Origin of the sequence: Novosphingobium fluoreni (assembly GCF_014196615.1) — a bacterium.
GTDB classification, from domain to species: domain Bacteria; phylum Pseudomonadota; class Alphaproteobacteria; order Sphingomonadales; family Sphingomonadaceae; genus Novosphingobium; species Novosphingobium fluoreni.
This window is the reverse complement of sequence record NZ_JACIDY010000006.1, coordinates 56,101-236,138: the sequence shown is the minus strand read 5'-3', so window position 1 is coordinate 236,138 and position 180,038 is coordinate 56,101. Positions and strand designations below refer to the sequence as shown.

Sequence of the window (180,038 nt, the reverse complement as noted above, 5' to 3'; positions counted from 1 at the left end):
CCACTCTCCTTCGGCAGTGCCAAAGGACACTCCTTACGAGAGCCTCATCGCGGCAGGGCATCGCCCGCGCAACACGTCGGAGCCCGGACGCTTACGTATCTCCGTGACCAGCCTGGATGCGCGGCTCTCGCGGTTGCTGGAGCCACGGGCCGCCTCGCCAGCGAAGCGTTTGGCGGCACTGGGCCGTTTGGTCGACGCGGGTGTGCCGTGCCATGTGTCGATCGCGCCGGTGATCCCATCGATCACCGATTGCTACATCGAAGGCATTCTGGCGGAGGCGGCAAAATTCGGCGTCAGCGCCGCCACATGGATCATCGTGCGCTTGCCGCACGAGGTGGCACCCTTGTTTCGGGAATGGCTGCAGACCCATTTCCCTGATCGCGCAGGCAAAGTGATGGCGACGATCCAATCGATCCGTGGTGGTCGAGATAACGATCCACGCTTTGGTATGCGAATGAAGCCGGAAGGCGTTTGGGCCGACCTTTTCCGACGGCGCTTTGCCATCGCGATGCGTCGCCATGCGATGGGTAGGCCGGAAGTGAAACTGGATTGCACTCGCTTCCGGCGGCCATCCACAGACGGTCAGTTGTCGCTGCTCTAGCAACCGAACAGACATACAGGCGTTTCGGCGCGTACAATGTTTGAAGAGGAGGCCAGAATGGTTGAGGAACGGATCACGACTGTCGAGGGTGCAAACGGCCCCACGACCCACACGACCGTCATTCACGACGGTGATCGCAAGCGCGGCGGTGGTGGCACGGCTTTGCTGGCTATCGTCCTGCTGATCGCGGTCATCGCCGGCATTTATTTCTTCAGCCAGAGCAGCTCCAGCGAGTCCGCCAAAGATAACGCCGTTGCAGAGGCTGCCAGCAGCGTCGGTAACGCCGCAAAGCAAGTCGGCAGCGCTGCAGAAAATGCGGCCGACAAGATCACTAATAAGTAATACCAGGCCGGTCGCTAGTGGCGTCGATACGCCACCAGCGACCGGCGAATGATCAGGCCGCCATGCGAAGCTTGCGCGGTGCCAGAGATTCGACGGTAATCCCCTCGATCTGTGCCAGCTGTTCGGCGAAGTCTCCATCCAGCGCGAAATCGCGCCCCAGGCGCACGTTCTGCATTTGGCCATCGCCGAGATGAAGCCGTGCGATTACCTCGCCCGTCCCCTTAGTGCCCGGTCGCATCAGCAAAGCGAGTTCCTGGATCGCCTCGACCCGGTCAATATCGATCGTCATCACCATGCGCGCATCGCTAGTCACTTCGGCCAACGGACGGGCACCCCGGACGGTGACACGAGGGGGCTCGTCGGCGCTGGGGCTATCAAGCTCAACATTGAGAAGCACGCAGGTGCCCTCCTTCGCCCACTTCACGAAACTATCGACCAGGCTTTCCTCGAAGCAGGAGGCGCTGAACTGACCGGACTGGTCTGAAAAGTCGGCGATCACAAAGTCCTTGCCCTTGCGGGTCTTGCGCTTCTGGACGCTTTCAACCAGCACGGCCATCACCGCTCCGGCCCGGCCGCTCGCCCCGCCTGCGATCAAGCTGCCATGCGTGCGCGCGCCGTTGGCCGTCGCCACCATGCGCCATTGCTCAACCGGGTGGGCGGCGAAGTAGAAGCCGAAGTTTTCTCGCTCCTTCGCCATCTGGTCCAACCGGCTCCACGGTGGACAATCGACGAGGCGCAGCGCTTGTTCTGCATGATCGTCCCCGCCGAACAACGCATGCTGGCTGCTGACCCGTTCGCGAGAGGCGCGGTCTGCTTCGGCCAGGAGCGTCTCTGCGTTCGCAAGCACCTTCGCGCGATTAGGTTCCAACTCATCGAATGCACCGGAAGCCGCAAGGCTTTCCAATTGGCGACGGTTCATCGATCCGGCCGGTGCGCGGCGGAATACGTCGTCCAGGCTGACGAAGTTGCCGTTCGCCACCCGCTCTTCGACGATTGCCTCCATCGCCTTTTCGCCGACGTTGCGGATGCCGGCCAGCGCATAGCGCACGGCATGGCTATCGCGCGTCTCTTCTACGGTGAACTCGGCCTCGGACCTGTTGATGTCCGGTGGTGAAAGCTGGATGCCGTTGCGGCGCGCATCGTCCACGAACACGGCCAGCTTTTCGGACTGGTGCATGTCGAAGCACATCGATGCCGCGTAAAACTCGTGCGGATAATGCGCCTTCAGCCACGCGGTGTGGTACGCCAGCAGAGCGTACGCGGCGGCATGCGACTTGTTGAAACCGTATCCTGCAAACTTGTCGATCAAGTCGAACAGCTCGTTCGCCTTGGCCTTCTCGATGCCGGAATGCAGCTTGCAACCATCGACGAAGCGCTGGCGCTGCGCATCCATCTCCGCCTGGACCTTCTTGCCCATCGCGCGGCGCAGCAAGTCAGCATCGCCCAGCGAGTACCCCGCCAGGATCTGCGCGGCCTGCATGACCTGCTCCTGATAGACAAAGATTCCGTAGGTTTCACCCAGGATTACCGCCAACTTCTCATGCGGATACTCAATCGCCGCCAGGCCGTTCTTACGCTGACCGAACAGCGGGATATTGTCCATCGGGCCCGGACGATAGAGCGAGACGAGCGCGATGATGTCGCCGAAGTTGGTCGGCTTCACCGCTGCCAGCGTACGGCGCATGCCTTCCGATTCCAGCTGGAAGACGCCCACCGTGTCGCCACGCTTCAACAGATCGTACACGCGCGGATCGTCCCAGGCGAGCGTCGACAAGTCGATACGGATGCCGCGCCGTTCCAGCAGGTCAGTCGCCTTGCGCAGCACCGACAGAGTCTTCAGGCCGAGAAAGTCGAATTTGATCAGCCCGGAGTCCTCGACATATTTCATGTCGAACTGGGTGACCGGCATGTCCGATCGCGGATCGCGATATAGCGGCACCAGTTGGGACAAAGGCCGATCGCCGATCACAACGCCCGCCGCGTGGGTCGAAGAGTTGCGCGGCAGGCCTTCCAGCTGTCGGGCCAGATCGACGAGGCGCTTCACTTCCTTGTCGTTGTCGTACTCACGCCGGAAGTCGACCGCCCCGTTCACCGCGCGGTCCAGCGTCCAGGGGTCGGTGGGATGGTTGGGCACCATCTTGCACAGCGAGTCGACGCGGCCGTAACCCATCTGCAGGATACGCCCGCAATCGCGCAGCACGGCGCGGGCCTTCATCTTGCCGAAGGTGATGATCTGGGCCACGTGATCATGACCGTACTTGGCCTGCACGTAGCGGATCACCTCGCCACGACGGGTTTCGCAGAAATCGATGTCGAAGTCCGGCATCGAAACACGCTCGGGATTGAGGAAGCGTTCGAACAGGAGGCCGAGCTTCAATGGGTCCAAGTCGGTAATGGTCAGCGCCCAGGCAACGACCGACCCCGCACCCGATCCGCGACCGGGACCCACCGGAATGCCGTTATCCTTGGCCCACTTGATGAAGTCCGCGACGATTAGGAAGTAACCCGGAAAGCCCATGCGGATGATGATCGACGTCTCGAAATCCAGGCGATCGGCATATTCCAGGAACTCTTCGGGCACACCGTGCGGCTTGAGCCGCGCGGCCCAGGCATCGGCGCGCTGATCTTCTGGCAGTGACAGGACGGCGTTCAGTTCGTCTATCGTAGTCTCGGGCCAATAGGGTGCAAGGCGCGAGGCGAGGCCAAGGCGCGCATCGCGTTCCAGCATCCGCTCTTCACCGGTTTTATCACCGGCGAGGCTGGGCAGGATCGGCTTGCGCTTGGGCGGCGCGAAAGCGCAGCGCTGGGCGACGACGAGCGTATTGGCCAGAGCCTCGGGAAGATCGGCGAAGGCCTGCGCCATCGTCTCCGCCGGCTTCACCCAGCGCTGATCGGAAGAGCGAGGGCGATCAGGCGCGTCGATATGCGTCGAATTGGCGATGCAGAGCAGCGCATCGTGTGCCGAATGGAAGTGCTTTTCGGCGTATTGCGCCGGGTTAGTGGCCACTAGCGGCAAGTCCCTGGCATAGGCCAGCTCGATCAGCCCATCTTCGGACGCATCTTCAATTGGGTCACCACTGCGGGCGATTTCGATATAGAGTCGCTGCGGAAACAGGCGCTGCAAATCATCGCACATCGCGCCAGCGGCGGCGTCCCGTCCATCGGCCAGCAGGCGGGCAAGCGCACCCTCACCCGCACCAGTCAGGCAGATCAACCCCTCGGACCGGCCTTCCAGGTCCGCCAGGCCGACGTGTGGCTCCCGTTCGAGGGGGCGATCCAGGTGTGCGCGGCTTACGAGATGGCACAAATTGTTCCACCCCGTCTCGTCTTGCGCGAACAGGGCGAGCCAGTCGATCGGGCCGTCTGGCGTCGTGTCGCGGGCTATGGCGAGGAATGTGCCGATGATCGGCTGCACACCGGCGCTGCGACATGCCGGGGCGAAGGAAACAGCGCCGTAGAGTCCATTGCGATCACAGATCGCCGCTGCGGGGAACTTGCGCTCTTTTGCCAGCTTGGCGATCGCCTTGGGCTCGATCGCACCGTCTAGCATCGTGAAGCTGGAAAAGATGCGGAGGGGCACGAATTGCGCGAAAGCCATGGGCTTGATTTTGGCGCTGCTGCCCGGCGCAATCAAGGGTGGCCGGGACAAAACCGGGGAAACATCGCCTGGTTTAAGCGGGCGGAGCGGCTCTCAGCAAAGTCTCGATATCGGCAGCGATGACTTCCGGCTTCACCAGCGGGGCGTAGCGTCGCACCGCGCGACCGTTTCGATCGACGAGGAACTTGGTGAAGTTCCATTTGATACCGCGAGAGCCCAGCACTCCGGGAGCTTCGCCTTTCAGCCAGTCGAACAGAGGAAGTGCATTTGGACCATTCACGTCGATCTTGCTCATCAACGGAAAGCTCAGGCCAAAATGGATGTCGCAGAATGTGGCGATTTCGGAATCGGCGGCGGGCTCCTGGCGCCCGAACTGGTTGCACGGAAACGCCAGAACCTCGAACCCGCGATGGCCAAAGTCCTGCCACAGCTTCTCAAGCCCGGCATATTGCGGCGTGAAGCCACAATGGCTGGCGGTATTCACCACCAGCAGGACTTTGCCCAGCTTACTGCCCAGCGCGATTGGCGCGCCAGTCCCGGCGCGAACCTGAAAATCGGCGATCGTCGTCATAGCGTCGGATCACCGCCGATTAGTGGAATTGCCGTATTTGGTACCAAAGCGCTGGCCACTATCGTTTCGCTCCCCTCCAGTCGATCGACCGCTTGTGATCGACGGCCTATCGGCGGGGAATCCAAATGTCAGTGATGGCGCGTCGGAAAGTCCGGACGGCGCGACAGACCGCGGATTTCGCCAATCCTCAGCTGGTGATCGCCTTCCTTCTGGATCGCGTAATCGCCTTGCTGATCGTCGGGCAAGCTGAGCACGAACGAGATCAGTTCGGCCAGAGTGCCGCGACGGATCGTCTTCAAGCGATGAAACAGGCCGCCACCATCCGCGCACTTGTGAAGCTCGGCCGCATCGTTCCAGCCGATGCCATGGGTTTCACCAGAGCCGCCCTGCGTCGTGGTGGGGATGTCGCTCATCGCCTTCTCCTGATTTGTACGCCTGATGTGTTACGAGGCTACGTGCTTAAACTGAATTAACGCAGACCTGTTTCTTCGAGCAGGCCATCGTGCAGACGAACGACGCGATCCATGGCGCGGGCCAGTCGTTCATTATGGGTCGCCACCAGCGCCGAAGAACCTTCTCCACGAACGAGTTCGAGGAACTGGCCCAGTACGCGATCGGCGGTCGCCTCATCCAGATTGCCGGTCGGCTCATCGGCCAGCACCATCTGCGGCTTGTTGGCCAACGCCCGCGCGACGGCGACACGCTGTTGCTCACCGCCCGAAAGCTGGCTCGGCCGGTGGTCCAGCCGGGCACCGAGGCCTAGCGCGTCCAACAACTCCCGCGCCCGCACTTGCGCCTCATCCTGCGATCTGTGCGCGACCAATTGAGGGAGGACGACGTTCTCCATCGCCGAAAAATCGGGAAGCAGATGATGGAATTGATAGACGAAGCCGATATGATCGCGGCGTACTGCAGCGCGCTGGTCCTTGCCCAGTTGCGAGGCGTTGATCCCGGCAATCTCGATCAGGCCGCCAAAGCCGCCTTCCAGCAAGCCGATCGCCTGCAGCATGGTGGATTTGCCGGAGCCAGACGGTCCCAGCAACGCTACGATCTCACCGGGTTGGATCGCCAGGTTGGCACCGCGCAGCACATCGATGCGCACGCCGCCCTGCTCGAAACTACGTGTCAGATTTTGAAGGCGGACGACGGCGTTATTCATAGCGCAGCACCTGCACGGGATCGGTGCTCGCCGCCTTGAACGCGGGATAGAGCGTGGCGAGGAAGCTGAGGACGAGCGAGAGGACGCAGATCACGGTCACTTCCACCGGGTCGGTGCGGCTTGGCAGTTCCGTCAGAAACCGGATCGACGGGTCCCACAGATTCTGGCCGGTCAGCAGTTCAACGGCGCGGACGATCGGCTGGCGGAAGAACAGGAAGATGAAGCCCAGGATCACACCCACTCCGGTGCCGAGTGCGCCGATCAGGAAGCCGGCGGTGACAAAGATCTTGGTCAAAGATCGCCGCGTCGCCCCCATCGTGCGCAGAATCGCGATATCGCGGGTCTTGGCGCGCACCAGCATGATGAGTGAAGACAGGATGTTGAATACCGCCACCAGCACGATGATCGAGAGGACGACGAACATCGCTACCCGCTCTACCGCCAGCGCTTCGAACAAGGAGGCGTTGATCGTCTTCCAGTCGGTGACGACGGCCTGCCCGGCCAATTGCCGCGTGAGCGGCGCCATGATCTCACCGACGCGATCCGGGTCCGTCGTGGTCACCTCGATCATGCCGATAGTGTCGCCGGTCAGCAGCAGGGTTTGCGCGTCGGCGACCGGCATGACAACGAACGCCTGGTCATAGTCGTAAACGCCGATCTCGAAGATGGCAGCCACCTGATAGCCGATCTGCCGCGGTACCGTGCCGAACGGTGTCGATCGCCCTTGCGGGTTGATGATCGTGATCGTGTCACCCACCTGGACGCCCAGGTTCTGGGCCAGACGCGATCCGATCGCCACCTGATCTGCCCCGGCCTTCAAGGGCGCGAGGCTGCCTGCCTTCAACTGCGGCTTTAAGCGCAGGATATCTTCCGGGGTGTTGCCACGCGCAAGGATTGCCTCAACCCGGCCATTGAACGTCGCCAAAAGCGGTTGCTCAATCAAGGGAGAAGCCCGCGTAACGCCGGGGGTCTTGCGAACGTCCTGCAGCACTTCCTGCCAGTTACCCAGCCGCCCGCCGTAGGCTTGGATGATCGCATGGCCGTTCAAGCCCACGATCTTGTCGAACAGCTCTGCGCGAAAGCCGTTCATGACGCTCATCACGATGACCAGAGCCGCAACCCCCAGCGACACCGCGACCAAGCTGATCCCGGCGACGAGCGCGATGAACGCCTCTCCCCGGCCGGGGAGCATGTAGCGCTTGGCAATCATCCATTCGAAAGGGGAAAGCAGCAAGCGCGTTTGGTCCGGATGCAAGAGGTTGCCAGGGCGAATAGGTGTTCGAGGCGTGAGTGGCAAGCGACCAGCCATCAACTTCGTAGGGCCACTAAACGGCATAACGGCACACAGGTTGCACGAGGATGCCGACACGCGATGTCATGATGATGCCATATCGGGCTGTATCGTCCCGCGCGCCCACCAACTCCCTTGCAATTTGGACCGGCTTCCATCACATGCCCGCAATCAGAAGCGCGCCGCGCGGGTCGGAAATTTCTCATGAACTTTACTCACCCCTTCCGTGATCAAGACGGAGACAAGCTGCGCGAAGAGTGCGGTGTTTTCGGCGTTATCGGCGCAAGAGATGCGGTGAATATCGCCGCGCTGGGGCTTCATGCCTTGCAGCATCGTGGGCAGGAAGCCGTTGGCATCACCACTTACGATGGACGGGAGTTCTACTCGCATCGTGGGTTGGGCCATGTCGCGCAGGTTTTTGCCGACAAATCGATCTCGGAGACATTGCCCGGTGAGATGGCTTCCGGCCACGTGCGCTATTCCACCACGGGCGGCTCGGGCTTGCGCAACGTACAGCCGCTATTCGCGGACCTGTCAGCCGGTGGCTTCTCGATCGCGCACAATGGCAACATCTCCAACGCCAGCCACCTCAAGCGCGAGCTGGTTCGCCGGGGCGCGATCTTTCAATCGACGTCGGACACCGAAGTCATCATCCATCTTGTGGCGACCAGTCGCTACCCGACGCTGATGGACCGCTTCGTCGATGCTTTGCGCATGGTGGAGGGCGCATATTCGCTGATCTGCATGACCGAACAAGGCATGATCGCCTGCCGCGATCCCTTGGGCATCCGTCCGTTGGTGATGGGCCGCTTGGGGGACGCGACGATCTTCGCCAGCGAAACAGTGGCGTTGGACGTGATCGGCGCGGAGTTCGTCCGCTCGATTGAGCCGGGCGAGATGGTGCAGGTCGATCACAAGGGCGTGGTTTCCAGCCACCGCCCCTTCGGCAACCCTGCCCCGCGCCCGTGCATCTTCGAGCATGTCTATTTCAGCCGCCCCGATTCGGTGATGGATGGCCGCTCGGTCTATTCCGTGCGCAAGCAGATCGGTGTGGAGCTCGCCAAGGAGTCGCCAGCGGACGCCGATCTTGTGATCCCGGTACCGGACAGCGGTGTTCCGGCAGCGATCGGCTACGCTCAGGAATCCGGCATCCCGTTCGAACTGGGCATCATTCGTTCGCATTACGTCGGCCGTACCTTCATTCAGCCGTCCGAAGGCGCGCGCCATGCTGATGTGAAGCGCAAGCACAATGCCAATCGCGCGATTATCGAGGGCAAGCGCGTCATCCTGATCGACGACTCGATCGTGCGCGGCACAACCTCGATGAAAATCGTCGAGATGATGCGCGATGCCGGTGCCGCCGAAGTCCATATGCGTATCGCCAGCCCGCCCACCGGGCACTCCTGCTTCTACGGCGTCGATACACCAGAGCGGTCCAAGCTGCTCGCCGCGAACATGGACACCGAGGCCATGGCGGCCTTCATCAAAGCAGACAGCTTGGCGTTCGTTTCTATCGACGGCCTGTACCGCGCCGTTGGTGAGGCTGAGCGCAACAACGCCTCCCCGCAGTTCTGCGATGCCTGCTTCAGCGGCGAATATCCAACGAGCCTGACCGATTTGGCCGAGAAGGACAAACCAGACCTCCTCACCCTGCCCGTCAACAAGGTCGCCTAAGTCCATGGTATTTGCGGGACAGACCGCGCTCGTCACGGGCGCAAGCCGGGGTATTGGCGCCGCGACGGCGAAGGCGCTGGCCGCCGCTGGTGCTCACGTTGTGATGACGGCCCGCACCACCAAGGAACTGGAAGCGGTCGAAGAAGCGATCTTCGGGGCCGGCGGCTCCGCAACGATCGCGCCGGTCGATCTGGCAGAGCCTGATGGCATCGCCCGCCTCGCCACCGCGATCGGCCAGCGTTGGGACAAGCTGGACATGCTGGTCATCAACGCGGCTCTGTTGCCGCAACTCAGTTCCGTAACGGACATTGATCAGAAAGCCTGGAACAAGGCGATGACGGTGAACGTCCTTGCCACTCAGGCGCTGTTAGCAAACTTCCACCAGTTGCTTCGCGCCAGCCCGGATGGCCGCGTGGTAGGGCTGACCACGACCGTCGCCGCGTCCCCCCGGGCATTCTGGGGGGCCTATGGCTCGACGAAGGCGGCGTTCGAAGTTTTGCTCGATTGCTATGCGCAAGAAGTGGCAAACCTTTCCAAAATACGCGTAGCGATCGTGAATCCCGGCGCCACGCGGACGGCAATGCGCGCGCGTGCCTACCCCGGTGAAGATCCTGCATCCGTGAAATCGCCGGAAGTCGTCGCCGATCGGATTGTCGCGCTTATGGGCGAATCTTTCCTTACCGGGCACCGCGAGACCGTTAACCCCAACCGGTAATTTCACGGAAACCTACTGTCGTCATATCTCGTTACAATGATGGGGTATTCCCGTCTGAGAGATAAGCGGACAGCGATGATGAGCAGCGCTCAGACCGACAAGTACGCCTTCGCGGCACAGGAAGACCGCAGCGCGCATCGCATGCGCCTTTCGATCCCGGCCACCTTGCGACCCGCCGGGGGCAAGAAGATCCAGACCGTCGTGCGAAATCTGTCGCTGTCCGGCTTTTCGGCGACAGCGATCAGCCGGGTTCTGCCGGGTACCGTGTGCTGGCTGACACTTCCCGGCCAAGAAGCGATCCAGGCCAAGGTCGTGTGGTGGGAGCAGGGGCTGATCGGCTGCGCGTTCGATGACCTGCTCGGCCCGTTGCAATACGAGGCGATCCTGCTGCGCTGGCAGGGCGACGGCGTCTATCGCGGCTGAAGGCTAGCCTTTCGCCTTTCGATAGGCCTCCAGCGCCCGCTCGCGCGCTTCCTTATGGCCGATGATCTTTGCCGGATAATCCTCGGGCCGCTTTTCCTCCTCGGGATCGTGGATATCGGCATCCGACAATCCTTTCAGTTCCGGCACCCACTCACGAATATACTCTGCGGCGTCGAACTTTGGCGATTGCGTCAACGGCGCCATGATCCGCGTGAACATATTGGAATCGACGCCCGAGCCTGAAACCCACTGCCAGTTCACGCCATTGTTTCCGTAATCTGCATCGACCAGCGTATCCCAGAACCACTGCTCGCCTTCCCGCCAGTCGATAAGCAGGTGCTTGATCAGGAAGCTGGCCGCGATCATGCGGACGCGATTATGCATCCATCCGGTCGTCCACAATTGTCGCATTCCAGCATCGACGATCGGATAACCCGTACGGCCCTGCTGCCAGGCCTTGAGGTCCTTTGCCGCACCGCTGCTCTTTTTCGGATCGCGCCAAGCGAATTTGCCAAAAGCGTCGCGGTAACTTTTTTCCGGATATCGCGGGTACTGCGCGATGATGTTCTGGGCGTAATCGCGCCAGATGATCTCACCCCGGAATGTATCTGCGCCTTTGCCGCGCTTTCCTTGCAGCGCATGCCACACCTGGACCGGTGAAATCTCCCCCCAGTGGAGATGCGGTGACAGTCGAGACGATCCCTCCATCGAGGGACGGTTGCGATCCTCGTCGTAGTCTTTGACTATATCGAGGAAGTGGTCGAGCCGATCTTGGGCCTCCCGCTCTCCGGGCGTCCATTCCTTTCCAAAGCCGCCTGACCAATCCGGTTTGCTGGGCAGTAGGGCCCAGTCAGCAAGCTTATCAGACTTGGGCCATTTGCCGGGCGCGTGAAGTTTCGGCTCTGACAAGGGCTCCCGCATGGGAAGCATCGCCTGCAGCGCCCGGGCAAAGGGCGTGTAGATCTTGAATGGCTGGCCAGAACCAGTCGTAGCCGTGCCAGGCGGGGCCAAGTAGTTTCCATCGTGAAGACACAGGTCGACAGATTTTGCCAATGCCGCTTCGGCATCGCGCCACCACGGCTCGTAATGATGAATAGAATGAACGGCGGCTGCGCCGGTCTCCTTGACGATAGCCGCAATTTCCTTCGCGCTGTCGCCCTTGCTCAGGATCAGCTTGGAACCATGACGGCCCAGGCTCTTGTCCAGGGCTTCCAGACTGTGGTGCAGCCACCAGCGTGATGCCCCGCCTAGCTTGCGATCGCCCGCTGTCTTGTCATCCAGCACATAGACCGGGATGACAGGGCCTTGTTCGGCAGCAGCGGACAACGCGGGTTGATCGGCCAGTCGCAAATCGCGCCTGAGCCAGACGATTTGCGGCGATTTATCAGAAGCACTCATTGTTCGCGCAACGAGCCGATGCCCGGTGCGTTCCCTGCCCTCATGGTCAATTCGCCGCCGTCTATCACACTCCGCCCTGTAGAGCGGCATGTCGATCGCCGAAAGGCGCTGACTTTGGCAATACTGCTATGGCTTGGGTTCGCCGTCACCACGTGGTGCGTTGCCCACGGCAAGACCACGGCGTTCGATCGCGCCGGGCTGATGCTGTGGCGCCAGGCCGATCTCTATCCGAGCGGACCTGCCGGCCTGCTGGAAGCGGTGCGAGATATAACGGCGCTGGGCGGTGTGCTGCTGCGCAACTTGTTCGCGCTCATGGCGATCGTGGCGCTGTTTTTCCTGCGGCTGCGGCGCGAAGGTATCTTGCTGGGGATGACAATCGTGCTCGGCTGGGGCGTCAATACCGGGCTCAAGCTCCTGGTGGGTCGCGCACGCCCGCAGATCGTGCCGCACCTCATGGACGCGGGTGGCAACAGCTTTCCCAGCGGACACAGCTTCAATTCCGCGCTGGTCTATGTCACCATCGCGTTGGCTTTTGCCGCCATAAGCCCGCGCTCATCCGTTCGCATGACGATTATCGGTTTTGCGCTAATGCTGAGTATTTTGATTGCGTGGAGCCGGGTGTGGCTCGGCGTTCATTGGCCGACGGATGTCATCGCGGGATGGCTGGGCGGTGCGGGTTGGGCATTCCTGGCAAGCGCCTTGCTCTACCGCCCCGCAGTCGTCGCCGAGAGGATGATGCCTGAGGAGGAGAACGACTGAAACGCGAACGGCCCCACCTAGCGCGGTGGAGCCGTTGTATGATCGGGCTATAGTCCGATTTCAGTCCATCAGACCGTGAGCGGCTTCCGGCTCGACGGTCCAGGTCTGTCCCTTGCTCAACAGCTTGGTGAGATCGGCGGTTTTGCCGGCCACTGACTTTTGACGCTCGATCGCTACCGAGCCTTCGAAGGTAGGCGCCGGATCATCGTAGATCACGCCCAAAGCCATCGGGAACGGACCGAACGGCATCTCGACCAGCATATGCGCCAAGCCACGGTTCTTCACGTTGTGAACCACGACGCCCGCCGCCTGCCAATCGCCATCGACGACGTCGACGACCTTCAGCGACAGCGTATCGAGGTCGAGCGACAGCCCCTTGGTGCCCTTGGCGAACAGCAACGGCTCACCCTGCTTGCACCACAGTTGCATCGTATCGGCGACGCCCTTGGCGGCGAAATCGTCGAAACGATCCTTGTTGTAGACGATGCAATTCTGGAAAATCTCGACGAAGGCCGCACCCCGGTGCGCATGCGCGGCGATCAGCGTGTTCGATAGTTCCTTGGAGACGTCATAAGCACGCGCGATGAAACGAGCACCCGATCCCAACGCGAACGCGCAAGGGCTGGCCGGGCGATCGTAAGACCCCAGTGGCGTCGTAGGAGAGGTCGTGCCGGGGCGGCTGGTCGGGGAGAATTGGCCCTTAGTCAGACCGTAGATCTCGTTGTTGAACAGCAGGATCTGGCAATCGAGGTTGCGGCGCAGCACGTGCATCGTGTGATTGCCGCCGATCGACATGCCGTCACCATCGCCGGTCACGATCCAGACGTCGAGCTCAGGGTTCGCCAGCTTGATACCTGTGGCGAACGCGGGCGCGCGGCCGTGGATCGTGTGGAAGCCGTAGCTCTCGACGTAATAGGGGAAGCGGCTGGAGCACCCGATGCCCGATACGAACATCGTCTTGGCCGGATCCGCGCCGATGATCGGCAAGGTGCGCTGCACCGCCTTGAGGATCGCGTAGTCGCCGCAGCCCGGGCACCAGCGTACTTCCTGGTCAGTTTCCCAGTCCTTGAGGGTGGTCTGGATGGGGGTCATATCGTTCATCTGGGTTTGTCCCAATATCAGTCGTTATGCGCTTCGGGGCTGGGCAACTGGCCTTCGTTGACCGGTACTTCGCCACCCTCGTTGCCGGGCACTGCGTCGAAGAACGTGGCGATGGCCGCCTCGATCTCGGCAATGGCGAAGGGCTGGCCGGATACCTTGTTCAGCGGAACCGCGTCGATCAGGTATTGATCGCGCAGCACCGTCTTGAACTGGCCGGTGTTCATCTCGGGCACCAGCACATTCTCGTAACCCGCCAGCAACTCGCCGAAGTTCGTCGGCATTGGCCAGACATGCCGGACGTGGATGTGGTGAACGTCCAGCCCCTTGCGGCGCGCCCGGCGAACGGCCTGATGGATGGGGCCGTAGGTCGAGCCCCAACCGACCACCGCCAGCTTGCCCGAAGCCTCGCCCAGGGTGACTTCCTGCGCCGGAATACCCTTGGCGATGCCGGCCACCTTGTCGGTGCGGGCATCCGTCTGAGATTGGTGAACGGCGGGCGAATAGTCGATATTGCCGGTGTCGATCGCCTTCTCGATGCCGCCGATACGATGCATCAGGCCCGGTGTGCCCGGCTTGATCCAGGGGCGTGCCCCCTTCTCGTCACGCTTGAAGGGCAGGACCTTGCCGTCCGGATTGTTCGTTTCTTCCAGGAACGTCTTCGGGAACGGCGTGAACGAGGCCGGGTCGGGCACCTTCCACGGCTCGGACGCGTTGGCAATATAACCATCGGTCAGCAGCATGACTGGCGTCATGTATTCGGTGGCGATGCGGCAAGCCTCGATCGCGCATTCGAAAGCGTCGGACGGCGATCGGGTGGCGATGACCGGCATCGGCGCGTCGCCGTTGCGGCCGTAGATCGCCTGGTACAGATCGGACTGCTCGGTCTTGGTCGGCAGGCCGGTCGAGGGGCCACCGCGCTGTGAGTTGACGATCACCAGTGGCAGCTCGGTCATGATCGCCAGGCCCATCGCCTCGCCCTTGAGCGCGATGCCCGGACCGGACGAAGAGGTGACGCCAAGCTGCCCGGCATAGGACGCGCCGATCGCCGAACAGATCGCGGCGATCTCGTCCTCGGCCTGGAAGGTGGTGACGCCGAATTCCTTCATCTTCACCAAGTTATGAAGGATCGCGGAAGCCGGGGTAATCGGATAGCCGCCGAAGAACATCGGCAAGTCCGCCAGCTGCGCGCCGGCGACGAGGCCCAGCGAAACAGCCTCTGCCCCGGTGATGGTGCGATAGAGGCCTGGTGCCGATGGCACCGGATCGAGATGCAGTTTTTTGAGCGGGCCCGCCAACTCTGCTGTTTCGCCATAGGCATGGCCGGCGTTGAGCGCGGCGATATTGGCCTGCGCCAGCACCGGATTCTTGGCGAACTTGCCGTTCAGCCAATCGATTAAGGGCTGGCGATCACGATCGAACATCCACAGCGAAAGGCCCAGCGTCCACATGTTCTTGCAGCGCAGCGCCTCCTTGTTGCCAAGGCCGAACGGCTTTACCGCTTCCAGCGTCAGCGCGCTGATGTCGAAGGCCATAACCTCCCACTTCGCCAGACTGCCGTCCTCGAAAGGCGAGGATTCGTACTTCGCCTTTTCCATGTTGCGCTTGTTGAACTCACCAGTGTCGGCGATGATCAGGCCACCGGGCTTCAAGGCCTGAACGTTCACCTTCAGCGCGGCGGGGTTCATGGCGACGAGGACATCGGGCGCGTCACCGGCGGTGGTGATCTCGCTGGAACCAAAGTTGATCTGAAACGCGGAGACGCCGAACAGCGTGCCTTGCGGCGCGCGAATCTCGGCCGGAAAGTCAGGGAAGGTCGACAGGTCGTTGCCCGCGAGCGCGGTGGACAATGTGAACTGCCCACCTGTCAGCTGCATACCGTCGCCCGAGTCCCCGGCAAAGCGCACGACTACGGCTTCCGGTACGGCGCTGTCGGCCAAGGCCGCCTGATCATTCTCGGCAGTTATGGTTGCCATTTTAGTCCTCTTAAGCCGGGCCTGCGACTGCTAGCGGATGTCGCCGTGCCCTCTTTCTTCATGGGATCGCCCTGAGCGCGTTCCATGCCTTGGGCAATCTAGAAAATCCATCACTTATGAAACGTCAGCCTCATTCCATGGCCCACAATTGAGGCTGGCCAAAAAGCGGACGCTGCGCCATTGTCCGCCAATCACAGTTCAGTGCGACCGTCGTGCTTTTCAAGCTGAGTCCCTCAAAATGAATGATTTCTCTCGGCTCCCCTATCGACCGTGCGTCGGTGTCATGCTCGTGAACGCCGATGGCAAGGTGTTCGTCGGCAAGCGGATCGACAATCGCGAGGGCGACTGGTGGCAGATGCCCCAAGGTGGCGTGGACAAGGGCGAGGATTTGCGAGCCGCCGTTCTGCGGGAACTGTGGGAGGAAACCGGGGTCAAAGGCGATCACGTAAGCCTCATCTCTCAATCGAAAGAAGAGCTGCTTTACGATCTGCCCGATCACCTGATGGGCAAGCTGTGGGGCGGGAAGTATCGCGGGCAGCGGCAGACCTGGTTTTTGGCTCGCTTCGAGGGTGGTGACGGCGATATCGACCTGAATGCTCACCGCCCGCCGGAATTCTGCGAGTGGCAATGGCTCGACCCGGAACTGCTGCCGGAGATGATCGTGCCTTTCAAAAAGCGGGTCTATCGCACCGTGCTCGATGAATTCCGACCGCTGATCTGACGTTGCCCATCTAGGCGGTCCGGTTTTCGGACCGTTAGTTCTCCGTTATGGACTTCGGGCTTGCCGGCGCGGCGCTGACCATGCGGGGCATCGGGCCGCGCGCGATTGCTGCCGAAAGCTGCCGCACTTCCTCGCAGTCACCACCGCACAGCGTCTTCAATCGGGCCAGATTGCGGTTGGCCTTCTCGGTCGCGCCCTTCTCGGCCATGGCCGCGCCCTCCCCCGCGATGGCGGACAAGTTGCGCGGATCGGCTTCCAGCGCCTCGCGATAATAGTGGATGGCCTTGCCCTGCATGCCCATGCGGCGGGTGGCGGTGGCCAAATCGACGAGGATTTGCGGATTGCCAGGTTGCACCGCCAGCGCCGCTTCGAACGCGGACACAGCCCCTTCGAGACGACCGGCGCCTAGCTCGGTCCGCCCTTCGGCCACCAGTTCCGCTGCTCGCGTAGTCAGCGCGTCAGCGGGCGATGAGTGCAGCACGCTGGAGCTGATCGCGGCGGCAAGCGAAAGAGCCAGGGCGACGGGAGTGTAGCGCATCAACATGTCCTTGGCCGAGAGCGATGTCCTGGTCATCTTGTCGCACCGCTATCACACCGCCCGGAAGCGTGCGATGAAAAAGCCATCGGTCTGATCACGATGCGGCGTAAGTCGTAGCCCCGGGCCACGCGGCGTGCCAGCCGGCAGCTGCGGAAGGTCTGCGCGCCAGCGGCCGTCCGCGCGATCGAGAAAGGCCTGCGCCTGGCGCGCGCCTTCCACATCGAGCAGCGAGCAGGTAACGAAGACGAGTCTCCCGCCGGGCCGAACCAGTGTGGCCGCCACATCGAGCAGTCGCGCCTGGACGGTGCGATACCGCTCCAGCTGCGCGGGCGTCAGCCGCCAGCGCGCTTCGGGATTTCGCCGCCAGGTCCCCGTCCCAGAACAGGGCGCATCCACCAGCACCGCATCGGCCTGCCCGTGCCAGTCGCTCAAGGCCTGCTCCTCCCGATTGGGATCGAGCAGGCGCGTTTCGATCATGCCCGCCCCGGCGCGTTCAGCGCGCGGTGCCAGGCGGGAGAGCCGGTTGCGATCGGTGTCGGTTGCCAGCAGGCGGCCCTCACCGCTCATCGACGCCGCGATCGCCAGCGTCTTGCCACCGCCACCTGCGCAAAGATCGATCACGCTTTCGCCGGGCCGCGCCTCGACCGCTTGGCAGGCCAGCTGAGAGCCCAGGTCCTGGACTTCGATCATGCCCTCGCGCCAGGCATCGGACTGTTCGATGGCCGTGCCGTGAGGATAGCGCCACGAGACTGCGGAGAGCGTCTGCTCGCCACCATCCGGCATCGCGGCGCGCCCGGCCCGAAGCGTATTCAGTCTGACATCCAGCGGGGCGCGATCCAGCAATGCGGCGGCTTCGGTATCGGCGATACCGCTGGCGGCCAGAGCCTCGATCAACCAGGCGGGGGCGATCCCCCCCGTCGCGATCGGCTCGTCCGGCAGGATCGGAGCCGGGGCGTGGCGCGTACCGTCGAACAATGTTGCCAGGGCCTCGTCGCCCTGTGCCAGCAGGAGCATGGCGGCGCGGCCATTGTCCGGCACTTCCCCGCAAGCCCGGATCGCACGATAGACCAGTTCGCGAACCGCGCGACGGTCCTTGCTGCCGGCAAACCGGCGGGACTTGAACCAGTCAGTGATGAGCCGATCCGCCGGCGCCCCGTTGTTGCGGGCGGCGGCGATGACTAGATCGAGGATCTCGATCGCGGCCTGGACTCGGGCGGCGGGGGTCATAGTCGGCCTTCCACATGGCCAGGAGACCGCGGCGACGCTGGCTTTACGCGTCCGTTCGCCACCAAGCCCTCCCCTGGCCCCTCCCGCAGGCGGGAGGGGAGATTCCAGCGCTCGTCGCTTCGCAGATGCGGATTGTTACCGCGTTGGATAGTTGGGTGCCTCACGCGTGATGGTAACATCGTGGACATGGCTCTCGCGAAGACCTGCGCCGGTGATGCGGATGAACTTGGAATTGTGGCGCAGATCGTCGATCGTCGCCGAGCCGGTATAGCCCATCGCCGCCTTGATGCCGCCGACCAGCTGGTGGATCACATCGCGTGCCGGGCCCTTGTATGGCACCTGCCCCTCGATCCCCTCAGGCACCAGCTTCATCTGGTCCTTGATGTCACCTTGGAAGTAGCGATCCGCCGATCCGCGGCCCATCGCGCCGACCGATCCCATGCCGCGATACGACTTGTAGGCGCGGCCCTGATACAGGAACGTCTCACCCGGCGCTTCTTCGGTACCGGCAAGCATCGAGCCGATCATGATCGTCGACGCGCCGCCTGCCAACGCTTTTGCCGCATCTCCCGAAGTGCGCAGGCCGCCATCGGCGATCACCGGCACACCGGACTTTTCCGCCTCTTCCGCCGCTTCCATCACGGCCGTCAACTGCGGCACGCCCACTCCGGCAACAACGCGCGTGGTGCAGATCGAGCCGGGCCCGATACCGACCTTCAGCGCATCCGCCCCGGCATCGATGAGCGCCCGCGCGGCTTCACCCGTCGCGATGTTGCCCGCGATCACTTGTGCCGAGTTCGACAGTTTCTTCACTCGCTCCACCGCACGGGCAACGTCGGCATTGTGGCCGTGCGCCGTGTCGATCACGATCACGTCACACTCGGCCGCGAGCAGCGCTTCGGTACGCTCAAAGCCCTTGTCGCCAACCGTAGTCGCCGCCGCCACGCGCAGGCGGCCCGCCGCGTCCTTGGTGGCTTCCGGATACATCACGGCCTTTTCGATGTCCTTGACGGTGATGAGGCCAATGCAGCGAAAGGCTTCGTCCACCACCAGCAGCTTTTCGATCCGGCGCTGGTGCAACTGGCGGCGCGCTTCCTCCTGGGTGACGCCCAAGCCGACCGTGGCGAGATTATCCCGCGTCATCAGCTCGGAAACCGGCTGCAGCGGGTTGGCGGCGAAACGTACGTCGCGGTTGGTCAGGATGCCCACCAGCTTGCCGCCCGGCTGTTCCACCACGGGGATGCCGCTGATCCGATGCTGGCTCATCAGCGCTTGCGCGTCGCCCAGCGTGGCGTTCGGACCGATCGTGATCGGGTTGACCACCATGCCGCTCTCAAAGCGCTTGACCTGGCGCACGGCGGCGCATTGTTCTTCGATGGTCAGGTTGCGATGAAGCACGCCGATGCCGCCCATCTGCGCCATGACGATCGCCATGTCTCCCTCGGTGACGGTATCCATCGCGGAGGAGATGACCGGGATATTCAACCCGATCTCACGCGTCAGCCGCGTGCGGGTGTCCGCCTGCGTGGGGACGATATCGGACTTCGCCGGGCGCAGCAGCACGTCGTCAAAAGTCAGCCCGAGCGAGATTTCCATGTGCGCCATTCTCCGGTGCGGATTCGTGGCGGCCCATGTAATCAAGCCGCGCCCGAACCGCTAGGGCGTATCGACATTCAGGCCTGACGGCCGCAAATGGCGGTTCCGAACGCTTCGGCACGCCATCTTCTGAATGGCGATACGTCCTACGACATCACTTTATCTTTCGCGGCACCTTGCGCGGGTCAGCGAAATGACGGGTGAGCGCCGTCAGCATCCGGACATCGTCCGCCGCGCCGCCCAGTTCGATGGGTCTAGAAAGATCGTCGTCGGGATGATGATACCGTCCCTCGAAGAAGGCCCGCATCAAATCGACCTTGCCGTAAGCCGTGGTCACCATCACCGCAGGGATATCATGCTGCAACAGCGCCCAGCCATCCTGCCGCTTGACGAACTCGTTCGCTTCGTCGCCCGGCACGATGCGCAGCCGCTCGGCCTTGGCGACTTGCTCGATCTGCGAATCCAGGTTGGTCATTCCCCGCCCGACGATGGCGAACGGCGTGCCCTTGGGAGCGATGGCCACGCTATCGATATTGAATGCCGCGACGATCTGCTCGGGCGGTAGCGGCGGGTTCTCGGTAAAGGCATGCGCGCCGATCAGGCCCACTTCCTCCGCCGTGGTCGCCATGAAATAGACATCGCGCTCCATCTGCGGCCCGCGTGAGAGACGGCGGGCGATCTCGGTCAGGGCAGCCACACCGCTCGCGTTATCGACCGCTCCATTGCAGATCAGGTCGGTGGCAGGAGGCGCGCCACAGATGCCGAAATGATCCCAGTGTGAGAGCAGCAACACCGCCCCGGCTTCGGAATGACGGCCAGGCAGCTTGCCGATCAGGTTGTGCGTGCGGATCGTGGTCTCACGCGTCGTGGCCTCCAGCGTCACGCTAAGGTCCAGCGGCACGGGTGCGAAGCCCGGCTCCGCCGCAGCTTGCGTCAGCCCCTTGAGAGAGCCACCCGCACCGCGCATCAGGTTGGCCATCGCCTCGCTGGTGATGAAGGCTTCCAGATCGCCGCCGGTCGTATCCTGCTCCAGCGCATATCCCGTACGCTGGCGATGCGCGCGGACTTGCGCCAAAGTCCGCTTGCCGTCCAGGACGGTCAGCACGGCAGAGGCCCCCTGCGCCAGCAACTGGTTCTGTCGTAAGCTGACATCAGGCCCTTCGGACGGCGCATCGCCATCCAGCAGCACCGCCACCCGGCCCGCCAATTCGTTGCGAGAAAGCTCTGCGCCAGAACCCTTCCCGATAAACAGCAGCGGTGCCTCGCGAAGCAGGCTGCGAGTGCCCGAGGTCAGGACCACGATCTGATCCCGCGCCAAACCGAGCCGCCGCCCGTTTCCGGTAAACTGGGCCGTATAACCCGATGGTTCGCGCGCGATCAGGGTGACCGGCGCAAACCATTCGTGACTGGGATCATTGGTGCCAGAGACAAGCCCGATATCGAACCACTCCTTGCCCAGATAGCGCAAGGTCTTGGCCTCACCCTCCGTGCCCGGCTTGCGCCCTTCGAAGTCGTCGCTCGCCAACACCTTGATATGCGCCAGCAGCCGCTGCTCAAGTTCGCGATCTGCCCGTGACACCATTGGCGCGGCCGTCGCCAAGATGGGCAGCGTCGCCGCACACATCAGCGCAGCGCTGTGCAGCGCCGTGCGGACGGCAGAACTGACGATGCCCCTGATCATTGCGCCCCTGTAGGATCGATACCGCCGTTTTGTGAGACCAAACCGGGAGAAATCAAGTCGAGTTGAAAGTAAAGCTGCTTGGCAAACGCGATATGCGTCCAACTGTTTCCATCGGGGCACAGCGCAAGGAACATTCCCCGGCGAAACGGCTTTGACCGGCATGGTGGCATGAGGTGGCACCAAGGCTGGGGATATTGACTACGTGAGACTGAACCCCTTCAACCCCGACAACATCCGCGTTTCAGAAGGCGGTGGCGGTGGTGGCTTCCCCGGCGGCGGCGGCGGCGCGGTGGGCTGCGGAACGTTGGTGATCGCCTTGATCGGTGCGGTTGTGTTCGGGGTTGATCCTGGCCAGATGATCGGCGCGATCGAAGGCGTTCAGCAGACCGCGCCCTCCGCCAGCCAACCTGCCGGAGGCGACGCCCGCACCATCTGCAACCGCAGCGATTACGCGGTGGAGGCGTGCAACGCCCTGGATTCGCTCAACCGGACGTGGGAGCCCCTGTTCCGCAAGGCCAATATCCCGTTCGACCAGCCCACGCTGCAGTTCTACAAGGGCGGCACCCGATCAGGCTGCGGCGCCGCGCAAAGCGCCATGGGGCCGTTCTATTGTCCGGCCGACCAAGGCATCTACATCGACACCAGCTTCTACGATCAGATGGCGCAGGAACTTGGCGCCAAGGGCGATTTTGCGCGCTATTACGTGATCGCGCATGAGTATGGCCATCACGTCCAGAAGCTAACTGGCCTTGCCGATCAAGTACGCAGCGCGCAGCAGCAAGCCGGAGGTACGCAAGCCAACGCCCTGCAAGTGCGCATGGAGCTTCAGGCGGATTGTTACGCCGGCGTCTGGGCCGGCCAGCATCGCGACCTGATCGAACCGGGCGACATGGAAGAAGGCCTGACCGCCGCCAGCGCGATCGGCGATGATACCCTCCAGCGCAATGCTGGCCGGTCCGTCTCCCCCGAAAGCTTCACTCATGGTTCCAGTGCCCAGCGCATGCAATGGTTGAAGCGCGGCCTCGACACCGGCAATGATGAAGCTTGCGATACCTTCGCCGACCTGAAGCAATAGTCGAGGAATGACGATGCACCGGCCCCTATGCGCGCTGATGCCGATGATCCTGCTGGCGTCATCTGCCAATGCTGCTGAAAAGCCCCGCCGGATAACGGATCGCGAACCCGACGCCGTCGATGTCGCCAAGACGCCGATGACGGACTTGAACATCAGCAAGACGGAGATACCCGCCTTGTTGGCAGAAGCCCAAAAGCGCCCCTACTCGCTGCAGAACCTTCAGTCCTGCCGCGAGATCGTCGCCGCGGTGAGCGAGTTGGATGCGATGCTCGGCCCCGATATCGACTTGCCGCAAGAGCAGCGCTCTCGGCTCAGCGAGGGGCGGATCGCGCAATGGGCGGTCGGCACATTCATCCCGTTCCGTTCGATCATCCGCGAAATTTCCGGGGCTAACAAGCAGGAGCGCTCCGTTCGAGCCGCGATCCAGGCGGGAATGACGCGACGCGGCTTCCTCAAAGGTGTGGGGGCAACGCGCAACTGCCCTTATCCTGGCTCCCCTGCCACGGAAACCGTGCTGGCCCGTCAAGCCGCCGAAACGACCGCACCAGATCCCGTAGATCAGCGCATCCCGGTCGATCCCGCTGTCGCAACTGAAACGCCAAAACGCGGCTCCGCAGCACCTGTCTTCACGTCGACCCCGGTCGTTCAGCCAACCCGCTAATTTTTCCACATGCCAACCCTGCCCCTTGGTGCGGGGGCGGAACAGCCGATAGTCCAGCGCACTTTCTTCCGTAACACCAGACGGTTTGCACATGCTGGTGCGGCGGCGTCTCGCTCTTGAGGCGTCGGCTATTCGCGAAGGAGATGGCGATGACCAAGACGCTCAAGAAAGGCGATAAGGTGGAATGGGGCACCAGCCAGGGCAAAACCCAGGGAACGGTGGAAAAGAAGCTGACCAGCGAAACCCATATCAAAAAGCATAAGGTTGCCGCCACCAAGGATGACCCGCAGTATCTTGTGAAGAGCGACAAGACCGGCGCAAAGGCCGCTCACAAGCCTGAAGAACTCAAGAAAAAGTAACAAGCACGCTGGGCAGCATCGCCAAACCAGCTATTGAAGAAATTGCACTAATTTCAGGAGGGCGGTGGCTGCGGCGCCGCCCTTTCCAGTTCACGCGATTCCCTTTCTCGCTGGCCGATGTCCTTGTCCAACTCTCCCGCCTTTTCCCGGATCGCCTTCTGCGCCCCGGCATAGCGTTCGTCGAACGTCGGCTCGCGCTTGCATGCTGATAACGCAGCCAGCAGCATCATCGAGACCAAGGGCGTGCGCCGTGATCGCCGGGGCATCAGTAGTTCTTTTTGATCCGGACGTTCAGGCTGTTCACGCCCGAACCACCCGCCTGGCTCAGCACTGACAGCCACTTGTTGAGGCTGACCTCTAACTGCGTGGCGGTGAAGCCACGCGCGTCAGTAATCAGCTCCACGTAGATATCGTCCGTCAGATACTGGCCCGCCGCCAGCGCGGTTCCGCGACCGGTCGTTTGGTCGGGTCCGAGAATGCGCAGGCGATCGATTCCGGCAGCCGAACGCAGCTTGCCCAGCGGGTTCAGCCCGCCGCCCGATCCACGCAGAGAGTTGAGCGAGGACGCCAACTGCACCGCCTGGATCGCCGAGAGGTTCGCCACGGAGCTTCCAAACAGGATGCGCGACATGATCTCATCCTGCGGCAGCGACGGGGTGGAACTGAACGTGATCTGCGGATTCATGGCACGCCCGCCGACGTTCACGTTCACCGTTACATCGTCGACATCCTCTGTAGCGACGATGCGCACCGTGGGATCGATAGTGTTGCCGCCGGTGAAGGAAACGAGGCCGTCCGACAGCTCGAACGAGCGACCCGCAAAGCCCAGGGTTCCGCGGATCAACTCCACCTCGCCCGCCAGCGTCGGCGCTGAGCTAGTGCCCTTCACCGTGAAGTCGGCACGCCATTCGGACTCCAGTCCCATGCCGGAAACGTAGAGCTTCTCGGGGGCGATCAGTCTCAGGTCGAGCCGCACGGAGGAGAAGGCATTGCCCGACGGCTGCGCCGGCTCGTTACCGGTGATGCGCTGTGGCCCCCGAGGTGGCTTGAAGCGCACGCCGGTCAGCCGCGCCACTTGCGCCGCGCCTTCGCGGACGATCTTGTATCGGGTTTCCGGCAGACGGATTTCGCCCGCCAGCAGCGGCGCGTCAGCCCCCGTCTTGGTGAGGCGCAACTGTCCCGTCGCCGTGGCGGACAAGCCCTCGCTCCTCGCCAGGCGCGCCTGGGTCAGATCGATCTTGAGGTCCATCGGATAACCCCGCTCAGCCGCGAGACTGAGCGTACCCGATGCGGCGACAGTGCCGCCTCCAGCCCGCGCCGTCAGGCTTTCCAGTCGCAGCTCACTGTCCGCGAAGGTGCCGGCCATGTTGATCTGCGTCAGCTTCGTGCCGTAGGTCAGGTTTTCGTACGTCAGACCCTGCCCGCGCACCAGCCCGTTGAGGCACGGGGCCTGGACCCGGCATGAGAAGTCTGCCGCCAGACCCATCGGTCCGGACAACCGCTGATCGGTGAGCCCCGCGAACGAGAACAGCGTGTCGGCCGGCCCGTTGTAGCGGATGCCGCCGCTTAGCGGAGCGGCCAGCAGCCGCTCCGTCCACGTGCCTGCCACGGGTCCGAGCGGACGCAGCGAAGCGACCAATCGGCCGACGACGGTGCCACGCTGCCGCATCACGGCCCGCGCCTCGCCGCCATCCTGCAGCAGCTTACCAACGAAGTTGATGTCCAGCGGCGCGCTTTGCGACGCGGCGGTGGTGCGTGTGAAATCGTCCAGGTACAATCGCGCATCGGCGCGGGGGAAGGCAGCGCTGTTGGCTTGCTGGAAATCTAGACTACCGCTGACCCGGCCACCCACGCCCAGCCCGGGCGAGAAGGCGTTGACCAGCGACATGTCGATGTTTTCCAGACGGCTCTGCAGCTTCATGCCATCGCCGTACGTGCCTGCCAGCTTCACGTTGCCCCCGCCGAACGCGATATTGGTGGGCAGCAATTCGTATGAGCCATTCCGCGGGATGATCCGCGCAGGCGTGGTCGTCCGCAGATCCAGCCCGCGAACGCGGCCCGCCAGGGCGGCGCGCCACAGTTCCGGCTGCATTTCGGCGTTGGCGCTGATGCGGAAGGGGACGCCGCTGGTCCCTTCGAGCAGCGCCTTGGCCTTGCCGCGCCCGTTCTGGTAATCGAGGAGCACGCGAGCGGCGGCGATGTTCAGGCTGCCGAACTGCGTACCGGCCAGCTGTGCGTCGGCGATCACCAGCGGCTGATCATACAGTACCGCGCGACCATCGATGATCGCAGAACCGATCGCAAGATTCGCCGGCCCCTGAAATACCGAGTCCTTCGCGCGAAGGTTGAAGACGACTTCCTGATACTTCCCTTGTGCCCCCAGCCGGATCAAACCGCCAAGGCCATTGCCATTCGCTGTCAATTGGCCGCTGAATGGCCCGCTCGGCGTCTGCACGATCCGGCCTGCGAAATCGACGCCCGATAGGTTTGCGCTGTTGACCTGGATCGCCAGCGCCCGTCCCATTTCCAAGGTCACGTCGGCGCGCAGCGGACCGTAGTCTGTGTCGCTGGTGAGATTGAGATTATAGCCGCCTCGCACACCATCAATCCGCGCGTCGACATTGGCGAGCCCCATACCAAAGCCTGGCTTCTCGGCCGTGATATGGGCGTTCGGATCAGCCAGCGTACCGTCCACTCGCACGCCTACGCGACCATACCGGCGGGAGGTGCCATTGGCGTTCAGGACCAGCCGGCCCGTTTGCGTCGAGTACGCGCCGCTGCCGCCCACGACACGCAGGTCCGGCGCCTCCATCCGCAGGTTGGAGAACCGCGCCAGACCATCCGACCCGTAGCTGACGCGGGAAGACGCCACGAAGTTACCGCCCAGGTATGACTTCAAACTATCGTTCAACAGCCGGGTCGAGCGGGCGCGAACGGTCCCTTCCAGCGCGTAGCCATCGGCCTTAGCCTTCAAATCGACGTCGGTCGTGATGTCGAAGATGCCAACGCTTTCGATGCGATAGTCGTCGATCCGGCCATCGATCGCACCGGTGTAGAGGCCCTTGCTCATGTCCGCGAGCAGGATCAGCTTGGCGTCGATCCGGTCAGAGCGCAGGCGCATATTGTCGGATAGGATGCGCGGGCCATCGATCGCGATATCGCCGTTCAGACGCACGTTCGCCAAAGAGCCGCCCGCCACAGTGTCAAGCCCGGTGATACGCCGCGCGGTGGCACTGACGGGAATCATGATCCGCTCGGCATCGACCGTGGCCGCCCCCGCGGCCGCGAAACCTTCCAGCCCCATGTCGTTCATCACGATACGGCTGGCGTTGATGGCGTACTGCACGCGCGGCGTGGCGAAAGCACCGTTCAACGAAAGCGCCGCACGCAAGCCAGCACCGCTAAGATTCTCGGCCAGCGCAGATGGCTTAAGCAGCACGAAGTCGAGCTTGAGATCCTTGAACGAATTGTCCGACAAGTCGACGACGCCGTCGGGCGTCAGGGTGAAGGCATCGCTCCACACCCGGCCGCTGAGATTGGCGAGGCGATTGGCCAAAGCTGCGGTCAGATCGACATTGGTGATCGGCCCCAGCAGGTTGGCGGTCGGCCCGGAAACGAGGCGGGCGATACGGGTAGGACCGCGCACCGTGAAAGTGCCATCGCGGGCGGCGATACCCAGGCGGGCCAGTTCGCCACCGGCGAGGTTCGCGGCCAGTTGGCCGTTCCAGTTTGCCCACGTGCCCTTGCCGCCGATCTTTACCGCCAACGGCTCGGTGAAGCCCGCCAGCTTGGCGATCACACCGTCACGCGGGGCGTTCAGATCGACATTCAGATCGAGCTTGTTCTGAGCGGGCACGGCGTCAAGATCGATACGGAAACGGTCGCCCCCGGCCATGCCCTGCCCGGCCACGGTGCCGCCCCGGGCGAAAATCTGCGCGCGGCCATCCGCAATGTGCGTGCGCCCGTCGATAGTGGCGACGCGCCGCGCGCCGGTAACCGGCTTCTCGATGACAAAGCTGCCCACCGCCAAGCGTCCGATGTCGATGTCGATATCCGGCAGCAGCGGTTCGTTCGGATCGGCGGGCGGAGTGGCGCGGAATTTGGGGGTACGGCGCAGGATCATGCGTTGCGCGATCGCGGAGCGCACATCGACGTGATTGCTCAGGTACGCAAAAGGCCGCCAGTCGACATCGATCTCTGGCGAGAACAAAAACTCGCCCTGCGGATCGCGCACTGAAAGGTTGCGCAAGGTCATCTTGCCGTAAAGCGAACCCTCGATCCGGCCGACCTGGATCTTCATCCCGTTCTGGAATTCCAGCGCGGCGATCTGATCGGCCACGAAGCGCCGGCCGGGGCTGGTGTTGAGGCCCAGCACGATCGCCACCGCCAGGAGGACAAGGCCGATCACGGCCGCCGCGATGGTCTTGGCGATGCGCAAGCCCCAGCGACGGCGAGGGCGCTCTACAACAGTGACGCTATCTGCCGGGGGCACGGTGTCGTCTTGATCAGCCATCAGAACGCTTGCCCGATAGAGACATAAATGTTGAGCCGCGATTCACCGGCGCGACGGCCCAGTGGCGTTGCCACGTCCACCCGTAAGGGGCCGAAATTGGTGTAGAAACGCCCGCCGATGCCCACGCCATATCGCAAGTCGGAGAACTTTGGCATGGTCGATTCGTAGGATTGGCCGGCATCGAGGAACGCCACTACGCCGTAATTGCCAAAGCGATAGCGTCCTTCGATAGCGCCTTCGTTAAGGCTGCGCCCACCGATGGGATCTCCGTTCGGATCGAGCGGCCCTAGGCGCTGATAGCCAAAGCCGCGGACCGAACCGCCACCACCGGAGTATAGCCGCCGCGAAGGTGCGATGTCCGATCGTGAGGCGCCCTGGATCGTGCCGAAACGAACCCGGCCGGCCAGCACGAAACTGTCACCAAACGGATAGTACGCCGAGCCATCGACCCGCGCCCGAAGGTAGGGCGTGAACTTGCCCTGCAACGAGCCTTCGGGCTGGATGAGCGTGGTCAGGCGAAAGCCCTTAGTCGGGTTAAGCAGATCATCCGAAGTGTCCAGCCCCAGCTGGCCGTTGAGCGCGCCGATATAGAACGTCCGGCGGCGGCGTTCTCCGGCGGCGAAATCGTAGTCCCGCTCTGCCGTGCCCAGCAGTTCGACGCCGTAGGCATAGGTCAGGCGCTTCTGCCAGATCTGGGTGGAATCGTAGCTCACGCGCGCTGCGAGGCGGCCGGTGAAGGCATCGTAAGCATCGTATTTGGAATGCAGGCCTTCCAGCACGGTTTCGAAAGTCCGGTCGCGCTGGCCGGCATTGGCCCGGCGGAAAGTGACGCCTGCGCCCTGCTGCTGCGTTCCGGCAATGCCATGCACGATCAGCGCGCCTTCGGGCGGGAAGAGGTTGCGATGCGTCCACGTTCCCTGGATGGTCGCGCCCTCGCCCGCCGCGTAACCGGCGCTTCCCGCGATGGTGCGCGGCGGCCCGGCGTCCTGCTTGACGAGCATGGTCACGTATTCCGTGCTGTCCGGCGCGGGTTCTCCACTGCGCTGCGGCTCGGCGGAGACGGTCGAGAACAGGCCGGTTGCCACCAGCGCCTTGCGCAGATCGTCAACCTTGCGGCTGTCGTACAACTCGCCCCGCTTGAAGCGTGCCAGCGTGGCGACATGCCGCACGTCGAACGCAAGCTCCCCTTCCGTAGCGAAACCGCCGAACCGCGCGCGCGGCCCCACGGTGACCGGCAGCGTGTAATCGCCCTGCCCCACGTCCTGGTCCAGCAGGATATCCCGCTCACCAACCTTGGCGAAGGGATAGCCGTTTTCCGGAAGGGCGATAGCAACCTGGGCCTCTGCCCCCTGCACTCGCTCGGCCACGATCGGCTCACCCACCTTCAGCGCCAGATTGTTGGCGATCAGGTCGGGCGGCACCGTGGGATCGGAAACCACCTTGATCTGCGAGAAGGTGTAGCGCTTACCTGGTTGCACATCGATGACTGCATTCAAGGGCAACCCACTGGGTCCATCCGATCGATCCACCCGCCAACGGACTTGCGGATCGTACCAGCCTTCGGACGCCAGGATGGTCTTGATCAACTCGCTATCTTCACGAAGGCGAGCCGAGGCCATGGCGATATTGGCCGCCTTGCCGTTCCCGTTTTCGAGCGCGGATAGGCCCTTGAACTGACTTTTCAGACTCACGTCGGTTTGCTTGTCCGCCTGGTCCAGTCCGTTAACGCGCACGACGTAAGTGACACGGGCGTCCTCGTCGCTCGTCTCGTCCTTTTCCGCGAACTGGACTGGCGTCACTTCGAATTGATTGAGGGGTGGCAGGGCCGCGGTCAATTCCGCATCGCTGATCGGGGCGTCGCCGATCTCTTCCACGGGATCCTTGTCGGCCAAAACCGGATCGTTGGCGGGCGGCGTCTGGCCTTCCGTAGGCTTCGCCCCGCTCTGTTGCGCAGCCAAGCGACGTTCAAAGCTCTCGATCGATTCCAGCGGCTGATCGAGGGCGGGATCGTTCGTGTTGTCCAGTGCCGGTATGGCGGCGTTGAACTCGGCATCGGGGATGATCTGTTCCACTTGCGGAAGAGCGGTTCCGGCAGGTGGCGGCGGAACGGGGACCGTGCCCGCGCGCAAGGCGTCGTCCGATGACGGAACGGTAGCGAGCGGCGCGCTCGATCTCGGCGCCGGATCGCCGGACGTGGTAGAGACTTGCCGTGCCATCGCGCCAGGGCACGAGAAGGCTGCCGCAAAACAGGTAAGTGCAACACCGGAAAGGCGAATGTTCTTCCGCCAGCGCGGGGAACCTTGCTCGCGCCCGACGATTTGCTGTCGCATAGCGTGTGGAATTGTCACCCCCCATTCATGGACGCGGCCTCCACCAGCAGCGCCAGCGGCTTAATAGCATGAAAAGACCCAAAGTTCCATGATGCAGGAGGAAACTGAGTGAGCGACGGTACGGTTGACGCGGGTGGGCACCCCGGCTCGGACGCACTCTCTCCCTGGTCGATGCCCCGCAAGGCCTGGATACAAGTTATCAAGCGGGTCTACGTCATGATAGGCTTTCATGAGGTAGGCCTTCTGGCGGCGGGTCTGGCCTTTTTCGTCTTTCTGGCGCTGACGCCACTGATCGCGGCGACCGTCATGATCTATGGCCTGGTCGGCGATACCGCTGGCGTGCAGATGCAGATGGCCCGCATCGTCGAGGTGGTACCGGGAGAGGTCGCAAAGCTGATCCAGGACCAGTTGCTCCAGATCGTGAATACCAGCACCGGAGTCACCGGCTTCGCGCTGGTCATCGCATTGTTCTTCGCCGTCTACGGCGGGATGCGCGCCGCCAGCGGGATGATCAGCGCGCTGAACATCATCAACGACGAACATGAGACGCGCAGCTTCCTCAAGCTGACCTTGCGCGCCGCCGGGCTTACGCTGGCCGCGGTATTTATCGCTCTTACCGGCCTGATCTCGGGCGGCCTGTTTGCTTGGTTGCAGACGCAGACCAGCGTTTTTCTGGGCGGCGCGACGGAGTTTCTGTTCAAGCTGGTCACCTGGGCCGCTGCGCTGGCGCTGGGGACGGCCGGGTTCGCCTTAATCATGCGATACGGCCCGGACCGACGGCCGGCAAAGTGGCGGTGGCTGACGCCCGGCTCGATTCTTGCCACTTTGCTGTGGTTGATGATCTCCTTCGGCTTCTCGCTATATGTCGCGTATATCAGCGATTATAACGCCACTTACGGTTCCTTGTCCGCCATCGTCGTTTTCCTGATGTGGCTGTTCCTGTCGGCCTATGGCGTATTGCTGGGAGCCCTTCTGAATGCGGAGATAGAGCGGCAGACGTTGATCGACACCACCATCGGGCCTGCTCGTCCTGCCGGAGAACGCGGCGCGGTCCTTGCCGATCAGGTCGATAGCAGCATCCCCAATCGCGATGTTCTTGAAACGCGAAAGCGCCTTCAGGCGGAACGCACGCGCCAAAAGGCAGAAGTTGCTCGCTAGCCCGCTAGTTTCATTACATCACTTTCGACACTATTGCTTTCAATGTGAGGTGATAGTACCGCCCTCACATTAAGATGTGATGCAAGGGTGTGAAATGGCTTCCGATCTGATAGAGAAAGTCCGCAAGCTGGTCACCGACGGGGGCATGAGTCGTTCTGGCCTGGCGCGCGCCGCAGGTCTCCACGCCAACACCCTGCGCGATGTGACCGAGCCGGAGTGGAACCCGACGGCGGAAACGCTCAACAAACTGGAGCGCGTCCTGTTCTCCAACGACGATCGGCAGATGCTGGTGCCCATCGAAGAGATCATCGATGAAGCGCGCAACGGCCGCATGTTCATCCTCGTCGACGATGAGGACCGCGAGAACGAGGGCGACCTAGTGATCCCCGCCCAGATGGCGACACCCGGCGCGATCAACTTCATGGCGACGCACGGCCGGGGCCTGATCTGTCTTTCCCTCACGTCGGAACGCTGCGATCTGCTGGGTCTGGAAGCGATGAGCTCGAAGAACGGCACGCGCCACGAAACCGCCTTTACCGTCTCGATCGAGGCCCGCGAAGGTGTGACGACTGGCATTTCCGCGGGAGACCGTGCGCGGACCATCAGCGTCGCGATCGATGGCTCAAAGGGCCGCGACGATATCGTGACGCCTGGTCACGTCTTCCCCTTGCGCGCCCGTCCGGGCGGTGTTCTGGTTCGCGCCGGCCATACCGAAGCTGCGGTGGATATATCACGCCTCGCCGGCCTCAATCCCTCGGGCGTGATCTGCGAGATCATGCGCGACGACGGCACGATGGCGCGCATGGACGATCTCATGGGATTTGCCCGGATGCATGATCTCAAGATCGGCACGATCCGCGACCTGATCGCCTATCGCCGCCGCCATGATCGCATGATCGAGAAAAGATCCGACTTCACGTTCGAGAGCAAGTATGGCGGTCAGTGGACTGCGCGCATCTATCACAATCGCGCCACCGGCGATGAAACCATGGCCTTGGTGAAAGGCCGCATCGAGCCTGAAAAGCCGACGCTTGTGCGCATGCATACCTTGTCCATCTTCACAGATGTGCTGGGCGAGACGAAGGGCGGCCGCGACAACATGTTGCATCAGGCGATGAACACGATCGGCGAAGCGGGCACCGGCGCGATCGTTCTCATCAACCGCTCCCGCCCGATGGAAAGCTGGATGTCGCACACCGTCAATCTCAAGCAGAAGGTGCGCGATGGCGAGCAGCCGGACCTCAGCGAGCTGCGCGATTACGGCGTGGGCGCGCAGATCCTGGCCGAACTTGGCGTCCATGACATGGTCCTGCTGACTAACACGCACCATTCCCTCGTCGCGCTGGAGGGGTATGGCATCAATATCGTGGGTGAGCAGCGGCTCGGCGAAGGAGACGAAATCGATGGCTAAGTTCCTGATCATCGAAGCGCGGTTCTACGACCATCTCAACGATATGCTGATTGCCGGGGCCCGAGCCGCGATCAAGGCGGCGGGGCATCAAAGCGAGACGATCACGGTGCCTGGCGCCCTGGAAATTCCGGGTGCGATCGCGTTGGCGGAGGCTTCTGGCGACTACGACGGTTTCGTTGCGATCGGCGTCGTCATTCGCGGTGAGACCTATCACTTCGAGATCGTCGCCGGCGAAAGCGCCCGAGGCATCATGGCGATGACCATGGACGGGATCGCCATCGGCAACGGCATCCTTACCGTAGAAAACGAAGAGCAGGCCATCGTGCGCGCCGATCCTGCGCAGAAAGACAAAGGCGGCGAAGCAGCCAAAGCAGCAATCGCCCTTCTGTCTCTGAAAGATCGCTTCGGCGGTTAACGTCGCAGGGTGTGCGGATAATCGGCATCCGCACAAATCGATGTTTTTATAAGGGCGGCATGTCGAAGATCCACTGCCGCCTTTTCTGTATGCGCAAAGACTATGATACTATATAACATAGAGGCGCGGGTATCAGCATCTGTTAGGCGCTATAAACGATTGTCCCAGAACGATTTCAGCGAAGCCGCCGGATTCTTTCTCATCGAAGCCGAGTGCTATTTCTTAACCAAGTCGTATTTTGAGATTATCTTCAAGACCAACAAGACCTATATTCAACCGATAGGTATCTTTGCATCAGGGTTTCGGTGATTATGGCCAAATTCCCTATTAAAACTACTCTTTAGACTGTATTTTTCTCGAACAAACATAAAAAACGCAGTTTCAAAATTCGTGCGAAGGTGCGACAAAGCATCTCGACGTCATAAGCGTCGAATTCGGATGCGAACCTACTTATGAAAATCTCCGGAAAAATCCGGGTCGCGAAGCAAAAAATGGTCCGCCCTGGCGGACTGCGTGAAATGCATCCTCACGCGCAGGAGATGATTAACGTGCCGAACCAAGATCGCGTTCAAAAGATCGCCGCCACCCTCGCCAATTGCATTGATGAGCTGGACGCTTTGTCCGCTGATGTCGCCGCCGCGCACATCGATCTGGCCCTGCAAACGCTCCGCCGTCAGTTCAGTTTGGGTGGTGACATCTCCGAATCCGAGTAACCTTTCGAAGACGTTAGCCAATTCTGCAGCCTATCACCGCTCCAGACCGGACCGGCCTGACCATTTTTCGCCAGCCTGATTGCAAGGCTGGCCGGCAGGCCATTCCAGAATGGGCAGCGGGGCTGGAACAGAATGGATATTGCGCAACAGGTCATGCGGAACAGGGCGAAAGCCATGCGCCTGATCGGTATCGCCAATGAACTGCTTGCGATGGCGAAAGACCTGGAGATGACGGCGCCGCATGATGCGCCGTCACTTCCGGTTGCAGGCTCGGCGGCAGGGTCATCAACGGCGGGGCAGGATCATCCCGTCTGGGTGGAGTTGGCCCGCCAAACGTACGAAGACCGGCGACGGCGCACCAAGATATTCCAGACGGAAGAGCTGTTTGGCGAACCCGCATGGGATATCCTGCTCGATCTCTTCATCGCCGCCAAGGAGCGCCGCCGCGTCTCGGTAACGAGCGCTTGCATCGGCTCGGCCGTGCCGTCCACCACCGCCCTGCGGTGGATTTCGATCCTTGAGCGCAGCGGACTTTTGATGCGGGAGGCGGACCCTGGCGACGCCCGCCGGGTCTATGTGCGTTTAAGTCCACGAGGCTACGATGCGATGCTGGAGTATTTCTCCGCCTCCAGTCGCTCGGTCGTGCTTCTGGATGACGGGACTGCAGAGATGGGGAAACGCCGATAATTGGCCAGCTTGCGCGGTGCGAGCCACGATCTTTCCGGACCGGACACTCGGGCCAAGTACGCGGCAACGCCTTCAACCGCATAGCCTTGCGGCGGACGCATCGCGGCTGTAGGGGAAACCGCAACTCCCCCTACACGCCAAATCCCAGAGGATTTTTGATGGCCGCCCAGTACGCCTACGTCATGAAGGGCATGACCAAGACCTTCCCCGGTGCACAAAAACCGGTGCTTTCGAACATCAACTTGCAGTTCTACCAAGGCTCCAAGATCGGCATCGTCGGTCCCAACGGCGCCGGTAAATCCACCCTGATCAAGATCATGGCGGGCATCGATACCGACATCACGGGTGAGGCCTGGGCGGGCGAGAACATCACCGTCGGTTACCTGGAACAGGAGCCGGAACTGGACGCCAGCAAGACCGTGCTGGAAAACGTCAAGGATGGCGCGCGCGACGTGGCCGACCTCGTCGATCGCTTTAACGAGATTTCCAACATCATGGCCGATCCGCCGGAAGACGCGGACTTCGATGCGCTGATGGAAGAGATGGGCTCGCTGCAGGAAAAGATCGATGCGGTCGATGGCTGGTCGCTCGACAGTCAGTTGGAGCTGGCGATGGAAGCCCTGCGCTGCCCGCCGGGGGACTGGCCTGTCACTAGTTTGTCCGGCGGTGAAAAGCGCCGTGTCGCCCTCACCCGGCTGTTGATCCAGAAGCCTTCGATCCTGTTGCTGGACGAACCGACCAACCACCTTGATGCCGAGTCGGTGGAGTGGCTGGAAAACCACCTCAAGGAATATGCCGGCGCGGTGCTGATGATCACCCACGATCGCTACTTCCTGGACAACGTCGTCAGCTGGATCCTCGAGCTCGATCGCGGGAAATACTTCCCGTACGAAGGCAACTACTCGACCTATCTGGAAAAGAAAGCCAAGCGCCTTTCGCAGGAAGAGCGAGAGGAAAGCGGCCGTTCCAAGGCGCTCAAGGAAGAGCTGGAGTGGATCCGGCAGACGCCCGCCGCGCGCCAGACCAAGTCCAAAGCGCGTATCCGCAAGTTCGAGCAGCTTCAGGAAGCGCAGAACAACCGCAAGCCCGGCAAGGCGCAGATCGTCATTCAGGTGCCTGAGCGTCTTGGCGGCAAGGTGATCGAGGCCAAGGGCCTGACCAAGGCCTATGGCGACAAGCTACTGTTCGAGAACCTGTCGTTCATGCTGCCTCCCGGTGGCATCGTCGGCGTCATCGGTCCGAACGGCGCGGGCAAGTCGACGCTGTTCAAGATGATCACCGGCAAGGAGCAGCCCGACGAGGGTACGGTGGAAATCGGCAGCACCGTGCACCTGGGCTTCGTCGACCAGAGCCGCGATCATCTCGACCCGGCCAAGAACGTCTGGGAAGAGGTCTCCGACGGGTTGGACTATATGAAGGTCAATGGTCACGACATGTCGACACGTGCTTATGTCGGCGCCTTCAACTTCAAGGGTCAGGATCAGCAGAAGAACGTCGGCAAGCTCTCCGGCGGTGAGCGCAACCGTGTTCACATGGCCAAGATGCTTAAGGAGGGTGGCAACGTCCTCCTGCTCGACGAGCCGACCAACGACCTCGACGTGGAAACCCTAGCGGCGCTGGAAGATGCGATCGAGAATTTCGCGGGCTGCGCCGTGGTGATCAGCCACGATCGCTTCTTCCTGGATCGCCTGGCCACGCATATCCTCGCATTCGAGGGCAACAGCCACGTGGAATGGTTCGAAGGAAACTTCGCAGCTTACGAAGAAGACAAGCGCCGCCGCCTTGGCGATGCCGCCGATCGTCCAACCGCATTGGCCTACAAGAAACTAACCCGATAAGTCGACCGCCTTCCGTTCAGCTGCGCGTTGCTAAAGATGAACGGAAGGCATCACCTCGGTTCAGTATCGCGACAGCGCGAAATATATAAATAGCCTGATAAGGACAGGCCGTCATCGCCGTGCGACCCGTCCCTTTTTACGGGACAGATGGTTATGAAAAACAATAAGAAAACTGGTTCGATCCGGCTCGCCAGCTTGAGCGCACTCGCTCTCGCCAGCATGATCGTGGCACCCGGTGCCGCTTCGGCCCAAGAACGAGGCGGTGAACGTGCGGGTCAGCGTGAAGGCGGCTGGGGCGGTGGCATGCGCGGCCAAGGTGGCTGGCAGCCGCGTGGCGAAGCCCCAGCGGCTGGCCCATCGCAAGCTCCCCCCGCCGCTCCTCGCGGACAGTGGGGTGGGATGGCCGGGCGCGGCGATGGTCAGCCTCGCGCCGAAAATCAGGTCCGACCGCAAGCTCCGCCACAAGGCGCCCGTGAAGGTTGGGGCGGCAATCGTAGTTGGCGTGGCAACGGCAACTGGCAGCAGGCCCAGCGCCCTGTCGGCACGCCGGAGGGCAACGTCGACGCTCGGCGCGGTCCGGAAGGTTGGCGTGGCGGGCCACCGCGTATCGAGGGTGATCGCCAGATGCAGCCGCGTCCCCCCCAGGGCCAGCAGGCCAATCCCGAATGGCGCCGTGACCGTGAGGGCTGGCGCAACACGCCGCGTACCGACGCGCAGCGCGATGGTCGTTGGCAAACCGATCGGGAAGGTTGGCGCGATAATCGCGATTGGCGCAACACCCGCAATAATGGCGACTGGCGTAATGGCCGCGACTGGCAAAACAACCGGGATGGCCGCGGTGCTGGTGACTGGCGCAACAACGGCAACAACCGTTGGACTGGCGGCAACTATCAGCGATGGGATCGCACGTGGCGCAACAACGATCGGTATAACTGGTCGGCATGGCGCTCTCGCAATCGGAGTGTCTTCAGCACCGGCAGCTACTACGCACCTTATCGCAACTACAGCTATCGCCGCGTAGGTATTGGGCTGTCACTGGGCTCCGTATTCTATAGCCAGAATTACTGGCTGACCGATCCATACGCCTATCGCTTGCCGGAGGTTTACGGGCCCTATCGCTGGGTGCGTTACTACGACGACGTCCTTTTGGTGGACGTCTATTCAGGCCAAGTCGTCGATGCGATCTACGACTTCTTCTACTAAGTCAGCGTGATGAGAATGAGAGCCTCGGCGCTACGGCGCCGGGGCTCTCTACGGATTCAGGCGAAGGCCGTCGCCTTCCTCAGCAACTGGTACGCGTCGACCACTTGCTGCAACCGCCCCTCGTGCGAACGATCGCCGCCGTTGTGGTCGGGATGGAAACGCCGGACCAATTCGGTATAGCGCCTGCGCAGATTGGTGCGATCGGCATCCATGTCCAACCCCAGAGCGCCCATGGCTCGCTCTTCGGCAGGCGTGAATCGACTGGTGTTGCTACGCATGTTTTGCCGGCGCTCGCGAACGTGTGCTCTGGCACGGGCGCTGATGGCCTCCAGGGGATCGGAAAAGTCCGCCCAGCGCGGTGCTTGGTCCACGCCGGCATCGGGGCGGAACGCGCGCGTGGTGGATGCCCACCCGTGCAGTGGCGATTGCGCTTCGAAAATCTCTTCCGCGTTCATGCCGTCGAAATAGTCGTAGCCGGCATTGAACTGGCGCACGTGTTCCAGGCAGAACCAGCGATAGTCGCCCGGCCCGTCGAAGCCCGAAGGCCTTATCCCAGGCGCGCGGAATTCTCCGGCGTCGTCACACCCTGGCCAATGGCACGCGCGGCCGCTCGTTTCGAAACGTCCGTGAAATCTATCCCTGCTCACCGGGTTTCAGATGGGAGCGGCTTGCCCTAAATGGAAGTCATGAATGGACCAATTGCTCAGGAAATGCACAGGCTGTTGACCGACGCCTTCGCACCCACCCACCTCGATATCATCAACGATACCGCCAACCATCGTGGCCACGCCGGCGATGACGGAAGCGGCGAATCGCACTTCAACATCGGAATCGAAAGCGCAGCTTTTGCGGGTGCCTCCCGCCTTCAGCGCCAGCGCATGGTGAACGCAGCGCTGGGTGATATCCCCGGCCAACGTGTCCACGCGCTGGCCATCAAGGCGCGCGCGCCCGGCGAAAGCTGAGGGTTCAGGCTGTCTGCGGGTTGCCAAGCGGGCCTGCTCCCCCTAGCGGCACGGGCGCCAGTCATAGGAGTTCGCCATGGTCCCCCGCTACGCCCGCCCCGCGATGACCGCGATCTGGGAACCGGAAGCTCGCTACCGCATCTGGTTCGAGATCGAGGCGCACGCCGCCGTGAAGATGGGCGAGCTCGGCGTCGTGCCCGAAAGCGCCGGTAAGGCTTTGTGGGACTGGTGGGCCACCAACCCCACGATCGACGTGGCTGCGATCGACGCGATCGAGGCAGTGACCAAGCACGACGTGATCGCATTCCTTGACTGGGTGGCGCAGCAGGTTGGCCCCGAAGCGCGCTTCATGCACCAGGGCATGACCAGCTCCGACGTGCTGGATACGACGCTGAACGTACAGCTGGTCCGCGCCAGCAACATTCTGCTGGAAGATCTCGATGCCCTGCTCGCCGCGATCAAGCGCCGTGCTGAGGAGCATAAATACACGCCCACGATCGGGCGCAGCCACGGCATTCACGCCGAGCCGGTCACGTTCGGGCTCAAGCTGGCGCAGGCTTATGCCGAGTTCGCCCGCTGCCGTAAGCGTCTGGTCGCCGCGCGCGAGGAGATCGCGACGTGCGCGATTTCCGGCGCCGTCGGTACCTTCGCCAATGTCGATCCTTCGGTGGAGGAGTATGTGGCGGAAAAGCTGGGGCTTGAGGTGGAACCCATCTCCACCCAGGTTATCCCGCGCGATCGCCACGCCATGTTCTTTGCGGTGCTGGCCGTGATCGCGAGTTCCATCGAACGTCTGGCCATCGAAGTCCGCCACTTGCAGCGGACCGAAGTGCTTGAGGCGGAGGAGTATTTCTCGCCGGGCCAGAAGGGCTCCAGCGCGATGCCGCATAAGCGCAACCCGGTTTTGACCGAAAACCTCACCGGCCAGGCCCGCATGATCCGCTCATACGCGCTGCCGGCCATGGAGAACGTGGCGCTGTGGCATGAGCGTGATATCTCGCACTCGTCCGTTGAGCGCTTCATCGGCCCCGACGCGACGATCACGCTGGATTTTGCGCTCGCGCGCCTCACCGGCGTGATCGACAAGCTGCTGATCTATCCCGAGCGGATGCAGAAGAACCTCGATCGCATGGGCGGCCTCGTCCACTCGCAGCGGGTGTTGCTGGCCTTGACGCAGGCGGGCCTCAGCCGCGACGAATCCTATCGCCTGGTGCAGCGCAACGCGATGAAGGTGTGGGAATCGGACGGCCAGCTTTCGTTGCTGGAATTGCTCAAGGCCGACCCGGAAGTCAGCGCCGCCCTGCCGGCTGCGACGATCGAGGAGAAGTTCAACCTCGATTACCACTTCAAGGAAGTCGACCGGATTTTCGAAAGGGTCTTCGCCGCTGCCTGACTTTCTCGACAGCCTGTGAGAGCCCGGTCAGGATCAAACCTGAACTTGAGGCTTTTCACACGGTAATTTCGAGCCTAGCATCGCCGCCAACACGGCGGGAGGGAGCAAAGTCATGCAGATCATCCGCACTATCCTGTGGGTTATCATTACCGCCATCCTTGTCGCCTTCATTGCGATCAACTGGACCGCGGTACCGGTGAATTTCTGGCCTTTGGCTGATGGGAAGTATGTCCACTTCCAATGGCCGGTGGGTGTCGTCGCCCTGGTGTTCTTCCTGCTTGGCGCTGCCCCGATGTGGCTGATCCATCGTGCCGGCCGCTGGCGCCTGAAGCGTCGCATCAATTCGCTTGAGAACACCGTCGCGGCCACAAGCACGCCGGCTACCAGCACGCCGGTGGTCACCAGCAACGCACCTGCGACCACGTCGGAGCAGGTCGTCGTCACGCCGTTCGATCGGTCCGGTACGCTTCCCCCCGACGTTTGAGCCCTAGCGGCGCCTGAAAGACCTTGATGAACCACAACCCCGTCTATCTTGCCCTCGACCTGCCACGTCTCGATGCCGCCGAAGCGCTTGCACGCAAGGTGGCGGGGCATATCGGGGGCATCAAGCTAGGGTTGGAGTTCTTCTGCGCGCATGGGCACCATGGAGTGCTGCAGATGCACAAGGTCGGGCTGCCGATTTTCCTGGACCTGAAGCTGCACGATATCCCGAACACCGTGGCGGCGGCGATGCAGTCCATCCACGTGCTCGAACCGGCGATCGTCACCGTCCACGCCTCGGGCGGGCGTGCGATGATGGAGGATGCGAAGGCCGCAGCAGGCGAAAACTGCAAGGTCGTCGCGGTGACGGTGTTGACCAGCCTCGATGAGGGCGATTTGTCTACGATGGGGATCGGCGAAAGCGCTCACGATCACGCCCTTCGCCTGGCCGACTTGGCGCATTCCGCCGGTTTGGATGGCATCGTCTGCTCGGGGCAAGAGGTCGGCGCGGTTCGCCGCCAGTGGAAAGACGGTTATTTCGTCGTGCCCGGCCTGCGCCCGGACGATGGCAAGAGCAAGGGTGATCAAAAGCGCACCGTCACCCCGCGGGAGGCACGCGATGCCGGTGCCTCGGTGCTGGTGATCGGCCGCCCAATCAGCCGCGCGGAAGATCCCCTGGCGGCAGCTCGCGCGATCGAGGGTACGCTATAAAGCCGCTCGTCGCGCGGCGGCCTCACTTCATCTTTGTCAATCAGGTTCAGCCTCAAGAAACCTAGTTCACCGCAGTTCGTTCGGCAGCACAGGATGGAGTTAACACGACAATGAAGACCCTGACGTTCGCCGCCGCCGCCGCCCTGGCTGCCCTGACCACACCGGCTATCGCGCAGGTGGCCTCCCCGGTGCCCACGATCACGGCGGGCCATACCTTGCTGACGGTGAATGCGGAGGGTTCCTCCACGCAACAGCCAGATCTGGCCATGTTCAACTCGGGCGTCACTACCCAAGGCGATACCGCCAGCGCCGCGCTTGCGGAAAATTCGCGAAAGATGACCCAGGTCGTAACTGCGCTGAAGCGTGCGGGCATTGCCGATCGCGATATCCAGACCAGCAATCTTAGCCTCAACCCGGTCTATGCGCCGCCGCGCCGCCTGCCCGACGGTTCGGTGGAAGATCAGCCGCAGCGCATCGTCGCGTATCAGGCCGTCAATCAGGTTTCGGTCAAGCAGCGTAAGCTGGACGATTATGGCAAGGTGATTGATGCCCTGGTCACGGCTGGCGCAAACCAGGTGAACGGCCCCAACTTCATGCTTTCCACGCCGGACACGGCGATGGACGAGGCGCGCAATCAGGCGATCAAGATGGCGCGTCAGCGCGCGCAGCTTTACGCAAGTGCTGCAGGCCTTCGCGTGGTGGGCATCGTCTCGATCAGCGAGAGCGGCAGCTATACCCCCCAGCCCGTCATGTATGACCGGATCATGACGGCATCGGCGCAGCGCGCGCCTGCCCCGCCGGTGATGAGCGGTGAGCTGGAAACGAAGGTCAACGTGACCGTTCAATTCGAACTGGCTGCCTGATCTAACGCCCCTCTCCCGTGGCGTTCACGGGCAGAGGGGACATGATCATTGCCGGGCTGACCATTGCCAACCGGCACATGCTCGTGAAATAGCACCGGCATGTCCTCTCCTGCTATCAAGATTTGCGGCATCAACACGCCGGCCTCGCTCGACGCCGCGATCAAGGCGCGGGCGGATCATGTCGGCTTCGTGTTTTTTCCGAAAAGCCCCCGCCATGTTGCTCTGGCCGATGCGGTCGCGCTGGGGGCGCGGGCAGACGGGCGAATCGGCAAAGTGGGCCTGTTCGTCGATGCAGATGATGCTGTGCTGGGCGAGGCCGTGCGCACGGCCAAGCTGACAGCGCTACAATTGCACGGTGCCGAAACCCCCGAACGCGCGGCGCAATTGCGTGCCCGGTTTGGCCTACCGGTATGGAAGGCCATTTCCGTTACCGGCCCACACGACGTGGCGCGCGCGCTGACCTACACCGGCGCGGCTGACCTGATCCTGTTCGATGCGAAGACGCCCGCAGGGACGCTGCCCGGCGGCATGGGCCTCAGCTTCGACTGGTCACTGATTGCCCATTGGAAAGGCCCGCTGGCCTGGGGGCTAGCCGGCGGGCTCACCCCGGGCAACGTAGCGGAGGCCATCCGGCTGACGGGCACCCCTCTGGTGGACACCTCCTCTGGGGTCGAGAGTGCACCCGGCGTCAAGGACGAAGCGCTGATCGCATCGTTCTGCAACACAGTGAGGGCCGCCTCACCTTCGTGAATTAGCCCCTTCGGATCGTGGACTCGCGCGCGGCATTGGCTTAGGCGCATGTCACGATGACTGTACACACACCGCAAGCCAACAGCTTCCGCAACCAGCCGGACGATCAGGGCCACTTCGGCCGCTTCGGCGGTCGCTATGTCGCCGAAACGCTGATGCCGCTGATCCTCGATCTGGAGAAGGAATACCGCGCGGCGCAGGCCGATCCGGCGTTCCACGCGGAGATGGACGATCTGCTGAAGCATTTCGTCGGCCGCCCAAGCCCGCTCTACTATGCGCCCCGCATGACCGAGCATTTCCGTGCGCTGGCGCCGGATGGCAAAGGCCCGAAAATCTACTTCAAGCGCGAGGAACTGAACCACACCGGCGCGCACAAGATCAACAATTGCGTTGGCCAGATCCTGCTGGCCATCCGCATGGGCAAGACCAAGATCATCGCTGAGACGGGCGCGGGCCAGCATGGCGTGGCCACGGCCACGGTCGCGGCGCGCTTTGGTCTGCCCTGCACGATCTTCATGGGTGCCAAGGATGTGGAGCGGCAGAAGCCCAACGTCTTTCGTATGAAGCTGCTGGGTGCGGAAGTTTGCCCCGTCACCAGCGGCGCGGAAACGTTGAAAGACGCGATGAACGATGCGCTGCGACACTGGGTCGCCAATGTGAATGACACGTTCTACATCATCGGAACCGCCGCCGGGCCGCACCCTTATCCCGAACTCGTGCGCGATTTTCAGAGTGTGATCGGCAAGGAAACGCGCGATCAGATGCTGGAGGCCGAGGGCCGGTTGCCCGATATGCTGCTGGCCGCCGTTGGTGGTGGCTCCAATGCGATCGGGATGTTCCACCCGTTCCTCGACGATCCCGATGTCGAGATGGTCGGCGTCGAGGCGGCAGGCTATGGTATCGAGAGCGGCAAGCACGCCGCCAGCTTGACCGGTGGCAAGCCCGGCATTCTCCACGGCAACCGCACCTACCTGTTGCAGGACGAGGACGGCCAGATCACCGAGGCCCACTCGATCAGCGCGGGACTGGATTATCCCGGCCTGGGTCCAGAGCATTCCTGGCTGCACGAAAGCGGTCGTGTAAAATATGTGCCGATCACTGACGCGCAGGCGTTGGAGGCGTTCCAGCTGTGCTGCAGGCTGGAAGGCATCATCCCGGCGCTGGAAAGCGCCCACGCTCTTGCCGCTTTGGGCGATTTGACCGCGCGGATGGACGAGGACAAGCTGCTGGTCGTCAACGTCTCTGGCCGGGGCGACAAGGATATCTTTACGGTCGCTGAGCATCTGGGAGCCGAGATGTGAGCCGGTTCGCCGCCACGTTCGCCAAAGGCCCTGCCCTCGTCTGCTTCATCACGGCTGGGGACGGTGACACAGATGCCAACCTCGACGCGCTGGTCGCGGGCGGAGCGGATGTGATCGAGCTGGGCATGCCGTTCACCGATCCCATGGCGGATGGTCCGGCGATCCAGCAGGCCAATATCCGCAGTCTGGAGGCCGGCACGCGCACCGCCGATATCTTCCGCATGGCGGCCGATTTCCGCGCACGGCATCCGCAAATCCCGCTGGTGCTGATGGGCTATTCCAACCCCATGACGATCCGCGGCCCGGAATGGTTCGCAGCGGAATGCGGCAAGGCCGGGGTCGATGGCATCATCTGCGTCGACATTCCGCCCGAGGAGGACGCCGATCTGGGGCCCGCGCTGCGTGAGCATGGCGTCTCGCTGATCCGCCTTGCCACGCCGACGACCGACACCGCACGGCTCCCCGCCGTTCTGGATGGCTCTTCCGGCTTTCTCTACTACGTGTCCGTGGCGGGCATCACCGGCATGCAACAGGCAGCGCTGTCTTCGATTGAGGACGCCGTGGCGCGGATCAAGGCGGCCAGCGATATCCCGGTCGCCGTGGGTTTCGGCGTCCGCACGCCGGAGCAGGCGGAGAAGATCGCCCGCGTAGCAGACGGCGTGGTGGTCGGCTCGGCTTTCGTCGAGCTGGTGCGCGATCACGGGCGCAATGCGGCGGAGGCTATCCGCGAATTTACAGCCTCTCTCGCACAGGCCGTCCACACGGCCCGCGAAGTGGCGTGATCGGGCGGCTCGCGCTGCACCGATGAAGGATTTCGCCAGCTCGGATTCGCCCGGGGTGCAACGCCAGCTCGATCGTCTCGCTGCGCTGTCCCTGCCGCAGGGGCGGTTTGGGCTGGACACGATCGTCGCGATTCTGGCCAGGCTGGGCGACCCGCAAAACTCGATTCCGCCCGCCTTCCATGTGGCAGGCACCAATGGGAAGGGATCGACCTGCGCCTATTTGCGGGCGATGCTCGAGGCAGAGGGCCTGACGGTCCACACCGCCACCAAGCCACATCTGGTCCGCTATAACGAGCGCATTCGGATTGGCGGGCAGTTGATCTCGGACGCCCTCCTGGCCGAGCTGCTGGCCGAAGTGCTCGATCGCAGCGAAGACCTTGGCCCCAGCTTTTTCGAAGTGACCACGGCGGCGATGTTCCTGGCGTTCGCCCGGCACCCCGCCGATGCCTGCGTGATCGAGACTGGCCTGGGTGGTCGGTTCGATGCCACCAACGTCATCCCGCATCCTGCCGCCGTCGGGATCGCCACGCTGGGCATCGATCACGAAGCATTCCTGCTGCGCCCCGAAGAAGGCACGCCAGACGATCCCCTGGCGCGTATCGCATTCGAAAAGGCGGGGATCATCCGCCCCGGCTCACCCGTTTGCACGATGTCCTACCCGGAGGGCGCCACCCTGGAGATCGAGCGCGCAGCGATGGCGGCGGGCGCTCCGCTGCATATGCGCGGCCGGGACTGGGACGCAACCAGCGTCGATGTGATCGAGTATTCCGATCATCACGGCTACCTGACCTTGCCGCTGCCGACGCTGGCCGGATCACACCAAGCGCAAAATGCCGCGTTGGCCGTGGCCATGCTGCGGCATCAGGATCGCGTGAGCGTGTCGGCAACTGCCATGGCGGACGGCATCGCCAACGCCGAATGGCCAGCACGATTGCAGCGACTGAACGCGGGTCCGCTGACCGCCTTGGCGGGCGCGCGCGCGGTCTGGCTGGACGGGGGGCATAACCCCGATGCGGGCATTGCTATCGCCAAACATTTCGTTGGTCAGGACCTGCATCTGATCATCGGCATGCTGGCGAACAAGGACGCTGACGCGATCGTCCGCCCCCTCAGGTCCAGTCTGTCGAGCGTGTCTGTGGTGGATGTGCCAGGACACGAAAGCCATCCGCGTTGTGCATTCGGCGAGAGGACTCAAGGCTTCCCGACCGTCGGCGATGCCCTTTCGGCCCTTCCCCAGGATGGCGTGCCGGTGCTGATTGCCGGATCGCTCTATCTCGCGGGTGAAGTGCTGAAAGCCAACCACGAAGTGCCGGATTGAGGGCTAAGCCAGAGCGCGAGCCCGCCTAATCCCTGGCATCGCCCTCACCCACCTCTCCAGCCGAGCCCATGGCGGCATCGACCAAGCCGCTGCGGATCATCCACCAGAACAGGATGATGCCCGGAAGCGCCAGCACGGTCGTCAGCACATAGAAGTTCACGTAGCCGAAGCGTTCGATCATCACGCCCGCCGTGGTGCCGGTCAGGAAGCGGCCGATGATGCTCGCCCCCGCCGAAATCAGGGCATATTGCGAGGCGGTGAAGCGCAAGTCGCACAGCGCCGAGAAGTAGGCCACGACGACAACGCCGCCAAATCCGCTTGCGACATTCTCAAACCCGATCGACCCCGCCATGCCCCAGTTCGAATGCCCCGCCGCAGCCAGCATCGCGAAGCTGAGGTTCGACACCGCCATCAGCACCAGCGCAATCATCAGCGATCGTTTCAAGCCCAACCGCGTATAGGCCACCCCGCCTATGAAGATGCCGACAAAGTAGGCCCAGAAACCCAGGCCGACATCATAGATCGCGATTTCGTCGTTGCTGAAGCCAAGGTCATCAAACAGCAGCCGGAACGTCAGGTTGGCCAGCGTGTCGCCGATCTTGTGGACCAGGATGAAGGCTAGGACCAGACCGGCCCCGGCGCGGCTGAAGAACTCCACGAACGGGCCGACGATGGAGGACCATACTTCGCTCAAGCCACGCCGTTGCAGCACGACTTGCCGCCTTGCGGGTTCCCCAAGGACGATGGCCGTAATCATCGCCGGTAGCGCGAACACCGCGCAGGCCATGTAGGCAACGCTCCAACCGCTGCGCGCGGCCAGCACCAGCGCCAGCGCGCCCGCGCCAGCTGACCCCACGCGCCAGCCATACTGGCTCATGCCCGATCCTGTGCCAAGCTGATAAGGCTTCAGGGTTTCGATCCGGTACGCGTCGATCACGATATCGAAGCTGGCCCCGGCGGCGCCGACGAGAACCGCCGCGATCACCGTCGCCTGAAGGTCTGCCGCGGGATCCACCAAAGCCAGGTTAATGGTCGCCGCAATCACCAGCACGCCGATGACGATCATCCACGACACGCGCTGCCCCAGCGCGCCGATCACCGGCAGACGCACCCCGTCGATGATCCAGGCCCAAAAGAACTTCAGGTTGTACACGAGGAACGCCAGCGTGAACGCGGTGATTGTGGATTTCTGGATATTGTCCTGGGACAGACGCGTGGTCAGCGTCGCGCCGATCATGGCGAACGGAAAGCCGGAGGACAGCCCCAGCGCGAACGCCGCAAGCGATTCCCGCTCCAGATAGGGCTTGATCGATCCCAGGATGCCCGGTCGCCCCGTGCCGTCTGCTTCGATCGTTTCGGCCACTCCGATCCCTTCACCATCAAAGCTTGCATGAATAGCGCCCCCCGCAGCGATGGGAAGGCTGGATGATCGCGCGATCAACAGCTATGCGCGAGGTTATGGCCCAACCACCCCGTAAATCTACCCCACGCACCCCTGGTGACCGACGCGGTCCGCCGCGCGGTCGCTTTGCCGATACATCCTCGGCGCAGCGTGGTCCGTTTCCCAAGCCTCCCGCGCCGCGTCTCAAGCGTGCGTCAACCGCGAACCCCAACGTCCCGCCCAAGGCGTCGGTGCCGCTGCGAAAGGACGGAGAGGCGGGCGAGCGTATCGCCAAGCTGCTTGCAAGGGCGGGCGTCGCCAGTCGGCGCGAAGTGGAGCGGATGATCGTCGAAGGGCGCGTGAAGATCGCGGGTGAGCTGGTGACGACGCCCGCCACGCTGTTGACTGATCTTCGCGGCGTGACGGTGGACGACATTGCGGTGAAGGCGGCCGAGGCGACCCGCCTTTTCGCCTTTCACAAGCCCGCCGGCCTGATCACCGCCGAGCGAGACCCGGCTGGACGGCCGACGATATATTCTGCCTTGCGCAATGCCCTACCCGCCGGCGCAGGCCGGGTGATGCCGGTCGGCCGGTTGGACTTCAACACCGAAGGCCTGCTGCTGTTGACCAACGATGGCGAGTTCAAGAGGCTGCTGGAACTGCCGGCCACCAAGATCCCGCGCACATACCGTGCTCGCGCTTTCGGGACCGTGTCCCAGGCCCAGCTTGAGGAACTGATCGAGGGCGTTGAGATCGAAGGCATGCACTATGGCCGCATCGATGCGAACATGGAGCGCAAGACCGGTCGCAACCAGTGGATCGAAATGACCATCACGGAGGGCAAGAACCGTGAAGTGCGCCGTGTGCTGGAACATCTCGGGCTGGAAGTGAGCCGCTTGATCCGTGTCGGGTATGGCCCCTTCGCGCTGGACGAATTGCCCAAAGGCTCAGCGATCGAAATCGCGCCCAAGTATATCGAAGCGTTTCGCAGCACTCTCAGCACGCGTCCTGCCCCTCGCACCGAGCAGGTCGAATGAGGATCGTCGCCGGGCAATGGCGTGGCCGCCCGCTGGTCGCGCCGGAGGGCGATATCACGCGTCCCACTGCCGACCGTACGCGCGAAACGCTGTTCTCGATGCTGACCAGTCGGCTTGGGGATTTTGAGGGCCTGCGCGTCGCCGACCTGTTCGCCGGCTCGGGCGCTCTGGGGCTTGAGGCTTTGTCGCGCGGGGCGGCGCATTGCATCTTCGTGGAGCAGGATGCAGCAGCCATCCGGGCGCTGCGCAGCAATGTTGCGAACCTAAAGGCGCAGGAAAAGAGCGACGTTCGCGCCGCCTCCGTCATGGCGATGGGTGCTTGCCGAGGTGAACCGCTGCACCTGGTTCTGCTCGACCCGCCCTATGAGACGAACTCCGGCGCGGTCGCGATCGACAAGCTGACGCGGCTGGGCTGGATCGCCCCGTCGGCATGGATCAGCCTGGAAACCTCCCGCAAGGAGGACGTGTCCGTGAAGGGCTATTTCGTGGAAGCGACGCGGGATGTGGGTAAGGCGCGGCTGCATCTGTTGCGCCGCGAAGATTAGACGCCGGCCCTGCCCCGAAAGGCAAGAGCCGGCGTAGTGCATTACTTGCCGCCGCGATTGCGACAGCCGTCCGTCACCGTCTTGCTGCAGACCGGATAAGACTTGTTCATGGCGTCGGCGGGCGGCGGCGTCAGCGCACCCTTGTATGGGCCGCCCTGATAGCCAGGATCGGCCGGCATGGCCGGGCGCGCTGCTTGCTCGGCGGACTGCGGGTTGGGAACGCCGGCAGTCGGCATGCCTGGTCCGGGAGGATTGGCCTGGCCTTCGGGCGTGGTGGGGGTCTGGCCCGCCATCTGCTGCTGGATCGATTGCCAGGCGATCGCGCGCTGCTCGGGCGACATCTTGTATATCTGGCCCTGCTGGTCCGGGGTGAGAGCCCAGTACCCGGCCTGCTGCTCGGGTGTTAGCGTCCAGTAATAGGTCTGGTTTTCGATCGGCCAGGCCTGATAGCTGGTCTGCCGGTCTGCAGGCCAGGTGGCGTAAGTGGTCTTCTGCTGCACCGTCATCACATAGGGCTTCTGCGTCGAACTGGTGACGGGCACCTGCTCAGTGGTGGTGACGGTGGTGGTCGTGGGGCCATCCGCGTCCTGTGCGAAGAGGACGGACGGAACGGCGGTGAACGCCAGGGCAGCGGCCCCGGCAAGCAGCATCTTGCGCATGGTTTTCTCCGTAACAACGGTTAAGCCTCAACGACGCACTGACCGCGCAATTGTTCCGCCCTGCCCGTCGTCCGGCCTTGCAACGCACGGCTGCGTTCCCTAGCTGTTCACGGGTGATTGCTCCCCTTACCCCCCCGGCCGGCGCGAGCGCCGATCCCCTGATCGACAGCTTGAACGAACCGCAGCGTGAGGCCGTGCTGACCACCGAGGGGCCGGTGCTGATGCTGGCGGGCGCGGGCACGGGAAAGACCGCCGCGCTTACCGCGCGTTTGGCGCACCTCGTGCGGGCCCGTCTCGCCTGGCCATCGGAAATCCTGTGCGTCACTTTCACCAACAAGGCAGCGCGCGAGATGCGCGAGCGCGTGGGGCACCTGATCGGCCCGGCGGTTGAAGGCATGCCGTGGTTGGGGACGTTCCACTCGATCGCGGCGAAAATGCTGCGCCGTCACGCCGAACTGGTCGGGCTGCAATCGAACTACACCATCATCGACACCGATGATCAGCTGCGACTGCTCAAGCAATTGATCCAGGCGGAAGGTCTGGATGAAAAGCGGTGGCCGGCGCGCCAGTTGGCGGGGTGCCTCGATCGCTGGAAGAACCGCGGCCTCAACCCCGATCAGCTCGATGCGGCGGAGAACGAGGCTTATGCCAATGGTAAGGGCGAACACTTCTATCGCCTGTATCAAGGGCGGCTGAAGGCACTGAACGCCTGCGATTTCGGCGATCTTCTGCTGCACATGGTCAACATCTTGCGCACTCATCCAGAGGTGCTCGATCAGTATCGCCAGCGCTTCAAGTACGTCATGGTGGACGAGTATCAGGACACCAACCAGGTCCAGTATCTCTGGCTGCGCCTGATCGCGCAGGGCCGCCAGAACATTTGTGTGGTGGGTGATGACGACCAGTCGATCTATTCGTGGCGCGGGGCCGAAGTGGCCAATATCCTGCGGTTCGAAAAGGACTTCGCCGGGGCCAAGGTGATCCGGCTGGAGCAGAACTATCGCTCCACCCCGCAAATCCTGGCCGCCGCCTCAGGCCTCATCAACGAAAATAGCCAGCGGTTGGGCAAGACGCTGTGGACCGAGCGGCATCCGGGCGACCCGGTGCGCGTCATCGGGGTATGGGATGGCCCGGAAGAAGCGCGACGGGTCGGCGAAGAGATCGAGCGGCTGGAGCGGGAAGGCGCAGGCCTTGCGCAAGTCGCGATCCTGGTGCGCGCGCAATACCAGACGCGCGAGTTCGAAGATCGCTTTATCCAGATTGGCCTGAATTACCGGATCGTCGGTGGGTTCCGATTCTATGAGCGAGCGGAAATTCGCGATGCCCTCGCTTACTTGCGCGTGATCGCTCAGCCGGCGGATGATCTGGCGTTTGAGCGTATCTACAACGCCCCCAAGCGCGGCCTGGGCGCCAAGGCGCTGGAAAAGCTGCACGTTCATGCGCGGCGGCGCTCGATCCCGTTGGCTCTGGCCGCGCTGGAGATCGCCGATACCGATGAACTGCCCGCCCGGGCGCGTAATACCTTCCTGGCGCTGATGCGCGATTTCGCCCGCTGGCGGGAAAGTTCATCCACCACCAGCCCGGCGGACCTCATCCGCACGGTCATGGATGAAAGCGGCTACACCGATGCGCTTCAGGCCGAGAAGACCGCTGAGGCGGCGGGTCGGCTGGAGAACCTGGCCGAGCTCGCGCGTGCGATGGAGGAATACGATACGCTGGGTGACTTCCTCGAACACGTCAGCCTGGTGATGGACAACGAGGCTGCGGACGAGAGCGAGAAGGTCACGATCATGACCATGCACGGCGCGAAGGGCTTGGAATTCGATCATGTGTTCCTGCCCGGTTGGGAGGAAGGCGTGTTCCCATCGCAGCGTTCGCTCGACGAAGGCGGCTTGGCCAGCCTGGAGGAGGAACGGCGGCTTGCCTATGTCGCGATCACCCGCGCCCGGCGGCGCTGCACGATCCTTCATGCCGCCAACCGGCGCATCTATGGCCAGTGGTCCAGTTCGATCCCTTCGCGCTTCATCTCCGAGTTGCCGGCCGAGCACGTGGTGCAGGAAACCACGATGACCGGCGGCGCATCGCTGTGGCGGGCGCAGTGGTCGGAACATAACGATCCGTTCGCCGATGTGGCGCGCGCGCAGCCCGCTCGCACCGTAACACGCGGTCCCGGCTGGCAACGCGCGGCCGCGAAGGAATTCGAGACGATCCCGCGCCGCGTGGCCGAAAGCACGCGCTCGGCCGCCAGCTTCGCCGCCAAACCGCGGACCGACCTTTCGATCGGCGCGCGCGTTTTCCACGAAAAGTTCGGCTACGGGGCTATCGCCGCGCAGGAGGGCAACAAGCTGGAGATCGACTTCGAGCAAGCCGGCCGCAAGCGCGTGATCGACAGTTTCGTCAAACCCGCTTGAGAATTTAGACTAACGCAATGCGCCGCCGGCTGGCGCATCGCCAAGGCGAGCGAGCCCCGCGAAACCGCCGAGCATTGCCTCAGTTTAGGAAAGCGCCGATACGTTGAGGAAGCTCGGCACCGGGCCATTCCATCCGTCGTCACCGCCCTGCTGTTCTTCGGCATGGGCCTTACGGTTATGCCGAGGCTTGTCCGCCACCGCATCGCGGCGCGGGGAGCGGCTTTGCACTTTCTGGCGGGGACGCTCCTCGCTCGGACGATCTTCCCGCGTCGGTCGTTCTGTACGTGCGGGCCGCTCATCCTTCGAAGGGCGCTCTTCCCGTGCGGGCTGCTCTTCACGACGGCTGTTGCGCGCACGCTTCTCGCGCTTGGGCGGTTCGGCTTCGGCGTCGTCCGCAGTCGCGACGGAACCGGCCGCTTCATAGACCGGGATAGTGCCGCCGGTCAGTTTCTCGACGTTCGCGATCGCTTCGGCATCTTCCGGCGCGACGAAGGTGAAGGCGCGCCCTAGCGCTCCGGCGCGGCCAGTACGGCCGATACGGTGGACATAATCGTCGGGATGCCACGGCGTGTCGAAGTTGAAGACGTGGCTCACGCCCTTCACATCCAATCCGCGCGCGGCGACATCGGATGCAACGAGGATGTTGATCTTGCCATCCTTGAACCGCTGCAATTCGGCGATGCGTGAGGCCTGATCCATGTCGCCATGGATTTCACCGCTCGAAAATCCGTACCCGTTCAGGCTCTTGTTGATCTCCCGCACGGTGGTCTTGCGATTGCAGAAGATGATACCGGTCTTGACGTCCTCGCTCTGCAGCAAATGGCGCAAAACGTCGCGCTTCTTGCGCGCGGGCACCGCGACCTTGAACTGCGCGATGTTGACGTTGGCGCTCGCCGGGCGAGCAACCTCGATATACTTGGGGTTCGTCAGGAACCGGTCCGCCAGCTTCTTGATCGGCGGCGGCATCGTGGCCGAAAACAGCAGGGTCTGGCGGCTGGTGGGCAGCTTGGTGCAGATATTCTCGATATCGGGGATGAAGCCCATGTCGAGCATGCGGTCCGCTTCGTCGATCACCAGCAGCGAGCAACCGGTCAGCAGGATCTTGCCACGCTCAAACAAGTCCATCAGGCGGCCTGGCGTGGCGATGAGCACGTCGACGCCTTCGGACAGCGCCTTCACCTGATCGCCCATCTGCACGCCGCCGATTAGCAGCGCCATCTTCAGGTCATGGTTCTTGCCGTATTTCTCAAAATTCTCCGCGACCTGGGCGGCCAACTCACGCGTGGGCTCAAGGATCAGAGAGCGCGGCATCAAGGCGCGGCGTCGACCATTCGCCAGAATGTCGATCATCGGCAAGACGAAGCTGGCGGTCTTGCCAGTGCCGGTCTGGGCGATGGCGATCAGATCGCGCATCATATGGACCTGCGGGATCGCCTGTTCCTGGATCGGAGTCGGCGTGGTGTAGCCCGAATCCACGACTGCTTTGAGCAATTCGTCTGACAAGCCGAGATCGGCGAAATTCATAGGCTTTGGCAATGTCCGGATAAATCGGGTTAAGTCGAAAAGCGAGACCGGCAGTAACCGATCCAGCGTTCTACTGACGCACGCTTGCCGCGCTCTAGAGGCAACTGGCCGCGAAAGTCAAGGTTTTGCTTGCCGCGCCGAGCCGCGGGGGCCTCAGCGTTCCTGCGCGACCAACTGGCGCAGCCGCGTCAACTTGCAGCTGGAGCCGCTGCGCGACAGCAGCGTATCGCGATCGACGCACAGCATCCCGTCCTGACTGCGCGAAATGTAGAACCCGGAATAGAACGCGCGGGAGTGGCAGGTGCGCTCAAGCTCGGCGTTGATGATACGCCGATCGCGCAGGAACAGGATAAGGTTCGACGGTCCGTTCGGCTCTACCCCCACGATGCTGTTGCCGGGGAGACATTTGCCCATCTTCCGCTCCGAAAAGCGCGGGCCGATCGGGCGCGGCGGCGATGGCACGACAACATCCCCTCCGCGCGGCGCGACCCTGATCGTCATGCGCTGTTCGATATGCACTTGCGCGGCGGTTTGCGGGCCATAGCTGCGGATAACACCCAGCGGCCAGTCGGGCGCATCCTGGGTCGCGGTTTCTTCCGGATAGAGACCGGCCGCCTCGTCGGAAACCGATGGCTCGACAGCGGACTCATCGTCACCCCCGCTCACCGCCGAGATCATCAGAAGCAACGGCGCAAACAAGGCACTGGCAAGATTCATCGGTGTGGTTTGTCCCCTAACTCTTTGAAAGCAGCAGTTTGGCCCTAGCGCAAGCGCTTGAATGGCCGCTTAACCCCCGCATTGCGCCGGGACGACCTGCGCCGGAGGGTGGGTAGGCGCGCCCGCAGCTTTTGTGCCATACCAGACGGCCATGACCGACCACGCCCTATTCCTTGCCGCCGCCGACGAAATTCTCGGCTCCCGCGGTTTGACCCGCGATCCAGACCTGATCGAGCCTTGGCTCACCGACTGGCGCGGGCGATTTCACGGGCAGGCGATGGCGATGGCATCTCCCGCGTCGACCGAGGAATTGGCGGCTCTCGTCAGATTGTGCGTGGCGCACCACGTGCCGATCGTGCCGCAAGGCGGCAACAGCGGTATGGCCGGCGGGGCAACGCCTGACGAGACGGGAACCGCCCTGCTCCTCTCGCTGCGTCGCCTCAATACTATCGGCCCGGTCGATGTTGAGGGGCAAAAGGTTACCTGTGGCGCAGGCGTCATCCTCCAAACTTTGCACGAAGCGGCCGAGGCGGCGGGAATGCGTTTTGCGCTGACGCTGGGCGGCAAGGGTTCGGCCACGGTCGGCGGGCTGATCGCCACCAACGCGGGCGGCACGCAAGTCCTGCGGCATGGGTCGATGGGCGCGCTTGTGCTGGGCCTGGAAGTGGTGACCCCGGACGGGCAGGTCTTCTCGGCCCTGACGCCGCTGAAGAAGGACAATCGCGGGTTCGACCTGAAGCAGGTGTTCATCGGCTCGGAAGGAACGCTGGGCATCGTCACGGCGGCCACTCTGAAGGTTGTGCCGGCGATCGCACGGCGCGTGGTGATCTGGGCCGGGGTGGCCGATGTGAAGACCGCGCGCGCGCTGCTGCTTCATTGCGAGGCGATGGTGGCAGACGGATTGGAGGGCTTCGAAATCCTGCCCCAAGCTTCGTTGGAGGCCGTCATCGATCACGTCCCCGCAACGCGCCCTCCTCTGGAAAGCGGACACCCGTGGCATGTTCTGATCGAGGTTGTCAGTGATCGATCCGGCGCGGATGGCTTGCAGGAGCGGTGCGAGGCGATGCTGGAGGCCGCCTTTGAAAAAGACCTGCTAGACGACGCAGTGATCGCGGCGAACGAAACCCAGGCCGAGGCGTTCTGGCAAATCCGCGATTCGATCTCTGCGGCGGAGCGCGCCCGCGGCCCGGCGGTGCAGCACGATGTTTCGGTGCCGGTGGAAGCGATGCCCGCTTTCATCGACGAAGCCGTTCCCCGTTTGCAACAAGCATGGCTAGGCACCGAGGCGATCGCCTTTGGGCATCTGGGTGATGGGAATGTCCATTTTCACGTTATCGCCCCGCAAGGGACGGATGGCCCCACCTGGCATTCCGGCGACGGGAAAGCGATCAGCCGTGACGTGCACGATCTCGTCACCCGGTGGGGCGGCTCGATCTCCGCCGAGCATGGTATCGGCCAGTTGAAGCGTGATGAATTGGCGCGCCTGGGCGATCCGGTGCAGCTCGACCTGATGCGCCGGATCAAGCACGCGCTGGACCCGAATGGCCTGCTCAATCCCGGCAAGCTGATCTGATACGCAGGCGGGGGCACGGCTTGCGCACGACCGGTCCAAGCCCTATGGCCGCGCGCTACAAGAACGCGCCACATGCGGAGAAAAGCGATGGCCAGCGCGCCGGATAACGTATCCCTTCCCCTCTTCTACAACGACCTGGTGCTGCTGAGCTCGCAAGAGCATAGCAACTGGAAGAGCCGCGCGACCGACAAGGCCACATGGCTGGCCAACGTCAACACCGTGCCGCTGACCGTGGAAGAGTTCCCGCTGGCGCAGCGCAACTTCCCGATCGTGTTCACCGCGGGCGAGAATCCCTTTCCGATCGCGCTGATGGGCTTGAACGAGGGCGTAAACGTCTTCGTAGAGGATGACGGCAACGTGCCGCAGCCGGTCTACATTCCGGCTTACGTCCGCCGCTACCCCTTCCTCCTCGCCCGCGTTCAGCCCGATTCGGAAGAGATGTCGCTGTGCGTCGATCCCACCAGCGACTTGGTGGGCGAACTGGACGAGGGACAGCCGCTGTTCGACGGCAACGAGCCAAGCGAAAGCTGCCGCGCGACCCTGCAATTCTGCGAGCAGTTCGAGATTGCCGGCCAGAAGACCGCCAGCTTCATGGCAGAGCTGGAAAAGCACAACCTGCTGATGGACGGCGAATTGAACATCGACGTCGGCAACGGCCAGCCCTTCAACTACCGTGGCTTCCGCATGGTGGATGAGAACAAGCTGCGCGAACTGCGCGGCGACATCCTCCGCAACTGGAACCAGAGCGGCTTGCTCGCCCTGATCTACGCGCACCTGTTCTCGCTCGACCTCGTGCGCGACATTTTCGGTCGCCAGGTGGAACAGGGCAAGGGCCCGGCGGTACCGCAGCCGGTCTGATCCAACGGCCGCCGCGGGTGGTCGCGTGGCCATCCGCGTTGCGGTGAACGGTTCGTCGACAACGCGCTTGCAACGGAACGGTTGTCCCATTATGTTGCAATTGCTTCGCCAACGCTGCCCTCATGGCTTGGCGAAGTTGGTGCACTTTGTGCACCTCCTCCCTGAACCTTGGCCACCTCGTGCATTTGCACGGGGTGGTTTTTTTGGGCAATCCAAAACTATTCGGCGGCCAACGGCCACACGCCTGAACTCCCGGCTTCGGCCAATTCGGCGACGGCTTGGGAAAGTGTTCGCACCAAGCCGCACAGCACATCGACCACGTCGATGAAGCCGTCTCCGGTCTCGACTAGCGCGGCGTCCAGATAGGTCGCCCGGTCGATCTCAATTTGCATCGCGTGCAGACCGGCGGAAGGTTTCGCGTGCCGCTCCAGCACATAGCCGCCCGCGTAAGGGCGATTGTGGGCGGCGCCCCGTCCGGTCCGGGCAAAATGCGCGAACGCTGACGCCACGAGTGATCCCGCGCTGCTCGCGCCGAATCGGTCTCCCACGACGAATTGCGCGCCGGGATGCCCTCCCCGCGCCGGAAGCGACGGCATCGAGTGCAGGTCCAGCAGCAGGGCCGCACCCCACCGCTCGGCATGCGCGCGCATCATCTCGCCAAGGCAGGTGTGGTACGGCTCGTGGATCTGGGTGACCCGCTCCGTCAGGTCTTTCCCATCCAGCGGCCGTCGCCACAATTCTCCCAGCCCCGGCAACCGTCGCGGGATGAGGCCGAGACCCGTGCGAGCGCGCCGGCCAGCTCCGGACGTCACCGTGTCGGGCCGGTCCGTCCTGGTGAACATCTCCCAGTCCACATCGTCTGGCGCGCGATTGAGGTCAATCATCGCCCGTGGTGCCTGCGCGATCAGCAGCGCGGCTCCTGTCTGCTGCGCCACTGCACGAGCCAGGCGATCGACGTAGCGATCTTCCAGCTTGAGGCACGACGATTCGGCGTTGCGCATGTCGTCAAGCAGGCGGCGGGGATAGCCTCGTCCCGCATGTGGCACGGCCAGAATCACCGGCAGGCAGGAAGCACTGGCGGACCATACCCGGTAGGCGGCGGTGCCTGGCAGGCCAGGAATTCTCCCCCCGGTGCAAACAGCGGACTCGATGGGTGATTTTTGCCTATGCATCACGTTTTTGCTGTCTTGTTTAAAGGCCCGTGTCACAAGGCCGACGGGGATGGCGGAAGAGATAACACGTGATTTCGCGGACAGGAATTTTAACTCCTCACCCTTAATGTGGCTGCTCAAGGCGTCGGTAAGCGACGCGCGATTTTCGGAATATCCAAAGAATGATCCGCATCCTGCTCGCCGAAGACGATCAAGCCATGCGAACCTACCTTTCCCGCGCTCTTCAGAATGCGGGATATGACGTGGTGGCAGTTGATCGTGGAACCGACGCCCTGCCCCTGCTTCAACAAGAGGCGTTCGACCTGCTGTTGTCCGACATCGTGATGCCGGAAATGGATGGGATCGAATTGGCGCAACGCTGCAATGAGGTTTCCCCCCACACCAAGGTGATGTTCATCACCGGATTCGCCGCCGTCACCTTGCGCGCCAGTCGTGAAGCGCCGCAGGCGCGGGTTCTGTCCAAGCCGTTTCACCTTCGCGATCTGGTGCTTGAAGTGCAGCGTGTTTTCGGTCTTGCTGAACATGCTCGACTTTAGTCTCGTAACAGGGCTTGCATCCCGCCTGGGGCGCAGTTAAAGGGCGCTCCTCCGACGGGCCGGATCACTCTGGCTCGGCGGGAAAACGAATGGTGTTCGGGCGTATAGCTCAGTGGTAGAGCACTATGTTGACATCGTAGGGGTCGCAAGTTCAATCCTTGCTACGCCCACCATTCGAATGGCCCGCTAGCCTTACGGTTTAGCGGGCTTTTTCGTATCTGGGCGCATGTCGGCGCGTCCTTCATCCATCGGACTTGTGAAGGGCCCCTCACTTGCCTTGCTAAGCAACGCCCCCCTGCCTAATAAGCCGCAAAATCCTCACCCCCAGGAGTGTTTGCATGGAAAAGATCAAGGTCAAGAACCCGGTCGTCGAGATGGACGGCGACGAGATGACGCGGATTATCTGGCAGTGGATCCGTGAGCGTCTCATCCTCCCCTACCTCGACATCGACCTGAAGTACTATGACCTGTCGATCGAGAACCGTGACGCCACCGACGATCAGGTGACGGTGGATTGCGCCAACGCGACCAAGGAATTCGGCGTCGCCGTAAAGTGCGCCACCATCACGCCTGACGAAGCCCGCGTCGAGGAATTCAGCCTCAAGAAGATGTGGAAGTCGCCCAACGGCACCATCCGCAACATCCTGGGCGGCGTCGTTTTCCGCGAGCCGATCGTGATCTCGAACGTTCCCCGCCTTGTGCCGGGCTGGACCGACCCGATCGTCGTCGGCCGCCATGCTTTTGGTGATCAGTACCGCGCCACCGACACGCTGATCCCGGGCCCCGGTAAGCTGCGCCTGGTCTTCGACGGCGCGGACGGCAAGAGCATCGACCTCGACGTGTTCGACTTCCCCTCCTCGGGCGTCGCCATGGCGATGTACAACTTGGACGATTCGATCCGCGATTTCGCGCGCGCTTCTTTCAACTATGGCCTGAACCTGGGTTGGCCGGTATACCTGTCGACCAAGAACACGATCCTCAAGGCCTATGACGGCCGCTTCAAGGATCTGTTCCAGGAAGTGTTCGACAATGAAGGCTTCGCCGAACAGTTCAAGGCCAAGGGCATCGTCTATGAGCATCGCCTGATCGACGACATGGTCGCCTCGGCGCTCAAGTGGTCTGGCAAGTTCGTCTGGGCCTGCAAGAACTACGACGGCGACGTGCAGTCGGACACCGTGGCGCAGGGCTTCGGCTCGCTGGGCCTGATGACCTCGGTCCTGCTCTCGCCCGACGGCAAGACGGTCGAGGCTGAAGCGGCGCACGGCACCGTGACGCGCCACTATCGCCAGCATCAGCAGGGCAAGGCCACATCGACCAACCCGATCGCCTCGATCTTCGCCTGGACCCAAGGTCTCAGCTATCGCGGCAAGTTCGACGACACGCCGCAGGTGGTGAAGTTCGCCGAGACGATCGAGCGCATCTGCATCGAGACTGTCGAGCAGGGCAAGATGACCAAGGATCTTGCGCTTCTGATCGGCCCCGATCAGCCATGGATGACCACCGAGCAATTCTTCGAAGAGATCGTGCAGAATCTCGATGCGGAGATGGCCGCCTGGGCCTGACACTCCTGATCTGAGTGCTGAAAACGGCTGTGCCTCCATCAGGGCGCAGCCGTTTTTGCGTTTAGAGTACAAAAGATCGCCGCCAGTCGTGACAAACACGGCGCGTGTGCCCTATCGCACACGCATGGCTGCACCGCATGAACTGACATCTCCCTTCATTTCCGACGCCCTCGTCATCCTCGGCGCTGCGGGCGCAGTCATCCCGATCTTCGCACGCTTCCGCATCACGCCTGTCATCGGCTTCATCCTGATCGGCCTGCTGGTTGGACCTTCGGGACTGGGCCGCCTGGTGCCGCAGTTTCCGTTGCTCTATCACATCACGATCTCAGAACCCGAGGGCCTCGACATTTTCGCCGAGTTCGGGATCATCCTGCTGCTATTCTCGATCGGCCTCGAACTTTCGTTTGGCCGATTATGGCAGATGCGCAGGCAGGTATTTGGCCTCGGCTCCTTGGAACTGTTGGGGATAGGTGCGGCGATCACCGCCGTCCTGGCCTCGATCGGACATGACATCGGCGGCGCGCTGGCTCTTGGCCTGGCGCTGGCACTTTCCTCCACCGCGCTTGTCCTGAAAATTACCAATACGACAACGCCGGTTGGCCGCGCGGCCCTCGCCATGCTTTTGTTCGAAGACATCGCGCTGGTGCCGATCATCTTTCTACTCGGCGCCATGGGGCCGAGCGCCGCGGGCGGTTTCAGCGCGATGGTCTCGACCGTCGCGGTGGGCTTCGCGGTGATCGCGGTGCTGCTGGTGTCGGGGCGGTTCCTGCTGCCGCCGCTCTTCGCGCAAGCGGCTCGCACCAAGAGCCCGGAACTGTTCCTGGCCGCCTCGCTGCTCGTAGTGATCCTGGCCTCGCTATCGACCGCGGCGGCGGGCCTCTCGCCTATCGTCGGTGCCCTGATCGCCGGGCTGCTGATCGCCGAGACCGAGTATCACGGCGAGGTCGAACATATCACCGAGCCGTTCAAGGGCCTCGCGCTGGGCGTGTTCCTCATAACCGTGGGCATGAGTATCGACTTCGCCGTAGTCGCGCAGAATATCGGCACGATCCTGCTGGCCACGTTCGGCGTGATCGCCCTGAAGGCCCTGGTCACCGGGCTGCTGCTGCGCATCACCGGCGCGCGGCGGGGCACCGCGATGGAGACGGGCATCCTCATGTCCAGCCCGTCCGAAACCACCCTGATCGTGCTGACCGCCGCCACTACCGCGCAACTTATCAGCCCGGGCACTTCGCAGTTCTGGCAGATCGTAACCGCGCTGGGCCTGACGATCACCCCCTTGCTGGCGCTGCTTGGGCGCACCATGGCGCGACGGATCGACCGTTACGAGCCGCAAAGCACCCTCCCCGACGAACATGCGCCGCGCGCGATCATCGTGGGCTTCGGGCGAGTCGGGCAACTGGTGGCGGATATGCTTACCAGGCACGGCAAGGCGTACATCGCCGTGGACAGCGACGCCGATCTGGTGAGTGACGGCAAGCATCAGGGCTACGCCGTCACCTTCGGCGATGCGGCGCGCGGAAACGCACTCGAGCGCCTGGGTGCCGATAAGGCCACGGCGGTTATCCTGACGATGGACGAGCCGGTTTCGGCACAGCGCCTCGTCCGCCGCCTCCGGGGCGCTTACCCAGACCTGCCGATCATCGCCCGCGCCAGGGACACGACTCATGCCGCGGTGCTCTACCGAGCCGGGGCGAGCCAGGCAGTGCCGGAAACGCTGGAAAGCTCGCTGCAACTGTCTGAAGCCGTGCTGGTCGATCTGGGCGTACCGATGGGCCCGGTCATCGCCTCTATCCACGAGAAACGGGACGCCTTGCGGACGCAACTGATGGAAGAAGGCGGCCTGTCAGAGAAGCCGGCCCTGCGCAGTTCCACCATGCGGGACCGCACCGCCTGATCTAGGCCCGTGTGGTGTAATGCGCACGAACCGGGAGGGTGGACACCGCGACCGATCCGCTCGCTGCCATCAACGATCGCGTGCCCGCCCCTGATGAAGCCAGCCATATCGGAGGGCTCCTGCCCCCGGGGACAGCGATATCCTAGGGCATGAGAACGCCGAAGCACAGGTGCGCGCAACATACGCTGACACGCGCCAAGCCACGGTTGCAAGACTAGCCGGCGATTACCACCTTTACAGCAGCCAGCGCCTCAGCCCCCTTGGAGCCATCCGGACCACCGCCTTGCGCCATGTCCGGGCGGCCGCCGCCACCTTTACCGCCCAGCACTTCCACACCAGCGCGAACGAGCGCGACAGCACTGACCCGGCCGACAAGATCGTCCGTAACCGCCGCCGCGATGCTCGCCTTGCCCTCGTTCACCGCCACGATCGTCGCCACGCCGGAGCCGAGCCGTTGCTTGGCCTGGTCGAGCAACCCGCGCAGTTCCTTCGGGTCCAGACCCTCAAGCACTTGGCCGAAAAACTTGATGCCGCCGATATCTTCATCCGCAGGAGCATCCACTGCCGCGCCAGTGCCGCCTAACGCGATCGCGCGCTTGGCGTCGGCCAATTCGCGCTCCAGCTTCTTGCGCTCCTCAAGCAGGGCCGCGACCCTTGTTTCGACATCCTCAGGAGAGGTGCGAAGCAGGCCGGCAGCGCCCTTCAAGGCTTCCTCGCGCTGCACCAGCCAGCGTCGCGCACCTTCGCCGGTCAGTGCCTCGATCCGGCGCACACCCGATGACACGGCGGACTCCGACACGATGCGGAACACGCCGATGTCGCCCGTCGCCCGCACATGGGTGCCGCCACATAGCTCGACCGAGTAGTTGCGGCTGCCGCTGGTCCGGCCCATCGCCAGCACGCGTACCTCGTCACCATACTTCTCGCCGAACAGTGCCATGGCACCTGCGGCCACGGCATCATCGGGGCTCATCAGACGAGTAATCACCGGATCGTTGTGACGGATCTCCGCGTTGACGTCCGCCTCGAGCACCGCGATGTCTTCGGGCGTCAATGCCTTCGGGTGCGAGAAATCGAAGCGCAGTCGCTCTTGCGCTACCAGCGATCCCTTCTGCGTCACATGGTCACCCAGGCGATTGCGCAAGGCTGCATGCAGCAAGTGGGTGGCCGAGTGGTTGGCGCGAACCGCGTCACGCCGATCAATGTCGACTGTCAGCAGCACCGTATCGCCGACCTTGATGCCGCCTGCATCCACGTGGCCCCGCATCGCATGGAGGCGGCCAAGCGGTTTGGCGGTATCGTTGACAGTGATCGCCAGTTCGCCGCTGCCGCTTCCTGGCGCATCGACTATGGTTCCGGCATCGCCGACCTGGCCACCGCTTTCACCGTAGAACGGAGTTTGATTGGTGAGGATGATGACGTCCTCGCCGGCTTTGGCGGACGTAACTTCCTGCCCGTCGCGCACCAGCGCGACCACGCGGCCCTCGCCACTGTCGGCGGTATAGCCGGTGAACTCGGTCGCGCCCTCGCGCTCGGCGATATCGAACCAGATTTCGCTATCTGCCGCCTGGCCTGAACCCTTCCAGGCAGCGCGTGCGGCGGCCTTCTGTTGAGCCATCGCCGTGTCGAACCCAACGCGATCGACGCTGATCCCGCGAGAGCGCAGCGCATCTTCGGTAAGGTCGTACGGGAAGCCGAAGGTATCGTAAAGACGGAAGGCGGTTTCACCGGGGAGTTCACCGCCCTCGGTCATGCCGTTCGTCGCCTCGTCCAGCAGACGCAGACCGTTCGAGAGCGTGCGGCGGAACTGGATTTCCTCGCGCTCCAACGTCTCCTCGATCATCGGCTGGGCGCGGCTGAGTTCAGGGAATGCCTGGCCCATTTCAGCGACCAACGCGGGCACCAGACGATGCATCAACGGGTCTTTCGCACCCAGCAGGTGCGCATGGCGCATCGCCCGGCGCATGATGCGGCGCAAGACGTAACCGCGGCCCTCGTTTGACGGCAACACCCCGTCCGCCAGGAGGAAGCCGGTGGAACGCAAGTGATCGGCGATAACGCGGTGGCTGGCGCGATGGCCGCCCTCGGCCGGTACACTGGTGAGACTTTCCGATGCCGCGATCAGGGCCTTGAAAGTGTCGGTGTCGTAATTGTCGTGAACGCCCTGCAGCACCGCGGCGATCCGTTCCAGCCCCATGCCGGTATCGATCGAGGGGCGCGGAAGATCGCCGATGATCTCACCGCCCGCCTGCTCGAACTGCATGAACACCAGATTCCATATCTCTATGAAGCGATCACCATCCTCATCGGGCGATCCCGGAGGCCCACCGGGGATATGCTCGCCGTGATCGTAGAAGATCTCGGAGCATGGCCCGCAAGGACCGTCATCCCCCATCGCCCAGAAATTGTCCTTCGTGGCGATGCGGATGATGCGATGTTCGGGAAGCCCCGCAATCTTCTTCCACAGTTCGAACGCTTCGTCATCCGTGTGATAGACGGTGGCCAGCAGTTTCTCGGCCGGAAGGCCCCAGATCTTGGTCAGCAAGTTCCAGGCGTGGGTGATCGCCTGTTCCTTGAAATAGTCCCCAAACGAGAAATTGCCGAGCATCTCGAAGAAGGTGTGATGCCGCGCGGTATAACCCACATTGTCTAGATCGTTATGCTTGCCGCCTGCCCGCACACACTTCTGCGACGAAGTGGCGCGCGGTGTCTCACGGCTTTCAAGGCCGGTGAACACGTTCTTGAACGGCACCATACCGGCGTTGACGAACATCAACGTCGGATCGTTGTACGGAACCAGAGGGGCCGAGGGTGAAACTTCGTGACCGTGCGAGCCGAAGTATTCAAGGAAAGACCGGCGGATTTCGTTCGTGGAGCGCATAGGGTGAGCCGATAAACCGGGGGTTCACTTGCGGCAAGCGGGAAGGCGCGATCAGCGTGATCGGACCTTGTTCAAGAATGGGCCTTATCCCCGTTTCCACGCCGCCTTACGACTTCGCATTGCAGATGGACGCTGGGTGACGGGAGTCATTTTTGCCAAACCGCCAAAAGAACTGAGGCCAGAGCTGATTTCTGGCCTCAGAACTCAAGTCCTCCTAAAGCCATTCAGACAAGTACCATCAGCTATCGTCTTCTTCCGATGGGCCAGCCATCATCTCTTCCGCCAAGCCAGCAGTGCGATCGCGGATGGCTTTTTCGAGGCGTTCGCACACTTCGGGATTGTTCTTGAGGTAGGTCTTGGAATTTTCACGACCCTGCCCGATCCGGATCGAATCGTAGCTGAACCAGGCGCCTGACTTTTCTACCAAGCCGGCCTTGACGCCCAGATCCAGTATCTCACCTATCTTTGAGACACCTTCGCCATACATGATATCGAATTCGACCTGCTTGAACGGCGGGGCAACCTTGTTCTTCACCACCTTAACACGCGTGGCGTTGCCGATCACTTCATCACGGTCCTTGATCGCACCGGTGCGGCGGATATCGAGGCGGACCGAAGCGTAGAACTTCAAAGCGTTGCCGCCCGTGGTCGTCTCCGGGTTACCATACATGACGCCGATCTTCATGCGCAGCTGGTTGATGAAGATCACCATGCAACGCGAGCGACTGATCGAGCCGGTCAGCTTGCGCAGCGACTGGCTCATCAAGCGCGCCTGAAGGCCGACGTGGCTATCGCCCATCTCGCCCTCGATTTCGGCGCGAGGGACCAGCGCCGCGACCGAATCGACCACCAGAACGTCGATCGCATTGGAGCGAACCAGGGTATCGACAATCTCAAGCGCCTGCTCGCCGGTATCGGGCTGCGACACGATCAATTCATCGATGTTGACGCCCAGCTTCTTGGCATAGACCGGGTCAAGCGCGTGCTCGGCATCGATGAACGCAGCGGTGCCGCCGATCTTCTGCGCTTCGGCGATGCAGTGCAGCGCCAACGTGGTCTTGCCCGAACTTTCCGGGCCGTAAATCTCGATCACACGGCCACGCGGCAAGCCACCCACGCCAAGGGCGATATCCAGACCCAGGGATCCGGTGGAAATCGCTTCCACCTGCATCGTCTCCTTGGAGCCGAGCTTCATCGCGCTGCCCTTGCCAAACGCGCGATCGATCTGCGCAAGCGCGGCTTCTAGGGCCTTCTGGCGGTCCATTGCGTCCTTTTCCTTGCCTTCCTGGATCAGCTTGAGCTGAGCAGCCATGTCGTTCCCTCTTCGCTACCTGCCTGACCGGAAAGGTCAATGTCACGAAACAGGATGTATGCTATTTGTTCTCATCGAACAAGAGGGGAACAAATGTTTTCCTACGGCTGTTCTTCGGCGCAGGGCGCAAGCTTCACATCGCCTTTGCGTTCGCGCACGCAAGTGCCCGCCAACAGGCGCGTGATGCGGGTTACACGCTCGTCCAGCGCTGGATCCGGGCGGTCTAAATGGAAAGAATCAGGGTCGGACGCGACGGCCACGAGGCGTAGAAACTCCGCGTCCGACAGCTTTGCGGGGGAGCGATGATACATCAGATGGCTGGTGAGAAAAAAGCCTTTCAGCCACCCTTCCGGCACGCTGCCCATTTCCACAGTTTCGAGCCACAAAGCCAGAATTTGCCGCTTGGACAACTTCTCTTCGAGGCCGCGAGCGTATCCCGCGAGCCGAATCCGACCGACGCCGCCGGTGTAACCGTCGAACGCCATGCGAGACGCAAGAGCGCGGCTGATCGACGTTACGGAGCCACCCGGCGTATCAACATCGGGGCCGAGATTGGCAGCAAACGCCGGGTCTTCGACAGCCAACAGCATGGCTTCGCGCCCCGGCCCCAAATCTTCGCCGGAGCGCCCCTGATAGATCAGGCGGTTGGCCAGGCGCCCCAGGAAAGGCGCATCCTCCACCGCATCCGAGTGGCCAAGGCCGTAGTACGAAACCAATCCTGCCAGAACGCCGAAGATCGTCAGCAGAGTGACGAAGATTGCGTTACGCAAGGCGGGCCGCGCCGTCATCATCGAACCGGCTGCAAGGTCTGAGCCAGCACGTCACCGACCTTCTCGGACAATTGCTGAACGGAAAACGGCTTGGGCATGAACCACGCGTTGGCGATGCCGATCTCCTTGCGCAACTGCTCCTCCGCGTAGCCGGACATAAACAGTACCGGCAGGGCGGGTGCGATTTCACGGATGCAACGCGCCATGGCTGGGCCGTCCATGCTGGGCATCACCACGTCGCTGACGACCAGATCGAACGAACCGCCTTCCCGTACCAATTCCAGGCCTTCTTCACCGTCACGGGCGGACGTCACCTGATAGCCTTGGCGGGTCAGCGCCCGCTCAGCCACGACGCGGACGGGGTCTTCATCCTCCACCAACAAAATCCGCCCGCCTCCAGCCCATTGGCGCGACGCCTCGGCCGGCTTGGGAAGAGAGCGGCCCGCCCCCGGCCCGGCATGATCGACCGGCAAATAAACGGTAAAGCGCGTACCCTGCCCGACTTCGCTTTCGGCGAAGATGAAGCCGCCCGATTGCTTGACGATGCCGTAGACCGTCGAAAGGCCGAGGCCAGTGCCCTTGCCCTGCTCCTTCGTAGTGAAGAAGGGTTCGAAGATCTTGCCCAGATGCTCGGGCGGGATGCCACTGCCGGTATCTTCCACGATGAGGGCGGTGTATTCGCCGATCGGGATGATCTCGCTGCGCATCGCGCGGACGTCGGCGGTGCTGACGCGGCGTGTGGCAAGGGTCAGCTTGCCGGACCCGTCACCGCGTGATTGCATGGCGTCTCGCGCGTTGACGGCCAAATTGACGATGACCTGCTCCAGCTGCGTAGGGTCGGCCCGCACGGCGCCCAGATCGCGATCGTGCTGGACGACGAGCTGGATTTTCTCACCGATCAGGCGGCGCAGCATCTGTGATACATCGGCGACGACATCCGGCACTTGCAGGATTTCGGGGCGCAGAGTCTGCTGGCGCGAAAAGGCCAGCAGTTGGCGCGTCAGAGAGGCTGCACGGTTTGAGTTCGCGCGGATTTGCTGGATGTCATCATAGTCAGAGTCGCCGGGCGTATGGCGCATCAACATCAAATCACAGGTGCCCAGGATCGCCGTGAGAACGTTGTTGAAATCGTGGGCAACGCCGCCGGCGAGCTGGCCGACGGCCTGCATCTTCGTGGCCTGGGCAACCTGACGTTTCAACCGCGTTTCTTCCGACGAATCAGTCAGGCCCAGCAAAACCGCCGCGTCGCCCAGTCCGCGAACGCCCGCGAGGCTCAGCGATACCGGATCGTCTGGCAGAGCCAGGAGACGGACGGCGATATCTCCGGAGGCGGCCGGCCCTTGCGCGAAGCGGCGAATGGCTTCGGAAAGGGCGCGCTTGTCCTCGCGAACCACGAGATCGGTGGGATAGGTGGCGCTGGGGTGCCCCTCGCGCCCGGCGGCGCGCATGAACGCGGGGTTGGCAAAGAGCAGCCGGCCGTCGCGATCGGCCATGGCGAGCCCCAGCGGCAATTGCCCCAGCAATGCCTCCAAGTGCGGCGCGGCGGCGCTGGCGGTCTCACCGGCGCCAAGGCCCAGCCCCGCATCGACGACTAGCATCAGCGCCGGCGCGGTTCGGGGATCTATTTCGATGCCGAGATCCGGGTCGACCGCGGGCACATGGTACAAGGTGATCGGGCTGGATTGCTGGCCATCGCGCGCCCAGGCGATGCGATCGCCTTCTTCCTCACGCAGCAGAAGCACGAAATCCTGACCGACGAGGTCGGCCTGCGCGTCCCCCGTGGCGCGTTCGGCAAAGCCGGCGCTAGTAGCGCGGATGGTGCCGTCCGGATCGACCAGCGCCCCAACGATACCGGCCGCAGACAGCGCGCGGCCAAGCTTGCCATCGAGGTGCGCGACGAGCTCGGCCACCGGATCGCCCTGCACCAGCGCCTCGAAGCGCCAGACGATGAAATCATCCCCGCGACCCGCCCGCCGGGCATGGGCCTGCCAACGCTGGGACCCGTATCCTAGCTCCGACAGGTCAGTGGTGATCGCAACTTGCGCGGCGCCATCACGCCAGGTCAGGCGCACAGCATCTGACAATTTATCTTGCGACGTGTCGTCAACCGGAAGCCCCGGCGGCGCGCTGGCCGCCCCGAACCAAGCCTCGTAGCGGCTGTTCGCGCAGACCAGGCGCCCGGCGCGGTCAGTGACGGCAATGGCGGAATCCGAACCCTCGATCGCGGCGACGGTGACGGACCAATCCGGAGATGCGAACTCCTCCTCCGCTTCGGCCGGGCGACGGCGCAGCAAGAGAAACGCCAACGTCCCCAGCACCAGCACGCCAGCAATGAACGCGGCCGTGGCGATGCCATCGCGAGTCGCGAACCACACTAACGCAGCACTGGCCACCAGCGCAGCGACGACGCCGAGAATCTCCGACGGTCCAAACCTCGGGGCGGCGGCCGGCCGCTCTGCTTCGATCACGCGCCAGCCCCGGCGCATGGCTTCTCAAGCGGAGGGGCGGGGCGGCGGGGCCGCAACTGCCGGGCCTTGTGCTTATGTCCGATCCAGCCGCGCCAGAACCACACCGACAAAAGGTACCCGATGGCGGCCGTGACGACTGAGATGACGAACAGCCCCAGCACCAGCGACGGTGCCGCGTCAGACAATAGCCAGTACAACCAGCGCCGCGCGCCCGCGCCGCTTTCGTAAAGCGCATAGAACGTGCTGAGATCGGCGTGAAAACCCAGATGATTGCCCACCCAGATCGAGGCCGCCAGTATGAACGGCGTGGTGGCGGGATTGGACAGGAATGTCATCGCCGCCGCCAGCGGGATGTTTCCCCGCACCGGCACGCACAGCAAAGCCGCGCCGACGATCTGGATGCCCGGGATCAATGCAAAGATGCCGACCAACAGGCCCACCGCGACCCCGCGCGGCACCGAGCGGCGCGTGAAACGAAACAGTTCCTGCCGTCGCGCAAGAGGGGCGGTAAATCGGTTTCCCGCTAGCTGTTCATGCGTCGGCATCTGGGCGTGGAACCAGCGCGCGAGACGGGAAAACAGCGTGCTCATCCGTGCTCTCGCAAGATCCTGCCTTGTTCGCGCTTCCAGTCGCGCTCCTTGATGGTGCTGCGCTTGTCGGCTGCATTCTTGCCGCGTGCAAGCGCGAGTTCCACCTTTGCGCGGCCTCTGCCATTGAAATAGATCGACAATGGAACCAAGGTCATGCCCTTACGCTCGACCATGCCGTGCAGGCGGGCGATCTCGCGTTCGCGCAGCAGCAGCTTGCGGGGTCGCTTGGGCTCATGATTGAAGCGGTTGCCGTGGCTGAATTCCGGCACGTTGGAATTCACCAGCCAGCACTCTCCGCCTTTCACCTCGGCGTAGGATTCGGCGATCGATCCTTCGCCAAATCGCAGCGATTTCACTTCGGTGCCGGTCAGCATGATGCCGGCCTCGTAAGTGTCCTCGATGTGGTAATCGTATCGAGCGCGACGGTTTTCCGCCACGGTCTTCACTTTGTCGAATTCTTTGTGCTGGGGGCGCGCCATGATCCGCCATGTAGGGACACACACCGCCAAAATAAATCATGAACGGCGTAGCGGGAAAAAGATCGTTGGCGAGCACCGCCCCGGGTCAAGCTTGGGACGGCGCAGTTTCGTCTATATCAGGCCCTAAAGCAGCCCGGCATGCTCCAGCGCGGCGTCGACCGCGATCCGTGCCTTCTCGCCGCAGGGGACCAGCGGCAGGCGCAGTTCATTCGACAGCCACGGATGCACCCGCGCCAAGGCGTACTTGCACGGCCCCGGCGAGCTGTCCTCGAACATGGCATAGTGCAGCGGATAGAGCTTGTCGTTCAGCTCACGCGCCAGTTCCAGATCGTTGGCGGCGCAAGCGGCCTGGAATTCGGCACACAGCTTGGGCGCGACATTGGCGGTGACGGAGATGCAGCCAACGCCGCCCGCCGCGTTGAACGGCAGCGCCAGTTCGTCATCGCCCGAAAGCTGCGCGAAGTGCTTGCCGATGCCCATGCGGTGATCGGTGACGCGGCTGAGATCGGCGCTGGCGTCCTTGATGCCGATGAAGGTCCGTGGAAAGCGACGCGCCAGTTCGCACACCGTCTCGGGCTGCAGGTCGGTCACCGTGCGGCCGGGCACGTTGTAGAGCAGGATCGGCAAATCGCTATGCTCGGCCAGATACGAGAAATGCGCGAGCAGCCCGTCCTGGCTCGGCCGATTGTAGTAGGGCGCGACCACGAGCGCGGCGGCCGCTCCGCTCTTCTTCGAAAAATTCATGTGGAGAAGAGCATTCATCGTATCGTTGCTGCCGCAGCCAGCAATAACCGGCACGCGGCCCGCCGCTTGCTCCACGCAAACTTCGATCACACGGTGGTGCTCCGCGTTGGAGAGCGTGGAATTCTCCCCCGTAGTGCCGCAGGGGACCAAGCCCGACGAACCGTTCTCGATCTGCCAGTCCACCAGTTTGCGAAAGGCGCTTTCATCGAACGCGCCATCGCGAAACGGGGTGACGAGTGCAGGAATCGAACCCGAGAACATGGACTTCGCCTTTGCTGTTGGTCATCAAGACGGCATCCACGGCGCGTCACGAGTGAAGCGCCACCGTCATAAGACTTGATCATTCAGGGCCTGATAAGGAGCCTTTTTCCAAAATGTCCAGCATGCTGCGCGCCTCCGCCTGTCTTCTGCTGACATCCGCCTGTTGGTTCTCGCCGCCCGCCTGGGCGCAGGACACCACGAGTTCCGCTGCCGCGTGGGATCAGGCGCGTGCCATTCAGATGCAATCGCACGACATGGCCGCCCACCAGTCCGTGGACCGCTGGCGACTGCTGACGGCCAGCGATCGCATGGGATTTGGCGCCTATGCCTCGTTCCTGATGACCTATCCGGGCTATCCGCAGGAAGAGAAGCTGCGGGGATACGCGGAAAAGGCGCTCGCCAGCGAATCGCCCGATCCCTCCACGCTCGTGGCGTTCTTCGACCGATTGCCGCCGCTGACCAGCCAGGCGGCTGGCCGCTATGCTACCGCTCTCACCAATTTGCGGCGATCGGACGCCGCACAGCGGGCGGTGACTGCATGGCGTTCCGGATCGCTACTGCCCACGGACGAAAGTTTGCTGCTCAGCTTCTATCGCGACAGGTTCAGCGCGGACGATCACGACGCGCGGATGAATGCCCTGCTGTGGCAAGGCGAAGTTTCGCAGGCCGAGCGGCAGATCTCGTTCGTATCGGCTGGACGCCGGCCCTTGTTCATGGAGCGGCTGTCTTTGCTGCAAGGCGCGGCCCCAGGATCGCTGGGCATGCCGATCGGCAGCGATCTGCTGCGCGATCCCGGCTATGTCTATAACCGTTCGGTGCAGGCGCGGCAGAGCGGCAATCTACCCGCCGCCATCAGCTTGCTCTCGACGCGCCCCCCGCTCTCGCAGCCGGTGCCTGACGCTGCGAAGTGGGTGAAGGAACTGCTGACGGTGGCCAAGGGCGCGGGTGCCGACCCCGCCGTTCGCATCGCCACCTCTATCGATGACGCGTTCGCGCCGGGGACGGATATCTCCAAGCTCTCGTTCCGGGTGCGCGATGACTATACGACGCTGGTATGGCTGGGCGGTACCAAGGCAATTTGGGACTTGCGCGATCCGCGCCGCGCCGCGCCGCTGTTCTATCGCTACGGCGCCGCCGCCCAGACGCCCGGCACGCGATCGAAGGGCTTCTATTGGGCGGGCCGCGCGCTGACGCAGGCGGGCGATACGTCCGGGGCCAATCGCTATTTCGAGATGGCCGCGCGCTATCCCGAGACGTTCTACGGCCAGTTGTCTCTTGAGCGGCTGGGCCGCCCGATCCCCAACCTCGATGTCATGCCGCAAGTCCGGCCGGGCAACGCGGATCGCGCCGCGTTCAACGCTAAGCCGATCACACGCGCGGTGCGCGATGTTGCCCGCGATGCCGACTGGCGCACCGGCGTGCAGTTCTTTCGCGAGATCTCGGACCAGGCGCAATCGGAGGCGGATCACGTGCTGGTCGCCGATCTGGCGAAAGAGATCGGCCGCCGAGACCTGGGCGTTATCCTTGGCCAAGCGGCTCATGCGGACGGATACACCAGCTTCGGGCGCATCTCTTTCCCCGAGATGCCGGTGCCCCCTGGTGCGAACTGGGTGATGGACCACGCGCTGGCCCGACAGGAAAGCCAGTTCGCGCAGAATGCCATGAGCCATGCCGGCGCACGCGGTTTGATGCAGCTGATGCCGGGCACCGCGCGCGAACAGGCCGGCAAGCTTGGCATCGGCTATAGCGAAAGCGCCTTGACCTCTGACCCGATCTACAACGTCAGGCTGGGCGACGGGTTCTTCAGCCGGATGATGGACTACTACGGCGGCGCGACGCCTCTGGCGGTCGGCGCGTACAACGCCGGGCCCGGCAATGTGAACAAGTGGCTCGCCGCCAACGGCGATCCGCGCACCGGCGCGATCGAATGGGTGGACTGGATCGAGCGCATCCCGATCTATGAGACGAAGAACTATATCCAGCGCGTTATGGAAAACGCCGTGGTTTATCAGAGCATGAACCCGTCTCGGGGATACTATCGCGGGCAGGCGCCGCTCAGTGCGATGATGGGCAAGCGCACGCCGGGTTAGCGCCCTGGCCGCATGCCATGCCTCGCCGGCGCCCACCGGCTGCTCAACAAGACCGAAAGATGATGACCCCCTCAGGCCCACCCATCACTCCCGCCGGCATGGCGCGATTACGCGCGCGGTACGACCATCTCCTGGGCAAGGAGCGGCCAGAGATCGTGGAAATCGTCAGCTGGGCAGCCGGAAACGGCGACCGCTCGGAAAACGGCGATTACCTCTACGGCCGCAAGCGGATGCGGGAAATCGATCGTGAGCTGGCTTACCTCGCGCGCCGGATGAAGGCCTTGCGCGTGATCGACCCGGCGCGGCAGGAGGAACGCAGCAAGGTGCTGTTCGGAGCCATGGTGATCCTGGTCGACGAAGACGATCAGCACATGACCATCACCATCGTGGGCGATGACGAGCAGGACGCCGCCGCAGGCCGGATCGGTTGGAGCGCGCCGATCGCCCGGGCGTTGCGCGGCGCTTCGGTGGGCGATCTTCGCACCGTGCGCCTGCCCGCGGGCGAAAAGGAATGGGAAGTGCTCAAGATTAACTACCCTGATCCGTGAACAAGATCACTTGGCCAATCTTTCTCCCGGCTGTATTGTGAGTCTGGGATCGCTGGAACCTTGTATGAACGAAAAGACGGAACAGGATCTGCGCCACGCCCTCGGCAACGCCCGCGCTGAAACGGAAGCGTTGAAAAGCATGTTGGGCAAGGCCGCGGATAGCCTGGAAGACATTGTTGAGGCCAACTGCTCCACCGAAGAGCAGGAGAAAGCTATCGCCACCGCGCGCCGTCTTCGCAGAGTGATCGAGCGGACGAGTGGCAGCGGCAAAGTCAGCGCGTCGAGCGGATCGGTCAGCTCCTGACGATCAGACGCGGCGCCCAGCAGCCGGGCTTATCCCTTATCCCCATTCGCCGAATTGCGCTGACGCTGGGCTTTGTGTGCGCGGCCGCGGCCTTTGCCATGCCGGCTGCGGCGCGTGAAAGCCTGGGGCTGTATTCCGGTTGGGGGGCGTTTCGAGATCCCGCGACGCCGCGCTGCTATGCGATCGCCATGGCCGAGCCCAACGCGCGCGAACGGGAGCATCAGCCCTTCGCCGCCGTCGGCACTTGGCCGAAACGCAATGTGCGCACGCAGATTCACTTTCGCTTATCACGTCGCTCAGCAGCGGATCGGCCGATCGTTCTGGCTATCGGGGACAGGCGCTTCGCGCTCACCGGAGGCGGGGGGGACGCCTGGGCGGCCAACAACTCCGACAACGCCGGTATCATCGCCGCGATGCGATCCGCGTCATCCATGCGGGTCAGTGCACGCGATCAGCGCGGACGCCCGTTCAGCGATGGCTGGATGCTGGCCGGAGCCGCTTCGGCCATGGACGCAGCGGCGATCGCCTGCGCCCGTGCCGGATGAGGTACCCGTAACGGGCAACAGCTAGAAGGGCGGAGCCTGTGCCCCGCCCTTCCCCTTGATCTGAGATCAAACGATCAGAAGCGATAGCCGACGCTAGCGACGACCTGATGACGATCGAGGTCGACATTGAAGCGATCGCTGTCAGGAATGTCGTCGCGGAAGTCCAACTCGGCCTTCGAATAGTTGGAGTAACGATATTCCAGCTTGGCGAAGGTGTTGGTGCCGAACTTCTGCTCGACGCCAGCGCCCAGGCGCCAGCCGTCTGCATCGAAGTTCAAGCGCGAGATATTAGTGCCGTCGCTGGCGCGAGCGCCAAAGCGGGCGTTGGTGTAGCCGCCCTTCACATAGACCAGCGTGTTGGGCGTAGCCTTGATACCGGCACGCGCACCAACGTAGAAATCACGCTTGGTCTTGACGTTGCCGAGCCCGAAGCCTTCGAAATCGCCGTCATCGTTGAAAGAGGTCTTGGCGGTGCTGCCAGTCACTTCACCCTCGACGCCGACCACGGCCCGACCGAAGTCATAGTCGTATCCGATGCCGCCGCCGTACAGCAGCCCGTCGATCGACTGGTCGTTGCGATCGTTGAAGTCATCATCGACGTCGCTACCAGCCTTGGTGATGTCGTAACCTACGATCGCTTCCACGCGGGGGCCGGTGAACGAGCCTTCGGCGGTCTGGGCCATGGCGGGAACCGAGAGCAAAGCGGTGCCGGTTGCCAGGCAGGCGAGAACTTTCTTCATAAACTAACTCCGTAGTCCTGCGACTTGTATCGTTGGACCCGTGAAATGCGCTGCAACGCGGCGGAGTTTCATGAACGTAACACAACGAATCACCGTTGTTTTTCAGTCACACTTTTCCAGCGAACCGAGAGAACGAAAGGTTTGCCGACCGAAACTTTCGCATCTGCGACACGTTCGCGGGCTCGCGTGGGCGCGTGGCTTTCAACTGAGCGACGGGTGCATTATATGCGGCGATCATGTCAGATACGAACCTCATGCCGATCCCCGGGCTCATTGATCCCGTCCCCGTGCCGCGCGCCGATGTCGTCGCCGGCGTCACGCCCCGGGAGGACGGCAAGATCGACCTCATTGGCCTTCCACGGAAGCGCATTGCCGAATTGTTCGAAGCGGCGGGCCTGGACGCCCGGCAAGCGAAGCTGCGCGCCAAGCAGGTGTTCCACTGGCTCTATCATCGCGGCGTGACCGACTTTGCCGAGATGACCGATATCGCCAAGGCTATGCGGCCCTGGCTGTCAGATCGCTTCGTGGTCGGGCGGCCCGAGATCGTCGAGGCACAGCACTCCACGGACGGCACGCGCAAATGGCTGCTGCGCACGCCCGATGCCCACGATTTCGAGATGGTCTTCATTCCCGATGCGGACCGGGGCACTCTGTGCGTCTCCAGCCAGGTCGGATGCACACTCAACTGCCGCTTCTGCCACACCGGCACGATGCGTCTGGTGCGCAACCTGACGGTGGGTGAAATCGTCGGCCAGGTCATGCTGGCACGCGATGCGCTGGGCGAATGGCCCAAGGGCGTGGCGGACACCAAGATCGGCACCATGGCCGACTTGGATGATGACGAGGATGAAGGTTCTTATACGTCGGATGGCCGCCTGCTCACCAACATCGTGATGATGGGCATGGGGGAGCCGCTTTATAACTTCGACAATGTGCGTGATGCGCTGAAGTTGGTGATGGATGGCGATGGTCTTGCCCTGTCGAAGCGGCGGATCACGCTTTCCACATCGGGCGTCGTTCCCAAGATGGCGCAATGCGGGGAAGAGATCGGTGTGAACCTGGCGGTATCGCTGCACGCCGTCACCAAGGACATCCGGGACGAGATCGTGCCGATCAACCGCAAGTACGGCATCGAGGAATTGCTTCAGGCCTGTGCCGACTATCCCGGGGCCAGCAACGCCCGCCGCATCACGTTCGAGTATGTCATGCTCAAGGACAAGAACGACAGCGACGACGATGCCCGCGAGCTTGTCCGCCTGTTGAAGCATTACAAGCTCCCGGCGAAGGTGAACCTCATCCCGTTCAACCCGTGGCCCGGTGCACCGTACGAATGCTCGACGCCGGAAAGGGTGCGCCGGTTTTCCGACATCGTGTTCGAAGCTGGAATTTCAGCGCCGGTTCGCACCCCGCGCGGCCGCGATATCGACGCGGCCTGTGGCCAGCTGAAGACGGCGGCCGAGAAGAAAAGCCGAGCTGAATTGGACCGGCTATACGAAGAAAAGCAGGCCGCGCTGGGCTGAGCGATAGTCGGCTGACGGGGGGGGGCAATTCGCTTTGCCGTGCATTTGCATCGCTTGATCGTGGGTATGGGAGCTTTTTCGTCTGTTCATCTGACGTTGTGGATCAATGAACAAAAAGCTGCGTTACCCGATCAATTCAATGCAAGACCAGAGGGCTCTCACCATGCGTAAAGTCATTCTTACCGCTCTGATGGCGGCAGTCACCATCCCCGTGATGACCGCGACGCCTGCCGAAGCACGCCGCCGCGACGATCGCCGTTACTACAGCACCGACAACGGCGTGCGCTACTGGCGCGGTGACGACGGCCGCTATCGCTGCCGCAAGTCGAACGGCACCACCGGCCTCCTGATCGGCGGCGTCGGCGGTGCCCTGCTGGGCCGCACCATCGACGGCGGTCGTGACAAGACCCTGGGCACCGTGCTTGGTGCTGGCGCAGGTGCGCTGCTGGGTCGCGAAGTGGATCGCAACAACTCGCGTCCCCGCTGCCGCTGATCTTACCCGGTCCACTAGGAAGGCGCGTCGCTCGAAAGGGCGGCGCGCTTTTCATTTGCGCATATCTGATGGTGCGCGCTGCAACCTTTCCTACTCGCGCCGACTATGCTCCATGATGCATGTGAGCCAAATGTTTTCCATTTCTCCAAATCCGCTTCCTGCTGAGACGGCCTGTTCGTCTTGCTATTCTGGACACCGGCAACTGCGGCAACCTGAGGGCATGCGATGAGCCGCCCCGCCGTCCTCGTCACCGGTGCCGCCCGCCGGCTGGGTCGCACGATCGCCCGGGCCTTTGCAGAGCAGGGCTGGCACGTCATCATTCACTACGGCTCTTCGCGCGATGAAGCGGAAGTTCTCGCTGCCACGCTATCGTCGGCACAGACCGTCACGGCGGATCTGGCGAATGTGGACCAAGCGATCGAAATGGTCGAGAATCTGGCCCAGACCATCTCGGACTGGCGCGTGCTGGTAAACTGCGCCAGCGTTTTCGAATTGGATGACGCAACGCTCCTTTCCGCCGATGTCTTTTACCGGGCGATGCGCATAAACACCCAGGCGCCCGCCGCCATGGCGCAAGCATTCCTGGGACAAGCCAAGTCGGCCCTTGGCCGCCGCGTGATCAACGTAAGCGATCAGAAGATCGCCAATATCAATCCGGACTTCTTTTCCTACACCATGAGCAAGACGGCTCTGGCGGCCGCCACCACCATGCTTTCCATGGCGCGCACCAACCCTCGCGATCGGGTCTACGGCCTGGCTCCCGGCGCGATCCTTGCCAGCCACGACCAGCGCGAGGAGGAAACGGAGCGATCCCACCTCATGAACCTGCTCCGCCGCAAGACCGGAGCCGATGAGATCGCCGCAGCCGCGCTATTCCTCGCCGAAGGGTGGTTGGAAAGCGGAGAGACCGTTTTCATAGACTCTGGCCAGCACTTGCTATCCCAACCTCGCGATGTCTTGTTTCTCGCGAGAGACTGACCCTTCCCCGAACGTTTGTCCTCTGGGAATGGGACTTGTTCTTCCGGGCAGCGGGGTTAGGAATGCGCGCCATGCCATTCCATCAGTCTGATTGCCATCCCGCTGGCCGCCCCACCATCAAGACCAGGGATTTCCAACATGGCTAAGCGCATACTCGATCGTTTTCTTAGCCGTGTTGTCGCCTGTGGTGCTCTGGAAGTCGTTCGGCCCGATGGCTCCAGCACACATTTCGGGTCGCGGGCAGAGGGCTTTCCTGACGTCCAGATCCGTTTCACCACCGACACGGCGGAACGGCGCATCCTGATGGATCCCCGCCTAGGCGCTGCCGAAGCGTTCATGGATGGCGAACTGGTGGTCGAGCGTGGCGACGTCATGGACCTCCTCGCTCTGATCCGCGGCAATGCTCCGTGGGATCGCAACGGTCGCCTTCAACCGGCAAGCCCGATCCGCCGCATCCGCAATACGCTGGCGCATCGGCTGGAAAGCTTCAATCAGTCGCGCAAGTCCAAGTCGAACGTGGCGCACCACTACGATATCGGGAACGATCTCTACCGCCTGTTCCTGGATACCGATCACCTGCAGTATTCCTGCGCATACTGGCCCAGCCTCGATCTTTCGCTGGAACAGGCGCAAGAGGCCAAGCTTGCCCATATTGCTGCGAAGCTGGCGCTCCAGCGCGGGCAGCGCGTGCTTGATATCGGTTGCGGCTGGGGCGGCATGGCGATCTATCTCGCCCGCAACTTCGACGTTATCGTCCACGGCATCACGCTGAGCGAGGAGCAGCTCGCCCTTGCCCGCGAGCGCGCGACGGCGGCTGGCGTCGCCCATCGTATCACGTTCGAGCTGGTGGATTACCGCGATCTCGCAGCATCAGGTGCGAACTACGACCGCATCGTTTCTGTCGGCATGTTCGAACATGTTGGCCAGCCCCAGTTCGAAGCCTTCTTCCGGGCATGCGCCAACATGCTGGCAGCGGATGGCGTGATGCTGCTGCACACCATCGGTCGAATGGGAGGCCCCGGCCTCACCGACGCATTCACGCGCAAATACATTTTCCCAGGCGGCTACATCCCGGCACTCAGCGAGACGCTGGCTTCCAGCGAAAAGATGCGCCTGATCGCGGCGGACGTAGAAAACCTGCGCCTCCACTACGCCTACACCTTGCGAGAGTGGTACAAGCGTTGCGTGGCCCACCGGGACGAGATCATCGCGATGTTCGATGAGCGATTCTACCGCATGTGGACCTTCTACCTCGCCGGCGCGACGGCGGCGTTCGAGAGCGGTGGAATGTGCAATTACCAGATTCAGTACATCCGCTCCCGCCATGCCCTGCCGCTCACGCGCGATTACCTTGTCGATGCGGAGCGGACGCTATTGAAGGCCAAATAGCGATGCGCGGACTGGCGATCCTGCTTTCCCTATGGCTCGCCTTCGCCTCACCGCTGTGTCAGGCACGGGTCATCGTTTCGTTCTACAGTGTACCCGGCTCGATCATCACCGGTCGGTCGGTCCATGCCTTCTTCACGCTGACCGGCACGCTGGATGCAGACGGCAGCAAAGTGGATGAGAACTACGGTTTCTCCGCCAGGACCTGGAATCCGGCTGGATTTTTTCGACCCGTGCCGCAGACGATGCTTATCGAAAAGCCGGCGTACATTCAGCGGGCGCGATATCACTTCCGCGTTCCGATCAGCGATGCCGCCTATCACAAGATCGCTCAGGAAGTGCAGCTGTGGTGGCACGATCCGCGATACCTGTGGGACATAGATCGGCGCAATTGCGTCACGTTCGTGGGCGTCGTGGCGCAAATATCCGGGCTGACCGTCGATTTCCCGCCGCCGATGATGCGCAAGCCTCGGATCTATCTTGACCATCTGGCCGCGCTTAACCCCGCTATCGATCGGACGCGGAATTAGCTCGGCTGATCACTTCGGTGGATAGCTGCAACAGTTCGGGTCGCTGTCGGTTCAGCGATGATGGCCAAAACCAGCTTGATTGCCAAAATTCGCAAGGACATCGTGCTTTACGGCGCTTTGGCCGCCAACATCGGCATCGCGATCGCCAAGTTCGTCGCGGCCGGGATCAGCGGCTCGTCCTCAATGGCGACCGAAGGCGTCCACTCGCTTGTCGACAGCGGCAACCAAATCCTGCTGCTCTACGGCCAGAAGCGCGCCGCGCGCCCGCCGGACAAGTTCCACCCCTTCGGTTATGGCAGAGAGCTATATTTCTGGGCCTTCGTCGTGGCCATCCTCATCTTCGCGGTGGGGGCTGGCGTATCGATCTACGAGGGCATCATCCATATTTGGAACCCGCACCCGATCGAAGATCCCCGGCTGAGCTACATCGTGCTTGGACTGGCGTTTTTGCTGGAGGGCGCATCATGGACCATCGCGGTGCGAGAGTTCCGCGGCAGCGTGGGCGATAAAGGCTGGTGGCAGGCCATTCACCGGTCGAAAGACCCGCCAGGCTTCATCGTTCTGTTCGAGGATTCCGCGGCCCTTGCGGGTCTGGTCATTGCCGCCGTCGGCGTTTGGGCCAGCGTGTATTTTCAGGACCCGCGGATTGATGGCGCAGCGTCCATCGTCATCGGTCTCGTATTGGCCGCCGTCGCGGTCCTGCTGGCGCGGGAGGCCAAGGGCCTGATCATCGGCGAAGCCGCCGACCCTAATTTGATCGCGCAGCTACGCGCCGTGCTGGATGGGCACCCGCAGATCGAGGCCGTCAACCATCTCCGCACCGTGCACACTGGTCCCGAAAGCGTCTTCGTTGCCGTTAGCGCGGATTTTGTCGACACGATCCCGATGGGCGAAGCGGAGAGCCTGATCGAGGAGCTAGAGGTCGCCATGAAGGCACTCTCTCCCACGATATCATCGATCTATATTCGGCCCGAGAAAAAGGAGAACGCGTTCGTCGAACATGTCAGCTCGACCGGAGCCGCTTGAGAAATACCGATGGCTACAAAAGCAAAACGCCGCACCCCGAGGGATGCGGCGCATCAAAAGCGAGACCGGCTTTAGCCGGTCGAACCGTTTGCTTAGTTGACGGCGTCCTTCAGAACCTTGCCAGCCTTGAACTTGGGCTGGCTGGAGGCCTTGATTTCCATCGCTTCGCCGGTGCGGGGGTTGCGGCCGGTGGAAGCCTTGCGCTTCGCGACGGAGAAGGTGCCGAAACCGACCAGGCGAACTTCTTCACCCTTCTTCAGCGCATCGGAGATGGCATCGAAAACGCCTTCCACGGCCTTAACGGCGTCGTTGCGCGTAAGCCCGCTGGTTCCTGCGACCGCGCTGATCAGATCGTTTTTGTTCATTGTGGGATCCCCCTACCTCTCAGTGGAAAACGTTCGAAACTTTTTGAAACCTGGATTCGCCTAGCGAATGGGTGTGGAATTGAGCGCCTTTTCCAGCGCCTGTCAAAGCCAAAAAGCCTCAAAAAACGACGGTTTACCGCGTTTCTTCGATAGATTTGCGTATATCTCGCAGGTTAACGAAGCCCCGTCAGGCTAACTATGAAGAAAGCGCTTTCAGCACTTTAACTTCATAATGCAATCTGGCTGGTAACGCTTCGCTCCGAAAAAAAAGAAGAGGCGGACATCCAGGATGCCCGCCCCGCCATAAATTCAAAAACTTGAACGCGGAAAAACGAAACCTTACGCTTCGTCATTCCGAACGTCGCGACGCTCAGCAATACGAGCGCGCTTGCCTGTGCGGCCACGCAGATAGTACAGCTTGGCGCGGCGCACGACACCGCGGCGCACAACAGTGATAGCATCGAGGTTAGGCGAGTAGAGCGGGAAAACACGCTCCACGCCTTCGCCGAAGCTCATCTTGCGCACGGTGAAGTTGGAACCCATGCCGCGGTTCGAACGCGCGATGCACACGCCTTCAAAGTTCTGCACGCGGGTACGCGTACCTTCAACGACCTTAACGCCGACCTTGACGGTATCGCCAGGACGGAAATCAGGAATTTCCTTGGCGGCCTTGGAGATTTCCTCGGCCTCGATCTGCTGAATCAGGTTCATATGCCTGGTCCTTCGTTGTGCCGCGCGCCAGAGGCAGACTGGTCCCGAGCGCCAGAATGACGCTCCCAAAGGTCCGGCCTGCGTGACCGTGTATCATCGACCGATCTGGCTTTACGCCAGGCGGCGATTTTCGCATGATCCCCCGATCGCAGCACTTCAGGGATCGTGCGCCCTTCCCACTCGGTGGGTCGGGTATAGTGGGGATATTCAAGCAAGCCGTCCTCGAACGACTCCTCGGACCCACTGGAAGGCGCGCCCATTACGCCGGGAAGCAGCCGAATGCAAGCATCCAGCAGCATGAGCGCGGCCGGCTCGCCCCCTGAAAGGACGATATCACCGACGCTGACCTCTTCCACTTGGCGACCTGCAAAGATACGCTCGTCGAAGCCTTCGAAACGCCCACACAGAATGGTGACGCCAGGCCCTGCCGCCAGCGCTCGAACGCGCTTCTGCGTGATCGGCGCACCTCGCGGGGTCATCGCCAGGATCGGAGCATCGGGCTGCAAAGCGCGCGCGTGGTCGATCGCGGCGGCGAGAATGTCCACCTTCAGCACCATGCCCGCGCCGCCGCCCGCTGGCGTATCATCGACGGTGCGATGCTTATCGGTCGCGAAGTCCCGGATGTGCACCGGCGTCAGCGCCCATCGCCCTTCCACCAGTGCCCTGCCCGCCAGCGAAATGCCGAGCGGCCCAGGAAACATTTCCGGATAGAGCGTCAGGACGGTGGCGGCGAACGTCATGGTCGCGTCAGTCTTCGGCAAAAGCCGCGGCGATCACCAGCTTTTCAGCGTCCCACGCCATCACCGCGGACGGTGTCATCGGCACCATAAAGCGCCGCCGCTTGCCGTCTTCCTGCGCCGGTCGCTCGATCTCCAGCACATCGCCTGCGCCATAGTTTTCGACGGCGATGCAGGTGCCCAAGGCTTCGCCTGACAGCGATACCGCAGGCAAGCCCAGCAAGTCTGCATGATAATATTCGCCATCCGCCAACGGTGGCATGGCAGAGCGGGGCACAGTCAGCGCCGTACCCCGCAGCTTCTCGGCGGCCGTACGATCCGCCACTTCAGCGAACCGCGCGATTGCGCCGCCTTTGCCGTCGTCCTTCAGCTTTTCGAGCGTGAGTGTACCCGCGTTGAAGGCATGGTAGCGCTTCAACGCGGCCACACCCTCTCCGAACAGCTTTACGCGCACCTCGCCCGTCACACCGTGCGCACCAGTGATGGCGGCCAGCGTGACGGGACGATCAGGTGACAAAGGCATAGGTTCCGCCTCGGCTATCAGCCTTCAGCCGGAGCCTCGCTGCTCTCGACCTGAGCCTCTTCGGCGCCAGGGTTCTCAGCGCCCTCAGCCGGAGCTTCGGCCGAGGAGGCCTGTGCTGCCTTTGCAGCTTCTTCGGCCTCAGCAGCCTTGGCGGCCTTGTCCTCGGCGCGATCCTTGGCCTTCTTGCCCGGCTCGGCCTTGTTCGGGTTGTTGGTGGCCGCACGCTCCTTGATGCCGGCCTTGTCGAGCATACGCGCGACGCGGTCGGTCGGCTGCGCACCCACGCCCAGCCAGTAGCGCACGCGATCTTCGACCAGCGTCACGCGGTTCGCGTCATCCTTGGCGAGAACCGGGTTGTAGGTGCCCACCTGCTCCAAATACTTGCCGTCGCGCGGGCTACGGCTGTTGGTGACGACGATGCGATAATACGGACGCTTCTTGGCGCCACCGCGCGAGAGACGGATTGCTACGGACATTGTTCAACCTTCCTTCTAGATTCTAATGATTACTTCTTGAATTTGCTCATATCGGGCAGGCTGCCGACGCCGCCACCCATACCGCCAAGGGCATTGCCCAGGCCGGGCATGGCGCCTTCTAGGCCGCCTTTGCCGAACATCGCGGCAAGGCCCTTGAGCCCGCCCATCTTCTTGATCTGCTTCATCGCCTTGGACATTTCCTGATGCATTTTCAGGAGCTTGTTCACGTCCTGCACCTGGGTGCCAGAGCCGTTGGCGACGCGGATCTTGCGCTTGGCGTTCAGCAGCGCGGGATTGCTGCGCTCCTTGGGCGTCATCGAGCCGATGATCGCATCCATGCGCAGCAACACGCGCTCGTCCATGCCGGAGGATGCCATCGCCGCCTTGGCCTTCTTCATGCCCGGCATTAGTCCCGCCAGGGCGCCGATGCCGCCCATGTTCTGCATCTGCTTGAGCTGCATGCGCAGGTCGTTCATGTCGAACTTGCCCTGCTCCATGCGCTTGGCGAGCGCTTCGGCATCCTCAAGCTTGACCGCCTCGGCCGCTTTCTCGACGAGGCTGACGATGTCGCCCATGCCCAGGATGCGATTGGCGACGCGAGCGGGCTGGAATACCTCGATCGCGTCAAGCTTCTCACCGGTACCGGCGAACTTGATCGGCTTGCCGGTGACGGCCCGCATCGACAGAGCCGCACCACCGCGCGCATCGCCGTCCATACGCGTCAGCACGACGCCGGTCAGGTCGACCTGCCCCGCGAATGACTGCGCGACGTTGACCGCATCCTGCCCGGTCAGCGAATCGACGACCAGCAGCACTTCGCGCGGGGTCGAGATGGCGGAAACCGCCTTCATCTCGTCCATCAACTGCTGATCGACGTGCAGACGACCGGCGGTATCGAGCAGCAGCACGTCCACTGCCTGCAGCCTGGCCGACTGCAACGCGCGTGTCGCGATCTCGGTCGGCTGCTGGCCGGCGATGATCGGCAGGGTAGCGACACCCACCTGCTCGCCCAGGACTTTCAGCTGCTCCTGCGCCGCCGGGCGGTTGACGTCCAAGGAGGCCATCATCGCCTTCTTGCCGTGCTTCTCCTTCAGAAGCTTGGCAATCTTGGCGGTGCTGGTGGTCTTACCCGAGCCCTGGAGACCCACCATCATGATGACGATTGGCGGCGTGGCGTTGAGGTCAAGCTCGGGCGCGGTATCGCCGCCCAGCGTCTCGATGAGCGCATCGTTGACGATCTTGACGACTTGCTGACCCGGCGTGACCGAGCGCAGCACGTCCTGACCTACCGCCTTTTCCGTGACCTGGTCGACGAAGCGGCGCACAACCGGCAGCGCCACGTCTGCCTCGAGCAGCGCGATGCGCACTTCGCGCATGGCATCGCGGACATCCTGCTCCTTGAGCGCACCGCGCCCACGCAGCTTGTCGAACACACCACCAAGGCGATCCGAAAGACTGTCGAACATCACTGTCCACTCCAGTTGCCACGAGCGAAAACCCGCGAAACGCCAAAAACGCCGGCGGACGAAACCTCGTCAGCCAGCGTAGAAATAGTCACCGCTCCGCGACCGTGAACAGTCGCAAAGGTGTGGTGAGATTTGATTCAGGCCGGAGTGAGAATAACGGCCTCCGAGAACCGGGGCGAGGCGACCATCTTGGTCGTATGCACCGGATGCGCAGGGGGCTAGCGTTCGCAGCCCGGCATGGACCAAATATCGCCATACCGACAGAATGGTGGAGCCGAGGGGGATCGAACCCCTGACCTCTACAATGCCATTGTAGCGCTCTCCCAGCTGAGCTACGGCCCCGTTCCATTCATTCGGACAAGCCCTGGGAGGCCTGTCCACCCCTAGGTCGAACCCCGGGAGGACCGCCCCTCTAGTGGCGGCTCCCAGGGTTGGCAAGAGGGAAAATTGCGGGGCGGAAAAGAGGTTTCGCCGCCCCGTGACGATTACGTATCGTGCTCGTTCTCATCGGCCGCTGCGCCGATGCCAAGATCGTCGTCCCCGCCGAGATCGACATCGTTGTCCGGCGAATCGCCGTCCTCGTCGATGTCGAGATCCTCTTCGGCCAGATCGTCATCCTGCTCCTCGACGACCTCCTTCTTCTGCACTTCCTCGAAGGCGACCGGCTGCTTGGACTTGAGCACAGGCTCAGGCGTCCAGCTATTGCCGCACTCGATGCAGGTGACCGGGTCATCCTTGCCGAGGTCATAAAAACGAGTGCCGCATTTCGGGCAGCCGTGCTTGGCGCCCCACTCAGGCTTGACCATGAATTATCCTCGTCTGGCGCCATCCCCCAAAAGGATCGCGCTGAAAGTTCGCGTACTTGATGGTTAGGCCCCGCCGCGAAATCAAGCGGTGAAGGGACGCATCAGGGCGCGCGCCTTGCCATAGCCGGTGGCTCCTGTCAAAAGCCGCGCGCTTCCCGCGCTTAGCCGCCACCTAGTGAAAGCCCCATACGTGACCGCCGACCCGACCTCTCCGATGCGCCCGCGCCGTTTCCAGGCGAGCGGCCCGTTACGCGGTCGCATCCGCGTGCCTGGCGACAAGTCGATCAGCCATCGTGCGATCATGCTATCCTCCCTCGCCGTCGGAGAAAGCCGGATTTCCGGGCTCTTGGAAGGTGAGGACGTGCTGGCGACAGCCGCTGCCATGCGGGCGATGGGTGCGCATGTAGAGCGTGTCGGCACAGGTGACTGGATGGTCAACGGAGTGGGCGTTGGCGCCTTGCTGCAGCCAGAGACGGCGCTGGACATGGGTAATTCGGGAACCTCCACCCGGCTGCTGATGGGTTTGGTGGCGAGCCATCCGATCCAGGCCACTTTCACCGGTGATGCCAGCTTGTCCAAACGACCGATGGGACGCGTGATCGAGCCCTTGTCGCAGATGGGCGCCGACATCGCGGCCAGCGCCGGCGGACGCCTGCCATTGATCCTGCGCGGCGCTTCACCCGCCGTGCCGATCCAGTACCGCCTACCGGTGGCCTCGGCCCAAGTGAAAAGTGCGGTACTGCTCGCTGGGCTTAATACGCCGGGTCAAACCACGGTCATCGAGCCCGTTCCGACGCGCGATCACTCCGAACGCATGCTCAAAGGTTTCGGTGCCGACTTGATGGTGGATGTGGATCCGAACGGCACCCGGGTCATCACGCTTTCCGGACAAGCCGAATTGAAGCCTCAGACGATCGACGTCCCCGGCGACCCCAGCTCCGCCGCGTTCTTCGTGGTGGCCGCGCTGATCGTTGAAGGGTCGGACGTGATCATCGAGAACGTCGGCCTCAATCCTACGCGCTCTGCCCTGTTCGATGTGCTTCGACAGATGGGCGGCAGCATCGATGAAATCGATCGCCGGGAAGTGGGCGGCGAGCCGGTCGCGGATCTGCGCGTCCGCCACTCCACTTTGCGCGGCATCGAGGTCGACCCCGCCGTCGCGCCCAGCATGATCGATGAATTTCCGGCACTGTTCGTCGCGGCATCGGTCGCGCAAGGGCGAACGGTCACGACCGGGCTGGACGAGTTGCGCGTGAAGGAATCCGATCGTCTGGCGGCGATGGCCTCGGCTCTGACGCTGGCGGGTGCCCGGATCGAAGAGCGCGAGGATGGTCTTATCATCGACGGTACCGGCGGGGCGCCCCTGTCCGGCAATTCTCGCGAACCGATTGTCACGCATCTCGATCATCGCATCGCCATGAGCATGGCGATTGCGGGAATGGCGAGCAGCCAAGGCATCGAGATCGACGATACCCGTCCGATCGCGACAAGCTTCCCCACGTTTGAGAGCCTGCTGGATACTCTCGCCGATGAGGTAGCGGCGTGATCATCGCGGTCGACGGCCCGACCGCCTCGGGCAAGGGCACGATCTCCAAAGCCTTGGCCGCGCATTTCGATCTGCCTCATCTCGACACTGGGCTGCTTTATCGCGCGGTTGGCCGACAATGCGTCCTCGCTGGCGGAAATCCCGACGATCCGGCGGACGCTCTGGCCGCGACCACGTTCGCGGAAGAGTTGTTGAACGACCCCGAACTGCGCTCGGAAATCACCGGCGGCCTCGCCAGTCGCGTGTCGATCCATCCATCCGTCCGCCAGGCCCTCTTCGAGCGGCAGCGCAGCTTTGCGAACCAGCCTGGAGGCGCTGTACTGGATGGACGGGACATTGGCACGGTGATCGTGCCCGAAGCGCAGATCAAACTCTTCGTCACCGCTAGCGTCGAGGCCCGCGCCGAGCGCCGTCACCGGGAGATGCTAGTGCAAGGTCGCGACGTTAGCCTGAGCGATATCGCCAACGACTTGAGGGCCAGGGACGCCCGCGATACCTCGCGCAAGGACGCACCCCTTATCGTCGCCGATGACGCCATCGTGTTGGACACGAGCAATCTCGACCGAGACGCCGCGATCGCCTCCGCCATTCAGATCGCCCAGGATCGCCAGAGCCTCCGCACCGCCGACGCCTGATTACCGGATCGGACCGACGTCGGCGATCGCCCTCCCCGCAGTTGCATCTTGCCCTGCGAGGGAGTAGAGGCCAGCAGCTTTTCTGACCTTTTTGATCGGGAAGGCGCCCGCTCGGGTATCCGGCCCCGCGGGCAGTTCGGCCCTTTTTGGCCCGTTTGCCGCATGGTGCGGCATCGGAAGAAAGACCGGCGGAAACAACCGCCTGGCCGGAAAATCAGTACGTAGAGAGACATTGCATTTATGGCCACTATGGCAAATCCCACTCGCGATGATTTCGCGAAAATGCTCGACGAGCAACTCGGTGGCGCTGGCGAAGAGGGCTTCGAGGGCCGCGTCGTCAAGGGCACGATCACCGCAATCGAAAACGACAAGGCCGTCATCGATGTAGGCCTCAAGAGCGAAGGCCGCGTTTCGCTGCGCGAATTCGCCCGTGGTGACGATGATCACGGCCTGAAGGTCGGTGACGAAGTCGAAGTCTATGTCGACCGCGTCGAGAACGCCGACGGCGAAGCGATGCTGTCGCGCGATCGCGCCCGTCGTGAAGCTGCGTGGGACAAGCTCGAAAGCGAATTTGGCGAAGGCAAGCGCGTCGACGGCGTGATCTTCGGCCGCGTCAAGGGTGGCTTCACTGTCGACCTCGACGGCGCCGTGGCGTTCCTGCCCGGCTCGCAGGTTGATATCCGCCCGGTCCGCGATGTCGGCCCGCTGATGGATATCCCGCAGCCGTTCCAGATCCTCAAGATGGATCGTCGTCGCGGCAACATCGTGGTGTCGCGCCGCGCCGTCCTCGAAGAGACTCGCGCCGAGCAGCGCAGCGAACTGATCGACAAGCTGACCGAAGGCCAGGTGATTGACGGCGTCGTGAAGAACATCACCGATTACGGTGCGTTCGTCGACCTGGGCGGCATCGACGGCCTGCTCCATGTCACCGACATGAGCTACAAGCGCGTCAACCATCCGAGCGAGGTCATCAACATCGGTGACACCGTGAAGGTGCAGATCATCCGCATCAACTCGGAAACCCAGCGCATCAGCCTCGGCATGAAGCAGCTGGAGAGCGATCCGTGGGAAGGTGCGATGGTCAAGTACCCCGTCGGCGCGAAGCTGCACGGCACTGTCACCAACATCACCGAATACGGCGCCTTCGTGGAGCTGGAGCCGGGCATCGAAGGCCTGGTTCACGTTTCGGAAATGTCCTGGACCAAAAAGAACGTCCACCCCGGCAAGATCGTATCGACCTCGCAGGAAGTCGACGTCATCGTGCTCGAGGTCGATTCCGAAAAGCGCCGCATCAGCCTGGGCCTCAAGCAGGCCAACCGCAATCCGTGGGAAGAGTTCGCCGAGAAGCATCCGGTGGGCAGCCAGGTCGAAGGCGAAGTCAAGAACGCCACCGAGTTCGGCCTGTTCATCGGTCTGGATGGCGACGTCGACGGCATGGTCCACATGTCCGACATCGCATGGGGCATTTCGGGTGAAGACGCCCTCGCCCTGCACCGCAAGGGTGAGCAGGTTTCGGCCGTCGTTCTCGACGTCGATGTCGAGAAGGAGCGCATCAGCCTTGGCATGAAGCAGCTGGAGCGTGGCGCTCCCGCAGCGGGCGGCGCGCCTGGCGCGGCAGCCAGCGGCGGCGCGGGTGGTCTGCGTCGTGGCGAAGTCACCACCGTCACCATCCTCGAAGTCCGCGATGGCGGCCTCGAAGTGCAGGCTGGCGACGATGGCGCGACCGGCTTCATCAAGCGTTCGGACCTTGGCCGCGATCGCGACGAGCAACGTCCTGACCGCTTCCAGGTCGGCCAAAAGCTCGATGCGATGGTGATCGGTTTCGACCGTTCGAAGAAGCCGAACTTCTCCGTCAAGGCCCGTCAGTTGGCCGAGGAAAAGGAAGCCGTGGAGCAGTACGGTTCGTCGGACTCGGGTGCATCGCTCGGCGATATCCTGGGCGAGGCTCTCAAGAACCGCTAAGCCGTACGCGGGCCGCAGAGCCACAACTCTCCGGCCCCCTCGTCTCGGGTTCAGCCCGGCACGATCAAATAGAAAAGCCCGCCCGGCCAAACGCCGCGGTGGGCTTTTTCTTGCGCTCTCATCCGCTACACAGTCGGGTGAGGAGACACTCATGCTCGAAGTTCATCAATTCCCGTGCCTTTCGGATAACTACGGGTTCCTGCTGCACGACCCCGAAAGCGGTGAGACCGCATGCATCGATACTCCCGACGCGTCGGAGTACCTTCGGCAGGCCCAGCTGAAAGGCTGGAAAATCACCCAGATCTGGAACACCCACTGGCATCCTGACCATGCCGGAGGAAACGAGGCGATCAAGGCTGCGACTGGCTGCATCGTCACTGCGCCCGTCAATGACTCAAGCCGGATCGCCGGGGTGGATCATACGGTAGACCACGGAGATACGGTAAAGCTAGGCGAATACACTGGCCATGTGATCGACGTTGGCGGGCATACACTGGGGCACGTGGCGTTTCATGTTCCCGATGCAGCGATCGCCTTTGTCGGTGACGCCCTCTTTGCGTTAGGTTGCGGTCGCATGTTCGAAGGCACTGCTCCGCAATTTTGGCAAAGTCTGAGCCGTCTGAAGGAGCTTCCGCACGAAACGCTGATCTACTGCGCCCATGAATACACCGCGGGCAACGCGCGCTTCGCGATCCATGCAGACCCGGAAAATGCGCAGTTGGCGGCCTACGTCACCGAGGTGGAAAAACGTCGTGCGCAAGACCGCCCAACCGTTCCCACGAAACTGGGACGGGAGTTAGAGACCAATCCGTTCCTCCGGGCTGATGACACTGATTTGCAATCCCGATGGGGGGCTGGCGATGCCGTGGCAACGTTCGCTGCGCTACGGGCCGCCAAGGATGCTTTCTGATGCCATCCCTGCTTCGCGCTAGAGACCAAGGTCATACTTTCATATGTCGCTAATGAACCTTCTGGCACCGACATATATCCAGATGTTGGAAGCTCTATCCCGCTGGCTGGAAAAGGCTGAGACACAACTGCCTAGGGGCGAGGCGGAGGCGCTTTTGCTTTCCAGCCTGACGTCGGACATGTTCCCGCTGGCCACACAGATTCGCTTCGCGTGTGTCCAAGCACGGGAGGGGATACACCGACTGCGCGAAGAAAACTTTCCTCCAGCATTGACGGACCTGCTCGACGAAGGGAGGAACGCGCGGACACAGCCTAGCACTCTGGCCGACGCGCAACGCCATATCAGGGAGACTGTCGAATGGGTGAAGCAATCGGCTTCGGGGAGCGATGGCGGAGCGCCTGAGCGCCCTCTATCCCATGCGCTGCCCAACGGCCTTATTTTCGACCTCACAGCGGAGCAATACGTGCGCGACTGGGCGATCCCCCAGTTCTACTTCCATGTGATGGCCGCCTACGCCATTTTGCGGAGCAGTGGCATCGACCTGGGCAAAGCCGATTACGTGCAGCACATGTTCGCCTACGCCCGACCGGAAGCAATGGCGCCGACCACCTAATCCCGGATTGCCTCGACCGTCAGCCGACAAACAAAAACCCCCGCACGAGGCGGGGGTTCGTTTGGAGCGATATAGCCCGTAAAAAGCTACAAGGCGCCGATCGATTGATCGACAAGCGCGCGATCTGCCTGCGCCGTGTAGTTCCCGCGGATAAGGCCCTGCGCGGCGTCTGCAGCGGCGCGAGCCGCCTTCGTACGCAAATCAGCCACGGCAGAACGCTCCGCCGCACCGATCTTGTCCTGGGCCATCTTTTCCCGACGCGCAATGACATCGGTGGTATCCGCCTCAGCCTTCGCGACGATCGCCTCCGCCTCATGACGGGCATGATCAAGCATCGACGCCACGTCCTTTTCAGCGCTGGCGATCTTGTCGGCATATTCCTTGCGGAGCGCCTCAGCCTCGGCGCGCAGCGCCTTGGCCTGCTCCAGCTGGCTGCGGATATCGGCAATCTTGGCATCGAGACCAGACGTCACGAGCTTGGGAACGCCCTTCCACAATGCAATAAGGATCAGCACGATCATCGACGCGCTGACAACCGCGACGGGTGGCGCGATGCCGAGCAACAGCGGCTCAGCGTGATGCACCTCGGTACCCGCGTGGGTTTCAGCAGCTACACCCGGTTCGCCGGCGACGGCGTGGGCGTCAGACACAGGAGCTTCAGCCATGAGCAAGCTTCTCCTTAACGGCCGAACGAACCGCACCATCATCGACGGTGATACCGGCAACCCGCGCAATCACATCGCGCGCAGCATCGGTAGCCACGTTCTCGATCTCGGCACTTGCGGATGCAAGGGCCTGAGCGATACGAGCTTCGGCCTCACCGAGCTTGCCGTCAATCACGCGCTGGGCTTCGCCCAGACGCTTCTCGGAGGCAAGGGTCGCCTTGGCACGAGCATCGGCGATCAACGATTGAGCCTCGGCGCGGCGAGCGTTCTCACGCTGGCGCCATGCCTCTTCCTGCACGTCCGCCTCACGGCGGGCTTGCTCCGCCGCCGCGAAATCGTCGGAAATCTGTTTGTCGCGATGGGCGACGGTGTCCATCACCTTGGGCACCATTCCGCGCCCGACGATGAAGAATGCCAGGCCGAAGAACACGACCAGCCAGAAAATCTGACTGGCGTAGAACTCGCCCAGCTGCGCAATCTGTGGCATCCGTCAGCCCTGTCTCGAGTGGTCGGGGATTACCGTAGCAGTCGAGACCGCCTCAGACTGAAGCGGCTCGACCCAGACGGTTCGCGCGATCAGGCGAAGATCAGCAGCGCGGCAACAACGAACGACAGCAGGCCCAAGAGCTCAGCACCGGCGAAACCGATGAACAGGCGGCCCTGCTGCGCGTCGGCAGCACCGGGGTTGCGCAGCGCGCCTTCGAGGAACTTGGCGAAGACCGAGCCCACGCCGATCGAGGCGAGGCCGCAACCGATTGCAGCGAGACCGGCTCCGAGCAGCTTTGCAGCATCTGCGTCCATGGTAGAAACTCCCTTTGGTAAATCGTGGATCGGTGAGGATCCGTGGAATGAAGATCAGTGCAGGTTCTCAGCGTCGTTCAGATAAACGCAGGTGAGAAGAGCGAAAACGTAGGCCTGAATGCCCGCCACCAGCAGCTCGAGTGCGCAGATGCCCACCATGAGGATGAAACTGGGCAGACCGGCGATCGCGAAAAGACCGATGTTGGCGTTGCCCGTGCTGATCACGAAGCTGGAGAGGACCTCAAGCAGAACGTGACCGGCCATCATGGCAACGAATAGTCGCAGGCCGAGGCTAAACGGACGCACCAGGAACGAGATCAGTTCCACGCAGAAAATAAGCGGGATCATGACCACAGGGGTGCCGTGCGGCACGAACAGAGAGAAGAAATGGAAGCCGTGCTTCGCGAACCCGACAATGATGACGATCGCGAACGTGACGACAGCGAGAACACCGGTGGCCGAAAAGTGGCTGGTAAAGGTGAACGCGTGCAGTCCGATCACGCCCAGCGGCAGAAGACCAAGGAAGTTGGCGAAGAGAATGAACATAAACAGCGTGAACATGTACGGGACGTACTTCTTGCCCGCTGGCCCGACGTTGGCCGCAAGCAGCCCATCAATAAAGCCGGTGAAGCTTTCCACCGCCATCTGCCAGCGCCCCGGCACCAGTTGCCGCTTCATGCCGCCCGCCACGAACACCAGCATCAGCAGCGATGCCAAGGCCATCCACAAGGAGGAGTTGGTGAACGGGATATGGTAGCCCGCCAGTTGCCAACCCTCGGTGCCGAACAACGGCTCGATGGTGAACTGGTGCATCGGATCGACTTTGCCCGCCTCGGCTGCCACGTCTCGCCTCTTTACCTAACTATATGTGCAAGCGGCACCCTTTGCTGATTGCGAGCCTTACGGCCCGGGCAATCAATCAGGGCGCCGGTTGGACATCCGGATGATATTTCTGAAGGCGACAAGTATCCCGAAGAACATCATCACCAACAGACCCCAAGGCGTAGTTCCAGCGAAATGGTCGATGACCCACCCCAGAAAAGCGCCGCCTACGATACCTCCCAGGAGGTCGGCGAGAACACGGTTGCCGGCACGATAACTCTCGTCCGCTTCCGCCCCTGCCACCGGCCTGGTACGCTTCTCTTCCTGCTCGCGTGCGACACGAAGCCGCTCGTCAAGCGCGTCAAGACGCGCATCTTCACCAAGAGGTGCTCGTGCGTCCGGTTCGTCGTTCATGTCAGCCCCTAATTCTCGCAGGAACTTGCGACACGCCCGACGGCCCGCCCGCCGTAGGCATCGGCCCCTTAGGGTGAGGGAAATTTCAAGTCAACCGGGGTGGTGGCGCTCGGGCGGGTTATCCCGGCCACCGCTATGCGCAACAAAAGGAAATCACATTAGCGAAACATCGCCCGGCATGCGCCACGCCGGATGTGGCGATCGCGGATGGATCAGGGGCAACGCGGGTCGCGCTGCGGCGCGCCGCTGCCGCGTGTCTGCCAGCTGCCGTCGGGGGACTGGTACTTTTCTCCGGGCGCCGTACGAGCGATCAGCAGACAACCCTGCGTAAAGGCGTATTCCTCCACGGTCGCATTCTGTGAGGCGGCTCGCTGGGTATAGTTGGCACGACGCTGGATGTTGATCTTGTCCACAAGGCCGCGAAGGTCACCGCTGCCACCGCCAACGACGCCGAGATAACCGTCCGTCTTTTCTCCCACCTGCCCGGCGGACCGCGCAGCCGCGTAGGCCGGATCACGATCGGCAAAGGCCGGTTCGGACAATCCCAGAAGCATGGCTCCGCCAAGGCCAGCAAGTGCGAGAGAGCGGAGATGCGATATCGATTTCATCAGAAAATATCCGGGTTGGCTTCGATGTTTTGCTTCACATCTTCGGCGAGGCGGTAAACGACTTCCTGTTTGATGTTGATATTCAACTCAATCACGATCGGCTTATCCGGTGCGTTGACCGATATGCATCCTCCCAGCGGCAACACGGCTGCCAGCAGAAGCATAATCGATTTCGCCCGGCTCCCCGCCCATCCTGTCTGCTCGCTATGTATATCAGTGCGGTGCAGCGGATCGACAAGGCCTGTCGAACAGGAAGAGGTCATGGCATGGGCTCGCTTACAGTAGGCTGAATAGAGGGTTTTGCGCGATCAGCTGATAGCGTCGCGTTTGACGCGCGCGGCGGGGTCTTGCCGTTGGCATCGATCAAACCCAGCGTGCGGGGGTCTCGAACGTAGGCCGGATCATAAAGCGATTTGAACGAGGTGATCAGCTGGAAGAATGGCGCGCGTAAGTTCACGTTGAATTGGATCGGCAATTTGCCGATGCGACGCGTCAGGAAGTTCTTCATTGCGCCCTCTCCCTGTGTGACGCCCGAAAAGCTGACGCGGGTCACGATCTCTCCCTGCAAAGCGCCGTCCATGCCGATCGTCATCTGGCGATAATCAAGCGATCGCAGGGTATCGAACGCGAAGTTCGCCATCGCCGAGAGGTCCTTGTACGTCAGCTCGCCGACGTAGGACACATTGCCCCCCGGTGGCCGCGAACGCAGCATGCCGCCTTCGATGCGCCCGCCATTCTTGTCGATCACCAGAGGCAGCGTGCCATCGAACGTGCCCGTGGCGTTGAGGTTTGCCAGTTCCAGGCGCTGGACGAACAGCGCTGCATCCGCGCCGGTCACCTCCATCGTGTAATTCTGGATGGCATCGCTGCCGATGATCATCCGGGTAGGTTGCAGCTTCAACGTACCGCCAACGAAAGGCCAGGTGCCACCCTCGACCGATAAGACGTAATTCGGCTGCAAGGCATAGACGATGGTCCCGTCGTTCACCTCGATGCCGGGGTTGATGGAGGCAACCTTCAGAGTTTGCCGCGGCGCCGTGACCAACCCCAGGAGATCAGAAAACTGGATCGCACCGGAGACGCCTTGGACGGGTCCGAAGGCGGCGGCGAAGTCCAGCTTGTCCGTCTTGAAAGTGCCCTGGCTCGTCACCCCCGCCGAGTCCCAATCAATTCTACCCTGCCCGCGCACCGTGCCCCGGGCATTGGCGATGACGCCCAGCGCGAGGCGGGTCAGCGTATCGGGCTGCAGCTTCTGGTCGAACGTGATGTCCTGCACCGCCAGATCGGCCGCGCCACGACCGCGGGAGAGATCGTGCCGAATCGTAGTCAGAAGGATCGGTCGGTCGCTGGTTGGTTCGCGCAGCAGCGCCTTTGCATCGATGATATTGTCGCGAAGGGAAAGGGTCGCCTCCCGCGCGATCACCGGTTGGAAACGATCGACCGCCTCCCGATCTTCCAGTCGAAACGAAGCGTCGGCCAGCGTCAGCGCGCCGCCGGCATAGCGCCACCGTCCGCGCACCTCGTGCAAGTCGAGTGGCACGGCGTTCAAGGCCACGTCCGAACCGTCGAACGTGCCGCCGATTTCGCGTCCGGCGCGCGCGGTCAGGTTGGCTATGCGGAAGCGCGACGGCGTTGCGGTGGGCCCCAGGCTAACATCGACAGAGCGTGCGGTGATCACACCGGGATAAGCGAATCCCACCGGGCCCGAAGCAATGCGGATCGGCGTCTGCCCCAGGCGTCCTGCCAGATCGAGCGCGGCAATCCCGCCTGCTACCGACGCTTTGCCGCCGGAGACGGTAACCAGCGGACGGCCGTTTGCCGGGCACACCGTCAACTGCCGCCGATCGATCGACAGCGAAGCCAGCGTCAGCCGATCAAACCGTACGTTCGCGCAAGACCGCCACAAGGCCAGCATGTCATCGTGCCAGCGGCCATCGACCGGGAGCATGAGATTGTCGGCGCGTCCACCTGGCAGGACGCCGCTGGCGATGACCCCGCCGGCAAAACCGATTGCGCCATTGCGCGCCTGCACGATCAACAGATCGGGTATCGCGAAGCTGGCATCCCCTGCCTGATAGCGAGCCATCTGGACGTGGAGCACCAGGCTGCCGTCCTTCGCACGCTCCATCCGCCCGGCGATGCGCGGCAGATCGGCACCGCCGGTGGTGAAGTTGCCCGAGATGTGAGGCAGTCCTTCGGGCCGCGCGAGAACCTGCACGCGCGAGGCGGCGAGCAGCGATGTGCCGTCTTGCCCGTGCAATCCGATTCGCGGCACTACGACGGACAGCCCCTCCGCCCCGCGACGGACCAGGAAGCTGCCATCCAGCGTGGCATCCCGAGCATGGCGCGCCAACGATTGGCGAATGCGGCTGATGAGCGGCTCGGCAAGTGTCCCCTGCCCCCCGCGTTGCGCGACAGACAGCGCTTCATCGAGACCGGGGCCCGTTGCGATGCCCGTTCCCGATGCGTCGCCCTCTATCTGAAACCGGGAGAAGCCATTCGTTGCCCTCACCTGGGCGGAAACGCCGAGCCGACCTGCCCGCGCCGCGTCGATTGCGACACGTTCGCCGGTGGCGTCCACCTTGGCGTTCAGCACGCCCTGACGATAAGCGAACTTGACCTTCCCGCGAAGCTTGGCCGCCTTTGCCTGAGGCGTAATCAAATTCTGGGCTAGCGCTCTCAGTTCACCTTCCCCGCCATCCAATGCCTGTGAAAGCGTGACTTTGGCCTGGATGCCTGACTGGCCCACCGAAAGGCCCTGCGCTGCGCAGGACGCAGAGCCGAGGCGGACCGGGCCGGCGAAAGTCGGCCGCTCTGCCTTGATCGCAACACGCCCGTAGAGGCTAAGGCTGCTGACGTCGCAGCCCTGGGCCGAAAAGTTCGGTGCGATGGCGGCAACCTCACCCACAAAGCCATCACGCAGCGCGCCCTTGCCACCGACCTTCACGCCGATCGTACCGTAGTCGGTTGCGATCCGCGCCCGACCATCCTGCACGTCAACATCATAGTCCGGTAGGCGAAACGGCGCCTTGCTGCCTGTGAACAACAACTTATCGAGCGCGCCGAAGCTGGGTTTGCCGCGCACCACCGCGCCGAACAACCGAGGGCGAATCAGGGTGATCCGGCCAACGCCCGGCAAGCCGAACCGCAGCCGCGTCGCGACGTGGACTTCCTCGATCGTCAGGTCAGGACGGCGCGGGTCGCCGATCACCAAGTTGCGCAAGACCTGCTCGTCAGGTCCGATCGCCGCGATCTGATATGTGGCGGGCAGGCCAAGCCGCGCCAGTTCGCCCGCCAGGTAATCGTCCGCGATCGATTTGCGGCTGAGCCAGCCATACAAAGCACCGCCGCCCAGCAGAACGACGATCAGCGCCGCGCCCACGCGCAAACCCCGGCGGGTTCCGGGCCCTGCCGCCTGCTCCACGATCGCTGCTTCGTCCTGATCCGCCATTCGTAGCATCACTTGCGCTGGCGAACCTTGAAAGGCAATGGATTCCCCAGACCATGGCGAAGGACCCTACCCTGTTCGATGAAGCGCCATCGGCCAAGCCCGGCACCGATCCCAGCGGCCATCGTTCGCGCCTGCGCCAGCGCCTGCTGGAAGGCAACGACGAGGCCCTGGGCGACCACGAAGTGATCGAAATGCTGCTGATGCAGGCGGTGCCCCGGCGTGACATGAAGCCGCTGGCCCGCACGCTGATCGATCGCTTCGGATCGCTGGCCGGAGTCCTCACCGCCGATTCGCGCACTCTGGCGGCGCACCCCGGGATGGGAGAGGCGACGGCGGCGGCGCTCAAGATCGTGGGCCTTGCAGCGCGAAGGCTTGCCCGGCAGCGCGTTCGTGAAGCGCCGGTGCTAAGTTCCTGGCAGACCCTGATCGATTACCTGACCATCGATATGGCGCATCTGACTCGCGAGCGTGTGCGCGTGCTCTATCTCAATGCACGCAACATGCTGATCATGGACGATCACGTAGGCGACGGATCGATCGACGAGGCCGCGATTCACCCGCGCGAGGTCATCCGCCGAGCGCTGGACCTGGGGGCGACGGCGCTGATCCTGGTGCACAATCACCCCAGCGGGAACGCACAGCCCAGTCGCGCGGACATCGAGATCACCAATCGCATCGCGGAAGCGGGACGACTGTTGGGCGTGACGGTTCACGACCATGTCGTGATCGGGCGAGAAGGCCATGTGTCCCTGAGAGCCAAGGGCCTGATCTGAATTCTCAGCGCGCGTACTCGACGAAGGCAGAAGCCTACACTGCACGCGCTCTCATGTTGCCCTTTTTCGACAGGCCGCTTAAGGCCCGCCACCATGCCGAACCCGCTGATCTTCGCCGTGCCGAAAGGCCGCATCCTTGAAGAAGCGCTGCCCTTGATGGCGCGCGCTGGAGTGGTGCCCGAAGCGGAGTTCCATGACAAGAAGTCACGCGCGCTCTCTTTCGCGTGTGAAAATCCGGAAATGCGGCTCATCCGCGTGCGCGCTTTCGACGTGGCGACGTTCGTGGCGCATGGCGCGGCGCAGGCGGGGATCGTCGGCTCGGATGTGGTGGAGGAATTCGGCTATCCCGATCTCTACGCACCGGTGGATCTGGCGATTGGCCACTGCCGCCTGTCGGTCGCCGCGCCCGAGGGAGAAGTTTCCGGGGCGCTGCCGTCTCACTTGCGCATCGCCAGCAAGTATCCGAACCTGACGCGCCGGCACTTCGAAGGCATGGGCATCCAGGCCGAGGTCGTGAAGTTGAACGGCGCAATGGAACTGGCCCCCAGTCTTGGACTGGCGAGCCGAATCGTCGATCTGGTGTCGACCGGGCGGACCCTGCTGGAAAACGGCCTGGTGGAAACCAACACCATCCTGGATATCTCGGCCCGGCTGATCGTCAACCGCGCCGCTCTGAAGACCGATGAACGGGTCGGTGCCCTGGTCGAGCGGTTTCGCGCGCTGGTGAACGAGCGGGAGGCCGCCTGATGCTGCGCCTCTCCACGCGTGGCGCCGGGTTCGATCAGGCCTTTCGTCGCCTCGTCCGCGATCGGCGGGAAAGCGACGAGGATGTCGCCCGCGACGTCGCTCGCATCCTCTCCGATGTCCGCAACCGTGGCGACGAAGCGCTGATCGATCTCACGACGCGCTTCGACGGGCATAGTTTGTCCGATGAAGCGTCATGGCGGATCGAACCCGCTGCATGCCGCGATGCCTTTGACGCTTTGAAGCCGGAACTGCGCGCCGCGCTGGAACTCGCCGCAGAACGCATCCGTCGCTATCATGAGGCGCAAAAGCCCGAGGATCGTGATTATACCGACGAGACCGGCGTAAGGCTTGGGGCCAAGTGGCTGCCGGTCGACGCGGCGGGTCTCTACGTCCCGGGCGGGCGAGCGGCTTATCCCTCCTCGCTCTTGATGAACGCCATTCCCGCCAAGGTCGCCGGCGTGGAGCGGCTCGTAGTGGTCACACCGACACCCAAGGGCGTTATGAACCCGCTGGTCCTTGCCGCGGCACACCTTGCGGGCGCGGACGAGATCTGGCGGATCGGTGGCGCACAGGCCGTTGGCGCGCTGGCTTATGGCACCAAGCGGATTCAGCCGGTCGACGTGATCACCGGCCCCGGCAATGCCTGGGTGGCCGAAGCCAAGCGCCAGATGTTCGGGGTCGTCGGCATCGACATGGTGGCCGGTCCCAGCGAAATTCTGGTGATCGCCGATGGCAACAACGACCCGGAGTGGATCGCCGCCGATCTGCTCAGCCAAGCCGAGCACGATCCGTCATCCCAATCCATCCTGATCACTGACGATCCGCTTTTCGCCGATACCGTCGCCGATCGGATCAAGGTGGAGATTGCGATGCTGCAGACTGCCAGGGTCGCCGATCAGAGCTGGAACAAGCACGGCGTCATCATCGAGGTGCAAAGCCTGGACGAAGCCCCCGCCCTGGCGAATGCGCTGGCGGCCGAGCATGTGGAGATCGCCACGGACGATCCTGAAGCGCTGTTTACCCGCATTCGCCACGCCGGCAGCGTCTTTCTGGGGCGCCATACTCCCGAAGCGGTGGGTGACTATGTCGCCGGGCCCAATCACGTGCTGCCCACCGGCCGCCGCGCCCGCTTTGCCTCGGGGCTTTCAGTGCTGGATTTCATGAAGCGCACGAGCTTCATCCAATTGGACAAGCGCGCCCTTCAGGCGATCGGGCCGGCCGCCATCGCCTTGGCCGAAGCGGAAGGCCTCCCCGCGCACGCACGCTCTATCGAGACGAGACTAGGAATATGAAGTCCAAAACCAAGGGCCGCGCCGCCGCCCGCCTTGCCGCCGTCCAGGCGCTCTACCAGTTCGAGATGGAGAGCACCCCGCAGGCCCAGTTACTGGATGAGTTCCATCGCCATCGTCTGGGTGCCGAGATCGACGATGACCAATACGCCGAGGCCGAGGTCGCCTTTTTCGACGACGTGGTAACAGGCGTGATCGCCCGGCGTGACGAAATCGACGGGCTGCTTTCGGCCAAGCTGGCGCAGGGATGGTCCCTCCCTCGCCTCGACCGCACGATGCTGCAGATCCTGCGTGCCGGTACCTGGGAGTTGCTTGCTCGCCCCGACGTTCCGACCGCCAGCGCGATCAGCGAATATCTCGACGTGGCCCACGCCTTCTTCGACGCGCGTGAAACCAAGTTCGTGAACGGCGTGCTGGACGGCGTCGCCAAGCAGGTCCGTTGAACGGACGCCCGATGCCGTGCCGGTGAGCGGCGAGGCTGCCTTCATCGCCGCCCTGCGCGCCATCGCCACGTCCGACGCGGCGCGGGGCCTGGCCGATGACGCTGCGGTGCTGGAGATCGGTGGCTCCCGACTGGTCCTCACCATGGACACGATCGTCGAGGGCATCCACTTCCTGCCCAAAGATCCCGCCGAAACGGTCGCCTGGAAACTGGTGGCGACCAACGTCTCCGATCTCGCCGCCAAGGGCGCGCGACCCAGGGGATGCCTGCTGTCCTACGCCCTGTCGAACGATGCGGCATGGAACGCGCGGTTTCTGACCGGGCTGGAGAAAGCCTGCGGCAGCTTCGCGATTCCCCTGCTGGGTGGTGACACGGTCGGTCATGTCTCCGGCTCCCCCCGCAGCTTCGCACTGGTCGCCCTGGGAGAACCGATGGAGGGCGTAAACGTCCCTTCGCGTAGCGGTGCCCATCCCGGGGACACAATCTGGGTGAGCGGCACGATCGGCGATGCCGGACTGGGATTGGCGCTGCTGCAGGAGCGGCTTCAGGCGGACGAAGCCAGCCAGGCCGCCCTGATATCCGCCTATCGCGAGCCCCGGCCAAGCGTAGCTCTGGGTCTTGCCCTCGTCCCGCTGGTCAGCGCGATGATGGACATTTCGGATGGCCTGCTGATCGATACGCAGCGCCTCGCCGACGCGAGTGGGCGTTCGGCCATCATCGAATTGGACAAAGTACCTCTGTCGCCGGCGCTGCTTCAGACGGTGGGAGATGATTTAGAAAGCCGCATTTCCGCAGCTTCGGCGGGCGATGATTATTGCCTGCTCTTCACCGCGCCCCAAGCGCACGAAGCGCTGCTGATGGCAGCAGCCAAGGAGCAAGATGCGGTTCTCTACAAAGTAGGGGCAATCGGGTCAGGTGAAGGCCTGACCCTGCTCCATAACGGGGCGCCAGTGCCGCTCCCCGATCATCTTGGTTTTCAGCACTGACATTGCATTTTTGCAAACCCCTTGCCAGTCCCCCGGCCGCCCTATAGCCCTAGTGTCCGAGCAGCAAAAAAATGCTGCCGAATAAGATAATAAACAAGGGAAAGGGGATGCTGCGTGAATTTGATCACGATTGCCATCGTCCTGGGGTTGGTCGCCGTTGTGTACGGCTTCGTCACCAGTAGACAAGTGCTCGGCGCTTCAGCCGGTTCGGAAAAGATGCAGGAAATCGCCGCCGCCATACAGGAGGGTGCGCAAGCCTACTTACGGCGACAATACACCACTATCGCCATCGTCGGTGTCGTCGTCGCTCTCATCATCATCGTGACACTGGGGCCTGTGCAAGCCAGCGGCTTCGCTATCGGGGCGATCCTGTCGGGCGTGGCCGGGTTTATCGGCATGAACGTGTCGGTGCGCGCCAACGTGCGCACAGCTGCAGCCGCGCAGAAGGGCCTGCAGCAGGGCCTCACTCTGGCCTTCCGCGCCGGTGCGATCACCGGCATGCTGGTTGCAGGGCTGGCTCTGCTCGCGATCGCCTGTTTCTTCTACTACCTGACGGCGATCGCCGGCTACGAAGTCGGCACGGCAGACCGCACCGTCGTCGATGGCCTCGTCGCACTGGCATTTGGGGCATCGCTGATCTCGATCTTCGCGCGGCTCGGCGGCGGTATCTTCACCAAGGCCGCGGACGTCGGCGCCGATCTCGTCGGCAAAGTCGAGGCGGGCATTCCCGAAGACGATCCGCGCAACCCCGCCGTCATTGCCGACAACGTAGGCGATAACGTGGGCGACTGTGCGGGTATGGCCGCAGACTTGTTCGAAACCTATGTCGTCACCGTGGGCGCAACCATGGTGCTGACCGCACTGCTGGTGAAGGGCCTTGGCGCTTACCTACTTGCCATGATGACACTGCCGCTGCTGATCGGTGGCGTGTGCATTATCACATCGATCATCGGCACATATTTCGTCAAGCTGGGTGCCAAACAGTCGATCATGGGGGCGATGTACAAGGGCTTCCTTGTCACCGCGATCCTTTCAATCCCCGCGATCTACGGCTGTATCTGGTTCATCCGGCAGGGTGACATGATGGCACCGGTTGGTGTCGATCCTTACAATGGCATGGACCTGTTCTGGTGTTCGATGGTGGGACTGGCGATCACCGGGCTGATCATCTGGATCACCGAGTACTACACGGGCACGCAGTACCGCCCGGTGCGCTCGATCGCGCAATCGTCCGTTACCGGCCACGGCACCAACGTGATCCAGGGTCTGGCGATCAGCATGGAAGCGACCGCGCTGCCGACCGTGGTGATCGTGGCGGGCATCGTCGTCGCCTATCAACTCGCCGGCCTGATCGGCATCGCCTACGCCGCCACGGCCATGTTGGCCCTAGCCGGAATGGTGGTCGCACTCGATGCTTACGGACCCGTCACCGACAATGCGGGCGGCATCGCCGAGATGGCGGGTCTGGACGACTCGGTTCGAGAGAAGACCGACGCGCTCGACGCTGTGGGCAACACCACCAAGGCCGTCACCAAGGGCTATGCGATCGGTTCCGCCGGCCTTGCGGCACTGGTGCTGTTTGCTGCCTATACCAATGACCTGAAGGCGTTTTTTCCCGAGCTGACCGTCAATTTCAGCCTGGAGAACCCTTACGTCATCGTAGGTCTGCTGCTCGGAGCCTTGCTGCCCTACCTCTTCGGTTCGATGGGCATGCTCGCCGTTGGCCGAGCCGCAGGCGATGTGGTGGTCGATGTTCGCGAGCAGTTCCGTGAAAAGCCGGGCATCATGACGTACGAGCAGAAGCCGGACTACGCCCGCACGGTCGACCTCGTCACTCGAGCGGCCATCAAGGAGATGATCATTCCGTCACTCCTGCCGGTGCTGGCCCCGATCGTGGTGTATTTCGTCATCACCTTCGTCGCCGGGCAGGCCAATGGCTTTGCCGCGCTGGGAGCCCTTCTGCTGGGCGTGATCGTCAGCGGCCTCTTCGTCGCGCTGTCGATGACGTCGGGCGGCGGTGCGTGGGACAACGCCAAGAAGTACATCGAAGACGGTCACCACGGCGGCAAAGGCTCCGAGGCGCACAAGGCCGCGGTGACCGGCGACACGGTCGGCGATCCCTACAAGGACACCGCCGGCCCCGCCGTGAACCCGATGATCAAGATCACGAACATCGTGGCGCTGTTGCTGCTGGCCGTCCTGGCCGGCCACGGCTGATCAGCCAACTACCCCGCCTGTGCACGTTGCGGGCGGGGTTTCTTAACCAACCCCGTTAGCCCGCTCTTGACCGCGACCTGGTACCCTCACCTTGCGCGACGATCCTTCGCGTGACGACGGGATTAACCAGACGGTGGCGACACAGCCGGTAGAGCAGCACGACGAGAACGCCGGCGCTTCGCTGCGCCTGGTGCCGTGGGCCGCCCTCTCCGATCCAGAGTCCATCCGCTCGTGGGACGCCCTAGCGGCCTGTGCCATCGAGCCCAATCCCTTCCTTGAAAGCTGTTACCTCCTCCCCTCGCTGCGCCTGCTGTCTGACCAGACCGAGGTGAATCTGCTGCGGCTCGACATTTCGGGTGAACTGGCGGGCATGCTGCCGATCGCGCGGCCAAGTCACTACTATCGCTATCCCTTCCCGCACCTCAGCAACTGGCTGCATCCCAACATGTTCTGCGGCGCACCGCTCGTCGCGGCCGGATCGGAGGGGGCATTCTGGCAAGCTCTGCTGCGCTGGGCGGACCAGAACGCCGGCACCGCCCTGTTCCTCCACTTGCGCGACCTCCCGCTCGACGGTCCACTTTATACCGCCTTGCTTGACGTCTGCTCCCAGCAGCGCCGCCAGTGCGAAGTCGTCCAGCGGGAAGAGCGCGCCATGTTGGCCTCCAACCTCTCGCCAGAGGCCTACTGGGATGCCTCGATGTCCGCCAAGAAACGCAAGGAGCTGCGCCGCCAGGCCAATCGCCTTGCCGACGAAGGCGCCGTGTCTTTCACCCGCCGCACCGATGCCGACGGGCTCGACCAGTGGACGCAAGACTTCCTCCGCCTCGAGCAGGCCGGCTGGAAGGGAGAGGCCGGCTCGGCCCTCGCCAGCGCCCCCGCCACCGCCACGCTCTTTGCCGAAAGCCTCGCCGGAGCCGCCGCTCGCGGCCGCCTCGAGCGGCTGACCCTCTCCCTCGAAGGCCGCCCCATCGCCATGCTTGCCACCTTCCTCAGCCCGCCCGGCGCGTTCTCCTTCAAGACCGCGTTCGACGAGCGGTTCGCGCGCTTCTCCCCCGGCGTGCTGCTCCAGCGCGAAAACCTGGCGATCCTGGGCAACCCCGACATCGCCTGGACCGACAGCTGCGCCGCCGCCGACCATCCGATGATCGACCACATCTGGCGTGAGCGCCGCGAGATCGGCAGGCTCTCGATCGCCATCGGCGGCGCCGCCCGCCGCTTCGCCTTTCGTCAGCTGGTCCGCCACGAGACCCGCCAAGGTTCCGGGCGATGAGCGTTTTCCCCCCCGCCTCGCGCGCCGCTTTCGCCCAAGCCTATCCCGAGGTGCCGCACGTTCTGGCGCACACCCTCCACCAGCACCCGCTGCTGGAGCGCGAGGCCCTGGCCACGCTGGCCGAGGCGCTGCCTGCGTCATCGGTGGAGTACAACGCCGCTGACCAGCCCCTGGGCGTCGACGGCAAGCCTGCCCCCACCGGCCTGCCGATCGGCGAGACCATCCGCCGGATCGAGAGCAGCAAGTCCTGGGCCGTCCTCAAGAACGTGGAGCAACACGCCCCCTACGCCGCGCTGCTGGCCGACCTGCTGGCCGAGCTGACCCCGCAGATCGAGGCGCGCACCGGGCGGATGCTGAAAACGCAGGGCTTCATCTTTATCAGCAGCCCCGGCAGCGTCACCCCCTACCATTTCGACCCCGAGCACAACATCCTGCTCCAGATCCGCGGCTCCAAGGTGATGACGCAGTTCCCGGCGGGCGATCCCGCCTACGCGCCCGATACCGTGCATGAGACCTACCACACCGGCGGCGGCCGAGAGCTTCAGTGGCGCGACAGCTTGCTGCCCGGCGGGCGAGAGTTTGCGCTGGGCCCCGGCGAGGCGCTGTTCGTCCCCGTCATGGCGCCGCATTTCGTGCGCAACGGCCCGCAGGCCTCGGTGTCGCTATCGATCACCTGGCGTTCGGAGTGGAGCTTTGCCGAGGCGGACGCGCGGGCCTTCAACGGCCTGTTGCGCCAGTGGGGCCTCTCCCCCGCCTCACCAGGGCGCTGGCCCGCCGGCAACCGCGCCAAGGCGCTGGGCTGGCGCGTGGCCAGAAAGCTCTCGGGCAAACTCGGCGCCGGTTGAGCGCACGCCCGGTTGCCGCAATTGCCGGTGTCCAGGGGAGTACCGCGCACCCCCGCGCAACCCCAGTTGCAGGGACTTGTACTCGATCGCCACGTCGTCCGGACCATAGGCCTCGCGATAGCGCGCCGCATAGTCCTCGCGCGCCTCATCGTCGAGGTCGTCGTCATCCGCCGCGTGGAACGCCGCCATGTCGATTTCGATCGCGGGGAAGGAATAGCGCGGCGCGGGCAGGCTCTGCTCCGCCACCGCCGCGTCGACCGCCCCGCAGGCGCGCGCGTGCCACGTGTCCCACTCGGCCAGCGCGGCATCGAACCACTCGGTCATCAGCGGCGAAGGTTCGTCCTCCTCGCTCGCCGTGCCTGCCGCCACTTCGGCCTCCCAATCCTCGTAATCGTCACGCATGCGCGCGGTGGCGGTGCGCTCCGCCCAGGCCTCGCGCGGTTGGGGGACGAGCGGCGCGCTTTCGGCCCAGCCCTCTCCGGTATCGACCAGCGCCTCGCCCGGCTGCTCCCCCGCGATCCCGGCGAGCAATTCGTCGAACCGCGCCGAAAGCTCGCCCGCGTCGGTCTCCTCGGCCGCCTTGTCGAGCCGCGCGAGGTGGGCGAGCAGCAAGCGCGAGTCATGCCGCACCCGGATGCCGACGTTCTCGCCCCGGAACCACACCGGCTCCTCGATCCCGTCGAGCGCGCGCGTGGCGAGCACTTGCGCCGCCACCTCGCGCGCGAGCACCAGCGCCGCCTCCCAACCAAGACGGAACGCCCGATCCCGCCGCCGCGCGACATAGGCCGACTGGTGCGACAACCCCACCCGAGCCGCCGCCGAGCGCACGTTCCCCTTCTCCGCCAGATGATGCAAAAACGCCGCCTTCCGCGCGGGAGTCCAAGAGTTGTGGTTGGCGGCGGCGCTCAGCCCCACTCCTTCAGCGGAGGGATCGGCGTGGCGGCTCTCCCCACCCAGCGACGTCCGAGGCGCAGAGCCCCCACTCCCTGACCCGCTGCCCTGAAGCGGAGGCGAAGCCGAAGCCCACTCGCGCAAGTCGGCGCAGTCATCGTCCGGCAAGCCGATATCCCGCTCGACCGGTATCCAGCCCCGGCCGAAGGAGGTGGGGTATTTTGGCTTGCCGCCGTTTGCGTCTGAACTGTCCGACATGGTTCACCTTTCACAAGGGATGTTCAATGTGAGATACCCACATTCTAAACCCATATGGTTATACCATGCTCGTATGCTTGTAGGAAACCTAGGTTGGAGCCAGCAATCAGGTGCGCGGAGCGGATCTAATTAAAGGCGTCAGTCGCTTTCCACAGCGGATCGTCTGAGGATCTAAGTTGATCCAGTATTTTTCCAACTCTCGCTGCTTGGGATCGTTCAGGCGAGTAGATCCAACCTTCGTTGCCCCGGTGACGCGATAGCACGCCCTCCTTCATCAAGAAAGGAAGCACCTCTTGAGCAATTGTCTTCACTGAACCGGCACCGAAGCCTCGATAAAGAGCCGCTTCCTTACGGCCTGCGCCTTTTTGCATGAAGGTCTTTTTAAGTATAGAGACGAGAACTTCGTGTGCCGGCGAAAGACCTGCACGTCGAATTTCGGCGACAGTCTGAACGGAGTCGAACCGATCAACCGACGATAGACTTACCCATGACGGAAGGCCGCTGAATGATGAAGCGCCCGACACTTTCTCTACTAAAGAGTTCTTGATTCGAACATTGCTAGGAGGAGATGACGGCAGCACGAGAACCTGAACGACGGCGTTCTCTATTTCGAAGTTTTGGACGTTCAATCTGTGAAGGTCTAAGTCACTGAACGATGCGCCGGATACAGCCAAGCCGTTGAAGTCAAATGTGCTTTCAAGCTCCGAGCGAGCCGCAGCCGCGATAATGTCACCACACAGTGTCTTATTCTCAGATCGCGAAGCTTGCTCGGCTAGCTGGCGGAAAGACTCAAAGCGACGATCTATCTCCAAGGCTAGGACCGACTGCCCCAGGGGTTCGAGCGGATTCATCCAGCTATCTGCAGCTATCTCTCTACGAGTTTCATTATCGGCCTCTATCGCGCCGATAATGTCTCTTGCCCGGAGGCCGTCTAAGATGAATGTATCCACGAATTGCCTATCAGAGGATTCCAACCCGATCCGGCCTAAACTTGGTAGACGAAGTAGCATGACCGCCGCTTCCTCCACTGGAAGCTTCCCTACTACTTCTTCAAAGGCCTCTTGCAATGTACGTTGAGAAATAGGTCCAACGTTCGCTGGAAGGTTTCGTGTACGACGGGATAGCTTGAGGAAAACTTGGTAAATGGTTCCCGCGTCGAAATTAGCGTTTATACGCGCGTCACGCTCGCACAGCACATTTATGAAGTGGTTCCAAAACTCGGCGTCTTGATTATCAATGCCGAACATTCTCTCGAGTTCGTCGTCAGTCAACGTTGCGATGGTTTGGCAAATGAGAGGACGCCTAGGCAACCATGATGGAAGATCGACGTTAACGCCCGTTAATTCGAAATATGACTCCATCTCTTCTTCGGTGAACTCATCTTTCGCCTGAAGAACGATTGTATTCTTCTTGTCTAATCCCAACGCTGAAAACATCTCGGCTTCAGAGGAGAAGTAGTGTTCGCGTCCGGCAATAAGACAGCCGCCGCCGACGGAGCGAATGGCGTCCTTCACGCCACTCACCGCCTGAGCGCGAAGTTGACGCAGTCGGTCCTCGTCAACGCTCCACGATTGGCTGCCTACCTCGTCAAACCCGTCGATGAGCAAGATACAATTTTTAGTGTTAAAGACGCGGACTGCGGATGCTTCTAGCTCATCTAGGCCAAGCTCAAGCAATGACCTTCGGAGAATTTCTTTTCCGCTCTTAAGCCCCCAACACTCTCGTAAATTAATTGCGAAAGGAAACTTAAACGTAATCCCCCAATCAACCGCTAGTAAGGAGAATATTTGTCGGATGCACCGACTCTTTCCCGACCCATACTCGCCAAGCAGTACAATGTTTTTACCTTCAAGAAGCAGGTCGCACACTCGAGCAATATCGATTTCACGACCGTCTACTCGGTTGATGTATGATACAGGAACGTACTCGGCGGTATCGATCGCACCTGTTATAGGATCGATGGCACTGCCGAAAGCCGCTTCAAGCCTTGCATTTAGATATCTTGCAAATTGGAAAAAGTTAGCAGCAAAACTGTTGATTGAAGCTATATTAATCTTGCTGGTTAGTGCTGTCGCTTCCATGGATTTCGTTGGATCGGCATCGAGCACGATCCACCCCCGGCAGACAATACCTTGGCCAGCTAGTGTAAGCCGCGCAGCGTTTATATTGGCTATGTCTTGCCGAACTTTCCTCAGGTCCTCTCTGACCGAGGCTTCTACAATGACGTACTCTTCTGCGCTAAGCTCGATAACGCCATCGAAGTTGATCCCAGCAATGGTGCGGGCTTTACACGGCGAACGCCAAACTAGCTCTGCTACTCCACGTACCTGCTCTTCGAACTTCGACCATCTCGCCTTCGCCACGAATTGCTCCCCACCGTCCAGTCACATTGTTATTGTTGCTGACCGCTGCTGTAAATGCACCCTAGCATTTCATCCCTCCAACAACGGCTTAAGATACCGCCCCGTAAAGCTCGCCGGGTTGGCGGCCACTTGCTCCGGGGTGCCGGTAGCGACGATCTCGCCGCCGCGGACGCCGCCTTCGGGGCCGAGGTCGATGATCCAGTCGGCCACCTTGATGACGTCGAGGTTGTGCTCGATCACCACCACCGAATTGCCCTGGTCGACGAGGCGCTGGAGCACTTCGAGGAGCTTGCGCACATCCTCGAAGTGGAGGCCGGTGGTCGGCTCGTCGAGGATGTAGAGCGTCTGCCCGGTGGAGCGCCGGGCGAGTTCCTTGGCAAGCTTCACGCGCTGCGCCTCGCCGCCCGACAAGGTGGTGGCCTGCTGGCCGACCTTGACGTAGCCCAGCCCCACTTCGTTGAGCATGTGCATGCGGTCGCGGATCGGGGGGACGGCCTTGAAGAACTCCTCGGCATCCTCAATCGTCATGTCGAGCACGTCGGCGATCGACTGGCCCTTGAACTTCACCTCCAGCGTCTCGCGGTTGTAGCGCTTGCCGTGGCACTCCTCGCAGGTGACGTAGACGTCGGGCAGGAAGTGCATCTCGATCTTGATCAGGCCGTCGCCCTGGCACGCCTCGCAGCGGCCGCCCTTGACGTTGAAGCTGAAGCGGCCGGGCTTGTACCCGCGCTCGGCGCTTTCCGGCAGGCCGGCGAACCAGTCGCGGATGATGGTGAAGGCGCCGGTGTAGGTGGCCGGGTTGCTGCGCGGGGTGCGGCCGATCGGCGACTGGTCGATCTCGATCACCTTGTCGCAGTTTTCCAGGCCGGTGATCTTGTCGTGCGCGCCCGCGATCACCCGCGCGCCGTTCAGCTGGCGGCTGGCGCCCGCCTGCAGCGTGTCGATGGTGAGCGAGGACTTGCCCGAGCCCGACACGCCGGTGACGCAGCAAAACGTGCCGAGCGGGAACTTGGCGGTGACGCCCCTGAGATTGTTGGCCCGCGCGTTCTCTACGGTGACGAACTTCTTGTTGCCCTTGCGCCGCTTGGCCGGGACCGCGATCTCGCGCGTGCCGTTGAGGTAGGCGGCGGTGAGGCTGTTCTTGGCCTTCAGCACTTGCTTGAGCGTACCCTCCGCGACGATCTCGCCGCCATGGACACCCGCGCCGGGGCCCAAGTCGACGATGTAGTCGGCGGCGCGGATCGCGTCCTCGTCATGCTCCACCACGATCACGGTGTTGCCCAGGTCGCGCAGGCGTTTCAGCGTGGCGAGCAGCATGTCGTTGTCGCGCTGGTGCAGGCCGATCGAGGGTTCGTCGAGCACGTATAGCACGCCCGACAGGCCTGAGCCGATCTGGCTGGCAAGGCGAATACGCTGGCTCTCACCGCCTGACAGCGTGCCGCTGGTGCGGTCGAGGTTGAGATAGTCCAGCCCGACGTTGTTGAGGAAGCCCAGCCGCTCGTTGATCTCCTTGAGGATGGCCTTGGCGATCTGGCTCTGCTGCGGGGTCAGCTGCGCGTCGAGGCCGCCGAACCAGGTGTAGGCGTCCTGCACCGAGAGGCGGGCGGCGGTGGCGATGTCGCTCTGCGCGATCTTCACCGACAGCGCCTCGGGCTTGAGGCGCTTGCCGTGGCACACCTCGCACGGCTGCGCGGTCTGGAACTTGCCCAGTTCCTCGCGCATCCAGGCGCTGTCGGTCTGGAGCATGCGGCGATTGAGGTTGCCGATCACGCCTTCGAACGCCTTGCTGACGGTGTAGCTCTTGCGCCCGTCCTTGAAGGTGAGCGGCACGGCCTTGCCCTTGGTACCAAACAGGATGGCTTCGCGGTGTTCGGCGGGCAGGTCCTCCCACTTGGTCTCCAGCTTGAAGCCGAAATGCGCAGCGAGGCTGGAGAGCACCTGCATGTAGTAGGGGCTGGGCGGGTTCGACTTGGCCCAGGGCACGACCGCGCCTTGCTTCAGGCTGAGGCCTTCGTTGGGGACCACCAGCTGCGGATCGAACAGCAGCTTCTCGCCCAGGCCGTCGCAGGCCGGGCACGCGCCTTGCGGGGCATTGAAGGAGAACAGGCGCGGCTCGATCTCTTCGATGGTGAAGCCGCTGACCGGACAGGCGAACTTCTCGGAGAAGACGATGCGGTTGGCCGGCAGGCCAGCGCCTTTGAGGCTCCCCTCCCGTTCCCGGGAGGGGCTGGGGGAGGGCTTGTCGGAACGGGCGTCCTTGCCGGAAGGCTTGGACATGCCCTCCCCTAACCCCTCCCGCATGCGGGAGGGGGACTCAAGCTCAGCCACCGTGGTATCGGCCAGGTCGACATAGGCCAGCCCTTCGGCCAGCTTCAGCGCCTGCTCGAACGAGTCCGCCAGACGCGTCTCGATGCCCGCCCGCACCGAGATACGGTCGATCACCACTTCGATGTCGTGCTTGTACTTCTTGTCGAGCGCGGGCGCGTCCTCGATCTCATAGAACTCGCCATCGATCCGGACGCGGGTGTAGCCGGCGCGCTGCCACTCGGCCAGTTCCTTGCGGTATTCACCCTTGCGACCGCGCACGACCGGCGCGAGCAGGTAGGCGCGGGTGCCCTCGGGCAGGGCCATGACGCGATCCACCATGTTGGATACTGTCTGCGCTTCGATCGGCAGCCCGGTCGCCGGCGAGTAAGGAATGCCGACCCGCGCCCACAGCAGGCGCATGTAATCCCAGATCTCGGTGACGGTGGCGACGGTCGAGCGCGGGTTGCGGCTGGTGGTCTTCTGCTCGATCGAGATCGCGGGGCTGAGGCCGTCGATATGTTCGACATCGGGCTTCTGCATCATCTCGAGGAACTGGCGCGCATAGGCGCTCAGCGATTCGACATAGCGGCGCTGCCCCTCGGCGTAGATCGTGTCGAACGCCAGGCTCGACTTGCCCGAGCCGGAAAGCCCGGTGATGACGATCAACTTGTCGCGGGGCAAGGCAATGTCGATGCCCTTGAGGTTATGCTCGCGCGCGCCGCGCACGGTGATGTGGGTCAAGCTCATGGGCAGCGGTGTTCCGGAAATGTTCGAGTCGGTCAAGCCGGTGGCGTGGCGCAAGATGTGGGGGCCGATCCTGATATTGCAACGCGGCCTGGACGGTCACAGCGCCGCTGCGTTTCTGTGCCGCATCGGGATCGACAACCGGCTCTTTTTCATACCAAATCACTGAAAAACCAAGCCGTTCACCAATTCGTAACTTTTTTCACATGGATACTTCTACGAACTTGATTCTGTCATCTTCGCGGTCTAGTGCGGCCAGCAACAAGCCTGAAGTTCATCGGCGTCGCATCTAAGTCGATTTCTGTAGATCGCGTGCCAGAACTCATTTGGTATTCCCTCTATAGTTGTCATTCTGACGAAGAGCGGCCGTTCGTGCTGCCTGACATGATGGTTGGCTTTTGCCTGTTCGCTTCGACAACGCGTGTTGTTCGGTGTGATGGCTGTTGCCCGTCTTATGTTTGGCATCGCGAGCCGCCTGATAGGAAAGCCTTGTCTCATGACCCTCAAGACCTTCGCGTTCATCGCGCTCGCTTCCGTTACCCTGCCCGCCACCGCTTCGGCCGCTTCGGTCGATGCCAACCGCGTCGAAGTTTCGCGCGAAGTGCAGTATGGCGACCTTGACCTTGCCAGCGCGCAAGGCCGCGGCCGTTTCGATGCACGCATCAACTCCGCCGTTCGCTCGGTTTGCGGCATCGCGGACTCGCGTGACCTCAAGGAAATGGCACAGATGCGCCGCTGCCGCCGTGAGGCGCTGGCCCTTGCCACCACCAATCGCGAACTCGCCATCGCCCAGACCGCGCGCCGCACCGGCGTCGCGATGGCCGCTGTCACCGAGCGCAAGCTGGGTCAGTGATCTGAATAGGGCAGGAGCGGCGGTGCGTGCCGCCGCCCCTGCCTTTTTGGCCCATGCGGCCTATCGATCTGCGCCAGGCAAAGTAATTAATTGCCTTTAAGTTATCGAACTGACTTATTCCCGTCCGTGGTTTTCAACAGTTAGATCGGCCTGACTTGGCCAGATGCCGACCGTTGCTTTAAGCCGTCGCGATGCATCACGGCTTTCGAAACCTTTCCATGGCTCTTATCGCCGCCACCATGCTGGCGGCATGCGGGGGGCACTATCGCCCGGTCACTGATACGCCGGTGCGGATCGGCCCGCCCTACACTGTGCGCGGCACGACCTACGTTCCGGCGGCAGAGCCCAGCTATGACATGCTGGGTTACGCCAGCTGGTATGGCTCGGAAAGCGGCAACCGCGTTACCAATGGCGAGAAGTTTCGCCCCGGCTGGATCACCGGCGCGCATACAACCTTGCCACTGCCCACTTATGTCGAGGTGACGTCGCTCACCTCGGGGAAACGCATCCTGGTACGGCTCAACGATCGTGGGCCGTTCAGTTCGCGCACGCGCATCATCGATCTTTCGCGCGGGGCCGCCGAACTGCTCGGCATGCGGGAGCGGGGGCGCGGTCCGGTGCGGGTGTGCGTCGCCCAGCCTTCCGAACGCGATCGCGCGGCACTGCGCAAGGGCAAGACGGCTGCCGAGCTGGCACCGCTACCGCCCAGCGTCCTGGCCGCGTTGCGCGAACGCTTCGTCCGGGGCGTCGGCCCGCTTTGACGCGGCAGCGGGAACCTCCCGCCGATCCGCCGCATTGCATCAGATAGATGTGATAACGGAGAGCGCCATGATCGAGACATCGCCCAACCATTCCATCGGTGACGAAATCCCCTATCGCCGCAGCACGATGGACCGGCGGACCGGTTCGCTCGTTTTCGACAAGCGACTGGATGAGAAGCTGGCGGAGGGTAGCCTCCAAAGCACCGCCACTCCGCCTGCAAAGCACACCGGTCGCTAACCGACACCCTACCCCGCCGCCTACCTTCCAGGCCTGGCGGCGGGTGATCGCTTACGCCAGCAGCGCCGCCCAGGTGCCGGCGCCGACCACGCCGTCGGGCGTAATGCCCCGCGCTTTCTGGAAATAGGTGACGGCGGTCTTCGTCCCGGGCCCGAATGCGCCGTCCGGCTTGAGCCCCAGCAGAGATTGCAGCCGCGACACAGCCTCGCCACTGTCCCCTAACTGGAGAACGGGAGCAGCGGACGGTTTGGCCGGTGTGAACGCGGCAAACGCCGTGGCCATCTTCCGGTCGTAGGCATTCTCGGCGAAGGCCGGCCCATTGTAGCCGCGCGCGAACGCCGTCCAGTCCTGTCGGCGCAGTTCATCGTCGAGACCGCGTGAGCGGATGAAGGTGACGAAGCCATCGAGCTGTGCCGGTTCGCCCGATTTAATAGCGGAGACGAACCCGTCGATCGAGCTATGGCCGGCCGCCTGGTGATTGAAACCCATCAGCTGGAACTTGCCCCAACTAGCGGATTCCAGCGCCGCCTTGCGGTCCAGCGCGATGGCGCGGCGCAGGCGATCATATTCGCGCGCACCGCCCAGATATCCCCCACGCTCGACATGCGAGATGTTGGGATGAGCGGCACCGAACCGCCCCTTAGTCCGTCGGTGGAAGACATGCCGCTCGAACAGGATCTTGGGCCGACCGTCAGGCAGAAATCCGCCGCCCGCACTTTCCACCGAAGCGACGGCGCGCAAGGCCGCAACCGAGCAGCCAAGGTCCCGGGCCGCGCGCGCATAGTCCGCATCGCGCAGCGGCACCGGGTTGCCCTTGAACTCATCCGCCATGTCCACTTCCCTCGCCACGACGACCACGCCGGAGGTAACGCGGCGGTGCCCGTGTAGGAAAGTGCTTTAACGGCGGCCCCGCTGCCGGATCAAAGTCGCGCGCGAACGCCCACGAAGCCCGAACGTCCGGCGACGCCGTAGCCGCTGACGACCTCGTATTTCTCGTCCGTCAGGTTTTCGATCCGACCGAACAAATCCAGATGCTCGTTGATCGGCAAGCTGGCGCGTACGGTGCCGGTGGCATAGCCCTTCAACGCGGAGAAATTGCCCGCGCTGCTGTAGCTGCCGCTGACCATGCGCAGATCACCGCCCAGCACCAGACCGGCAAGCGGGCTGGTCCAGTCCGCCGACATCGTCAGCGCGTGACGGGGACGGCGGGCAAGGTCGGTACCCTCGTTGAAGTCACCGGCGGTGCGATTGGTGGCCTTGACGTATGTGTAAGCCGCCTGGGCACGCATCCGCTCGCTGACTTGCGCTCCCAGTTCCAATTCGAACCCGGTGGCGCGGGCCCGGCCGATGTTCTGATAATAGCCGAAGCGCCCATCGTTGCAGAGCACGTTGCCATCCGGGCAGAAGGCGAAGTCGATCAGATTGCGACTGTCGCGGCGAAAACCCGTGAGCGCGAAATGCAGCGGGCCGTTGCGATCGCCATACTCGATCCCGGCGTCGTAGCTGCGGCTGCGCTCAGGGTCGACCAACGGATTTCCGTACTCGGAGAACAACTGATAGAGCGTCGGCACTTTGAAGCCTTCACCGTAGGAAGCCCGCACACGCCACTGATCGACAACGGTAAAGCTGCCGTTCGCACCGAACGTCCACTGCCCGCCGAAGCGCGAGTGATCGTCGTAGCGTACGCCGCCCGCCAGCGTCGCGCGATCGCCATACCAGCCCAGCAGCGCGTGGCCGCTGGAAATGCCCGCCTTGTTACGACCCCCGGAGGTGTCGATGCGCGACCATTCGTGATCGGCACCGAAATCGAGGCGGATATCCTGCATGATGCGCCAGGCCCCGAACAACTCTGCGCGGCGCGTCTGGCCTTGGGTATTGGCAGTATCACCGAAGTAGCTTGGCCCGAAGTAGCGGCGGCGGGTGTCGGATATCTGGTAGCCGGCATTCAGGTCCAGCGCCTCGGAGGTCCATGCCAGGCCCGCGCGACCACCGATCTCGCGGGTCTTCTGATAATCAGGCGTATCGATCAGGCCGAAGGGCGGATTGAAGTCGAACCCATCGATGTCGAGCTTGCCCTGCGTGTAGCGGCCGACGATGTTGGCGGTCAGGCCGGGGGCGATATCCACATGCGCGCGCCCGCCCGCGCGCCATTGGCGGAACCCGTCACGCTCGGTGCCACTGGCCGCCTGGCTGATGCCGTCGGTGCGCAAGTATCCGCCGTTCAGGGTGACGCCATAGCCATCGCCGGTGACGCCGCCGGTCACCTGCCCGTCAAAGGAATCGCGCGCACCATATTCGGCGCTGGCTTCCAGACCGTTTACGTCGCGCGAGGTCAGGGCGAGGACGCCGCCGATCGCGTCCGATCCCCAGATGACTGAGTTGGACCCGCGCAGCAATTCGATCTTGCCAAGTCCACCCGTCGTCAAGTTACCGAAATCGTAGCCGCCGCTCGGGGCTGCGACGTCAGCCACGCGGATACCATCGACCATGACGAGCAACTGCTGCGAGTTGGCGCCGCGCACGAACAGGCTGGTTTGCGAACCGATGCCGCCAGCACGCGCGATGGTGAGGCCAGGGAGGCGCTCCAGCACCCGGGTGATGTCCGGCCCCTGGACCGCATCGATTTCTTCGCGACCGATGACGCTGATCGGCTGTCCGCTCAAGTCCACCCGCGCGGCGCTGCCGGTGCCGACAACGGTGATCAGGGTGTCACGGACGCTATCGGCAACGGTGACCTCTCCCGCCTCCTGGGCCATGGCCGGGGCGGAAAAAACAAGGGCAGACGATAGCAAAAACAGGTACTTCATGAATAAACCTCCCACCTTGAACGACATGCCGTTCATGGCGAGAGGGCCCGCACGCATCCCTCATGGGCGCGCAAGTCCACGCTGCAACCGGTACTCCCGCCCGGTGCGGAACGACCGTCAAATCGGGCAGGTCTCCTGGCTCCCGGGTCACGGCCTGCCCTCGCCTTCCCGGAGGCGCGATGGCCGCCAGTGGCATCGGTGAGTGCAGGCTCTCCGGTCACAGTTGCGGGAGCAGCTTCGGGTTTACACCGAAATTCCCTCTTCGGTCCGGCAAGCCGGACAACCCCTGACGTGGCCGCGCTGCTAGTCGCGCGAGGAAGGGCCCGCAAGTGCAGGAAGGACACGGTACCGCGCCAAACTTCGCGATTGGATGAGAGAACTCGTTAACGGGTTAAGCCTATCGCGAAGCGATGTACCGCATCGGGACGCCGCCCAGACCCTTGCTGCACGCGCTTTCGCGCGGCGCTATGCGCATGGTCGAGATTCTCTTGATCGATATTTCATGACATTGTCGCTGTCCCAGATCTGCCTTGACGAGCAGCGCCCTCGCGATTTCGTGGCGCGGATCGGGTGGACACGCGCCGGCCGCTGGTATGCCGCGGGCCAAAGGCGTGCCCGGCTGGCACTGGTGGTGCTGGGGGCGATCGCCCTGCCCGCCTTTGCCGCGCCCGGTGGATGGGCGGACGATTGGGACGCCTTTTCTATCGGCAATGCCGATGCCGCCGCCGCTCCGGTGGAGCCTATGCCGTTCGAGCGCGCGGGCGACAGTTTTCCTGGATCGGCCTTTTACTACCTGCAGTTCGAGAGCCGCGAGCCGGGGTTTGGCGAAGGCATCCATTCCGATGCGGGTGCCGCTCCGTCGCTTGACGGAGGGCCTGCCCCCGTCGCCCGGTCCCTGCGGATCGATAACAGCGGCGTCGATCGCACCCGCGCCGAACAATGCATGACGGCGGCGATCTATTACGAGGCGGCCAGCGAGCCCGACGCTGGACAGCGGGCCGTGGCGCAAGTCGTTCTCAACCGCGTGGCGCATCCCGCCTACCCCAAGACCGTATGCGGCGTGGTCTTCCAGGGATCCGAGCGATCGACCGGCTGCCAGTTCTCCTTCGCCTGTGACGGCGCAACGGCGCGGCGCCCCAACCGCCTGTTCTGGGAACGCGCCGCCTTAGTCGCCCGGCAGGCTCTCGCCGGCTATGTCTATGCACCAGCGGGCTTGGCGACACATTATCATACGGTAGCGGTGCATCCCTACTGGGCCCCTAGCCTGCACTACTTGCTGACGATCGGGGCGCACCGCTTCTACAGTTTCAACGGACCGGCCGGGCAACCCGCCACCTTCCGCTATGCCTATCTGGGCGGCGAACCCCTGCCAGCGCCGCACCGTCATGACGACACGGCTGCTGCCGTCGCGGCGAGCGAAGCGCTCGATCCGCTGGCGATCCAGAGGGCTTACGAAGAGGGACTGCAGCGCGCGCGGGCCGCCGGGCTGGTCGCCAATCCCGGCGGCCTTGCCCCGACGGCCGCTGCGCCGCCCGCGCCAGCCTACACAGCCGAACTGAAAGAGCGCGGCGGCGAAACCCTCTATCGCGGCGACAATCTACCCGGGGGCAATGACGTGCGCGACGAATACCGCAACAGCGGCGCCTGGATCGCCAGTCCGACAAGTTGACGTGCCCGCGTTCGGTGGGACGCGAGCTGTTTACGGCCAATCGCAATCCTCAACGGCGCTGAAACCATAGGCCGTCACGAATAGCTTACGAGACCCAGCTAGAATGGCCCCATACCAGGAAACATAGGGCCGCGACTTCTCATGACTATCCGCTTCGCCGCCGCACGTGCCCGCGGCAAATCGCCCCTGCACACATGGCGCTGCCGTTCGGTGCCGCTGTGCGCCGCCAATGACAACACCCGCGCCACGCTGGACGACGGGATGCTCATTGCTTCGCTGCGCCACTTCGCCAGCCACGGATTGGCCTCCGCGGAGACGGCGGGCGCTTATGCAAGAACGGCCATCGCCGCTGGAGATGAAGCGGCCTTCGATCATTGGCTGGCAATCTGTGCGCAATTTGATCGCCGAATGGCTCTTCATCTTCGGCGCCGAAACGGCTGATCATCACCGGTATACAATTATTGCTATTGATAACTGTTATCATCTCTCCCGTCTGATCGATGCATCTTTTCGCCTTTAAGCGGTTGCAATCCCCTTTTCATCGGCCTAGGCCCGCCCGGAACTTCTCGGAGCCTGCCGTCTAGCGGGGCAAAGCAGGCTGTCCTTTCGTCCGCTGCCCCGCTCGTGTGAAGAGGACTGACAGGCTCTATGGCTCGCAAGAAGATCGCCCTTATCGGCGCTGGCAATATCGGCGGCACGTTGGCGCACCTCGCCGCGCAGAAGGAATTGGGCGACATCGTCCTGTTCGACATCGCGGACGGCGTTCCCCAGGGCAAGGCCCTCGACTTGTCGCAGTGTGGCCCGGTCGAAGGTTTCGACGCCCAGATCACCGGTTCGAGCGACTATGCCGCCATCGCCGGCGCCGATGTCGTGATCGTCACCGCGGGTGTTCCGCGCAAGCCCGGCATGAGCCGCGATGACTTGCTCGGTATCAACCTCAAGGTGATGAAGGCCGTGGGCGAAGGCATCAAGGCCAACTGCCCCGACGCGTTCGTGATCTGCATCACCAACCCGCTCGACGCGATGGTGTGGGCGCTGCGCGAGTTCTCGGGCCTGCCGCACAACAAGGTGGTCGGCATGGCGGGCGTGCTGGACTCGGCGCGCTTCTCCACGTTCCTCGCCTGGGAATTCGGCGTTTCGGTGCGTGACGTCACCAGCTTCGTGCTCGGCGGCCACGGCGACACCATGGTGCCGGTGGTCGAGTATTCGACCGTCAAGGGCATCCCCGTTCCCGACCTCATCAAGATGGGCAAGTCCTCGCAGGAGCGCATCGACGAGATCGTCAAGCGCACCGCCAACGGCGGCGGCGAAATCGTCGGCCTGCTCAAGACCGGTTCGGCGTTCTACGCCCCGGCCGCTTCGGGCATCGCGATGGCCGAAGCCTATCTCAAGGACCAGAAGCGCATCCTGCCCTGCGCCGCCTATGTCGAAGGCCAGTACGGCGTTGACGGTCTTTACGTCGGCGTGCCGGTGAAGATCGGTGCCGGCGGTGTCGAGGAGATCATCGAGATCGAACTGAACGAGACGGCGAAGGCCGGCCTCCAGGTTTCGATCGACGCGGTCAAGGAACTGCTCGTGGCTTGCAAGGGCATCGACGAGAGCCTGGCGTAAGTCGCTCTCTCGTTTAACCTCTTTCCTCCCCAGGAGATAAATCGATGTCCATTCTCGTAGACAAGAACACCAAGGTCATCACCCAGGGCATGACCGGCAAGACCGGCAGCTTCCATACCGAAACCGCGCTGGCTTACGGCACCAAGATGGTCGGCGGCGTAACGCCGGGCCGTGGTGGTACCGAGCATCTCGGCCTGCCGCAGTTCAACTCGGTCCGCGAAGCCAAGGCCGCGACCGGCGCCACTGCGTCGTGCGTCTATGTGCCGCCCGCCGGTGCCGCCGACGCCATCCTGGAGGCGATCGACGCGCAGATGGAACTGATCATCTGCATCACCGAGGGCATCCCGGTGCTCGACATGATCCCGGTAAAGCGCGCGCTGACCGGCTCGAAGTCGCGCCTGATCGGCCCGAATTGCCCCGGCGTGCTGACCCCCAACGAGTGCAAGATCGGCATCATGCCGGGCAACATCTTCTCCAAGGGTTCGGTCGGCGTCGTCTCGCGTTCGGGCACGCTGACGTACGAAGCCGTGTTCCAGACCACCAACGCCGGGCTCGGCCAGACTACGGCTGTCGGCATCGGTGGTGACCCGGTCAACGGCACCAACTTCATCGACGTGCTGGAGCTGTTCCTGGCCGACGACGAGACCAAGTCGATCATCATGATCGGCGAGATCGGCGGCTCGGCCGAAGAAGAAGCGGCGCAGTTCCTGAAGGACGAAGCCAAGCGTGGCCGCAAGAAGCCGATGGCCGGCTTTATCGCAGGCCGCACCGCACCTCCGGGCCGTCGCATGGGCCACGCCGGCGCGATCGTTTCGGGCGGTCAGGGCGGCGCCGAAGACAAGATCGCAGCGATGGAAGAGGCCGGCATCCGCGTCTCGCCGTCGCCGTCGGAACTGGGCGTGACGCTTCAGGCAGTGCTGAAGGAACTCGTCTGACTTGAATCTATCCCTCCGGCCGAATGCATCGGCGGGAGGGATACCGGCGGACAGCAGGCCTCCTCCCCGGGAACCCGTTGCACCGCGATCGATTGGTGAGATGCGCTGGGATCGCCTCCGGCGCGCAAAAGGTCATTTGCCATGGGCAACGAAACGTTCGACTTCTTTCCTGACGAGCCACAGGCTGGTCCCAGCTGGCAACGCGGCAACTGGCCGATCGTCGGTGGAGATTACGAAGACGACCTGACGCAGGCGCTCGATCCCACCACGCTGAAAACGCAGATCGAAAAGTCGGTCAAGAAGGCCGGTGCGCCGGTCGATGAAGCGCGGATCGAGGAAGCGGCGAATGATTCGATCCGCGTGATGATGCTGATCCGCACCTATCGCGTGCGCGGGCATCTCGCCGCCGATCTGGACCCGCTTGGCCTGAACCAACGCGAATTGCCCGCCGATCTCACCCCGGAATTCTACGGCTTCACCGGCGCGGCCTTGGATCGCAAGGTCTATCTGGGCGGTTATCTGGGGCTGGAGTGGGGCACGGTCCGCGAAGTCGTCGATATCCTGCGTACGAACTACTGCGGCAAGGTCGGCCTGGAATACATGCACATCTCGGACGTGGAGGAGCGTCGCTTCCTTCAGGACCGGATGGAAGGCGTGGACAAGGAGATCGAATTCACGCCGGAAGGCAAGAAGGCGATCCTGCAAGCCGTGATCCGCGGCGAGCAGTATGAAAAGTTCCTGGGCAAGAAGTACGTCGGCACCAAGCGCTTCGGGCTCGACGGCGGTGAGTCCATGATCCCCGCGCTGGAAGCCGTTATCAAGTACGGCGGCCAGCTGGGCGTGAACGAGATCGTCTATGGCATGGCCCACCGCGGCCGCCTGAACGTCCTCGCCAACGTGATGGCCAAGCCCTACAAGGTGATCTTCCACGAATTCTCGGGCGGCTCGGCGAACCCCGAAGACGTGGGCGGCTCGGGGGACGTAAAGTACCACCTCGGCACATCGACCGACCGTGATTTCGATGGCGTGAAGGTTCACATGAGCCTGATGGCCAATCCCAGCCACCTGGAAACGGTTGATCCGATCGTGCTGGGCAAGGTTCGCGCATACCAGGTGCTGCAGGACGATATCGGCGATGATATCGGCCCGGGCGCGCGCCACAAGAAGGTGCTGCCGGTCCTGATCCACGGCGACGCCGCGTTTGCCGGGCAAGGCATCGTATGGGAATGCTTCGGCCTTTCCGGCGTGAAGGGATACAACACCGGCGGGTGCATCCACTTCATCATCAACAACCAGATCGGTTTCACCACCAGCCCGCAGTTCGCGCGCAAGTCGCCCTACCCCTCGGACGTCGCGAAAGGCGTCCAGGCGCCGATCCTGCACGTCAACGGCGACGATCCGGCGGCGGTGACGTTCGTGTGCAAGCTGGCGATCGATTATCGCCAGACCTTCGGCCGCGATATCGTGATCGACATGTGGTGTTATCGCCGCTTCGGCCACAACGAGGGCGACGAGCCCAGCTTCACGCAGCCGCTGATGTATTCGCAGATTCGCCAGCATCCCGGCGTTAGCGCGATCTACGCCGATCGCCTGAAGCGCGAAGGCGTGATCGACGATAGCTTTGTGGCCGAGACCGAGGGCGCGTTCACCGCGCATCTCGAGGAGCAGTTCGAAGCGGCCAAGAGCTACAAGGCCAACCAGGCGGACTGGTTCGCCGGGCAATGGAGCGGCTTCAACAAGCCCGCCGACCCGGAAACCGCGCGCCGTAACGTTGATACCGGCATCGAGAACAAGCTGTTCGACAGCCTCGGCCGCACGCTCACCACGGTCCCCGAAGACCTGACGATCCACAAGACGCTGGGCCGCGTTTTGGATGCCAAGCGCGAGATGTTCAAGTCGGGCGAAGGCTTCGACTGGGCGACCGCTGAGGCGCTGGCTTTCGGCAGCCTCGTTTCCGAAGGCTACAGCGTGCGCTTGTCGGGTCAGGATTCGGGTCGCGGCACTTTCAGCCAGCGCCATGCCGTCTGGGTCGACCAGACCAGCGAGCGCAAGTTCGTGCCGCTCACCACGCTGCCGCACGGCCGGTTCGAAGTGCTGGATTCCACGCTCAGCGAATATGGCGTTCTCGGCTTCGAATACGGCTACGCCAGCGCCGATCCCAAGACGCTTGTGCTGTGGGAAGCGCAGTTCGGTGATTTCGCCAATGGTGCGCAGATCATCATCGACCAGTACGTCGCCGCCGCCGAAGCCAAGTGGCTGCGCGCCAATGGCCTCGTCATGCTGCTGCCGCACGGTTATGAGGGCCAGGGTCCGGAACACTCGTCCGCCCGGTTGGAGCGCTATCTGCAACTCTGCGCGCAGGACAACCTGCAGGTGTGCAATATCACCACGCCGGCCAACTACTTCCATGTGCTGCGCCGGCAGATGCACCGCTCGTTCCGCAAGCCGCTGATCATCATGACGCCCAAGTCGCTGCTGCGCCATCCCTTGGCCAAGTCACCGGCAGCGGACTTCGTGGGCGAAGGCAGCCACTTCCGCCGCATCCTTTCGGATCCCAAGGCGCCTGCCGATGCCGCGACCAAGAAGGTCGTGCTTTGCTCCGGCAAGGTGGCCTACGACCTGATGGAAGCGCGCGACGCGGCCGAGATCGATGATGTGCAGATCATCCGCGTCGAGCAGATCTATCCGTTCCCCGGTGAGCCGCTAACCGCCCGCCTCTCACGCATGCCCGCGTTGGAAGACGTGGTGTGGTGCCAGGAAGAGCCGCGCAACAACGGCAGCTGGTTCTTCGTGGAGGAACACATCGAGGCCGCCATGGAAGAGGCTGGCCTGAAGATCGGCCGCCCCCGTTACGCCGGGCGCGCCTCTTCGGCGTCCCCCGCGACCGGCCTTGCCAAACGCCACGCCTCCGAACAGGCGGCACTCGTCGCCGACGCTCTGGGCCTCTCGGTCCGGTCCGAAATCCGTCGCAAGCAGAAGGCTTGAGATAAAAGATGTCCAGCGAAGTCAAAGTCCCCACACTCGGCGAGTCCGTGTCCGAGGCCACCATCGGCCAATGGCTGAAGCAACCCGGCGATGCCGTCGCCGCTGACGAAGCGATCGCCAGCCTCGAAACGGATAAGGTGGCCATCGACGTCACCGCGCCGCAGGCCGGCGTGATGGGCCAGCATATCGTCAAGGAAGGCGACACGGTCACCGTCGGCGCGCTGATCGCGACGATCGAAGACGGCAGCGGCGCAGCAGCGGCTCCCAAGCCAGCGGCGGCGACACCTGCCCCATCTCCCAGCCCGGCACCGACACCGACAGCAGCCCCCGCACCATCGGCTCCGACTGCGGCAGATGACACGAGCGGTGGTTCGTCCGTACTCTCCCCGGCGGTGCGCCGTGCGGTGTTGGAACATGGCATCGACCCCAGCAAGGTGAAGGGCACCGGCAAGGACGGCCGCATCACCAAGGACGACGTGCTGGCCGCCGCGCAGGCCAAGACCGCGCAGCCCGCGCCGTCGACCTCGGCTCCTGCCGCCGCTCCCGCCGCGACGGGCGGCGAACGCCGCGAAGAGCGCGTGCGCATGACGCGCCTGCGCCAGACGGTCGCCAAGCGGCTGAAGAGCGCGCAGGAAACCGCCGCCCTGCTCACCACCTTCAACGACGTCGATATGTCGGCGGTGATCGAAGCGCGCGATAAGTACAAGGACGTGTTCCAAAAGAAGCACGGCATCAAGCTGGGCTTCATGAGCTTCTTCTCCAAGGCCTCGGTCCTGGCGCTGAAGTCGATCCCGAGCGTCAACGCTCAGATCGAAGGCGATGAGATCGTCTACTTCGATTACGTCGACATCTCGATCGCGGTTTCCGCTCCGAACGGCCTCGTCGTGCCGGTGGTGCGCAACGTCGACAAGCTCAGCTTCGCCGGGATCGAGCAGGCCATCGCCGACTACGGCAAGCGCGCCAAGGATGGCACGCTGACCATGGAAGACATGAAGGGCGGCACCTTCACCATCTCGAACGGTGGTGTGTTCGGTGGCCTGATGTCGACGCCGATCATCAATCCGCCGCAGTCGGCCGTGCTGGGCCTTCACCGGATCGAGGACCGTCCGGTCGTGCGTGATGGTCAGATCGTGATCCGCCCGATGATGTACATCGCGCTGAGCTACGATCACCGCCTGATCGATGGTCGCGAGGCCGTGACCGCGCTCAAGACCATCAAGGAAGCGATCGAGGATCCGACGCGCCTGCTGATCGACCTTTGATTTTGGTGCACGTGAATCGATAAACCCTCGTCATTCCCGTGAAATCGGGAATCCATCCTCGGCCCTGGCGTGTTATCCAAACTCAGGTGATGGATCTTCGCTAAACCGGGGATGACGAAAGAAGAGTTGGAGCCGCAGATGGCTGAATACGACTACGACGTCCTTGTGATCGGTGCCGGTCCCGGCGGTTATGTCGCGGCGATCCGCGCGGCGCAGCTGGGCCTCAAGACCGCTTGCGCCGATGGCCGCGAGACGCTGGGCGGCACCTGCCTCAACGTCGGGTGCATTCCGTCGAAGGCGATGCTCCATGCGTCCGAATACTTCGACGCCGCCGCGAACGGTGCTATGGCGGCGATGGGCATCAAGGTGACGCCGGAGCTGGACCTTGAAACCATGCACGCCCAGCGCCGTGACGCGGTGAAGGGGCTGACCGGCGGTATCGAATTCCTGTTCAAGAAGAACAAGATCGACTGGATCAAGGGCTACGCCAGCTTTGAGGACGCGCACACCGTCTCGGTGGCCGACAAGAAGGTGACGGCGAAGAACATCGTCATCGCCACGGGTTCGTCCGTCACCCCCCTACCCGGCATCACGGTCGACAACGACAAGGGCGTGATCGTCGACAGCACCGGCGCGCTGGAGCTGAAGGCGGTCCCCAAGAACATGATCGTCATCGGCGGCGGCGTGATCGGGCTGGAACTCGGCTCGGTATGGCGGCGGCTCGGCGCGCAGGTCACCGTGGTTGAATTCCTCGATCAGCTGCTGCCCGGCATGGACGGCGATGTGCGCAAGGAAGCCGGCAAGATCTTTAAGAAGCAGGGCATGACGCTCAAGCTTTCCACCAAGGTCACCGGTGTCAGCGTCGATGGCGGCAAGGCCACCGTCACCGTCGAACCCTCAGCGGGTGGAGATGCGGAAACGCTGGAAGCCGACGTCGTGCTGGTATCCATCGGTCGTCGGCCCAACACCGAAGGCTTGGGCCTGGACAAGATCGGCCTTTCGGTCAACCAGCGTGGCCAGATCGAAACCGATCACGATTTCGCCACCAAAGTCGATGGCGTCTGGGCGATCGGCGACGTGATCCCCGGCCCGATGCTAGCTCACAAGGCCGAAGACGAAGGCATCGCCGTGGCGGAAAACATCGCGGGGATGACTGGAATCGTGAATCACGACCTGATCCCCGGCGTTGTCTACACCGCGCCAGAGTTTGCAGGCGTGGGCCTGACCGAAGAGGCCGCGAAAGAGCGGGGCGCGATCAAGGTCGGCAAGTTCCCGATGCTCGGCAACTCACGCGCGAAGACCAACCATGAGCCGGACGGCTTCGTGAAGATCATCGCCGATGCCGAGACGGACCGTGTGCTGGGCGTATGGTGCATCGCCTCCGTTGCCGGCACGATGATCGCGCAAGCGACGCAGGCGATGGAATTCGGCGCGACGAGCGAGGATATCGCCTACACTTGCCATGCGCACCCGACCCATTCGGAAGCGATCAAGGAAGCGGCGATGGCGGTTACCGGAAAGCCGATCCACGTCTGATCGGTAATCCGCACCATCACGGTCGCGGCGGAACGCTGGTTCCGGCCGCGACCGATGCCTAGCGTATCAGATATCGAAGCAATCGTTCTGCGCGCCGAACGCCATGCCGGCGAAGTTACGCGCGTAAGGATAGGGATTGTTCGCCACGTGTGCGCGGGCGCAGTGAATGTCCAGGAAGGCGCGCTGCACGACGTTGCCGCGATAGATCGCCTTGCCGCCACTGAACTGCATCAACTGATCTACCGCGGTTACGCAGCGGCTCACCATCGAGGTGGTCGACAATCCCAGCATGGCCCGGCGCTCGACCGAGAAGTCGCCCTGCTCGGCCCGTTCGGATAGCTCGCGCAGATCGCGATGCAGCCGCATCTCCAAGTCGTCCAACGTCATCGCGACGTCCGCCACAGCTTCCTGGATGGCGCTGTCGTTTGCCAGCTTTGCGCCGGTGTAGGTCGCCCGCTTGGTCTTCATACCTTCCACGAAGACCTCCAAAGCCCGCTTCAACGCGCCCAGCGATGTGGTGGAGACGGTGCGATTGAACAATTGCGCGAAAGGGATGCGATAGAGGCTGCCGGTATTCTGGGCGTGGCCGGGGCAGTCGACCTCGAACATGTCCATCTCGCGAATGATGCGGTAATCGGGGACGAAGGCATCCTTCACCACAATATCATTGCTGCCCGTGGCGCACAGTCCCATCGTGTCCCAGGTATCGATAATCTCATAGTCGCGGCGCGGCACCAGAAAGTTGCACGGATCGGGCGCGCTGCCGTCTTCGGAGCGAATGTGCACGCCCAGGATAACCCAGTCGCAGTGAGCCGAACCGCTTGAGAACGCCCACCGCCCGCTGAGGCGATAGCCGCCTTCTTCACGTACGACCTTGCCGCAAGGCATATAGGACGAGCTGATGCGCACATCGCCATCTTCCGCCCAGACGTCTTCCGCCGCGCGGGGGTCGAACAAGGCCAGTTGCCAGTTGTGCACGGCAACCACGCCATAGACCCAGGCGCTGCTCATGCAGCCTTCGGCCAGCGTGCGCGCGACTTCGCAGTAAACCTCGGGCGCCATCTCATAGCCGCCGTACTGCGCCGGCTGGAGGATGCGAAAGAAGCCGGCCTCGGTAAAGGCGCGGATCGTATCCTTGGGAACCTGACGCTGCCCGACCGCTGCCGATTCGCGCTCGCGCAGCATCGGCACCATGGCCCGGGCCCGCGCGATGAGTTCGTCCGCTGTGGGAATATCGGCTTTGGAGTGCGCCTTGATAGCCTCAGCTTGCATGATAGCGATCCTCTTCCTCTCAAGGATGCCTGGACCTTAGCGTGACAAAGCAGCACAAAATCCCGGTCGTTGTTGCTTATTGTAAACTAACTCCAGCGTTCCTCCAACCATGAAAACGACCATTGCCCGCGGGGACAGGCTCGATCCTGGCGTAAACCGCGGTTTTCCCGCACGATAACTACACAAATCGTGCCCAAAAAGATTTTTGTTGCGTTATAGGAACAATTAGCCGACAAGATAGGTGATCGTTCGGAATATGAGCCACCCCTGAGAGGTAGCCCCGGTCGATCGCAGGATGGAATAAGACGCACCAATGCGCATGCCAGCGGGGAGTACATATGAAAGCTATTCAGTCGACGCGGGCCAGCCTTCTGGCCATTGCCATCGCCGGAACAGCCTGGACCGGCGCGAGCCCGGTCATGGCTCAATCGACCGATGCCGCCACTCCCACGCCAGTGGCCGAGGCACCTGAGGCGAGCAGCGGCGCCCTTGCCGATATCGTCGTCACCGCGAACAAGCGTGGTGAGAACCTGCAGAAGGTTCCGATCTCGATCAGCGCCTATTCCGGCGAACAGATCGCCAAGCTGGGCATCCGTGACACCACGCAGATCACGCAGCAGATCCCGGCCCTGCATTTCAACGCATGGTCGCCCAATCTGACGATCTTCAGCTTGCGTGGCGTTTCCCAGAACAACTTCACCGATAACCTCGAAGCGCCCGTCGCGGTCTACCAGGACAACGCCTACGTCGCATCGATGAATGCGCTGTCGGGTCAGCTGTTCGACATCAAGCGCGTGGAAGTGCTGCGCGGACCGCAGGGCACGCTGTTCGGGCGCAACGCTACGGGCGGCCTGATCCATTACCTCAGCAACGATGCCAGCTCCGAGGATTGGAACGGCTACGTGCAGGGCGACTACGGCCGATACAATTCCTGGTCGGTGGAAGGCGCGGCGGGCGGTGCCCTCGCCCCGGGTCTGCGCATCCGTGCGGCCGGCCGCATCGAAAAGGCGGACGGCTACATCAAGTCGCGCGACACCGTGCTGGCGGATGGCACCGTGCTCAAGGGCAGCGGCCAGGACCTGGGCGGCCGCAACGGCTGGTCCGCGCGCGTCAACCTGCAGTACGACCTCTCGCCCGATGCGACGGTCAGCGTGTGGTACAAGCACGCCGAAGACAACCACGTCGCCACTGGCGGCTACGTGTTTGAAAACTGCGATTTCGAAGCCAACGGCTTTTGCCACACCAACGCCGCTGGCCTGAGCGATGGCACGGGCGGTGTCGTCAACGGCATCACCGGCGCCAAAGCCTCGCCCTGGGAGCATTATGGCGAGCGGCGCGGCAATCTGGATCGCGTGACGAACAGCTATCAGGGCGATCTCAACTGGAAGCTGTCCGATACGGTCTCGCTGACGGCGATCACCAACTACCTGACGCTGAACAAGACCTACAGCGAGGATGGTGACGCCACGCCGCTGCTGACGGTGAACCTCGACACGGGCATCCGCTTCCGCCAATTCTCGCAGGAAGCTCGCCTGGCTGGCGATCTGCCGGGTCTCAAGTGGCAGGTGGGTGCGTACTACCTCGACATGAAGTACGATGGCTATCACTCGGTGCGCGGCGCGCCTGTGATCAACCTGGCGCTGGCGGCCAACGGTGCGTTCGACTCGCCGACCGTGGCGCAGCTCTACAAGATCAATTCCAAGAACTGGTCGATCTTTGCGCAAGGCGATATCACGCTGACCGATCAGCTGAGCCTGACCGTGGGTGGTCGTTACTCAGTCGATCACAAGTCGATCGACTACGCCGCCGTCCTGTCCGATCCCACGATCAATCCGAATTCCGTGATTCTGTTCACCGACAAGACCCTTGCGCAGACCATTCCGGGCGTGAACCGCGATGTCTATAAGGATTGGGCGGCGCGGGTTTCGCTGAATTACCAGGTCGATCCCACCACGCTGCTGTTCGCTTCCTGGAACCGCGGCATCAAGGGCGGCAACTGGTCGCTCTCGTCGACCATCAACCCGGCTGACTTCAAGCACCGGCCGGAAACGCTCAACAGCCTGGAGGCCGGCTTCAAGACCGCCTTCATGAACCGCACGCTGCGCCTGAACGGCACGCTGTTCCATTATATCTACAGCGATTATCAGGCCTTCTCGCTGGCGGGCGGCGTGCCGCACATCTACAACAGCGACGCGCTTTCAACCGGTGCCGAGCTGGAAGGCTTCTGGTCGCCATCGCCCCGCTTCGACGCGGTGCTGGGCGCTACCTGGCAGACCTCCAAGGTCAAGAGTGTTCCCGCCACCGGCACGCAAGCCGCCCCGGAGTTCTTCCCCGGCGCGCCGAACTCGCAATATTGCACCAACCAGGGTGGCTTCTTCATTTGCGATTTCCCGCAAAGGACGATCGACAACGCCAAGTTCCCCAACGCGCCGAAGTTCAGCTTCAACTACATGCTGCGCTACAACCACGACGTTGGCGGCGGCAATGTGGCGATCCAGATGGACGGCGTGTGGTACGACAAGCAGTTCCTGGAAGTGACCAACGGCCCCTCTTCGCTGCAAAAGGCCTACAATGTCACCAACGGCTCGCTCAGCTACACGCATGAGCGGACCGGGATCGTGCTGACCGGCTGGGTTAAGAACGTCTTCAACAAGCAGTTCCGCGCTTACGCTTTGAACCTGGGCATTCTGGGCACCACGTCGATCTATGCCCCGCCGATCACTTACGGTGCGACCCTGCGCGTGCCGTTCGGGAAATAAATCGCCTTTGTAACCAGCTCACCCAAACTGAAAAACCGGCCGCAGGTCTGAGACTGCGGCCGGTTTCTTTTTGTCTTTAGAGCTCTGCGTCGAGACAGGCTTGCCCCAATCAGCCCTTCTTGAGGTGACGGCGGCCCAGCAGTTCGGCGATCTGCACCGCGTTCAACGCCGCGCCCTTGCGCAGGTTGTCCGAGACGCACCACAGCACCAGGCCGTTGTCGACCGTCGGGTCTTCGCGCACGCGGCTGACGTAAGTCGCGCCATCGCCCACGCACTCGACCGGGGTGACGTATCCACCGTCTTCGCGCTTGTCGACGAGCATGATGCCGGGTGCCTCACGCAGAATATCCTGCGCCGCTTCGGCGGACAGCTCATTCTCGAACTCGATGTTGATCGCTTCGGAGTGGCCGACGAACACCGGCACGCGGACGCAAGTGGCGACCACCTTGATCTTGGGATCGAGGATCTTCTTGGTCTCGACCACCATCTTCCACTCTTCCTTGGTGAAGCCGTCATCCAGGAAACTGTCGATGTGCGGGATCACGTTGAAGGCGATCTGCTTGGTGAACTTGTGGCTCTCCACCGCATCGCCGACGAAGATCGCGCGGCTCTGGGTGAACAGTTCGTCCATGCCCGCCTTGCCGGCGCCGGACGTCGACTGATAGGTGGAGACGACCACGCGCTTGATCGTGGCGGCATCGTGCAGCGGCTTCAAGGCCACGACCATCTGCGCGGTCGAGCAGTTGGGATTGGCGATGATGTTGCGCGCGGTGTAGCCGTCGATCGCATCAGGGTTCACCTCAGGCACGACGAGCGGCACGTCCGGGTCCATGCGGTAAAGCGACGAATTGTCGATCACCACGCAACCGGCAGCGGCAGCCTTGGGGGCGTAGATCTTGGTCGGCTCGGAACCGGCTGCGAACAGCGCGATGTCCCATCCGGCGAAATCGAAATGCTCGATATTCTTGACCTTGAGCATTTTACCAGTGTCGCCGTACTCGATCTCTGTCCCGACCGAACGCGACGAAGCCACCGCCGCGATCTCGTCGCAGGGAAACTCACGCTCGGCGAGGATATTGAGCATCTCGCGGCCGACGTTGCCCGTCGCACCGACGACGGCTACCCGGTAACCCATCTCTTGGTCCTTTTTCGTAAAGCCACGCGATCACGCCGCGTGCGCGGGCGCGTTAGCGGCGGGGGGCGGCGATGGCAAGGGAAGTGCCTTGCCCCATCCGCCTGAAGCCCTTCGTGAGCGAGGTCGAAACACGCGATATCGCGATGAAGTGTTTCGACCTCGCTTGGCACGAGCGCTCTAATTAGCGAGATCAGGCCGTGATCAATGCGCCGTCGCGCTGGGCGCGGGCGTGTGCGGCGGAGCAGCGGCCAGCTCATCGGCCTCCGTCCACTCGATCGGCTCGACCTTCTCGACCAGCGCGTGCGCCAGCACCTCGTCCACGTGGCTGACCGGGATGATCTCCAGCCCTTCCTTCACGTTGGCGGGGATTTCGGCCAGGTCCTTGCGGTTCTCCTCCGGGATCAGCACCAAGGTGATGCCGCCGCGCAGGGCCGCCAGCAGCTTTTCCTTCAAGCCGCCGATCGGCAGAACCCGCCCGCGCAAAGTGACCTCGCCGGTCATGGCAACGTCCTTGCGCACCGGAATGCCGGTCAGGGTCGAGATGATCGAAGTGACCATGCCGATGCCTGCGCTTGGCCCGTCCTTGGGCACTGCGCCTTCCGGCAAGTGGACGTGAATGTCCCGGCGGTTGATCAGCGACGGCTTGACGCCATAGGCCGGCGAGCGCGCTTTCACGAAGCTGAAGGCAGCCTGGATCGACTCGCTCATCACCTCGCCCAGCTTGCCCGTGGCCTTGATCTGGCCCTTGCCCGGCACGGTCACGGCCTCGATCGTCAGCAGCTCGCCGCCCACTTCAGTCCAGGCGAGCCCGGTGACGGCACCCACCTGATGCTCCTCCTCGCCCACGCCGTGGCGGAATTTGCGCACGCCTGCGAAGTCGTGAAGGTTTTCGGGCGTGACCGTGATCGCGCCCGCCTTGCCTTCCAGGATCTGGCGCAGCGACTTTCGCGCGAGGCGCGCGATCTCGCGCTCCAGCGTGCGGACACCGGCCTCGCGGGTGTAGTAGCGGATCAGATCGCGCAGCGCGGCCTGCTCCAACACGAACTCGCCATCCTTCAGGCCATGCGCCTCGATCTGCTTGGCGACCAGGTGACGCTCCGCGATCTCGACCTTCTCGTCCTCGGTGTACCCTTCGAGGCGGATGATCTCCATGCGATCGAGCAGCGCCTGCGGCAGGTTCAGCGAGTTCGCGGTGCAAACAAACATCACGTCGGACAGGTCGTAATCCAGCTCCAGGTAGTGATCCTGAAACTTGGCGTTCTGCTCAGGGTCGAGCACTTCGAGCAGCGCCGAAGCGGGATCGCCGCGGAAATCTTGGCCGAGCTTGTCGATCTCGTCGAGCAGGAACAGCGGGTTGGACCGGCCAGCCTTCTTGAGGTTGGTGATGATCTTGCCCGGCAGCGAGCCGATGTAGGTGCGGCGGTGGCCGCGGATTTCGGCCTCATCCCGCACGCCGCCTAAAGACTGGCGGATGAACTCGCGGCCGGTCGCCTTGGCGATCGACTTGCCCAGCGAGGTCTTGCCGACGCCCGGCGGGCCAACGAGGCACAGGATCGGCCCCTTCAAGCGATTGGTACGCGCCTGCACCGCCAGATACTCGATGATGCGGTCCTTGACCTTGTCGAGCGCGTAGTGGTCCTCATCCAGCACGGCCTGCGCTTCGGAAATGTCGCGCTTGACCTTGCTCTTCTTGCCCCAGGGCAGACCGAGAAGCACATCGAGATAGTTACGGATCACCGTCGCCTCGGCGCTCATGGGCTGCATGCCCTTGAGCTTCTTCAGCTCGGTGGTCGCCTTCTCCTTGGCTTCCTTGGAAAGCTTGGTTTTCTCGATCTTTTCGGCCAGCTCGGCGATCTCGTTGCCGTCCTCACCATCACTGCCGCCCAGCTCGGACTGAATCGCCTTGAGCTGTTCGTTGAGGTAGTACTCGCGCTGGGTCTTCTCCATCTGGCGCTTCACGCGCCCGCGGATCTTGCGCTCCACCTGCAGCACGCCAAGCTCGCCCTCCATGAAAGCATAGACCATCTCAAGGCGCTTCAAGGGATCGGCCTCGGCCAGGACGGCCTGCTTGTCAGACACCTTGGCGGAGAGCTGCGCCGCCACCGTATCCGACAGCTTGGCGGCATCATCGATGTCCGCCAGGTTCTCGCCCGCGTCGGTCGACAACTTCTTGTTCAGCTTGGCATATTCGCCGAACTGCTCGACCACCTGGCGCATCATTGCCGCCACTTCCGTGCCCGACGCGCCGACCGGTTCGATAGCCTCAACCTGCGCGACCAGCATCTCGCCTTCGGCGGTGGTTTCGGTGCGCAGGCTTTCGATGCGCGCGCGCTCCTTGCCTTCGACCAGGACGCGCACGGTGCCGTCCGGCAGCTTCAGCAGTTGCAGGACGTTGGCGATCACGCCGGTATCGTACAGATCGTCGCTATCCGGATCGTCACAACCGGGGTCCAGCTGGGCCAGCAGGAAAATGTCCTTGCCGCCGGCCATCGCCGATTCCAGCGCGGCCACGGACTTCTCACGCCCGACGAACAACGGCACGACCATGCCGGGGAACACCACGATGTCACGAAGCGGAAGGAGCGGTAGTAGGTTCACGAGGGTATCCATCACATGCGGCGACAAGCGCCCATCCGGGTCAGCCCGGTTCTTGGCAAATATGGGTGCCTGTGCCGCACCGCGCAATGGCACTTTCGTTACAGGCTGTGGAAGGCCGCCGATCGTCGAAACGGGCGATCACCCCGATCCGGTTCGGGGTGATCCCAGGCTCAGAACGGCATCTTGAAGCCCGGCGGCAGGCCCATGCCCTGCTGCGCCTTTGCCATTTCCTCGCCCGCCACGCTGTCCGCCTTCACGCGCGCATCGTTGTAGGCGGCTGCGATCAGGTCTTCCAGGATCGGCTTTTCGCTTGGCTGCATCAGGCTGTCATCGATCGCGACGCCGATGACGCGGCCCTTGGCGGAGCAGCGGATCTTGACCAGCCCACCGCCGGAAAGCCCCTCGACCTCCATACCGTCAAGCTTGCCCTGCGTTTCGGTCATCTGCTTCTGGATGGTTTCGGCAGCAGCCTGCGCGGCCTTGATCATCTCTTCCATCGACTTCATCGTCAGCGTCTCCAATTGCGGTTGCCGCCGCCGCTTGCGGACTGGCGGTCGTCTTCGATCAATTCTGCATCCGGGAAAGCGGCCAATGTGGCGGCCACCAGCGGCGCTGTGCGCTTGGCATCGGCGGCGGCGCGCTTTTGCGCCTCGTCCACTTCCACCAAGGTAGGCGCGCCCTCGCCCGGCACCTTTTCCACATGCCAGGCGTCCCCGGTCGTCTTGTTGAGCGCATTGCGAAGAAGCGCAGCGATATCCTCGCCGAACCCTGGTGGCTGCGTATAGCGCAGCACGCCGGGCGCCAGTTCGACCACGCGGACCTGCATCCGTAGGGTGCTGGCCATGCCAAGCCCCGTCACCTGCTCGACCTGTTCGACCAGATCGGCCCAGACCATCGCCGGGCGCTGCGCGACGGGGGCAGGCGTTCCCAACCCTTCGATCGATACAGTCGGGGCGGGTCTCGCCGCGATCTCTTCCAGCTTGCGCGCCAGCATGCCGGGATCGGGCATGTCCGCCGCATGCATCACCCGCAGCAGCGCCATTTGCGCGGCGACGAGGGGATCGGGCGCGGATTTGACCTCTTCGTAGCCCTTGAGCAGCAGCTGCCACAACCGATGCAACTGTCCGGCGCTGAGGCGCTTGGCCCAACCCTCGATCGCCTCACGCTCCTCGGCTGAAGGCGCGTCGGCCGCACCGCCGCTGACTTGCGCCACCGTGATGCGGTGGACCAGCGTCATCACGCCCCGCATCAGCGCGATGGGCTCCACGCCAAGGGCGAATTGCTGCGCCACGCGATCAAGCAGCCCGGCTCCGTCGGCGTTCAACACGCTGTCGAGCAATCCCCGCTGAGCGCTCTTGTCAGCCAGGCCCAGCATGTCGCGCACACGCGCGGCCTGGACCAGACCCTGCCCGGTTTCGGCACCGTCAAGATCGGCATGAGCGATCGCCTGGTCGAGGATCGATAGACCGTCACGTACCGAACCCTCGGCTGCAGCGGCGATCATCGCCAGAGCCTCATCCTCGGCCTGGACGCCTTCGCTCTGGCAGACATGCGCGAAATGTTCAGCCAGCATCGGCGACGGGATGCGCCGCAAGTCGAACCGCTGGCAGCGCGACAGGACGGTGACCGGCAGCTTGTCGACCTCCGTTGTCGCGAAAAGAAATTTCACATGCGCGGGCGGTTCCTCAAGTGTCTTCAGCAAAGCATTAAAAGCATTGCGAGACAGCATGTGAACTTCGTCGATGATGTAGATCTTGTAGCGCGCCGAGACGGCGGCATAGCGAACCGCCTCGATGATCTCGCGCACGTCATCCACGCCGGTATGGCTCGCCGCGTCCATTTCGATCACGTCGATGTGCCGGCCTTCGGCGATCGCCGTGCAGGGCTCGCACTGGCCGCAAGGGTCGATCGTCGGACCGCCCCTCCCGTCCGGGCCGATGCAGTTGAGCGCTTTCGCGATAAGCCGCGCGGTGGACGTCTTGCCCACGCCGCGCACGCCCGTCATCAAAAAGGCATGGGCGAGCCGATCGCGCTTGATCGCGTTGGCCAGGGTGCGGACCATCGCCTCCTGCCCGATCAATTGGGCGAAAGTCTGCGGCCGATACTTCCGCGCCAGCACGCGATAAGGCTGGGCTGCTGCGGACTTGGTAGCCGACGACACTGGGGGTGCTGGAGCGGCGGTTGCTACGGGCTCGGTGATACCGGACAGTGCCGGTGATGGCGCTGGATCGCCGAACATCGACGATTGCCCCGCCTTCTCCAATTCGGCTGCCGAAGGAGCGTTGTCCTCCTCGTCCGGCTGCCACGGAGGGGTATCGCCAAACATATCGCGGGAATCATCGCTCATGGTGCTGAGATTAGGGTGTGGCGGCGCGAAAGTCGAATGGTCGCTCCACCGCTTTGACCGACAGATCGCCGATCACACATTCCCGATGCGCTCACAGAGAAGGCGCCTAGCGAACGTTAAAGCTGAGTGGAAAAGGAGCCGGGTGACCCGCCGCAATCCGTTGTGGCTGCTTCCTTCCGGACCTGACCAAGTTGGCGAACGCAAACGTCCACCCGACTCCCGGCGGCGCATATGGCGGGGGTACGCGACGATTGCAAGCGCCGCGATGGGACTTTGAGCGAGGACTTCAGGAATAGTATCGCGCGAAAAGAAAATTGCGCGCAATCAGCGAAAATTGTCCGCGTAGGCCTGGATCTTCAATCGCCGTGGCGGCGTGGCGTGAACCACGGCCTCGATCCCGTAGCGCTCAGCATAGGCCATGGCCTCTTCCTTCGTCGGGAACTTCAGGGTGACTTGCTGCTGCGTGTCGCCTGAACCGGCCCAGCCCATCAGCGGATCGGGCTTTTTCGCCTCGGCCGCGGCGAACTCCAGGACCCATTGGTCGATTAGGGCCTTGCCGGACTGCATGGCGTTCTTCGGGCGCTGATAGATGCTTGCACTCATGGCGTCTGCTTTGCCTATAAATGGCCACGTAAATCAAGTCCGCTTGGTGGCTTCGAATGCATTACGGGTCTTGAGGCTGGGATCTTCGGTCCAGGGTGCGTCCGGCCAGCGATGGCGGGGATAACGCCCTTTCATGTCTCGCTGCACGTCGCGCCACGACCCGCGCCAGAAGCCCGGCAGATCGCGCGTGGTTTGAATGGGCCGGCCTGCCGGGGACGTCAGCTTGAGCAGCAAAGGCTGCGAGGGCTGGCCGAAGCCCGGGTGGCGATCGAGCCCGAACAGCGCCTGCACCCGCACTTCCACAGACGGCCCCGCCTCATCCTCATAATCGATGGCGTGTCGCGTCCCCGCCGGGCTGGCAAACTCGGCCGGGGCGAGGCGATCCAGCGCTTGCTGCTCGTCCCAACTGAGGCGGTTGCGCAAGGCGTCATGCAGCGCGGCTGGTTCGATGGCGTCGAGCTTTCTACCCAGCAACGGAGCCAGCCAGTCTTCACCGTCCGCCAGCAATCTATCTTCAGAAAGAACTTCAAGTCCGGCGTATCGCGCCCGCTTCAACAACGCTTTTCCCGCGCGCCCCAGCGGCAGGATCTCAAGGCCTTTGTCACGCACGCGCTGAAGTAGAAACGCGCGGATGGCATCGGGGTCGGGCTTGGGATCAGGCCCGCTCGCCAAGGTGATCGCCCCAAGCCGCCGCTCCAGGCGCGCTTCCACGCGGCCGTCCTCGTCGATCCAGCGAAGCACCGACCGTCGCTCCACCCGATCAGCCAGCCCCTGCTCTACCTCCTTGGCTTCCAACATCGCGCCCGAAAGAATGCGAGCCCCTTTCGCCTGCCCTTGCGCGTCGCCGATCACCATCCATTCGCTGGACGCGAGCGGTGACACGGGATCGAGGATATAACCGCGCCCACCCGCCGAAAGCCAGTTTTCCCCCGACGCATCGCGGCGGCGCGCAACCATCTCGGGATAGCCCAGCGCCAGCACTTCGCCCAGCGACCGCTGCCATCGCCGCTCCGATGCGGTCACCATCCTGGCCGCCCGATCTGCCCACCCACGCGCCAGTTTTCGCGACGCCTCCGCCCGCGGCGATCGATCTGCGTTCCAACGGGAGAGGCGATGCGCCAGATCCTCGCTGCGACCACCGAGCCCCCGCTCCTGCATCAGCAAGGCGAGGCGCGCCGCCGTTTCCGCCTCTCCCCACTGCGCCGCGCGCAGCACCATGGCGGCTTGCGGCGGGTCCATCGGCAGCGCCGCCACCGATCGTCCGAATGGCGTGATGCGCCATTCGTCCCCCTCGCCAGCCAGCGCGCCAAGCGACGCCAACTTGGATCGTGCCGCCGCGACGGAGGGCTTGAGCGGCGGGTCCAGCCAGGTTAGTTCCTCCGGATCGCCGCTGCCCCATTGCGCGAGAGCCAAAGTCAGTGGCGCAAGATCAGAAGTCTCGATTTCCGGCGGATCGAATTCAGGCCGACCGGCATGCGCCGCCTCTTCCCACAAGCGATAGGCGATACCGGGCCCCTGGCGTGCCGCGCGGCCCGCCCGTTGCGCGGCGGCAGCACGACTCGCCCGGCGGGTTACCAGGCGCGTAACGCCGGCCGCGCGATCGAACTCGGCACGACGGGAAAGACCCGCATCCACGACGACCGACACGCCATTCAGCGTCAGCGACGTTTCGGCGATCGCGGTTGCCAGCACCACACGGCGGCGGCCCTGCGGGTCTCTACGGATGGCGGCGCGCTGCTGCGCGGGCTCGCATTGGCCATGCAGCGGCAGCACCAGCGCGGCAGGCAGGCGATCAGCCAATAAGGCTTCGGTCCGGCTGATCTCACCCACACCGGGCAGGAAAGCCAGGATATCGCCCTCCTCGTCGCGCCAAGCGGTCAGGATCGCGGCGCTCATCGCCTCTTCCAGACGCTTCTCCGGACTGGCTCCCAACCATCTGATCGCTAGGGGATATGCCCGCCCCTCGCTGGCGATAACTGCGGCATCACCGAGCAGTCGGGCGAAGCGGGTGCCGTCGATCGTCGCGGACATTACGCAGAGGCGCAAGTCAGGCCGCAAGACCTCGCGGCACTCTATGGCCAAGGCGAGGCCAAGGTCCGAATCGAGATGCCGCTCATGCGCTTCATCGAACAGGATGGCAGAGACCCCGGCGAGTTCGGGATCGTCGAGGATCGTGGCGACGAAGATCGCCTCGGTCATCACCAGCACCCGCGTTCGCCCAGAGCGGCGACTGTCCAGACGAGTAAGGTAGCCGATTGTCTCTCCCGCCTTCTCGCCAATGGTTTCCGCCATGCGCTCCGCTGCGGCGCGGGCCGCCACCCGGCGGGGCGAAAGCAGGATCACTGTCCCGGTGCACCAGTCCCGGTTCAGCAGCGCGGGGGCGACGGCGGTCGTCTTGCCGGCTCCAGGGGGCGCGATCAGCACGGCAGCGCCTTCCCCATCAAGGGCGGAGAGCAGTTCGGGAAGTACGGCGTGGATCGGCAGGTCTGTCACCTGGATGGCCCTAGCCGATGACATGAGGATTTGCACCGGGGCGGCGCATCGCAAACCGATCGGGCTTTCGTCGCTATAGATCGATCCGCCTGCAACTAAACGGGCTAGGCTTGGTTAGCGCACCGAACCTTCCAGACGATCGGAGAGCAGGCATGGCAATACGGGAATTGGCGACATTCAATATCGTCCGTAGGGGCGAGGATTATCGCATCACGATCGAGGACGCTTCAGGCGAAACCACAGAATTTACAGCTGACTACGACGCACTGGACCTGATTTCCGAAGCTATCGACGAAGCCCTCGACAGCGATGAGGAGGAGGTATTGGAAGTTGATGAGGACGAGGAAGAGGAGAAATAATTTCTCGTCTCAGAGCAAAAGAGAAAAGGGGGCGTTTTGCGCCCCCTTTTTCGTGATGGCATCCGCGATATGACGGCGAGCGAAACGATCGCCTAGTATCGCCGCGCGACCGCGAACAGCGCCGCTTCCGCCATGGCGTCTCGCGCCGCGCTGGGTGGGAACACCGCGATCGCGTCGATTGCGCGCTGCGCATAATACCTTGCCCGCTCACGGGTGGCATCAACACAGCCATGCCGGTTGATCAGCTTAACGGCGTGAGCCAGATCCTCGTCCTCGGTCAGGAACCCCGCGATCGCTTCCTGCCAGAACTTGCGCTCCTCGGCCGAACCGCGCGCATAGGCCAAGATCACCGGCAGGGTCATTTTCCCCTCGCGGAAATCATCGCCCTTGCCCTTGCCGCTTTCCTCCGCCTCGGAATCATAGTCGATGGCATCGTCCACCAGCTGGAAGGCAATCCCCAGGTTGCGACCGTATGCGTCCAGGGCGCGCTCTTCCGCTTCGCTCTTCTCAGCAACAACGGCGGCGATGCGCGTGGCGGCGGCGAACAATGCGGCGGTCTTCGATCCGATGATCGAAAGATAGCGCTCTTCACTCGTGTCGACATGCCGCTGGGCGACGAGCTGGTCGACCTCGCCCTCGGCTATGATCGACGATGCGCCGGACAGGATTTTCAGCACCTTGAGGCTACCGTCCTCCACCATCAGCTCAAATGCGCGGGTAAACAGGAAATCGCCCACAAGCACGGTGGCGGGATTGCCGAAAACAATGTTGGCGGCGGCCTTGCCCCGGCGCAGATCCGATCCATCGACCACATCATCATGCAGCAAAGTGGCGGTGTGAATGAATTCCACCGCGGCGGCCAGCTTGTGGTGCCGGGTTCCCTGGTAGCCGCATAGCTCGGCCCCGGCCACAGTCAGCATCGGGCGCAAGCGTTTGCCGCCGCCTGAGATCAAATGCCCCGCCAGCGCCGGAATCAGCGGCACCTCGCTCTGCATCCGATCCAGGATCACGGCATTGACGCTGTTCATGCCCTGCGCGGTCAACGCAAGCATGGGGGAAAGCGAGGGTTCTGCGCGCGGGCGCAGGGGGACAACATCGGCGCTCATTGCGGTGCGACATGGCGGCTGGGGTGCAACATGGCAAGCGCGAAAGCCGCGAGTGGAATTGCATTTGCGACCATGCTAGCGGCGGATGCCATGAGCCAGTCCCCGATCACCGACGATGCCGGCACCGTTGCCACCACCGATCCCGTGCTGGCGGGCTATCGCAAGAGTATCGACAATATCGATGCCGCGCTGATCCACATTCTGGCCGAGCGTTTCCGCATCACCCAGGCGGTCGGCACCTATAAGGCGACGACCGACCTGCCCGCCTCCGACCCGGGCCGCGAAGAGCGCCAGATCGCCCGCTTGCGTAAGCTGGCCGAGGAAGCGCAGCTGGACCCGGATTTCGGCGAGAAGCTGCTGCGCTTCATCATCGACGAAGTGATCCGCCACCATGAAAAGGCCAAGGCGGCTAATTAGAGTCGAGCTGTTAATCGACCGTCAGGCCACCGCCCTTGGCAGCCTGAGCTTGAGCAACAGTCCGCCCAGATCCTCACTCTCATCCAGTTCGACCGAGCCGCCATAGATTTCGGCGACATCGCGAACAATCGCCAGCCCAAGCCCCGTGCCCGGCTTGCCGGTGTCGAGCCGCGCGCCGCGATCGAAAATCCGCGCCCGCTCTGCTTCGGGGATGCCCATGCCGTCATCCTCGATCCAGATCTCGCACCATTGCGGGTCCTTGGTTTCGTCCACCGTCACGAAAACACTGCCACCACCGTACTTGGCCGCATTCTCGATCACGTTGCCGAGCAATTCTTCCAGATCCTGCTTCTCCAGAGCAACCTGTGCCTCGCGGTTGCCGGCAAGGTCGAAGCGAGTCGATTCGTACAATCGCTCCACCGCGCGCAGCACCGCCTCCAGGCTGGGCCATACGCCCGCCCGCGAAAGCCCGGCGGCGCGGCGCCCCACTGCGCGCGCCCGAGCCAAGTGGTGATCGACCTGGCGGCGCATCACCGCCGCCTCCCGGATCACGGTATCGCCCAGATCGGGGGCTCGCGCGGTGGCCGCGTTCATCACCACCGTCAGCGGCGTCTTCAGCGCGTGCGCGAGGTTTCCGGCATGCGTCCGCGCCTCTTGCGCCTGGCGGTCGGTATGCTCGAGCAAAGCATTAAGTTCCTCGACCAAGGGCTGGACTTCGGTTGGCAAAGGCTCGGTCACCTTGGCCGCGCCGGTGGTGCGCAGGCGGCGGATCGCACGCCGCACGTGTCGCAGCGGGAAAAGGCCATACCACGTCTGCAGTCCGGCCATGGCCAGCAGGCCCAGGCCCAGAAAAAAGAAGCTGTAGAACAGAATGGAACGGATCGACTTGATCTGATCATTCAATTGCACGCGACTGGCGGCCACCGTGAACATCCATTCGGTATTGCTACCGGGCAGGATGATCGAGCGCTCCATGATCCGCAGCGGCTCGCCACTGAATTGGCTGCTGTCGTACGTATGCGGCTCACTGTCGAAGTGGCCGTCCGGCACTTGAAGACTGCGATCCCACAAAGAGCGTGAGGGAAAGTCCTCATGCCCCTTTCCGCGAATCTGCCAGTACAGACCGCTGTTGGGCTCCAGGAATCGCTGGTCGCCCAAGGGCCGATTGAAGAACACCTCACCATCCGGCCCGATCTCGGCCGAGCCGATCATGCCGGTCAGCATGTAGCCCAATTGCTCGTCGAAACTTCGCGTGACTTGTGAAGTCAGCGTTCGATCCAGAAACATGCCGCCGATCAGCAGCAGGATGGATATCCATCCCGCCGCGATCAGCATCATGCGCCGCGCCAGCGATCCCGTACCGCGCGGCCGCCGCGCACGTACGTGTGCCGCGCCCTCAGCCGCTATCTGCGCCTCCTCCGAGGAGACCTCAGCCGCGGGGCTGGTCGGCAGGGTCGTCGAGGCTGTAGCCAAGGCCGCGGATCGTCGTGATCACGTCTGCACCCAGCTTCTTGCGGATGCGCGTGACAAAGACCTCGATCGTGTTGGAATCGCGGTCAAAATCCTGATCGTAGATATGCTCGATCAGTTCGGTGCGGCTGACCACCTTGCCCTTGTGGTGCATCAGGTAGGCCAGCAGCTTGTATTCCTGCGCGGTCATCTTCACCGGCTCACCGGCGAGAGTCACCCGCCCAGACCGGGTATCGAGCCGAACGTCGCCGGCGATCAATTCGCTGGAGGTGTTGCCCGAGGCACGACGAATCAGCGCGCGCAGGCGTGCGATCAGTTCCTCGGTCTGGAAAGGCTTGGCGAGGTAATCATCCGCACCTGCGTCCAGTCCGGCGACTTTGTCCGACCAGGAATCACGAGCCGTCAGCACCAGCACCGGAAAGTTCCGGCCTTCCTTGCGCCACATGCCCAACACGGTGAGGCCGTCGATCTCGGGCAAGCCGAGATCGAGGATCACCGCGTCGTATTCTTCGGTCGAGCCCATGAAGTGCCCGTCTTCGCCGTCGGTCGACAAGTCGACGGCATAGCCGGTTTGCTCAAGAGTATTCTTGAGCTGGTTGCCGAGCGTAGGTTCATCCTCGACGATCAGGATGCGCAAATCCGTCTCTCCCTCAGGTAGGGGATTGAAATGGGCCGAATGCGCAGAATGGTCAAGGAAGCCCACAGTTCCGTCTCCTCGTCGCTCGCCCCCGAGTTTAAAGGAACCGCTTTATCGGCTCCGACCGATGATCCGCCCCGATCGGGCATCGACATCGACGAACACGACCCTACCGTTCTGGATGAACTTTAGCCGGTAAGCCATTGCTGCGGCATCGTACTCGGGCCCGAGGTATTGCATGCCCTGCATCTGCGGCAGGACAATCTGCTCGATCTCGCGAGTGGAGCGAACCGTTCCAGCGCGGCGTTCCTTGCGCAGCTGTCCCTGTTCGCTGACCTGATCGGCAAGGGCCGGAAGGCTGGAGACGGTAGCCAGGCAAGCCGCAAGAGCCAGAGCGCGGGAGAGAAGCTGTTGTTTCATCACGAGCACCGTTGTGCGAGTAAGCCCTTGAACATGTCGTGAATACGGCGAGACGATGGCGGCGTGTGGCATTGCCGCCACAGCGCTTGCCAGGGCGGCGGCCCGGGGTCTAGGGCCCACGTCATGGCAACTGCACCGATCCTCAGCTGGGAAGGCCTCGGCCTGATCCAGGGCTCCGGCTGGCTTTTTCGCGATCTCGCCCTGGCGATCGCCCCGCGTGACCGCCTCGCGCTCATCGGCCGCAATGGCGCGGGCAAGACGACACTGCTCAAGCTCATCTCCGGCCAGGTAGAGGCGGACAAGGGTACGCGTTCGGTACAGCCGGGCACCAGGATCGTGACGCTGGAGCAGGATCCATTCTTCACCGGCTATGACACGCTGCTTGACTTTGCGATTTCCGGGCCCGACGCGCCGCCCCGGCACGAAGTGGAAGCGATCGCCGGCCAACTCGGCATCGACTTGTCCCGCACGGCTGACAGCGCCTCCGGGGGTGAACGCCGCCGCGCCGCCTTGTGCCGCGCTCTCGCTTCCGAGCCGGACCTGCTGCTGCTGGACGAGCCGACCAACCACCTCGACCTTGCCGCGATCGACTGGCTGGAAAGCTGGTTGCAACGATACAACGGCGCCTTCGTGGTGATCAGCCACGATCGTACGTTCCTGACCCGCCTGACGCGCGCCACCTTGTGGCTCGATCGCGGATCGCTGCGACGCAAGGAAGTCGGCTTCGGCGGTTACGATGCCTGGGAAGAGCAGGTCTATGCCGAAGAGACCCGCGCGGCGGAAAAGATGGACGCCAAGCTCAAGATCGAAGCGCACTGGCTGGAACGCGGCGTCACCGCCCGGCGCAAGCGCAACCAGGGACGGCTTGCCAAGCTGTGGGAGATGCGTGCAGCCCGAGCGCAGATGATGGGCCCACAGGGCGCCGCCAAGCTCGCCATCGCCTCGGACGACAGCAAGACCAAGTCGGTGATCGTGGCCGAGCATGTCACCAAGCGGTTCGATACTGCCGATGGCACGCCGCGCGCGATCATCAAGGACTTCAACTTGCGCGTGCAGCGCCGCGACCGGATCGGGCTGGTCGGCGCCAATGGTTCGGGGAAGACCACCCTGCTCAAGATCCTGACGGGCGAATTGGCGCCGGACGAGGGTACCGTCACGCTCGCCAACACGCTGCAGGCCACGGTGATCGATCAGCAGCGCAGCCGCATGGCCCCCGAAAAGACCATCCGCGAAGTGGTGGCAGAGGGTGGCGACTGGATCGACGTGCGCGGCGTGCGCAAGCATATCCAAGGATATCTCAAGGATTTCCTGTTCGATCCCAACATGGTCGAGGCGAAAGTGGGCACGCTTTCGGGCGGTGAACGATCACGCCTGCTGTTGGCGCGCGAGTTCGCTCAGGTATCCAACCTCCTGGTGCTGGACGAGCCGACGAACGACCTCGATCTCGAAACGCTCGACCTCTTGCAGGAAGTGATCGCGGATTACGACGGCACTGTGCTGATCGTCAGCCACGACCGCGACTTTCTGGATAGGACGGTGACCGTTACGCTGGGCCTAGATGGCTCCGGGCATATCGACGTCATCGCGGGCGGCTATGCCGACTGGGAAGCGAAACGCCGCCAGCGAACCACGGCCGGCAAGGCGACGCGCGCGAAGGAGGAGACGGCCGCAATACCCGCACCGCCCCCGCCCGCCCGCACCAAATTGTCGTACAAGGACCAGCGGGACTACGAACTGCTGCCCCAGCGGATCGAGGATCTGGACGCGGCGATCGCCCGCGATGAGGCGGCGATGGCGGACCCGGCACTCTACACGCGCGATCCCGCCAAGTTCGCCAGCCTGAGCGACGCGATCGCCAAGGCCCGTTCCGAAAAGGATGCGGCGGAGGAGCGCTGGTTGGAATTGGCGGCGCTGGTCGAAGGCTAGATACCGGCGTTTCGCTGACCAGGGAAACTGCCGACCGCGTCCCCTTGCCAGAGCCTTTGCGATGGTGAAGAGCGCGCTTGGCCTATCGTCGATGGCTGGAGGACTTTGCGACATGATCAACCGCATCCGTGACATCCGCGCGCAAAAAGGCTGGACCCTCGCGCAAGTGGCGGCGGCCTGTGATCCTCCCACGACCGCGCAGACGATAGGCCGGCTCGAAACCGGCATGCGCAATTTGTCCTTAATCTGGATGAACCGGATAGCCGCCGCACTTCAGGTTGAGCCTGAGGTTCTGCTGCGGAGCGAAAGCGCCGAAGAGCCGACGATCACGGCAGTCCTCACCGCCAAGGGCGTCGACGCCCCGCACCGCCAGACCGACGCCGTACTGCCCACCGCGATCGCCGGCGATGGCGCGCTACGGGTCTTGGCGATCGAGGCTGCGGCGGGTGATTATCGGAGCGGCGATCAAGTTTGGCTGCGGGAATGGCCGCTGGACAATGCCGCCGCGATCCTCAACCGGGATGTCCTGGCACCCCTGCCTGGCGGGCGTTTTGCGTTCGGTCGGCTGATCGGCCACGCCGATGATCGCGTGTCCCTGCTTCCGCCCGGCAGTGGGCAAAAGCAGCTCGATGTGTCTGAGCCCGCCTGGATCGCGGTCGCCGAGATGCTGGTGCGCAAGCTTTAGGCGATGCGCGTCCTCTCCATCGCGACGCTGTTTCCCAATCCGGTGCGGCCGGGCTTCGGGATTTTTGTGGGCAACCAGATGCGCGCGATCGTCGCCCGGGGCGACGTTGATCTCACCATGGTTAGCCCGATCGGAATGCCGCCCTGGCCGCTTTCGCTGAAGCAACCCTACGCCCGCTGGCGGTCGATTCCCCGACGCAGCGATGTGGTGGGCCTCAACGTTCATTACCCGCGCTTCACTCTGTATCCCAAGATCGGTGGCGACAGCAATCCCGCTCGTATCGCCAAGGCCGTCCTGCCCCTCGCGCGACAACTTCATGCCGAGCAGCCGTTCGATCTGGTGGATGCGCAGTTCTTTTTCCCGGATGGACCGGCCGCGGCGATCGTCGCGCGCGCTCTCGGCTTGCCTTTGACGATCAAGGCGCGTGGCGCCGACATTCACTATTGGGGCAGCAGGCCCAAAGCCGTCTCACAAATGCTGTCCGCGGCGCACCAGTCCGCCGGGATGCTGGCCGTCAGCCGCGCCTTGCGTGACGATATGGAGGCGCTTGGCATGCCGCAGGATCGCATTGCGGTGCATTACACCGGCCTCGATCGCGAGCGGTTCCATCCCGTTGAACGCAAGGCGGCGAGAGCCTTGGTGTCAGCGCTCCCCGGCGTGAACGTGCCGGAGGATGGCCCGCTGCTGGTGACGCCCGGGGCCCTGATCCCCCGCAAGGGGCAGCGCCTGGCAATGGAAGCGGTGCGTTCGCTACCGGGCGTTCGACTGGCGCTGGCCGGTGCGGGGGAGGATGAGGCAGCCTTGCGGGCGCTTGCGCGAACGCTGGGCCTGGAAGATCGGGTGCATTTCCTGGGTCAAGTCGGCCACGATACCTTGCCCTCGCTGCTTTGCGCCGCCGATGCGCTGGTACTGCCTTCCTCGAGCGAAGGCTTGGCCAATGTCTGGGTAGAGGCCCTGGCCTGCGGCACGCCGATCGTCGTGCCTGATATCGGCGGCGCGCGGGAGATCGTGCCGAATCGTTCCGCCGGCCGGATCGTCGCGCGAGAGCCTACGGCCATTGCCGCGGCAGTGACCGACATCCTCAACGACCCGCCCAGCCAATCAGAGGTGGCCGCGAACGTCACCAAGTTCAGTTGGGGTGAGAATGCGCAGAACCTCGTAGCGTTCTGGAACGACATTCTCGATCAGGAACTACGCTAGCTTCTTCTTCAGTCCCGCCCGTCGTTCCCGCCGAAGCGGCAACGACGGAGGGTTCTGGACGTCAGGCTCCCCGCTCCCGAGCAAGGCGCTCCTGCCGGTCAAGGGAGGTCTCGGTCGAGACGAAGCTATCGGAATTGACCCGCAGCCAGATCAGGAACGGCGCGGACATGAAGATCGAGCTGTAAGTACCGATGAAGATACCCAGCGCGATTGCGGCGGTGAAGCCGAAGATCACTTCCGGACCCAGCAATAGCAACGCAAATAGCGTGATCAGCACGGACGTAGAGGTGACGATCGTGCGTGACAGCGTTTCGTTCACCGACAAATCGAGGAGTTCGGGCAACGGCATCTTGCGGAACTTCTTCAAATTCTCGCGAATGCGGTCATAGACGACGATCTTGTCATTCAGCGAATAGCCCAGCAGCGTCAGCAGCGCGGCGACGATGTTCAGATCGAACTCCATCTGGGTGAGGGCGAACATGCCGATGGTCAGCAGGATGTCCTGCACCAGGGCGAACAAGGCGCCGACGGCGAATTGCCATTCGAACCGTACCCAGATGTAGATCGTGATGCCCAGCATCGCGAGGCCGAGCGCCAGCATGCCGGTGCGGAACAACTCGCCGGAAACCTTGCCGGAGACCGAGTCCACGCCGTCGATCCGGGCGTCAGCGTGGTTCTGGCGGATCGTGCCGATGATCTTCTGCGCCATCGCCTCGGCCAGTTCCGGATGGCCCTCGGAGCCATCGGGCAGGCGCATGCGAACGGTCACTTCGTTGGGCTTGCCGAAGGTCTGGATCGTCGGTTCGCCGAAGCCGAGCGCGCCGACGCTTTCGCGAAGCTCCGATACCGGAGCGGCGGCGCTGCGTTCGAAGGTGACGCGGATCATCTGGCCGCCGATGAAGTCCACGCCCAGGTTAAGGCCGTGGGTAAACAGCAGCACGATCGACGCCGCCATCGCCAGCAGGTTGGTGATGAAGAACGGCCACGTCCACTTCAGGAAGTGGATGTTGGTGTTGTCAGGGATGAGCTTGAGCAGTTTCACGAGGTCATTCCCTCAAAGCACGAGGTCGTTGGGGCGAGCGCGATGCAGCCATCCGGCCACCCACATCCGCGTCAGCGTGACCGCGGTGAACACCGAAGTGACGATGCCGATCATCAGCACCACCGCGAAGCCGCGTACCGGCCCACTGCCGAAGGCGAACATCATGACGGCAGCGATCGAGTTGGTGATGTTGGCATCAAAGATGGCGCGGCTCGCCTCCTTGTAGCCATGCTCCACCGAGGCGACGACGCGCCGCCCCCTCGCCCGTTCCTCGCGGATACGTTCGTTGATCAGCACGTTGGCGTCCACCGCCGCACCGATCGTCAGCACGAAACCGGCGATGCCCGGCAGAGTCAGGGTCGTTCCGAAAACGGCCATGACACCCAGGATCATCAGCACGTTGATGATCAGCGCAACGCAGGTGTAGACGCCGAAACGCCCATAGGTCAGCACCATGAAGACCATCAGCAGGCCTGTGCCGACCGCCATGGCGATCGCGCCCTTGTGGATCGAATCGGCGCCAAGGTCCGGCCCGACGGTCCGCTCCTCGACCACCTTGAGATCGACCGGCAAAGCGCCGGACCGCAAGGCGATGGCGAGCTGGGTGGCTTCCTGCACGCTGAAGCTGCCGGAAATCTGGGCGCTACCGCCCAGGATCGGCTCGTTGATGTTGGGAGCGGAAAGGATCTTGTCATCGAGGACGATGGCGAACGGCTTGTTGACGTTCTCAGTGGTCAGCTGCGCGAACTTCGCGCCGCCGGCCGTGTTGAACGTGATCGAGACGACCGGTGCGTTGCTCTTGGGATCGAACGCCTGTCGCGCGTCGGTCAGCTGATCGCCCTTGATGCCGCCAAGACGACGCACAGCGAGCCCGGGCGAACCGCGGCCCTCCTTGGGGTCGGCATAAGGCAGAATCTCTGACCCGGCGGGCGCGATGCCCTTGGCGATATCGTCCGGCTGGGCGGTGACATCGACCAGCTTGAATTCCAGCTTGGCGGTCTGGCCCAGCAGCTGCTTGAGCTGGTTGGGATCCTGCAACCCCGGAACCTGGACGACGATGCGCTGATCGCCCGAGCGCAGGATCGTCGGCTCGCGCGTGCCGAGCGCGTCGATGCGCTTGCGGACCACTTCGACCGCGGTGTCCATGGCGTTGGTGACGGCCTGGTCGATCCCCTGCTGGGTCGGCGTCAGCACGAAGCGCGAGCCGTCTACCACCTCGATGTCCCAGTCACGCTGGCCGGTAAGGCCCGCGCCGGTGGTGAGCGGCTGGATCGCCTCGCGCGCGCTGTCCACCTGGCCGGGGTTCTTCACCATGAACGACAAGCGGCCGCCCTGGCTGGAAATATCGCCGACCTCGATCGCAGGCTCAGCCGCTTTCAGCTTGGTGCGGACCTGCTCTTCCATCGTCTCAAGCCGTTGCTGCGCCACCTGGCGCTTATCGGCTTCGAGCAGGATGTGGCTGCCACCGGCAAGGTCGAGACCCAGGTGGACACGCGGGCTGGGCAGCGAGGCGGGCCAGTTCAGCCCGGAAATCGCAAAGATCGACGGCAGCGAGGCCAGCATCGCGACACCCGCGATGAACCAGTACCAGGCCTTCTTCCATTTCGGGAAATCGAGCATCGGTGGCGCGCCTTCGCTCAGTCGTTCGCGGGCTTGGAGCCGGCGGGCGGGATGACGTCGGCGATGGTGGACTTGACCGCCTTCACCCGGACGCCCTGCGCGATTTCCACATTCACGTAATTCTCGTCCACGCTGATGACGCGGCCGATCAGGCCCCCGCCGGTCAGCACTTCATCGCCCTTCTTGATCGCTTCCAGCTTGGAGCGCTGCTCTTTCTGCTGCTTCATCTGCGGGCGCATGATCAGGAACCAGAAGATCAGGCCCATCGCCACGAACGGCAGATAGCTAAGCCAAGCCGGGGGAGTGGCGCCGGCTCCGGCACCAGCGGCAAGGAGCGAGAGGATGGAAGTGTGCATGGGCTGCGAAACGCCTTCTTGTACTGTGGCCCGAACGCGTGACCGGCAAAGGATGCCGGGCCGCCGCATTACGGCAAGATCAGCGCGCGCGGTTAGCAGCATCCCAGGGCACTGGCAACGCGCGCCCGCTTTCGTTCCACCACCAGTCGCGAGACGCTTGCACTCCTGCAAAGCCTTGCCTATAGGCGCGCCTCCGGTCGGGACGTAGCGCAGCCTGGTAGCGCATCACACTGGGGGTGTGGGGGTCGGAGGTTCGAATCCTCTCGTCCCGACCAAATTTTTCAACGAACAGATCACACCTTCCCCGCGCCATCGCCTTGGGCTAGAGCGCGCAGCCGAAGGGTGGGCTGTCGTCCATCCTTCGACATAGATCGCGCCGGTGCCCGGCAACGGGCTTAATCGGGAATGCGGTGCGGAGGATTTGCTCCTCCCATTCCGCGGCTGTCCCTGCAACTGTGAGCGGATAGCGCGATGCACTCGCCTCCTTTGACCGGAGGCAGCCACTGGACCGCGCGACCGCGCGATCTGGGAAGGCCGTGCATCAAGCTGTGACCCGCGAGCCAGGAGACCTGCCGGCGCTCCGGTCGCTCTTGCCTTGGTCCAGGGGATGGTCTCGGCACGGTTTATTCTTTCCGTCTGAGCGACGAAAGCGGTGCGGCTGGGGCTGCACGGGTGCTGCGCATCTGCGTGGGCGCAACGGCGCCTGCGTCTGGCGCGTGCTCATCCAGAGCCCCTCCCCGTCACCTTTTGTTGGCTCGCCGCCCCGTGCGGCACGGAAGGGAAAAGCGCATGTCCGATCTATCCAAGGTGCCTGTCACCATCGTCACCGGCTTTCTGGGGGCGGGCAAGACCACGCTGATCAGCCACCTCATCCGCAACGCCGGCGGGCGACGCTTGGCAGTGGTGGTGAACGAATTCGGCACGCTGGGCGTCGACGGCGACATCCTGCAAAGCTGCGCGATCCCCGATTGCCCGGCGGAGAACATCGTGGAGCTGGCGAACGGCTGCATCTGCTGCACTGTCGCCGATGATTTTATCCCCACGGTAGAGCGGCTGCTGGCGCTGGAGCCGCGCCCCGATCACATCCTGATCGAGACGAGCGGCCTGGCCTTGCCCAAGCCGCTGCTGAAGGCGTTCGAATGGCCTGCGATCCGCAGCCGCATCACGGTGGACGGCGTGCTCGCCCTTGCCGATGCCGAGGCCGTGGCGGCGGGCCGCTTCGCGCCCGATCTGGCGGCGGTGGACGCACAGCGCCAGGCCGATCCCAGCATCGATCATGAAACGCCGCTGTCCGAAGTGTTCGAGGACCAGCTGGCCTGCGCCGATATGGTGTTGCTGACCAAGGCGGACCTGGCAGGGCCGGAAGGCATAGCCGCCGCGCGCGCGATCATCGCCGCCGAATCGCCCCGCGTGGTGCCGGTGGTGGAACTGACCGACGGCGTGGTCGACCCCCGCGTCATCCTGGGGCTGGAAGCAGCGGCGGAGAACGATGTGGCCGCTCGCCCCTCTCACCATGATGGCGAGGACGATCATGAGCATGACGATTTCGACAGCACCGTGGTGACGCTGGGTGAGATCGCCGATCCCGACGATCTGGTCGTGCGCATCGAAGCCCTGGCACGCGAACAGCATGTGCTGCGGGTGAAGGGTTATGTCGCGGTGACGGGCAAGCCGATGCGCCTGTTGATCCAGGCGGTGGGATCACGCGTGCGCCATCAGTACGATCGCGCCTGGAAGCCGGGCGAGCGCCGCGAGACGACGCTGGTCGCCATCGCCGAGCGGGCGCATGTCGATCCCATCGCGATCCGAGCCGCGCTGGCGGGCTGAAGCCCTAGGCGATGCACGTCATCTTCCGCGAAGTACACGGGATGGAGGAAACCGCCATCCCGCAGGATCTGGGGCAAGCGCCCGCAGACCTGGTTGTCCTGTCCTTCTCGGACAGCGACCTTGGCGCATTCGCGCAAGGTTGGCGCGAGGCGCGGCTGCTGGACCCCGCCTTCCCGACGCTGCGCCTCGCCAACCTGTCGGCGTTGGCGCATCCCTTGTCGGTCGACACGTATATAGAGCGTACCCTGGCCGGCGCCCGGGCGATCCTGATTCGGCTGATCGGCGGCGCGGCTTACTGGAGCTATGGCCTGGCCCAAGTCGAGGCGCTGGCGCGCGCCAAGGGGATCGCGCTGGCGGTGCTGACTGGCGACGGGCGGCCGGACGATCGCCTGGATTCGGCCTCCACCGTGCCGGTCTCAGTCGTTCGCGAATTGCAGGAGCATTGTCAGGCAGGAGGCGCAGAGGCGGCACGTAGTGCGCTGGGCTTGCTGGCGCAGCGGGCGGGAATCGCGGTGTCCATCGCCGGGAGCGCGCAAGTGTTGCAGCCAGCGGGGGGATGGCACCCGGCATCGGGCCTGTGCGATCCCGACAAGTTCGTCCGCCCGAGCGATCGCTCGCTGATGCTGATCGTGTTCTATCGCTCCTACCTAACTGCAGACGACCTGGCCCCGTTCACCCAATTGCACGAGCAGTTAGAGCACGCCGGCTTTTCCACTCTTTCGCTTTACGCCACCTCGTTGAAGGAACCACACGCACGCGCCGCGATCGGGCGATGGGTGGCGGCGCTGCAGCCGTCCGCGATCATCAACGCGACCGCCTTTTCCGCGCGGGACGAGGATGGCCATACCCCCCTCGACGCAGCGGACGTGCCCGTGTTCCAGATCGCGCTGGCGACCGGATCGCAGACCGCCTGGGCCGGTGCCCATCGCGGCCTTTCTCCGCCCGATCTGGCGATGCATGTCGTGCTGCCCGAGATCGACGGGCGAATATTTGCAGGCGTGGCCAGCTTCAAACAGAGCGGTGAGCGTGACCCGGACCTGGGCTTCGCGCAGGATCGCCACGGTGCCGACCCAGACCGTATTGCCGCGATCGTCGCCCGCATCTCCGGCTGGATCACACTAGCGGCCAAGCCGGTGGCGGAGCGGCGGCTGGCGATGGTGCTATCCACGTATCCCGGCCGTGAGTGGCAGATGGCGCACGCCGTCGGTCTGGACGCCCTCGCCTCGACGGGAGCGATCCTCGCCGATCTGGCCCAGGCGGGATATCGCACCGCCCCGACAGAAGCGCTGGAAGACAAGCTTCAGCAAGAGCGCCTCACTTGGCCCCTCGCCGAATACCGCGCTGCCCTCGCCACGCTGCCCGCCGCCTTGCGACAGTCGCTGGCCGAGCATTGGGGTGATCCGGACACCGACCCTGCCGTCCAGAACGGCGCGTTTCAGTTCGCCGCTACCCGCTGCGGAAACGCCCTGATCGCGCTGCAGCCCGAGCGGGGCATGAGCGCGGACCGCACGGATAGCTATCACGATGTCACGCGCTGCCCGCGTCACGCCTATGTCGCGTTCTACTTGTGGCTGCGCTCGCTCGGCATCGACGCGCTGGTCCACCTCGGCGCGCATGGCACGCTGGAGTGGTTGCCCGGCAAGGCGGTCGCCCTGTCCGACGCTTGCTGGCCGGAGGCGCTGACGTGCGGACTGCCGGTGATCTATCCGTTCATCGTCAACGATCCGGGCGAGGCGGCGCAGGCCAAGCGCCGGATCGCCGCCGTCACCATCGGCCACGCCCCGCCCCCGCTCTCCCCCACTCGCCACGGCGCGGGGTTGGAGCGGATCGAGGCGTTGCTGGACGAATTCTCCAACGCCAGCGGCCTCGATCCCGCGCGCCGTGATCGGCTGCAAGGCGCGATCCGCGAAGAGGCGGCGTCCCTGGGCCTTGAGGCGGAGCTGGGCCTTGATAACGCCACGTCGCTGGTGGAAGCAATCACCCGCATCGACCGGTTCGTGTGCGATGTGAAGGAAAGCCAGTTCGGCGATGGCCTCCACGTATTCGGCCAAGGCGATCACGGCGCGGCAGAGCGAACCGGATTGCTGACGGCGCTGGCCGGACGGCGCGTTCCGCCTGGCCCCTCGGGCTCACCGTTCCGCGGGCGGAGCGACGTGCTGCCCACCGGCCGCAACCTCTACATGATCGACCCGCGCGCCGTGCCCTCCCGCTCGGCCTATGCGCAGGGCATCCGGTTGGCGGACGAGCTGGTGCGCCGTCATCTGCAGGACCATGGCGACTATCCGCGCGGCCTGGTGGTCGATCTGTGGGGCTCGGCGACGATGCGCACCGCGGGCGAGGAATTCGCGATGGCGCTCCACTTCCTGGGCGCGTGCCCGGTGTGGGACCACGCTTCAGAGCGAGTGACCGGGATCGAAATCCTGCCCCTGGCCCTGCTGGAGCGCCCGCGCCTGGATGTGACATTGCGCGTGTCGGGCTTGTTCCGCGATGCCTTTCCCGCGCTGCCGCTGCTGTTCGGCCAGGCCGTCAGCGCGCTGTCTCAGCGAGATGAGGAGCCGGAGTGGAACCCCTTCGTCGGCACCGCCCCCGGCGCACGGGTCTTCGGTCCTGGGCCGGGAAGCTACGGCGTCGGCATGGGTTCGGCTGCGGACACCTACACCCCAGAGGCCCGGCAGGCGGCGGGCGAAGCTTGGCTGGCCGCCTCCGCCCATGCGCTGGATCGGCTGACGCCCGAAGACGACATGGCGGGCTTGCGCGCGCAGGTCGCGGGCGCGGACGCCTTCGTGCATTTGCAGGACCTGGCCGAAAGCGACGTGCTGATTTCCGCAGACTACGCCGCGCATGAAGCCGGTTTTGCCGCCGCGCAGGCGGTCGCCGGGGGCGCGGCCGCGCTCTATCATCTGGACAACCGCGACCCGGATCGCCCGACAGCCCGAACTCTGACCGAAGAGATCGCCCGCGTCGTCCGTGCCCGGGCGGCGAACCCAGCGTGGGTGGCCGGGATGATGCGGCACGGCTTTCGCGGAGGCGCGGAACTGGCCGCCACACTCGATCATCTCGGCGCGTTCGCTCACTTGGCGGGCGGGGTGCCGCCCCAGCTGTTCGATCTTTATTACGACGCCACGTTGGCCAGCGACCCGGTGCGCCAGTTCCTGAAACAAGCCAACCCCGGCGCGCTGGCTGCCATGGAAGCACAGTTTGCGGCTGTTCACGAGGCGGGGCTGTGGCCGACGCGCCGCAACTCGATCCTGGCGGCCCTGGGGGCAGCACGATGAGCGGCTTCACCATAAAGGGATGGTGCCCCGACGCATGGCGGCCGATGGCGGCGGGCGATGGTTTGCTGGTGCGGGTGAAGCCGTGTTTCTCGCGCCTTTCGCGTGAAGAAACGCTGCAGGTCTGCGCCTTGTCTCGGCAGTACGGCAACGGCCTGATCGACGTGACACGCCGAGCGAACCTGCAGATACGCGGCGTGGCCGAAGCAGGCTGGCGGCCTTTGATAGAGGTGTTGGTCAATGCGGGCCTGGTCGACCCAGACCATGCAATCGAGGCGCGGCGCAATATCCTCCTGGCACCGCACTGGACTGTTGGAGACGCGAGCCATCGCCTCGCCGTCGAACTGCGGGAAAAGCTGCCTGAACTGCCTGACTTGCCTTCCAAGATGGGCTTCGTCATCGACGCCGGGGATGCTCTCGTCTTGCTGGATGAACCGGGCGATTTTCGGATCGAGCGCGGCGAGTCTGGCGGCCTGATCCTGCGCGCGGCGGGACGGGAAAAGGGCGTCGCAGTCAGCGAAGGCGAAGCGGTGGGGCGAATCATCGCCTTAGCTCACTGGTTTCACGACAGCGGCGGAGCGGCGGCGGGCCGCATGGTGCGCCATGATGCCCCCCTGCCGCCCTGGGCCCAGGGTGATGCCCGGCCCGCCCCACCCGCCCCACCCGCCTCGCGCGCTCAACCCGGCCCCGTCTGCGCCGGTTTCGTGTATGGCGTTCCCTTCAGCCAGATCGAAGCCGATCGCCTGGCCCACGCCGTAACCACTGCCGGTGCCACGTCCCTGCGCCTCACCCCGTGGCGGCTGGTGATCCTCGAAGGCGGAAGCGCCGGCGAGCACCCCGGCCTGATCGCCGATCCCGCCGATCCGCTGCTGCGCGTGGAGGCCTGTCCCGGCGCGCCGTTCTGCCCGCAGGCCACCGTCGCCACCCGAGATCTGGCTCGTCGATTGGCCCCGCTGATGCAGGAGAGCCTGCACGTCTCGGGCTGCGCAAAAGGCTGCGCCTGCTCGCGCAAGACGGCGTTGGTGCTGACTGGCCGAGAGGGTCGCTTCGACCTTTCGCGCAACGCCCACGCCGGCGATCGCGCGGACATTTCCGGCCTCCATCCCGATCACATTCCCGCACTTCTGGAAACCCGCTGATGCCCCACGCCTACGAGACTGATGGCGCCGCGATCTATCGCCAGTCCTTCGCCACGATCCGCGCCGAGGCCGATCTGGCCCGCTTCTCATCCGAGGAAGAGCCGATCGCCGTTCGCATGATCCATGCCGCGGGGATGGTCGATCTGGCGCCGCACATCCGCTTTTCCGCACGCTTCGCAGCCACCGCGCGCGCGGCTTTGCATAGCGGCGCACCGATCCTGTGCGATGCGCGCATGGTTTCCGAAGGCATCACCCGCACGCGCCTGCCCGCCGCCAATCCGATCGTGTGCACCCTGCGCGACCTGCAGGTTCAGGATCTGGCACGGCAGATGGCGAACACCCGCTCCGCCGCCGCGCTGGAACTGTGGCGGCCGCATCTGGCGGGAGCGGTCGTCGCCATCGGCAACGCGCCCACGGCATTGTTCCACTTGATCAACATGCTGGAAGACCCGGCCTGCCCCCGCCCCGCCGCGATCATCGGCTGCCCGGTGGGTTTCGTGGGCGCGGTCGAATCGAAGGCGGCGCTCTGGCAGGAGCAGCCCGTGCCCTGCTGCATCGTCGAGGGACGGTTGGGCGGCAGCGCGATCACTGTCGCTGCGATCAATGCCGTTGCGAGCCGCGCGGAATGAACGTGCCGATCAAGCTAGGCACGATCCACGGCGTCGGCCTGGGGCCGGGCGCGCAGGACCTGCTGAGCGTCCGCGCCGATCGCCTGGTGCGTGGCACGCGTCATGTCGCCTACTTCCGCAAGGCCGGTCGGCCCGGCCAAGCCCGCCGCATCGCCGAGGGCATGCTGCGCGACGATGTGGTGGAAATTGCCATGGAATATCCGGTGACGACCGAGATCCCGCTGGCCGATCCCCGCTACAACGCCTCGCTCTCCGCCTTCTACGCCGAATGCACCGAGCGGCTGTCCGCCCTCGCCCTGGCCGGGGAGGACGTGGCGGTGCTGTGCGAGGGCGATCCGTTTTTCTACGGCTCGTTCATGCACTTGCACTCCCGCCTGATGGATCGGGTACCGGTCCATGTCGTGCCTGGGATCACCGGGATGACCGGGGCCTGGACCGCCACCGGGATGCCGATCACCTGGGGTGATGACGTACTGACCGTCGCCATGGCCACCCTGCCCGAGGACGAGCTGATCCGCCGCATTCGCGACACGGATTCACTCGTCGTGATGAAGATCGGCCGCAACTTGCCCAAGCTGCGCCGCGCCGTGGCGGCGGCTGGGCGGGAGAAAGCCGCCTGGCTGGTGGAATACGCCGCGATGCCCGAGCAGCGGGTGATCCTGCTGACCGAGGCCATAGAAGTGACGCCCTACTTCTCGATCCTGCTGATCCACGGCCAGGGACGGCGGCCATGAGCGGCGGGTGGTTGGCAATCGCGGGGCTCGGGCCCGGGGACGATATGCTGGTGACGCCCGAAGTCAGCGCCGCGCTGGGCGATGCGACGGACGTGATCGGCTACGTCCCTTACGTCGCCCGCGTTCCCGCGCGAGAGGGGCTGACCCTGCATCCGTCCGACAACCGGGTGGAGATCGATCGCGCGAACCTGGCCATCGACCTGGCCCGGAAGGGGCACCGGGTAGTCGTGGTCTCTTCGGGTGATCCCGGCGTTTTCGCGATGGCGGCTGCCGTGTTCGAAGCGCTGGAGCATGGCGATCCGACGCGGCGCGATATCGACTTGCGCGTGCTGCCGGGGATCACCGCAATGCTGGCCGCCAGCGCCCGCGCCGGAGCGCCGCTGGGCCATGATTTCTGCGCGATCAATTTGTCGGACAACCTGAAGCCGTGGCCGGTGATTGAGCGGCGAGTGCGGCTGGCGGCGCAGGCGGACTTCGCCATGGCGTTCTACAACCCGCGATCCCGCTCCCGCCCGGAAGGCTTTGCGCGGGTGCTGGATATCCTGCGTGAGGAATGCGCGGACGAACGCCCGATCCTCTTCGCCCGCGCCGTCTCCACTCCGCAAGAGGAACTGCGCATCGTGCCGCTGCCCCAAGCGCGCGCGGACATGGCGGACATGCGCACGATGGTGATCGTCGGCTCCAGCCAGACGCGGATCGTCCCACGTCCGGGCGCTGCGACATCCTGGCTCTATACGCCACGATCACTGGCGATGGTGCCGTGATGATTCAACCAGTCGAGGACAGCGGCGGGATCGTGCACCTCGTTACGAGGCGCGATCGGCGGGCGCGCGATCATCAGCACCGGCACACCCAGTTCGCGCGCGGCGATCAGCTTGGCCTCGGCCCCGCCGCCGCCTGCGTTCTTGCAGACCACCCAATCGACGCCGTGCTCCTGCAACAACGCTCGATCACCCGCCACGCTGAACGGCCCGCGATCGACGATCAGCGCGTGATGGGGCAAAGACGGTGGCGTCTCGGGCCTGTCGACAAAACGCAGGACGTAATGGTGCTGCGGCTGCAAAGCGAACGCGCCAACGTGCATCCGCCCCAGCGCCAGGAACACCCGGCGCGGCGGCCCCGCCAGCGCGTCAACCGCTCCGACCAGATCGTTCACATGACTCCAGCGATCCCCAGGCTGAGCCTGCCAGGCCGGACGAGTCAGCGCCAACAACGGCACGCCTGCCTCCGGGCTGGCGGCAATCGCATTGGCGCTGATCTGGGCCGCGAACGGGTGGGTCGCGTCCACCAGATGGGTGAAGCCTTGATCCCGCAGCACTTGCGCAAGGCCGGTTGCTCCCCCGAAGCCGCCAACCCGCACCGGCACCGGCTGGCCTTGCGGGTTTCTGGTGCGCCCGGCGTAGCTCAGGATCGCCGGAATGCCGTGTTTCGCCAGCAACGTAGCCAAAGCGCTGGCCTCGGTCGTGCCGCCCAGGATGAGCACTTTGAGCATGGCTGAGACCGCTAAGGCTCCCTGGTTGACGATCGTCGGCATCGGCGAGGACGGCTGGGCCGGCTTGTCCGAACCGGCACGACAGGCGCTTTCGTCCGCCGCGCACATCATCGGCCCGCCCCGCCACCTGGCGTTGCTGCCGCCGCTTACCGGCGCGGTGGAGGAATGGCCAGTGCCGTTCGCAGACGGCATTCCGTTGTTGCTGCGCCAGCGCGGTCACGCAACTGTGATGCTGGCGTCGGGCGACCCCTTCTGGTTCGGTGCGGGCAGCAGCGTGACCGGGGCGCTCCAAGCCGATGAGTGGACGGCCTTGCCCTCCCTCTCCACATTTTCGCTAACGGCAGCGCGACTGGGGTGGGCCCTGCAAGATACCGTATGCCTGGGCCTGCACGCCGCGCCGCTATCCCGCCTGCGCCCGCACCTCACTCCCGGACGCAAGGCGTTGATTCTGCTGCGGGATGGCGCCGCTGTCTGCGATCTGGCCGCCTACCTCGATGTGGCAGGGTTCGGCGCTTCGACGCTGCACGTGATGGAGGCGCTGGGCGGCCCGCGCGAACGGCTCCGCGCGAGCATGGCAAGCGGCTTTGCGCTGGACGACATCCGCCATCCGGTAGCGGTGGCGCTGGTCTGCGCCGGGGCGGGAGAAGCGATGACCACCGCATCCGGCTTGGACGACGGCTGGTTCCGGTCGGACGGGCAATTGACCAAGCGCCCAGTGCGCGCCCTCACGCTCTCTGCCCTCGCGCCGCGTGCAGGCGATCTGCTGTGGGACATCGGCGCGGGTTCCGGCTCCGTCGCGATCGAATGGCTGCTGTCACATCCGGCCAACCGCGCCGTGGCGCTGGAAGCCGATCCGGCCCGCGCCGCCAATGCCCGCGCCAACGCCCAGTCCTTGGGGGTCGATCGCCTGAAGGTGATCGAGGGACGCGCTCCGGATACCTTGCCGGAAGGACCTGCGCCCCACGCCGTATTCATCGGTGGCGGCTTGTCCCACGCTTTGCTGGAGGCGCTCTGGCCCCGCCTGCGCCCCGGAACGCGTCTTGTCGCGAACGCGGTCACGCTGGAGTCAGAAGCGCTGCTGACGCACTGGCGAGCCGCCAAGGGCGGCGCGCTGCTGCGGATCGAACTGGCGGACGCCGCACCGATCGGCAATCGGCAGGGCTGGAAGTCACGCTATCCGGTGGTGCAGTGGAGCGTGACGGTATGATCGTCGCGGGGTTCGGCTGCCGTCATGCCGCGAGCGAGGCGTCGCTGCGATCGGCCCTGACGCTGGCGCAGCATGGCCTGCCTGCCGTAACCCATCTGGCCACGATCCCGGCCAAGGCGGCGGCGCTGCTGCCGCTGGCCCGGTCGCTGGGCCTGCCGATGATCGAGATCGACGCGGACACGCTCCGCCAGGTGGACACCCTATCCTGTTCCGAAGCGAGCAAGGCCGCGCATGGCACCGGCAGCGTTGCGGAAGCCGTTTCGCTGGTCGCCGCCGGTGGTGGCGCGCATCTGCTGGCCAGTCGCCAGATTTCCCCAGACCGGATGGCCACATGCGCCATCGCCCGAGGACCCCGAACATGACCGTGCATTTCATCGGTGCAGGCCCCGGCGCGCCGGACCTGCTGACGCTTCGCGGGCGGGACCTGATCGCCGCCAGCCCGGTGTGCCTCTACGCCGGTTCGCTGATCCCCACCGCGATCCTGGATCATTGTCCGCCGGGCGCGCGCATCGTGAACACCGCTCCGCTGTCGCTCGACGAGATCATCGCCGAGATCGCCGCCGCGCATGATGCCGGTCATGACGTGGCGCGGCTGCACTCCGGCGATGTCTCGGTCTGGTCGGCGATGGGTGAGCAATTGCGGCGGCTAAAAGCGCTGTCCATCCCGTTCACCATCACGCCCGGAGTGCCCGCCTTCGCCGCCGCCGCCGCCACGCTGGGCGCCGAACTGACACTGCCGGAGCTTGGGCAATCCCTCGTTTTGACACGAACCCCGGGTCGCGCCAGCACCATGCCACCGCGCGAAACGTTGACCCGTTTCGCGGCCACCGGGGCGACGCTTGCCATTCATCTGTCGATCCACAATCTAGCCCAGGTCGTTGCGGACCTCGTGCCGGAGTATGGCGCCGACTGCCCGGTCGCCGTGGTGTGGCGCGCCAGCTGGCCGGACGAGCGCGTAGTCCGCGCCACGCTGGGCACTATCGAAACAGCCATCGCCGGCAGCATGGAACGCACGGCGCTGATCCTCGTCGGGCCGGTGCTGGGGGCCGAGCATTTCGCCGAGAGTAGCCTCTACGCCCCCGGCTACGACCGGCGCTTTCGCCCGCGGGATGCCAATTCGCCTTTCGCGGGAGTATCGGAATGAACGTTCCCGGCGTGATGATCGCCGCGCCAGCATCCGGCACGGGCAAGACCACGGTCATGCTCGGCCTGCTGCGCGCCCTGACCCATGCTGGCCTTACCGTTCAGCCCTTCAAGAGCGGACCGGACTATATCGACCCTGCGTTCCATCGCGCAGCGAGCGGCAGGCCGTCCTTCAATCTCGATAGCTGGGCCATGAGTTCCGGCTTGCTCGATGCCATCGCGGCGCAGGCGGTGGGGGCGGACATGATCGTCGCCGAAGGATCGATGGGACTGTTCGACGGTGTTGCCCGTCCCGGAGAAAGCGGCATCGGCGCCAGCGCAGAGATGGCGCGGCGGATGGGCTGGCCGGTGATCCTGGTGCTGGACGCCTCGGGCCAGGCGCAGTCCGCAGCGGCGACGGCACTGGGCTTTCGCAGCTTCGATCCAGACCTTCCGTTCGCCGGGGTGATCCTGAACCGCGTGGCCAGTCCTCGCCACGAAGCGCTGCTGCGCCGTGGGATGGACGCGATCGGGATGCCCGTGCTGGGCGCCCTGCCCCGCCGTGGCGATCTAGTATTGCCCGAACGGCATCTTGGCCTTGTCCAGGCAGTGGAACACCCCGATCTGGAACGCGCGGTGGAAGGCTATGCGGCGTTCCTGAGCGCGCATGTCGATCTGGCGGCGATCCAGGCGGCGGCGCGCTCCACATTCGTGCCTGGCGCGGATGGGCGATTGCCGGACCCGCCGGCGCAGCGGCTCGCCATCGCGCAGGATGCGGCGTTCTCGTTCCTTTACCCTCACCTGCTGGCGGGCTGGCGCAATGCCGGGGCGCAGTTGATGCCCTTTTCCCCGCTGGCGGACGAAGCGCCCGATCCCTCGGCTGATATGGTCTGGCTGCCCGGCGGTTACCCGGAGCTTCATGCCGGGCGCATCGCGGCGGCGGAACACTTCCTGGACGGCCTGCGCCGCCATGCCCAGCGCGGCCCGATACACGGCGAGTGCGGCGGCTATATGGTGCTGGGCGATGCGCTGGTCGACAAACAAGGAGAGCGGCATCGTATGGCGGGCTTGCTAGGATTGGAGACAAGCTACGCCCAACGCAGGATGCACCTGGGATATCGGCTGGCGCGGCTGCACGGCTCGATCGGCACGATCCCGGCGGGCACGCGCCTGCGCGGGCATGAATTCCATTACTCAATCATCCTAAAGCAGAGCGGCGATCCGCTGGCCGAGGTCACGGACGCCAACGGCGATGTCGTGGCGGAGACGGGATCGCGGCAGGGGAATGTCACCGGCTCGTTCTTTCACATGATCGCGGCCGCGGCCCAGGAATGATCGCGCTGAATCTCATCGGCATCGGCACCGGCAACCCCGATCACCTAACCGCCGAAGCGGTGCGCGCGATGAACGAGGCGGACCTGATCTTGCTGCCCCGCAAGGGCAGCGCCAGGTCCGACCTTATCGACTTGCGACGAACGATCTGCGCAGCCGTCCTCAGCCGCCCAGTCCGCGTCGTGGAGTTCGACATGCCGGTGCGCGATGCCTCCGGAAACTATGTTCAGGCCGTACAGGACTGGCACGACGCGATCGCCACAGCCTGGCGAGACCAGATCGCCGCGCATTTGCCGCAAGGCGGGCGATTGGCGCTGCTCGTCTGGGGTGACCCCTCGCTGTACGACAGCACCTTGCGCATCGCCCAGAGGCTGCTGGCGGGCGGCATGGCGATGACCGTGCGAGTGGTGCCGGGAATCACCAGCATCCAGGCATTGACCGCCGCGCACGCGATCCCGCTGAACCCGCTGGCAGGTGCCGTCACGATCACCACGGCGCGCGCCTTGCGCGATCATGGCTGGCCCCAGGGCGTCGATACGGTGGTAGTGATGCTGGACAGCGGCTGCGCCTTCGAAGCGATCGCGCCGCAGGGCGTCTCGATCTGGTGGGGTGCCTACCTTGGCATGGCGCATCAGGCGCTGGAGCATGGTCCGCTGGCCGAAACCGGGCCGCGCATCGCCGCACTGCGTGCCGAATTGCGGCAAAGGCACGGCTGGATCATGGACGTCTATCTGATGCGCCGGGTCTGAGATGCCGCCCTTTGACGACCGCTTCGCCGCCGAGTTCGAGACACTGCTGCGCTGGCGGCGCGATGTCAGGCACTTTGCCACGACGCCCATCGCCGAGGCGGACATGCAGGACTTGCTGACCCTCGCCTCGCTGGCGCCCTCGGTCGGCCATTCGCAGCCCTGGCGCTGGGTACGGCTGCGCTCATCCGGCCTGCAAGAGGAGCTGGCGGCGCATGTCGATGCCGAGAACGCCAGGGCCGCGCAGCGCTACGAGGGGCAAGAGCGCGAGGCGCTCTACCGGTCGCTAAAGCTGCACGGCATTGCCGAAGCGCCGGAGGTACTTGCAGTATTCTGTGACGAGGAAACACAGACCGGCCATGGGCTAGGCGTCGGCACCATGCCCGAAATGCGGCGCTATTCCTGCGTCGCCGCGATCCAGACGCTGTGGCTGGCGGCGTGCCTTCGCGGGATCGGCCTGGGCTGGGTGTCCATCCTGGACCCTCAGGTCGTCAGAAGGATGCTGGACGTTCCGCGCCATTGGTCACTGATCGCCGTGCTATGCCTGGGCTATCCCGCCCAGCCCTCCGATACGCCGGAACTGGAGCGACGCGGCTGGCAGGGGCGTGAACCCCTGACCGACCGCATCTTGGAACGCTAGGGCTATCAGGCCTCCGCGGTTGCCGGACGATTGGCGAGCAGGTGATCGACCACGCTGGGGTCCGCCAATGTGGAAGTGTCGCCCAGGTTGCCGGTGTCGTTCTCCGCAATCTTGCGCAGGATGCGGCGCATGATCTTGCCCGAACGCGTCTTGGGCAGGGCCGGTGCGAACTGGATCACGTCTGGCGTGGCGATCGGGCCGATCTCGGTGCGCACCCACTTCACCAGCTCGGCACGCAGGGCATCGTCGGGCTCCACCTCGGCATTGGTTGTGACATAGGCGTAGATCCCCTGCCCCTTCACCGGATGCGGCATGCCGACCACTGCCGCTTCGGCCACCTTGCTGTGGGCGACGAGCGCGCTTTCGATCTCCGCCGTACCCATGCGATGGCCCGAAACGTTGATCACATCATCGATACGGCCGGTGATCCAGTAATACCCGTCCGCGTCCCGGCGGCAGCCGTCGCCGGTGAAGTAATAGCCCTTGTAGGTGGTGAAATAGGTCTGGAAGAACCGGTCATGATCGCCCCAGACGGTGCGCATCTGTCCAGGCCATGAATCAGCTATGACAAGGCTGCCCTCTGCCGCGCCTTCCAGGACATTGCCATCTGCATCCAGCAGCAGTGGCTTCACCCCGAACATCGGCCAACTGGCGGAGCCGGGCTTCATCGGCGTTGCGCCCGGCAACGGCGTGATCGTCGCGCCGCCGGTTTCGGTCTGCCACCAGGTGTCGACGATCGGGCAACGCTCCTCGCCGACCACGCGGTAATACCACTCCCACGCCTCGGGGTTGATCGGTTCGCCGACTGAGCCAAGCAGGCGCAGCGACTTGCGGCTGGTCTTGGCCACCCATTCATCGCCCTCGCGCATCAAGGCCCGCAGCGCGGTGGGCGCGCCGTAGAAGATCTCGACACCGAACTTGTCCACCACTTGCCAGAAGCGGCTCGGATCGGGGAAGTTGGGTACCCCTTCGAACATCACGGTGGTGCCGCCGTTCAGCAGCGGGCCGTAAATGACGTAGGTATGCCCGGTCACCCAGCCAACATCGGCCGCGCACCAGTAAATCTGGCCGGGGCGGTAATCGAAGACGTATTCGTGCGTCATCGCGGCCCACACCGTATACCCGCCGGTGGTGTGCAGTACGCCCTTGGGCTTGCCGGTGGAGCCGGAGGTGTAAAGGATGAACAGCGGATCTTCCGCGCCCATCGCGGTCGGTTCGCACTCGGCCGATTGCTCTGCGATGCCGTCCGCCCAATCGATGTCGCGACCATCGCGCATCGCCACGTCGGCGCCCGTGCGTTTCAACACGACCACCGTTTCCACGCCCGGCGCGTGGTTCAGCGCGGCATCGACGTTCGCCTTCAACGGCACCTTCCTGCCACCGCGCAGGCCCTCGTCCGCCGTGATGACGACACGGCTGTCGCAGTCCTGGATGCGGCCCGCCAGCGCCTCGGGTGAGAAGCCGGCGAATACGATCGAGTGGATCGCGCCGATCCGGCTGCAAGCCAACATCGCCACCGCCGCCTCGGGCACCATCGGCAGATAGATCGTGACCCGATCGCCCTTCCCCACGCCACGGCTCTTCAGCAGGTTGGCAAAACGGCAGACATCGGCGTGCAGCTGGCGGTAGGTGATGCGCCGCTCCGGCTCATCGGGGCTATCCGGCTCCCACAGGATCGCCACCTGATCGCCGCGCGCTTCCAGATGCCGGTCGAGGCAGTTGGCGGACAAGTTAAGCGCACCATCGCCGAACCAGCGGATGCCGAAATCCGCCTCGTCAAAGCTGGTTTCCTTCACGCGAGTGAAGGGTGTGATCCAATCGATCCGCTTCGCCTGCTCGGCCCAGAAGCCTTCCGGATCGTCGAGTGATCGGCGGTGCATCTCACGGTAGCCGGCCTCGTCCACCAAAGCGTTTGCGGCCCATTCGGCCGGGACGGGATAGACGGTCTGGCTCATGCGATCACTCCTTGGCACACCGAAAGACAAGCGCGGCTACGCTACCCGCTTAGAAGGGGAGACGGTGGCCACGCAAGTCCGCGGGCACGGAACGTTTGTCGTTCTTCAGCGATTAAGTTCTTGCGGCAAAGCACCGACTGGAGAGGCGAGCTCATGGATGACGACGAACAAAGCGTAGATGAAAAAGGCAAATCTCCGCTGCAGGCCAGCGGTAAAGGCCGGCCAAGCGTGCGAGACGACGGAGTGGGAACGGCCACTACCCATGGTCGCTCGCAAAGTGAAAGCCAAGGGGGCGCCTATCCCAACCCGCACACCGATAAAGGTTCGTTGGAAGACGAGGAGAAATTCCACGGCGGTCAATCCGGTGCGGCATATCATGGCACGGGTCAGCTTGGCGAAAGCGAAGTGAAAGGCCCGAAAAACCTCAATTCCACCGCTAAAGACGGTTAGGATCAGGGCACGACAATTCCATAGAGGATGACTGTGCAAATTATCTTCGATGGCTGTTCAACGTTTAAGGAAGTTTCCCTGCTGCCATTTTAGATTTTGTTAAGAATTGTCGCCTTTGGTCTGATGGATCATGGGGAAAAACAGGGTTCCGCGTTACTTGACGCCTTTCCTCCGAAAAACGGGGGCGGCGAAGGCGTGGGTTTGGCGTTCATCACCCTTTCTAATCGCGCTTGCCGCCTCTGCCTTGTGCCTCTCCTTCGACGTCGCCGATACACTGCACGACGGGCTCACTCGGCTTGAGCAATATAAAGCTGATGAAGTTGCCCTTTCGATCGTCCTGTTCGCACTCGCCTCGCTTTACGCGATGGGGCGCCGGCAAAGTGCCTTGGAAGCGCGGCTGCGAGAGCGGGCCGTCGTGGAAATCGAGGCCGACAAGCTTACGCGCATCGATGATCTGACGGGCCTGGGCAACCGTCGCGCCTTCATGCAGGCTCTGAAAGACGCGGAGATCGGGTTTTACCTCATCATGATCGATCTCGATCAATTCCATACGATCAACGATTGGTCCGGCCACCTGCTGGGCGACAAGGTTCTGGCCGAAGTGGGCGATCGGCTATCCCGCATTGAGGAAGCTGGTGACATTCGCGCGGTGGCTCGCCTGGGTGGCGATCAGTTCGGGTGCCTGACCATCCGCGATCCCGATCGCGTGGCGGCCCGTATCCTGACTGCGATCAGCGAACCGATGGCGCGCCTGCCAGACATGCCACGCGTCACCGCGTCAATCGGGATAGCGCCTCTTGGCCATCACTTGGGAAGCCTGGACAGCCCCTTGCGCGATGCCGACCACGCGCTGGTCGCCGCAAAGCGCGCGGGCGGCAACACCGCTCGACAATTCGACAAGCCTGTGCCGTTCAATTGCGATCATGTGAAGATCGAAGGCCTGGTAGCGGAGGAGGGACTCGAACCCCCGACACGCGGATTATGATTCCGCTGCTCTAACCGGCTGAGCTACTCCGCCAGGCCAAGCCACCATCCGGTGGCCCCTGCAACCGCTCAGGCGGTGCAGGCCGCGTCCCTTAGGGCGGGCATTCGGAGAGGTCAACCGCAGAGTTCAGTCTTTAGCCGCGAAACGCAAAAGTCCGGATCGGTCGCCACGGTCCGCCCTCGTATGCGTACAAGCCCAAGCCGTGAAAGCGGAAGGCGCGGGGGCGGAAATCGGGAGCGAGCTCGGCCTGCAACGCGTGCGCCGCTTCGCCTGTCACCTTGTTCTGGATGGTGACATGAAGGCGTGGCCGCTGGGAATCCTGCCGGGTAAGCATCCCGTGCATCCGCTCCGCTATCGCGTCATGCAGCGATAGCATCGCGGGAGAATCGATGGCGATCGCTGTTCCGCCGCCCAGCTTCATGATTCCGGTCAGGCAAGCCTCGGGCGGCGGGGCGGCTGCCAGCGCCGACAGGAGGCGACGCATTTCTTCCTCGGAAGACGGCGGCAGGGCGTGAAACAGCGTGACATGAGCGCGTAGCTGGTTGCGCTCGGGCGGGAAATGCTGCCTCCGCAGGGCATCAGCCCAGCCGAGGATATCGGGCGGCATCTCCGCCGTAACGATCAACGGTGCGTGCTGGGATGCTGCGCCGGTCGTTGGATCGATCGTTGTATTCATCCCGCCAGTCCTACCCGATCCGCAGCTTCAACTACCGCCAATAATAGCCGCCGACCTGCTTTTCGGTTGCAGAAAGCGCTGTAGAAAGGCGCAATTGCCCTCCAAGACCCCCTTTGGGTCGATGCTGGCTCTTTTCAAATGCCTTCCCCCCTCCTAATCGAGCGCAATAAATTGGCTTCGAACATCAATCCGACTGATTTGCGGTAGATGTCTTGAAAGAAGAGGCAATGATGGGGCGCAAACGGGTATTGGTGGTGGACGACGAGATGCTCGTCGCCATGATGCTGGAAGATATGCTGACGGACATGGACTATGACGTGGTCGGCCCCGCCTCCACCTTGGACCAGGCTTTCAAGCTTGCCTCGACCGAAGCGCTGGATGGCGCGATCCTGGACTTGAACCTGGGCCATGGCGAGGTTTCCACGCCGGTCGCGGAAAAGCTGAGAGAACGCGGCGTGCCGTTCCTGCTGGCAACTGGCTACGGCGCCGGCGAGCAGACCGATGCGCTGGGCCACTCAGGGCTGTTGGCCAAGCCTTTCGCGATGAGCGATGTGGAGACGGCGCTGAAGTCGATCCTGGACTAAGTCGCCGCTGCTCCCTCAATGATTTCGCGGATCCGTGTCGCGAGGACATCCATGGCGAATGGCTTTGTGATCAAGGCCATTCCCGGTTCCAGAAAGCCGGAGGCAAGCGCTGCGTTCTCGGCGTAGCCGGTCATGAACAGCACTTTCAGCTCAGGACGGGTGACACGGGCGGCATCGGCCACTTGTCGCCCGTTCAGCCCCGGCAAGCCGATGTCCGTGACGAGAAGGTCGATCCGGCCCGGCGCCTGCACTTTGGCCAGCCCTTCGGGCCCATCCGCGGCCTCGATCGCATGATAACCAAGCTCGTTCAGCACCTCGATGATGAGGCTGCGAACCACCGCCTCATCTTCCACCACCAGCACTACCTCGTTGGCTCTGGAAGCAGGCGTAAGGGCATCCGTGGCCGCGTCCTGCTCGGGCGTTTCGGCACCGCAATAGCGCGGAAGGTAAAGCTTGATCGTGGCGCCCTGCCCTTCGACGGACTCGATCAAAGCGTGGCCTTCCGATTGACGGGCAAAGCCATAGATCATCGACAGCCCCAGCCCTGTGCCTTGGCCAGTCGGCTTGGTGGTGAAGAACGGCTCGAATGCCTTGGCGATCACCTCGCGGCTCATGCCGGTTCCAGTATCGCCGACACTTAGGCAGACGTATTGCCCCGGCGCCACATCACGGTGCGGTCCCGCGAACGCGCGATCGAGAGTGACGTTTTCGGTCTGGATCGTCAGCACACCGCCGTCCGGCATCGCGTCGCGCGCATTGATCGCCAGGTTCAGAATAGCGCTTTCCAGTTGGTTGGGATCGCAGCGAGTAAGCCACAGGTTCGGATCCAGCGTCATCGACAAGGTGACGTTTTCGCTGAGCGTGCGGCGCAGCAGATCGTCCATCGAATCGATCAGCGGATTGGCGCGGACCGGCCGGGGGTCCAGCGGTTGCCGCCGGGAGAAGGCCAGCAGGCGATGCGTCAGCGATGCCGCCCGCTCCGCCGATCCGCGCGCACCCTCGATCCAGCGCGGAAGATCGGTGGTCTGACCCTGCGCGATGCGCTTTTGCATGATGTCCAGGCTGCCGGTGATGCCCTGCAGCAGGTTGTTGAAATCGTGCGCGATGCCGCCGGTCAGCTGGCCTACGGCTTCCATCTTGTGGCTCTGCCGCAGGGCTTCCTCGATCTCGCGCTGCTCGGTGATATCGCGACCGATGGCATGGATACGGTTATCGGCCGGCACGGCGGTCCAAGCCAGCAGGCGGTAGCCACCGTCACGCATGAGGTACCGGTTTTCGAAGGCCAGCGTGCTGTTGCCCTCGGCCAGACTGGCGACTTCGCGGTGGGTTTGCAGCAGATCGTCCGGATGCACGAACTCGCTTAGCGAACGCCCCAGCATCTCGGCTTCTTCCCAGCCCAGCATCCGCTTGGCGGAGGGATTGACGGCGGTGATCACGCTATCGAAGTTGCACACCAGCATCAGATCCTGACTGATCGTCCAAAGTCGCTCACGATCCTTGACCGACGCAGCTTCGGCCCTTTTCTGTGCCTCGATCTCGGTATTCGTGCCTACCCACGCCGTGATGGCACCGCGCGCATCGTGCAGGGGCACCGCGCGAGTCAGATGCCAGCGGTACGCCCCCGTACTATCGCGCAGGCGGAACTCGGTTTCGAATGGCTCGCCTGATGAAGTGGACGCTGTCCATCCCTTGACGATGCCGTCCAGGTCGTCCGGGTGAACCGCCTTGATCCACTTTTCATATCTCGATCCATTCCTCGCCTGACCGATGTAGCGGAAGAACTGATCGTTCAGCCAATCGACCGAACCGTCGGACCGCGCCGTCCAGACTTGCGCGGGCATGTTCTGGGCCAGCGCGCTGAATTGCGCCTCGCTCTTTTCCAGGGCGCGCTGGATACGGATGCGATCGGTGACGTCCTGCACCACGCCAACCATGCGGACACGATTGCCCTGCGCATCGTATTCGAAGTCCGCCTTGCGCGCGACCGTCCGCTCCTCGCCCGTATCGGCGCGGCGAATGCGATATTCGACGTCAAGCAAAGCCGACCCGGCCTGACGCGAACTGGCACTGGACACCAGAGCGCGATCTTCCTCCAGAACCAAGCGCTCCATAACTTCGGCACCCAGCTCTGCCTGCACCTCCAGCCCGAAGATGCGGCATAGCTCTTCACTGGCGCTGACCAGGCCGGTTGCGATATCGACCGAGAACAGCCCCACGCCGCCCGCCTCCTGCGCCCGCCGCAATCGCTCCTCGCTTTGGCGCAACGCCTCCTGCGCCTCATACTCGGCCGTACGATCGCGCATCAGCTTCACGAAGCCGATCGGTTCGCCGGCTTGCCCGACCAAGGGCATCATCTCGCTCAGGCCCCAGAACCGTTCGCCGGACTTGCGCAAATGCCAGCGTGCGTCGTGCGCGCGGCCCAGCAATAACGCCTCTCGCCGCTTTGCTGCAGGCCGCCCTTGCTCGCGATCTTCAGGCGTGAAGAAACGGGCCATCGGCTGGCCCAGCATCTCATCCTCGCGCCAACCCAGCATCTCCGTCGCGCCGCGATTCCAGAGAGTGACATTGCCATCAAGATCAGTCGCGACGATGCCATAATCGATCGCGCTATCCAGGATCTGGCGGTTGAACGCCTCGCGATCGCTGAGAATACCCTCGACGCGGGCATGCTGCACATAGGCCCACGATCGCTCGCTCACTTCGCGAACGATTCCCACGTCATAGTCCGACCAGCGGCGGGGCGCGTTATGCTGGATGGCCATCAACGCGATCAGATGCCCATCGCGGATGAGAGGCATGCAGACGGTGGCCATCACCCCAATTCTGCCGAACTCCGCCGCCGCGCCGGCATCGAGTTGCGAATGGACGTCGCTGATGATCAGCGGCCGTCCGCCTGTCAGCTCCCGAACCGCCAGATCGCCGAAATCGGACAGATGGTATCGGCCCACCGTCGGGGGTTGTCCCGGCGCGTACCATTCGCCGCGAATGGTAACGCCATCCTCGTCCGCCTCCAGATCGGCGTAGACGCAACTGGTGACGCCTAGGTGCTGCGCCGTCATCCGCGTCGTTTCGAACAGCACTTGTTGGATGCCGGACTTCTGGGCGATGGCCTGGCTCAGCTGATCGAGGAACAGCAGGCGTGCGCTCGCTTCCTCAAGTCCCTTGCGCGTGCGCACCTTGTCGGTCGTTTCCACGACGACGCCGATAACGCCCGCCGGTTTGCCGTCGTCACCGGGAACCGGCGAATAATCGAGGTTCATCCAGACCTGCTCCGGGCGGCCATTGCGCAGCAGTATCAATTCGTGGTCGGTATAGCTCAGCGTGCCACCCGCCAGGCCCACCCGCATCACATTGTCGTTGAAGTCGGCGACTTCCTCCCACCCATCGCGAACGTTGGAGCCCAGCAGGCGCGAATCGCGCCCACCGGCAAAGACGGAATACGCGTCATTATAGATCATGACGCCCTCCTCTCCCCAAAGGAGCACCAGTGGGACCGGGCTGGACAGCATCATGCCCACGGTATGCCGCAAGCTGGCAGGCCATTGCGCGATCGCACCGATCGGCGTTGCCGACCAGTCGAATGTGGCGATCCGGCGCGATAACTCGCCCCGGCCCTGCAGGAATACGGGTAGATCAATGCCGGGCGTCTGCCGGTTCATCGCCATCCACTCATTCCCTGGCAACTCCGTTATCGTAATTTGCCGGATGGCGGCGCGTTTCAATGCCTCGCAAAAACGAGCGGTTCCAGCAAGCTTTCTGACGTGGCAAGCCTTCTTCCAATCGCATCAACGCGGGAAACTGGACGCGGGCTTGTCATATCCCTACATAGAGCTTGGAATGACCTCTCTAGCTACCACCACAGCGGTTCGCGGACGTCCTCGCGAATTCGATCCGGACACGGCGCTCGCAGCAGCGCTGCGGGTTTTCTGGAAGCAGGGCTACGAAGGCGCCTCCATGGCGGACCTGACCGAAGCCATGGGGATCACCAAGCCCAGTCTCTACGCCTGCTTCGGCAACAAGGAAGCCTTGTTCCGCAAGGCTTTGGACCTCTACGAGCGGGACAAGCTTGCCTATATCGGCACGGCGCTGGATGCCCCCACCGCCCGCGGCGTGGCGGAAAAGCTCCTTCGCGGAGCCCTCAGTACACATTGCGGCGGCTCCGATCCCCACGGATGCCTTGGCGTGATCGCGCTTGTGGCGGGATGTGCAGAAGCGGAATCGATCCGTGAGCATGTCTGCGCCCGTCGGGCATCTTCCGAAGCGGCGATGATTGCGCGTTTCGATCGCGCGCGCCGTGATGGAGATCTACCTGATAACGTAGACCCGAAGGCTCTGGCGTCCTGCCTTACGACTGTGCTGCAGGGGCTGTCCGTGAAATTCCAGGCGGGCGCGACCCGGCAGGATCTTGAGAACGTCGTCGATACCTTCCTGACGATGTGGCCTGGGCGCTAAGCCGCTTTCGCCTCACGCTTTAGCTTTACACGTTGCGAAGGCCCTCGGGCGTGACGCCATAGATGTCCGCGTGCCGGGCAATGGCGAAACGATCGGTCATGCCGGCGATATAATCGGCGATATGGCGGCTGCGTTCCGGCTCATGACGCGGCAACCCGTCAATCCACTCTTCGTCCATCAACACCGGCTGCTGCGCGTAGGCGCTGAACAGTTCGGCCACCACGGCCTTGGCCCTTCGCGCGGTCTCGATCTGCTCAGGGTGGTAATAGAGCTTGTCGTACATGAAGCGCTTGAACGTGCGTTCCTGCTGCGCCAGTTCGGGCGAGAAAGCGCCGATCGGTCCACTCGCGTCGCGTATGTCTTCCTCACGGGTGATTCCCTGCAGACGACGCGTGGTTTCACCAATCAGATCGTTGACCATGAAGCCGATCTGGCTGCGGATCAGTTCTGCCACCTGGCGATTGAGCGGCGCTGTGGGATAGCGACGCTCCACCTCGCGCCAGTGATCGGCGACGAAGGGATGGGCCAGCAGCTCTTCCAGATCCAGGAACCCGGCCCGCAGGCCATCGTCGATATCGTGGTTGTCGTATGCGATATCGTCGGACAGCGCGGCGATCTGGGCTTCGAGTGAGGGCCAGGTGCCCAGGTGCATCGGGTAGGCGGCGTCCAGTTCCGCCAGGGCCCAACCTGGATTGGCGACCGGGCCGTTGTGCTTGGCCAGGCCCTCCAGCGTCTCCCAAGTCAGGTTCAAACCATCATGTTCGCAATACGGAGATTCGATCCGCATCAGCGTGCGCAGCGTCTGCGCGTTGTGATCGAAGCCGCCCTGATCGTAGAGAGCGCCATGCAGCGCTTCTTCGCCGGCATGGCCGAAGGGCGCGTGACCGATGTCATGCGCCAGCGCCAGCGCCTCGGTCAGATCCTCATCCAGACCCAGCGTGCGCGCGATCACCCGGGCGATCTGCGCCACTTCCAGGCTATGCGTCAGGCGAACGCGGTAGTGATCACCATCCGGCGCGATGAACACCTGCGTCTTGTAGCGCAGGCGGCGGAACGCGATCGAGTGGATGATGCGGTCACGATCACGTTGATAAGGACTGCGTGGACCGCGCGCCCCCGCGTTTTCCAGGCCGAACTCCCGCCCGCGCGAACGGGTCCAGTCAGTCGCGTAGGGGGCGAGGGTCAACCCGTCACCGCGGCATTCAAGACAACATCCATTCGACCGCCCTTTGCGCATGGATCGCGGTGCAATCGAAAATTGGCAGGACATTGGCGTCCACGTCCACGATCATTTCCAGCTCGGTGCATCCCAGCACGACAGCTTCGGCGCCATCCTGCTCCAGCACGGTGATCATCGATTTCAGTTCACGCTCGGCCTGGCGGCTTGCCTTGCCCAGCATCAGTTCGTCGTAGATGATGCGGTCCAGCGTCTCGACCCGCGCCATGTCCGGCGGCAGCAGTTCGATATCGCGGGCGATCAGCTTCTGGCGGTAAAAGCTTTCCAGCATGACATTGCGCGTGCCCAGCAACGCGGCGCGCTTCACGCCCTTTTCCACCATGCGCTCCGCCACGCATTCGGCGATGTGCAGGATCGGCACGGACACCGCCGCGGCGACATCGTCGTACACCTTGTGCATCGAATTCGCGCCGATCAGGATCGCGGTAGCGCCGGCGGCTTCCAGACGTTTCGCCGATTCCGCCAGCTCACCCGCGGCGCGGCTCCAGTCCTCGGCGCTGGACAGGCGCATCAGGTTTGACGAATCAAGACTGTCGATCACCATCGACGCGCTGGCCTGCTTGCCAAGCCGCGCCTGCACCCCGCGCTGGATGTGCTCGTAGTACGTCTTGGTCGAATACCAGGTGAGGCCGCCGATCAGGCCGATCTTGCGCACTGGGTTTCCTTGATCCGTTGCTGACGCGGTGTGCGTAACCCGGTGACGCGGCGCGCGCCACCCGGGCCTTCGATCCTACCTACTGCGCCACCGGTATCGCGGCGGGCAGCATATTCAATCAGGAAGCGATCAGCATCACCACAAACGCGGCGACGATCACCGAAGCCACGGTGCCAACCTTCACCAGCGTGATGAAGCCGTCATACGTGTTGTTGGCGGACTTCATGTCATTACCGGAAGCCATGGATCGGTGTCCCTCTTGCTCGAATAAACCAGATTCCCGCCGTCCCTAGCGAGCGGGGCCGGTTCGCTCAAGTCCCACTGCCTGCCCAGATCACCCGTGACGGCGATAAACCGATGCGGGCAGTAAAAGTCATTGCGCTTAATCGGGTTTTTACCCGCGTCGCTTAGCAGGGGGTGATTGCAGATCCAGGGCGAGGGCGAAACCGCAACCTACCGATGTCCGAGTTCGAACCGCGCCTTCTGATGCTGATCGATGATGAGCCGGCCCAGTGCCGCCTCATAACGGCGCTCGCCTCGCGCGAGGGTTGGCGCACGATCGTCGCTCGCGATGCCGAAACCGCGATCGCGATGCTGGGTACGCGCCAGGGCATGCAACTGAACGCGATCATCCTCGACCAGTGGGTTCCGGGGGACGATGCCTGCACCCTGATCGCGGAACTGAAAAGCCGCCGCCCTGCCCTGCCGATCCTGATGTTGACTGCCAGCACCTCGCCATTGCTGGCAGTGGAGGCGATGCGTTCGGGTGCGACGGACTATCTGATCAAGCCCGTCGCTCCCGATCGGCTGATGCAGGCCTTGCGCGTGGCCACCACTCATGAAGCCCCGCGCGACGAACTGGCACCGCTGACGGAGAAGATGCCCTCCACGCCGGACTTCGAATCGATGATCGGCGCCGCGCCCACCTTCCGCAAGGCGCTGGCCGTCGCGGCAAAAGCCGCACGTGGCCATGGCCCGGTCCTGATCGAGGGAGAAAGCGGCGCGGGCAAGGAGATGCTGATCCGTGCGATGCACGCCGCCTCGCCCCGCGCAAAGATGCCGCTGCGCATCGTCAACATCGGCGGCACGCCCACCAACGCGATCGAATCGGTGCTGTTCGGACATGAGAAAGGCGCTTTTCCCGGCGCCTTCGATCGGCAAGTCGGGGCGCTGCAGCATTGCGACGGTGCCACGCTGGCCCTCGACGAGATCGACCGCCTGCCCCTGGTGGTGCAGGAGCGGCTGCTGGAATCGGTCCGGCGCGGCGACGTCCGCCCGATCGGGGTGCGCCACAGCTTCCGGATCGACGTCCGCCTGATCGCGGCCAGCAA

The 180,038-nt window shown here is 63.4% G+C and carries 160 protein-coding genes, 4 tRNA genes, 1 other RNA gene, 4 pseudogenes and 2 riboswitches (1 of these 171 running past the window's edge); of the genes and pseudogenes, 95 read left to right on the top strand and 74 right to left on the bottom strand.

Annotated elements, in window-relative coordinates; genetic code table 11:
• Both GGR39_RS13155 and GGR39_RS13150 read left to right on the top strand, forming a co-directional pair.
• Positions 1 to 601: pseudogene (locus GGR39_RS13155) on the top strand (hypothetical protein); the annotation flags it as partial.
• 36 nt (positions 602 to 637) lie between these two features.
• Entirely contained in the window at positions 638 to 943 is a 306-nt protein-coding gene (locus tag GGR39_RS13150; protein ID WP_343055886.1) for a hypothetical protein, read from the top strand.
• 52 nt (positions 944 to 995) lie between these two features.
• On the opposite strand, the gene dnaE is transcribed toward GGR39_RS13150, so the two are convergent.
• The 5 genes from dnaE to GGR39_RS13125 form a co-directional block, all read right to left on the bottom strand.
• Entirely contained in the window at positions 996 to 4,541 is a 3,546-nt protein-coding gene (dnaE, locus tag GGR39_RS13145) for a DNA polymerase III subunit alpha (RefSeq protein ID WP_183617537.1), read from the bottom strand.
• Positions 4,542 to 4,614: 73 nt separating this feature from the next.
• Entirely contained in the window at positions 4,615 to 5,112 is a 498-nt protein-coding gene (locus GGR39_RS13140) for a glutathione peroxidase (protein ID WP_183617536.1), read from the bottom strand.
• A 128-nt stretch (positions 5,113 to 5,240) separates the two neighbouring features.
• On the bottom strand, positions 5,241 to 5,525 hold the full coding sequence (locus GGR39_RS13135) for a hypothetical protein (protein ID WP_058735394.1): 285 nt from the start codon (positions 5,523 to 5,525) through the stop codon (positions 5,241 to 5,243).
• A gap of 56 nt (positions 5,526 to 5,581) precedes the next feature.
• Positions 5,582 to 6,271, bottom strand: coding sequence for an ABC transporter ATP-binding protein (locus tag GGR39_RS13130; RefSeq protein ID WP_183617535.1), 690 nt, complete (start codon positions 6,269 to 6,271; stop codon positions 5,582 to 5,584).
• The gene (locus GGR39_RS13125) at positions 6,264 to 7,505 is read right to left on the bottom strand and encodes a lipoprotein-releasing ABC transporter permease subunit (RefSeq protein ID WP_183617534.1); all 1,242 of its coding nucleotides are present in this window, start codon (positions 7,503 to 7,505) and stop codon (positions 6,264 to 6,266) included. The genes GGR39_RS13130 and GGR39_RS13125 overlap by 8 nt, the downstream gene beginning before the upstream one ends.
• A gap of 261 nt (positions 7,506 to 7,766) precedes the next feature.
• Between GGR39_RS13125 and purF the strand changes: the two genes are divergently transcribed.
• The 3 genes from purF (at position 7,767) to GGR39_RS13110 (ending at position 10,374) form a co-directional block, all read left to right on the top strand.
• Positions 7,767 to 9,236, top strand: a complete 1,470-nt coding sequence (gene purF / locus GGR39_RS13120; protein ID WP_183617533.1) for an amidophosphoribosyltransferase — start codon at positions 7,767 to 7,769, stop codon at positions 9,234 to 9,236.
• A 4-nt stretch (positions 9,237 to 9,240) separates the two neighbouring features.
• Entirely contained in the window at positions 9,241 to 9,951 is a 711-nt protein-coding gene (locus GGR39_RS13115) for an SDR family NAD(P)-dependent oxidoreductase (RefSeq protein WP_183617532.1), read from the top strand.
• A 78-nt stretch (positions 9,952 to 10,029) separates the two neighbouring features.
• Positions 10,030 to 10,374, top strand: coding sequence for a PilZ domain-containing protein (locus tag GGR39_RS13110; protein WP_183617531.1), 345 nt, complete (start codon positions 10,030 to 10,032; stop codon positions 10,372 to 10,374).
• A 3-nt stretch (positions 10,375 to 10,377) separates the two neighbouring features.
• Here GGR39_RS13110 and GGR39_RS13105 read toward each other — a convergent pair whose 3' ends face one another.
• The gene (locus GGR39_RS13105) at positions 10,378 to 11,772 is read right to left on the bottom strand and encodes a cryptochrome/photolyase family protein (RefSeq protein WP_183617530.1); all 1,395 of its coding nucleotides are present in this window, start codon (positions 11,770 to 11,772) and stop codon (positions 10,378 to 10,380) included.
• A gap of 114 nt (positions 11,773 to 11,886) precedes the next feature.
• Here GGR39_RS13105 and GGR39_RS13100 point away from each other — a divergent pair, with 114 nt between their 5' ends.
• The gene (locus GGR39_RS13100) at positions 11,887 to 12,531 is read left to right on the top strand and encodes a phosphatase PAP2 family protein (protein WP_246388689.1); all 645 of its coding nucleotides are present in this window, start codon (positions 11,887 to 11,889) and stop codon (positions 12,529 to 12,531) included.
• A gap of 60 nt (positions 12,532 to 12,591) precedes the next feature.
• Here the strand turns inward: GGR39_RS13100 and GGR39_RS13095 are convergent, their stop codons facing one another.
• Positions 12,592 to 13,632, bottom strand: coding sequence for a 2-oxoacid:ferredoxin oxidoreductase subunit beta (locus GGR39_RS13095; RefSeq protein ID WP_183617529.1), 1,041 nt, complete (start codon positions 13,630 to 13,632; stop codon positions 12,592 to 12,594).
• Positions 13,633 to 13,649: 17 nt separating this feature from the next.
• Complete coding sequence (locus GGR39_RS13090) at positions 13,650 to 15,605, bottom strand: 2-oxoacid:acceptor oxidoreductase subunit alpha (RefSeq protein ID WP_183617528.1); 1,956 nt, start codon at positions 15,603 to 15,605, stop codon at positions 13,650 to 13,652.
• A gap of 238 nt (positions 15,606 to 15,843) precedes the next feature.
• On the opposite strand from GGR39_RS13090, the gene GGR39_RS13085 reads away from it, so the two are divergent.
• The gene (locus tag GGR39_RS13085; RefSeq protein ID WP_058735402.1) at positions 15,844 to 16,326 is read left to right on the top strand and encodes an RNA pyrophosphohydrolase; all 483 of its coding nucleotides are present in this window, start codon (positions 15,844 to 15,846) and stop codon (positions 16,324 to 16,326) included.
• A gap of 34 nt (positions 16,327 to 16,360) precedes the next feature.
• Here GGR39_RS13085 and GGR39_RS13080 read toward each other — a convergent pair whose 3' ends face one another.
• The 4 genes from GGR39_RS13080 to GGR39_RS13065 all read right to left on the bottom strand — a co-directional run bounded on the left by GGR39_RS13080 (position 16,361) and on the right by GGR39_RS13065 (position 21,368).
• A complete protein-coding gene (locus tag GGR39_RS13080; RefSeq protein WP_183617527.1) occupies positions 16,361 to 16,900 on the bottom strand; it encodes a tetratricopeptide repeat protein in 540 nt (179 codons plus the stop codon).
• 15 nt (positions 16,901 to 16,915) lie between these two features.
• Complete coding sequence (locus tag GGR39_RS13075; RefSeq protein ID WP_183617526.1) at positions 16,916 to 18,091, bottom strand: RsmB/NOP family class I SAM-dependent RNA methyltransferase; 1,176 nt, start codon at positions 18,089 to 18,091, stop codon at positions 16,916 to 16,918.
• Positions 18,092 to 18,226: 135 nt separating this feature from the next.
• Entirely contained in the window at positions 18,227 to 19,687 is a 1,461-nt protein-coding gene (gene guaB, locus GGR39_RS13070; protein WP_058735514.1) for an IMP dehydrogenase, read from the bottom strand.
• A gap of 154 nt (positions 19,688 to 19,841) precedes the next feature.
• Positions 19,842 to 21,368: a M28 family peptidase gene (locus tag GGR39_RS13065; RefSeq protein ID WP_183617525.1), complete on the bottom strand. Its 1,527-nt coding sequence runs from the start codon at positions 21,366 to 21,368 to the stop codon at positions 19,842 to 19,844.
• A 202-nt stretch (positions 21,369 to 21,570) separates the two neighbouring features.
• Between GGR39_RS13065 and ypfJ the strand changes: the two genes are divergently transcribed.
• The 3 genes from ypfJ to GGR39_RS13050 all read left to right on the top strand — a co-directional run bounded on the left by ypfJ (position 21,571) and on the right by GGR39_RS13050 (position 23,463).
• Positions 21,571 to 22,443: a KPN_02809 family neutral zinc metallopeptidase gene (gene ypfJ, locus GGR39_RS13060; protein WP_183617524.1), complete on the top strand. Its 873-nt coding sequence runs from the start codon at positions 21,571 to 21,573 to the stop codon at positions 22,441 to 22,443.
• A gap of 13 nt (positions 22,444 to 22,456) precedes the next feature.
• Positions 22,457 to 23,104 (top strand): hypothetical protein, encoded by a 648-nt coding sequence (locus GGR39_RS13055; RefSeq protein WP_193753210.1) that lies wholly within the window; start codon positions 22,457 to 22,459, stop codon positions 23,102 to 23,104.
• 149 nt (positions 23,105 to 23,253) lie between these two features.
• Complete coding sequence (locus GGR39_RS13050) at positions 23,254 to 23,463, top strand: hypervirulence associated TUDOR domain-containing protein (protein ID WP_058735516.1); 210 nt, start codon at positions 23,254 to 23,256, stop codon at positions 23,461 to 23,463.
• Positions 23,464 to 23,516: 53 nt separating this feature from the next.
• Here GGR39_RS13050 and GGR39_RS13045 read toward each other — a convergent pair whose 3' ends face one another.
• The 3 genes from GGR39_RS13045 to GGR39_RS13035 are packed head-to-tail and all read right to left on the bottom strand — an operon-like array spanning position 23,517 to position 30,192.
• Complete coding sequence (locus tag GGR39_RS13045; protein ID WP_183617523.1) at positions 23,517 to 23,729, bottom strand: hypothetical protein; 213 nt, start codon at positions 23,727 to 23,729, stop codon at positions 23,517 to 23,519.
• Positions 23,729 to 27,976, bottom strand: a complete 4,248-nt coding sequence (locus GGR39_RS13040) for a translocation/assembly module TamB domain-containing protein (protein WP_183617522.1) — start codon at positions 27,974 to 27,976, stop codon at positions 23,729 to 23,731. Before GGR39_RS13040 ends, GGR39_RS13045 begins: the two co-directional genes overlap by 1 nt.
• Complete coding sequence (locus GGR39_RS13035) at positions 27,976 to 30,192, bottom strand: autotransporter assembly complex protein TamA (protein ID WP_183617521.1); 2,217 nt, start codon at positions 30,190 to 30,192, stop codon at positions 27,976 to 27,978. Before GGR39_RS13035 ends, GGR39_RS13040 begins: the two co-directional genes overlap by 1 nt.
• A gap of 222 nt (positions 30,193 to 30,414) precedes the next feature.
• On the opposite strand from GGR39_RS13035, the gene GGR39_RS13030 reads away from it, so the two are divergent.
• The 7 genes from GGR39_RS13030 (at position 30,415) to GGR39_RS13000 (ending at position 37,731) form a co-directional block, all read left to right on the top strand.
• Complete coding sequence (locus GGR39_RS13030; protein ID WP_058735410.1) at positions 30,415 to 31,464, top strand: YihY/virulence factor BrkB family protein; 1,050 nt, start codon at positions 30,415 to 30,417, stop codon at positions 31,462 to 31,464.
• Between the two features lie 94 nt (positions 31,465 to 31,558).
• Positions 31,559 to 32,875, top strand: a complete 1,317-nt coding sequence (ribB, locus tag GGR39_RS13025; RefSeq protein ID WP_183617520.1) for a 3,4-dihydroxy-2-butanone-4-phosphate synthase — start codon at positions 31,559 to 31,561, stop codon at positions 32,873 to 32,875.
• Positions 32,868 to 33,290 (top strand): 6,7-dimethyl-8-ribityllumazine synthase, encoded by a 423-nt coding sequence (ribH, locus tag GGR39_RS13020; RefSeq protein WP_183617519.1) that lies wholly within the window; start codon positions 32,868 to 32,870, stop codon positions 33,288 to 33,290. The genes ribB and ribH overlap by 8 nt, the downstream gene beginning before the upstream one ends.
• 452 nt (positions 33,291 to 33,742) lie before the next feature.
• Entirely contained in the window at positions 33,743 to 34,003 is a 261-nt protein-coding gene (locus GGR39_RS13015) for a hypothetical protein (protein ID WP_183617518.1), read from the top strand.
• A 174-nt stretch (positions 34,004 to 34,177) separates the two neighbouring features.
• On the top strand, positions 34,178 to 34,690 hold the full coding sequence (locus GGR39_RS13010; RefSeq protein ID WP_242866995.1) for a helix-turn-helix domain-containing protein: 513 nt from the start codon (positions 34,178 to 34,180) through the stop codon (positions 34,688 to 34,690).
• 158 nt (positions 34,691 to 34,848) lie between these two features.
• Complete coding sequence (gene ettA, locus GGR39_RS13005; RefSeq protein ID WP_183617517.1) at positions 34,849 to 36,528, top strand: energy-dependent translational throttle protein EttA; 1,680 nt, start codon at positions 34,849 to 34,851, stop codon at positions 36,526 to 36,528.
• 153 nt (positions 36,529 to 36,681) lie between these two features.
• Positions 36,682 to 37,731, top strand: a complete 1,050-nt coding sequence (locus GGR39_RS13000) for an RcnB family protein (RefSeq protein WP_246388687.1) — start codon at positions 36,682 to 36,684, stop codon at positions 37,729 to 37,731.
• Between the two features lie 56 nt (positions 37,732 to 37,787).
• Here GGR39_RS13000 and GGR39_RS12995 read toward each other — a convergent pair whose 3' ends face one another.
• Positions 37,788 to 38,378, bottom strand: a complete 591-nt coding sequence (locus tag GGR39_RS12995) for a DnaJ domain-containing protein (protein ID WP_183617516.1) — start codon at positions 38,376 to 38,378, stop codon at positions 37,788 to 37,790.
• 39 nt (positions 38,379 to 38,417) lie between these two features.
• Between GGR39_RS12995 and GGR39_RS12990 the strand changes: the two genes are divergently transcribed.
• The 9 genes from GGR39_RS12990 (at position 38,418) to GGR39_RS12950 (ending at position 46,291) form a co-directional block, all read left to right on the top strand.
• Positions 38,418 to 38,693 carry a BolA family protein gene (locus GGR39_RS12990; RefSeq protein ID WP_183617515.1) on the top strand — a complete coding sequence of 92 codons (276 nt, stop codon included), beginning with the start codon at positions 38,418 to 38,420 and terminating at the stop codon, positions 38,691 to 38,693.
• A 76-nt stretch (positions 38,694 to 38,769) separates the two neighbouring features.
• Positions 38,770 to 40,086, top strand: a complete 1,317-nt coding sequence (gene purB, locus GGR39_RS12985; protein WP_183617514.1) for an adenylosuccinate lyase — start codon at positions 38,770 to 38,772, stop codon at positions 40,084 to 40,086.
• Between the two features lie 112 nt (positions 40,087 to 40,198).
• Complete coding sequence (locus GGR39_RS12980) at positions 40,199 to 40,570, top strand: lipopolysaccharide assembly protein LapA domain-containing protein (RefSeq protein ID WP_183617513.1); 372 nt, start codon at positions 40,199 to 40,201, stop codon at positions 40,568 to 40,570.
• 26 nt (positions 40,571 to 40,596) lie between these two features.
• The gene (gene pyrF, locus GGR39_RS12975) at positions 40,597 to 41,277 is read left to right on the top strand and encodes an orotidine-5'-phosphate decarboxylase (protein WP_183617512.1); all 681 of its coding nucleotides are present in this window, start codon (positions 40,597 to 40,599) and stop codon (positions 41,275 to 41,277) included.
• 110 nt (positions 41,278 to 41,387) lie between these two features.
• Positions 41,388 to 42,140: an SIMPL domain-containing protein gene (locus tag GGR39_RS12970; RefSeq protein WP_183617511.1), complete on the top strand. Its 753-nt coding sequence runs from the start codon at positions 41,388 to 41,390 to the stop codon at positions 42,138 to 42,140.
• Between the two features lie 99 nt (positions 42,141 to 42,239).
• Positions 42,240 to 42,890, top strand: a complete 651-nt coding sequence (locus GGR39_RS12965) for a phosphoribosylanthranilate isomerase (RefSeq protein WP_183617510.1) — start codon at positions 42,240 to 42,242, stop codon at positions 42,888 to 42,890.
• 56 nt (positions 42,891 to 42,946) lie between these two features.
• Positions 42,947 to 44,191 carry a tryptophan synthase subunit beta gene (gene trpB, locus GGR39_RS12960; RefSeq protein WP_183617509.1) on the top strand — a complete coding sequence of 415 codons (1,245 nt, stop codon included), beginning with the start codon at positions 42,947 to 42,949 and terminating at the stop codon, positions 44,189 to 44,191.
• Entirely contained in the window at positions 44,188 to 44,973 is a 786-nt protein-coding gene (trpA, locus tag GGR39_RS12955; protein WP_183617508.1) for a tryptophan synthase subunit alpha, read from the top strand. Before trpB ends, trpA begins: the two co-directional genes overlap by 4 nt.
• A gap of 22 nt (positions 44,974 to 44,995) precedes the next feature.
• Positions 44,996 to 46,291 (top strand): bifunctional folylpolyglutamate synthase/dihydrofolate synthase, encoded by a 1,296-nt coding sequence (locus GGR39_RS12950; protein WP_183617507.1) that lies wholly within the window; start codon positions 44,996 to 44,998, stop codon positions 46,289 to 46,291.
• Positions 46,292 to 46,316: 25 nt separating this feature from the next.
• Here the strand turns inward: GGR39_RS12950 and GGR39_RS12945 are convergent, their stop codons facing one another.
• Positions 46,317 to 47,654, bottom strand: a complete 1,338-nt coding sequence (locus GGR39_RS12945; RefSeq protein ID WP_343055885.1) for an AmpG family muropeptide MFS transporter — start codon at positions 47,652 to 47,654, stop codon at positions 46,317 to 46,319.
• Between the two features lie 95 nt (positions 47,655 to 47,749).
• On the opposite strand from GGR39_RS12945, the gene GGR39_RS12940 reads away from it, so the two are divergent.
• Complete coding sequence (locus GGR39_RS12940; protein WP_246388685.1) at positions 47,750 to 48,709, top strand: pseudouridine synthase; 960 nt, start codon at positions 47,750 to 47,752, stop codon at positions 48,707 to 48,709.
• A complete protein-coding gene (gene rsmD / locus GGR39_RS12935) occupies positions 48,706 to 49,254 on the top strand; it encodes a 16S rRNA (guanine(966)-N(2))-methyltransferase RsmD (protein WP_183617505.1) in 549 nt (182 codons plus the stop codon). Before GGR39_RS12940 ends, rsmD begins: the two co-directional genes overlap by 4 nt.
• A gap of 41 nt (positions 49,255 to 49,295) precedes the next feature.
• Here the strand turns inward: rsmD and GGR39_RS12930 are convergent, their stop codons facing one another.
• On the bottom strand, positions 49,296 to 49,913 hold the full coding sequence (locus GGR39_RS12930; protein ID WP_183617504.1) for a hypothetical protein: 618 nt from the start codon (positions 49,911 to 49,913) through the stop codon (positions 49,296 to 49,298).
• Positions 49,914 to 50,029: 116 nt separating this feature from the next.
• On the opposite strand from GGR39_RS12930, the gene GGR39_RS12925 reads away from it, so the two are divergent.
• Positions 50,030 to 52,324: a UvrD-helicase domain-containing protein gene (locus GGR39_RS12925; RefSeq protein WP_183617554.1), complete on the top strand. Its 2,295-nt coding sequence runs from the start codon at positions 50,030 to 50,032 to the stop codon at positions 52,322 to 52,324.
• A gap of 84 nt (positions 52,325 to 52,408) precedes the next feature.
• On the opposite strand, the gene GGR39_RS12920 is transcribed toward GGR39_RS12925, so the two are convergent.
• A complete protein-coding gene (locus tag GGR39_RS12920) occupies positions 52,409 to 53,848 on the bottom strand; it encodes a DEAD/DEAH box helicase (RefSeq protein WP_183617503.1) in 1,440 nt (479 codons plus the stop codon).
• Between the two features lie 153 nt (positions 53,849 to 54,001).
• Complete coding sequence (locus GGR39_RS12915) at positions 54,002 to 54,565, bottom strand: hypothetical protein (protein WP_183617502.1); 564 nt, start codon at positions 54,563 to 54,565, stop codon at positions 54,002 to 54,004.
• 151 nt (positions 54,566 to 54,716) lie between these two features.
• Here GGR39_RS12915 and GGR39_RS12910 point away from each other — a divergent pair, with 151 nt between their 5' ends.
• Together GGR39_RS12910 and GGR39_RS12905 are read left to right on the top strand one after the other, a co-directional pair.
• Positions 54,717 to 56,138 carry an FAD-binding oxidoreductase gene (locus tag GGR39_RS12910; RefSeq protein WP_183617501.1) on the top strand — a complete coding sequence of 474 codons (1,422 nt, stop codon included), beginning with the start codon at positions 54,717 to 54,719 and terminating at the stop codon, positions 56,136 to 56,138.
• Positions 56,139 to 56,225: 87 nt separating this feature from the next.
• Positions 56,226 to 56,996 (top strand): SapC family protein, encoded by a 771-nt coding sequence (locus GGR39_RS12905; RefSeq protein WP_058735432.1) that lies wholly within the window; start codon positions 56,226 to 56,228, stop codon positions 56,994 to 56,996.
• Positions 56,997 to 57,214: 218 nt separating this feature from the next.
• Here the strand turns inward: GGR39_RS12905 and GGR39_RS12900 are convergent, their stop codons facing one another.
• Positions 57,215 to 58,168: an N-formylglutamate amidohydrolase gene (locus GGR39_RS12900; RefSeq protein ID WP_183617500.1), complete on the bottom strand. Its 954-nt coding sequence runs from the start codon at positions 58,166 to 58,168 to the stop codon at positions 57,215 to 57,217.
• Positions 58,169 to 58,329: 161 nt separating this feature from the next.
• Between GGR39_RS12900 and cpdR the strand changes: the two genes are divergently transcribed.
• The 4 genes from cpdR (at position 58,330) to GGR39_RS12880 (ending at position 62,163) form a co-directional block, all read left to right on the top strand.
• Complete coding sequence (cpdR, locus tag GGR39_RS12895) at positions 58,330 to 58,704, top strand: cell cycle two-component system response regulator CpdR (RefSeq protein WP_058735434.1); 375 nt, start codon at positions 58,330 to 58,332, stop codon at positions 58,702 to 58,704.
• A gap of 98 nt (positions 58,705 to 58,802) precedes the next feature.
• A tRNA-Val gene (locus GGR39_RS12890) sits at positions 58,803 to 58,877 on the top strand.
• Positions 58,878 to 59,042: 165 nt separating this feature from the next.
• A complete protein-coding gene (locus tag GGR39_RS12885) occupies positions 59,043 to 60,266 on the top strand; it encodes an NADP-dependent isocitrate dehydrogenase (protein WP_183617499.1) in 1,224 nt (407 codons plus the stop codon).
• Positions 60,267 to 60,390: 124 nt separating this feature from the next.
• Positions 60,391 to 62,163: a cation:proton antiporter domain-containing protein gene (locus tag GGR39_RS12880; RefSeq protein ID WP_183617498.1), complete on the top strand. Its 1,773-nt coding sequence runs from the start codon at positions 60,391 to 60,393 to the stop codon at positions 62,161 to 62,163.
• Between the two features lie 214 nt (positions 62,164 to 62,377).
• Here GGR39_RS12880 and alaS read toward each other — a convergent pair whose 3' ends face one another.
• From alaS to dapA, 7 genes are all read right to left on the bottom strand, one after another.
• The gene (gene alaS, locus GGR39_RS12875; protein ID WP_183617497.1) at positions 62,378 to 65,044 is read right to left on the bottom strand and encodes an alanine--tRNA ligase; all 2,667 of its coding nucleotides are present in this window, start codon (positions 65,042 to 65,044) and stop codon (positions 62,378 to 62,380) included.
• A 238-nt stretch (positions 65,045 to 65,282) separates the two neighbouring features.
• Positions 65,283 to 66,356: a recombinase RecA gene (gene recA, locus GGR39_RS12870; protein ID WP_183617496.1), complete on the bottom strand. Its 1,074-nt coding sequence runs from the start codon at positions 66,354 to 66,356 to the stop codon at positions 65,283 to 65,285.
• Positions 66,357 to 66,457: 101 nt separating this feature from the next.
• A complete protein-coding gene (locus tag GGR39_RS12865; RefSeq protein WP_082667826.1) occupies positions 66,458 to 67,144 on the bottom strand; it encodes a transglycosylase domain-containing protein in 687 nt (228 codons plus the stop codon).
• Complete coding sequence (locus GGR39_RS12860) at positions 67,144 to 69,612, bottom strand: hybrid sensor histidine kinase/response regulator (RefSeq protein ID WP_183617495.1); 2,469 nt, start codon at positions 69,610 to 69,612, stop codon at positions 67,144 to 67,146. Before GGR39_RS12860 ends, GGR39_RS12865 begins: the two co-directional genes overlap by 1 nt.
• Positions 69,591 to 70,184, bottom strand: coding sequence for a DUF2062 domain-containing protein (locus GGR39_RS12855; RefSeq protein WP_183617494.1), 594 nt, complete (start codon positions 70,182 to 70,184; stop codon positions 69,591 to 69,593). The genes GGR39_RS12860 and GGR39_RS12855 overlap by 22 nt, the downstream gene beginning before the upstream one ends.
• Positions 70,181 to 70,663, bottom strand: a complete 483-nt coding sequence (gene smpB / locus GGR39_RS12850; RefSeq protein WP_183617493.1) for an SsrA-binding protein SmpB — start codon at positions 70,661 to 70,663, stop codon at positions 70,181 to 70,183. Before smpB ends, GGR39_RS12855 begins: the two co-directional genes overlap by 4 nt.
• 123 nt (positions 70,664 to 70,786) lie before the next feature.
• Positions 70,787 to 71,668, bottom strand: coding sequence for a 4-hydroxy-tetrahydrodipicolinate synthase (gene dapA / locus GGR39_RS12845; RefSeq protein ID WP_183617492.1), 882 nt, complete (start codon positions 71,666 to 71,668; stop codon positions 70,787 to 70,789).
• A gap of 113 nt (positions 71,669 to 71,781) precedes the next feature.
• Here dapA and GGR39_RS12840 point away from each other — a divergent pair, with 113 nt between their 5' ends.
• The 4 genes from GGR39_RS12840 (at position 71,782) to GGR39_RS12825 (ending at position 75,155) form a co-directional block, all read left to right on the top strand.
• Complete coding sequence (locus GGR39_RS12840; protein WP_183617491.1) at positions 71,782 to 73,758, top strand: lytic transglycosylase domain-containing protein; 1,977 nt, start codon at positions 71,782 to 71,784, stop codon at positions 73,756 to 73,758.
• 62 nt (positions 73,759 to 73,820) lie between these two features.
• Positions 73,821 to 74,306, top strand: coding sequence for a transcription elongation factor GreB (greB, locus tag GGR39_RS12835; RefSeq protein WP_058735522.1), 486 nt, complete (start codon positions 73,821 to 73,823; stop codon positions 74,304 to 74,306).
• A gap of 64 nt (positions 74,307 to 74,370) precedes the next feature.
• Positions 74,371 to 74,610: a hypothetical protein gene (locus tag GGR39_RS12830; RefSeq protein ID WP_221226121.1), complete on the top strand. Its 240-nt coding sequence runs from the start codon at positions 74,371 to 74,373 to the stop codon at positions 74,608 to 74,610.
• Between the two features lie 188 nt (positions 74,611 to 74,798).
• Positions 74,799 to 75,155: a hypothetical protein gene (locus GGR39_RS12825; protein ID WP_343055884.1), complete on the top strand. Its 357-nt coding sequence runs from the start codon at positions 74,799 to 74,801 to the stop codon at positions 75,153 to 75,155.
• A gap of 74 nt (positions 75,156 to 75,229) precedes the next feature.
• Here the strand turns inward: GGR39_RS12825 and GGR39_RS12820 are convergent, their stop codons facing one another.
• Complete coding sequence (locus GGR39_RS12820) at positions 75,230 to 75,895, bottom strand: outer membrane protein (RefSeq protein WP_183617489.1); 666 nt, start codon at positions 75,893 to 75,895, stop codon at positions 75,230 to 75,232.
• Between the two features lie 236 nt (positions 75,896 to 76,131).
• Here GGR39_RS12820 and rlmN point away from each other — a divergent pair, with 236 nt between their 5' ends.
• The 6 genes from rlmN (at position 76,132) to GGR39_RS12790 (ending at position 81,828) form a co-directional block, all read left to right on the top strand.
• Entirely contained in the window at positions 76,132 to 77,415 is a 1,284-nt protein-coding gene (gene rlmN / locus GGR39_RS12815) for a dual-specificity RNA methyltransferase RlmN (RefSeq protein WP_058735446.1), read from the top strand.
• Between the two features lie 163 nt (positions 77,416 to 77,578).
• Positions 77,579 to 77,908 carry a glycine zipper 2TM domain-containing protein gene (locus tag GGR39_RS12810; RefSeq protein WP_058735523.1) on the top strand — a complete coding sequence of 110 codons (330 nt, stop codon included), beginning with the start codon at positions 77,579 to 77,581 and terminating at the stop codon, positions 77,906 to 77,908.
• 225 nt (positions 77,909 to 78,133) lie between these two features.
• Positions 78,134 to 78,886 (top strand): SDR family oxidoreductase, encoded by a 753-nt coding sequence (locus GGR39_RS12805; protein WP_183617488.1) that lies wholly within the window; start codon positions 78,134 to 78,136, stop codon positions 78,884 to 78,886.
• Positions 78,887 to 79,024: 138 nt separating this feature from the next.
• Entirely contained in the window at positions 79,025 to 80,275 is a 1,251-nt protein-coding gene (locus tag GGR39_RS12800; protein ID WP_183617487.1) for an SAM-dependent methyltransferase, read from the top strand.
• A 2-nt stretch (positions 80,276 to 80,277) separates the two neighbouring features.
• Complete coding sequence (locus tag GGR39_RS12795) at positions 80,278 to 80,802, top strand: hypothetical protein (protein ID WP_183617486.1); 525 nt, start codon at positions 80,278 to 80,280, stop codon at positions 80,800 to 80,802.
• Positions 80,803 to 80,859: 57 nt separating this feature from the next.
• Positions 80,860 to 81,828 (top strand): cation diffusion facilitator family transporter, encoded by a 969-nt coding sequence (locus GGR39_RS12790; protein ID WP_246388682.1) that lies wholly within the window; start codon positions 80,860 to 80,862, stop codon positions 81,826 to 81,828.
• Positions 81,829 to 81,920: 92 nt separating this feature from the next.
• Here GGR39_RS12790 and GGR39_RS12785 read toward each other — a convergent pair whose 3' ends face one another.
• From GGR39_RS12785 to GGR39_RS12750, 8 genes are all read right to left on the bottom strand, one after another.
• Positions 81,921 to 82,193: an HU family DNA-binding protein gene (locus tag GGR39_RS12785; RefSeq protein WP_058735450.1), complete on the bottom strand. Its 273-nt coding sequence runs from the start codon at positions 82,191 to 82,193 to the stop codon at positions 81,921 to 81,923.
• Between the two features lie 339 nt (positions 82,194 to 82,532).
• Positions 82,533 to 82,904 carry a 50S ribosomal protein L19 gene (gene rplS / locus GGR39_RS12780; protein WP_058735451.1) on the bottom strand — a complete coding sequence of 124 codons (372 nt, stop codon included), beginning with the start codon at positions 82,902 to 82,904 and terminating at the stop codon, positions 82,533 to 82,535.
• A complete protein-coding gene (gene trmD / locus GGR39_RS12775) occupies positions 82,901 to 83,644 on the bottom strand; it encodes a tRNA (guanosine(37)-N1)-methyltransferase TrmD (protein WP_183617485.1) in 744 nt (247 codons plus the stop codon). The genes rplS and trmD overlap by 4 nt, the downstream gene beginning before the upstream one ends.
• Positions 83,645 to 83,651: 7 nt before the next feature.
• The gene (gene rimM / locus GGR39_RS12770; RefSeq protein ID WP_183617484.1) at positions 83,652 to 84,164 is read right to left on the bottom strand and encodes a ribosome maturation factor RimM; all 513 of its coding nucleotides are present in this window, start codon (positions 84,162 to 84,164) and stop codon (positions 83,652 to 83,654) included.
• A gap of 17 nt (positions 84,165 to 84,181) precedes the next feature.
• On the bottom strand, positions 84,182 to 84,640 hold the full coding sequence (rpsP, locus tag GGR39_RS12765) for a 30S ribosomal protein S16 (protein ID WP_058735454.1): 459 nt from the start codon (positions 84,638 to 84,640) through the stop codon (positions 84,182 to 84,184).
• Between the two features lie 29 nt (positions 84,641 to 84,669).
• On the bottom strand, positions 84,670 to 86,106 hold the full coding sequence (ffh, locus tag GGR39_RS12760) for a signal recognition particle protein (RefSeq protein WP_058735455.1): 1,437 nt from the start codon (positions 86,104 to 86,106) through the stop codon (positions 84,670 to 84,672).
• Positions 86,107 to 86,372: 266 nt separating this feature from the next.
• Positions 86,373 to 86,448 (bottom strand) — tRNA-Ala (locus GGR39_RS12755).
• A 143-nt stretch (positions 86,449 to 86,591) separates the two neighbouring features.
• Positions 86,592 to 86,912, bottom strand: coding sequence for an FYDLN acid domain-containing protein (locus GGR39_RS12750; RefSeq protein ID WP_058735456.1), 321 nt, complete (start codon positions 86,910 to 86,912; stop codon positions 86,592 to 86,594).
• Positions 86,913 to 87,126: 214 nt separating this feature from the next.
• Between GGR39_RS12750 and aroA the strand changes: the two genes are divergently transcribed.
• From aroA to GGR39_RS12725, 5 genes are all read left to right on the top strand, one after another.
• Positions 87,127 to 88,458, top strand: a complete 1,332-nt coding sequence (aroA, locus tag GGR39_RS12745; protein WP_183617551.1) for a 3-phosphoshikimate 1-carboxyvinyltransferase — start codon at positions 87,127 to 87,129, stop codon at positions 88,456 to 88,458.
• Positions 88,455 to 89,093 carry a (d)CMP kinase gene (locus GGR39_RS12740; protein ID WP_183617483.1) on the top strand — a complete coding sequence of 213 codons (639 nt, stop codon included), beginning with the start codon at positions 88,455 to 88,457 and terminating at the stop codon, positions 89,091 to 89,093. The genes aroA and GGR39_RS12740 overlap by 4 nt, the downstream gene beginning before the upstream one ends.
• 240 nt (positions 89,094 to 89,333) lie before the next feature.
• Positions 89,334 to 91,055, top strand: a complete 1,722-nt coding sequence (gene rpsA, locus GGR39_RS12735) for a 30S ribosomal protein S1 (RefSeq protein ID WP_058735460.1) — start codon at positions 89,334 to 89,336, stop codon at positions 91,053 to 91,055.
• A gap of 151 nt (positions 91,056 to 91,206) precedes the next feature.
• Entirely contained in the window at positions 91,207 to 91,965 is a 759-nt protein-coding gene (gene gloB, locus GGR39_RS12730) for a hydroxyacylglutathione hydrolase (protein ID WP_183617482.1), read from the top strand.
• Positions 91,966 to 92,008: 43 nt separating this feature from the next.
• Positions 92,009 to 92,578 carry a DUF1993 family protein gene (locus tag GGR39_RS12725; protein WP_183617481.1) on the top strand — a complete coding sequence of 190 codons (570 nt, stop codon included), beginning with the start codon at positions 92,009 to 92,011 and terminating at the stop codon, positions 92,576 to 92,578.
• An 86-nt stretch (positions 92,579 to 92,664) separates the two neighbouring features.
• Here the strand turns inward: GGR39_RS12725 and GGR39_RS12720 are convergent, their stop codons facing one another.
• From GGR39_RS12720 to GGR39_RS12685, 8 genes are all read right to left on the bottom strand, one after another.
• Positions 92,665 to 93,243, bottom strand: a complete 579-nt coding sequence (locus GGR39_RS12720) for a F0F1 ATP synthase subunit B family protein (RefSeq protein WP_183617480.1) — start codon at positions 93,241 to 93,243, stop codon at positions 92,665 to 92,667.
• Positions 93,236 to 93,730: a F0F1 ATP synthase subunit B family protein gene (locus GGR39_RS12715; RefSeq protein WP_183617479.1), complete on the bottom strand. Its 495-nt coding sequence runs from the start codon at positions 93,728 to 93,730 to the stop codon at positions 93,236 to 93,238. Before GGR39_RS12715 ends, GGR39_RS12720 begins: the two co-directional genes overlap by 8 nt.
• Before the next feature lie 89 nt (positions 93,731 to 93,819).
• Positions 93,820 to 94,044: a F0F1 ATP synthase subunit C gene (locus GGR39_RS12710; protein ID WP_058735464.1), complete on the bottom strand. Its 225-nt coding sequence runs from the start codon at positions 94,042 to 94,044 to the stop codon at positions 93,820 to 93,822.
• A gap of 54 nt (positions 94,045 to 94,098) precedes the next feature.
• Positions 94,099 to 94,887 carry a F0F1 ATP synthase subunit A gene (locus tag GGR39_RS12705; protein ID WP_058735465.1) on the bottom strand — a complete coding sequence of 263 codons (789 nt, stop codon included), beginning with the start codon at positions 94,885 to 94,887 and terminating at the stop codon, positions 94,099 to 94,101.
• 72 nt (positions 94,888 to 94,959) lie between these two features.
• Positions 94,960 to 95,280: an AtpZ/AtpI family protein gene (locus tag GGR39_RS12700; protein WP_058735466.1), complete on the bottom strand. Its 321-nt coding sequence runs from the start codon at positions 95,278 to 95,280 to the stop codon at positions 94,960 to 94,962.
• A 212-nt stretch (positions 95,281 to 95,492) separates the two neighbouring features.
• On the bottom strand, positions 95,493 to 95,888 hold the full coding sequence (locus GGR39_RS12695; protein ID WP_183617478.1) for a YdbL family probable chaperone protein: 396 nt from the start codon (positions 95,886 to 95,888) through the stop codon (positions 95,493 to 95,495).
• On the bottom strand, positions 95,888 to 96,151 hold the full coding sequence (locus tag GGR39_RS17475; protein WP_343055882.1) for a YnbE family lipoprotein: 264 nt from the start codon (positions 96,149 to 96,151) through the stop codon (positions 95,888 to 95,890). The genes GGR39_RS12695 and GGR39_RS17475 overlap by 1 nt, the downstream gene beginning before the upstream one ends.
• Positions 96,148 to 99,339, bottom strand: coding sequence for an intermembrane phospholipid transport protein YdbH family protein (locus GGR39_RS12685; protein ID WP_246388680.1), 3,192 nt, complete (start codon positions 99,337 to 99,339; stop codon positions 96,148 to 96,150). The genes GGR39_RS17475 and GGR39_RS12685 overlap by 4 nt, the downstream gene beginning before the upstream one ends.
• A 53-nt stretch (positions 99,340 to 99,392) precedes the next feature.
• Between GGR39_RS12685 and radC the strand changes: the two genes are divergently transcribed.
• The 8 genes from radC (at position 99,393) to GGR39_RS12645 (ending at position 107,908) form a co-directional block, all read left to right on the top strand.
• The gene (radC, locus tag GGR39_RS12680; RefSeq protein ID WP_183617477.1) at positions 99,393 to 100,112 is read left to right on the top strand and encodes a RadC family protein; all 720 of its coding nucleotides are present in this window, start codon (positions 99,393 to 99,395) and stop codon (positions 100,110 to 100,112) included.
• Between the two features lie 93 nt (positions 100,113 to 100,205).
• The gene (gene hisG, locus GGR39_RS12675) at positions 100,206 to 100,859 is read left to right on the top strand and encodes an ATP phosphoribosyltransferase (RefSeq protein ID WP_058735470.1); all 654 of its coding nucleotides are present in this window, start codon (positions 100,206 to 100,208) and stop codon (positions 100,857 to 100,859) included.
• Entirely contained in the window at positions 100,859 to 102,151 is a 1,293-nt protein-coding gene (gene hisD / locus GGR39_RS12670) for a histidinol dehydrogenase (RefSeq protein ID WP_183617476.1), read from the top strand. Before hisG ends, hisD begins: the two co-directional genes overlap by 1 nt.
• On the top strand, positions 102,148 to 102,591 hold the full coding sequence (gene nusB, locus GGR39_RS12665) for a transcription antitermination factor NusB (protein WP_183617475.1): 444 nt from the start codon (positions 102,148 to 102,150) through the stop codon (positions 102,589 to 102,591). Before hisD ends, nusB begins: the two co-directional genes overlap by 4 nt.
• Before the next feature lie 22 nt (positions 102,592 to 102,613).
• On the top strand, positions 102,614 to 103,576 hold the full coding sequence (gene thiL / locus GGR39_RS12660) for a thiamine-phosphate kinase (RefSeq protein ID WP_183617548.1): 963 nt from the start codon (positions 102,614 to 102,616) through the stop codon (positions 103,574 to 103,576).
• 114 nt (positions 103,577 to 103,690) lie between these two features.
• On the top strand, positions 103,691 to 105,793 hold the full coding sequence (locus tag GGR39_RS12655; RefSeq protein WP_183617474.1) for a sodium-translocating pyrophosphatase: 2,103 nt from the start codon (positions 103,691 to 103,693) through the stop codon (positions 105,791 to 105,793).
• 91 nt (positions 105,794 to 105,884) lie between these two features.
• The gene (locus tag GGR39_RS12650; RefSeq protein ID WP_343055881.1) at positions 105,885 to 107,063 is read left to right on the top strand and encodes a GNAT family N-acetyltransferase; all 1,179 of its coding nucleotides are present in this window, start codon (positions 105,885 to 105,887) and stop codon (positions 107,061 to 107,063) included.
• Positions 107,060 to 107,908 (top strand): cupin-like domain-containing protein, encoded by an 849-nt coding sequence (locus GGR39_RS12645; RefSeq protein WP_183617473.1) that lies wholly within the window; start codon positions 107,060 to 107,062, stop codon positions 107,906 to 107,908. Before GGR39_RS12650 ends, GGR39_RS12645 begins: the two co-directional genes overlap by 4 nt.
• Here GGR39_RS12645 and GGR39_RS12640 read toward each other — a convergent pair.
• From GGR39_RS12640 to uvrA, 3 genes are all read right to left on the bottom strand, one after another.
• Complete coding sequence (locus GGR39_RS12640) at positions 107,819 to 109,057, bottom strand: hypothetical protein (protein ID WP_183617472.1); 1,239 nt, start codon at positions 109,055 to 109,057, stop codon at positions 107,819 to 107,821. The two genes, GGR39_RS12645 and GGR39_RS12640, sit on opposite strands and share 90 nt — an antisense overlap.
• A gap of 125 nt (positions 109,058 to 109,182) precedes the next feature.
• Positions 109,183 to 111,420, bottom strand: coding sequence for an NACHT domain-containing protein (locus GGR39_RS12635; RefSeq protein ID WP_183617471.1), 2,238 nt, complete (start codon positions 111,418 to 111,420; stop codon positions 109,183 to 109,185).
• Between the two features lie 69 nt (positions 111,421 to 111,489).
• Positions 111,490 to 114,474, bottom strand: coding sequence for an excinuclease ABC subunit UvrA (gene uvrA / locus GGR39_RS12630; protein WP_183617470.1), 2,985 nt, complete (start codon positions 114,472 to 114,474; stop codon positions 111,490 to 111,492).
• On the opposite strand from uvrA, the gene GGR39_RS12625 reads away from it, so the two are divergent.
• The 4 genes from GGR39_RS12625 (at position 114,473) to GGR39_RS12610 (ending at position 116,323) form a co-directional block, all read left to right on the top strand.
• The gene (locus GGR39_RS12625) at positions 114,473 to 114,640 is read left to right on the top strand and encodes a hypothetical protein (protein WP_183617469.1); all 168 of its coding nucleotides are present in this window, start codon (positions 114,473 to 114,475) and stop codon (positions 114,638 to 114,640) included. The genes uvrA and GGR39_RS12625 overlap by 2 nt on opposite strands.
• Before the next feature lie 327 nt (positions 114,641 to 114,967).
• Positions 114,968 to 115,324, top strand: a complete 357-nt coding sequence (locus GGR39_RS12620) for a UrcA family protein (RefSeq protein WP_058735479.1) — start codon at positions 114,968 to 114,970, stop codon at positions 115,322 to 115,324.
• 218 nt (positions 115,325 to 115,542) lie between these two features.
• Positions 115,543 to 116,085, top strand: coding sequence for a septal ring lytic transglycosylase RlpA family protein (locus GGR39_RS12615; protein ID WP_246388679.1), 543 nt, complete (start codon positions 115,543 to 115,545; stop codon positions 116,083 to 116,085).
• Between the two features lie 67 nt (positions 116,086 to 116,152).
• Positions 116,153 to 116,323 (top strand): hypothetical protein, encoded by a 171-nt coding sequence (locus tag GGR39_RS12610; protein ID WP_183617467.1) that lies wholly within the window; start codon positions 116,153 to 116,155, stop codon positions 116,321 to 116,323.
• A 51-nt stretch (positions 116,324 to 116,374) separates the two neighbouring features.
• Here the strand turns inward: GGR39_RS12610 and GGR39_RS12605 are convergent, their stop codons facing one another.
• Positions 116,375 to 117,154, bottom strand: coding sequence for an N-acetylmuramidase domain-containing protein (locus GGR39_RS12605; protein ID WP_183617466.1), 780 nt, complete (start codon positions 117,152 to 117,154; stop codon positions 116,375 to 116,377).
• 89 nt (positions 117,155 to 117,243) lie between these two features.
• Positions 117,244 to 119,130 carry a TonB-dependent receptor plug domain-containing protein gene (locus GGR39_RS12600; protein WP_183617465.1) on the bottom strand — a complete coding sequence of 629 codons (1,887 nt, stop codon included), beginning with the start codon at positions 119,128 to 119,130 and terminating at the stop codon, positions 117,244 to 117,246.
• A 108-nt stretch (positions 119,131 to 119,238) separates the two neighbouring features.
• A riboswitch (cobalamin riboswitch) is annotated at positions 119,239 to 119,430 on the bottom strand.
• Between the two features lie 202 nt (positions 119,431 to 119,632).
• Between GGR39_RS12600 and GGR39_RS12595 the strand changes: the two genes are divergently transcribed.
• From GGR39_RS12595 to lpdA, 7 genes are all read left to right on the top strand, one after another.
• Positions 119,633 to 120,799, top strand: a complete 1,167-nt coding sequence (locus tag GGR39_RS12595; RefSeq protein ID WP_183617464.1) for a cell wall hydrolase — start codon at positions 119,633 to 119,635, stop codon at positions 120,797 to 120,799.
• A gap of 141 nt (positions 120,800 to 120,940) precedes the next feature.
• A complete protein-coding gene (locus tag GGR39_RS17285; protein ID WP_058735481.1) occupies positions 120,941 to 121,240 on the top strand; it encodes a hypothetical protein in 300 nt (99 codons plus the stop codon).
• 207 nt (positions 121,241 to 121,447) lie between these two features.
• On the top strand, positions 121,448 to 122,410 hold the full coding sequence (gene mdh, locus GGR39_RS12585) for a malate dehydrogenase (RefSeq protein ID WP_183617463.1): 963 nt from the start codon (positions 121,448 to 121,450) through the stop codon (positions 122,408 to 122,410).
• A gap of 44 nt (positions 122,411 to 122,454) precedes the next feature.
• Positions 122,455 to 123,345 carry a succinate--CoA ligase subunit alpha gene (gene sucD, locus GGR39_RS12580; RefSeq protein ID WP_183617462.1) on the top strand — a complete coding sequence of 297 codons (891 nt, stop codon included), beginning with the start codon at positions 122,455 to 122,457 and terminating at the stop codon, positions 123,343 to 123,345.
• Between the two features lie 141 nt (positions 123,346 to 123,486).
• Positions 123,487 to 126,330, top strand: a complete 2,844-nt coding sequence (locus GGR39_RS12575; protein ID WP_183617461.1) for a 2-oxoglutarate dehydrogenase E1 component — start codon at positions 123,487 to 123,489, stop codon at positions 126,328 to 126,330.
• A gap of 8 nt (positions 126,331 to 126,338) precedes the next feature.
• A complete protein-coding gene (gene odhB, locus GGR39_RS12570; protein WP_183617460.1) occupies positions 126,339 to 127,592 on the top strand; it encodes a 2-oxoglutarate dehydrogenase complex dihydrolipoyllysine-residue succinyltransferase in 1,254 nt (417 codons plus the stop codon).
• A gap of 138 nt (positions 127,593 to 127,730) precedes the next feature.
• Positions 127,731 to 129,128, top strand: a complete 1,398-nt coding sequence (gene lpdA / locus GGR39_RS12565; RefSeq protein ID WP_183617546.1) for a dihydrolipoyl dehydrogenase — start codon at positions 127,731 to 127,733, stop codon at positions 129,126 to 129,128.
• Positions 129,129 to 129,194: 66 nt separating this feature from the next.
• On the opposite strand, the gene GGR39_RS12560 is transcribed toward lpdA, so the two are convergent.
• Entirely contained in the window at positions 129,195 to 130,400 is a 1,206-nt protein-coding gene (locus GGR39_RS12560) for an acyl-CoA dehydrogenase family protein (RefSeq protein WP_183617459.1), read from the bottom strand.
• A gap of 338 nt (positions 130,401 to 130,738) precedes the next feature.
• Here GGR39_RS12560 and GGR39_RS12555 point away from each other — a divergent pair, with 338 nt between their 5' ends.
• Positions 130,739 to 133,159: a TonB-dependent receptor gene (locus GGR39_RS12555; RefSeq protein ID WP_246388677.1), complete on the top strand. Its 2,421-nt coding sequence runs from the start codon at positions 130,739 to 130,741 to the stop codon at positions 133,157 to 133,159.
• Between the two features lie 109 nt (positions 133,160 to 133,268).
• On the opposite strand, the gene GGR39_RS12550 is transcribed toward GGR39_RS12555, so the two are convergent.
• The 7 genes from GGR39_RS12550 to hrpB all read right to left on the bottom strand — a co-directional run bounded on the left by GGR39_RS12550 (position 133,269) and on the right by hrpB (position 142,359).
• The gene (locus GGR39_RS12550; RefSeq protein WP_058735486.1) at positions 133,269 to 134,294 is read right to left on the bottom strand and encodes an aspartate-semialdehyde dehydrogenase; all 1,026 of its coding nucleotides are present in this window, start codon (positions 134,292 to 134,294) and stop codon (positions 133,269 to 133,271) included.
• Positions 134,295 to 134,495: 201 nt separating this feature from the next.
• Positions 134,496 to 136,904: an endopeptidase La gene (lon, locus tag GGR39_RS12545; RefSeq protein WP_183617458.1), complete on the bottom strand. Its 2,409-nt coding sequence runs from the start codon at positions 136,902 to 136,904 to the stop codon at positions 134,496 to 134,498.
• A gap of 158 nt (positions 136,905 to 137,062) precedes the next feature.
• A complete protein-coding gene (locus GGR39_RS12540; protein ID WP_058735487.1) occupies positions 137,063 to 137,398 on the bottom strand; it encodes a YbaB/EbfC family nucleoid-associated protein in 336 nt (111 codons plus the stop codon).
• Between the two features lie 2 nt (positions 137,399 to 137,400).
• Complete coding sequence (locus tag GGR39_RS12535; RefSeq protein WP_183617457.1) at positions 137,401 to 139,239, bottom strand: DNA polymerase III subunit gamma/tau; 1,839 nt, start codon at positions 139,237 to 139,239, stop codon at positions 137,401 to 137,403.
• Between the two features lie 128 nt (positions 139,240 to 139,367).
• An RNA gene (gene ffs, locus GGR39_RS12530) (signal recognition particle sRNA small type) lies at positions 139,368 to 139,462 on the bottom strand.
• 101 nt (positions 139,463 to 139,563) lie between these two features.
• Positions 139,564 to 139,842: an ETC complex I subunit gene (locus GGR39_RS12525; RefSeq protein ID WP_058735489.1), complete on the bottom strand. Its 279-nt coding sequence runs from the start codon at positions 139,840 to 139,842 to the stop codon at positions 139,564 to 139,566.
• A 33-nt stretch (positions 139,843 to 139,875) separates the two neighbouring features.
• Entirely contained in the window at positions 139,876 to 142,359 is a 2,484-nt protein-coding gene (gene hrpB / locus GGR39_RS12520; protein ID WP_221226120.1) for an ATP-dependent helicase HrpB, read from the bottom strand.
• A 128-nt stretch (positions 142,360 to 142,487) separates the two neighbouring features.
• Between hrpB and GGR39_RS12515 the strand changes: the two genes are divergently transcribed.
• A complete protein-coding gene (locus GGR39_RS12515; RefSeq protein ID WP_183617456.1) occupies positions 142,488 to 142,694 on the top strand; it encodes a hypothetical protein in 207 nt (68 codons plus the stop codon).
• Positions 142,695 to 142,786: 92 nt separating this feature from the next.
• On the opposite strand, the gene GGR39_RS12510 is transcribed toward GGR39_RS12515, so the two are convergent.
• Positions 142,787 to 143,800, bottom strand: coding sequence for a polyprenyl synthetase family protein (locus GGR39_RS12510; protein WP_183617455.1), 1,014 nt, complete (start codon positions 143,798 to 143,800; stop codon positions 142,787 to 142,789).
• A gap of 90 nt (positions 143,801 to 143,890) precedes the next feature.
• Between GGR39_RS12510 and GGR39_RS12505 the strand changes: the two genes are divergently transcribed.
• Positions 143,891 to 144,217 (top strand): chorismate mutase, encoded by a 327-nt coding sequence (locus tag GGR39_RS12505; protein WP_183617454.1) that lies wholly within the window; start codon positions 143,891 to 143,893, stop codon positions 144,215 to 144,217.
• Positions 144,218 to 144,238: 21 nt separating this feature from the next.
• On the opposite strand, the gene GGR39_RS12500 is transcribed toward GGR39_RS12505, so the two are convergent.
• From GGR39_RS12500 to GGR39_RS12490, 3 genes are all read right to left on the bottom strand, one after another.
• Positions 144,239 to 145,555, bottom strand: coding sequence for an ATP-binding protein (locus GGR39_RS12500; protein ID WP_183617543.1), 1,317 nt, complete (start codon positions 145,553 to 145,555; stop codon positions 144,239 to 144,241).
• Between the two features lie 91 nt (positions 145,556 to 145,646).
• Positions 145,647 to 146,324 (bottom strand): response regulator transcription factor, encoded by a 678-nt coding sequence (locus tag GGR39_RS12495; RefSeq protein ID WP_058735493.1) that lies wholly within the window; start codon positions 146,322 to 146,324, stop codon positions 145,647 to 145,649.
• Positions 146,325 to 146,435: 111 nt separating this feature from the next.
• Positions 146,436 to 146,744: a PepSY domain-containing protein gene (locus tag GGR39_RS12490; RefSeq protein ID WP_183617453.1), complete on the bottom strand. Its 309-nt coding sequence runs from the start codon at positions 146,742 to 146,744 to the stop codon at positions 146,436 to 146,438.
• A gap of 123 nt (positions 146,745 to 146,867) precedes the next feature.
• Between GGR39_RS12490 and GGR39_RS17580 the strand changes: the two are divergent.
• The 5 genes and pseudogenes from GGR39_RS17580 to GGR39_RS12475 all read left to right on the top strand — a co-directional run.
• A pseudogene (locus GGR39_RS17580) lies at positions 146,868 to 147,299 on the top strand (ATP-binding cassette domain-containing protein); the annotation flags it as partial.
• Between the two features lie 231 nt (positions 147,300 to 147,530).
• A pseudogene (locus tag GGR39_RS17575) lies at positions 147,531 to 148,166 on the top strand (ATP-binding cassette domain-containing protein); the annotation flags it as partial.
• Entirely contained in the window at positions 148,158 to 148,670 is a 513-nt protein-coding gene (locus tag GGR39_RS17570) for an ATP-binding cassette domain-containing protein (protein ID WP_425490604.1), read from the top strand. The pseudogene GGR39_RS17575 and the gene GGR39_RS17570, both read left to right, overlap by 9 nt.
• 112 nt (positions 148,671 to 148,782) lie before the next feature.
• Positions 148,783 to 149,355, top strand: a complete 573-nt coding sequence (locus GGR39_RS12480; RefSeq protein WP_183617542.1) for a helix-turn-helix domain-containing protein — start codon at positions 148,783 to 148,785, stop codon at positions 149,353 to 149,355.
• A gap of 3 nt (positions 149,356 to 149,358) precedes the next feature.
• The gene (locus GGR39_RS12475; RefSeq protein ID WP_183617451.1) at positions 149,359 to 150,555 is read left to right on the top strand and encodes a glycosyltransferase; all 1,197 of its coding nucleotides are present in this window, start codon (positions 149,359 to 149,361) and stop codon (positions 150,553 to 150,555) included.
• Between the two features lie 61 nt (positions 150,556 to 150,616).
• Here the strand turns inward: GGR39_RS12475 and secF are convergent, their stop codons facing one another.
• Genes secF through yajC form a run of 3 tightly spaced genes read right to left on the bottom strand, consistent with a single transcriptional unit; the run spans position 150,617 to position 153,573 of the window.
• Positions 150,617 to 151,597, bottom strand: coding sequence for a protein translocase subunit SecF (gene secF / locus GGR39_RS12470; RefSeq protein ID WP_183617450.1), 981 nt, complete (start codon positions 151,595 to 151,597; stop codon positions 150,617 to 150,619).
• A gap of 12 nt (positions 151,598 to 151,609) precedes the next feature.
• Positions 151,610 to 153,217: a protein translocase subunit SecD gene (secD, locus tag GGR39_RS12465; RefSeq protein WP_183617449.1), complete on the bottom strand. Its 1,608-nt coding sequence runs from the start codon at positions 153,215 to 153,217 to the stop codon at positions 151,610 to 151,612.
• A gap of 17 nt (positions 153,218 to 153,234) precedes the next feature.
• Positions 153,235 to 153,573, bottom strand: a complete 339-nt coding sequence (gene yajC, locus GGR39_RS12460; protein ID WP_058735538.1) for a preprotein translocase subunit YajC — start codon at positions 153,571 to 153,573, stop codon at positions 153,235 to 153,237.
• 198 nt (positions 153,574 to 153,771) lie between these two features.
• On the opposite strand from yajC, the gene GGR39_RS12455 reads away from it, so the two are divergent.
• The 7 genes from GGR39_RS12455 to cobJ all read left to right on the top strand — a co-directional run bounded on the left by GGR39_RS12455 (position 153,772) and on the right by cobJ (position 161,938).
• Positions 153,772 to 153,848, top strand: a tRNA-Pro gene (locus GGR39_RS12455).
• Between the two features lie 85 nt (positions 153,849 to 153,933).
• A riboswitch (cobalamin riboswitch) is annotated at positions 153,934 to 154,164 on the top strand.
• Positions 154,165 to 154,362: 198 nt separating this feature from the next.
• A complete protein-coding gene (cobW, locus tag GGR39_RS12450) occupies positions 154,363 to 155,400 on the top strand; it encodes a cobalamin biosynthesis protein CobW (protein WP_183617448.1) in 1,038 nt (345 codons plus the stop codon).
• An 11-nt stretch (positions 155,401 to 155,411) separates the two neighbouring features.
• On the top strand, positions 155,412 to 158,675 hold the full coding sequence (gene cobN / locus GGR39_RS12445; protein ID WP_183617447.1) for a cobaltochelatase subunit CobN: 3,264 nt from the start codon (positions 155,412 to 155,414) through the stop codon (positions 158,673 to 158,675).
• On the top strand, positions 158,672 to 159,811 hold the full coding sequence (locus tag GGR39_RS12440; protein ID WP_183617446.1) for a cobalamin biosynthesis protein CobG: 1,140 nt from the start codon (positions 158,672 to 158,674) through the stop codon (positions 159,809 to 159,811). Before cobN ends, GGR39_RS12440 begins: the two co-directional genes overlap by 4 nt.
• Positions 159,811 to 160,440 carry a precorrin-8X methylmutase gene (locus GGR39_RS12435; protein WP_183617445.1) on the top strand — a complete coding sequence of 210 codons (630 nt, stop codon included), beginning with the start codon at positions 159,811 to 159,813 and terminating at the stop codon, positions 160,438 to 160,440. The genes GGR39_RS12440 and GGR39_RS12435 overlap by 1 nt, the downstream gene beginning before the upstream one ends.
• On the top strand, positions 160,437 to 161,174 hold the full coding sequence (gene cobI / locus GGR39_RS12430) for a precorrin-2 C(20)-methyltransferase (RefSeq protein WP_183617444.1): 738 nt from the start codon (positions 160,437 to 160,439) through the stop codon (positions 161,172 to 161,174). Before GGR39_RS12435 ends, cobI begins: the two co-directional genes overlap by 4 nt.
• Positions 161,171 to 161,938, top strand: a complete 768-nt coding sequence (cobJ, locus tag GGR39_RS12425; protein ID WP_183617443.1) for a precorrin-3B C(17)-methyltransferase — start codon at positions 161,171 to 161,173, stop codon at positions 161,936 to 161,938. The genes cobI and cobJ overlap by 4 nt, the downstream gene beginning before the upstream one ends.
• Here cobJ and GGR39_RS12420 read toward each other — a convergent pair.
• Entirely contained in the window at positions 161,905 to 162,666 is a 762-nt protein-coding gene (locus GGR39_RS12420; protein ID WP_183617442.1) for a cobalt-precorrin-6A reductase, read from the bottom strand. The genes cobJ and GGR39_RS12420 overlap by 34 nt on opposite strands.
• Between GGR39_RS12420 and cbiT the strand changes: the two genes are divergently transcribed.
• From cbiT to bluB, 6 genes are read left to right on the top strand one after another with little or no spacing between them, the layout of a single operon-like run.
• Positions 162,665 to 163,873, top strand: coding sequence for a precorrin-6Y C5,15-methyltransferase (decarboxylating) subunit CbiT (gene cbiT, locus GGR39_RS12415; RefSeq protein WP_183617441.1), 1,209 nt, complete (start codon positions 162,665 to 162,667; stop codon positions 163,871 to 163,873). The genes GGR39_RS12420 and cbiT overlap by 2 nt on opposite strands.
• Positions 163,870 to 164,235 carry a cobalamin biosynthesis protein gene (locus GGR39_RS12410; RefSeq protein ID WP_183617440.1) on the top strand — a complete coding sequence of 122 codons (366 nt, stop codon included), beginning with the start codon at positions 163,870 to 163,872 and terminating at the stop codon, positions 164,233 to 164,235. The genes cbiT and GGR39_RS12410 overlap by 4 nt, the downstream gene beginning before the upstream one ends.
• A complete protein-coding gene (cobM, locus tag GGR39_RS12405; protein WP_183617439.1) occupies positions 164,232 to 165,017 on the top strand; it encodes a precorrin-4 C(11)-methyltransferase in 786 nt (261 codons plus the stop codon). Before GGR39_RS12410 ends, cobM begins: the two co-directional genes overlap by 4 nt.
• Positions 165,014 to 166,330 carry a cobyrinic acid a,c-diamide synthase CobB gene (locus GGR39_RS12400; protein WP_183617438.1) on the top strand — a complete coding sequence of 439 codons (1,317 nt, stop codon included), beginning with the start codon at positions 165,014 to 165,016 and terminating at the stop codon, positions 166,328 to 166,330. The genes cobM and GGR39_RS12400 overlap by 4 nt, the downstream gene beginning before the upstream one ends.
• Entirely contained in the window at positions 166,327 to 167,076 is a 750-nt protein-coding gene (gene cobF / locus GGR39_RS12395; protein WP_183617437.1) for a precorrin-6A synthase (deacetylating), read from the top strand. The genes GGR39_RS12400 and cobF overlap by 4 nt, the downstream gene beginning before the upstream one ends.
• 1 nt (position 167,077) lies before the next feature.
• Positions 167,078 to 167,713 (top strand): 5,6-dimethylbenzimidazole synthase, encoded by a 636-nt coding sequence (gene bluB, locus GGR39_RS12390; RefSeq protein ID WP_183617436.1) that lies wholly within the window; start codon positions 167,078 to 167,080, stop codon positions 167,711 to 167,713.
• Between the two features lie 5 nt (positions 167,714 to 167,718).
• Here the strand turns inward: bluB and acs are convergent, their stop codons facing one another.
• A complete protein-coding gene (gene acs, locus GGR39_RS12385) occupies positions 167,719 to 169,668 on the bottom strand; it encodes an acetate--CoA ligase (RefSeq protein ID WP_183617435.1) in 1,950 nt (649 codons plus the stop codon).
• A 153-nt stretch (positions 169,669 to 169,821) separates the two neighbouring features.
• Between acs and GGR39_RS12380 the strand changes: the two genes are divergently transcribed.
• Entirely contained in the window at positions 169,822 to 170,118 is a 297-nt protein-coding gene (locus GGR39_RS12380) for a hypothetical protein (protein WP_183617434.1), read from the top strand.
• 220 nt (positions 170,119 to 170,338) lie between these two features.
• On the opposite strand, the gene GGR39_RS17280 is transcribed toward GGR39_RS12380, so the two are convergent.
• The gene (locus GGR39_RS17280; protein ID WP_246388675.1) at positions 170,339 to 170,662 is read right to left on the bottom strand and encodes a hypothetical protein; all 324 of its coding nucleotides are present in this window, start codon (positions 170,660 to 170,662) and stop codon (positions 170,339 to 170,341) included.
• On the opposite strand from GGR39_RS17280, the gene GGR39_RS17565 reads away from it, so the two are divergent.
• A complete protein-coding gene (locus tag GGR39_RS17565; protein WP_425490603.1) occupies positions 170,603 to 171,103 on the top strand; it encodes a GGDEF domain-containing protein in 501 nt (166 codons plus the stop codon). The genes GGR39_RS17280 and GGR39_RS17565 overlap by 60 nt on opposite strands.
• Here GGR39_RS17565 and GGR39_RS12370 read toward each other — a convergent pair.
• A tRNA-Met gene (locus tag GGR39_RS12370) sits at positions 171,060 to 171,136 on the bottom strand. The two genes, GGR39_RS17565 and GGR39_RS12370, sit on opposite strands and share 44 nt — an antisense overlap.
• 100 nt (positions 171,137 to 171,236) lie before the next feature.
• Positions 171,237 to 171,779, bottom strand: a complete 543-nt coding sequence (locus GGR39_RS12365; RefSeq protein WP_183617433.1) for a 2'-5' RNA ligase family protein — start codon at positions 171,777 to 171,779, stop codon at positions 171,237 to 171,239.
• Between the two features lie 227 nt (positions 171,780 to 172,006).
• Between GGR39_RS12365 and GGR39_RS12360 the strand changes: the two genes are divergently transcribed.
• Positions 172,007 to 172,363, top strand: a complete 357-nt coding sequence (locus tag GGR39_RS12360) for a response regulator (protein ID WP_058737961.1) — start codon at positions 172,007 to 172,009, stop codon at positions 172,361 to 172,363.
• Here the strand turns inward: GGR39_RS12360 and GGR39_RS12355 are convergent.
• A complete protein-coding gene (locus GGR39_RS12355) occupies positions 172,360 to 176,022 on the bottom strand; it encodes a PAS domain S-box protein (protein ID WP_183617432.1) in 3,663 nt (1,220 codons plus the stop codon). The two genes, GGR39_RS12360 and GGR39_RS12355, sit on opposite strands and share 4 nt — an antisense overlap.
• 178 nt (positions 176,023 to 176,200) lie before the next feature.
• Between GGR39_RS12355 and GGR39_RS12350 the strand changes: the two genes are divergently transcribed.
• Entirely contained in the window at positions 176,201 to 176,815 is a 615-nt protein-coding gene (locus tag GGR39_RS12350; protein ID WP_058737962.1) for a TetR/AcrR family transcriptional regulator, read from the top strand.
• Between the two features lie 25 nt (positions 176,816 to 176,840).
• Here GGR39_RS12350 and GGR39_RS12345 read toward each other — a convergent pair whose 3' ends face one another.
• The 3 genes and pseudogenes from GGR39_RS12345 to GGR39_RS12335 form a co-directional block, all read right to left on the bottom strand.
• On the bottom strand, positions 176,841 to 178,001 hold the full coding sequence (locus GGR39_RS12345; protein WP_183617431.1) for a deoxyguanosinetriphosphate triphosphohydrolase: 1,161 nt from the start codon (positions 177,999 to 178,001) through the stop codon (positions 176,841 to 176,843).
• A 16-nt stretch (positions 178,002 to 178,017) separates the two neighbouring features.
• Positions 178,018 to 178,707 (bottom strand): aspartate/glutamate racemase family protein, encoded by a 690-nt coding sequence (locus GGR39_RS12340; RefSeq protein ID WP_058737964.1) that lies wholly within the window; start codon positions 178,705 to 178,707, stop codon positions 178,018 to 178,020.
• A 118-nt stretch (positions 178,708 to 178,825) separates the two neighbouring features.
• Positions 178,826 to 178,954 (bottom strand): annotated as a pseudogene (locus tag GGR39_RS12335) (aa3-type cytochrome c oxidase subunit IV); the annotation flags it as partial.
• Between the two features lie 212 nt (positions 178,955 to 179,166).
• Between GGR39_RS12335 and GGR39_RS12330 the strand changes: the two are divergent.
• Positions 179,167 to 180,038, top strand: the 5' portion of a protein-coding gene (locus tag GGR39_RS12330) for a sigma-54-dependent transcriptional regulator (RefSeq protein ID WP_183617430.1). It continues 553 nt past the right edge of the window; the window shows 872 of its 1,425 coding nt (coding positions 1-872); its start codon is at positions 179,167 to 179,169; its stop codon lies off the right edge, out of view.

What these genes read in the sequence shown, in the direction of transcription:
- GGR39_RS12625 (WP_183617469.1), top strand. Translation starts at nt 114,473, where the DNA reads ATGGGCAGCGGTGTTCCGGAAATGTTCGAGTCGGTCAAGCCGGTGGCG.
- GGR39_RS13115 (WP_183617532.1), top strand. Translation starts at nt 9,241, where the DNA reads ATGGTATTTGCGGGACAGACCGCGCTCGTCACGGGCGCAAGCCGGGGT.
- GGR39_RS17475 (WP_343055882.1), bottom strand. Translation starts at nt 96,151, where the DNA reads ATGACCTCTTCCTGTTCGACAGGCCTTGTCGATCCGCTGCACCGCACT.
- cobM (WP_183617439.1), top strand. Translation starts at nt 164,232, where the DNA reads ATGACCGTGCATTTCATCGGTGCAGGCCCCGGCGCGCCGGACCTGCTG.
- GGR39_RS12860 (WP_183617495.1), bottom strand. Translation starts at nt 69,612, where the DNA reads ATGCGCCGGGGCTGGCGCGTGATCGAAGCAGAGCGGCCGGCCGCCGCC.
- cobF (WP_183617437.1), top strand. Translation starts at nt 166,327, where the DNA reads ATGATCGCGCTGAATCTCATCGGCATCGGCACCGGCAACCCCGATCAC.
- ffh (WP_058735455.1), bottom strand. Translation starts at nt 86,106, where the DNA reads ATGTTCGACAGTCTTTCGGATCGCCTTGGTGGTGTGTTCGACAAGCTG.
- GGR39_RS12500 (WP_183617543.1), bottom strand. Translation starts at nt 145,555, where the DNA reads ATGATGCTGATCGCGGCGGGATGGATATCCATCCTGCTGCTGATCGGC.
- cbiT (WP_183617441.1), top strand. Translation starts at nt 162,665, where the DNA reads ATGGCTGAGACCGCTAAGGCTCCCTGGTTGACGATCGTCGGCATCGGC.
- rpsP (WP_058735454.1), bottom strand. Translation starts at nt 84,640, where the DNA reads ATGTCCGTAGCAATCCGTCTCTCGCGCGGTGGCGCCAAGAAGCGTCCG.
- rimM (WP_183617484.1), bottom strand. Translation starts at nt 84,164, where the DNA reads ATGCCTTTGTCACCTGATCGTCCCGTCACGCTGGCCGCCATCACTGGT.
- GGR39_RS12440 (WP_183617446.1), top strand. Translation starts at nt 158,672, where the DNA reads ATGAGCGGCTTCACCATAAAGGGATGGTGCCCCGACGCATGGCGGCCG.
- GGR39_RS12810 (WP_058735523.1), top strand. Translation starts at nt 77,579, where the DNA reads ATGCGTAAAGTCATTCTTACCGCTCTGATGGCGGCAGTCACCATCCCC.
- GGR39_RS12825 (WP_343055884.1), top strand. Translation starts at nt 74,799, where the DNA reads ATGGCCGAGCCCAACGCGCGCGAACGGGAGCATCAGCCCTTCGCCGCC.
- secD (WP_183617449.1), bottom strand. Translation starts at nt 153,217, where the DNA reads ATGCTCGATTTCCCGAAATGGAAGAAGGCCTGGTACTGGTTCATCGCG.
- rplS (WP_058735451.1), bottom strand. Translation starts at nt 82,904, where the DNA reads ATGAACCTGATTCAGCAGATCGAGGCCGAGGAAATCTCCAAGGCCGCC.
- GGR39_RS17565 (WP_425490603.1), top strand. Translation starts at nt 170,603, where the DNA reads ATGCAGGCTCTGAAAGACGCGGAGATCGGGTTTTACCTCATCATGATC.
- GGR39_RS12700 (WP_058735466.1), bottom strand. Translation starts at nt 95,280, where the DNA reads ATGAACGACGAACCGGACGCACGAGCACCTCTTGGTGAAGATGCGCGT.
- ribH (WP_183617519.1), top strand. Translation starts at nt 32,868, where the DNA reads ATGGCTAAGTTCCTGATCATCGAAGCGCGGTTCTACGACCATCTCAAC.
- GGR39_RS13010 (WP_242866995.1), top strand. Translation starts at nt 34,178, where the DNA reads ATGCGCCTGATCGGTATCGCCAATGAACTGCTTGCGATGGCGAAAGAC.
- bluB (WP_183617436.1), top strand. Translation starts at nt 167,078, where the DNA reads ATGCCGCCCTTTGACGACCGCTTCGCCGCCGAGTTCGAGACACTGCTG.
- GGR39_RS12950 (WP_183617507.1), top strand. Translation starts at nt 44,996, where the DNA reads ATGAAGGATTTCGCCAGCTCGGATTCGCCCGGGGTGCAACGCCAGCTC.
- rpsA (WP_058735460.1), top strand. Translation starts at nt 89,334, where the DNA reads ATGGCCACTATGGCAAATCCCACTCGCGATGATTTCGCGAAAATGCTC.
- rlmN (WP_058735446.1), top strand. Translation starts at nt 76,132, where the DNA reads ATGTCAGATACGAACCTCATGCCGATCCCCGGGCTCATTGATCCCGTC.
- GGR39_RS12900 (WP_183617500.1), bottom strand. Translation starts at nt 58,168, where the DNA reads ATGCATAGGCAAAAATCACCCATCGAGTCCGCTGTTTGCACCGGGGGG.
- GGR39_RS13140 (WP_183617536.1), bottom strand. Translation starts at nt 5,112, where the DNA reads ATGACGACGATCGCCGATTTTCAGGTTCGCGCCGGGACTGGCGCGCCA.
- GGR39_RS13095 (WP_183617529.1), bottom strand. Translation starts at nt 13,632, where the DNA reads ATGAACGATATGACCCCCATCCAGACCACCCTCAAGGACTGGGAAACT.
- GGR39_RS12820 (WP_183617489.1), bottom strand. Translation starts at nt 75,895, where the DNA reads ATGAAGAAAGTTCTCGCCTGCCTGGCAACCGGCACCGCTTTGCTCTCG.
- odhB (WP_183617460.1), top strand. Translation starts at nt 126,339, where the DNA reads ATGTCCAGCGAAGTCAAAGTCCCCACACTCGGCGAGTCCGTGTCCGAG.
- GGR39_RS12575 (WP_183617461.1), top strand. Translation starts at nt 123,487, where the DNA reads ATGGGCAACGAAACGTTCGACTTCTTTCCTGACGAGCCACAGGCTGGT.
- alaS (WP_183617497.1), bottom strand. Translation starts at nt 65,044, where the DNA reads ATGCGCTCCACGAACGAAATCCGCCGGTCTTTCCTTGAATACTTCGGC.
- GGR39_RS12610 (WP_183617467.1), top strand. Translation starts at nt 116,153, where the DNA reads ATGATCGAGACATCGCCCAACCATTCCATCGGTGACGAAATCCCCTAT.
- GGR39_RS12840 (WP_183617491.1), top strand. Translation starts at nt 71,782, where the DNA reads ATGTCCAGCATGCTGCGCGCCTCCGCCTGTCTTCTGCTGACATCCGCC.
- GGR39_RS13085 (WP_058735402.1), top strand. Translation starts at nt 15,844, where the DNA reads ATGAATGATTTCTCTCGGCTCCCCTATCGACCGTGCGTCGGTGTCATG.
- trmD (WP_183617485.1), bottom strand. Translation starts at nt 83,644, where the DNA reads ATGACGTTCGCCGCCACCGTCCTGACGCTCTATCCGGAAATGTTTCCT.
- dnaE (WP_183617537.1), bottom strand. Translation starts at nt 4,541, where the DNA reads ATGGCTTTCGCGCAATTCGTGCCCCTCCGCATCTTTTCCAGCTTCACG.
- GGR39_RS12360 (WP_058737961.1), top strand. Translation starts at nt 172,007, where the DNA reads ATGATGGGGCGCAAACGGGTATTGGTGGTGGACGACGAGATGCTCGTC.
- recA (WP_183617496.1), bottom strand. Translation starts at nt 66,356, where the DNA reads ATGGCTGCTCAGCTCAAGCTGATCCAGGAAGGCAAGGAAAAGGACGCA.
- GGR39_RS12800 (WP_183617487.1), top strand. Translation starts at nt 79,025, where the DNA reads ATGGCTAAGCGCATACTCGATCGTTTTCTTAGCCGTGTTGTCGCCTGT.
- GGR39_RS12885 (WP_183617499.1), top strand. Translation starts at nt 59,043, where the DNA reads ATGGAAAAGATCAAGGTCAAGAACCCGGTCGTCGAGATGGACGGCGAC.
- hisG (WP_058735470.1), top strand. Translation starts at nt 100,206, where the DNA reads ATGCCGAACCCGCTGATCTTCGCCGTGCCGAAAGGCCGCATCCTTGAA.
- GGR39_RS12420 (WP_183617442.1), bottom strand. Translation starts at nt 162,666, where the DNA reads ATGCTCAAAGTGCTCATCCTGGGCGGCACGACCGAGGCCAGCGCTTTG.
- GGR39_RS13000 (WP_246388687.1), top strand. Translation starts at nt 36,682, where the DNA reads ATGAAAAACAATAAGAAAACTGGTTCGATCCGGCTCGCCAGCTTGAGC.
- yajC (WP_058735538.1), bottom strand. Translation starts at nt 153,573, where the DNA reads ATGCACACTTCCATCCTCTCGCTCCTTGCCGCTGGTGCCGGAGCCGGC.
- GGR39_RS12620 (WP_058735479.1), top strand. Translation starts at nt 114,968, where the DNA reads ATGACCCTCAAGACCTTCGCGTTCATCGCGCTCGCTTCCGTTACCCTG.
- dapA (WP_183617492.1), bottom strand. Translation starts at nt 71,668, where the DNA reads ATGTTCTCGGGTTCGATTCCTGCACTCGTCACCCCGTTTCGCGATGGC.
- GGR39_RS12505 (WP_183617454.1), top strand. Translation starts at nt 143,891, where the DNA reads ATGAGCCAGTCCCCGATCACCGACGATGCCGGCACCGTTGCCACCACC.
- GGR39_RS12990 (WP_183617515.1), top strand. Translation starts at nt 38,418, where the DNA reads ATGAATGGACCAATTGCTCAGGAAATGCACAGGCTGTTGACCGACGCC.
- GGR39_RS12515 (WP_183617456.1), top strand. Translation starts at nt 142,488, where the DNA reads ATGGCAATACGGGAATTGGCGACATTCAATATCGTCCGTAGGGGCGAG.
- GGR39_RS13135 (WP_058735394.1), bottom strand. Translation starts at nt 5,525, where the DNA reads ATGAGCGACATCCCCACCACGACGCAGGGCGGCTCTGGTGAAACCCAT.
- GGR39_RS12940 (WP_246388685.1), top strand. Translation starts at nt 47,750, where the DNA reads ATGGCCCAACCACCCCGTAAATCTACCCCACGCACCCCTGGTGACCGA.
- radC (WP_183617477.1), top strand. Translation starts at nt 99,393, where the DNA reads ATGGCGAAGGACCCTACCCTGTTCGATGAAGCGCCATCGGCCAAGCCC.
- GGR39_RS12540 (WP_058735487.1), bottom strand. Translation starts at nt 137,398, where the DNA reads ATGAAGTCGATGGAAGAGATGATCAAGGCCGCGCAGGCTGCTGCCGAA.
- GGR39_RS12600 (WP_183617465.1), bottom strand. Translation starts at nt 119,130, where the DNA reads ATGAAGTACCTGTTTTTGCTATCGTCTGCCCTTGTTTTTTCCGCCCCG.
- GGR39_RS12790 (WP_246388682.1), top strand. Translation starts at nt 80,860, where the DNA reads ATGATGGCCAAAACCAGCTTGATTGCCAAAATTCGCAAGGACATCGTG.
- GGR39_RS12830 (WP_221226121.1), top strand. Translation starts at nt 74,371, where the DNA reads ATGAACGAAAAGACGGAACAGGATCTGCGCCACGCCCTCGGCAACGCC.
- GGR39_RS12475 (WP_183617451.1), top strand. Translation starts at nt 149,359, where the DNA reads ATGCGCGTCCTCTCCATCGCGACGCTGTTTCCCAATCCGGTGCGGCCG.
- GGR39_RS12615 (WP_246388679.1), top strand. Translation starts at nt 115,543, where the DNA reads ATGGCTCTTATCGCCGCCACCATGCTGGCGGCATGCGGGGGGCACTAT.
- GGR39_RS12595 (WP_183617464.1), top strand. Translation starts at nt 119,633, where the DNA reads ATGACATTGTCGCTGTCCCAGATCTGCCTTGACGAGCAGCGCCCTCGC.
- trpB (WP_183617509.1), top strand. Translation starts at nt 42,947, where the DNA reads ATGACTGTACACACACCGCAAGCCAACAGCTTCCGCAACCAGCCGGAC.
- GGR39_RS12645 (WP_183617473.1), top strand. Translation starts at nt 107,060, where the DNA reads ATGAGCGTTTTCCCCCCCGCCTCGCGCGCCGCTTTCGCCCAAGCCTAT.
- GGR39_RS12805 (WP_183617488.1), top strand. Translation starts at nt 78,134, where the DNA reads ATGAGCCGCCCCGCCGTCCTCGTCACCGGTGCCGCCCGCCGGCTGGGT.
- GGR39_RS12350 (WP_058737962.1), top strand. Translation starts at nt 176,201, where the DNA reads ATGACCTCTCTAGCTACCACCACAGCGGTTCGCGGACGTCCTCGCGAA.
- GGR39_RS12750 (WP_058735456.1), bottom strand. Translation starts at nt 86,912, where the DNA reads ATGGTCAAGCCTGAGTGGGGCGCCAAGCACGGCTGCCCGAAATGCGGC.
- mdh (WP_183617463.1), top strand. Translation starts at nt 121,448, where the DNA reads ATGGCTCGCAAGAAGATCGCCCTTATCGGCGCTGGCAATATCGGCGGC.
- GGR39_RS12785 (WP_058735450.1), bottom strand. Translation starts at nt 82,193, where the DNA reads ATGAACAAAAACGATCTGATCAGCGCGGTCGCAGGAACCAGCGGGCTT.
- GGR39_RS12965 (WP_183617510.1), top strand. Translation starts at nt 42,240, where the DNA reads ATGTCCTCTCCTGCTATCAAGATTTGCGGCATCAACACGCCGGCCTCG.
- GGR39_RS12355 (WP_183617432.1), bottom strand. Translation starts at nt 176,022, where the DNA reads ATGAACCGGCAGACGCCCGGCATTGATCTACCCGTATTCCTGCAGGGC.
- GGR39_RS12930 (WP_183617504.1), bottom strand. Translation starts at nt 49,913, where the DNA reads ATGCGCAAGATGCTGCTTGCCGGGGCCGCTGCCCTGGCGTTCACCGCC.
- GGR39_RS12915 (WP_183617502.1), bottom strand. Translation starts at nt 54,565, where the DNA reads ATGAATCTTGCCAGTGCCTTGTTTGCGCCGTTGCTTCTGATGATCTCG.
- GGR39_RS13090 (WP_183617528.1), bottom strand. Translation starts at nt 15,605, where the DNA reads ATGGCAACCATAACTGCCGAGAATGATCAGGCGGCCTTGGCCGACAGC.
- purF (WP_183617533.1), top strand. Translation starts at nt 7,767, where the DNA reads ATGAACTTTACTCACCCCTTCCGTGATCAAGACGGAGACAAGCTGCGC.
- GGR39_RS12535 (WP_183617457.1), bottom strand. Translation starts at nt 139,239, where the DNA reads ATGAGCGATGATTCCCGCGATATGTTTGGCGATACCCCTCCGTGGCAG.
- cobI (WP_183617444.1), top strand. Translation starts at nt 160,437, where the DNA reads ATGAACGTGCCGATCAAGCTAGGCACGATCCACGGCGTCGGCCTGGGG.
- GGR39_RS12795 (WP_183617486.1), top strand. Translation starts at nt 80,278, where the DNA reads ATGCGCGGACTGGCGATCCTGCTTTCCCTATGGCTCGCCTTCGCCTCA.
- GGR39_RS13130 (WP_183617535.1), bottom strand. Translation starts at nt 6,271, where the DNA reads ATGAATAACGCCGTCGTCCGCCTTCAAAATCTGACACGTAGTTTCGAG.
- GGR39_RS13040 (WP_183617522.1), bottom strand. Translation starts at nt 27,976, where the DNA reads ATGGCTGATCAAGACGACACCGTGCCCCCGGCAGATAGCGTCACTGTT.
- GGR39_RS12555 (WP_246388677.1), top strand. Translation starts at nt 130,739, where the DNA reads ATGAAAGCTATTCAGTCGACGCGGGCCAGCCTTCTGGCCATTGCCATC.
- guaB (WP_058735514.1), bottom strand. Translation starts at nt 19,687, where the DNA reads ATGGAAATCTCGCTCGGGCTGACTTTTGACGACGTGCTGCTGCGCCCG.
- GGR39_RS13035 (WP_183617521.1), bottom strand. Translation starts at nt 30,192, where the DNA reads ATGGCACGGCAAGTCTCTACCACGTCCGGCGATCCGGCGCCGAGATCG.
- GGR39_RS12920 (WP_183617503.1), bottom strand. Translation starts at nt 53,848, where the DNA reads ATGAATTTCGCCGATCTCGGCTTGTCAGACGAATTGCTCAAAGCAGTC.
- cobJ (WP_183617443.1), top strand. Translation starts at nt 161,171, where the DNA reads ATGAGCGGCGGGTGGTTGGCAATCGCGGGGCTCGGGCCCGGGGACGAT.
- GGR39_RS12865 (WP_082667826.1), bottom strand. Translation starts at nt 67,144, where the DNA reads ATGACGGCGCGGCCCGCCTTGCGTAACGCAATCTTCGTCACTCTGCTG.
- purB (WP_183617514.1), top strand. Translation starts at nt 38,770, where the DNA reads ATGGTCCCCCGCTACGCCCGCCCCGCGATGACCGCGATCTGGGAACCG.
- cpdR (WP_058735434.1), top strand. Translation starts at nt 58,330, where the DNA reads ATGATCCGCATCCTGCTCGCCGAAGACGATCAAGCCATGCGAACCTAC.
- GGR39_RS12685 (WP_246388680.1), bottom strand. Translation starts at nt 99,339, where the DNA reads ATGGCGGATCAGGACGAAGCAGCGATCGTGGAGCAGGCGGCAGGGCCC.
- lpdA (WP_183617546.1), top strand. Translation starts at nt 127,731, where the DNA reads ATGGCTGAATACGACTACGACGTCCTTGTGATCGGTGCCGGTCCCGGC.
- GGR39_RS12640 (WP_183617472.1), bottom strand. Translation starts at nt 109,057, where the DNA reads ATGTCGGACAGTTCAGACGCAAACGGCGGCAAGCCAAAATACCCCACC.
- GGR39_RS13075 (WP_183617526.1), bottom strand. Translation starts at nt 18,091, where the DNA reads ATGACCCCCGCCGCCCGAGTCCAGGCCGCGATCGAGATCCTCGATCTA.
- GGR39_RS12695 (WP_183617478.1), bottom strand. Translation starts at nt 95,888, where the DNA reads ATGAAATCGATATCGCATCTCCGCTCTCTCGCACTTGCTGGCCTTGGC.
- GGR39_RS12910 (WP_183617501.1), top strand. Translation starts at nt 54,717, where the DNA reads ATGACCGACCACGCCCTATTCCTTGCCGCCGCCGACGAAATTCTCGGC.
- GGR39_RS12510 (WP_183617455.1), bottom strand. Translation starts at nt 143,800, where the DNA reads ATGAGCGCCGATGTTGTCCCCCTGCGCCCGCGCGCAGAACCCTCGCTT.
- GGR39_RS13045 (WP_183617523.1), bottom strand. Translation starts at nt 23,729, where the DNA reads ATGCCCCGGCGATCACGGCGCACGCCCTTGGTCTCGATGATGCTGCTG.
- gloB (WP_183617482.1), top strand. Translation starts at nt 91,207, where the DNA reads ATGCTCGAAGTTCATCAATTCCCGTGCCTTTCGGATAACTACGGGTTC.
- GGR39_RS12525 (WP_058735489.1), bottom strand. Translation starts at nt 139,842, where the DNA reads ATGAGTGCAAGCATCTATCAGCGCCCGAAGAACGCCATGCAGTCCGGC.
- cobW (WP_183617448.1), top strand. Translation starts at nt 154,363, where the DNA reads ATGTCCGATCTATCCAAGGTGCCTGTCACCATCGTCACCGGCTTTCTG.
- GGR39_RS13105 (WP_183617530.1), bottom strand. Translation starts at nt 11,772, where the DNA reads ATGAGTGCTTCTGATAAATCGCCGCAAATCGTCTGGCTCAGGCGCGAT.
- GGR39_RS12720 (WP_183617480.1), bottom strand. Translation starts at nt 93,243, where the DNA reads ATGGCTGAAGCTCCTGTGTCTGACGCCCACGCCGTCGCCGGCGAACCG.
- GGR39_RS13065 (WP_183617525.1), bottom strand. Translation starts at nt 21,368, where the DNA reads ATGATCAGGGGCATCGTCAGTTCTGCCGTCCGCACGGCGCTGCACAGC.
- hrpB (WP_221226120.1), bottom strand. Translation starts at nt 142,359, where the DNA reads ATGTCATCGGCTAGGGCCATCCAGGTGACAGACCTGCCGATCCACGCC.
- GGR39_RS12400 (WP_183617438.1), top strand. Translation starts at nt 165,014, where the DNA reads ATGAACGTTCCCGGCGTGATGATCGCCGCGCCAGCATCCGGCACGGGC.
- GGR39_RS12480 (WP_183617542.1), top strand. Translation starts at nt 148,783, where the DNA reads ATGATCAACCGCATCCGTGACATCCGCGCGCAAAAAGGCTGGACCCTC.
- GGR39_RS12560 (WP_183617459.1), bottom strand. Translation starts at nt 130,400, where the DNA reads ATGCAAGCTGAGGCTATCAAGGCGCACTCCAAAGCCGATATTCCCACA.
- GGR39_RS12365 (WP_183617433.1), bottom strand. Translation starts at nt 171,779, where the DNA reads ATGAATACAACGATCGATCCAACGACCGGCGCAGCATCCCAGCACGCA.
- GGR39_RS12605 (WP_183617466.1), bottom strand. Translation starts at nt 117,154, where the DNA reads ATGGCGGATGAGTTCAAGGGCAACCCGGTGCCGCTGCGCGATGCGGAC.
- GGR39_RS13150 (WP_343055886.1), top strand. Translation starts at nt 638, where the DNA reads ATGTTTGAAGAGGAGGCCAGAATGGTTGAGGAACGGATCACGACTGTC.
- GGR39_RS12980 (WP_183617513.1), top strand. Translation starts at nt 40,199, where the DNA reads ATGCAGATCATCCGCACTATCCTGTGGGTTATCATTACCGCCATCCTT.
- GGR39_RS12880 (WP_183617498.1), top strand. Translation starts at nt 60,391, where the DNA reads ATGGCTGCACCGCATGAACTGACATCTCCCTTCATTTCCGACGCCCTC.
- ribB (WP_183617520.1), top strand. Translation starts at nt 31,559, where the DNA reads ATGGCTTCCGATCTGATAGAGAAAGTCCGCAAGCTGGTCACCGACGGG.
- rsmD (WP_183617505.1), top strand. Translation starts at nt 48,706, where the DNA reads ATGAGGATCGTCGCCGGGCAATGGCGTGGCCGCCCGCTGGTCGCGCCG.
- GGR39_RS12380 (WP_183617434.1), top strand. Translation starts at nt 169,822, where the DNA reads ATGGATGACGACGAACAAAGCGTAGATGAAAAAGGCAAATCTCCGCTG.
- aroA (WP_183617551.1), top strand. Translation starts at nt 87,127, where the DNA reads ATGCGCCCGCGCCGTTTCCAGGCGAGCGGCCCGTTACGCGGTCGCATC.
- sucD (WP_183617462.1), top strand. Translation starts at nt 122,455, where the DNA reads ATGTCCATTCTCGTAGACAAGAACACCAAGGTCATCACCCAGGGCATG.
- greB (WP_058735522.1), top strand. Translation starts at nt 73,821, where the DNA reads ATGACCCCCTCAGGCCCACCCATCACTCCCGCCGGCATGGCGCGATTA.
- GGR39_RS13080 (WP_183617527.1), bottom strand. Translation starts at nt 16,900, where the DNA reads ATGACCAGGACATCGCTCTCGGCCAAGGACATGTTGATGCGCTACACT.
- GGR39_RS13050 (WP_058735516.1), top strand. Translation starts at nt 23,254, where the DNA reads ATGACCAAGACGCTCAAGAAAGGCGATAAGGTGGAATGGGGCACCAGC.
- GGR39_RS12490 (WP_183617453.1), bottom strand. Translation starts at nt 146,744, where the DNA reads ATGAAACAACAGCTTCTCTCCCGCGCTCTGGCTCTTGCGGCTTGCCTG.
- GGR39_RS12435 (WP_183617445.1), top strand. Translation starts at nt 159,811, where the DNA reads ATGCCCCACGCCTACGAGACTGATGGCGCCGCGATCTATCGCCAGTCC.
- nusB (WP_183617475.1), top strand. Translation starts at nt 102,148, where the DNA reads ATGAAGTCCAAAACCAAGGGCCGCGCCGCCGCCCGCCTTGCCGCCGTC.
- GGR39_RS12410 (WP_183617440.1), top strand. Translation starts at nt 163,870, where the DNA reads ATGATCGTCGCGGGGTTCGGCTGCCGTCATGCCGCGAGCGAGGCGTCG.
- GGR39_RS12710 (WP_058735464.1), bottom strand. Translation starts at nt 94,044, where the DNA reads ATGGACGCAGATGCTGCAAAGCTGCTCGGAGCCGGTCTCGCTGCAATC.
- GGR39_RS13015 (WP_183617518.1), top strand. Translation starts at nt 33,743, where the DNA reads ATGAAAATCTCCGGAAAAATCCGGGTCGCGAAGCAAAAAATGGTCCGC.
- GGR39_RS12905 (WP_058735432.1), top strand. Translation starts at nt 56,226, where the DNA reads ATGGCCAGCGCGCCGGATAACGTATCCCTTCCCCTCTTCTACAACGAC.
- GGR39_RS12855 (WP_183617494.1), bottom strand. Translation starts at nt 70,184, where the DNA reads ATGAGCACGCTGTTTTCCCGTCTCGCGCGCTGGTTCCACGCCCAGATG.
- hisD (WP_183617476.1), top strand. Translation starts at nt 100,859, where the DNA reads ATGCTGCGCCTCTCCACGCGTGGCGCCGGGTTCGATCAGGCCTTTCGT.
- GGR39_RS13110 (WP_183617531.1), top strand. Translation starts at nt 10,030, where the DNA reads ATGAGCAGCGCTCAGACCGACAAGTACGCCTTCGCGGCACAGGAAGAC.
- cobN (WP_183617447.1), top strand. Translation starts at nt 155,412, where the DNA reads ATGCACGTCATCTTCCGCGAAGTACACGGGATGGAGGAAACCGCCATC.
- GGR39_RS13055 (WP_193753210.1), top strand. Translation starts at nt 22,457, where the DNA reads ATGCACCGGCCCCTATGCGCGCTGATGCCGATGATCCTGCTGGCGTCA.
- lon (WP_183617458.1), bottom strand. Translation starts at nt 136,904, where the DNA reads ATGGATACCCTCGTGAACCTACTACCGCTCCTTCCGCTTCGTGACATC.
- ettA (WP_183617517.1), top strand. Translation starts at nt 34,849, where the DNA reads ATGGCCGCCCAGTACGCCTACGTCATGAAGGGCATGACCAAGACCTTC.
- smpB (WP_183617493.1), bottom strand. Translation starts at nt 70,663, where the DNA reads ATGGCGCGCCCCCAGCACAAAGAATTCGACAAAGTGAAGACCGTGGCG.
- pyrF (WP_183617512.1), top strand. Translation starts at nt 40,597, where the DNA reads ATGAACCACAACCCCGTCTATCTTGCCCTCGACCTGCCACGTCTCGAT.
- acs (WP_183617435.1), bottom strand. Translation starts at nt 169,668, where the DNA reads ATGAGCCAGACCGTCTATCCCGTCCCGGCCGAATGGGCCGCAAACGCT.
- GGR39_RS17285 (WP_058735481.1), top strand. Translation starts at nt 120,941, where the DNA reads ATGACTATCCGCTTCGCCGCCGCACGTGCCCGCGGCAAATCGCCCCTG.
- GGR39_RS12715 (WP_183617479.1), bottom strand. Translation starts at nt 93,730, where the DNA reads ATGCCACAGATTGCGCAGCTGGGCGAGTTCTACGCCAGTCAGATTTTC.
- GGR39_RS12550 (WP_058735486.1), bottom strand. Translation starts at nt 134,294, where the DNA reads ATGGGTTACCGGGTAGCCGTCGTCGGTGCGACGGGCAACGTCGGCCGC.
- GGR39_RS12970 (WP_183617511.1), top strand. Translation starts at nt 41,388, where the DNA reads ATGAAGACCCTGACGTTCGCCGCCGCCGCCGCCCTGGCTGCCCTGACC.
- uvrA (WP_183617470.1), bottom strand. Translation starts at nt 114,474, where the DNA reads ATGAGCTTGACCCACATCACCGTGCGCGGCGCGCGCGAGCATAACCTC.
- GGR39_RS12725 (WP_183617481.1), top strand. Translation starts at nt 92,009, where the DNA reads ATGTCGCTAATGAACCTTCTGGCACCGACATATATCCAGATGTTGGAA.